Origin of the sequence: Streptomyces sp. NPDC005706 (assembly GCF_040631045.1) — a bacterium.
Taxonomy (GTDB): Bacteria; Actinomycetota; Actinomycetes; order Streptomycetales; family Streptomycetaceae; genus Streptomyces.
Genome location: NZ_JBEXYS010000005.1, coordinates 282,994 through 447,244 on the forward strand (window position 1 = coordinate 282,994; position 164,251 = coordinate 447,244).

Here is a 164,251-nt window from a genome sequence, read left to right on the forward strand (position 1 = left end):
GGCACCATCGAGCTGGTCGGGGTCCTGCACGAGAAGTTCGACCTGGGCGACGCCGTGACCGGCTGGATCGCCGGGCTCGACCTGGACAGCGTCGGCTACGTCATCGTCGGGCTGTTCGTGGTGGTGTGGGCGGCGGCGCTGGCGTACTGGCGGCTGGCGCGGGTGGAGGAACGCTGGGCGGCACGGGTCCCGGCGACGTCCGAGTGACCCCGGACCCGCGGCCTGCCCTCCCCGTCCCTCACCCCGCCTGTCCCTGAGGCCCCTCGACGGTCTCCAGGTACAGCTTCACGAACCGGTCCACGTCCACCTGCAACGCCACGTCCACCAGGGCCTGTTCGCGGGCTCCCTCGTGGATCTCGGACTCGCCGGGGCGGGGGCGGCGGTCGACGAGCGTCTGGCCGCGGGCCGGACCGGGCGCGAGGCAGACCTCGACCGGCAGGCGCCGGGTGGTGATGCCCGCCGGATCGGCGACCGCGCACACCGCGCCCGCGTCACCGAGTCCGCCCGCCTCCTCGGCCTCCGGCGCGCCGCCCTGCGCGGTGGGCCGGTGGGCGAGGAGCTCACCGGCCAGCCGGGTGCCCGGATCGGCGCTGCCGCGCAGCCGGTGCACATCGGTGCCGGGCACGACGACCCGCATGAAGACGTCCAGTCCGTACATCGTGATCGGCACCCCTGCGGTGAGCAGCACCGCCGCCGCCTCGGGGTCGTGCCAGACGTTGAACTCGGCGACCGGCGTCGCGTTTCCGGTGGCGACCGCGCCGCCCATGAACACGATCCGCTCGATGTTGCGGGTCACCTCCGGGTGGGTGCGCAGCAGCAGGGCGATGTTGGTGAGCGGGGCCGTGGGCACGAGGGTGACCGGGCGGGGGGAGGCCAGGATCTCCCGGCGGAGCAGGGTCACGGCGTCCACGTCGGCCGGGGTGCGGGTGGGCGCGGGCAGGCCCAGGTCGCCCATGCCGTCCGAGCCGTGCACGTGCCGGGCCGAGCGGGCGGGTTCGATCAGCGGGCGCTCGGCGCCGCGTGCCACCGGGATGTCGGGGGCACCGGCCCGCTCCAGCACGGTCAGGGTGTTGCGGACCACCCCGTCCACGTCCGTGTTCCCGGCCACGCAGGTGACGGCCCGCAGGTCCAGCCCCGGGTGGCGTACGGCGAACAGCAGGGCCAGGGCGTCGTCGACGCCGGTGTCACAGTCGATGATCACAGGAATACCGGACTGCCCGGCCACGACGGACTCCTTCCGCCACCGCGGCCCGAGGACTCGCCACGAAGGCCCCCTCAGCCTACGGCCGCCCGGCGTTCCCGGCCGCACGGCGATCGCGGGCCCCCGGGGAGGCGGACACCCGGGCGATCCCCGTCCGGACAGCCGCGAGCGGACTCCCCGAGGGGGCGGCCCGAGAGCCGAGGTGCTTTCCCACAGCGCTCGCGCCGAGCCGGTGCCGAACCGGTGCCGCACCGGCCGGACAGCCGCGGGGCGCTCGCCCGACGCCCCGATGCCGCCGGACCCGCGTTCTCACCCGGACGGCCCGGAGCGCTGGTGAGCCGGTGTGGGCGGTGGTGCCGTGAGAGGTGGCACCACCACCGGCCGCACAGGAGGCCCACCGATGACCGCCGCGATATGCCCCCGTGCCCTCCCGCTCGCCGCTCTCGCGGCCGGCCTCCTCGCCCTCACCGGCTGCGCGGCCCTGGGCCTGGAGCACCCGCCGACCGCCGAGCAGCCGCTGCCCACCATCGACACGGCCTCGCCCACGCCGAAGGCGTCCGGCCGGGGCGACAGCGCCCTGCTCACCGACGATCAGGCCCGGGCCGCGCTCCTCACCCAGAACGACCTCGGAGCCCCCTGGTCGGCGACGCGCGGGGCGGCCACCTGGCGCGACGCCCTGCTGAAGGCGAGCTCGCGGACCGCCGAGTGCCAGCGCCTGCTCGACGCGCTCTACGCCGACGAACTGCTCGGCGCCCCCGGCCGGGTGGCCGTCGGCCTGGACGACGCCGACACCGACGCCCAGCTCCGCTACCAGATCGGCGCGCGCCGCCCGGCCGACGTCGACGCCGCCCTGGCCTGGCTGCGGACGATGCCGACGAAGTGCGCCCGGTTCACCGCCACCACGGAGACCGGCCTGGTGGAGGACGTCCAGGTGCAGGAGGCTCCGCTGCCGGAGGTCGGTGACGCACGGCAGGGCCTGCGGCTCACCCTCTACACCACCACGTCCGGCGGCCAGGACGTCGTCCTCACGATGGACGTGGCCGCCGTCCGCGTCGGAGAGGACTCCTTCGCGCTCACCAACGGGGGCCTGGGCGACGTGCCGAACGAGGCGACCCAGGCGGCCGTCCAGATCGGCGCACTGCGCCTGGCGGACGTCCGCAAGCAGGGCCGCGCCGAGGTCTGAGAGGCCCGGGAAGCCCGGGCCCGCGCATCAGGGGCCGTCCGGCCGGCGTCCGGGAACACGGACCACGACCGGAACCGCGTCGAGCCCCGGCACGGAAACCGTCACAGCGGGGGCTGGGCCGGAGCCGGGCCGAGGGTGGTGGTGCCCGGAGCGGTGCGGTGTCCCAGGCCGGTGCGGTAGGCGTCGAGGGCCGCTTCCACCCGGCCGGTGCGGCGCAGCAGATCGCCCAGCAGACGGCACAGGTCGGCGAGGTCGCCGGCCGCCCCGGCCCGTTCCAGCAGGCTGAGGGCGCGGACGTAGTGCTCCTCGGCCGCCTCGGTGTCCCGGGCGTCCTCGGCGATGATGCCGAGGAGGCGGTGCGCGGCGGCCGCGTGGACGGCGCCCCGCTCGGAGGAGAAGTCCCCGAGGACCCCGTTCAGCAGCTCGGCCGCCTCGGCGGACCTGCCGCGCCGGTGCAGGACGTCGGCCAGCTCGACGGCGGCCTGGCTGCCGTAGAGGGCCGCCCGGGTCTGGGAGAACATCGCGAGGGCCTGCCGCAGCTCGGCCTCGGCGCGGTCCAGTTCGCCGTTCTGGGCGCAGACGTAGCCGCGCATCCAGTGGCAGTTGGCGAGTTCGGTGCGGAGCTGGAGCTGCCGGTTCAGCTCGGCGGCCTTGGCCAGGGAGGCGTCGGCCTCGGCCAGGCGGCCCTCGGCGAGCAGCGTGCGGGCGACCGTGCGGTGCATCCGGGCGATCAGCGCCGGGTCGGCGACCTGCGGGGCGAGCGCGAGGGCGAACTCGGCGGCCTGGGCGGCACGGGCGTGGGCGCCCATGTCCATGTAGGGGCCGATGACGCCGGCGTAGAGGAGCAGCAGGGCGTCCGGGTCGTGCAGGCCGCCGCGGTTCAGCTCGTCGAGGGCGGTCTCCAGCAGGTAGACGGCGTAGCGGAGTTCACCGGCGAGGTAGTGGGAGACAGCCCGGCCGCGGACGGCCGGCACCCGGGCGGGCAGCGACTCCCCGGCCAGCCGCTCCTCGGCCCGCTCGAAGTGCTCGCGGGCCCGGCCCAGCTCGCCCGACTGCAGTGCGGTCTCACCGAGCCCGAGCAGCGCGGTGGCCTGCTCGGCGAGCAGCCCGTGCGCGTCCGCCTCGGCGAGCAGCCCGGTGTACTGGGCCGCCGCCTCCTCGCAGTCGCCGTCGGCCAGAACGCGCTGGGCCTCGGCGAGCCGCAGCCGGAGGCCGGTGGCCAGGTGGGGGGGCCGGCCGACGGCCAGTTCCTCGAAGGCGACCCCGAGCCGGCCGGCGATGTGCCGCAGCGCCTCGTCGGAGGCCCGGACCCGGCCCGCCTCCAGGGTGGAGATGTAGGCGGGCGTGTATGCCGGCTCGGCCAACTGTCGCTGTGTCAGACCCTGTTCGGTGCGCAGTTGCTGTACGCGCCGCCCCACGACCTGCGGATCGTCCCGTTCCGGCATCTCCCCGTCACCCCCAACTCGTCCGGTCGGCCTTGCCGTTCACGTCCGTCAGCCTCTAGGTTAAACGGCGGATTAAGCATGTTTAACAGGCTGCTGTCGTTGGGAGGTCGCCGTGCCCGGTCGCACATCGCAACCCTACGGACGCCCCGGCGCACCGGCCCCCGCCCGACCCCGTCCGGGCGGCCTGACGCCCACCACGAGGGGCGTGGCCGCGGCCGTGCTCGCCGTGGCGGCACTGGTCACGGCGGCCAACGCGGGACCGGCCCGGGCGGCGGGCACCTCGCCGCCCCCGCCGGCCGTGGGCCGGACCCTCCCCTGACCCCTGCCCGCCCGAACTACTGACGGGTCAGGGCGAGTTGGTCAACCCCTTCGAAGGTTGTACGGGAGTGGCATATCTCACCACTCACCCCTTCTCATCTCGTCACGCCGATAATGTGTGCGATCCGGTGCAGCCGGAGACGCGGCAGGCGCCGTCGTCGGGGTGGGAAGGCAGAGAATGACGCTGGACGCGCAGCCGCGGCCGGCCGGCCGCGGCCGGCACGACGACGGCCACGGGGACGACGACACATCCGGCAGACCGCGCCGCGGGCGCCGGATACTGCGCTGGTCGGCCCTCACCCTGGCGGCCCTCATGTTCGGCGGCGCGGCCGCCGGATACCTCTACTACGAGCACCTCAACGCCAACCTCACCAAGGCCAGGCTGAACCTCGGCGACTCCACGCCGCCCAGGGCGGCCCCGAACGCCTCGGGCCAGACCCCGCTGAACATCCTGCTGCTCGGCTCGGACAGCCGGAACACCGCGGCGGACCTGAAGCTCGGCGGCTCCAGGGCCGACGTGGGCCGCCCGCCGCTCGCGGACGTGCAGATGCTGCTGCACGTCTCCGCCGACCGCGGCAACATGTCCGTGATCAGCCTGCCGCGCGACACGATGATCCCGATCCCCAAGTGCACCGACCCCGACGGCGGCAAGGTGTACGGCGCGCTCACCCTGGCCATGGCCAACGAGTCGCTGGGCCGGGGCGGTCCGGGCTGCACCGTCGCCACCTGGGAGAAGCTCACCGGCATCCACATCGACCACTTCATGATGGTCGACTTCGCCGGGGTGGTCTCGATGGCGGACGCCATCGGCGGGGTCCCGGTCTGCGTCAAGGAGAACGTCTGGTCGCACACCTCCGAGGGCCACGGCTCGGGCCTCAAGCTGAAGGCGGGCACCACGTACGTCAAGGGCGAGCAGGCCCTGCAGTGGCTGCGCACCCGCTACGGCTTCGAGGACGGCACCGACATCGGCCGCACCCACGCCCAGCACATGTACATGAACGCCATGGTCCGCCAGCTCCGCGAGAACGCGACCCTGGGCAACCCCACCGAGATGCGCCGCCTCGCGGAGACCGCGACGAAGGCGCTCACGGTCGACGAGGACCTCGGCACGGTCAAGAAGCTGTACGACCTGTCCACGGAACTGCAGAAGGTCCCCACCGGGCGGATCACGATGACTACGCTGCCCACCGTGCAGTGGTCCCAGGACCGCAACCGGCTGGTGCCCGCCACCGAGGACGCCGACCAGCTCGTCTCCATGGTCCGCACCGACACCCCGCTCGACGGCAAGGGCGCGCGGCAGCTGACCGAGCAGGTGTCGGACGACCCCGCGGCCCCCGCCGGCACCCTCGCCGTGCGGGTCCGCAACGCCACCGGCGGCACCGCCAAGGCCCCCGTGCTCCACCGGGCCGACGCCGTCGTACGGGCGCTGCGGGACAAGGGGTTCGCCAAGGCGGCCGTGGACACCACGGCCGCGACGGGGGCCACCACCGTCGTCCTGTACCCGAACCACCGCCTGGAAGGTGACGCGCAGGCCGTGGCCAAGGCCCTCGGCATCCCGCTGCCCCAGGTGCGCGCGTCCACGGACGTCACGGGCGTCACCCTGACCGTGGGCGCCGACTGGCGCACCGGCGCCACCTACCCGAAGTCCGCGGCCCCGACCGAGGCGCCCGAGTCCGCGGCGGTACTGAACGGCGGCAAGACCGACGCCTGCATGCCGGTGCAGCCGGGTTTCACCTGGTAGAGCCGGTTCCCTCGCCGAGCGGGGCCAGCGGGGCCTGGAGCTGCCGCAGCTGCCGCTGGACGTTCTCCAGCGCGCCCCGCCGGCGACCCGGCACCCGCAGCCTCAGCTCCGCGAGCGCGGGCCCGAGTTCACGGGCCCGCGCCGGGTCCTCGATGCTCCCCCACTGGTGATGGGCCCGGTCCACGGCCGCCTCCACGGCGGGTGTGTCGGGTGCCTGACCCGCGGCCAGCCGTACCCCGGCCACCGCCAGCCAGGCCCGGCAGCTGCGCGCCGCGTCGCCCGCGAACATGGCGAGGTCCGCCCGGACCTCGCTCCAGTGCAGGGCCTCCCCGGAAGCCGGGCCGAAGGCACGCACGGCGGCCTCCTCCTGCCCCGCGGCGAGTGCGTCGGCCTCGGCGTGCCGGCCGGCCCGGACGGCGTCGCTGATGGCCGTGTGCGGATCGCCCCGCCCCGACGGCGCGGTCACCGGGGCGTCCGGCGTGTACGGCCGGGGCACCACCGGCAGGGGGGTGGGCCGGTGGGCGAGGCCCCCGGGGCCGGCCAGCACCAGGTCCCGCCCCGCGCCGGGCTCGGCGGCCCGGGCCAGGGCGTGCTCGTGCAGGTCGGCGAGCGGCGGCCGGTGCCCGCTGCGCAGCAGGGTCGCCACCGCCTTCATGTACGCCGGTTCGGCCGGGCCCCGTCCCCTGGCCGGGGGCGCGATACGGCCGTAGACCGCGGTCGCGCGTCCGGAGTCCAGCGGGCGCTCGGCCAATTGCCGCCAGGTCTCCGCGTCCGCGTGCAGATCGACCACGAGCGCGGTGTCGGCCGGGGAGCGCAGCCGCAGCTCCTCCCGGATCCACGCCCAGGGCAGGGCCGTGTAGCGGACGGTCGCCGGGGTGGTGCGGGCGAGCGCGAGATGGGGCTGGCGCTGGCGCCGGTCCAGGTGGAGCTGGCCGGTGAGGTACACGGTGAGCGGTCCGGGCGCGGCCGCGGCGGCGCGCAGCCGGGTGAGGACGGCCTGCGGCTCGAGCGGATCGGCGAGTTCGACCACGTTCGCGGTGTCGGCGCCGGACAGCACCGCGGGGGCCACCGCGGCGAGGACGGGCAGTACACCGGCCGCGTCCACCAGACGCCCCCGGCCCAGCGGCGCGGCCGCGAGCAGCAGCACGGTTCCGGGCATCATCGTCCCTCCCCTGTGGATCGCCCTACAGCCAGCACCGTAGCCGCTGCCGCCGCGGAGGGTCGGCTCAGGACCGCAAACGTCCCTGTTCGGGGTCTTCGCGCATCCGCCGAACGGCGAACACCGTGGTGTCGTCCTCCAGGTGACCGCCGGTGTAGCGGAGCACACCGTCGCGGACCCGGCGCACCAGCCGGTGCGGCTCGGCGCGGCCCGGGTCTGCCGTGACCGCCCGGATCACCTCCGGGACGAGCGGGTAGAACTCCCCGGTCTTGTCCCGCGCCTCGGTCACCCCGTCGGTCACCAGCAGCAGGGTCTCCTCGCGGCCCAGCGGCACCCGGTGCAGCGGCGGGCAGCCGGCCGCCAGGTCGCCGAGCCCGAGCGGCAGGCCGTCACCGGCCGGCAGGGCGCGCACCCCGTGCGGGCCGACGGCGAGCGGCGGCTCGTGGCCGAAGTTGATCAGCTCGACCGTGCCCGGGTCGTCGTCGGGGAAGCCGAGCAGCACGGCGGTGGAGAAGCGGTCGCCGTCGTCCCGGCCCAGCGCGATGCGGTGGACGCGGTGCCGGGTCATACGGGACTCCAGCCGCTCGGCGACGACCGTCAGCTCCGCCTCGTGATAGGCGGCCTCCCGGAAGGTGCCGAGCAGCGCGGCCGCCGTCTCCACCGCGCCGAGACCCTTGCCCTGGACGTCCCCGACCAGGACCCGGGTGCCGTGCGGGCCGGGCTGGATGTCGTAGTAGTCGCCGCCGACCCGGGCCTCCACGTCGGCCGCGAGATAGGCGCCCGCGTGCTCCAGTCCTCCCCAGTCCGGCGGCAGCCTGCGCAGCACGGTGCGGCGAGTGGTGTCGGCGATGTCCCGCATGCGCAGCATCTGCCGCTCCCTGCGCACCCGCGCGGCGGAGGCCAGCGTGGCGAGGACGCCGCCGAGGGCGACCAGCAGGAAGTCGGCCAGACCGGCCCGGTGCTCGCTGGGCCAGACGCGGTCCACGGCGACGTACGTGAACAGCGACAGCACCGCGTACCCGGCGGTCGTCCACACCCCGCAGAGGGCGGCGGCCGTGCCGGGGACCAGGACGATCCAGGACACGATCCGGAACCATTCACCGGTCCTGAGGTCCAGCAGCGTGATGCCGGCGAGCAGCAGCAGGGGCAGCGCCTGCAGCGCGATCCGCCCGCGGGTCCACAGCGGCTGCCGCCGGCGCCGGGACTCCACTTGCGTCACGGCGGGCAGCGCTCCATGTCCCTCAGCGAAACACGGCATCGAAACGGCCGCATCCGGGCACCCGGCCCGTCCGACCGACTTGCCAGGCCGTCCCCCCAGGTGTGCCCTGGAGACCGGGGGCGAGGAGCGAGAGGAGTGCTCTCATGGCTCAAGCGGCACCCGCGCCCGGTGGAATGCCCCGGCGCACGACGGCGCCCGAACTCGGCGGCCGGGACGCGGCCGCCCGCCACCGGCCGCCCGATCTCTTCGGCGAGCGGACCCACGCGATCGCGCGGTGGGTGCTGCCCATCGTGCTCGGCCTGATCTACGGCTACTGGGCAGCCGCCAACACCCGCTACGGCGGTCCCATCACCGGCTGGAACGTGCTGTTCGGCGTGGTGACGGGCATCGTCTTCTTCGCCGTCTTCCGGGCCCTGGAGTTCTTCGCCGCGCGCTGCCGGCGCGAGGTCCACGCGGTGCTGTGGTCGGCCTTCACGGGCATCGCGGTCGGCTTCCTGTACAGCCTGAGCGGCCGCGGCCACGGCGTGTGGGAGTCCACGGTCCTGGCCCTGGCGATCGCCGTGCCCACGTTCGCGGTGCTGTTCTACCGCTACTACACGCACGAGGACGCGGCCGGCCACCGCATCCGCTGAGCACGTCGGACCGCCTCCGCCGAGCGCGCGTGGGCCCCGGCCGGACGAACCGGCCGGGGCCCACGCACTCCCCTGTGATTCCCTTCCTCACCGGTCGCCGGGCCCGCTTCCCGCGGCCCGGCGGCGTCCGGGACACCGTCCGGGCGTCTCCCCAGCACCAGGAAACACCCGTTCGGGTGACCCCTCCACCGGAGCCCGGATTCCCCGGTCCGGCGGCGGAAGGCACGAGGGAGGAGGCCCCCCCGGGGGGCCGTTCGGCCTCGCTCCCTCCCCCGAATGCACGCGCCCCGCTCGCGCACCCGGGCGTGCGGCTCTTGCCTTGAAGGGTGCCCCCACGCCTCAGGAGCGCCCTGTCGGCCGCCCTGATCGCCGTGTCCTGCCTCCTCGTGCCGTTCGGCGCGCTGGCGGCCTGGGCGGCGTACGGACTCGCCGACACGGGCCGGTACGTCACCGCGATGGCCCCGCTCGCCGCCGACCCCGACGTGCGGGAAGCCGTCGCGGAGACCGTCGGGGACGGCATCCTGCGCGAGGTGGACCAGCGCATGCACGTCCGCCCGCTGCAGGGCTCGGTCACCCCGTTCGTGCACGAGGCGGTGCGCTCCTTCACCCAGACCCGGGCCTTCCGGATGGCCTGGGACACCGGCAACCGGGTCACCCACGACGCCGTCCTGCGCGCCCTGCGCGGGGACGCCGCCACCGGCGACGCGGGCGACGGCCCGGTCACCGTCGACCTCGCCCCCGTCACCGCCCAGGTCAAGCAGCAGCTCACCGACGACCACATCGCGCTCGCCGCGCGCATCCCGGTGGAGCACACCGCGGTGCCCGTGCTCGAGGCGCGCGAGGTGGCCCCGCTGCGGAAGGGATTCCACGTGCTCGAAGTCGCCGGTTTCTGGTGCCCGGTCGCGGCCGTCGTCTTCGCGGCCGCCGGTATCGCCCTGGCCGTCCACCGCCGGCGCGCGATCGTGGCGACCGCGCTCGGCACGGCCCTGGGCGGCGGTCTGCTCAACCTCGCCCTCGTCATCGGGCGCGGCCTCACCCTCGACGGCCTGGCCGAGGGTGTGTCCCACCCGGCCGCGGGAGCGGTCTACGACGCCCTGACCGGCACCCTGCGCACGGCCTCCTGGCTGCTGCTCGGCCTCGGTCTCGGGGTGGCCCTCACCGCCCTGCTCACCCGCCGGCTGCGGCCGCCCCGTCCCGCGCGACGCGGGCGAGGGTCCGCAGAGCCCGCGCAAGCTCCGGCTCCGGAGCCGACCCGAGCCCGAGTCTGACCGCGTCCGGCGTACTGCTCCGGTCCACCCGGAAGGCCGTGCCCGGGGTCACCGCGATCCCGTGCGCCCGCGCCGCCGCGGTGAAGGTGTCCGCACGCCAGGGCGCGGGCAGCCGCCACCAGGCGAAACAGGCGGCCGGGTCGGACCGTACGTCGAAACCCGCCAGCTCCTCGGCGACCAGCCGCTGCCGGCGGGCGGCGTCCCGCCGCTTTGCGGCCACCAGCCGCGCCACGGTCCCGTCGCCGATCCACCGCACCGCCGCCTCCAGCGCGAAGGAGCCCGCGCTCCAGCCGCCGGACCTGATGGCGCGCGCCACCGCCTCGGCCCGCTCGGCCGGTACGGAGGCGAACCCCACGGTGAGCCCCGGCGCGACCCGCTTGGACAGCCCGTCGACCAGGTGTACGAGCTCCGGGACGAGGGCGGCCAGCGGCGGCGGGCCGTCCGGCCGCAGGAAGGACCAGATCCGGTCCTCCACGACCGGTATCCCCAGGCTGTGGACGACATCGGCCACCCGCGCCCGGCGCTCGGCGTCCATGGTCAGCGAGGTCGGGTTGTGCAGGGTCGGCTGGAGGTAGAGGGCGGAGAGCGGGGCGGCGCGGTGGGCCGCGGCGACCGACTCCGCGAGCAGCCCCCGGTCGTCGGCCGCGAGCGGCACGAGGACGCAGCCGAGCCGGGCCGCGATCTCCTTGACCAGCGGATACGTCAGCGGCTCCACCCCGACCCGGCCGCCCGGCCGGACCAGCGAGGCGAGGGTGGCGGCGATGGCCTGGCGGGTGTTTCCGGTGAAGAGCAGCCCCGCCGGGTCGGGCCGCGGGCCGTCCGTGGCCAGCAGTCCGCCGATCGCCTCCCGCGCCGCGTCCGTGCCGGCCGCCGCCGCGGGCCGCAGCGCCCCGGTCAGCGCGTCCGGCCGCAGCAGCGTCGCGAGCGCGGGGGCGAGCAGCTCCGACTGGCCGGGCGCGGACGGGTAGTTCAGCTCCAGGTTCACGGGCGTGGCGGCGGCCGCCTCGGTCAGCGCCCGCCCCGGCTGCGCGTCCGGCTCGGTGGCCCGCACGAACGTGCCGCGCCCGACCTCGCCCACCACCAGCCCCCGGCACACGAGTTCGGCGTACACCCGGCCCGCCGTGGAGGCGGCGATCCCGTGCCGCCGGGCGAACACCCGCTGCGGCGGCAGCCGTTGCCCCGGCCGGAGCCGCCCGGATCCGATGTCACCGGCGATCCGGTCGGCGATACGCCGGTAGTCGTCCACAAGTCCCCCTGTCACGGCATGCGTTGGATTGCACCGAGGGCAAAGATTTTATTGCACCGAGAAGAGGCGGCACCCTAGGGTCGATCACATGCCCCCCTTCCTCGCATACGACGACAAAAGCCCCGGAATTTCCGGCCGCACCCCGCTCGTCCTCGTCCACGGCCACCCCTTCGACCGCACGATGTGGGCCCCGCAGCTCGCCGCGTTCTGCGCCGGACGCCGGGTGGTCGCCCCCGATCTGCGCGGCTACGGCGCCTCCCCGGTGACCCCCGGCACCGTCCCGCTCTCCCGCCACGCCCGCGACATCGAGGAACTGCTCGACTTTCTGGAGGTGGACACCTTCGTCCTGGCCGGGCTGTCGATGGGCGGCCAGATCGCCATGGAGTGCTACGACCGCCTCGGCGACCGCGTCCGCGGTCTGGTCCTCGCGGACACCTTCCCCGACCCCGAGACACCCGAGGGCGGACGGGGCCGGACCGCGCTCGCCGCCCGGCTGCTCTCCGAGGGCATGCGCGGCTACGCCGACGAGGTCCTGGAGCGGATGGTCGCCCCGTACGCCGACCCCGCGGTCAAGGCCCACGTGCACCGCATGATGACGGCCACCTCGCCCGAGGGCGCCGCGGCCGCCCTGCGCGGCCGCGCCGAACGTCCCGACTACCGCCCGCTGCTGACCCGGGTCACGGTGCCCGCGCTGGTCGTGGTGGGCGCCGACGACACCTTCACACCGGTCGCCGACGCGCAGGCCATGCACGCGCTGCTGCCCGACTCCACCCTGCACGTGGCCGAGGACGCGGCCCACATGCCGAACCTGGAGCGGCCGGAGGAGTTCAACGAGGTGCTGGGGAGGTTCCTGGCCCGGGTGGACGCCACGCCCGTAGGCTCGGCCGGGTGACCGAACGACCCCGACGCGGACCGGGCACCCGGTGCGCGGTACTGCTCCTCACCGGGGTCAGCCTGGTCCTCGGCTGCCGGATGGCCGGCACCGACGGCGTCACGCCCGCACCGCAGCTCCTCGCCTTCCTGCCCTGGCTGATCGCACCGGCCGGACTCGGCCTGCTGTGCGCGCTGCTCGCCCGCTGGTGGCCGGGGCTGGTCTGGGCGGTGGCCGTCCTCGGCCTGCTGGCCTGGTACCTCGACCCCTACGGGAAGATCCACGAGCCCGCCGGCCGGCCGCTCGCCTCCCTGCGCGTCCTGACCGCGAACGTCGAGTTCGGGCGCGGCACCCCCGCCCTGGTCCCGCAGCTCCGCCGGCTCCACCCCGACCTCGTCTTCGTCGAGGAGTGCGAGCGCACGTGCCGGGCCACCCTGGACGAGGAACTCGCCGGCGCCTATCCCCACCGACGGGCCGTGGCGGCGGACGGCTCCCGGGGCTCCCTGATCCTGAGCCGCTTCCCGCTGCGGCCCGCCGCGGGCGTCCCCGGCACGATGGGCATGCCCGGCGCCGTGGCCGACGTCCGCGGCCACGCCGTACGGGTCCAGCTCGCGCACCCCGCGCCACCGCTCCCCGGCCAGATCGGCCTGTGGAAACGCGAACTCGGCCGGCTCCGCGCCTACGCCGCCGGGGACACCCGTACCCCGGCCGTCCTCGCGGGCGACTTCAACGCCTCACAGGACCACGAGGCCTTCCGCCGCATCCTCGACACCGGCCTGACCGACGCGGCCCGCCTCGCCGGCCACGACCGCACCCCGAGCTGGCCCTCCCGCACGGCCTCCGTCATCGGCACGCAGATCGACCACGTCCTGCTCACCCCGGACTTCTCCGCCGACGGCGCCCGGTTCCTGCGCCTGACGGGCACCGACCACCGCGCGCTCGTCGCCGACGTCACACTCCACGGCTCCGCCGGAGACCGAAATGCAACCCGGGGCCGCTAACCTTACGTGTCCGTCCTGGCCAGGGATTAACGGGTACCAACTCACGCAAAGGGTTGCGCACATGGGCATTCTCACTCTCCTGCGGAACGCATTCGGCCGGGGGCGCAAGGCGCGCACCGCCGATGCAGAGGGTGCGGACCGACGTCCGTCGCAGGAACCGGAGCCGACGACCACCGACCCGGCCCCCACCGCCCAGGTCCCCGAGCCCCGCACGTCGTCCCCCGACGAACACGACCTGGTCTCGGCAGCCTTCGACAACATCGCGGTCCCCAAGCAGTCCGACCGCTCCACGGAACCCGAACTCGTCCTCGACCTGACCCCGGAGCCGGAGCCGGAGCCGGAGCCGGAAATCAAGGCCGAGCCGACGCAGGAGGCGCAGCAGCCGGCAACCCCCGAGGAAAAGGCCCCGGCCGAGACCGCGCCGAGCGAGACCGCGCCGAGCGAACCGGAGGCGAAGCCCGCGACGAAGCCCGCGACGAAGCCCGCGACGAAGCCCGCGACGGAGCCCGCGGCGGAGCCCGCGGCCGAGCCCGCGACGAAGGCGACCGAAGCCAAGGCCGAGCCCGCGGCCGAGCCCGCGACGAAGGCGACCGAAGCCAAGGCCGAGCCCGCGGCGGAGGCCGAGGCCAAGGCCGAGGCGAAGCCTGAGCCGACACCGGCGCCGACCGAGGCGGCGACTGTGACGGAGCCGGCCAAGGCCGAGGCGGAGCCGAAGGCGCAGGACGAGCCGGAGCCGAAGACCGACACTGAGCCGAGCGCGGAGCCGAAGCCGGAGGCCGAGCCGGAGACCGAGGCCGTGGCGAAGACCCAGCCGGAGGCCGACCCGCAGGCAAAGGCTGACGCGGAGACCGAGGCGAAGCCCGAGCCGGCGCCGAAGCCGGCCGAGACGGCGACTGCGGCGGAGCCGACCGAGGCCGAGGCGGAGCCGCAGGCCCCCACCGCCGAGCCGCAGGCCGCCGACGGCGAGGACACCCCACAGGGTCCACCCGCACCCGACTCTGAAAGCCGCACGGGTGGTGCGGGTGGGAACAATCCCGCCGAAGGCGAAGCCGAGGCGTCCCCCGAGCCGCAGGCACCGTCAGCCGAGGCAAGCCCGGAGCCCGAGGCAACGCCCGAGCCCCAGGCACCCGGCGCCAAACCCGCCACCCCCCTCACCAAGATCAAGTCCCACACCCCCAGCCTCGTCACCGCCTACAAGGCAGCCACCGCCACCCTCAAAAAGACCAACCTCACCGGCACCCGAGCGAAGCTCTACCTCGTCCTCGACCGCTCCGCGAGCATGCGCCCGTACTACAAGGACGGCTCCGCCCAGGCCCTCGCCGACCAGACCCTCGCCCTCGCCGCCCACCTCGACCCCGAGGCCACGGTCCACGTCGTCCTCTTCTCCACGGAGATCGACGGCACCACCGACCTGACCCTCGCCGAGGACCACGAGACGAAGATCGACGACGTACACGCGAGCCTCGGCCGCATGGGCCGTACCAGCTACCACGCCGCCGTCGAGGCCGTACTCGCCCATCACGAGAAGAACAACGCACCCGGCACCCCCGTCCTGGTGGTCTTCCAGACGGACGGCGCCCCCGACGCCAAGACCCCCGCGACCCAGTCCCTCACCGAGGCCGCGAAGAACCACCCCGGCGTCTTCTTCTCCTTCGTCGCGTTCGGCGAGCACGACAACAAGGCCTTCGACTACCTGCGCAAACTGAAGACCGACAACACGTCCTTCTTCCACGCCGGCCCCACCCCCCGAGAGCTCACGGACACCGAGCTCTACGAGGGCGTCCTCGCCGCCTGGCGCCCGTAGGAAGCCGTTGCCGGGGGGTGGACGACCCGTCCACCCCCCGAAACGCGTGTGAGTCGATCTTCGGCGGCCAAGTAGGATTTCGACTTATGGCGGCCACTGGATCCGAGAAGCAGGGGGCGAAGGCGTTCTACGTCTCGACCCCCATCTACTACGTCAACGACGCTCCTCACCTGGGCCACGCCTATACGACCGTCGCAGGCGACGTGCTCACCCGCTGGCACCGTCAGCGTGGCGAGAAGGTGTGGTTCCTCACCGGCACGGACGAGCACGGTCAGAAGATCATGCGCACGGCCGAGGCCAACGGGGTCACGCCCCAGGCCTGGGCCGACAAGCTCGTCAGCGAGGCCTGGAAGCCCCTGTGGGAGCACCTGGAGATCGCGAACGACGACTTCATCCGCACCACGCAGAAGCGGCACACCGACCGCGTCCAGGAATTCGTGCAGGACCTGCACGACAAGGGCGAGATCTACAAGGGCGGCTACGAGGGCCCGTACTGCGTCGGCTGCGAGGAGTACAAGCTGCCGGGCGAGCTGCTCGACGGCGAGGGCGAGTACGCGGGCCAGAAGCTCTGCCCGATCCACAAGAAGCCCGTGGAGATCCTCAGCGAGGAGAACTACTTCTTCAAGCTGGGCGCGTACACCGAGAAGCTGCTGGCCCATTACGATGCCAACCCGGACTTCATCCAGCCCGAGTCCGCGCGCAACGAGGTCGTGAACTTCGTCCGCCAGGGCCTGCAGGACCTCTCCATCTCCCGCTCGACCTTCGACTGGGGCATCCCGATCCCCTGGGACGAGAAGCACGTGATCTACGTGTGGGTCGACGCGCTGCTGAACTACGCCACGGCGGTCGGCTACAACGAGAACCAGGAGAAGTTCGAGGCCACCTTCCCGGCCGACGTGCACCTCGTCGGCAAGGACATCCTCCGCTTCCACGCGGTGATCTGGCCGGCCATGCTGATGGCCCAGGGCCTTCCGCTGCCCGGGAAGATCGCCGCCAACGGCTGGCTGATGGTCGGCGGCGAGAAGATGTCGAAGTCCAACCTGACCGGCATCAAGCCGCAGGACCTGACCACGCACTTCGGTGTGGACGCCTACCGCTGGTACTTCCTGCGGGCCATCGCCTTCGGCCAGGACGGCTCCTTCTCGTGGGAGGACTTCTCCGCCCGCTACACCTCCGAGCTGGCCAACGACTACGGCAACCTCGCCTCCCGCGTGGCGGCCATGGTCGGCAAGTACTTCGGCGGCGAGCTGCCCGAGGCGACGGCCGCCGGCGAGGCGGAGAAGGCGGTCCAGGAGGGCCTGGCCAAGGCCGCCGCCGAGGCCGACCGGCGCATCGGTGACGAGGTGGACTTCCAGGGCGGCATCCTGGCCGTCTTCGAATTCGTCAAGCAGGTCAACGGCTACCTCACCGAGCAGGAGCCGTGGAAGGTCGCCAAGGACGACTCGCCCGAGGGCAAGGCCCGCCTGGCCACCATCCTCTACACGGCCGCCGAGTCACTCCGCGCGGTCGCCGTACTCCTCAACCCGGTCATGCCGGACACCTCCCAGAAGCTCTGGAACTCCCTCGGCGCGGAGGCCTCCCTCGGCGCCCTGGCCGACCAGAAGGTGCAGGAGTCCGGCGCCTGGGGCAAGCTCCCGGCCGGCTCCACGGTCACCAAGGGCGCGGTGCTCTTCCCCCGCCTGGAGGAGAAGCCGACCGCTTAACCTGCCTGCGCATGAACGGGGCCCGGAAACACCATGTTTCCGGGCCCCGTTCATGCGCAGGGGCCCGACCAAAGAGGCGTGAACGTTTCTTCCTTCCCCGAACGAGTGAACCAGCCCCGGTGCGGAAAGCCCTGTCTCTCGACCCGTTTACGTTGACCGCATGGTCACATCGACACACGAGGCCTCACACCGGATCTTCCAGGAACACCCCGAGGTCCTCGCCCCCGTCTTCGAGGCCCTGGGCCTGCCGCCTCCAGCCAAATCGATCATCGAGGCGATGTCCCCCGACGCCACGGAAATCCGTCCCATGGAACGCCGAGTGGACACCGTGCTGAAAGTCGAGCCCTCCGAGGGAGACCGTTTCATGGTCGCCATCGAGGCACAGACCAGTCGAGCCCCGAACAAGGGGATCAGCTGGGCGTACTACGTGGCGTACCTGCATGCGAAATTCGAGGTCCCGGTACTGCTGGTTGCGGTCTGCAAGAACAAACCGACCTCCAGGTGGGCGGCCGGACCGTTCGAAAGCCGTGTCGGCCCGTGGGCCACGCAGGTGACACGCCCGTTCGTTCTGGGGCCGCACAACGTCCCGGAGATCACCGATGCGTCAATGGTCGTCGAGTCGCCGGCGATGGCGACAATCTCTGCCATCGTGCACAGCGAGAGCAAGAGCATCGACGCCATACTGGGCTTGCTGGCCCGCGGGATGCGGAGCTTCGACAAGGCCACAGCGAAGTACTGGTGCGAGTTCGTGGAAGTAGGCCTGGAGGACACTCCGGCCAGAGAGACATGGAAAGGTCTGCAGAAGATGGTCGCCACCTACTTCCCCGGTCGGGGAACCCTCTTCGAGGAGACGTACCTGGAGGGCAAGGCCGAAGGCAAGGCCGAAGGCAAAGCCGAAGGCGAGGCCAAGGGAGTTCTGCGAGTCCTAGAGGTACGCGGCATCCCAGTCTCGGACGACGCCCGAAAGCGCATCACCTCCTGCACCGACCCCGACCGCGTCGCCAAATGGCTGGACAGGGCGGGTACGGTCTTGCGGGCGGAGGACCTGTTCGTAGAAGAGTCCGAGGTGCCCGAGGCCACGTGCGGAGAAGGAGGGTCATGACGTTCATCAACTTCTTCCCCAGCCGGGGCACGGTGATGGAGGAGGCCTACCTCAAAGCGTGGGCCAAGGGTGAGGCGCGAGGCGAGGTCACCTCTTCGCCGAGGACCAGCGGGCCACCGCGGACCCGGGCGACGCCTGCCCCGCGACTCCCTCGTAATCCCGGGCCGCTCAGCTTCCCGAGGCGTGCGCCACGAAGTCGGCCCACGCCTCCGGGGCCAACGCAAGCTGGGGGCCTCCTATGTTCTTGGAGTCGCGGACGTGCACCGTGCCGGGGGTGAGGGCCAGCTCAACGCAGGAGTTGCCGTCGTTGCCGCTGCTGTAGCTGCTCTTGAACCACGCCAGCTCGGAGGTGTCCCGAGCGGTGGTCTTGCGGATCATTTCTCTCCCAGCAGTTGATCGATGAAGGCCAGCGACTCCCGTGGGGAGAGCGCCTGGGCCCGGATGGTGCCATACCGCAGCTCAAGGATGCGCAGGTGTTTGGGATCGGAGATCGCCCGACCGCCGAACGCACCATCGGAGCGGCCCACCGCTGAACCATCCGCGAACTTCAGCAGCTCGATCTTGCCGTCCATACCGGAGTGAGTCTCGCAGTTCAACGGCATCACCTGAAGGACGACGTTGTGCAGCCTGCCTAAGTCCAACAGACGTTCGAGTTGCTGGCGCCACACCATTGTGCCCCCGATCGGACGGCGCAGAGCCGCCTCTTCCAGGACGAAGCTGAGCGCGGGGGCAGGCGTACGCTCGTAGATCGACGCACGAGCCATGCGCGCGGCCACCATGCGCTCCACCTCGTCCGGCGAGTACGGAGGTTGCATGGCCTCGAACAGGGCTCTCGCATGGTCGGCCACCTGCAACAGGCCGTTGATACCGTTACTTTCGTAGACACCGACCTCTACGGCCTGCGCCTCCAACTTGGCCAGTTCCCGAACCTTCCTCGGATACCGGACCTTCTTCACGTCCTCCCAGGCCGCCGCGATGAGCCCGCCCGCGTCCAACACCTCGTCGGCCTTGTCCAGGTACTCCTGCCGGGGAATCCGCTTCCCGCCCTCGACCTTGTAGACCAGGTCCTCTCCGTACCCGACCGCCGTCGCGAACTCACCGGCCCGCAGTCCCACCGCCTCCCGCCGCAGCCGCAACTGGCGCCCCACCGTGGTGATGACGGCCACTCCCCACTCGTCCTCCGGGTCCACCTCCCACCCCGGCCCATCCGCCTCGGCCCCGAGCTGGCGCACCTCGCCGTCCTCCGACATCCCGCACCCTCCGTCGTACCGCTGTGCACGTGCCGCAACGCCGCTACCCATGGGGCCGGTTCGGACAGCCCGGACAACGGCCGACAAGCCCCGGACAGTCACCGTGCGTACCGGCGCCGGCACTGAAACCGTACGGGCGGGACTCGACCCACCGCGACCCTGACCTGCGGAAACGGCACACGCACCGGAACACGAGCACCTGGGTTCCGGTGCCGTCGGCGGCCTTCCCCAAGGAACTCCAGAGGGAAAGAAACCGCACCAAGCCCCACCCCCTCCCGCCCACGGCGCACGATCACTCCCGCGAGTGAACATCACCAACTGCGCTGGATTCGGCACCGGTTGTCTGCCCTACGCTCAGCGCAACACCACGCGGCACGGCACGACCCGGAACATGCAACGGCCCCCGCAGGGACGGCAATCCCAGTGCGAGGGCCTGACCACCAAGGAAGAAAGCACCTTCCCGATGGATACCCAAAACAGTAGCGCGCGCCCGCGCGCCCAGTCCCGTAACGGCGGCAAAAACCACCCGCGCCGGGGCACGCACCGCCCGCACGCGAACGCGCGTCCCGGCGGCGTCATCCACGACAACACCCGCCACACCACCCGCTTCACGGTGATCGGCAACCACCTGGCCCAGCACCCCGAGTTGTCGGGTCTGGCCATCGGGCTGGCGGTGCACATCCAGTCGCTGCCCACCGGCGCCCCGGTCGACATCAGGACCCTCGCCGCCCGCTTCCCCGAGGGCACGACCCGGATCGCCTCCGCTCTGCGGGAGTTGGAGGCGCACGGCTACCTGCACCGCACCCGCGAGCGCACCGAGACCGGCCGGATCGTCACCCGCACCGTCTCCTGCAACCAGCCCGGCCGACACCGCGACCGCGACACGTCCGAGGCGGCACCGACCGGGCCCCCGGCCCGCCGCGCCGCCACCACCCCGCAACAGGATCCCGCGCGCCGCCGCGCCCTCCCCGCCGTACCGAAGCCCGCGACCACCTACCCCGCGCTCCTCCGGACAGCCACCGAGATCCTCGCCGGCCTGCGCCGCACGGACCCCCGCCTGCTCCTCTCCGCCACCGACACGGAACACCTCGCCCCGGGCGTCGTCGCCTGGCTGGAGCGGGACCTCACCCCCACCGCCGTGCGCCACGCCCTGACCAGCGACCTGCCACCGGAGCCCCTGCGCCGCCCGGCCGCCCTCCTGGCCCACCGCCTCACCACCCAGCTCCCACCCCCGCCACCGTTCCGCGCCCCCGAACCGGCCCCGTCCGTCCGCCATCCACTCCGCAACTGCGACACCTGCGACCGCGGCTACCGGGGCCCCGATCCACAGAACTGCCAGGGGTGCGTGTCGGCCGACACCGACACCGGCGGGATGCCCCTCGCCGTGCGGGCCCGACCGTGAGCGGCCGTTCTCATCGCGCCCCGGTTCCGGTCCGGCCGCTCCGTGGTCCCGTCCGGATACCCTGGCCAGGGCACCCTGTGGAGGACACCATGAGCACCCAGGCCGATCACGGACACGAGCTGATCCCACGTCCCGAGCAGACCCCTGACGCCCTGCGCGCGGCTCTCGCCGTCGTCGATCCCGGTCGTCTGGAGGAGATGCAGACCACGAAGGACGAGGCCTTCGCCAAGGCTGTGGAGTGGCAGTCCCTGAGCCCGGTGCGGAGCTGGGTCCTCGCCTGGGCCCGGGACATCGAGATCGCCCGCCGTCCTGATCTGTCGGCGCGCCACGCCGTCGCGAAGAGGAACGTGGAGCACAGGGATCCCGACGCCGCGCAGGAGGCCCTGCGAGAGCTGAGCGCCGTCCTGGACGAGGCCATGGAGGCAGTACGCGCGTGAGCTGGAAGTGGGAGTACGCCTTCGGGGCGGAGAAAGCCGCCCGCACCGCTCCCCGCGAGTTCCTCGCCGGCGTGACAAGGAAGGCGGACGAACTGGTCCGGGCCGCCGAGGCGCTCCATCTCGACGGGCGGACCCATCGAGAGGACGACCCCAAGGGCGGGGACGTCATCGTCCCCGGCGGCATGTTCACGTACCAGGTCGTCGTGCGCAGCGAGCGGGTCTACGTCGTCCAGATCACCTACCTGGGCTTCTGAGGTCCCGGGCGGGGCGCCCCACCATCCCGCCCCCCATCTGGCAAAGTACGGATGCCGTGACCCCTTCCGACCCTCAGCGGCGACTTCTAGCGGACGTTCTCGGTGCAGGCAGCCCGTATGCGCTGGTGCTCGCCGGCGGTCATGCCGTGCAGGCGCACGGCCTGGTGTCCCGTCCGCACGCCAACGTCGACTTCGCCACCGAGAGCCCCAAGGCCATGGAGCGGATCGTGGCCGGCGTCGATGCGGCGCTTGAGGCGCGCGGGCGCCGGGTGCGGGTCGGGGCCGTCACCCCGCTCACCGCGCAGCTGACCGTCACCGATCCGCCCAGCGGGGAGCCCATCGCCCTCGCGCTGCACAAGGAAGCGTTCTGGCAGCCGCCCGAGCTGACCGAGTACGGACCGGCCCTGTCACTGGAGGACGCGGTCGGTACGAAGATCCGCGCGCTGTACGACCGGGGAGCGGCCGTCGACCTCGTCGACGCGCGGGGCGCCGCCGCCCGGTTCTCCCTGCCCCGCCTGGAGGAACTGGGCCGCCGCCACGCCCACGACCCCTTCGACCTGACCACCCTCCAGTCCCGGCTCACCGGCACGGACTTCTACGCCGACGCCGACTTCCTCCGGTACGGCCTGGACGAACCGCAGATCCTCGCCCTGCGCGCCTGGGCCCAGCACTGGTCCGACGACATCGCCGAGCGGCTGATGGAGGACGGCGCGTACCCGGACACCGGGGAGGATCCCGGCCCGGACACGGACATGGACACGGGCACGGGCACCGACACGTGATCCGATCCGGGTGCCGGTGCTCGACCGGTCACCCTCCTCGTCAACAACGGTAAAAGCGCTGGTAAAGTCCGCTCACTTGGCGAGGGCGGGGGCCCTCGCGGGGAGGGACCTCACGTGGGCAGACACGCCCTGAGACGGCGCGGCATGGCCGCGGCCGTCTCCTCGTTCGCGATCGCCGTGGCGGCCGTGTCCGCGGCCGTACTGCCGGAGAGCGGCGCCTCCGCCGACCCGGCCGGCCCGGCGACAGACACCACCGAGATCACACTGAGCCACCCCGGCTCCTCCGCCTACCCGCGCACCGACCGGCCGCTCGTCGCCGGGCAGAGCGGGTTCCTGCACCGGGCGAGCGGGGTCCCCGGGCTGCTGTGGACGGACTACGGCGACGGCACGACCGCGGTCGTGGGCACCGAGGACGGCGTCTACACGCCGGTCGGATCGTGCGCCAACCTGGGTTCGACGACCTGCCCGACGGCCTACTACGGCTCGGACGCCGACCTGGTCGCGCTGCCGTCGACCGTCTCGGACAAGATCGTCACACTCTGGGACCCCAAGACGCGGACGACGTCGTCCTTCACGGCCGCCACGGCGTACCGGGGTCTCGCCGGGAAGACCGTCGTCACCGAGCGCGACCTGATCGACCGCGTGGACGGCCAGTGGCGCGCCCGCGCCATCCAGCCGTCCTCGGTGAGCGTCACTTCCGGCGCGATCACCGCCGCGGACGCACACGGCGCGCTGGTCAAGGTGGGCACGAGCCTCTACTACCTCGACATCGACACGGCCGTCGCCACCCGGGCCTTCACCGACGTGGGCGCCCGCCCCGTCACCGTCCAGAGCGAGGACCGCACCGGCTGGTACGACTCCTCCTCAGGCGACCTGCACCTGCAGCCGCGCACCGACCCGGGCGGCACCGAGCAGGTGCTCGACCTGCCGGCGCCCGGCGCCACCCTGGACGGCGGCCCGGTCCTCACCGGGGACTGGCTGCTGCTGCCCCTGCACACCGGCACCGGAACCAGCGAGCTGACCGCCGTGTCCCTCGCGGACGGCTCGTCGCACACCCTGCTGGCCAAGGCCGGCGAGTACGCGGTCCACGCCTCCGGTGGCGGCGCCCTCGTCACCGGCGGCACCGGCCCGGCCGACTGGTGGGTGCGGCGCGTCGGCCAGGCGCAGGACGGCTCGCCGAGCCCGGAGAAGGTGGCCCAGGTCCCGGCCGTGGAGAACGCCAAGACGGGCTACGCGCTCAGCCGAGGCAGCCTGCGCGTCGCCGAGGACAAGCCCGGCAGCACCTCGGACACCACCACGGTGCGCACGCTGACCACCGACGGCGGCACCGCACTGACCGCGTCCGAGCCGACTACCGGTGACTCGGTCACCTCCGCGTGCCCGTACCAGGGCGCCGGCTGCTCGATGCTGTGGGGCAACAGCGGCACCGACCCCGAGGACGTCTTCCTCGGCACCTACTACGACGGCGACGAGGGCGGCAGCGGCCTGGAGAACGCGGACCGGCTGGTCGCCATCGGTGACGAATGGTCCAGTGGCTACCTGGAGTTCCACACCGCGGGCGGCACGATCGTCGACGTCTCCGACGGCTACGCGGTGTACGACTCCGGCGGCGCCTCCCCGGCGCAGTACGTCGGTGAGTTCGGGCAGGGCCAGAAGCTGAAGCGCTCGGTTCGCGCCGCCGCGCTGAACGGCTCCACCCTGTGGAGCGCCACCACCGCCGGCAAGCTCACCTCGTACAGCCTCACCGAGGACCGCACCCTCGCCACGGTGACCGTGCCGGGCCTCGGCTGCGTGCCGAAGGAGCTGCAGGCGGCGGGCCGCTGGGTGTACTGGGCGTGCGGCGACGGTTCCGCCGGTGTCTACGACACCAAGGCGGCCACCTCCCGTGCGGTGACCGGCGGCGACGTGCTGCTCGGCGACGGCTTCACGGTCCGTCACGACCACTCCGCCGGCACCCTGGTGCTGACCGGGGCGGCCACCGGCGCCACCCGGGTGGTCGCCACCGGCGTCCAGGAGCCGGGCCTCGCCGTGGACCGCCGCTTCCGGTGGACCGTGGACGAGTACACGGGCCTGGTCGCCTGGACCGACCTCTACCAGCGCACGCACATCGCCACCACCGGTGTCACCCCGTCGGCCGTGACGTCCGTCGGCACGGAGACCGAGAGCTACGTGGAGCCCGGCTCGACGCCCCACTGGACCCAGGTGACGCTGTCCCGCCCGGTCACCTCCTGGTCCCTGACCTTCACCTCGGTGCAGAGCGGTGCGACCGCCCGTGGCACCCGTACCTTCACCGGCGGGGCGACCTCGTCCCAGGTGTCGGTGAACTGGGACGGGAAGACGTCCGGCGGCACCCCGTTCCCCAACGGTGAATTCCGCTGGGCCCTGAAGGCGACCGGCGTCGGCGCCGGCACGGCGGACACCGTGGCCTCCGGCGAGGGTTTCCTGACCCGCGGATCTGCCGTGCGGCACGACTTCGGCAGCGTGGACGGCCCGGACGGCCGGGGCGACCTGCTCACCCTGAACTCCTCCGGCGGTCTGACCTTCCAGTACGGCACCGGAACCGGCAAGTTCGGCGACAAGACCACCGGCACCGGCTGGGCCACCACCGTCAAGGCCGTCCCCTTCGGCGACCTGAGCGGCGACCGCTGCAACGACGTCCTGGTGCGCTACAGCAGCGGGGCGCTGCGGCTGTACAAGCCGGGCCGCAACGCGGCCGTCAAGCCGTCGACGTCGTACACCACCCTCGCGAGCAGCGGCTGGACCCAGTACGACGTGCTGACCTCGCCCGGTGACGTCAGCGGCGACGGACGCCCGGACCTGATCACCCGCAACGCCTCCACCGGCGCCGTCTACCTCTACAAGGGCACCAGCACCGGCAAGCTGTCGTCCCGCGTGAAGCTGTACGACGACTGGAAGGGCTACAAGAAGATCATCGGCGCCGGCGACCTCAACGGCGACGGCATCGGCGACCTGCTCGCGCAGGACAAGGCCAACACCCTCTACCGCTACAACGGCAAGGGCGACGGCACCTTCGCGGCCCGCGCCAAGGTGTTCGGCGACTGGGGCGCCTCCTACAACGCCGTGGTCGGCGTGGGCGACCTCACCGACGACGGCAGGGCGGACCTCGTCTCGCGCGACAGCAGCGGCAACGTCTGGCGCAACAGCGGCGACGGCAAGGGCTCCTTCGGGTCCCGCACGAAGATCGCCACCGGATGGAGCGGCTACAAGTCCCTGTCCTGACGGAACAGTTCTTGACGGCTTCTTCACAGGTCCTTCATCACCCCGGATCTACATTCGTCGCCGCCCGGCCGGAACAGGCCGGGCGGCGACGGCGTGAAGGGGACACGGTGATGAGTGCGCGGCGGCGGTTCGGGACGCGGACCTGGCTGGTCGGGGTGGCGGTGGCGGCCGTGGTGGGCGTCGCCGGCTGCGGCGGTGACGGCGACAGCGGCGGGGAGGTCGCCTCGGCGGGCGGCGGCAAGGCGGGCGCCGGCGCCTCCAAGAACGCGTCGAGCGAGCTGACCGAGTACGTCGACGCCCAGCGCAAGTGGGTCGAGTGCCTGCGCGGCGCCGGGCTCGACGCGCCCGACCCGGACGCCGCGGGCAAGGTGGACCTCGGCGACCAGTCCAAGTGGAAGCGCGACCCCAAGGCCCTCAAGGCACAGGAGAAGTGCGCGGACCTCAGCGTGCCCGTCCCGGAGAGCGTCGAGAAGGCCCAGCAGCCCGAGCTGTCCAAGGCGGAGATCCGGAAGAACCAGAAGTACGCCAAGTGCATGCAGGAGCACGGCGCCGCCGACTTCCCGGACACGGACTCCGGCGGCCACTTCCGTGACGTCACCTGGGACTCCACGTCCGCGGGCGCCAAGCGGGCCACGCGCGCGTGCGCCTCCGTCATCGGCGTGCCCACCGACGCGCCCTCGGCCCAGGGCTGACGGGCCGGTGCCGTGGACGTCATGAAGGACGGACACCACGAGCCGGTGGCGGGAGCGGCGGCCCCCGCGGGCCTTGGGGACACGGGCGGGGGCTTCGGGCCCGACCGGGCCGCCGCACGCCGGCGGAACAGGCTCGCTCTCGTCGCGGCCGGCTTCCTCGTCGTGACGGGCGTCAGCGTCGTCGGTGCCCTGGGCCTCGGCGGGGGCGGCGGCTCGGACGACGACGCGGCACCGGGCCGCAGCAGCCAGGTCGTACACGTCACGCGGACCACCCTCACCGACCAGACCGAGGTCGACGGGCAGCTCGGCCACGGCCCGCAGGTTCCCTTCCCGGTCAAGGCGAAGGGCACGGTGACCTGGCTGCCGGCCACCGGGACCACCCTGCGGCGCGGTCAGACGGTGATGCGGGCCGACGACCGTCCCGTGGTCCTGCTTTACGGCGGTCTGCCGATGTACCGGGAGCTGGGGGTCGTGGAGCCGGAGCGCCCGGATGCCGCGGCGGCGGGCGACGGGACGGCGGCGGGCGACGGGACGGCCGCCGGCGGCGGCCCGGCGGGCGGCAAGTCCCCGGCCGGGGCCACCCCGTCCGCCTCGGTCACCCGCCCGGGCGCCGCCGCGGCGGCGCCCCTGCACGGCATGGACGTCAAGCAGTTCGAGAGCAACCTCAGCGCCCTCGGCTACTCGGGCTTCACCGTCGACGAGTCGTACACCGAGCTGACCGCGAACGCCGTCAAGCGCTGGCAGAAGCACCTCGGGCTGCCGCAGACCGGCCGGGTCGGTGCCGGCGACGTCGTGTACGCGCCCGGCCCGGTACGGGTCGCGGGCACCAGTGCCCGCGTCGGGGACGAGGCCGCCGGCGGTCAGGTCAGCTACACCAGTACCTCCCGCATGGTGACGGTCAGCGCTCCGGCCGCCGGCACGGACTGGGCACGACGCGGCGGCGAGGTCACCGTGGACCTGCCCGACGGCCGCTCGGTCAAGGGGACCGTCGCCAGCCTGGGCTCGGACGCCTCGTCGGCGTCCGGCGGGGGCGGTGACGGCGCGGGCGCGGGTGACGGCGGAGGTGACGGCGGTGGAACGGACGGGGGTTCCGGCGGTGGTTCGGACGGCAAGCCGGCGACCGTCTCCGTCGTGATCACCTTCGACGACCAGGGCTCCCTGGGCCGGCTGCAGAGCGGGCCGGTCACCGTCCGGTACACGCAGAAGCAGCGCAAGGACGTCCTCACCGTGCCGGTCGCCGCGCTGACCGCGCTCGCCGAGGGCGGTTACGGCCTGGAACTCGCCGACGACGGCCCCGAAGGCGGCGGCAAGGGCGGGGACGCCGGCGGCCCGGGACGCTTCGTCCCGGTGCGGACGGGGCTGTTCGCCGGGGGCAAGGTGGAGGTCAGCGGTCCGGGCGTGCGCGAGGGCATGAAGGTGAGGATCCCCAAGTGACCCCGGAGGACGTCGAGTACGCCGCCCCCGTCGCCCCGGTGGTCGAGTTCGCGGGCGTCTCCAAGACGTACGCCGGGGGCGTCAGGGCCGTGGCGGACGTCGACCTGACCATCCGGCACGGCGAACTCGCGTGCGTCGTGGGCCCGTCCGGGTCGGGCAAGTCGACCATGCTGCATCTGATGGGCACCCTGGACAGGCCGTCGGCCGGGCGCATCGTCATCGACGGGTACGAGGTCGCCGGCCTCTCCGACCGGGAACTGTCCGCGCTGCGCGCGCAGCGCGTCGGGTTCGTGTTCCAGCAGTTCCACCTCGCGGTCGGGGTGCCCGTGCTCGACACGGTCGCCGACGGCCTGCTGTACACCGGGGTCCCGCTGCGGGAACGCCGGCGCCGGGCCGCGCGGGCGCTGACCCGCGTCGGGCTCGACCACCGGCTCGGCCACCTCCCGCACCAACTCTCCGGCGGCGAGCGGCAGCGGGCCGCGGTGGCCCGCGCGGTGATCGGTGAACCGGCGCTGCTGCTCGCCGACGAGCCGACCGGCAACCTCGACTCGGCCTCCGGGGCCGCGGTGCTGGCGCTGCTGCGGGAACTGCACACCGCCGGCACCACGGTCGTCGTCATCACGCACGACCGGGAGATGGCGGAGGTGTTCGACCGCAGGGTGGAGATGAGGGACGGACGCGTCGTGGCCGACAGCGGCAGCGGCCCGCGCACGGCCACGGCGGGTACGGGGGACCGGCGATGAGGCCGGGCACCGCGGGCGGGGACACGCTCCGGCCGGCCCGGCTGCGGCCCGCCGACTTCCTGCGGCTCGGCGGCACCGGACTGCGCACCCGGCCGCTGCGCGTCTTCCTGTCCGCGCTGGGGATCGCGATCGGGGTGGCCGCGATGGTCGCCGTGGTCGGCATCTCGTCCTCCAGCCGGGCGGAGGTGGACCGCCGGCTGGACGCGCTGGGCACCAACATGCTGCGGGTCGCCCCGGGGCGGACGCCGGACGGCACGGCGACCCGGCTGCCCGAGGAGGCGGTGCCGATGATCCGGCGGATCGGGCCGGTGGACCAGGTCGCGGCGACCGGAGAGGTCAAGGACGCGGCGGTCTACCGCAACGAGCACATCCCCGTGGGGCGTACCGGCAGCGTGGAGGTGGCCGCGGCCGGGGCGGAACTGCTGCCCGCGGTCGGCGGCGAGGTGCGGGCCGGGCGGTGGCTGACCGAGGCGACCCAGGAGTACCCGGCGGTGGTGCTCGGCGCGCAGGCCGCCCGCCGGCTCGACGTCTACACGCCGGGCACCCGGCTCTGGCTCGGCGGCAAGTGGTTCTCCCTGGTCGGTGTCCTGGAACCGGTACCGCTCGCGCCGGAGATCGACGGTTCGGCGCTGGTCGGCTGGCAGGCGGCCCGGACGTACCTGGGCTTCGACGGCCATCCGTCGACGGTGTACGTACGCGCCCGTGACGACCGGGTGTCCCAGGTGCGGGGGGTGCTCGCGGCGTCGGCCAACCCGGAGAAGCCGAACGCCGTGCTGGTCTCCCGGCCCTCCGACGCGCTGGCCGCCCGGGAGGCCACCGAGTCAACGCTGACCGGGCTGCTGCTCGGCCTCGGTTCGGTGGCCCTGCTGGTGGGCGGGGTCGGGGTGGGCAACACCATGGTGATCTCGGTCCTGGAACGCCGCCCGGAGATCGGACTGCGCCGGGCGCTGGGCGCCACGAGCGGGCAGATCCGGGGCCAGTTCGTCTCGGAGTCACTGCTGCTGTCGGCGCTGGGCGGCCTGGGCGGCACGGTGCTGGGCACGGCGATCACCGCGGTCTTCGCGTCGGTGCGGGGCTGGCCGACCCAGGTCCCGGTCTGGGCGACGGCGGCGGGCGTCGCCGTCACCCTCCTCATCGGAGCCCTGGCAGGCCTGTACCCAGCGGTCCGGGCGGGCCGCCTGACCCCTACGGAGGCGCTGGCGGGACCGTGAGCGCGAGGGCCGGCGGCCGGCCACCGGTCTCTCGCCACCGGCCGGCCGCCGGGCCCCTCGACGACCGGACACCGTTCCCCTGCCGCTGGGGGGCCGGGCCCTCACCGGCCGGTGGCCGCCGGTCGCTCGCTACCGGTAGCCGCCGGTCCCTCGTTACCCGGTCGCCGTCTCCCTTCGCGACGGACACGGCGACGGGCACCCGACCGCCACCGGCCCCGCGCCGCGCAGCTCACCCCACCGCCCCCAGCGTCACCGTGAACGTGGTCCCGGTGCCCACCCGGCTCGTGGCCTCGATGGTGCCGTCGTGGTCGGTGACGATCTGGCGGGTGATGGCGAGGCCGAGGCCGCTGCCTCCCGTGGTGCGGCCGCGGGCGGGGTCCGCGCGCCAGAAGCGGTCGAAGAGGTGGGGCAGTTGCTCCGCGGGGATCCCCTTGCCCGTGTCCCGGACGAGGAGCACCGCCGTGTCGCCCCGGCGCTCGGCCGAGAGGGTCACCGTCCCCCCGGGCGCGGTGGCCCGCAGCGCGTTGCCGACCAGGTTGCCGACCACCTGCCGCAGCCGGTCGGCGTCGGCGTGGACCCGTACCGGACGGGGTGCCTCGGTCCGCAGCGTCACGCCGGCCGCCTCCGCCTGGGTCAGATGGGCGGTGCGGCTGGTCTCAAGCAGGTCGCCGAGGTCCACGACGGCCCGGTGGTAGGTGAGCGCCCCCGCCTCGGCCAGCGCCAGATCCTGGAGGTCGTCGACGATCCGCTGCTGCAGCATCGCCTCCTCGTGCAGGGAGTCCAGCAGTTCGGGCGTCGGTTCGACCACGCCGTCCCGCAGCGCCTCCAGGTAGCCGCGCACGTTGGCGAGCGGGGTGCGCAGTTCGTGGGCGATGTCGGCGGTGAGCCGGCGCTGGCGTTCCTCGGCGGCCTGCAGCGAGTGGGCCATGCGGTTGAACGCCCGGCCCAGCTCGGCCATCTCGTCGCGTCCGGAGACCGGCACCCGCCGCTCCAGCTCGCCCTCGCCGAGGTCCCGGGCGGCCGAGGTCAGGGCCCGTACCGGCCGCAGCACCGCCCGGCTGAGCAGCAGTGCGCCGAGCACCGCGACCAGGGCGACACCGGAGGCGACCGCCACGGTGGGCGCGGCGGCCAGGCCGGCGGGTGCCTCGCCCCGGAAGCCGAGCCCCACCTGAAGGCGCGGCGGGGCGAGGGTGGCGGTCCGTTCGTTGAAGACCCGCTGCAGACAGGCGGTGAGGCGCTGTTCGCCGGAGCAGCGGGAGACGGCCGCGTGGTCCTCCCCCGCCCGGGGGTCGGCTCCGGGGTCGGGCTGGACGCACTGCGCCTGGTCCCGGTCGGTGCTGATCCGGGGGATGCCGGTCCGCCCGGTCCGGGCGGTGACCTGTGCGCCGGCCCTGGTCAGGCAGGTGGCGTAGGTGACGGCGGACCGGTAGTCGGCGATCGCGGCCACCGTCCGCTTGACCGAGGCGAGCGGCACCGAGGTCTCCGGCAGCCGCAGCCGGGGCCGGGGGTCGACGAGGACGGGCGGCTGTCCGCCGGCCGGGCGCGGGGTGCGGCCGGCCAGGGTGTCGGAGTCGGCGAGCAGGACGTCCGTCTCGGTGCCGACCCGGATCCGCTGGCCGGTGTCCGTCGCCAGTTTCCGCACGGTGGGGGCCACGCCGTCCCAGGTGCCGTGCCGGAAGCCGTACGACTGGAGGGCGCCGGTGATCCGCGCCACGTCCTGGCGTCCGGCGGTCACCGAGTCCCGTGCCTGGCTGGTCGCCTGCCGTAACGTCAGCCAGGCGGTGGCTCCGGTGGCGGTCAGGGCGATGAGGGCCAGCAGGGCCAGCACCCGGAGCCGGAAGCTCACCGCGTCCCGCCGTCCGGTGCCGGCGTCGCCAGGCGGTAGCCCCGCCCGTACACGGTCTCCACGTACCGGGTTCCGTCGCGGCCCCGCTCCAGCTTCCGCCGCAGGTTCATCACATGCGCGTCCACGGTGCGCTCCAGCACGTTCTGGTCGAACCCGAAGACCCGGTCGATGATCTGCGCACGGGTGAAGGCCCGCCCCGGTTCGCCCGCGAGCACGGTCAGGATCGCGAACTCCTTGCCCGTGAGCGGCACCGGCCCACCGGCCACCCGCACCTCGAAGCGCGCGGTGTCGATCTCCAGGTCGCCGACCGTGAGCAGGGCCGGCCGTTCGCCCTCGGCGGCCCGCGCCCGGCGCAGCAGCGCTCTCACCCGTGCGGTCAGTTCGCGGGGGCTGTACGGCTTGGTCATGTAGTCGTCGGCCCCGAGGTCGAGACCGAGCAGCAGGTCCTCCTCGGTGCTGCGGGCGGTCAGCAGCAGGATCGGCACCCGGGAGTCCATGCGCAGGATGCGGCAGACGTCGAGGCCGTCGACGTCCGGCATCATCACGTCGAGGACGATCAGGTCCGGCCGGGAGGCGCGGGCGCGGTCGATCGCGGAGCGTCCGTCGGCCACGAGCTGGACGTCGTGACCCTCCCGTTCCAGGTAGATACGGATGAGTTGCGCCTGTTTCACGTCGTCCTCGGCCACCAGTATGCGAGCGGTCAACGCGACTCCTTCGCCTGGGATTTCACACCGGACCGGCTTGCACCCGCACTGATCAGGGGCGGATACGGAACTTTCTCATCCGCTGCGGGCCGGTAATGGGAATTCCGGAATCCGCGGATCCATGAGCCGGCGGCCGTACATTTCGAGCCGAACGGCGACCCCGCTCAGTGTTGTACGCATGTCACACAACAGCACAGGAATGGCTTATTCCCCCATCATGCCTTTTCGGTCGCACATCGAACAGAAACGGACATCCCTTATCGGAAGCATTTCTTCAGTCCGCCCGGCACCGAATCGTACTAGTGCCACTCGGGACCCGGACGATCCCGGGTGACGCGAAAGGAAAAGCAACAACGACAAGAACAACGACGATGGGGGTTCAATGAAGCGTCGATTCGCAGTCGTTCTGCCCACGCTCGTGGCGGTGGCCGCGAGCCTGCCGATCGCCCTGGCGACCACGCCGGCCTCGGCGGCCGCGTCCTGCGGCAAGACTGTGGCGGACAAGGACGGAAGCGCCTGGAACAAGACGGCGGACGGGGCCAACGAGCGCAGCGGCTCCAGCACCAGCTGTGCGATCAACGGGATCGCGTACAACACCCAGCGGCTGGACTACCACTGTTACACCGTCGCGGGCGACTACACCTGGACGTACGCCCGCAACGACAGCACGGGGGTGTACGGCTGGATCCGCGACGACCTGCTGAGCGACTACGGCAGCTCGGTGTACTGCGGATTCTGATACCGCCGGACGGAATCCGCACAGGAATCCGAGCACCGCAGAAAAAAGGGCGGCCCCCCTGTGGGGGCCGCCCTCCTGGCCGTCGCGGAAACGGCCTGCTGATTTACTTCGGCTGCGGCTTCCGGATGGAAAGGTGCAGCTCGCGCAGGCGCGTCTCGTCCAGCTCGGTCGGCGCGCCCATCATCAGGTCCTGGGCGTTGCCGTTGAGCGGGAAGGAGATCGTCTCGCGAATGTTGGGCTCGTCCGCGAGGAGCATGACGATCCGGTCCACGCCGGGCGCGATTCCGCCGTGCGGCGGGGCGCCGAAGCGGAAGGCACGGAGCATGCCCGCGAACTTCTCCTCGACCGTCTCGCGGTCGTAACCCGCGATCTCGAAGGCCTTGAGCATGATCTCCGGCTCGTGGTTCCGGATGGCGCCGGAGGACAGCTCGACACCGTTGCAGACGATGTCGTACTGCCAACCGAGGATGTCCAGCGGGTCCTGGGTCTGCAGCGCCTCGAGGCCGCCCTGCGGCATCGAGAACGGGTTGTGCGAGAAGTCGATCGCGCCGGTGTCCTCGTCCTTCTCGTACATCGGGAAGTCGACGATCCAGCAGAAGCGGAAGACGTTCTCCTCGAAGTGCCCGGCGCGCCGGGCGGCCTCGACCCGCACGGCGCCCATGATCTTCGAGACCTCGTCGAACTCGCCGGCGCCGAAGAAGATGGCGTGGCCGGGCGCCAGCGACAGGCGCTTGGTCAGCTCGGCGACGTTCTCCTCGGTGAGGAACTTGGCGATCGGGCCGGACAGCGTGCCGTCCTCGCCGACACGCACCCACGCCAGGCCCTTCGCGCCCAGCGAGACGGCGAAGTCACCCAGCTGGTCGAAGAACTTGCGCGGCTGGTCCTGGACCGCCGGCACCGGCAGCGCACGCACGTGCTTGCCGGCGAACGCCTTGAACTCCGAGCCCTCGAACACGTCGGTGATGTCGACGAGTTCCAGCTTGGCGCGCAGGTCCGGCTTGTCCGAGCCGTACTTCAGCATCGCCTCGCGGAACGGGATCCGCGGGAAGGGGGAGGTGACGTGGCGGCCGCCGCCGAACTCCTCGAACAGCTCCGTCATGAGCTTCTCGATCGGCTGGAAGACGTCCTCCTGCTCGACGAAGCTCATCTCGACGTCGAGCTGGTAGAACTCGCCCGGCGAGCGGTCGGCGCGGGCGTCCTCGTCGCGGAAGCAGGGCGCGATCTGGAAGTAGCGGTCGAAGCCGGAGATCATCAGCAGCTGCTTGAACTGCTGCGGGGCCTGCGGCAGCGCGTAGAACTTGCCGGGGTGGACCCGGGAGGGCACGACGTAGTCGCGGGCGCCCTCGGGCGAGGTGGCGGACAGGATCGGCGTCGCCATCTCGTTGAAGTTCATCGCCACCATCTTGTGCCGGATCGCGGAGATCACGGCCGTGCGCAGCATGATGTTGCGGTGCATGCGCTCGCGACGCAGGTCCAGGAAGCGGTACTCCAGGCGCCGCTCCTCGTTGACCCCGTCCTCGGCGTTGATGGTGAAGGGCAGCGGGGCCGCGGCGCCGAGCAGCTCGACCTCGGAGACCTCGACCTCGATCTCACCGGTGGGCAGGTCGGCGTTCACGTTCTCGGTTCCACGTGAAACAACGCGGCCGTCGACGCGGACCGTGGACTCCTTGGAGAGCTTGTCCAGGGCCTCGTACGAGGGCGTGCCGGGACGGGCCACGAGCTGCGTGATGCCGTAGTGGTCGCGCAGATCGATGAAGAGGATGCCGCCCAGGTCGCGCCGATTGTGCAGCCAGCCACTCAGCCGGACGTCGGTGCCGACGTCAGAGGCGCGGAGCTGGCCGCAGGTGTGGGACCTGTACCGATGCATCGTCGTTCATCGTCCTTCGTGGTGGGGTGATGAGTGCCGGGACTGCCGCCCCGGCGGGGGCCGGGCACGGGGCCCGGACCCGTCAAGGGTACCGGGCACGCCAAGATCGGCTCCCCATCATTTACGGCGACCGCCAAGGGTGGCAGTTATCGATCGCATCTCCTTAAATTGGGGCAATGCGTACAGGCGAGCCCCTGCCGTCCGTCGGTGACGTCCTCGCCGCCCTCGCGACCGGGCTGTGGCACTGGGACACCGCCGCCGGACTGGTCACCGTGGACGGGGAGGCGGCGCGGCTGCTCGGGCTGCCCCCGGAACCGGTCACCCTCACCGAGAACCAGACCCGGGCACGGCTGCACCCGGAGGACTGGAACGAGATCACCGGGGTGGTGCCGCTGGCGGTCGACGAGGGCACGCTCGCCGAGGTGCGGATCCGGATCATGGACGAGGATGGCCGGGTCGTACGGGTCGTACGCAGCCGCTCGAAGCCGTCCTTCGATCCGGACCGGCGGGCGTACGAGCTGATCGGCACGCTCCAGGAGGTCACCGAGCCCACCCCGGGCACCGCGGCGGCCCGCAACGCGGTCACCGGCGACTGGCGCCGCTCGCGGGAGGCGTTCCTGCTGGACGCCGGCCGGGCGCTGGCGGAGGCGCGGTCCACGGCGGAGGTGCTGCGGGTCGCGGCTGGGCTGTCCATGCCCGGGTTCTCCCCGGACGGGCTCGCGGTGTTCGGCGTGGAGGGCGACCGGCTGACGGTGATCGGCCACCACGGGCAGCAGCCCGGTGAGGACGGCCCCTTCCTGCACATGCCGCTCAGCACGGACTACCCGGCGGCCGAGGTGGTCCGCACCGGCCGGGCCGTCTACCTCTCCTCCGCCGAGCAGTACCGGACGCGCTACCCCGTCACCTGGCCGCTCGCCCGCCACTTCGAGCGCCGCTCCTGGGCGTTCCTGCCGCTGACGGCGGCCGGGCGCACCATGGGCGCCTGGATGGCCGCCTTCACCTACCCGGTGGCCTTCACCCCGGACGAGCGCGCGGTCCTGACCACGGTCGCCCGGATGCTCGCCCAGGCCCTGAACCGGGCCGGCGCCGCCGACACCCAGCGGGAGCTGACCGAGGGCCTGCAGCGCTCCATGCTGCCGTCGCTGGGCCCGGAGATCCCCGGGATGACGGTGGCCGCCCGCTACATCCCGACCGGCGGCGGACTGCAGGTCGGCGGCGACTGGTACGACATGATCCCGCTGCCCGCGGGCAGGTTCGCGCTGGCCATCGGCGACGTCCAGGGCCATGACGTCCGAGCGGCGGGCCTGATGGGCCAGCTCCGGATCGCGCTGCGCGCCTACGCCTCCGAGGGCCACCGCCCGGACGCCGTGCTCTCCCGCGCCGCCCGCTTCCTGCACGGCATCACGCACGACGCGCATATGACCGACACGCGCTTCGCGACCTGCCTGTACGTCGAGGCGGATCCGGCGACCGGCATGCTGGAGATCGCCCGCGCCGGGCATCCGGACCCGGCGATCCGCATGGCCGACGGCACGGTGATGATGCGGCCGACGGCGGGCGGGGTGCCGCTGGGTGTCGACCCCGACGCCGACTACCCGACCACCCGGTTCACGCTGGAGCCCGGCGAGACCCTGATGCTGTGCACCGACGGCCTGATCGAGACCGGCGGCCACGACATGGAGAGCGGCTGGCGGCGCATACGCGCGATCCTCGAGGAGCACACCGGCGATCTGGAGTCGATGGCCGACGCGCTGGTGCAGGGCGTGCACGGACCGTCCTCGCACCACACCACCGGCCCGCTCGCCGACCGCCGCGAGGACGACATCGCGCTGCTGCTGCTGTGCCGGCAGGGCGCGGGCCGCGGCCGCGACGACACCCTGACCCTGCGGCCCCGGCTGCGGCGCACCCTGCTTCCGGTGGCCCAGGACGAGCCCGAGCGGATCGCCGACGCCCGCCGGCACCTGCGCGAGCTGCTGCACGACTGGGTGTCGGCCGAGCAGGTGGACTCCGCGGTGCTGCTGGTCTCCGAGATGGTGACCAACGTCCTTGTGCACACCGACGCGGACGCGCTGCTGCTCGCCGAGGTCGCCGGGGAGCCGGGCGGGCGCCGGCTGCGGGTGGAGGTCACGGACTCCGGCGACGATCTCCCGCACCGGCGGCGGCCCGGGGAGCTGGCCTCGTCCGGCCGCGGTCTGATGCTGATCGAGCTGCTCGCGGACCTGTGGGGCGTCGACCCGCGCGGCAAGGGCAAGAGCATCTGGTTCGAGCTCTACGAGTCCGACGGCCCGGCCGCCGTGTGACGCTCACGGAGCTCGTTCACGACGCCGAAGGCGGCCGCGGTCAGCGGCACCGAGAGCAGCATGCCGAGGATGCCCGCCACGGACGCCCCAGCGGTGATCGCCAGCAGCACCACCGCGGGATGCATGTGCACGGTCCGGCTCTGGATGGCCGGCTGGAGCACGTGCCCCTCCAGCACCTGTACCGCGAGCACCACCCCGAGCGCCCACAGCGCGATGACGAAGCCTCGGTCGGCGAGGGCGACCAGCACGGCCACCGCGCCCGAGATGAAGGCACCCAGGTAGGGGATGTAGGCGCCGACGAAGACGAGCGCGCCGAGCCCGATCGCGCCGGGCACCCGCAGGATCAGCAGGCCGACGGTGATGCAGACGGCGTCGATGAGCGCGATGAGCGTGGTGCCGCGCATGAACCCCTGCACCGCGCCGAAGGCGCGCCGCGCCATCGCCTCCAGGGCGTCGCCCCGGGGGCCGGGGGCGACGGTCCGCAGCGCCCCGGCCGCCCGGTGGGAGTCGCGCAGGAAGAAGAAGACGAGCAGCAGCGCGAGCAGGGCCATGGCCAGGTACTCGCCCACCACGCCGACTCCGCTGAGGACGTTGGAGGCCGCGGTCCCGCCGTACTTGCCCAGGAGCTTCTTGGCGTTGCCGAGCAGGTCGTCCAGCCCGGTCCCGGCGGCCCCGAAGTGCCTCGTCAGGGCCCTGACGGCCTGTCGTACCGACGCGATGATCTGGTCACCGGTGTCGACGAGCGCGGCGACCACGATGTACAAGGCACCGCCGACGACGGCCACCACGGCGACACAGGTCAGCGCGGCGGCGAGCGACCGCTGCACCTTGGCCTTCACGAGCCGCCGGTACAGCGGGCCGAGCAGCGCCGTGCCGAGCAGCGCGAGCAGCACCGGCACGACGGCGGTACGCAGCGCCGCGCACAGCCGGATCGCGACCCATCCGACCCCGGCGACCAGCAGCACGACGGCGCACCAGGCGGCGAGACGGCGTACGGACTCGGGCAACAGCGACACACCCCCAGCGGATCACGCCACCGGCCGGTCTGCCTGCCGCACGGGCCCGGCCGGGTGAGGGTTCCGGCCCCGCACACGCCCGTCGCCCGGACCGCTGGACGTGCGGGCCGGGCGACGGGAGCGGAGCGGCGGGTCAGGCCTGGGGGCCGCCCGGGGTCATGCCGTGGACGGCCGGGACCGTGCCGAGGCGGCCCTTCTGGAAGTCCTCGAAGGCCTGCATCAGCTCTTCCTTGGTGTTCATGACGAACGGGCCGTAGTGCGCCATGGGCTCACGGATGGGCTGTCCGCCGAGGAGGACGACCTCCAGGTCGGGGGTGTGCGAGTCCTGCCGCTCGTCCGCGCGGACCGTCAGCGAACCGCCCGCGCCGAAGACGGCGGTCTGGCCAAGGTGGATCGGCCGGCGCTCGGCACCGACGCTGCCGCGGCCCGCCATGACGTAGGCGAGGCCGTTGAAGTCCTCGCGCCAGGGCAGGGTGATCTCGGCGCCCGGGGCGAGGGTCGCGTGGATCATCGTGATCGGCGTGTGCGTGATGCCGGGGCCCACGTGACCGTCCAGCTCGCCCGCGATGACACGCAGCAGCGCGCCGCCGTCCGGGCTGGTCAGGAGCTGGACGCTGCCGCCGCGGATGTCCTGGTAGCGCGGGGCCATCATCTTGTCCCTGGCCGGGAGGTTCACCCACAGCTGCAGGCCGTGGAAGAGGCCGCCGGACATGACCAGCTGCTCCGGCGGGGCCTCGATGTGCAGCAGGCCCGAGCCCGCGGTCATCCACTGGGTGTCGCCGTTGGTGATGGTGCCGCCACCGCCGTTGGAGTCCTGGTGGTCGAAGATGCCGTCGATGATGTAGGTGACGGTCTCGAAGCCGCGGTGCGGATGCCAGGGGGTGCCCTTGGGCTCGCCCGGCGCGTACTCCACCTCACCCATCTGGTCCATCATGATGAACGGGTCGAGGTGCCGGTAGTTGACCCCGGCGAACGCCCGGCGCACCGGGAAGCCCTCACCCTCGAAACCGCCGGGGGCGGTCGTGACGGAGAGCACGGGCCGTGCCACCGCGTCGGCGGGAGCGGTCACGCGGGGCAAAGTCAGCGGGTTCTCGACGGTCACTGCAGGCATGGTCGGTACCTCCTTGTGCGCTCACTTTAGTTGAGCGTTGAACTTTCTGCCACTCCACAACAGAACGAGCCCGGAGGGCATTCCCTCCGGGCTCGCAGCGGGGTGCGGGTCGGCCGCCGCCCGCGCAGCAGCGGCGTCTAGCCGTACATACGGCGCATGGCGAAGTCGACCATCTGCTCGACCGCCTTGGCGTCGAACACCATCCGGTGCTCGCCCTCCATGTCCAGGACGAAGCCGTAGCCGCTCGGCAGCAGGTCGATCACCTCGGAACCGGTGATCACGAAGTACTTGGACTCCTTGCCCGCGTACCGGCGCAACTCCTTGAGCGAGGTGAACATCGGGATCACCGGCTGCTGGGTGTTGTGCAGGGCGAGGAAGCCGGGGGTGTCCCCGCGCGGGCAGTACACCTTCGACGTGGCGAAGATCTGCTGGAAGTCCTCGGCGGGCATCTGACCGGTGGTGAAGGCGCGCACCGCGTCCGCGAGCGAGGGTGGGGACGGCTCCGGATAGAGCGGTGGCTGCTGGCCGTACCCACCGACACCGCCCTGCTGCGGGGGGACGTAACTCTGCTGAGCGGCGCCACCGTCCATGGGCTGGCCGTATCCGTACATGCGCAGAAGAGTACTCAGTCACAGATGACGGAATCGGGCTTGCGTCTTATTACCGACGGGTAGCATCATCGGAGCTACTTGTTGGTACGTGAACCAGATGCGAGGAGTCAGTGCCTCGCCGAGTCCGATACGGAGCCGTCACCATGGGGCACTACAAGCCGAACCTCCGCGACATCGAGTTCAACCTGTTCGAGGTGCTCGGGCGCGACAAGCTGTACGGCACCGGCCCGTTCGGCGAGATGGACACGGACACCGCCAAGAGCGTCCTCGAGGAGCTGACGCGCCTCGCGGAGAACGAGCTGGCCGAGTCCTTCGCGGACGCGGACCGCAACCCGCCGGTCTTCGACCCGGAGACGAACACCGCGCCCGTCCCGGCGTCCTTCAAGAAGAGCTACAAGGCCTTCATGGAGTCCGAGTACTGGCGTCTGGGCCTGCCGGAGGAGATCGGCGGCACGACGGCTCCGCCGTCCCTGATCTGGGCCTACGCCGAACTCGTCCTCGGCGCGAACCCGGCCGTGTGGATGTACTCCTCCGGCCCGGCGTTCGCCGGCATCCTCTTCGACGAGGGCAACGACGTCCAGAAGAAGATCGCGCAGATCGCCGTGGAGCGGACCTGGGGCTCCACCATGGTGCTGACCGAGCCCGACGCGGGCTCCGACGTCGGCGCCGGCCGCACCAAGGCGATCCAGCAGGAGGACGGCTCCTGGCACATCGAGGGCGTGAAGCGCTTCATCACCTCCGGTGAGCACGACATGGAGGAGAACATCCTCCACTACGTGCTCGCGCGTCCCGAGGGCGCCGGCCCCGGCACCAAGGGCCTGTCCCTCTTCCTCGTCCCGAAGTACCTCTTCGACTTCGAGACCGGCGAGCTGGGCGAGCGCAACGGCGTCTACGCCACCAACGTCGAGCACAAGATGGGCCTGAAGGCCTCCAACACCTGCGAGATGACCTTCGGCGACCGGCACCCCGCCAAGGGCTGGCTGATCGGTGACAAGCACGAGGGCATCCGCCAGATGTTCCGCATCATCGAGTTCGCCCGCATGATGGTCGGCACGAAGGCGATCTCCACCCTCTCCACGGGCTACCTCAACGCCCTGGAGTACGCCAAGGAGCGCGTCCAGGGCCCGGACCTGGCGAACTTCATGGACAAGGCCGCGCCCAAGGTCACCATCACCCACCACCCCGACGTCCGCCGCTCGCTGATGACGCAGAAGGCGTACGCCGAGGGCATGCGCGCCCTCGTCCTCTACACCGCCTCGATCCAGGACGCCATCGCGGTCAAGGAGGCGAACGGCGAGGACGCCAAGGCCGAGCACGCGCTCAACGACCTGCTCCTGCCCATCGTCAAGGGCTACGGCTCCGAGAAGGGCTACGAGCAGCTCGCCCAGTCGCTGCAGACCTTCGGCGGCTCCGGCTTCCTGCAGGAGTACCCGATCGAGCAGTACATCCGCGACGCCAAGATCGACACCCTGTACGAGGGCACGACCGCGATCCAGGGCCAGGACTTCTTCTTCCGGAAGATCGTCCGCAACCAGGGCGCCGCGCTGAACTCGCTCGCCGAGGACATCAAGAAGTTCCTGGCGCTCGGCACCGGCGGCGAGGAGCTGGCGGGCGCCCGCGAGCACCTCGCGAAGGCGGCCGTCGAGCTGGAGGCCATCGTCGGCCTGATGCTGACCGACCTCGCGGCCACCGAGCAGGACGTCAAGAACATCTACAAGGTGGGCCTGAACACCAGCCGCCTGCTGCTCGCCTCCGGCGACGTCGTGGTCGGCTACCTGCTGCTGAAGGGCGCCGCGATCGCCGCCGAGAAGCTGCAGACGGCCTCCGCCAAGGACAAGGCGTTCTACACCGGCAAGATCGCGGCGGCGAAGTTCTTCGCGGCCAACGTCCTGCCGGGCGTCACCCTGGCCCGCAAGATCTCGGAGGGCGTCGAGCTCGACCTGATGGAGCTGGACGAGGCCGCCTTCTAGGACGGCCCCGGTCCGGCCGCGCGCCGGAAGACCGGTTCCGCATCCACTGATCGCCGACGTGGGCCCGCTCCCGTACCGGGGGCGGGCCCACGCACGTCGTTAAGGTAAGCCCATGAGCGCACCAGCCCGCTTCGATCGCGGCCACACCGACGACCTGATGACCTTCCTGGCGGCGAGCCCGTCGCCGTACCACGCCGTGGCGAACACCGCCGAGCGGCTGGAGAAGGCGGGCTTCCGGCAGGTCGCCGAGACGGACGCCTGGGACGGGACGAGCGGCGGCAAGTACGTGCTGCGCGGCGGGGCGATCGTCGCCTGGTACGTCCCCGAGGGCGCCGCGCCGCACACCCCCTTCCGCATCATCGGCGCGCACACCGACTCGCCGAACCTGCGGGTCAAGCCGCTGCCCGACACCGGCGCCCACGGCTGGCGGCAGGTCGCGGTGGAGATCTACGGCGGCCCGCTGCTGAACTCCTGGCTCGACCGCGACCTGGGCCTGGCGGGCCGGCTGACCCTGCGCGACGGCAGCACGGTCCTCGTCGACGTGAACCGCCCGCTGCTGCGTGTGCCGCAGCTCGCCATCCACCTGGACCGCGCGGTCAACAGCGAGGGCCTCAAGCTCGACAAGCAGCGTCATCTGCAGCCCGTGTGGGGGCTCGGCGACGCCCCGCGCGACGGCGATCTGATCGCCTTCCTGGAGGAGGAGGCCGGCCTGGCGGCGGGCTCGGTGGCCGGCTGGGACCTCATGGCGCACCCGGTGGAGGCACCGGCCTACCTCGGCCGGGACCGTGAACTGGTCGCCGGTCCCCGGATGGACAACCTGCTGTCCGTGCACGCCGGCGTGGCCGCCCTGGCCGCCGCCGCGTCCGCCGGCGCCGCGCTCGGCCACATCCCCGTGCTGGCCGCCTTCGACCACGAGGAGAACGGATCCCAGTCGGACACCGGCGCGGACGGCCCGCTGCTCGGCTCCGTCCTGGAGCGCTCGGTGTTCGCCCGCGGCGGCTCGTACGAGGACCGGGCCCGCGCCTTCGCCGGCACCGTCTGTCTGTCCTCCGACACCGGCCACGCCGTCCACCCCAACTACGCCGAGCGGCACGACCCGACGCACCACCCGCGGGTCAACGGCGGGCCGATCCTGAAGGTCAACGTCAACAACCGCTACGCCACGGACGGTTCGGGCCGAGCGGTGTTCACCGCCGCCTGCGAGCGGGCGGACGTCCCCTTCCAGAGCTTCGTGTCCAACAACTCCATGCCGTGCGGCACCACCATCGGCCCGATCACCGCGGCCCGGCACGGCATCCGGACCGTCGACATCGGCGTGGCGATCCTGTCGATGCACAGCGCGCGTGAACTGTGCGGCGCCGACGACCCGTTCCTGCTGGCGAACGCGCTGGTGGCGTTCCTGGAGGACTGAGCCGCGCCGGGCCCCCACGGCCCGGCGCCGCCCCTGAACACCCGTCACGAGCCGTCCCACACATGTTCGGGACGGCCCCGGGTACCCGGACGGCACCGGAGATTCCGGAACCGGAAGGGGAGGCGACGACAATGGGCCTCGGCGGTTGCATCATCCTCATCGCCCTGGGTGCCATCCTGACGTTCGCGACGGACTGGCACATGCAGGGAGTCAACCTCGACCTCGTCGGGATCATCTTCATGGCCGTCGGCCTCATCGGCATCGCCACCTTCAGCGGCATCGCACGGCGCCGTCGGGTCGTGGTGCCGCCGACGCCGGTGGTCGAGGAGGAACCCCACCACCACCATCACGCCCGCGACGGCTACACCGACGGCTACGGCGTGTGAGAGTCCTCCTGCCCAGGAGCGGCTTTGTGACGACTGCCCGCTGCCGGGGAACGGTCAGCGCATGAGATTCCTCGTACGCGACCGGCTCCTCGGCATCGGTGACGACTACTGGATCGAGGACGAGCACGGCCAGAAGGTGTTCCTCGTCGACGGCAAGGCCATGCGGCTGCGGGACACCTTCGAGCTGAAGGACGTCCAGGGGCGCGTCCTCATCGACATCCACCAGAAGATGTTCGCCCTGCGCGACACCATGGTGATCGAGCGCGACGGCGAAGGCCTGGCCACGATCCGCCGCAAACGGCTGTCCCTGCTGCGCAACCACTACCGGGTGTCCCTGGCCGACGGCACCGACCTGGACGTCAGCGGCAAGATCCTCGACCGTGAGTTCGCCGTCGAGTACGACGGCGAACTCCTCGCCGTGATCTCCCGGCGCTGGCTGCACGTCCGGGAGACGTACGGCGTCGACGTCGTACGGGAGGACGCGGACCCGGCGCTGCTGATCGCGGTGGCGGTGTGCGTGATCCACCTGGCGGAGAAGGAGCGCGAGGACTGAGCCGGGGCCACGGCCGGGTGGGACCCCGGCCGTGGCCCCTCCCGTTCCGCCGGCTCAGCGCCGTGGCGGTCGGAGTCCCAGTACGCGGTCCTTCAGGGCCGGGAACTGCTCGCGGGTCGCCGCCACCTTCCCGGGGTCGAACTCCACCGTGAGGACCTCCTCGCCGGCGCCCGCCTCGGCGAGCACCTCGCCCCACGGGTCGACCACGATCGAGTGACCCGCCTGCGGCACTCCGGCGTGCGTACCGGCCGTTCCGCAGGCGAGCACGAACGCCTGGTTCTCCACCGCCCGCGCCCGCGCCAGCAGCGTCCAGTGCGCACGCCGCCGCTCGGGCCAGCCGGCCGGGACCACCAGCGTCTCGGCGCCCGCGTCGACCAGCGAGCGGAACAGTTCGGGGAAACGCAGGTCGTAGCAGGTGGCGACGCCCAGGACCGTTCCGGGCAGACGGACCGTCACCACCTCCCGTCCCGCGCTCATCAGCACGGCCTCGCCCTTGTCGAAGCCGAAGCGGTGGATCTTGCGGTAGGCCGCGGCCAGCTCGCCGGAGGGGGAGAAGACGAGAGAGGTGTTGTAGAGCGGGCCGTCGCCCGCGGCGGAGCCGTCTTCGGACGGGGCGCGTTCCGGGATCGAGCCGGCGTGCAGCCACACGCCCGCGTCGCTCGCCGCCTTGGCCATCACCTCGTACGTCGGTCCCTCGAGCGGCTCGGCCTCGGCGCCGAACTCCTCGTAGGCGAAGGCGCCGGTGGTCCACAGTTCGGGCAGGACCACGAGGTCTGCCCCGGCCTGCTCCCGGATCAGAGCGGCCGTCCGCCGCCGCCGGGAGGCCACCGATTCACCCTCGTCCACGGCGATCTGGATCAGCGAGGCGCGCACACTACCACCGTCCTGGCATTCGAGTCGTCCATACAGGCCTACGATCGTCACACGAAAGCACTGCCGGGGTGCCTCGGAGCAGCGTAACTTGGGGGTCCCCCGCTCGAGCGAAGTCGAGAGCCGGGGGAGTGCCACGACACCCGCCGAGTGCAGCCACCGTCCGCCGGCAACGCCGCCACAACCTGCCCGTGTACCGACCGCCGAGGGGTCCCGTTCCGTGAGTCTGCATCCCACCCTCCAGCCCTACGCCGACGCCTGGACCCACTCCATCGAAGCGATATCCGAGCTGGTGCAGCCGCTCCCGGAGGCCGAGTGGAACCGGCGGACCCCGTGCCCGGGCTGGTCCGTCCGCGATGTGGTCTCGCACGTCATCGGCCTGGACTGCGAGATGCTCGGCGACCCCCGGCCCATCCACACCCTGCCCCGCGACCTCTTCCACGTCAGCAACGAGCACCAGCGCTACATGGAGATGCAGGTCGACGTCCGCCGTCACCACACGGCGCCGGAGATGACGGCGGAGCTGGAGTACACCGTCATCCGCAGGAACCGCCAGCTGCGCAACGAGTCCCGCGACCCCGGCACCAAGGTGCGCGGCCCGATGAGCACCGAGGTCACCCTCGAACAGGCGATGCGCACCAGGGCGTTCGACGTGTGGGTGCACGAGCAGGACCTGCGCGCGGCCCTCGCCCGCCCCGGCAACCTCGACTCGCCGGGCGCCCACGTCGCCCGCGACATGCTGCTGGAGGCGCTGCCCAGGATCGTGGCGAAGGACGCGGACGCGCCGCGCAGTTCCGCGATCGTCTTCGACGTGCACGGGCCCGTCGAGTTCCTGCGCACGGTCCGGGTCGACATCCAGGGCCGCGGCACGCTGGAGACCGCGCCCGCCCTCGGCCCGGCGGCCACCCTCACCCTCGACTGGGAGACCTACGTCCGCCTGTCCTGCGGCCGGGTGACCCTGGAGGCGGTGGCGGACCGGGTGAAGACGGAGGGCGACCCCGAACTGACGGCGGCCATCCTGCGCAACCTCAGGGTGACGCCGTAGCGGAACGCGGGCCGCTCAGGGGGCGGGAGGGCCTGCCCGCCGAACGCGGAGGGCCGCACACGGGGGCCGGCCGGCCCCCGACACGTAGCCGGTGCGGCTCACGTAGCCGGTGTGGCTCACGTAGCCGGTGCGGCTCGCGGCGCCGGGGCGTGCGGCGGCACCGGGCCCGATATTCCGGTGACCGGCGCCGCCCGGCTCACTAACGTGCCCCGCATGACCGACAACGACGGCCCGCCCCGGCTCACCCGCCTCACCTTTCACGGCCCCCTCTCCGACGCCCGGGCGACGGCGATGGTCCGCCGGCTGGCCGCCACGCGGCCCCGGACCGTCCTGGACATCGGCTGCGGCTGGGGCGAGCTGCTGCTCCGCCTGCTGGAGGCCGTACCCGGGGCCAAGGGGGTCGGCGTCGACATCAACGGCGAGGACCTGGCCCGTGGACGGCAAAACGCCGGGGCGCGCGGCCTCACGGACCGCGTGGAGTTCGCCGAGGAGTCCGCGCTGGGCAGCGGACGCGGGCCCGCCGACCTGGTGCTGTGCCTGGGCGCGAGCCAGGCGCTGAGCACGGGCGCCGCCCCGGTCGCCGAGGCACTGCGCGAGCTGCGGCGGCTGGTGTCCGAGGACGGGCGGGTGGTGCTCGGCGAGGGCTTCTGGGAGCGCCCTCCGGCCCCGCACGAGCTGGCCCGGATGTGGCCGGAGGCGTCCGCGGGCGACCACTGCGACCTGGGCACCCTGCTCGACCTCGCCGTCGGGGCCGGCTTCCGGCCCGAGTGGACGGAGACCGCGAGCCGGGAGGAGTGGGAGGAGTTCGAGTCCGCGTACCAGGCGGACACCGAGGTATGGCTCGCCGGGCACCCCGGCCATCCCTCGGCCGCCGCGGTACGCGACCGCCTCGACCGGCACCGGGCCCAGTGGATGGCCTATCGGGGCGTACTCGGCCTCGCCTACCTCACGCTGGTCCCGGTGGCTTGCTGACGCGCTGCCAGGAGCCGTCCGCGGGCCCACCGGGCCCGGACCGGGCGCCCGCCGGGTACGCGGTTCACGCCGGCACGTGGACCGTTTCCACCCGGCTCGCCACCAGGCGCTCCCGCTCCCGGCGGGCGGCCCGGCCGCGCAGGCGGAGGATCTGGCTGACGCCGAGGGCCTGCAGGACGAACACCGCTGAGAAGGCCACCGTGTAGTCGTCGCCGGTCGCGTCCAGCAGCACACCGACCGCGAACAGCGTCGTCATCGAGGCGATGAAACCGCCCATGTTGGTGATGCCGGAGGCGGTGCCCTGTCGCTCGGGCGGGTTGGCCGGGCGGGCGAAGTCGAAGCCGAGCATCGAGGCGGGGCCACAGGCGCCGAGCACCGCGCACAGCACCACCAGGAGCCACATCGGCGCGTGCTCGGCCGGGTAGGCGAGCGTGACCGCCCAGACCAGCGCGGTCGCGGTGACCGTGCCCAGTGCCAGCGGCAGCCGGGCCGCGTGGTGCCGGGCCACGACCTGGCCGTAGACCAGGCCGATCACCATGTTGGACAGCACGACCAGGGTGAGCAGTTCGCCGGCCGTGGCGCGGCTGAGGCCCTGCGCCTGGACCAGGAACGGCAGGCCCCACAGCAGCAGGAAGACCATCGCCGGGAACTGGGTGGTGAAGTGCACCCACATGCCCAGCCGGGTGCCGGGCTCCCGCCAGGCCGCCGCGATCTGCCGGCGGACGTAGACCGCGCCCTGGTGCGGGGACGGGGCGGGTTCGTGCCCCTCGGGGTGGTCCTTCAGGAACAGCAGCGTCAGGACGAGTACGACCGCACCGGCCAGCGCGCTGCCGGCGAACGCGGCGGTCCAGCCGACGCCGTGCAGCAGCCGGGCGATGACCAGGGTGGAGACCAGGTTGCCGGCCATGCCGGCCAGGCCCGCGAGCTGGGCGACCAGCGGTCCTCGCCGGGCGGGGAACCAGCGGGTGCCGAGGCGCAGCACGCTGATGAAGGTCAGCGCGTCACCGCAGCCGAGCAGCGCGCGCGAGGCGAGCGCCATGCCGTAGGAGGGCGAGAAGGCGAAGCCGAGCTGGCCCAGCGTGAACAGCACCGCGCCGAGGCTCAGCACCTTCTTGGTGCCGAGCCGGTCGACCAGCAGGCCGACGGGTATCTGCATGCCGGCGTAGACCAGGAGCTGAAGGATGGAGAAGGTCGAGAGCGCCGAGGCGCCCACGTGGAAGCGGTCGACCGCGTCCAGGCCGGCCACGCCCAGGGAGGTGCGGAAGATGACGGCGACGAAGTAGACCGAGACGCCGATCGACCACACCCTGACGGCGCGACGGCCGCCCGGGGGGTCACCCGGCAGGGTGGCGCCGCTCATCGCACCTCACCCCGCGCGAGGTGCGAGAACCAGCTCACGTGCCGGTGCACGACCCCGACAGCCGCCTCCGCGTCACCGGAGCCCAGGGCCCGCAGGATCTCCTCGTGCTCGGCGAGCGTCTTGGCGATCCGGTCCGGGTGCGAGTGCATGACGGCGACACCCATCCGCAGCTGGCGGTCGCGGAGCTGGTCGTACAGCCGCGAGAGGATCTCGTTGCCGCCACTGCGCACGATCTCGGCGTGGAAGCAGCGGTCGGTCACCGCGGCGGCGGCGAAGTCACCGGCGGCGGCCTGCGCCTTCTGCCTCTCCAGCAGTTCCGCGAGCCGCTCCAGCAGGGCCGGCGACGCGGGTACGGCCTTGCGCGCCGCGTGCTCCTCCACCAGCAGCCGGGTCTCGACGACGTCGGCGATCTCCTGCGCCGACACCGGCAGGACCAGCGCGCCCTTCTTCGGGTAGAGCCGGATCAGGCCCTCCACCTCCAGCCGCAGCAGCGCCTCCCGGACCGGGGTGCGCGAGACGCCCACGGCATCGGCCAGCTCGCCCTCGGTGAGCAGCGTCCCGCCCTCGTAGCGGCGGTCGAGTACGCCCTGTTTGACGTGGCTGTAGACGCGGTCGGCGGCGGGTGGTTGCTTCACGGGCGTTGCCATGCCGACAGGATAGATACAACACGTACGCAAGAGGGGCCTGGTCCACCATGCGGACGTGACGGAAATCGCCCCCAGCGGCCGCACAACCATCTGTGCTACTTACGTGTCACACTCGTGCGGCCCCACTCGCTCGCCACCTCAACTCGGCCGCATATCAGGGGCATTCCAGACAATCGGGGTATATCGCTTTGATTACCGGCATCAAGGGCACCCGCCGTATCCGCCGAGCAACCGCCGTCGCTGTGACGTCCGGCGCGCTGCTCGCCACCGGGGCTCTCACCGCGGCACCCGCGCAGGCCGTCACCACGCCCTCGATCGTGGCCAAGGGCGGCTACGTGATGAACAACGCCAACGCCAAGACGCTGTACACCAAGGCAGCGGACACCAAGCGGTCCACCGGCTCCACCACCAAGATCATGACCGCGAAGGTCGTGCTCGCCCAGTCGAACCTCAATCTGGACGCCAAGGTGACGATCCAGAAGGAGTACAGCGACTACGTCGTCAGGAACAACGCCTCCCAGGCGCACCTGATCGTCGGCGACAAGGTCACCGTCCGGCAGCTGCTGTACGGCCTGATGCTCCCGTCCGGCTGCGACGCCGCCTACGCGCTCGCGGACAAGTTCGGCACCGGCTCGACGCGGGCCAAGCGCGTGGCGTCGTTCATCTCCAAGATGAACTCCACCGCCAGGACCCTCGGCATGACGAACACGCACTTCGACTCGTTCGACGGCATCGGCAACGGCTCCAACTACTCGACGCCGCGCGACCTGACCAAGCTGGCCAGCAGCGCGCTGAAGAGCTCCACGTTCCGTACGGTCGTCAAGACCAAGCACTACACGGCGAAGACGATCACCAAGACCGGCAGCACCCGCACGATGAAGACGTGGGACAACACCAACGGTCTGCTCAGCAGCTACAGCGGCACCATCGGTGTGAAGACCGGCTCCGGCCCCGAGGCCAAGTACTGCCTGGTCTTCGCCGCGACCCGGAACGGCAAGACGGTCGTCGGCACCGTCCTCGCCTCCACCTCCATCGCGCAGCGTGAGTCGGACGCGAAGAAGCTCCTCAACTACGGCTTCGCCAAGCTCGGCTGACGGCAGCCAGGCCACCGGGGCCCGTCGCACCACGTGCGGCGGGCCCTTCGCCGTGCGGGCCTCCGCCGGGCGGGATGCCGCTACGTGAGCTGGTCGTAGGTCCGGTAGGTGTACGAGGCGTCGTAGGACAGCCGGTTCCCGGTGGCCGCCGGCAGGCCGAGGCGTCTGCCGAGGGGACCCGTCAGCGGTCCGCAGTGTTCGGGCGCGGGCGCCGTGAAGGTGTCGTCGTACGCCGAGAACTCGATCACCGGCGGGTCCTGGGAGACGTGCTTCGAGGGGCCCGACCGCTTCACCTGGAAGTCGACCGGCGCGCTCGCCCCGATGGCGCAGGAGCGGGGCAGCAAGGGACTCAGCAACCGGAAGCGGAGACTGAGCTGTCCGGTGTAGAAGTCCGACCGTCCGCCGTACTCCGGCTGTATCGCCAGGCCCAGTGCCCCGGCGTGCTCGGCCGCCGGGGTGCCGGTGAGGCCGCCCGGTACGGCGGTCGGCGCGCTGTGCATCGCACCCCAGACCCCACCGTCGGTGCCGTCCGGCAGGGGCCCCTCGGCGTGCGTCATGGTGATCGGGGCGAGCGTCATGGTGACCTTGCCCATGGTCAGCTTCGGGGCGGCCGTGTGCACCTCGCACTTCCAGCGTGCGGGGTCCACGCCCTCGGGAAGAGCCGGGCAGTCGCCGAACCCGGTGATGGACCGGGTGCCGGCGGCGGGCGCGGCGTGGGCGGCACCGGACGCCCACACACCGGCCGCACCCGCCAGGAGAGCGGCGGCGGCGACGGGGGCGGCGAGGCGGCGGAGGAGAGAGGGACCGCGGCGGGCGGCAGTGGTTTCCGACATGTCACCAGCGTGCCGCCCGCGCCCCAGCCGCCACATCGGTGACTTCCCCGGCTCGACCCCGAGACGCCCCTGGCAGGCCGTCAGGGTATTGATCCGGCACCCATGATGACCCTGCACGACACCGAAAACCCTTTGTGGGGGCGGAGTCCCGCCACCTACTGTCGGCCCATCGACGTGTAGCTCAGCAGCAGAGCACCGGGCTCTACACCCGGAGGGCGCGGGGGCGGAACCCGCCACGTCGGCCATCGACGTGTAGCTCAGCAGCAGAGCACCGGGCTCGGGACCCGGAGGGCGCGGGGGCGGGACCCGCCACGTCGGCTATGAACGACGACGCTGAGCAGCAGCACCTTGCCCAGGCGAACCCCGGATACGCGGCCTCTCAGCTGGCCGCCGCCTTCCGTACGGCCGCCGCCCACCCTGACCCGGAGGCCCGCCGGCGCGGCGCTGAACGCGGCCGCAGGTGGCGCGCCGTGCTGGACGGGATGGCGAACGGCCTGCTGACGATCGGTTCCCGCACGCCCGTCGCCGGCCTGCCCGCCTGGGTCACGCCCGAGGTGGTCCGGGGCGGCTTCGCCACCGGCGAGCCGAGCGCGGGCGGCCCGCTGCTCGACCACGAGATCGCCACCGCGCGTCGCGCCGGTGTGCCCGAGACCCGGCGGGCGCTCTTCGCGCACTTCCTGTCCGAGGACGGGCTCGCACATCTCCACGGTCTTCTCGACAACGGCCGTTACGAGGTGACCGTTCCCGAGGAGGCCGCGCTGCTCACCGTCGCCTGGCTGGTCCGGGCCGGGGAGCAGGCGGCCGCGCTCGACCTGGTGGAGGAGCTCGCGCCGTTCGCGGACCGGCTCCGTTTCGGCCCGCGCCCGTCCGGCCGGCCCACGCCCCCGCCCGACTCCGTGCACCGCTCCACCGTGGCCGACGCCCGCGCGGCGCTCGCCGCCCGCCGTCCCAGCACGGCCGTCGAGACGCAGCGCGAGGCCCTGGCCGTCTGGCACCCCTTCGGCGACGAACTGCTGCTGCACTGGCTGGAGGTGACCGACGAGCGGGGGCACATGAGCGTCCCCGGCCCCGCCGACCCGTGGCACGCCCGCTCCACCGCGCTGCTGCGCCGCTACCACGAACTCGCCCGCCGCCACACGCACTGCACCAAGCACCTGCGGCCCAAGGAGAACCTGGGCATCCTGCGCGGCGCGCTGGAGGAGGCCGTCGCCGCACGGGCGCTCACGCCGCGGCGGCTCGGGCTGCTGCGGCACGCCGTCGCCTCCATGGTCCGGCGGCGCGGGCGTCCCGGCAGCGCCGGGCACACCGCCCTGCGCCGGCGGCAGGCCGCCCACGCCGCGCTGCCCTCCCACCACGCGCTGGCCGGCGTCGTACTGGGCCGCCTGTCCGGCCTGCCGCAGGACGGCGGGGTCGAAGAAGTGGAGCCCGTTGTCGCCCCGGTGAGCGAGCGGGAGGCGGGCGAAACGGGTGTGCCCGCGGGCGCGGTCGTCCCGGCCGCCGTGGGCCGGCCCGTGGAAGCCGCGCTCAGTGCGCCCGTCGCCGTGCTCGTGGAGCGCGGCGTCGTACCGTCGGCGGAGGTACTGGCCGAGCTGGTCCCCCAGCTCGTCGCCGCCACCACCGCCGAGGCCCACCGCGACCCGGCCCTGAGGTCGCTCGCCGCCGCCCACTACCGCGCCTTCCGCAACCGCCGCTCCCTGCTGCTGTTCGACCTCGAGCGGCAGGTACGGGTGGAGGAACTGCCGTGGGTGCGGGCCGTCGCCGCCCAGCGGGACGGCTCGGGGGCGGACGAGGCCGCGGCCGGGGCGCTGCGGCAGCTGGGCGGGCTCGCGGTGCGCGCCTTCCCCGGCACGATCCTGCCCAACCCGCTGGTCCGAGAGCTGTCCGTGCTGGCCCGTCAGGCCGAGCTGGGCGCTCCCTTCGTGGAGGAACTCGCGGCCGACATCTTCATGGGCACGTTCAGCCCGAAGTTCCTCACCGCCGCGCGTGTCGCGGCCGAACTCCTCGGCGGTGGCTCGCTGTACGAGCGGTACTACGCCGTCGACTACGCGGCGGTGCGCAACCTCGCCGTCATCGAGGCGGCCGATTCCGCCCGCCGGTCCCAGGCGGTCCGTACGTCTCCCGGGTTCGCCGCGCTGTGCCGGCAGCGGGCGGCGGAGTTCGCGCCGGGCACGGGGCGGTCCGGCTCCTGGGTCGCGGGGAACGGCACGGTGATCGAGCAGGCGCAGATCCTCACCACCCACAACCTGGCCACGCTGGTCCATCGGGTCGGCATCGATCCCGGCACCGGCTGGGACGACCTGGCCCTGCGCTGCTTCGACACGGTGTGCCGGCTGACCGGACGCGTCCACCACAACCCGCGGCCGCTCGGCACCATCAAGGACGTCGCCTACGCCTGGCGGCAGATGGTGTTCCACCTGGCCCTGTGCACGGCGGACCAGCAGAGGCGCACCCTGGACCGCTTCACCGAGGAGTGCTCGCGGCAGCCCTGGCACATCACCGGGCGGCTCGCCCCCGCCCTCGCCGGACTGCGTCAGGTCCTGTCCGGCGGGCGGGCGGACCGGGGCCCCGGCCGCCGGCTGCTGGGCTGGAGCACGGGCGGCCACTGGTTCCGTGCGGACCCGGCGCCCGGTCCGCACCCGCGCTAGGCGGCACGGGCTCCGTGCCCGCGGCCGCCTGAACCGGGGCCGAACGGGAGAGGGGGCGGTCGCGAGACGAAGTCGCGACCACCCCCCTCAGCGCTCGGGAATCACCCGGGCGACAGCCGTCAGGCCCAGGTCATCAGCCGCTTCGGCTGCTCCAGGATCGCCGCCACGTCCGCCAGCACCTTGGAGCCCAGCTCGCCGTCGACCAGGCGGTGGTCGAAGCTCAGCGCGAGCGTCGTCACCTGGCGCGGCTTCACCTTGCCCTTGTGGACCCACGGCTGGAGCTTGATCGCGCCGACCGCCAGGATCGCGGACTCGCCGGGGTTGAGGATCGGCGTGCCGGTGTCGACGCCGAAGACGCCGACATTGGTGATGGTGACCGTGCCGCCCTGCATCGCGGCCGGCGAGGTCTTGCCCTCACGTGCCGTGGACACCAGCTCGCCCAGCGACTGCGCGAGCTGCGGCAGCGTCTTGGCGTGGGCGTCCTTGATGTTCGGCACGATCAGACCGCGCGGGGTGGCGGCCGCGATGCCCAGGTTGACGTAGTGCTTGAGCACGATCTCCTGGTTCGCCTCGTCCCAGGACGCGTTGACGTCCGGGTTGCGCCTGATGGCGACCAGCAGCGCCTTGGCGATCAGCAGCAGCGGGTTCACCCGCAGGCCCTGGAACTCCTTGTCCTGCTTGAGTTCCTCGACCAGCTTCATCGTGCGCGTCACGTCCACCGTCACGAACTCCGTGACGTGGGGTGCGGTGAAGGCGGAGCCGACCATCGCCGTCGCCGTCGCCCTGCGGACGCCCTTGACCGGGATCCGGGTCTCGCGGACGCCGTCGGCGGTCACGGCGGCGGGCGCGGCGGCCGGAGCCTGGACGGCGGGGGCCTCCGTGACCGGCGCGGCGGTCTCGGTGGCCTGCGGCGCCGCGGCCGCGTGGACGTCCTCGCGGGTGATGACACCGTCCGGGCCGGACGGGGTGACCGTGGCGAGGTCGACACCGAGGTCCTTCGCCAGCTTGCGCACCGGCGGCTTGGCCAGCGGACGGACCCGCTCGGGGGCCGCCGGGGCGCTGTGCCCGTTCAGCTCGGCCTGGACCGCCTGGGCGGCGGCCGGGACGGTGGCCTGCGAGCCCTTGCGCGGACGGCGCTTGGTGGAGGTGGTGGCCACGCCGTAGCCGACCAGGACCGGCTGGCGGCCCGTCGGCTCGGCTTCCGGCGCCTCGGGGGCCTCCGGTGCCGCACCGCCCGACACGTCCACCGCGATGATGGCCGTGCCCACGTCGACCGTGGTGCCCTCGGGGAAGCGCAGCTCGCGGACCACACCGTCGTAGGGGATGGGGAGTTCGACGGCCGCCTTGGCGGTCTCGACCTCGCACACCACCTGGCCGTCGGTGACCGTGTCACCGGGCTGGACGTACCACTTGAGGATCTCGGCCTCGGTGAGTCCCTCGCCCACGTCGGGCATCTTGAACTCGCGTACGGATGATTCCGTCATCGTCGTCACGAACCCTCTCCTCAGTACGCCAGGGCACGGTCGACGGCGTCGAGCACCCGGTCCAGGCCCGGCAGGTACTCCTCCTCCAGGCGGGCCGGCGGGTACGGGGCGTGGTAGCCGCCGACCCGGAGCACCGGGGCCTCCAGGTGGTAGAAGCACCGCTCGGTGATCCGGGCGGCGATCTCCGCGCCGGAGCCGAAGAACACCGGGGCCTCGTGGACCACGACCAGGCGGCGGGTCTTCTCCACCGAGGCCTGGACGGAGTCGAAGTCGAGGGGGCTGACCGAGCGCAGGTCCAGCACCTCCAGGGACTTGCCCTCCTCGGCGGCCGCGTTCGCGACCTCATGGCACAGCTTCACCATCGGGCCGTACGCGGCCAGGGTCAGATCCGTGCCCTCGCGCACCACCCGCGCCTTGTGCAGCGGGCCGGGGATCGCCTCCGCGTCCACCTCGCCCTTGTCCCAGTAGCGGCGCTTGGGCTCGAAGTAGATCACCGGGTCGTCGCTCTGGATGGCCTGCTGCATCATCCAGTAGGCGTCCGACGCGTTCGACGGGGAGACGACCTTCAGGCCGGCCACGTGCGCGAACAGGGTCTCGGGGGACTCCGAGTGGTGCTCGACCGCGCCGATGCCACCGCCGTAGGGGATGCGGATGACGACGGGCATCTTGACCTTGCCCAGCGACCTGGCGTGCATCTTCGCGAGCTGGGTGACGATCTGGTCGTAGGCCGGGAAGACGAAACCGTCGAACTGGATCTCCACCACCGGGCGGTAGCCGCGCAGGGCGAGACCGATCGCGGTGCCGACGATGCCCGACTCGGCGAGCGGGGTGTCGATGACCCGGCTCTCGCCGAAGTCCTTCTGCAGGCCGTCCGTCACCCGGAAGACACCGCCGAGCTTGCCGACGTCCTCACCCATGACGACGACCTTGGGGTCCGTCTCCAGAGCGCGCCGCAGCGACTCGTTGATCGCCTTGGCAAGAGCCATCTTCTCGGCCATCTCAGTGACCCCCCTCTGCGTCCGCGAACGACGCCTGGTAGGCGGCGAACTGGGCTCGCTCCTCGTCGACGAGCGCGTGCCCGTCCGCGTACACGTTCTCGAAGATGGCGAAGTGGTCCGGGTCCGGCATGGCACGGACCGCTTCGCGCACTCGCCTGCCCAACGCCTCGGACTCGGCCTCGAGTTCCGCGAAGAATCCCTCGTCCGCGTGGTTCGAGGCCTCCAGGAACCGGCGAAGACGCAGGATCGGGTCCTTCGCCTCCCAGGCCAGCCGCTCCTCGTCGCCCCGGTACCGGCTGGGGTCGTCGGAGGTGGTGTGAGCGCCCATGCGGTAGGTGAACGCCTCGACCAGGGTGGGGCCCTCGCCGTCGCGGGCGCGCTCCAGCGCCCACTTGGTGACCGCGAGGCAGGCCAGCACGTCGTTGCCGTCCACGCGCACGCCCGGGAAGCCGAAGCCCTGGGCGCGCTGGTAGAGCGGCACGCGGCTCTGCTTCTCGGTGGGCTCGGAGATCGCCCACTGGTTGTTCTGGCAGAAGAACACCACCGGCGCGTTGTAGACCGCGGAGAAGGTGAACGATTCGGCCACGTCGCCCTGGCTGGAGGCGCCGTCGCCGAAGTAGGCGATGACGGCCGAGTCGGCGCCGTCCTTGGCCACGCCCATCGCGTATCCCGTGGCGTGCAGCGTCTGGGAGCCGATGACGATCGTGTACAGGTGGAAGTTGTTGCCGTTCGGGTCCCAGCCGCCGTTGTTCACGCCGCGGAACATCCCGAGCAGGTTCGTGGGGTCGACCCCGCGGCACCAGGCGACGCCGTGCTCGCGGTAGGTCGGGAAGACGTAGTCGTCGTCGCGCAGGGCCCGGCCGGAGCCGATCTGTGCGGCCTCCTGGCCGAGCAGCGAGGCCCACAGGCCCAGCTCGCCCTGGCGCTGCAGCGCTGTGGCCTCGGCGTCGAAGCGTCGGGTGAGCACCATGTCGCGGTACAGGCCGCGCAGCTCGTCGGGGGTGATCCCGTCGACGTAGCGGTCGTACTCGGCGTTCTTGACCCGCTTGCCCTCGGGCGTCAGGAGCTGCACCAGCTCCGGGTCGGTGCTCTTCTGGGTGGTGCGGGTGGTGCGCTTGGTGCCGGTGGTGCCGGCCTTGCCTGCGGCGCTGCGTCGCGGCTTGCGCGCGGCACTGCTGTCCACGGTCACGTGTGCTCCTCCGTCGTTCCGGCCCCCGGGGTTGCCGGTAGGCCAGTGCGGCTCACCTGTTTTCGACCACCGGGCACGGGGTGGGTGCCACTCGGCCGGGAACAGGCGTGACAGGTGCCCCGGCGAGCGCCCTGCGGCATTTACGTTACCCAGTGCTCCACATATCTGTGAAACCCCTCCTGACCTGCGTTTTTGCTTGGATTTCCAAGTAAATCCGCAGGAGACGGAAGGTTGCTGGTCACAGCCTTGCAGGAGGCCGGAGCAACGGCACGTTATCCCGGCGACCCCGGACACGGGAAGAGCCGACTTGTGACTCGTGCCTCGCGGGCGAAAGGTGAGAATTCCGGATATGACCGTTGAGCTGTCTCATAATCCGAGACGGGAATCTGGACGCCCGGCGACACGTTTCACCCATGCACACCCTGTGACCGAATGCGATCACCGATGACTGTCCGTGACAAGCCGCAGCTCACCGGGCTCTTGCGTGCCCTAGCATCTGGCGCGTGCCGCGCTCTTGTGTACCACCCCCTGTACCGCACGCGCCCCCTCTTGGCGCCTTGCTGCGCCTGTACGCCGCGGGTACCGCCCTCGCCTGCGAACCCGTCGACCAGGGCCTGCTGAACCGCGGATACCGGGTCCGCACCACCCGCGGCCGCTACTTCCTCAAGCACCACTTCGATCCGGACACCGCCGACCCGGCCGCCATCGAACGCCGCCACCGGGCCACCCAGCGCCTGGCCGACCTCGGCGTCCCCGTGGCGCAGCCGCTCGCGCACCGCGAAGGCCGCACGGTCGCCGTCGTGGGCGGCCACGCCTACGCATTGCACCCCTGGATCGACGGGCGGCACCGCCACGGCGGCCAGCTCACCCGCTCCGAGAGCGCGCGCCTTGGGGCGCTCCTGGGCGCCGTGCACGCCTGTCTGGAGCGGGTGATGCCGCCCAAGGGGCGCACCCGCCCGGCGACCGGCCCGCACCCGGTCGAGAGCGCCGACCCGGCCGACTCGTTCGCCCTGATCGACGAGCTGCTCGGCCACGTACGCCGCCACCGTCCCGCCGACGCGTTCGACGAGCTCGCCCGCCACCGGCTCCTGGAACGCCGCGACCTGCTGGAGCAGCACGCCGGCCGGCGCCCGCCGCGCGGCGGCCCGGTCGGCTGGGTGCACGGCGACTTCCACCCCTTCAATCTGCTCTACAAGGACGACGGCCCGGCCGCCATCGTCGACTGGGACCGGCTGGGCGTGCAGCCCCGCGCCGAGGAGGCCGTACGCGCCGCCGCGATCTTCTTCGTACGGCCCGCGGGGGCGCTCGACCTGCCGAAGGTCCGGGCGTACGCGCGCGCGTACCGGCGCGCGGCCCGCGCCGCGCCGTCCGAGCTGGCGGCGGCCGTGCACCGGGTGTGGTGGGAGCGGCTGAACGACTTCTGGATGCTGCGCTGGCACTACGAGCGCGGGGACACCCGCGCGGACTGCCAGTTCCCGGCCGCCTCGGCGCTCGCGGTGTGGTGGACGCGCGAGTACGACGCGGTGTGCGACGCGTTCACGGGGTGAGGTCCCGGGGCACGGAAAACGCCACGCGCGCGGGTGAGCCGTGGCCCGCCCGCGCGCGTGGGAGTGGTTCAGCCGAGGCGTCTCAGGGCGACACCGGGGCGGACGGGGTGACGCCCCCGTCCGAGCCCTCCGTGACACCGCCGTCGGTGCCGTCCGTGGTCCCCGCGTCCGTGCCGCCGTCCGTCGGATCCGACGACTGCGGCTCCGAGGGCTCCGGGTCCGACGGCTCGTCGCTCGGGTCGTCGGTGGCCGGCTGGGACGGGGTGTACGAGGGGGTGTACGACGGAGTCCCCCAGTTCGAACCGCTGCCGTTGTCCGTCCCGTTGTCGGTGGACGGGTCCGTGGGCTGGTCGGTGTTGTCGTCGGACGGCGACTCGGAGGCCGTCTCGTCCTTCGTGGCCTTGGAGTGGGTCGGCGTCGGCTTGGTCCCGCCGCCGCTGCCGTCGTTGTTGTGGTTGAGCGCCAGCGCGACACCGGCGGCGATCGCGATCACGGCGAGCACGGCGAGGATCCAGAGCTTGCCGCGGCCGCTGCCCCGGTTGCCGTGTCCCTCGAAGCCGCCGTCGTCGCCGCCCCCGTACCCGCCGGGCAGAATCGGCTGCGGGATCTGAGTGGTGCCGGCCCCGAAGTCGCCGGGGTGCTGCATCACGGCCGTCCCCGCGAACCCGGCCGCCGGGGCATGCCGGCCGTCGTGCGTGTTCACCGGCCCGGTGTTCCAGGTGCCGGTGTGGCCGCCCTGCTCGTACAGCATCTGCAGGCTGTACTGGATCAGGCCGCGCATCTCCTCGGCGGTCTGGAACCGGTCGTCGGGCTCCTTGGCGAGCGAGCGCATGACCAGGCCGTCCAGCTCCGGCGGGCAGGCGTCGGAGGCCTCCGAGGGCGGGGTGGGGATGTCCTGGACGTGCTGGTAGACCACCGACAGCGGGGTCTCGCCGGTGAACGGAGGCCGCAGGGAGAGAAGTTCGTACAGCAGGCAGCCGGTCGCGTACAGGTCGGAGCGGTGGTCGACGGCCTTGCCGAGCGCCTGCTCGGGGGAGAGGTACTGCGGGGTGCCCATCACCATGCCGGTCTGCGTCATCGTCGTCGACGCGCCGTGCAGCGCGCGGGCGATGCCGAAGTCCATCACCTTCACGGCGCCGTTGTCGGTGATGATGACGTTGGCCGGCTTGATGTCGCGGTGCACGATGCCGTGCTGGTGCGAGTAGGCGAGCGCCTCCAGCACACCGGACACGATGATCAGGGCCTGCTCGGGGCCCGGCGCCTCGGCGTTGAGCAGCAGGTCGCGGATGGTGCGGCCCTCGACCAGCTCCATCACGATGTAGGGCACCGACTGGCCGCCCACGACATCCTCGCCGGAGTCGTACACGGCGACGATCGCGTGGTGGTTGAGTCCGGCGACCGACTGGGCCTCGCGCGTGAAGCGGGCCTTGGAGACCGGGTCCTCGGCCAGGTCGGCACGGAGCAGCTTGACCGCGACCGTGCGGCCCAGCCGGACGTCCTCGGCCGCGAACACCTCGGCCATGCCACCCCGGCCCAGCCGGTGGGTCAACCGGTACCGGCCGTCGCCGACGAGCCCGCCGTTGCCCCACATCTCGGGCGTCTCTGACATGCCGCCGCCAGTCGCCTCGGGGTCGGACGGGCCCTGGGCGCTGTGCGTCTGTGCCATCGGTCCTCGCCGTCGTTTCTGCCCGCGGTGCGCGCGGTGTTGTTACGGTCTCCGTCGGCCACGCTACAGCCTCCGCGTCCGCCCCCGGTCCGGAACCGGAACCGGAACCGGCCCGAGACGGACCGGTCATGAAACCCCTAGCACGCGCTCTCGTGCAAATTCTGTGCACTGCTCGTACGTCCGCTGTAACGCTTGCGCGACGCTTCTTTCGCGTACGGTCACGGAACGGGCACCGAGCTTGACGTGTCACTGCCCTCGGGCAGACTTGGCCGGGAATGACACATTCGATCAAGGCATGTTCGCCCAGCGACGGCGCCGGACGGCCAGTGGGGGACGCGGAGAGATGAGCCAGGACGGCGCACAGGAGCGGTACGCGGGGCGGACGCTGGCCGGCGGTCGCTACCAGCTGCGCGACCTGCTCGGCCAGGGCGGCATGGCCTCGGTCCACCTGGCCTACGACACCGTGCTCGACCGCCAGGTCGCGATCAAGACCCTGCACTCCGAGCTCGGCCGGGAACAGGCCTTCCGTGAGCGGTTCCGGCGCGAGGCCCAGTCCGTGGCCAAGCTCACCCACACCAACATCGTCTCCGTCTTCGACACCGGCGAGGACGCGCTGGACGGCGCGACGATGCCGTACATCGTCATGGAGTACGTGGAGGGCCGTCCGCTCGGCTCGGTCCTCGACGAGGACGTCCGGCAGTCCGGCGCGATGCCCGCCGACAAGGCGCTGAAGATCACCGCGGACGTGCTGGCGGCGCTGGAGATCAGCCACGAGATGGGCCTGGTCCACCGCGACATCAAGCCGGGCAACGTGATGATGACCAAGCGCGGCGTGGTCAAGGTCATGGACTTCGGCATCGCCCGCGCCATGCAGTCCGGCGTCACCTCGATGACCCAGACCGGCATGGTCGTCGGCACCCCCCAGTACCTCTCGCCCGAGCAGGCCCTCGGCCGGGGCGTGGACGCCCGCTCCGACCTGTACTCGGTCGGCATCATGCTGTTCCAGCTCGTGACCGGGCGGCTGCCGTTCGACGCCGACTCCCCGCTGGCGATCGCCTACGCGCATGTGCAGGAGGTGCCGGTCGCGGCCTCCTCGATCAACCGCGCGCTGCCGCCCGCGGTGGACGCGCTGATCTCCCGCGCGCTGAAGAAGAACCCGAACGAGCGCTTCCCGACCGCCGAGTCCATGCGCGACGAGTGCCTTCGTGTCGCCGCCTCCCTGCACGTGGCCCCGCCCAGCATCGTGCCGGGCACCGGGCCGACGCAGAGCGGCGCGGGCGTGGGCGCCACGGTGTTCCCGCCCGTCGACCAGGCGGCCCCGGCGCCGACCGGCCCGGTGCAGACGCCGTACCAGCCGAACCCGTACGGCACCCCGGCGCCCGCCCCGGCCTACGGCTACCCCCAGCAGGGCGGCTACCAGACGCCGGCGGCGTACGGGCAGCAGTCCCCCTCCACCCCGCCGCCGTACAACATCACGCCCCAGACGGCCGTGCAGTCCTCGGGCGGGGGTGGCGGCAAGAACAACAAGCCGGTGATCATCGGCTCGATCGTGGTGTCCCTCGTCGCGGTCGTCGGCCTGATCGTCGCGCTGAGCCTGAACAGCGGCGGCACGGACGACCAGGGCGGCGACGACCCCAGCCCCTCGGCGTCGGCCCACGCGGCGGGCTACCGGGGACCGGACACGTCGAAGACGGTCAAGGAGACCGACTGCACGGAGCCGGAGGAGTCGTACAACGACGAGAAGAAGATCGAGCTCCCGGACTTCCGGTTCAAGTACATCAAGTCCGTCAAGGAGTGCGCGGCGGCCGCGGGCTGGCGTGTCACGACCAAGAACGTCGACGAGAACACCTTCGGCCAGGGCGCGGTCATCGACCAGTTCCCGAAGGGCGGCACGGACGTCGACCCGAAGGACGTCGAGATCCAGCTGAACGTCTCGACGGGGAACCCCTGACAGCGCCCGGCCGCACCACGCGGCCGTGAACGAAGGGCCCGGCGGACCACCGCCGGGCCCTCTGTCCTGTCGGGCGGCCAGGGCCGCCGGCCGGACTACAGGTACGGGCCGCCCGAGCGGCCACCCGTGCGCGGGTCGTCACCGCCCTCATGGCCGCCCACACCCGGCGGCAGCGCCCGGCGCATCTGCTCCAGCTGGGCGCGCGCGGCCATCTGCTGGGCGAACAGCGTCGTCTGGATGCCGTGGAACAGGCCCTCCAGCCAGCCCACCAACTGGGCCTGCGCGATGCGCAGTTCCGCGTCGCTCGGCGTCGTGTCGTCGGTGAACGGCAGCGACAGCCGTTCCAGCTCCTCGACCAGCTCCGGCGCCAGACCGTCCTCCAGCTCCTTCACCGAGCTGCGGTGGATGTCCTTGAGCCGGACCCGGCTGGCCTCGTCGAGGGGAGCGACCCGGACCTCCTCGAGCAGCTGCTTGATCATGCTGCCGATCCGCATCACCTTGGCCGGCTGTTCGACCTGGTCCGTCACCGGCGTCTCGCGGGAGTCCTCGTCCCCGCCGCCGATCGCCATGCCGTCCTGACCCACGACCAGGATCTGGGGATTCTCCGGCGACCGTTCGTTCCTCGGCATCTCCATGCCGCCATTGTCTCGCACGCCCCCACCTCATCACCGTGCTGCCCCCTCATGGGGCGAATCCGCCCTTTAGCTCCGACGGCGCAATCAGAAATGCCCGGTGTGCCCCACGATGTGAGGCTGGCTTGCGTCGATGTTCGACGACTGGGCTCCGGGAGGTCACCGACGTGACTCCATGGCTGCGATTCACGCTCCGCCTCGTACCACTGCTGCTCGCCCTCGTGGCGGCGGTGCCGGTGTACGGCACGCCCGCCGCGTACGGCGCGCAGGCCGCGCCGCCGGATCCGTCCGCGCCCGCGGCCCGGCCCACCACGCCGGTCACACCGGCCGCTCTGGCCTCCGCCTCCCCGGCCGCGTCGCACTCCGCGTCCCGCCCCCACGCCCACTCCGATCCGGCCGCCGAGCCGTCGCGGGCCGGGAGCAGGGCCGGTGAGGGGCGGATGCGTCCCGGCCGCCCGGACGGGCCGGCCGCCGAGGAGGAGGGCGACGACGGTTCCGGGACGGTGACCGGGGCTCCCGACCCCTTCGGTCCGCAGGAGCCGGAGACCGCCGACATCCCTGCCGTGACGCCGACGGCGTCCGCTCCGCCCGAGGAGGCCGGGCTGGATCCCGCCCGGCCCCCGCGGCAGACCGCGGCGCAGAACGACGTCCGCCAGGACGCCGCTCCCGCCGAGCCGACGCTGGAGATCCTGCCGCTGGGGACCGGGCTGGTCCTCGTCGGTCTCGGACTGGGTCTGGCGTTCCTGGGCCTGCGGATCCGCCGTACCTGACCGGTTCGACCGGTCCGAGGACCGCGAACCGGTGCCGTCAGCGGCTGCGGCCGTGCGGGTTACGGCGCGACCAGCAGCACCTTGCCGATGTGGCCGCTCCCCTCGACCACCCGATGCGCCTCGGCCGCCTCCGGCATGGGCAGCTCGCGGTCGACGACCGGACGGACGTGCCCCCCGGTCAGCAGCGGCCACACATGCTCGCGTACGGCGGCCACGATCGTGGCCTTCTCGCTCAGCGGACGGGCCCGCAGCGAGGTCGCGCTGATCGCGGCCCGCTTGCTCAGCAACGTGCCGATGTTCAGCTCGCCCTTGACGCCGCCCTGCATGCCGATGATCGCGAGCCGGCCGTTGACGGCGAGGGCCTGGACGTTGCGGTTCAGGTACTTGGCGCCCATGTTGTCGAGGATGACATCGGCGCCCGCGCCGTCCGTGGCCTGCTTGATCTCGGCGACGAAGTCCTGGTCGCGGTAGTTGATCAGGATGTCCGCGCCCAGCCGGGCGCAGTAGTCCAGCTTCTCCTTCGTCCCGGCGGTCACCGCGACCCTGGCTCCGACGGCCTTGGCGAGCTGGACGGCCATGGTGCCGATACCGCTGGAACCACCGTGCACCAGCAGGGTCTCGGCCGGACGCAGATGGGCGACCATGAAGACGTTGGACCAGACGGTGCAGACCACCTCGGGCAGCGCGGCCGCCTGCCTCAGTTCGACGCCCTCGGGCACGGGCAGCAACTGCCCGGCCGGCACGGCGACCTTCTGGGCGTAGCCGCCGCCCGCGAGCAGCGCGCAGACCTCGTCGCCCACGGCCCAGCCGGAGACCCCGGGGCCGAGCGCGGCGATCCTTCCGGAGCACTCGAGGCCCGGATACGGGGACGCGCCCGGCGGCGGGTCGTAGAAGCCCTGCCGCTGCATGATGTCTGCACGGTTGACGGCGCTGGCCACCACCTCGACCAGTACTTCGCCCTCGCCGGGCACGGGGTCGGGGACCTCGTCCCACACCAGCGCCTCGGGCCCACCAGGTTCGGGAATCGTGATCGCATGCATGCCCGTGACGCTACTCCTCATCGGCGCCAACCCCGGGGCAGGCCCGCTCAGTCGGTCGGCAGCGGACGATGATGCGGGGTGACGTGGGCGCCCGGGCTCGCGCGGACGATGGTGATCAGGCGGTCCGTCAGCTGCAGGGAACCGATGGACGGGTCGTCGTAGCCGAGCACCCGGTGCCCGCGTACCACGCTGACCACGAGGTCGTCCGTCTCGCGCGGGCCCTTGCCCACCTCGGCCCGCACCACGGGCCGTTCCATGATGTCGAGACCGCTGCCCTGCTGGATCAGGTCCTCCATCACCATGCCGGCGGCCGGGCTGAGCACGGACAGGCCGAGCAGCCGGCCGGCCGCGCCGGAGCTGGTGACGACGGCGTCGGCTCCCGACTGCTTCAGCAGCGGGGCGTTCTCCTCCTCACGGACCGCGGCCACGATCTTCGCGCTCCGGTTGAGCTGCCTGGCGGTCAGGGTGACCAGCACGGCGGTGTCGTCGCGCTGCGGGGCGATGATGATCTGCCGCGCCTTGTGCACCTCGGCCCGCCTGAGCACATCACTGCGGGTGGCGTCGCCTATGACGCCCGCGTACCCCTCGGCCGTCGCGGCGTCGACCGCCTTGGAGCTGGGGTCGACCACGACCACCTGCTCTGCCTTCAGACCTGTGGCACAGACGGTCTGGATGGCCGACCGTCCCTTGGTGCCGTAGCCGATGACGACGGTGTGGTCGCGCAAGGTGGACCTCCAGCGGTTCAGGCGCCATTCCTCCCGGGTGCGTTCGGTGAGGACCTCCAGCGTGGTGCCGACCAGGATGATCAGGAACAGCACCCGCAGGGGCGTGATGACGAAGATGTTGGTGAGCCGGGCGCCATCGCTGACCGGGGTGATGTCGCCGTACCCGGTCGTCGAGAGGGTGACGGTCGCGTAGTAGAACGCGTCCAGCAGGTCCACGGAGCCGTCGGAGTTGTCGTGGTAGCCGTCGTGATCCGCGTAGACGACGAACGCGGTGGCGACCAGCACCAGCAGGGCCATGAGCAGCCGTTTGACCACCTGGCGGATCGGGCGCTCCACCACCGCCCTCGGGAGCTGCACCCGCTGGGCCACCAGATGCTCGTCCGCACGGCGGGCAATGGCGTCATGACCCGGAAGTTTCACGTGAAACACACCCCGATTCCGGCTGCCGCCCATGGCAGGTCCAGCAGCTCCGTCTCCTCCCCCTGCTGCGCCCCGCCCGGCGGCACGACGGCCATCGCGTCCGCGGCGGCGATCCCGCGCAGCATGGCCGGTCCGTTGTAGTGCAGCGGCACGGCGCGGTCGCCGCGCAGCACCACGGGAACGAGCCGGGTGTCGTACGGATGCCCGTGCACCGCCTCGCCGAGCCCCAGTGTGTACGGCTCCGGGGCCGTACGGGCGGCGAGGGTGCGCAGCAGCGGCTCGGCGAGCGTGAGCAGGCCGGAGACCGCCGCCAGGGGGTTGCCGGGCAGGCCGACGAGATGCTGGTTCTCCTTGGTGCGGGCCAGCAGCATGGGGTGGCCGGGGCGCACCTTGACTCCGTCGACGAGGAGTTCGGCGCCCATGCGCTCCAGGGTGGGGTGGACGTGGTCGAGGGGCCCGGCGGCGGTGCCGCCGGTGGTGACGACGAGGTCGGCCCGGGAGCCGGTGAGCGCCTTGTGCAGGGCCTTGGCGTCGTCTCCCAGCCGGCGTACACCGATGACGTCGGCGCCCATCGCGCGCAACCAGGGCGGCAGCATGGGGCCGAGCGCGTCCCGGATCAGTCCGTCGTGCGGGCGTCCTTCGGTGAGCAACTCGTCGCCCAGCACCAGGACCTCGACGCGGGGGCGGGCGACGGCGGTGACGGTGTCGTATCCGGCGGCCGCCGCGAGGCCCAGCACGGCGGGGGTGACGAGGGTGCCGACCGGGAGCAGCTGGTCGCCGCTGCGGCACTCCTGGCCGCGGGGGCGGATGTCCTGGCCGTGGTTCATCTCTCGGGTGGCGTGCAGCCGCCCCTGGGTGTCCGTGCGGCCGTGTTCGGTGCGCAGCACGGCGGTGGTGTCGGCCGGGATACGGGCGCCGGTGGCGATGCGGACCGCCTCGCCGTCGGTGAGCGGCCCGGGCAGCGCGTGGCCGGCGAGCGAGCCCTGTTCACGCACCGCCCAGGGGCCGGGTCCGGCGACCGCCCAGCCGTCCATCGCGGAGGTGTCGAAGGAGGGCAGATCGGTGAGCGCGTCCAGAGGGGCGGCAAGGACCAGGCCGAGGGCCTCGGCGAGGGGGACGGAGACGGGGGTGCGGCGGCTGCCGGAGCGGGCGGCCCGGGCGGCGATCTCCCGGGCCCGGGGCCAGGGGGTCGCCCGGTGCCGCTCGTGCCGCCGCTCGTCGGGGGTGGCGGCGGTGGCGGGCTGGGCGTCGTCCTTGGGTTCCCTCACGAGGGCCAGGGCCTCCTCGACGTCGAGGTCGTCGCTGTCCTCGGCGGGCGCTCCGGCCCGGGTGCCGGGAGTCATCGCGGGTCCGTGGCGGGGGCGCCCCCGGCGCCGCCCTGATCGCCCCCGCTGCTCTCTTCCTCCCAGCGCAGCGCCAGCGCGGCGGCCTTGCGGGCGGCCTCGGCGACGGCTTCGGGGCCGCCCTCCGCCCGTGCGGCGGCGTAGCCGACGAGGAAGGTGGTCAGCGGCGCGGCCGGCCGGGCCACGCCGTGTGCGGCGTCGCGGGCCAGGTCGAGCAGGAGACCGGTGTCGACGTCCAGGTCGATGCCCAGCTCGTCCTTGACTGCGGAAATCCATTCATCCAACACGTGCCCATGCTCCCTGATGCGTGCCCTGGCGTCGGCGATGTCGTCCCAGGTGTCGCAGTCGAAGGACGCGAGCGGGTCCGGGACGCGGGTGAGCTCGAGGGCGCCGGTCAGCCGCCGCAGGGGCAGCCCGGTGAGCCCGCCCTGCCCGGCGGCGAGGGCCGCCAGTTCACGGCGCAGCGCGGCGGTGCGGTAGGCGGCCACGAGCGGCTGGTCCCGGCCTTCGGCGTCGGTGAGCAGCGCGCCGTCGGCTCCGGTGTCCCGCAGAGCCGCCAACAGCCGCTCCAGCGTGACTGCTTCGAGGAACGGCAGGTCGGCGGAGAGGACCGCGGTGTATTCGGCGGTCGTCAGCCGCAGCCCGGCCTCCAGCGCGGCGACGGGGCCGCCGCCGGACGGTTCCTCGCGCGCCCAGCGCACCGGGCGGGCGGTGGGACGGGCACCGGCGACGACGACGGTCGTGGCCGCGCCGGCGCAGGCCGTGAGCACCCGGTCGAGCAGCGCCCGGCCGCCGACCCGCACCGCGGGCTTGTCGGCACCGCCGAGCCGCCGGGCGGCACCGCCGGCCAGCACGACGGCGTCGTACGGCGCGGCGGTCCCGGGTGCGGCGGGGGCGTTCTCGGTCACCCCCCGAGTATGTCCTCTCGGGTCCTCCTTATGGACCCGGCGTAGGTCACAGGGTGCGCAGCAGCACCGCCGGCTGCTCCACGCAGTCCGCGACGTACCGCAGGAAACCGCCCGCCGTACCGCCGTCGCACACCCGGTGGTCGAAGGTGAGGGAGAGCTGCACGACCTGGCGCACGGCCAGTTCGCCCTCGTGCACCCACGGCTTGGGGACGATCCGCCCCACGCCGAGCATGGCCGCCTCGGGGTGGTTGATGATCGGGGTGGAGCCGTCGACGCCGAAGACGCCGTAATTGTTCAACGTGAAGGTGCCGCCGGTGAGTTCCCCGGGGGTGAGCGTGCCGGTTCGGGCGGCCTCGGTGAGCCGGGTGAACTCCGCGGTCAGCGACTCGGCGTCGCGCGTGTGGGCGTCCCGCACGACCGGGACGACCAGTCCGCGTTCGGTCTGCGCGGCGAACCCGATGTGCACTCGGTCGAGTTGGACGACCTCGCGGGCCTCGGTGTCGACGTAGGAGTTCAGCTCGGGGTGACGGGCGAGGGCGGCGGTGCAGATACGGGCGAGGAGCGCCAGGAGGGAGATCTTCGGTCCTCCGGCGGCGTTCATCGCGGCCCGCGCGCGCATCAGTTCCGTCGCGTCGGCGTCGACCCAGCAGGTGGCGTCCGGGATCTCCCGGCGGCTGCGGGAGAGCTTGTCGGCGACGGCACCGCGGACGCCCTTGAGGGGGACGCGCAGTCCGTCGCGGGCCGGCGCGGCCGCGGACACCGGTGCGGCGGGCTCCGCCGTCACAGGAGCGGGAGCGTCCTTGGCGCGCAGGGCGTTCTCGACGTCGGCGCGCAGGATCAGCCCCTCGGGGCCCGACCCGGACAGCTCCCGCAGGTCGAGGCCGCCGTCCCGGGCGAGCCGGCGCACCAGTGGAGAGATCACGGGAACCGGTCCCTCGACGGGCACGGGGGCGGTGGCGCTTTCGGGGGCGGGCGCGGGCGGTGCCCCAACGGCCTGCTTCACGTGCCCGTTGGCACCGGTCGCGCGCACCCTGCGCCGTCGCGCCGGGGCCTCGGAGGTGCCGTAGCCGACGAGGACGTTGCCCGAGCCGGCGTCCTCACCGGCCGTGGCGGGGCCCACCGCGACCGTCAGCAGTGGCGCGCCGACGGGCAGTTCGGCCCCCTCCTCGCCGAAGCGGGCGGTGACCACGCCGCCGTAGGGGCAGGGGACCTCGACCATCGCCTTGGCCGTCTCGACCTCCACGACCGGCTGGTCGATGGCGACGACGTCACCGACCCGCACCAGCCAGCGGACGATCTCCGCCTCGGTGAGACCCTCGCCGAGGTCGGGCAGCTTGAACTCCAGCACCTGTGCCATCAGCCCTCGGCCTCCCACTGCAGGCGGGCCACGGCGTCCAGGATGCGGTCGACGCCGGGCAGGTGGTGCCGCTCCAGCATGGGCGGCGGATAGGGAAGGTCGAAGCCGGCCACCCGCAGCACCGGGGCCTCCAGGTGGTGGAAGCAGCGCTCGGTGACACGGGCGGCGATCTCGCCGCCCGGACCGCCGAACCCGGTCGACTCGTGCACGACGACGGCACGTCCGGTGCGCCGCACGGCCGCGCAGATCGTCTCGTCGTCGAACGGCACCAGGGAGCGCAGGTCGAGGACCTCCAGGTCCCAGCCCTCCGCCCGGGCGGCCTCGGCGGCCTCCAGGCAGACCGGCACGGACGGGCCGTAGGTGATGAGTGTCGCGCTGGTACCGGACCGCCGGATCACCGCGCGCCCGATGGGCTCCACCTCCGTGGGCCGCTCGGGGTTCCAGGAGTCCTTCGACCAGTACAGCCGCTTGGGCTCCAGGAAGACGACCGGGTCGTCGGAGGCGATGGCCTGGCGCAGCAGCCCGTAGGCGTCGGAGACCGTCGCCGGGGTGACGACGTGCAGACCCGGGGTGGCCATGTAGTAGGCCTCGGAGGAGTCGCTGTGGTGCTCGACGCCGCCGATGCCGCCGCCGTAGGGCACGCGGACGGTGATCGGCAGGGGCATCCGGCCGCGCGTGCGGTTGCGCATCCGGGAGACATGGCTGATCAGCTGCTCGAACGCCGGGTAGGCGAAGGCGTCGAACTGCATCTCCACCACCGGGCGCAGGCCGTACATGGCCATGCCGACGGCGGTGCCGAGAATGCCCGCCTCGGCGAGCGGGGTGTCGGTGCAGCGGTCCTCGCCGAACTCCTTGGCGAGCCCGTCGGTGACGCGGAAGACCCCGCCGAGGGTGCCGACGTCCTCCCCCAGGACGTGCACGCTGGAGTCCGCGGCCATCGCGTCGCGCATCGCGCGCGTGAGGGCCTGCGCCATGGTGGCGGGCTTGACGGCGACGGTGGTCATCGAAGGTCGCCTTCCTGGCCGTCCTGCTCGGCCTCGAGCTCGGCGCGCAGTTGGGCGCGCTGCTCGCGCAGCTGCGCGGTGGTCTCGGCGTAGACGTGGTCGAAGAGGTCCATGGGGTTGAGCTCGGGGTCCTGGTTCATGCGTTCCCGCAGGTCGGCGGCCATCTCCTCGGCGTCCTGCCGGGCGGCCTCGAGGCCGGCGTCGTCGAGCAGGCCGCGCGTGGTGAGTTCCCGCTCCAGCAGCTGGACCGGGTCGTGCGCCCGCCAGGCCTCGACCTCGGAGTCGCCGCGGTAACGGGTGGCGTCGTCGGCGTTGGTGTGCGCGTCGATGCGGTACGTCACCGCCTCCACCAGGGTCGGTCCGCCGCCCGCCCGCGCCCGCCGCACGGCGTCGCTGAGGACCTCGTGCACGGCGGCCGCGTCGTTGCCGTCGACCAGCCTGCCCGGCATGCCGTAGCCGACGGCCTTGTGGGCCAGCGAGGGCGCCGCGGTCTGCTTGGCGAGCGGGACGGAGATGGCGAAGCCGTTGTTCTGCACCAGGAAGACGACCGGCGCCTGCCAGACGGCGGCGAAGTTCAGTGCCTCGTGGAAGTCGCCCTCGCTGGTGCCGCCGTCGCCGACCATGGCCAGCGCGACCACGTCGTCGCCCTTGAGGCGGGCGGCGTGCGCGAGACCGACGGCGTGCGGGAGCTGGGTGGCCAGCGGGGTGCTGAGAGGAGCCACCCGGTGGGTCTGGGGGTCGTAGCCGTTGTGCCAGTCGCCGCGCAGCAGCGTGAGCACCTCGACCGGGTCCACGCCCCGGGCGACGACGGCGAGGGTGTCGCGGTAACTGGGGAACAGCCAGTCGCGCTCCTCCAGGGCCAGGGCGGCGGCGACCTCGCAGGCCTCCTGGCCGGTGGTGGAGGGGTAGACGGCGAGGCGGCCCTGCTTGGTCAGCGCGGTGGCCTGGGTGTTGTAGCGGCGGCCGCGCACCAGCTGTGCGTACAGCCGGCGCAGCAGGTCCGGGTCGGCCTTCGCGACCGCCTCGGTGCCGAGGACGCGATACGGCTCGGCGTCGGGCAGCAGCGGCGCGGGGTCCATACGGGGCTGCCAGGCGGGCGGCGGCGATGGCCGGTACGCGCCCCGCTGCTCCATGACCGTCATGACGGCACCTCCTCGTGGGAGTGGCTACAGGAGACGTGTCGGCTGTGACCCGCCTCACCTACCGATTGTTCGGTCGCCGGCACATTTTGGCTACAGGCCCGGGCAGGCTGTGGACAAACGGTTCTCCACATCCTGCAATGAATGCAGGACGTCCACGACGGTGAAGCGGGGGGACATGACAGCTGAACAAATGGCCGACGGGCCGCAGGACGGCGCCGCCCCGCCGGCCCGACCGCTGGACGCGATCGACCAGGACATCCTGAAAATCCTGCAGGCGGACGGCCGCGCCTCCATACGGTCCGTCGCCGAACGCGTCCATGTCTCGCGCGCCAACGCCTACGCGCGCATCAACCGGCTCATCGACGACGGGGTGATCAGGGGGTTCAGCGCCCGCGTGGACCATGAGCGGGCGGGGCACGGCACCTCGGCGTACATCACACTGAAGATCGTCCAGAACACCTGGCGCACGGTCCGCGAGCAGCTCAGACAGCTGCCCGGCGCCTCGCACATCGCCCTGGTGGGCGGCGACTTCGACGTCCTGCTCCTGGTGCACACGCCCGACAACAGGGCGCTGCGCGAGCTGGTCCTCACCCGGCTCCAGGCGATCCCCGAGGTGCTCAGCACCCGCACCCTGCTGGTGTTCGAGGAGGAGGACACCGAGCCGGAGACCTGATCACCGGGTGCGCCGAGGGCCCCGCGTCCGGCGCGGACCGGCGGGTTCAGTCCTGCCGCAGGCCCGAGAAGGCGAGCCGGACCACCGCGTCGGCCACCTCACGGCCGCTGACGCCCCGGCTGTCCGGCCGGTACCACTCCACGATGGAGTTGATCATCCCGAAGACCAGACGGGTGGCCAGGCGCACCTCCACGTCACCGCGTACGTCCCCGTCGGCGGCCGCGGCCTTCAGCAGACCGGCGACCCGGTGGTCGAAGTCGCGGCGCCGCTCCAGCGCCCAGCGCTCGGTCTCGGTGTTGCCGCGCACCCGCAGCAGCAGCGTCACGTACGGCAGCTCGGATATGAGCACCTCGACCATGCGCCGTACGACGTGCTCGAGCCGGTCGGCGGACCGCCCCACGCGCGCGGGCTCCTCCTCGAGGATCCCGAACAGCCCGTCCATCGCCCTGCTGACGGCCCGCCGCAGCAGTTCCTCCTTGCCACTGACGTGGTGGTAGATCGAGGACTTGGAGATGCCTGCGGCCCTGGACAGGTGCTCCATGGAGGTGCCGTCGTAACCGCGCTCGTTGAAGACCTGCACGGCGACGGAGAGCAGCGTCTCGGGGGTGTACGTGTCGCGCTTGGCGGTGGTCATGAGGTGCCCTCCCGCTTGTCTGTGGCGTACGCGTGACGGTAGAGCGCGAGGGACGGCGCGTACCGGCCGGAGGGGTCGCGCAGGTGCAGGTCGTCCAGGAGGTCGTAGGCCCAGCCGTGGCCGAGCCTGCGGCTCCACTCGAATGGGCCCAGCGGGTAGTTGACGCCGAGGCACATCGCGGTGTCGATGTCCTCCTCGGTGGCCACGCCCTTGGCGACGGCGTCGTGGGCGAGGTCCACGATCCGGGCGACCGTACGGGCGACGATCATGCCGGGGACGTCGCCGATGACGCTGACGTCCTTGCCGAGCGCCTGGAAGAGACCGATGGCCTCGGCGAGGGTCGCCGGCGAGGTGTCCTGGGAGGCGGACAGCGCGATGCGGGTGGCCCGGCGGTAGTCGAGGGCGAGGTCGAAGTAGACGACGTCGCGGAACTCCACGGACGTCTGGCCGTCGGCGAGCACCAGCTGGCCGCCGCTGGGCAGCAGCAGGCGGGTGCCGTGGTCCTCGTCCTCCTCGCGGACCGGGATGCCCGCCTCGCGGATCAGGGTGAGCAGTTCGGCCGCGGGCCCGAGTCCGCCCTCGGCGGCGACGTGGGCCGGCGGCTGCCGCTTCTCGGCGGTGTGCGGCTCGGGGCGCTCGGCGCCCTCGGCGTAGTCGTACCAGCCGTGCCCCGCCTTGCGGCCGAGACGGCCGGACTCCACGAGGCGGCGCTGGGCGAGGGAGGGCGTGAAGCGGACGTCCTGGAAGAAGGACTGCCACACCGAGTGGGTGACGGACTCGTTGACGTCCTGCCCGATCAGGTCGGTCAGCTCGAACGCGCCCATCCGGAAGCCGCCGGACTCACGCAGGACGGCGTCGATGGTGGCGGGGTCCGCGGCCTGGGCCTCGTACACCGCGAACGCCTCGGCGTAGAACGGCCGGGCGATGCGGTTGACGATGAAGCCGGGGGTGTCCGCGCAGGCCACCGGGGCCTTCCCCCAGGCACGCGCGGTCTCGTACGCGCGCGTGGCCGACGTGACGTCGGTGGCGAACCCGGAGACGACCTCGACCAGCGGCAGCAGCGGGGCCGGGTTGAAGAAGTGCAGGCCCAGGAAGCGGCCGGGGCTGCGCAGGGCCCCGCCGATGGCCGTCACCGACAGGGACGAGGTGTTGGTGGCGAGCAGGCAGTCCTCGGAGACGACGTCCTCCAGCTCGCCGAAGAGCCGCTGCTTGACCTCCAGCCGCTCCAGGACGGCCTCAACGACCAGCGAGCAGTCGGCCAGCTCGGCAAGGTTCTCCGCCGGAGTGAGCCGGGCACGGGCCGCGTCCCGCTCGGCGGCGGTGAGCCGGTCCTTCTCCACGAGCCGGTCGAGGCGGGCGCCGATCGCGTCGGCCGCCTCCCGGGCCCGTCCGGGCGCGGCGTCGTAGAGCCGTACGGGATGGCCGGCCACCAGCGCGACCTGGGCGATGCCCTGGCCCATGGTGCCGGTGCCGACGACGGCCACGGGGCTGCTGAGGTCGAGTGCTGTCATGTGCGCGATCCTCCCGCACGGGGTTGTCCACAGATGCGGCAGGCCCCCTTGTCCCGACCGATCGTTCGGTTACTCTAGCCCTGTCCGCCCGTTCCTGCCTCTGTTTCCGCCCAGGTCATGAACTCGAGGAAGAGTTCCTGAGACGAGGAGTTGGTCCCGCATGGCCGCCGAACTGACCGCGCACGACCTGATCGCCAGGCACCGGCCCACGCTCGACCAGGCCCTGGAAGCGATCCGCAGGCGCGCGTACTGGTCCCCGCACCCCGAGCACCCCAAGGCGTACGGGGAGCAGGGCAGCCTGGACGCGGCGGCCGGGAAGGCCGCCTTCGACGCCGTCCTCGGCACCCGCCTCGACCTCGGCCAGCCCGGCACCGACGACTGGGTGGGCGGCGAGGTCTCCCCCTACGGCATCGAGCTCGGCGTGACCTATCCGCACGCGGACCTCGACGTTCTGCTGCCCGCGATGAAGGCCGGACAGCGCGCCTGGCGGGAGGCGGGCGCGGAGACGCGCGCGGTGGTCTGCCTGGAGATCCTCAAGCGGATCAGCGACCGGACGCACGAGTTCGCGCACGCGGTCATGCACACCAGCGGGCAGGCCTTCATGATGGCGCTCCAGGCGGGCGGCCCGCACGCCCAGGACCGCGGCCTGGAAGCGGTGGCGTACGCGTACGTGGAGCAGGTCCGCACCCCCGACACCGCCGAGTGGACCAAGCCGCAGGGCAAGCGCGACCCGCTGGCGCTGACCAAGCGGTTCACGCCGGTCCCGCGCGGCATCGGTCTGGTCATCGGCTGCAACACCTTCCCGACCTGGAACGGCTACCCGGGCCTGTTCGCCTCGCTGGCCACCGGCAACGCGGTCCTGGTCAAGCCCCACCCGCACGCGGTCCTGCCGCTCGCGCTGACCGTGCGGATCGCGCGCGAGGTGCTCACCGAGGCCGGTTTCGACCCGAACCTCGTGGCACTGGCCGCCGAGCGCCCCGGCGAGGGCATCGCCAAGACCCTCGCCACCCGCCCCGAGATCCGCATCATCGACTACACCGGGTCGACGTCCTTCGGTGACTGGCTGGAGGCCAACGCCCGCCAGGCGCAGGTCTACACGGAGAAGGCCGGCGTCAACACGGTCGTCGTGGAGTCGACCGACAACTACAAGGGGATGCTGTCCAACCTGGCCTTCTCGCTGTCCCTGTACAGCGGCCAGATGTGCACGACCCCGCAGAACCTGCTCATCCCGCGCGACGGTATCCGCACCGACGAGGGCCACAAGACGTTCGACGAGGTGACCGCCGGCCTCGCCCGCGCCGTCGACGGGCTGCTCGGCGACGACGCGCGCGCGAACGCCCTGCTGGGCGCGATCGTCAACCCGGACGTAAAGGCCCGCCTGGAGGCGGCCGCCGGCCTCGGTGAGGTCGCCCTGGCCTCGCGGGAGATCACCAACCCGGACTTCCCGGGCGCGGTGGTCCGCACGCCGGTGATCGTCAAGCTCGACGGCGCCAAGCCGGACGACGAGGCCGCCTACATGAGCGAGTGCTTCGGCCCCGTCTCCTTCGCCGTCGCGGTCGACTCGGTGACCGACGCGGTGGAGCTGCTGCGCCGCACGGTCCGCGAGAAGGGCGCGATGACGGTCGGCGCGTACACCACCGACCCGGAGGCCGAGCGGGCCGTCGAGGAGGTCTGCCTCGAGGAGGCCGCCCAACTGTCGCTCAACCTGACCGGCGGGGTGTACGTGAACCAGACGGCCGCCTTCTCCGATTTCCACGGCTCGGGCGGCAACCCGGCGGCGAACGCGGCCCTCACCGACGGCGCGTTCGTGGCCAACCGCTTCCGGGTGGTGGAGGTCCGCCGCGACGCCTAGGAAGCAGTTACCGCCGGGGGCGCCGTCGCCGCGCCCCCGGTGGCACTCCAGTGGTACAGCGTCATGGCCACGCTGGTGGCCAGGTTGTAGCTGGAGACCTGGGGGCGCATCGGCAGCGCCAGCAGCCGGTCGGCCCGCCCGCGCACCTCGGGTGAAAGACCGCTGCGCTCCGAACCGAAGGCCAGCACGGCGTCGTCGGGCAGCGTGACACCCCGGATGTCCTCGCCCTCCGGGTCGAGGGCGAAGAGCGGTCCCTCGGGCAGCTCGTCGGCACCGAGCCGCTCCACGGCCGTCGCGAAGTGCAGTCCCGCACCGCCGCGCACCACGGTGGGGTGCCAGGGGTCGAGGGTGCCCGTGGTGACCACACCGGTCGCCCCGAAACCGGCGGCCAGCCGGATCACGGCGCCGGCGTTGCCAAGGTTGCGCGGGTTGTCGAGGACCACGACGGGCGCCGGGCGGGGCGTACGGGCGAGCGAGCGCAGATTGGCCTCCCGGGACGGCCGCACGGCCAGCGCCGCCACCCCGGTCGGGTGGGGCCGCGGCACGAGCGAGGCGTACGTCGCCGCGGGCACCTCGGTCAGCAGCTCGTCCAGGCTGTCCCTGACGTCCCCGGCCAGCTCCTCGGCGAGGGCGAGCGCCGCCCCGCGGTCGGTCGTGACCGCCACCGGGACCTGAGCGCCGAAGCGCAGCGCGTGCTTGAGGGCGTGGAAGCCGTCCAGCAGCACGGCGGTTCCGGCGCTCGCACGCCAGCGGGCCAGGGGATCGGTCATGCGCTGAACCCTACGTGGCCCGGCGTACGCTCCTCGGCCGAGTCCGGGACGGCCTCCTCGGAGGCGCGCGGCCCCGGCAGCACGGGGTCCTCGTCCCGGCCGCGCCGCACCAGCCGCTCACGCGCGCGTGCCGCCCAGCCGCCGAGCAGCAGCAGGACGGACGTCGGCAGGAAGACGGCGTCCGCCGTGATCATGGCCAGCGAGAAGAACGGCAGCCCGAGGACGACCGCGATCACCGCGTGCTCGAGCATCATCAGCACCAGCAGGACGTTCTTCACCCGCCGGTTGAACAGCGTGAACGGGAAGGCGACCTGCACCATGACCGTGCCGTAGGTGACGACCATCATGATCGTGCCGCTGGAGGACATCAGGTCGGCAAGCGCCGGCCAGGGCGAGAAGTAGTCCAGGTGGAGCGGGTAGTAGACGGCGGTGCCGTCCTGCCAGCGCGAGCCCTGGATCTTGTACCAGCCGGCCGTGGCGTAGATCAGGCAGGCCTCCGCCATGATCACGAACAGGGCGCCGTTGTGCAGGACGTTGGCGATCACGTCCAGCAGGATCCGCGGCTCCTCGGACCCCGCCCGGCGCCGGACCACCGCCCACAGGCCGAGCACGGCCCACACCGTCCACAGCAGCGAGGGCACCAGCCAGCCGTTGTCGAACAGCCGGCCCGCCAGCGTCGCACCGGCGAGCACCAGGCCCAGCACCGCCCACAGCGCCGGCCCCAGCCGGTCGGGGCGGACCCGCTCCCCACGCGCGCGTGCCGCGGCCTCACGGTCCGCCCGCCGGGCGTCGAGCGACCACACCTGACCGCAGCGGGTGAAGACCAGGTAGAAGGCCATCAGGTGCAGGACGTTGTCGCCGCCGTCGCCCATGAAGACGCTGCGGTTCTGCAGCGACAGCACACCCACCATGAACAGCACGGAGGCGGTCCGGGTGCGCCAGCCGAGCAGCAGTGCCGTCGTGGCGAGGATCGCCAGCACGTAGAAGGTCTCGAACCAAGCTTGTCCACCGGACCACATCAGGGCCGTGAAGGCGTGGTTCTCATCCGTGAGCTGCCGGCCGAGGTCCCAGCCCCAGGGGCCGTCGGGGCCGTACATCTCCCGGCGGTGGGGGAACTCGCGCAGCAGGAACAGCAGCCAGGTACCGGAGAATCCGATGCGGATCACGGCGCTCTGGTACCGGCCGAGCGCGGACTCGGTGACGCGGGCGATGCCCCGCGAGAGCGTCAGGGACAGACGGTTCACGCCACACCTCCCGCGGCCTCGTCGTCGGTCACCGTCCACCAGGGAAGTACGCGGTAGACGGGCTTGCTGGAGAACCGTTCCCGGCTCCACACGGGCGGCTGCACATTGGTGGTCCGGGAGCGGACCTGCACGCGCTGGACGACTCCCTGCCGGCCGATCGCGTCCTCCCGGTGCAGGCGCATCGTCACGATCCGGCGCATGTACGTCTCGGACAGTGCGCCGCGCAGGCCCACCGGCCGGTTGTCGGTGCCGTGCGTGGCGGCGAGGAAGTCCCAGGCCCGGCGCAGTTCGTTCTGCTGGGTGTGGCTCGGCAGCAGGTTGCCGTCGATCGCGGCACCGTCGCGGGCGGAGAGGTCCCGCCAGCCGGTGGTGCGAAGATCACCGTCCTTCGTCCGCACCTCGGCGCGGACCTGCACGGCTATGTTCTGCTGCAAGGGGTTCGGGGCGAACAGCTTCCAGTTCTGCTCGAACTCCGGGTACACCCACTCCTCGATCGCCTTGCCGTGCTGCTTGGTCACCGTGTTCGCGGGCGCGAGGCTCAGGAACACCATCCCCAGGTGTACACAGGCGGCGACGGCGACGGCCGCGAGCGCCACCGCCGCTCCGACCTGGTAGCGGGGGGAGAGGGCGGCGACACCGCTGCGGGGCGGGGCGGGCGGGGCCACCGCCGGCTCGGCTCCGCCGGCGGGGTCCGTGCTCCCCGATGGCTGCTCGCCGTGCGTCCCCATGGCCGAGGGCTCGTTCGTGTCCCCGCTCTCGGCAGACGGCCCGGTCCCCTCCGCGCCACCGGCCGGGCTACTCCTCATGTCGTCGGCCGGCGACTCGTCCGAGACCGCGCCCGTGACCGACGGACCGCTTCCCTCCCCGTCGGCGCCCCGCGGCTCGTGCCCGTCCGTGCCACTCTCCGGGAGACGCGCCCCCTTCGACCCGTCCGGCCCCCGCCGGTTGTGCGAGTCCTCGTCGTACGCGTCCATTCCGCCCCGATCCCCGATTTCCGCCGACGTCGTACGGCCGCCCGCCACAGGCGCCGCATGGTTCACGGGCGCCACGGCTCGGCGCCCGCACGGAACGGTACTCAGCCGCGCCCACCGGGCGCAGCCCCGGGGAACCACCGGAGGCCGTGGCCATCACCACGCCGCCGCCCGGGCGGGGTGTCGGACGAGGCGGTACGACCAGCCGCTCGCCACCGTGAAATCCGTGGGAGCCCGGGCCCGGACCCTTCCCGGGCCTCGCCCGGAAGTGCCACCCGGTACCCGTCCGGCACGGTGTCCACAGGGCGATCGCGGGGTTTTCCACAGCGGTTGACAGCGGCACCGGCCCGGCACACCATTGATGCGCACGGACCGAACGATCGGTCGGGACAGTGTCCGCAGCAGAGCCCGAGGTCAGGGGGACCGCATGGCCACAGCAGCCGCGCACCGCACGGCACGCACAGACGCCGCCGGCGCGCCGGACACCGCCGGAGCACCGGTGGAGTACCAGCACGCCTTCGACGCGGCCGTGGCCGCCGACGAACGCATCGAGCCCCGCGACTGGATGCCCGACGCCTACCGCGCGACGCTCGTCCGGCAGATCGCCCAGCACGCGCACTCCGAGATCATCGGCATGCAGCCGGAGGCCAACTGGATCACCCGCGCGCCCTCACTGCGCCGCAAGGCGATCCTGATGGCCAAGGTCCAGGACGAGGCGGGCCACGGCCTGTACCTCTACAGCGCCGCCGAGACCCTCGGCACCAGCCGTGACGAACTGCTCGACAAGCTGCACAGCGGCCGCCAGAAGTACTCCTCGATCTTCAACTACCCCACCCTGACCTGGGCCGACGTCGGCGCCATCGGCTGGCTGGTGGACGGCGCCGCCATCACCAACCAGGTCCCCCTGTGCCGCTGCTCCTACGGGCCCTACGCCCGCGCGATGGTGCGCGTCTGCAAAGAGGAGTCCTTCCACCAGCGGCAGGGCTACGAACTGCTGCTGGCCCTCAGCAACGGCACCCCCGAGCAGCACGCCATGGCGCAGGACGCGGTGGACCGCTGGTGGTGGCCCTCCCTGATGATGTTCGGCCCGCCCGACGACGCCTCCCAGCACTCGGCCCAGTCCATGGAGTGGAAGATCAAGCGCCACTCCAACGACGAACTGCGCCAGCGCTTCGTCGACATCTGCGTACCCCAGGCCGAATCCCTCGGCCTCACCCTCCCCGACCCGGACCTGCGCTGGAACGAGGAGCGGGGACACCACGACTTCGGTGCCATCGACTGGACCGAGTTCTGGGACGTCCTCAAGGGCAACGGCCCCTGCAACGAACAGCGCATCACCCAGCGCAGGCGCGCACACGAAGAGGGCGCATGGGTGCGCGAGGCGGCCGCCGCGTACGCGGCCAAGCACACCGGCAGCACCGGCGGAACGGGAGAGACACGAGGATGACCAACACCGACTGGCCCTTGTGGGAGGTCTTCGTGCGCTCCCGCCGCGGCCTCTCCCACACCCACGCCGGCAGCCTGCACGCGCCCGACGCCGCGCTGGCTCTGCGCAACGCCCGCGACCTGTACACCCGGCGCGGCGAGGGCGTCTCGATCTGGGTCGTGCCCGCCGCCGCGATCACGGCGTCCTCACCCGACGAGAAGGACCCGTTCTTCGAGCCGGCCGCCGACAAGCCCTACCGGCACCCGACCTTCTACGAGATCCCGGAAGGGGTGAAGCACCTGTGACCGCCACCGTCCCCGCGACCGCCGCGCTCGCCCTCGGCGACGACGCCCTGGTGCTCTCCCACCGCCTGGGGGAGTGGGCCGGACACGCCCCCGTCCTGGAGGAGGAGGTCGCCCTCGCCAACATCGCCCTCGACCTGCTCGGCCAGGCCCGCGTGCTGCTGTCGATGGTCGGTGACGAGGACGAACTCGCCTATCTGCGCGAGGAGCGGGCGTTCAGCAACCTCCAGCTCGTCGAGCAGCCGAACGGCGACTTCGCCCACACCATCGTCCGCCAGCTGTACTTCTCCACCTACCAGCAGCTTCTCTACAGCGAACTCGCCGCCACCGGCGGTCCGTTCGCACCGCTGGCCGCGAAGGCCGTCAAGGAGGTCGCCTACCACCGCGACCACGCCGAGCAGTGGACCCTGCGGCTCGGCGACGGCACCGAGGACAGTCACGAACGGATGCGGCGCGCGTGTGAGGCGTTGTGGCGGTTCACCGGTGAGATGTTCCAGCCGGTCGAGGGCCTGGACGCCGACTGGGCGGCCCTGGAGGAGAACTGGCTCCGTTCCGTGACGGACGTGCTGGGCCGGGCCACCTTGACCGTGCCCGAGGGACCCCGCACCGGCGCCTGGTCGGCGGGCGCCGGCCGGCAGGGCCTGCACACCGAGCAGTTCGGACGGATGCTCGCCGAGATGCAGCACCTGCACCGCAGCCACCCGGGGGCGTCATGGTGACGGCCACCGCGCTGGAGGCGGAACTGCTGGAACTGGCCGGGTCGGTGCCCGACCCCGAGCTGCCCGTGCTCACCCTGCAGGACCTCGGCGTCGTGCGCGCGGTGCACGTCCACGGCCCCGACACGGTCGAGGTCGACCTCACCCCGACCTACACCGGCTGCCCCGCCATCGAGGCGATGAGCCTGGACATCGAGCGGGTACTGCGCGCCCACGGCGTGCGCGACGTCTCCGTCCGCACCGTGCTCAGCCCCGCCTGGACGACCGACGACATCACCGCCGAAGGCCGCCGCAAGCTGCAGGAGTTCGGCATCGCTCCCCCACGCGCGCGCCGCGACCCCGGTCCGGTGACGCTGACCCTCGGCCCGACGAGGACCGAGGAGGACGGCGAACCCGTCCGCTGTCCGCACTGCGGGGCGGCCGACACCGAACTGCTCAGCCGGTTCTCCTCCACCGCATGCAAGGCGCTGCGCCGCTGCCTGTCCTGCCGCGAACCGTTCGACCACTTCAAGGAGTTGTGATGGCGCGCTTCCACCCGCTCCCGGTGGCCGCGGTGGACCGGCTCACCGACGACTCCGTCGCGCTCACTCTCACCGTCCCGCCGGAGCTGCGCGAGGAGTACCGGCACGCGCCCGGCCAGCACCTCGCCCTGCGGCGGCGCACGGACGGCACCGAGATCCGGCGGACGTACTCGATCTGCTCCGCGGCCCCCGACCCGGCCGGCGCGGGCCCGAGCACACTGCGGGTGGGGGTGCGCCTCGTCGAGGGCGGTGCCTTCTCCACGTACGCGCTGAAGGAGATCAACGTCGGCGACGAACTGGAGGTGATGACCCCCGCCGGCCGCTTCACGCTGGATCCGGCACCGGGCCTGTACGCCGCGGTCGTCGGCGGCAGCGGCATCACCCCCGTGCTGTCGATCGTCTCCACGCTGCTGGCGCGTGAACCTCAGGCCCGGTTCTGCCTGATACGCGGAGACCGCACGGCCGCCTCGACGATGTTCCTCGAAGAGGTCGCCGACCTGAAGGACCGCTACCCGCAGCGGCTGCAGCTGGTCACCGCGCTCTCCCGGGAGGAGCAGCAGGCGGGTCTGCCGTCCGGCCGGCTCGACCGGGAACGGCTGACGGGACTGCTGCCCGCGCTGCTGCCGGTGGAGCGGGTGGCGGGCTGGTTCCTGTGCGGGCCCTACGGCCTGGTCGACGGCGCGGAGCGGGCGCTGCGCGAGCTGGGCGTGGACCGGGCCCGGATCCACCAGGAGATCTTCCACGTGGACGCGGGATCGGCCCCTTCGGCCGGCACCCCGGCGCCCGCGCACAGCACCGTCACCGCCCGGCTCGACGGGCGCGGCGGCACCTGGCCGGTGCAGGACGGCGAGTCGCTGCTGGACACCGTGCTGCGCAACCGGCCCGACGCGCCCTACGCCTGCAAGGGCGGGGTGTGCGGAACCTGCCGGGCCTTCCTGGTCGCGGGCGAGGTGCGCATGGACCGCAACTTCGCCCTGGAGGCGGAGGAGACCGAAGCCGGCTACGTACTGGCCTGCCAGTCGCATCCGGTGACGGAGAAGGTGGAGCTGGACTTCGACCGCTGAGTTCCCGCCCGGCACACGGGAAAGCCCGGTCACCCGCCGCCGGCCCACCCGCTCGGCCGTGCCTGAGGCCGGGCCACCGGATCCGGCCGCCCGGAGCACCGGCCACCGGGGTCCGGCCGGCCGGGGCCGGGCCGCCGCGGGTCAGACGACGGCGCCCGGCGCCCCGGCGTCGGTGATCACGGGACGACCCGCGGCCTGCCAGACCTGCATGCCGCCGTCGACGTTCACCGCGTCGACGCCCTGCTGGATCAGATACATCGCGACCTGCGCCGAACGCCCTCCGGACCGGCAGATCACATGCACCCGGCCGTCCTGCGGGGCGGCCTCGGTCAGCTCGCCGTAGCGGGCCACGAACTCGCTCATGGGGATGTGCAACGCGCCATCGGCGTGACCGGCCTGCCACTCCTCGTCCTCGCGGACGTCCAGCAGGAAGTCGTCGTCCTTGAGATCCGTGACCCCGACGGTGGGCACCCCAGCTCCAAAACTCATGCCCCCGACGCTACCCGAAGGACCGCAGGGTCAGCCCTGGGCCAGCAGGGCCGCCAGTTCCGTCTCCCGCTGCTCGATGTCGGCGCGCAGCCGGCCGGCGATCTCGTCGAGCAGGCCGTCGGGGTCGTCCGGGGCCAGCCGCAGCATGCCGGCGATGGCGCCATCCTCGAGCTCGCGGGCGACCAGCGTGAGCAGCTCCTTGCGCTGGGAGAGCCACTCCAGGCGGGCGTACAGCTCGTCCGCGGGGCTCGGCCGGCGCTCGGGCGGCACCGGGCCCGCCGCCCACTCCTCGGCCAGCTCCCTGAGCAGCGCCTCGTCGCCGCGGGCGTAGGCGGCGTTGACGCGGCTGATGAACTCCTCGCGCCGCTGCTGCTCCTCTTCCTCCTGGGCGAGGTCGGGGTGGGCCTTGCGGGCCAGCTCGCGGTAGAGCTTGCGGGCCTCCTCGCTGGGCCGCACCCGCTCGGGAGGGCGTACCGCCTGGTCGGTGAGCATGGCGGTGGCCTCCGGGAACAGGCCGTTGCCGTCCATCCAGCCGTGCAGCAGCTCCTCGACGCCGGGGATCGGCAGCACATGCGCCCGGGCCTCCTCGGCCCGGCGGATGTCCTCCGGGTCCCCGGTGCGGGCGGCCTTCGCCTCGGCGATCTCCGCGTCCAGGTGCTCGATGCGCATGTAGAGCGGGCCGAGCTTCTGCTCGTGCAGCCGGGAGAAGTTCTCGACCTCGACGCGGAACGTCTCCACGGCGATCTCGTACTCGATCAACGCCTGCTCGGCTGCCCGTACGGCCTGTTCCAGCCGTTCCTCGGGCCGCGGTGCCTGGGACTGCTCAGCTTCCGGGGTCGTCACCCGACCAGCGTAGGCCACGGACGGAACCCGGCGCCGCGGACGGCCCGGTTCACGCGCGCGGCACCGCGTCGGGGCAGTCGGCCGGTATCCACTCGGCCACCAGGTCCCGGCAGGCGACCACCAGCGTGCCCGGCCGGCAGGCCAGCTCATGGGTGCAGCCGGCCGGGCCCGGAAGGATCTCGTCGAGGATCACCTCACCGAGGGAGGCGGGGTCGCAGCTGCCCAGGACGTCGGACTGGAAGCGGGAGACCCCTGTGTAGCGGACGAGGAGGTCCTCGTCGTGCTTGAAGCAGTTGTGCCGGAAACGGATCTCGACGTCCCCGCCCCCGCCGCGGCGCACCCGTGACGGCCGCAGGTCCTTCACACAGCGCCTGCCGCCGAAGTCGTAGTGCCCGGGGTCGGTGGCGAACGCGCGTGCACCCGGCGGCAGCTCGGCCGCGATGGCGGGCAGCCGCTCGAGATAGGGCCGGGGGTCGATGAACCCCGCCTCTTCCCCCTCGTCCCCGCTCAGCTCGACGTACTTCATCACGCCACCCCCGTCACACGCCCGTCTCGGCCGCGATCCGCCCCGCTCGCACCCCCGCGACCAGTTCCCCGTGGTCCGCCTCCGTGCGGTCGGCGTAGGCGACCGCGAAGGCGGCTATCGCCTCGTCCAGCTCCTCGTTCTTGCCGCAGTAGCCGGCGATCAGGCGCGGGTCGGCGCTGTGCGCGTGGGCGCGGGCCAGCAGGGCGCCGGTCATGCGGCCGTAGTCGTCGATCTGGTCGGCGGCGAGCGCGGCCGGGTCGACGCTGCCCTTGCGGTTGCGGAACTGACGCACCTGGAAGGGCCGCCCGCCGACCGTCGTCCAGCCGAGCAGGATGTCGCTGACCACCTGCATCCGCTTCTGGCCGAGGACCACCCGGCGCCCCTCGTGCTCCACCGCCGGCGCCTGGAAGCCGGCCGCGGCCAGATGCGGGACGAGCGCCGACGGACGCGCCTCCTTCACCTGGAGCACCAGCGGCTCCCCGCGGTGGTCCAGCAGCAGGACCACGTACGAGCGCGTGCCCACGCTGCCCGTGCCGACCACCCGGAAGGCCACGTCGTGCACCGCGTGCCGGGCCAGCAGCGGCAGCCGGTCCTCGGAGAGCGTCGCCGCGTACGGCTCCAGGGCGGCGGCCACCTCGGCCGCCTCGGCGTCCGGGACCCGGCGCAGCACCGGCGGCGCGTCGACGAAGCGCCGCCCGCCGGCCTCCGTCTCCTCCGTCGACCTCGCCGCGAACCGGCCGCTGGTGTTGGCCCGCGCCTTCTGCGAGACCCGCTCGAGCGTGCCGAGCAGGTCATGGGCGTCGGTGTGGGAGACCAGTTCCTCGTCCGCGATGGCGTTCCAGGCGTCCAGCACGGACAGCCCGGCCAGCAGCCGCATGGTCCTCCGGTAGGCGCCCACCGCGTCCCGGGCGGCCTCCCGGCAGGTGTCCTCGTCGGCGCCCGCCTCCCGTCCGGCCAGCACCAGGGAGGCGGCGAGCCGCTTCAGGTCCCACTCCCAGGGTCCGTGCACGGTCTCGTCGAAGTCGTTGAGGTCGATGACCAGGCTGCCGCGGGCGTCTCCGTACAGACCGAAGTTGGCCGCGTGCGCGTCACCACAGATCTGGGCGCCGATGCGGGTCATCGGCGTGCGGGCCAGGTCGTACGCCATGAGCCCGGCGGAGCCGCGCAGGAAGGCGAACGGGGTGGCCGCCATCCTGCCCACCCGTATCGGTGTCAGCTCGGCGATACGGCCCGCGTTGGAGTCCACCACCGCGGTGACCGCGTCCGGGCGGCCGGCGTCCAGGTCGAGGACGCGGTGTGCGTCGCGCGGGACGGCGGACCGCAGCGCCTTGCCCTGCTTCTTGGGCGAACCCTGCGGCGGCCACTGGGCGAAGCCACGCACCCGCGGCAACCGGGGCGCCGTCACCGCCCGCTCCGCCGCCTCCGCACCGGATCCCGTCACCAGGACCGCCTCCCCCGCCCGCACGCTCGAACATCAACTCGTGCAGACCGTACAGCCGTCGGCCGGACCGCGTCAGACCCTGTGGACAACCGGAGGGCAACCGAAATCCTGTGGAAAACCCCGTCCCCCGCGCCGTCGGCACCCCTGAGAGCTTCCTCACAGAGAAGCCACGCCAAAACGACTACGGGCCCACCGTTTTCACGATGAGCCCGTAGCCTCTGTGTGCGCGAGGGGGGAGTTGAACCCCCACGCCCTTGCGGGCACTGGAACCTGAATCCAGCGCGTCTGCCTATTCCGCCACCCGCGCATTGGGTGTGTCTTCCGGCTCCGTCCCTTTCGGCGCGGCCCCTTCCGACATCCAGAACATTAGCACGCCGTGCAGGGTGGATTCACATCCCTTACCTGCCGCCCGGCCGGGTAGGGAGAGAGCGCAGGCGCAGGCGGCGGCCACGTATCAGGGAGAGCCTGTTCACGTATCAACCTCGTACCGGTCCCGGCCATCTGTCCAGGAGGCGGGCCAGGTCCACAGCCAGGTGCGGGACACTGGTCCTTGCCCGCCTCTACGATCCTTGTCTGCAGGAGTTCGAAGGGGAGCCGCTGGGGGAACCGGCTGATTGCCGGACGCGTAGATACGATCAGTGAGCAGTACGGGCGGAACAGCGGCCCGCAGGCACAGAGCAGGGCAAGGCAGAACGGCAGCGACGGAGGAGGTGCCCCATGGGAGTCCTGAAGAAGTTCGAGCAGCGTCTCGAAGGTCTGGTCAACGGCACCTTCGCCAAGGTCTTCAAGTCCGAGGTCCAGCCCGTGGAGATCGCCGGCGCGCTCCAGCGGGAGTGCGACAACAACGCCACCATCTGGAACCGCGACCGCACGGTCGTACCCAACGACTTCATCGTGGAGCTGAGCGCGCCGGACCACGAGCGCCTCAGCCCCTACTCCGGACAGCTCGGCGACGAGCTGGCCGGCATGGTCCGCGACTACGCCAAGCAGCAGCGCTACACCTTCATGGGCCCGATCAAGGTCAACCTGGAGAAGGCCGACGACCTGGACACCGGCCTGTACCGGGTGCGCAGCCGCACCCTGGCCTCCTCCAGCAGCCAGCAGGCGCCTCCCGCCCCGCCCGCCGGACGCCCCGGCCCCGCTCAGGGCGGCGGCTACGGCTACCCGCCCGCCGCTCCCGCCGGAGCGCCCCCCATGCCGTCCGCACCGCCTCCCGGCACCCGCCCCGGCGGCTACGGATACCCGCAGCCCGCCACCCAGCGGCCCGCGGCCGCGCCCATGAGCGGCGGACGCACCCGCTACTGGATCGAGATCAACGGCAACCGCCACCAGATCTCCCGCCCGACCCTGGTGCTGGGCCGCAGCACCGAGGCCGACGTGCGGATCGACGACCCCGGCGTCTCCCGCCGGCACTGTGAGATCCGGACCGGAACGCCCTCGACGATCCAGGATCTCGGCTCCACCAACGGCATCGTGGTGGACGGGCAGCACACCACCCGCGCTACGCTCCGCGACGGCTCGCGGATCGTCGTGGGCAGCACCACCATCATTTACCGGCAAGCCGAAGGGTGAAGCGGGGGCAATGTCAGAGCTGACCCTCACGGTCATGCGGCTGGGTTTCCTGGCCGTACTGTGGCTGTTCGTGATCGTGGCCGTGCAGGTCATCCGGAGTGACCTGTTCGGTACACGCGTCACCCAGCGCGGAGCGCGCAGGGAGGCGGCACGGCCACAGCAGGCCGCCCGGCAGCAGTCCGCGCCCCCGCCGCAGCGCGGCCAGCAGGGCGGCGGCCGACGCGGCCGCAACGCCCCCACCAAGCTGGTCGTGTCCGAGGGCACCCTCACCGGCACCACCGTCGCGCTGCAGGGCCAGACCATCACCCTGGGCCGGGCGCACGACTCGACGATCGTGCTGGACGACGACTACGCCTCCAGCCGCCATGCCAGGATCTACCCGGACCGCGACGGCCAGTGGATCGTCGAGGACCTCGGCTCCACCAACGGCACCTACCTGGACCGGTCCCGGCTGACGACCCCCACGCCGATCCCGCTGGGCGCGCCGATCCGCATCGGCAAAACCGTCATCGAGCTGCGGAAGTAGTACGTCATGAGTGAGCGCGAGCGGAGCGAGCACGCAGCGGCAGGCCGCACCCCGGTCTCCGGCGCGCTCCCGACCGGAGGGTGGGCAGTGTGGCTCGACACGACCGGCTGTACCCGGAGCCGACGGGCGAGGTGCGCATGAGTCTGTCACTGCGCTTCGCCGCCGGATCGCACAAGGGCATGATCCGGGAGGGCAACGAGGACTCCGGTTACGCCGGTCCCCGCCTGCTCGCGATCGCCGACGGCATGGGCGGCCAGGCGGCCGGCGAGGTCGCCTCCTCCGAGGTCATCTCCACCCTGGTCACGCTCGACGACGACGTTCCCGGCTCCGACATCCTCACCTCCCTCAGCCACGCCGTGCAGCGCGCCAACGACCAGCTGCGCGCCATGGTCGAGGAGGACCCGCAGCTCGAGGGCATGGGCACCACGCTCACCGCCCTGCTGTGGACCGGACAGCGACTCGGTCTGGTGCACGTCGGCGACTCGCGCGCGTACCTGCTGCGCGACGGCGTGCTGACCCAGATCACCCAGGACCACACCTGGGTGCAGCGGCTCGTCGACGAGGGCCGCATCACCGAGGAAGAGGCCACCACCCACCCGCAGCGCTCCCTGCTGATGCGCGCCCTCGGCAGCGGCGACCACGTCGAGCCCGACCTGTCCATCCGCGAGGTCCGGGCCGGCGACCGCTACCTGATCTGCTCCGACGGCCTGTCCGGCGTCGTCTCCCACCAGACGATGGAGGAGACCCTCGCCAGCTACCAGGGCCCGCAGGAGACCGTGCAGGAGCTGATCCAGCTCGCACTGCGCGGCGGCGGCCCGGACAACATCACCGTCATCATCGCCGACGTACTCGACCTGGACACCGGCGACACCCTCGCCGGGCAGCTGTCCGACACCCCGGTCGTGGTCGGCGCCGTCGCCGAGAACCAGCACCACCTGCACGACAACGGCATCATGCAGACCCCGGCCGGCCGCGCCTCCCACCTGGGCCGTCAGGGCCACCCCGGGGGCGGCGGCGAGTTCGGCCCGCCCGGCTCCGGCGACACCACCGGCTACGTCCCCACCGACGGCTACGGGGACTACACCGACGAGGACTTCACCAAGCCGCGCAAGAACCGCAGGTGGCTGAAGAGATCGTTCTACAGCGTCCTCGCCCTCGCCGTCATCGGCGGCGGCGCGTACGGCGGCTACCGCTGGACGCAGACCCAGTACTACGTCGGCACCAACGGCGAGCACGTCGCCCTGTACCGCGGCATCAGCCAGGACCTGGCCTGGGTGTCGCTGTCCAAGGTGGAGAAGGACCACCCCGAGATCGAACTCAAGTACCTGCCGCCCTACCAGCAGAAGCAGGTCAAGAACACGATCACGGCAGGCGGCCTGGACCAGGCCCGGGCGAAGATCGACGCCCTGTCCGTGCAGGCCTCCGCGTGCCGCAAGCAGGCGGAGCGCGCGGCCGCCGAGACCGAGAAGAACGCCAAGACCGGCGAGGGCGAGGCCGGAGGCACCACGGGAACCAACCCGGCCTCCTTCACGTCGAAGGCATCACCCACGCCGAACCCGTCGGCGTCGTCGAAGTCCCCGTCGTCCCCCTCGAAGTCCCCGACCGCCAAGCCCAGCCCCGGCCCGAGCCTCTCCGAGAATGAGCAGAAGGTCGTCGATCAGTGCGGCAAGCAGTAAGCACGCCGTGAGAGGCCCTGTCACACGATGAGCAGTACTTCGAACACACCGACGCACCACACGTCCACGATCGGCGCCATCGGCGCACCGAGCCGCCGCAACACGGAACTGGCCCTGCTGGTCTTCGCGGTGATCATCCCGGTGTTCGCCTATGCCAACGTGGGCCTCGCCATCGACGGTTCGGTCCCGGCCGGCCTGCTGAGCTACGGCTTGGGCCTCGGCCTGATGGCCGGCGTCGCCCACTTGGCAGTGCGGAAGTTCGCCGCTTACGCCGACCCGCTGCTGCTGCCCCTGGCCACTCTGCTGAACGGCCTCGGACTGGTGTGCATCTGGCGGCTGGACCAGTCGAAGCTGCTCCAATCGTTGCCCAATTTCGTCACGGCCGCGCCGCGCCAGCTGCTGTACACGGCGCTGGGCATCGCCATGTTCGTCGCCGTGCTGTTCTTCCTGAAGGACCACCGTGTCCTGCAGCGCTACACCTACATCTCCATGTTCGGCGCCCTGATCCTGCTCATCCTCCCGCTGGTGCCCGGCCTCGGGGCCAACATCTACGGCGCGAAGATCTGGATCAGGGTTCCCGGCCTGGGCTCGCTGCAGCCCGGAGAGTTCGCGAAGATCGTCCTCGCCATCTTCTTCGCCGGGTACCTGATGGTGAAGCGCGACGCACTCGCTCTTGCCAGCCGTCGCGTCATGGGCCTGTACCTGCCGCGCGGTCGTGACCTCGGACCCATCCTGGTCGTCTGGGCGATCTCGATCCTCATCCTCGTCTTCGAGACCGACCTCGGCACCTCGCTGCTGTTCTTCGGAATGTTCGTCATCATGCTGTACGTCGCCACCGAGCGGACCAGCTGGATCGTCTTCGGTCTGCTGATGTCCGCGGTCGGCGCCGTCGGCGTGGCGAGCTTCGAACCGCATATCCAGACCCGTGTGCAGGCCTGGCTCAACCCGCTGCGCGAGTACAAGCTCAGTCAGCAGGGTGTGGGCGGCCACACCGAGCAGTCCATGCAGGCGCTGTGGGCGTTCGGCTCCGGCGGCACCCTCGGCACGGGCTGGGGCCAGGGCCACTCCGACCTGATCAAGTTCGCCGCCAACTCCGACTTCATCCTCGCCACCTTCGGTGAGGAGCTGGGCCTGGCCGGCGTCATGGCGATCCTGCTGATCTACGGCCTGATCGTCGAGCGCGGCGTGCGCACCGCCCTCGCCGCACGCGACCCGTTCGGCAAGCTGCTGGCCGTCGGGCTGTCCGGCGCCTTCGCGCTCCAGGTGTTCGTCGTGGCCGGCGGCGTGATGAGCCTCATCCCGCTGACCGGTATGACAATGCCGTTCCTCGCGTACGGCGGTTCTTCCGTGCTGGCCAACTGGGCGCTGATCGCCATCCTGATCCGCATCAGCGACACCGCGCGCCGCCCGGCACCCGCCCCCGCCGCCAACCCCGACGCCGAGATGACCCAGGTGGTCCGCCCGTCATGAACAAGCCCCTGCGCCGGATCGCGATCTTCTGCGGCCTGCTCGTTCTGGCCCTGCTGATCCGCGACAACTGGCTCCAGTACGTCAAGGCCGACCAGCTGCGCACCGACACGGCCAACCGCCGGGTCGCCATCGAGCGGTACGCCAACCCGCGGGGCGACATCGTCGTCGACGGCGACCCCATAACCGGGTCGGTCGAGGCCAAGAGCGGCGACTTCAAGTACAAGCGCACCTACAAGAACGGGGCCATGTGGGCCCCGGTCACCGGCTACTCCTCACAGGCCTTCGGCGCCAACCAGCTGGAGAACATCGAGGACGGCATCCTCACCGGCAACGACGACCGGCTCTTCTTCCGCAAGACCCTCGACATGATCACCGGCAAGGACCAGCAGGGCGGCAACGTCGTCACCACCCTCAACGCCGCCGCGCAGAAAGCCGCGTACGACGGCCTGACCGCCCGGGGCGGCAAGGGCGCCGTGGTGGCCCTCGAGCCCTCCACCGGAAAGATCCTCGCCCTCGCGTCCTACCCGTCCTACGACCCCTCGAGCTTCGCGGGCAACACGGACAAGGACTCCAAGGCCTGGAACAAGATCCTGAAGAAGAACAACCCGGCCGACCCGGCGCTCAACCGGGCACTGCGCGAGACCTACCCGCCGGGCTCCACCTTCAAGGTGGTCACCGCGGCGGCCGCGCTGGAGAACGGGCTGTACAAGTCGGCCGACGAGAAGACCGACTCACCGCTGCCCTACATCATGAAGGGCACGACCACCGAGCTGAAGAACGAGGGCAACATCCCCTGCAAGGACGCCAACATGCGCGAGGCGCTGCGGGTGTCCTGCAACACCGTCTTCGGCAAGATCGGCGCCGACCTCGGCAACGAAAAGATGCTGGACGAGGCGAAGAAGTTCGGCTTCGACGCCGAGCAGTTCACCCCGGTCCGCTCCAGCGCCTCGGTGTTCTCCGACGACATGAACCCGTCGCAGACCGCGCTGTCCTCCATCGGCCAGTACAACACCGCCGCCACCCCGCTGCAGATGGCCATGGTCGCCTCCGCGGTCGCCAACGACGGCAAGCTGATGAAGCCGTACATGGTCGACGAGCTGCAGTCCTCCAACCTCGACCCGGTCGCCAAGACCGACCCCGAGGAGCTGAGCCGGCCGCTGTCTCCGCAGAACGCCCAGATCCTGCAGTCGATGATGGAGACGGTCGTCAAGAGCGGTACGGGCCAGAAGGCACAGATCGGCGGCGGAGTGACCGTCGGCGGCAAGACCGGTACCGCCCAGCACGGCGTCGCGAACAGCGCCAACCCCTACGCGTGGTTCATCTCATACGCCAAGCTCAGCGACAACAGCTCGCCGGTCGCCGTGGCCGTGGTGGTCGAGGACGAGAACGCCAACCGTGACGACATCTCCGGCGGCGGCCTGGCCGCCCCCATCGCGAAGAGCGTCATGGAGGCGGTCATCAACTCCAAGAAGTGAACCCGCTCACGTCCCCTTCACATCGTTGCACGTTGCGATACCGGTCCTGTATCGGGTTCCGGGCTTGGCCAGGGCACACGGAGCGAGCCGGGTACGGTAGGCCCGGACGGCAGCCTCCGGCCGCACACGACACGTGCGCGGCCGGGACCGACGGAGAGGGCTGGTAGGTAGCTATGGAAGAGCCGCGTCGCCTCGGCGGCCGGTACGAACTGGGCCAGGTGCTCGGTCGTGGTGGCATGGCGGAGGTCTACCTCGCGCATGACACCCGCCTCGGCCGCACCGTGGCGGTGAAGACGCTGCGCGCGGACCTCGCGCGCGACCCGTCCTTCCAGGCCCGGTTCCGCCGGGAGGCCCAGTCGGCCGCCTCGCTCAACCATCCCGCGATCGTCGCGGTCTACGACACGGGCGAGGACTACATCGACGGGGTCTCGATCCCGTACATCGTCATGGAGTACGTCGACGGCTCCACGCTCCGCGAGCTCCTTCACTCCGGCCGCAAGCTGCTGCCGGAGCGCACGCTGGAGATGACCATCGGCATCCTCCAGGCCCTGGAGTACTCGCACCGGGCCGGCATCGTCCACCGTGACATCAAGCCGGCCAACGTCATGCTGACCCGCAACGGCCAGGTCAAGGTGATGGACTTCGGCATCGCCCGGGCCATGGGCGACTCCGGCATGACCATGACCCAGACCGCAGCGGTCATCGGCACGGCCCAGTACCTCTCCCCGGAGCAGGCCAAGGGCGAGCAGGTCGACGCCCGCTCGGACCTCTACTCGACCGGCTGCCTCCTCTACGAGCTGCTCACGGTCCGCCCGCCCTTCGTCGGCGACTCCCCCGTGGCCGTGGCCTACCAGCACGTCCGCGAGGAACCGCAGGCCCCCTCCGTCTTCGACCCCGAGATCACGCCCGAGATGGACGCCATCGTCCTGAAGGCACTGGTCAAGGACCCGAACTACCGCTACCAGTCCGCCGACGAGATGCGCGCCGACATCGAGGCGTGCCTCGACGGCCAGCCGGTCGCCGCCACGGCCGCGATGGGCGCCGTGGGCGCGGCGGGCTACGGCGGCTACCCCGACGACCAGCCGACGACGGCGCTGCGCTCGGACGCGGGCGCGGGAGCGACCACCATGCTCCCGCCGATGAACCCGGACGACGGAGGCTACGGCTACGACGAGCGCCCGGACCGCCGACGCCAGCAGAAGAAGAACAACTCCTCGACGATCCTCCTCGTGGTCGCGGGCATCCTGGTGCTGGTGGGCGCGATCCTCATCGGGCAGTACATCTTCAACGGGCACGACGGCGAGGGCGACACCTTCGGCGCCCCGAACTTCGTCGGCAACAGCTACGGCACGGCCCAGAAGATGGCCGAGAACCGGGGCCTGCAACTGGCGGCGCCCACGCGCAAGCCCTGCGAGGCTCAGCCGAAGGGCAACGTCTGCGAGCAGAACCCGACGCCGGGTTCGGACGTCAAGAAGGGCGACACCATCAAGCTGGTGGTGTCCACCGGCGCGCCCAAGGTCACCGTCCCGGACGTGCTCGGCATCCAGTTCGACCAGGCCGAGGCCCAGCTGACGAAGAAGGGCTTCCAGGTCGAGAAGAAGACCGAGGTGTCCAGCCAGACGCCCGACGTGGTCACCAAGCAGGACCCGGACGGCGGCAGCAGCCGGCAGAAGGGCTCGACCATCGTCCTCACGGTCGCCAAGGCCGAGGAGAAGGTCGCGGTCCCGGACGTCACCGGCAAGACCTGTGACGAGGCCAAGGCCGAACTGCAGTCGAAGGGCCTGGCCCCGAACGCCACCTGCAACGACACCCCCACCGACAACCCCGACGACGACGGCAAGGTCCTCTCGACCACCCCGACGGCGGGCAGCGAGGTCGCCAAGAACACCCCGGTGGCCATCAACGTCGGCAAGGCGCAGAACCAGCAGGTGCAGGTCCCGAACGTCCAGAGCCTGACGCTCAAGGAGGCCAGGAAGCTGCTGGAGCAGAACGGCCTGCAAGTCGGCAACGTCACCGGCTCGCAGGACGACAACGCGATCGTCTTCACGGCGAACCCGGGCCAGGGCAGCACCGTCCAGCGGGGCTCGCGCGTCGACCTGGTCACCGTCGGCGGCCAGAACGGCAACAACGGCGGCAACAACGGCGGCACCAACTTCTTCGGCGGCGCCGGAGGCTGACGCCTGACACAACGAGTGGGCCCCTGCCGGAACCGTCCGGCAGGGGCCCACTCGTTTCGAACCGTCATCGTCTCGGACTACCGCCCGGAGCTGGAGACCACCGGTTACCGCCTGCTGACCGGCGACGAACTGAGGTCCTTCAAGAACCTCACTCCTCAAAGAAGGCCGGTCACCTCACCCCAGTTCCGCCGGCGGCGTCCGCTTGCTGTCGACCTTGTCCACGCGGACCAGTTCGCCCCACACCACGTACCGGTAGCGGGAGGTGTAGACGGGGGTGCAGGTCGTCAGGGTGATGTAGTGGCCCGGCTTCTTTTTGCCGGACTCCTCGGGGATCTGGGAGAGGACCTCGACGTTGTACTTCGAGGTCTCCGGGAGGATCGAGTAGACCTTGTAGACGTACCAGTCGTCCTTCGTCTCGAAGACGATCGGGTCGCCGTCCTTCAGCTTGTCGATGTTGTGGAACTTCGCGCCGTGGCCGTCCCGGTGGGCGGCGAGGGTGAAGTTGCCCTTCTTCCCGGTGGTGGGCAGCACGGCCTTGGCGGGGTCCGTGTAGTAGCCGGCCACACCGTCGTTGAGGATGTCCTCGTCGGTGCCCTTCTCCACCAGCACCGCGCCGTTCCGCATCGCCGGGACGTGCAGGAAGCCGATGCCGTCCTTGGTGTCCAGCGCGCCGGGACCCGTGTCGGTGGACTGGGCCCAGTGGTCGCGGACCCGGTCGGCCTGCCGGTCGGCCTTGCGGTCCGCTATGACGTTCGTCCACCACAGGGAGTAGACGACGAACAGTCCCATCACCACGCCGGCGGTGATGAGCAGTTCACCGAGGAAGCTGACCGCCAGCGCGACCCGGCCGGGGCCGCGGCGGCCCGGGACGGGCGTCGCGCCGGACGCGTCCGTGTGGTCTTCGGTGTCGTCGGCGGTCGCTGCCACAGTCTTGTTGCCCCTACTCGATGAGCGCGTCCGGCTTGCCCTTGCTGCGCGGGCGTTCCTCGATCATCTTGCCCCAGACGATCAGCCGGTACTTGCTGGTGAACTCCGGCGTACAGGTGGTGAGGGTGATGTAGCGGCCCGGCCCGGTGAATCCCGAACCCTTGGGCACCGGATTCAGAACGCTGGTGTTGGACGGCGGAGTCACCGGAAGCATCGAGGTCACCTTGTACACGAAGTACGTGTCCTGCGTCTCGACCACGACCGGGTCACCCGGTGACAGCCTGTTGATGTACCGGAACGGCTCACCGTGCGTGTTGCGGTGCGCCGCCAGGCCGAAGTTGCCCGTCTTCGCGTCCGGCATCGCCGTCTTCAGCGGGCCCTCGCCGTAGTGCCCGACCATCCCCTTGTCGAGCACCTTCTTGTTGCTGACGCCCTCGGCGACCGGCGCCACCACGTCCAGCTTGGGAATGTGGAGTATCGCGAAGCCCTGCCCCGGTTCGAACACCCCCGGAGCCCGCTTGCCGCTCGCCCAGTCGTCCTGCAGCTGATGCGTCTCACTGCCCGCCTGCGCGTGCGCGCGGACGTTCGTCCACCACAGCTGGTAGGTGACGAACAGCAGCATCAGCACACCGGTGGTGATGAACACCTCACCGATCGCCCGGCTCGCGATGACACCCGGGCCCGGCTTGCGCAGCCGCGCCTGCCGCCGGGCCTCCACACGGGACAGCGGCCGGCCGCCCGCTGCGTCCGCCGGGGCCGCGGCCTCCCGGTGCGATCCGCCGTGCCGCCCACCGCGCCGCTTGGCGGCCTTCCTGCGGGCCGCCCGTCCCCCCTCCGGGGGTCCAGAGGCCGAAGGGGCGGAAGAGGCTCCTGAGACGCGCGCAGACCCGCTCTCGGGGCCGTGCGCCGGATCGGGGAGCCGCAGCGCCATCGTCTCGTCGTCCAGGGCGGCCCGGTACGGCTCCCCCGGCGCCGGCCCCGTCACGTGCCAGTCCCCAAGCGCGCCGGAAGCCTCGTACGACTGATCCCCGTACGAGGCATCGGTCTCGCGCTCCGGGCGCAGCGCGGTCACGCCGTGGCCCTGCCCACCACCGGGGCGAGCCCCGCCGACCTCGCCACCGCGCCCTCGTCGCCGCACTCCACCAGCCAGTTGGCCAGCATCCGGTGCCCGTGCTCGGTCAGCACCGACTCGGGATGGAACTGCACACCCTCCACCGGGAGTTCACGGTGCCGCAGGCCCATGATGATGCCGTCGTGGGTGCGGGCCGTGACCTCCAGCTCGTCCGGGACTGTCGCGGGCTCCGCCGCCAGCGAGTGGTAGCGGGTCGCCGTGAACGGCGAGGGCAGCCCGGCGAAGACGCCCCGGCCCCTGTGCTCCACCAGCGAGGTCTTGCCGTGCAGCAGCTCCGGCGCCCGGTCCACCACTCCGCCGTACGCCACCTGCATCGACTGCATGCCCAGGCACACCCCGAAGACGGGGACACCGGTCGCCGCGCAGTGCCGGACCATGTCCACGCACACGCCCGCCTGCTCCGGGGTGCCCGGTCCCGGCGAGAGCAGCACGCCGTCGAAGCCGTCCTGAGCGTGCGCGGTCGAGACCTCGTCGTTGCGCAGCACCTCGCACTCGGCACCCAGCTGGTACAGGTACTGGACCAGGTTGAAGACGAAGCTGTCGTAGTTGTCGACGACGAGAATCCGCGCGCTCACTGGTTGTCCACCGTCACATCGTTGAAGGGCAGCAGCGGTTCGGCCCAGGGGAAGACGTACTGGAAGAGGACATAGACCACGGCCATGACCAGGACGAGCGAGACCAGCGCCCTCACCCACACGTTCCCCGGCAGATGCCGCCAGATCCAGCCGTACATGCCGTCCCTTCCCGTCTCGCCACGGCATCGGTAACCCACGCCGTACGGCACCAGACTAACGGCGTGGAGCCCTTGGTCGGCCTGACTCGGCGGGCTGCGTGGTCAGTGCGGGGGACCCGTCCGGACGCGTGTACCCGGACGTACGTGACCGGGGGCCGATCACCTCAACGCCGGCCGTGGCGGTTTCACGGGGGCCGCGCCCCGGCGGCCCGCCAGTGGGTGGCTACTGCACCGGCTTCGCGTAGTGCAGATCCACGGTGCCCGAGTAGCCCGGCAGCGTCACCGTCCCGTCCTGCGTGACCTTCCAGCCGAGACCGTAGACGTTGACGTACACCATGTACGTCTGGATCGCCTTGCTCGCGGCGAGCGACTGCTGCAGCCGCTCCGGGTCGCCCACCGCGGTGATCTTGTACGGCGGTGAGTAGACGCGGCCCTGGAGGATCAGGGTGTTGCCGACGCAGCGCACCGCGCTGGTGGAGATCAGCCGCTGGTCCATGACCTTGATGCCCTTGGCCCCGCCCTGCCACAGCGCGTTCACCACGGCCTGCAGGTCCTGCTGGTGGATGACCAGGTAGTCGGGCTGCGGCTCGGGGTAGCCGGGGAGCTTGGCGGTGGCGTTCGGCGGGGCGTCGTTGAGGGTGACGGTGATCGCGCTGCCCTTGACCTGCTGGGTGCCCGCGCTCCTCTCCAGGCCGCTCAGCTTCTCGTCCTGAGCCCTGGTGCTGCCGTCGTCACCCTCGGCGAGCGACTCCACGTTGCCCCGCAGGGCCGCGTTGGACTCGTCCAGCTGCTTGTTCTTGTGGCTGCGCTCCTGGATCAGGTCGGACAGCTTGAGCAGGGATGCGTCCTGCCGGATGTCGGTGCCCTTGGCCGTGTTGAAGCTGGTGAAGAAGATCAGGCCGGCCAGCGCGAACACGGCCACCGTGAGAATCCGCGCCGGACGCAGGCGCAACGAACGAACTGGGCCGGAACCCGTTGATCCCGTCCCGGGGGAGTCGGCAGAATTGCTCAACGTACCCTTATCTCCTTCGGCGCCGCGGAAGCACTACGCTAACGGACGCCCGGGGGAGCGCTAAGTGTCCCCTTGTACGCTGCCCCGGACCGACCCAGTTACCTGCGCGGCCACGCAGCGCATCGACAGGAGAGACCCTCGTGCCGAAGTCACGTATCCGCAAGAAGGCCGACTACACGCCCCCGCCCGCGAAGCAGGGGCAGGCCATCAAGCTCACCAACCGCGCCTGGGTCGCGCCGGTCATGCTGGCCATGTTCCTCATCGGCCTGGCATGGATCGTCGTCTTCTACGTCACGGACGGCTCGCTGCCGATCGACAGTCTGGACAACTGGAACATCGTGGTCGGTTTCGGCTTCATCGCCGCCGGTTTCGGTGTCTCCACGCAGTGGAAGTAGCCTGCTCCAGGCCGGCTCTGCCCAGGGCTGTTCACTGAGTTATCCACAGAATCCGTCGTCGTCCACACCCTCCCTGGGGAAAAGACTACGATCTGTGGATAACCCATCGGCCGTTGACGCCGGTGTGACTGCCCTACTGGTCCCCGGACAACCGTTCGCCCCCTGCCCCACCTGCGGAAACACATCCGAGTGGCAGGGGGCGCAGCTGTGGCCGCACAGTATGCACAAGATTCGGCACACACTGTGGACAACGGTTCGACGTCAGGTGAGCTGAGCGGTTCTGACCAGCACGAGGACCACCACCACGGCCAGTACGAGCGCACACGTGCCGTACTGGATCAGCGACCGCCGCTCACGCGGGGCGTGCACCATGGCGTACCCGGTGACGACACCGGCGATCAGGCCGCCGATGTGCGCCTGCCAGGCGATGCCGCCCCAGCCGAAGGTGATGATCAGGTTGATCACCAGCAGGGCGATGACCGGGCGCATGTCGTAGTTGAGCCGGCGCATCAGCACCGCCGTGGCCCCGAAGAGCCCGAAGATCGCGCCCGAGGCGCCGAGCGAGGGCTGGTTGGGAGCGGCGATGAGGTAGCTGAGCGCGCTTCCGGCCAGGCCCGAGACGAAGTACAGGGCCAGGTACCGGGCGCGGCCGAGGGCGGCCTCCAGGGGGCCGCCGATCCACCACAGGCTGAGCATGTTGAACAGGATGTGCACATAGCCGCCGTGCAGGAACATCGAGGTCAGCAGGCGGTAGTACTGTCCTTCGGCCACCCCCTCGAGGGCGCCGAACGGGGCGAACTGGACACGGGCGACCAGGTCGAACCGGTCGGTGAAGCTGTCGCCCACCGCCATCTGGACCAGGTAGAGCGCCAGGTTGATCCCGATGAGGATCTTGGTGACCAGTCGGGGGTCCACCGTCACCGAGCCCCCCGCGACGGTGCGCGGGCGGGAGGCAGCCGGGGAGTGGCCGGTGCCCGAGCCGGCGCGGACGCATTCGGGGCACTGGAAGCCGACCGAGGCGCTGACCATGCACTCGGGGCAGATGGGGCGCTCGCAGCGGGTGCAGTGCACGCCGGTCTCGCGGTCCGGGTGCCGGTAGCACACGGGCACGCTCCGGGCGTCGTGCGTGCGGTCTGCGGCGTGGTCCATGAGCAACCCCTTGCTGATCGTGGGCCTTCCCCCGGGCACTACCCCGCCCCGCTTTTCCTTACGGACGAGCGGGGCGTTTGGTTCCCTGCGACGGCTCGGGGGGCATGAGCGCGCCCGCGCTCAGCTTTCGCGCATCTCGACGACGACCGACTCGATGACGACGTCGTTGACGGGCCGGTCGTTCGGCTTGGTGGTGGGCAGGGCGGCGATGGCGTCCACCACCTTCTGGCCGGCCGGGCCGCTGACCTCGCCGAAGATGGTGTGCTTGCGGTTCAGCCAGGTCGTCGGGGAGACGGTGATGAAGAACTGCGAGCCGTTGGTGCCCGGGCCGGCGTTGGCCATGGCGAGCAGGTAGGGCTTGTTGAAGGAGAGGTCCGGGTGGAACTCGTCCTCGAACTCGTAGCCGGGGCCGCCGATGCCGCTGCCCAGCGGGTCGCCGCCCTGGATCATGAAGCCGCTGATCACCCGGTGGAAGACCGTGCCGTCGTAGAGCCGGTCGGTGCTCACGGTGCCGGTGCCCGGGTGCGTCCACTCACGCTCGCCCTGTGCGAGTTCGACGAAGTTCCTGACGGTCTTCGGCGCGTGGTTCGGGAACAGCCGTACCTCGATGTCGCCGTGGTTGGTCTTCAGGGTGGCGTAGAGCTGCTCGGCCACGGTGTGCCTTCCGTTGTCCTCGTGTAACCCCCCGATCCTCGCACGGTCGGGGTCGGGCGGCGCCCGGCCGTGGCGAGTTCCGCGGAGAGGGAGCGCGCGGCGACGATTCGTGGCAGTGTCGTCGACAAGCCCCTGTTGCACCCATATGCCCGCCCTCGCATGCCGCACCGGCTCCCGGGAGGCATGATCCGTAAAAGGGTGGAAAGTCGAATTACCGTACGCCACCGAGGAGGAGGAACCCGTGACCCGCATTGAAAGCGTGCGCGCCGCGACCGGCTCGGCGAAGGACAGCGTGCTGCACGCCGCGGAAGTGGTGGCGCCCTACGCCGACACGGCCAAGGAGCGTGCCGCGTATTACGCGCAAGAGGCACGCGTACGGCTGGCGCCCGTGGTGTCGCAGGCCGCCGAACAGGCCCGCGAGCAGTACGACGCCCGGCTCGCCCCACGTCTGGAGCAGGCCCGTGCGCATGTCCCGCCGAAGGTGGACATGGCCGCACACGAGGCCGCCGTCCGCACCCGTAAGGCTGCCCGGCAGGCGGCCGAGTACTCACGTCCGAGGATCGAGCAGGCGGTGGCCGCGGCCGCGCCGGTGGCCGACGAGGCCGCCACGCGGGGTGCCGCCGCGCTGGCCGCGCTGCGCGGCCAGGTCACGGCCGAGGAGATCCGGAAGCTCGCGCGCAAGAACGAGCGCCGTCACAGGGCCGGCCGTGCCATGAAGGTGCTGGCGCTGGCCGGCCTGGTGGCGGGGGGTGCGTTCGCGGCCTGGAAGTGGTGGGACAAGCAGGCCAACCCCGACTGGCTGGTGGAGCCGCCCGCCGCGACCGAGGTGCCGGAGTCGGGCCTGGGCTCGGTGGACGGCAGTGGCTCCGCGGTTCTGGATCCCGAGGTCCGGGCGAAGCAGGACGAGGCCGCCGACCGCGACGACAAGGATTGAGGCCGGGGTATCTCACCCTCCTGGCCACGGATGCGGGGCGGACGACGCGATGGTCGTCCGCCCCTGGTCCGTTTCACGTGAAACGGCCGAAGAAGCCGACGAAGAAGCCCTCCGTAGCTGCGTTCTCGCAGTTCGGAGGGCTTTTCCAGGTGGAGCCTAGGGGAGTCGAACCCCTGACATCCGCCATGCAAAGACGGCGCTCTACCAACTGAGCTAAGGCCCCGGAAAGGAAGCGTCCGGCCGGAGGAACCACGTCCCGGGCGGGCGCCGGGGACCAGAGTACCGGGTCACCCCCCGTATTCCGCAAAAAGATTGGGGGTCCCGGCGAATGACCACTCTCCGTAAGATGCTCGACGTGGTTCGCTACAGCGAACCGCGGTTTCAGGGGAAGCGATGGGGAGACGCAATGGACGCCGCACAGCAGGAAGCCACCGCGAGAGCGCGGGAGCTGCAGCGGAACTGGTACGGAGAGCCGTTGGGGGCGCTGTTCCGTAAGCTCATCGACGATCTCGGGCTCAACCAGGCCCGGCTCGCGGCGGTGCTGGGGCTGTCGGCTCCGATGCTGTCGCAGCTGATGAGCGGCCAGCGCGCGAAGATCGGCAATCCCGCCGTGGTCCAGCGGGTGCAGCTGCTGCAGGAGCTGGCGGCCCAGGTCGCGGACGGCAGCGTCAGCGCGGCCGAGGCGACCGAGCGGATGGACCAGATCAAGAAGTCCCAGGGGGGTTCGGTGCTGAGCAACACCACGCATACGACGAACAGTTCCGGTGCGCCGACGGTGAAGCGCGTGGTGCGGGAGATCCAGTCGCTGCTGCGCTCGGTGGCCGCCGCCGGCGACATAATCGAGGCCGCCGACAGCCTCGCCCGGACCCACCCGGAGCTGGCAGAGTTCCTCCGGGTCTACGGGGCGGGCCGCACTTCCGACGCGGTCGCGCACTACCAGTCCCACCAGAACTGATCCCGCGGCCCGGTCCTCGGAGGGGGTCCGGGACCGGGCCAGGGGTGTGTTCGGGGGGGTGCGGGAATGACCGTTTTCCGGTGGGGGCCGGGGTGGTGTCTTTCATCGAGGGGGCTGGGGGGAGGAGCGGCGGACTGTCATGGGTGAGGTCTTCGCCGGCCGGTACGAACTGGCCGACCCGATCGGGCGTGGCGGTGTGGGTGCCGTCTGGCGTGCCTGGGACCACCGGCGCCGGCGCTATGTGGCCGCCAAGGTGCTCCAGCAGAGCGACGCCCACTCACTGCTGCGCTTCGTACGCGAGCAGGCCCTGCGTATCGACCATCCGCATGTCCTCGCTCCGGCCAGCTGGGCGGCCGACGACGACAAGGTCCTGTTCACCATGGATCTGGTCGGGGGCGGCTCGCTGGTCCATCTTGTCGGTGACTACGGCCCGCTTCCGCCGGGCTTCGTGTGCACCCTGCTGGACCAGCTTCTGTCGGGGCTCGCCGCGGTGCACGCGGAAGGCGTCGTGCACCGCGACATCAAGCCCGCCAACGTGCTGCTCGAGGCGACCGGAACCGGCCGGCCACGGCTGCGGCTGTCCGACTTCGGCATCGCCATGCGGTTCGGCGAGCCGCGCCTGACGGAGACCAATCTCGTGGTGGGTACGCCGGGTTATCTGGCGCCCGAGCAACTGCTGGGCTCCGAACCGGATTTCCCCGCCGATCTGTTCGCGGTGGGTCTGGTCGCCCTGTATCTGCTCGAGGGTGCCAAGCCGGATGCCAAGGCGCTGGTGCGGTACTTCGCGGAACATGGAACGCCCGGCGCGCCCAGGGGAGTTCCGGAGCCGGTCTGGCAGATCGTCGCCACTCTGCTCCAGCCCGATCCGGCGGCCCGTTTCCGCACGGCCACGGGAGCGCGCAAGGCGCTCGCCTCCGCCGTGGAGCTTCTCCCGGAGCCGGGCGTGGACGACGAGTTGATCGAGATATTCGATCAACTGGGGCCTTTGCCGTCCGGGTTCGGGCCCGAGGGTCCGCTGAAACCGGCCTCCGGGGTACGAGGCCGGCCAGCGCCCACGGCCACGGACACCCGTACCGGTGCCGATGGTGTCGGCACGGGGAGTGCAGGGGCGGAACACTCCGTCACCGGCTCGATGTCGGACACCGGCAGCTTCCACCTTCCGCCCCCGCAGCCGACGCCGAGCCCGCAGCCGTACGCCCGGTATGCGGAGCAGGCGGCGCCCCCGGTGGCCCGGCACGACGGGCATCCGGCCGGGCAGGCGCCGACGCCCGTCACCAAGCCCGCCGCCCGCGCCCCGCACACCCCGGCACACCGTCCTGAGCCCTCCCCCGGGTTCCACGCCGGGCCGCACCCCGCGCCGGAGACCCCTGTGGCCCCGAAGGCCCCGGCGGTCCCGGCGGCCTCCGCGCCCCCGGTCCCGTGGACGCGCACCGATGCCTCCACCGCCGCGTACACCGCCCAGGACCCGCGTGTCCCCCCACTCGGCCGGCCGGCCGGTGCCACAGCCGTGCCTCCCGCCGGTTCACCGGCCAGGCGCGCGTCGGGGCGCGGCCGCCGGGCCCGCCGGGCGATCCGGCGTCCCGGGCCCCCGGCGAAGGCGGCGATCCCGATCCTGCTGCTGGCGCTGGCCTGCTACGCCGTGGGGTTCTGGGCGCTGGCCCGCGTCTGAGCCCGCCGGGCCGCCAGGGTCCACCCGCCCAGCACCAGCAGCAGCGCGGTCCCGGTGCCGATGCCGCCGGCCGCGAGGGCCTTCATCGCGGTGCCGCCGCCCCCGGTGTCGCCGGTCGCCGCGGCCCGGCGGTCCTGTTCGGTGACCGTGAAGACGTCCCCCGGTTCCGGTCGCCCGGCGTACCGCGGCCCGGGGTGGGCCTGTCCGCCGACCCGCACCCGCAGCGTCACGTGGAACGGCCCCGTCCCGAAGGTGTCGGCCATCTTCTCGCTGAGGTGCAGCACGAGGTAGTAGTCGCCGGCGAAGCGCACCGTGTTCTGCCCGGTGAGGACGGCGTACCGGTTGGCGTACTCCACGGGCGGCAGCGGGTCGAGGACCGTGGACCTGTGGGTGCCGGTGTAACCGAGGGAGGCGCCGTCGACGTATCCGCGCACGGGGCTGTACAGCGAGAGGTTGAGGGCGCCGCCGACATAGCCGTGGCCGCTCGTGGAGGCGTCGAGGTCGGCGACGGCGTGCATCCGGCGGCCCCAGTCGACCGGGACCTTGTAGAAGAGGGTGGCGCCGGGTGTGATGCCGGTCCGCCAGACGCCCTGGCCCAGGGGGCGGGCGGAGGTGAATCCGGCGCCGCCGGTGCGGTCCCGGGGGGCGCCGGTGAGGGGCTCGGGGGAGGCGGAGTCCTGGTCCGGGGGAGCGGTGGTGGGCCCGGCGGCGGCGAGACCGGGTTCGGTGACGGGTGCGATCTCCAGGTCCCAGCGCGGTGCCGGGGACGCCGTGTCGTCCGCGGAGCCGCCGGCACTCAGGCGTTCGACACGCAGGTAGTAGGTTCCGGCTCCCTGGCACAGTGAGCGCCCGGCCTGCCGTTGTCCGAGTGCGGTCACGGGGCGGGCGCTGAGGCCTGCCCCGAAGAGCGCGGAGGCGGTGGAGCAGCGGGTGCCGCGCGCGTCCTCCAGGGACACCCGGATGCCGTCGGTGGCGTTGCCGGTGGTGCCCGCCGGAGGGACGGCGGTGACCGGGGCGTACGCCGACTCGGCGGCGGTGAGGTCGAGGCGGTAGGTGAGCGAGCCGCTCCCCGCAAGGGAGTCGCGGTAGGTACGGCCCGGCTCCAGCCGCGGCGCGCCGGCGGTGCCGGTGGCTCCCGTGACGGCCCGGCCGGCCGGGTCGAAGGCGTACGGGTCCTGGGCCCCGGCCGCCGCGGCGAACCCGCCCGGCAGCGCGGCCACGGCGCACAGTGCGGCCGTCACGATGCCCGTCCGGGCCGCGGGGCCCATCGGCCGTCCGTCGCCCCGCCGCCACCACGTCCTACGCTCTCGCCCCCGCACGTGCCGCTCCCTCTCGTTCCGCGCCGCGCATCCGGCCGTGGCTCATCCTGCCCCGGGCACCCCTGGGCCATCCGGGGAATCCGCACGGCCGTCCGAGTCTCCGGTGCCGGCGGCTCCGGTGCCTCCGGCCCGTCCGGCGAGGCGTACACCACGTCTCACGAACCCGCAACACGAGCCATAGGACCACCGGACAATCGGTTAAGAGGACCGGATGGTCGAAGAAGAGGACGTGAGGGCCGCCGAGGCCCGCGCCGACCCGGACAACACAAAACCCCGACCGCAAGGCGGCCGGGGTCTGATCAGATTCTGAATCGGTACTCAGGAACCCGTGGGCACGGAGTCGGTCGCCTCCGTCCACAGGTCCTGCTCGGCGCGATCCGCCTGGATCTGGCGGTACACGAGGAGCCCGCCGATGGCGGCCAGTGCGACCAGGAGCAGCTTCTTCACCGCGCGACCTCGTCTTTCCTTGACGTAGGGGACCTCTGGCGCCCGACTATACACACCGGCCGATATCGATCGGTGATCTGCGTCGGGCCCCAACTCCCGTCCCCGGACGCGCGATAGGGCAGGCCGGCACCGCCATGGCCGGAGGGTGATCACACCCCCACGGGCCGTCACTTTTGCCGGTGTTTCGCTCGACCTCGCCCGGTTCCAGGAGATTTCCGGAGCTATTACGTCCATCCGAGTGGTGTTGATCAGAACATCGACGCGCCACGGCTTCAGGTCCACCACATCGCGACGCTCATACACATCATGAGGAAAGTACGCAAACCGCCCAACCTGAAAGTGAGGGGCCATGACCGGGAACAACAAGGTCGTGCAGCTGTGGACCGCCATCGTCACCGCCTTCCTCGCGCTGTGCACGGCGCTCGGACTCGTCACCGCGACCACCGCCACCGCAGCGGCGGCCGCACCCCAGACCGAGACGCCGCAGGACAGCGTCGCGCAACGGATCGTCCCGACGAGCCCCATGGCGAATCTCTGGACCCGGTCCCATGCCAGGGCCCTGCCCCCCACGATGAAGCAGCGGATCCGGGCCGAGGCCCACGGAAAGTCCCCCAGTTGCCGGCACAGCCCCCTCACCGAGACGGAAGCGGAGACGGACCCGGGCCTTCAGTCCACGGACCCGCTTAACTGCTGAAGCCTCCGCAGTACTGAGAACGCAGACGTTTCGACATCAGGGCGACTTGCGTACGCATCAGTCGACACGGACAGACCCCCGGCCGGGCTCGGCCGGGGGTCTCGCGCTGTTCAGGGACGTCGGTACCGGGTCGTCAGGTCCCCCTCGAGGTCGTAGCCTGGGCGGATGCCCAGGGTCTCGGACCTCGTGCTGCCCGGCGACCGTACGGAACCGCTCCTCACCACGTGCCCGGAAAGGTGGTGGATGCCGCCGTGCCCCGGCGCGTCACCGTTGTCACCGCTGTCCACGCCCCGTCCGCCCGCTTCCTGCCGGACGCCCACAAGTCCCTGCGCGAGCAGTGGCTCCCGGACGGCTGGGAGTGGCAGTGGCTGATCCAGGAGGACGGCCGGACCGACGAGGTGCGCCCGTACGTCCCGGACGACGAGCGGGTGAGTTTCCGGCAGGGGCGGCCGGGCGGGCCGGGCGTCGCCCGCACGATCGCGCTGGCGCGCGCGGACGGCACGTATGTGAAGGTCCTGGACGCCGACGACCGGCTCACGCCCGGTGCGCTCGCCCGTGACCTGGCCGTCCTGGAGGCCGACCGCACGATCGGCTGGACCACCTCCCGGGCCCTGGACCTGCTCCCCGACGGCTCCACGGCCGGTTTCCCCGGCGATCCGGACGACGGCCCCGTCGAGCGCGGTGCCGTACTGCGCTTCTGGAAGGAACACGGTTTCCGGGCCCAGGTCCATCCGGCGTCGCTCTGCGTCCGCCGGGACCTGCTGACGGCCCTGGGCGGCTGGATGGCCCTGCCCGCCTCCGAGGACACCGGCCTGCTGCTGGCGCTGAACGCGGTCAGCCCCGGCTGGTTCACCGGAGAGGCCGGGCTGCTGTACCGGAAGTGGGAGGGACAGGTGACCGGTCAGGCCGCGCACACCGACCCGGCCGAGCGGGACGCCCGCATGGCGGTGGTGGAGGCCAGGGCACGTGCGCTGGCCGACCTCGGCTGGACCTTCCCCGCCGACCGGTGATCGGCGCTCACCCGCGTCATTCGGTGAGCACGACGGCCTGGGAGGGACACTTCTCGGCCGCCTCACGCACCCGCGCGTCTTCCCCGGCGCCCTCCTGACCGGGCCGGACCACGCCGTACCCGTCCTCGAACGCGAACACGGACGGCGCACGGTGCGCGCACTCGGCGGAGCCGTAGCAAACGGCCCGGTCCACGGAGACCTTCATACGTCCTCCAGCCGTACGGGACCCCGGCGGCCTCCCGGGCCGGCCGGCGGTCGGTGACCGACTACCAGGACGTCACTGCCCGCTTCGGCCGCCCGGCGAACCGCCGCTTGGTACCCGGCCCGTCCGGCACCGGTCCCTCCCCTCGTGGGGACCGGTACCGGACGGGCCGGGTGGCGTCGCCCGCACCGTGTCGGCGTGTCGGCGCGGGAGCTGTGTGTCCGGGACCGCGACGTCCCTCGTGCCGTCGATGTCCACCACGCCCGGCGGGCACATTGGCCGAGATCGATCGGCACCTCGGGCCGTCCGCCCGGGTACTTGGCCGGTGGCCTGTCCGGACCGATTGTGACGATGCCGCTACCGCGTCGTGATCCTGCCATTTACAGCCCCGCCCGAGGAGGTCCCTGTCTCCGGACCAGGGTGTAGTCGCAGGTCAGCCGTATAGGGTGAGTTTTCCGGTCCGGACGTCCTGATGCGGGGGGAGTTAAGGGGTGGGACCTTGAGTTCCGACTCAGGGACACGCACGGCCTTCGCCGAGCGCCTCGCACTGCTGTACAAGGAGGCCGGCAATCCACCCCTGAAGAGCGTCTCCGAGGCGGTCGTACGGCTGCAGCGGGTGGACGAGCGGGGACGACCGGTGCGGGTGTCCGCCCAGCGGATCAGCGACTGGCGGCGGGCCAAGAACGTACCGGCCCAGTTCGCCGCCCTCGCGGCCGTCCTGCAGATCCTGATCCCGGAGGCGCGCCGCGCACGGCCGGTCCCGGTCTCCAGCGGCCTGTACGACCTGCCCCAGTGGCAGCGCCTGTGGGAGCGCGCGCTGGCCGACCCGGCCGGCGACCGTCCCGCCGTCCCCGCGCAGGAGAACCGGCGGCCTCCGGCCCAGGATCCGCCCGTAGCCGGCGGCGTGTGCCCGTACCGGGGCCTGGCTCCCTACCGCCAGGAGGACGCCCGGTGGTTCTTCGGCCGGGAGCGGAGCACCGAGTCCCTGGTGGCCCAGCTGCGCGCCGCGGAGCGGACCGGCGGACTGATCATGATCGTCGGCGCCTCCGGTGCCGGGAAGTCGTCCCTGCTGAACGCCGGCCTGGTACCCGCGGTGCGGAACGGCGCGCTCGGGGACGGCGACGGCCGGCCGACGGCCGTGCTCCAGCTGGTGCCGGGCGCCGATCCGCTGGGCGAGCTGACCCGCCGGGTCCCGGAACTGGCCGCCCTCGCCGCCGACGCACGCATGGCCGAGGCGGAGGCGGACCACCACCCGGCCGCCGTGGGCTCCGACACCCCGCGCTTCGCCCGCGCGGTACGCGAGGCGGTCACCGCATGGGCGCTCCGGGAGACGTCCGCCCCCGACGAGGAACCGCCCGGCGACACGGCTCCGGACCCGCGCCCGGCCGGAACCGGCACACCGGACACACGCGCGCCCCGGAACGACGCGGCCGGCAGGCAAGTGGACGGCAGCGACTCCCAGGTCACGCTCCTCGACGAGAAGGGCACGCGCCCGGCCTCCTCGGCCGAATCCGATTCCGGCTCCGGCTCCGGCTCCGGCTCCGAGGGCACCCTCCCGATTCCCCACCAGTCCGGCGCCCCGCTGCTCCCCCCGGACGACGCCACCGGCTCGCCTTCCCCGCCCCCGGCCGGCCCCACCCCGCCGGCCGCCTCCGCCGGGCAGCCGCGAGCGGTGATCATCGTCGACCAGTTCGAGGAGACCTTCACCCTCTGCCCCGACGAGGCGGCCCGCCGCGCCTTCGTCCGGCTGCTGCACGCGGCCTGCGCCCCGCCCCCGGACCTGCCCGGACCCGCCCCCGTCCTCGTGGTCCTCGGCATCCGCGCCGACTTCTACGAGCAGTGCCTCGGCCACCCGGAGCTGGCCGACGCGCTGCAGCACCGGCACATGGTGCTCGGGCCGCTCACCACGGCGGAACTGCGCGAGGCGGTGACCGGCCCCGCCAAGGCCGTCGGCCTGGAGCTGGAACCGGGGCTGGCCGAACTGATCGTGCGGGAGGTGAGCGCGGACGGCCCGCGCGGGGCGCACGACGCCGGAGTGCTCCCGCTCCTCTCGCACGCCCTGCTCGCCACCTGGCAGCGCCGCAAGGCGGGCCGGCTGACCCTGGCCGGCTACCGCGCGGCGGGCGGCATCCAGGGCGCGGTTGCGGCGACCGCCGAACGCGCCTGGACCAGCCTCGACCCGGCCGCCCGTACCGCGGCCCGACTGCTCCTGCTGCGTCTGGTCCGGCTGGGCGAGGACACCCAGGCCACCCGCAGGCGCGGCACCCGGCGCCAGCTGGCGCAGGAGTCGGTGGACCCCGGCAAGACGGAGGAGTCGCTCGAGGCGCTGGTGCGCGCCCGGCTGGTCACGCTCGACGCGGAGACCGTGGAGATCACCCACGAGGCGCTGCTGCACGCCTGGCCACGGCTGCGCCACTGGATCGACGAGGACCGGGGCGACCATCTGCTGCGCCAGCGGCTGGAGGAGGACGGCCGCGCCTGGGAGGCCTCCGACCGGGACAGCGCGCTGCTCTACCGGGGCTCCCGCCTCGAACAGGCCCGGGGCTGGGCGAAGTCGGCCGGGGACACCTATCTGACCCGCGGCGCGGTGCAGTTCCTCGCCGCCTCGGTCCGGCTGCGCAGGCGCACCGTCCTGATCAGCCGCGCCGCGGTGGCGGCACTGGTCGTGCTCGCCCTGCTCGCGGCCGGTTCGGCGGTGGTCGCCTGGCAGCAGCGGGACGACGCGGTCTTCGAACAGGTGATCGCGGAGGCGGACCGGGTCCAGCACACCGACCCGTCGCTGGCCGCCCAGCTCGACCTGGTGGCCCACGACCTGCGCCCCGACGACGAGGGGACGTACAGCAGGCTCATCTCGATCGTCAACGCACCCCTGGCCACCCCTCTGCTCGGCCACCACGGCGCCGTCTACCTCACCTCGTTCAGCCCCGACGGCAAGCTCCTCGCCACGGCCGGCTACGACCGGACGGTCCGCCTGTGGAACGTGGCCGACCGGGGCCGTCCCGAGCCGCTGGGCAAGCCCCTCACCGGTCACACCAGCTGGGTGAGCAGCGCCGTCTTCAGCCCGGACGGCCACACCCTTGCCAGCGCCGGGGACGACGGCACGATCCGGCTGTGGGACGTCACCGACCCAGCCCACCCGGTCCCCCTCGGCAAGCCCCTCGCCGGCCACGAGGGCACGATCTACCTGGTCGCCTTCAGTCCCGACGGACGCACCCTGGCCTCCGCGGGCGAGGACCGCACCGTACGCCTGTGGAACGTCTCCGCCCCGAGCCGGCCCCGGCCGCTCGGCGCACTCGACGGTCACACGGCCGCGGTGCGCTGTGTGACGTTCAGCCCCGACGGACGCACCCTCGCGGCCGGCGGTGACGACGGCACGATCAGGCTGTGGAACACGGCCGACCCGCGCCACCCGCGTCCGCTGCCAAAGGTGCTCACCGGCCACACGGACCTGGTGCACTCGGTGGCGTTCAGCCCCGACGGGCGCACCCTGGCCAGCGGCAGCGCGGACGACACCATCCGGCTGTGGAACACGGCCGACCCCGCGCGCGCGGCACCGGTCGGCTCACCCCTCACCGGTCACACGGGCCCCATCTGGTCCGTGGCCTTCAGCCCCGACGGCAACCGGCTCGCCGCGGCCAGCGCGGACAGCACGGCGAGCCTGTGGAACGTCGGTGATCCGGCATCGGCGTCACAGGTCGGCGAGCCGCTGGCGGGCGGCAGCGGCGAGATGTACGCCCTGGGGTTCAGCCCGGACGGCCGGACCCTCGCCACCGGCAACGGCGACGGCAAGGTCCGCCTGTGGTCGGTGCCGACGTCGGACATGACCGGCCGCGGCGGGGCGTTCCGCCCGGACGGCAAGGTGCTCGCCACGGCCGCGCGCGACGGCGCGATCCGGCTGTGGAACGTGACCGCTCCCGGCCGGCCCGTGGCCTTGGGCAAGCCCTTCATGCGGACGAACGGCGACCAGCGGTCCCTGGTGTTCTCGCCCGACGGCCGCACCCTCGCGGTGCTGACCGGGAGCCGCGTGGTGCGCCTGTGGAACGTCACCGACCCGGCCCGCCCCGTCTCCGCCGGGCCGCCGCTGGTCCTGCGGACCCGGTTCATGGGCCCGGACGCGCTGGCGTACAGCCCCGACGGGCACACCCTGGCCACCGCCTACGACGACCGCACCATCCGGCTGTGGAACGTCACCGACCCCGCCCGCGCGGTGCCGCTCGGCAAGCCGCTCACCGGGCACCGGGGCTTCGTCAACGCGCTCGCCTTCAGCCCCGACGGACGCACCCTCGCCAGCGGCAGCGCGGACAGCACCGTCCGGCTGTGGGACGTCACCGACCCGGCCCGTGCCGTGCCGCTCGGCAACCCGCTCACCAGGCACTCGGGTCCCGTCAACACGCTCGCCTACAGCCCCGACGGCCATACCCTGGCCAGCGGCAGCGACGACGACACCGTGCGGCTCTGGGACGTCACCGACCCACGCGCGGCGACCGGGCCGGGCCGGCCGCTCACCGGACACACCGAGGCGGTCACGTCGCTGACGTTCGGCGAGTCCGGCCACATCCTGGCGAGCGGCGGCAACGACAACACCGTACGGCTGTGGAACGTCACCCGGCCCTCGTCGGCCAGCGCCATCGGCCAGTCGATGAGCCCCTACGCCAAGACCGGCAACTTCCTGGCGTTCAGCCCCAACAGTCATGTGCTCGGCGTGTCCAGCGGCGCGGACACGGTCCGCCTGTGGCGCCTGGACGCCGACGCTGCCATCCGGCACATCTGCGCGGTCACCCGGGGCGTGCTGACCCCGCAGAAGTGGCACGAGTACCTGCCCCGCCTGTCCTACGACCCCCCGTGCCACTGACCGATCAAGATCGGCCAACTCCCCCTTCCAACAAGCCGGTTGCCTCCCACAACCACCTCAACCTTGTTACCCTTGGCCATGGCCCGATCGCTGGTGCATCCCCCGTCGCCAGCGGTCGGGTCTTCCGCGTGCCCGGAACCGGCGAACCCGGCTCTCAGGGGTTCTCACCGAGGCCGTCGGTCCAGGAGACAGAACTCGTTGCCTCCGTGGTCCGCCATGACGAACCACGACTGGTCACCCTGGCCGCCCTTGCCGGATCCGCTCACGCGCTATGGCACGGCAACCACGACGTACGCCATGCCGATGACGGCGGCCAAGCAGGCAACGACGACGGCGATCACGCCGATGCCCAGCAGTCCCGTCACACCGGCGATCGCTCCCCAGCCGATCCGGGTCATCCGCTCAGCCTTCTCGACCGCGCTCTCGTAGTCCCTGTCGTCGTACCAGTCCCGATCGGTCATGACACCCCCAGCAGCTCCGAAGCATAGAAGGCATGTTCCGCGTTCGCGGTGAATGCCGAAGACCCCCAGCCGGTATCGACTGGGGGTCTTCTCGCATGTGGGGCTAACAGGATTTGAACCTGTGGCCTCATCCTTATCAGGGATGCGCTCTAACCAACTGAGCTATAGCCCCGCCGCGCTCTGCGGTGTGTGTCCCGCGCGCTGACTCCTGAAGATTAGCGCACGAGGGCGGCAGTCCCAAAATCGGTTGTCGGGGGGCTGCCGGGCGAGCCCGGCGGGCGGATCACTCGTCCTCGGCCAGCGTCAGTTCGATGCCGCCCACGAAGCCCGCGGACAGGTTGTAGATGAAGGCGCCCAAGGTGGCGAGGGCCGTGGCGAGGACGACGTCGATGACCGCGATGATCGACGCGAAGGTCAGCACGTGCGGCAGGGAGAGGAAGGACTGCAGGTCGAAGCCGTTCGCCTCGTTGGAGCCGGTCGCCTCCGAGATCGTGCCGCCGACCGTCGAGAACACGCCCATCGCGTCCATGACCATCCACAGCACCGCCGAGGCGACGACCGTGCAGATGCCCAGCGCGATGGAGAGCAGGAAGCTGACCTTCATCACCGACCACGGGTCCGCCTTGGCCACCCGCAGCCGCGCCTTGCGGGTGCGCGGCGCGGTCCGCGCGCCGGTACGCGGCCGGCGCACGGCGCCGGTGGGCGTCTGCGCCGGGTAGGCCTGCGGCGGGTGGTAGGGCCCGGAGTGCTGCTCGGAGCGCCGCTCACCGGGGAGCGGAGAGGCCGACTGTCCCTCGGCGGGCTGGGTCTGCGGGCCTCGGGTGTCCGTCACGGTTCCCCCCTGGGATGCCGGCGTATCGGTGGAGGGCGATTCCTTCGCCGAGGACCTGACCGCCCTCAGCTGGGTCGTGTGCGGGTCCGCCGCACCCGCCCCGTGCGCGGCGGAGCCACGGCCGCCGCCCGCTTCCGTACCCGTGGGGGTACCGGCCGATCCGGCGCCCGTGGCTCCGCTCACGATGACTCACTCCTCGTGCTACTCCGCCGAGGGCGCCTCACCCTCGTCCGTGCCGGTGGTCGCGGCAGCCTCGTCGGTCTCGTCGACGACGTCCCCGCCGTCGACCTCCTCCGCCTCGCGCCCCGCCTCGGCGTTACGTGCGATACCGACCACGGCATCGCGCTTGCCCAGGTTGATCAGTTGGACGCCCATGGTGTCACGGCCCGTCTCCCTGACCTCGCTGACTCGCGTACGAATCACACCGCCGGACAGGGTGATGGCGAGGATCTCGTCGCTCTCCTCGACAATCAGCGCGCCGACGAGCGAGCCGCGGTCCTCCACGATCTTGGCGGCCTTGATACCGAGGCCGCCGCGACCCTGGACGCGGTACTCGTCGACGGCGGTCCGCTTCGCGTACCCGCCGTCCGTAGCGGTGAACACGAACGTACCGGGTCGAACGACATTCATCGAGAGAAGCTCGTCCGCCTCACGGAAACTCATGCCCTTGACGCCCGAGGTGGCACGGCCCATCGGTCGCAGCGTGTCGTCCGAGGCGGTGAACCTGATCGACTGCGCCTTCTTGCTGACCAGCAGGAGATCATCGTCGGCCGAGACGAGTTCGGCACCGATCAGTTCGTCGTCGGTTCCGTCCTCCCGCTCACGCAGATTGATCGCGATCACACCGCCGGCGCGGGGCGAATCGTAATCCTTCAGAGGCGTCTTCTTGACCAGACCGGACTTCGTGGCGAGGACCAGGTACGGCGCCGCCTCATAGTCGCGGATCGCGAGGATCTCGGCGATCGCCTCGTCCGGCTGGAAGGCGAGCAGGTTCGCCACGTGCTGCCCGCGGGCCTCCCGGCCGGCCTCCGGCAGCTCGTACGCCTTCGCCCGGTACACCCGGCCCTTGTTCGTGAAGAACAGCAGCCAGTGGTGCGTGGTGGAGACGAAGAAGTGGTCGACGATGTCGTCTTCCTTCAGCTTCGTACCGCGCACGCCCTTGCCGCCGCGCTTCTGCGCCCGGTAGTCGTCCGTCTTGGTCCGCTTGACGTAGCCACCGCGCGTGACGGTGACGACGATGTCCTCCTCGGCGATCAGGTCCTCGATGGACATGTCGCCCTCGTACGGGATCAGCTTCGTCTGCCGGTCGTCGCCGTACTTCTCGACGATCGCGGCCAGCTCCTCGCTGACGATCCCGCGCTGACGGACCGGCGAGGCGAGGATCTCGTTGTACTGGTTGATCTTCGCCTGGAGCTCGTCGTGCTCCTGGACGATCTTCTGGCGCTCCAGGGCGGCCAGCCGCCGCAGCTGCATCTCGAGGATCGCGTTGGCCTGGATCTCGTCGATCTCCAGGAGGCCCATCAGGCCGCCGCGCGCGATCTCGACGGTGTCACTGCGCCGGATCAGCGCGATGACCTCGTCGATGGCGTCCAGGGCCTTCAGCAGACCGCGCAGGATGTGCGCCCGCTCCTCGGCCTTGCGCAGCCGGAACCGGGTCCGGCGGACGATGACCTCGATCTGGTGCGTCACCCAGTGGCGGATGAACGCGTCCAGGGACAGCGTGCGCGGCACGCCGTCGACGAGCGCCAGCATGTTGGCGCCGAAGTTCGTCTGCAGGTCGGTGTGCTTGTACAGGTTGTTCAGGACGACCTTGGCGACCGCGTCCCGCTTCAGCACGATGACCAGGCGCTGGCCCGTACGGGACGAGGTCTCGTCGCGGACGTCGGCGATGCCGCCGATCTTCCCGTCCTTCACCAGGTCGGCGATCTTCTGCGCCAGGTTGTCCGGGTTCACCTGGTACGGCAGCTCGGTCACCACCAGGCACTGCCGGTTCTGGATCTCCTCGACCTCGACCACCGCGCGCATCGTGATGGAGCCACGGCCCGTGCGGTACGCCTCCTCGATGCCCTTGCGGCCCACGACGAGCGCCCCGGTCGGAAAGTCCGGGCCCTTGATGCGCTCCATGAGCGCGTCCAGCAGCTCCTCGTGCGAGGCCTCGGGGTTCTCCAGGTACCACTGGGCGCCGGCCGCGACCTCGCGCAGATTGTGCGGCGGGATGTTGGTCGCCATACCGACCGCGATACCGGCCGAGCCGTTGATCAGCAGGTTCGGGAAGCGGGCCGGCAGGACGGTCGGCTCCTGGGAGCGGCCGTCGTAGTTGTCCGTGAAGTCGACGGTCTCCTCGTCGATGTCACGAACCATCTCCATCGACAGCGGCGCCATCTTGCACTCGGTGTAGCGCATCGCCGCCGCCGGGTCGTTGCCCGGGGAGCCGAAGTTGCCGTTGGAGTCCACCAGCGGCATCCGCATCGACCACGGCTGGGCGAGGCGCACCAGGGCGTCGTAGATCGAGGAGTCGCCGTGCGGGTGGTAGTTGCCCATGACGTCGCCGACGACACGGGCGCACTTGTAGAAGCCGCGTTCGGGGCGGTAGCCGCCGTCGTACATCGCGTACAGCACACGGCGGTGGACGGGCTTGAGACCGTCACGGACGTCGGGCAGCGCGCGGGACACGATGACGGACATCGCGTAGTCCAGATACGAGCGCTGCATCTCCGTCTCGAGCCCGACGGGCTCGACACGCATCACGATTTCGCCGCCCTCTTCAGGGGTGACAGGAGTGTTCTCGTCGGCCATTGCTGGTGAAGATCCTTCCTGGTGCGGTCAGCTGAGACCGACTCAGATGTCGAGGAAGCGGACGTCCTTGGCGTTGCGCTGGATGAACGCGCGTCGGGCCTCGACGTCCTCGCCCATCAGAACCGAGAACAGGTCGTCGGCCTGGGCGGCGTCGTCGAGCGTGACCTGGCCGAGGACCCGGTGCTCCTGGTCCATGGTGGTCACCCGCAGCTCCTCGGCGTTCATCTCGCCGAGACCCTTGAAGCGCTGGATCGAGTCCTCGCGGACACGCTTGCCGCGCTGCCGCCCCAGCTCGATCAGCGCGTCGCGCTCGCGGTCCGAGTACGCGTACTCCGTGTCGTCCCGGCCCCACTTGATCTTGTACAGCGGCGGGCGGGAGAGGTACACGTGCCCGGCCTCGACCAGCGGCCGCATGAAGCGGAACAGGAAGGTCAGCAGCAGGGTGCTGATGTGCTGGCCGTCGACGTCGGCGTCCGCCATCAGGATGATCTTGTGATAGCGGAGCTTCTCGATGTCGAAGTCCTCGTGCACACCCGTGCCGAACGCGGAGATCAGCGCCTGGATCTCCTGGTTCTGCAGGATCTTGTCGATCCTGGCCTTCTCGACGTTGAGGATCTTGCCGCGGATCGGGAGGATCGCCTGGTACTGCGGGTTCCGGCCCGACTTGGCCGAACCGCCGGCGGAGTCACCCTCGACGATGAAGATCTCGCACTTGGTGGGGTCGTTCGACTGGCAGTCGGAGAGCTTGCCCGGCAGGGACGCCGACTCCAGCAGACCCTTGCGCCGGGTCAGGTCACGGGCCTTGCGGGCCGCGACGCGCGCGGTGGCCGCCTGGATGCCCTTGCGGATGATGTCCGCGGCCTCGACCGGATTGCGGTCCAGCCAGTCGTTGAGGTGCTCGTAGACCGCCCGCTGCACGAAGGTCTTCGCCTCCGTGTTGCCCAGCTTGGTCTTCGTCTGGCCCTCGAACTGCGGCTCGCTCAGCTTGACCGAGATGATCGCGGTCAGACCCTCACGGATGTCGTCACCGGTGAGGTTGTCGTCCTTCTCGCGCAGCAGCTTCTTGTCACGCGCGTACTTGTTGATCAGGCTCGTGAGGGCCGCACGGAAGCCCTCCTCGTGCGTACCGCCCTCATGCGTGTGGATGATGTTCGCGAACGAGTACACACCCTCGCTGTAGCCGCTGTTCCACTGCATCGCGACCTCGAGGGACAGGCTCTTGTCCCTGTCCTCCGCCTCCAGGTCGATGACGGTGGGGTGCACCACGTCGCCCTTGCGGGAGTTGAGGTACTTCACGAAGTCGACGATGCCGCCCTCGTAGTGGTACGTGACCGACTTGACCTCGGCCTTCTCGTCCGCGCCCGCCTCGTCCGCACCGCTGGTGGCCTTCGCCGACTCGCGCTCGTCCGTGAGCTTGAGCGTCAGCCCCTTGTTGAGGAACGCCATCTCCTGGAAACGCCGCGACAGCGTCTCGAAGGAGTACTCGGTGGTCTCGAAGATCTCCGGGTCGGCCCAGAACGTGACCGACGTGCCGGTCCGCTCGATGGCCTCGTGCTTGGCCAGCGGGGCGGTCGGAACGCCCATCTTGTAGTCCTGCGTCCAGCGGTGGCCGTCGGTCCTGACCTCGACGGAGACCTTGGACGACAGGGCGTTCACGACGGAGACACCGACACCGTGCAGACCGCCGGAGACCGCGTAGCCGCCGCCGCCGAACTTGCCGCCCGCGTGCAGCACGGTCAGCACGACCTCGAGAGCCGGCTTGCCCTCGGAGGGCACGATGCCCACCGGAATGCCACGCCCGTTGTCGATGACCCGCACGCCGCCGTCGGCGAGGATCGTCACGTCGATGGTGTCCGCGTAACCAGCCAGCGCCTCGTCGACCGAGTTGTCGACGACCTCGTACACCAGGTGGTGCAGACCGCGCTCACCGGTCGAACCGATGTACATGCCGGGTCGCTTGCGGACCGCGTCCAGCCCTTCGAGCACGGTGATGGCGCTGGCGTCGTAGGAGGCGGAGGCCGTGCCGGATGCCGCGGCCCCGCCGGTCACGCCGGCGTCGATGGACGGGATGTTCTCGTTGGGGTTGCCGGAATCGGCCACGAAGCGCCCTTTCTGGCACAGCACGAGCCAGGCTCCTGTGGGTGCCCCTCCTGGAGAGGGTTACCGGAGCGGCTGCGGCATGTTGCGTCGGTAAGCCTTGATCAGCGTTGCTCAGCTTTTCCCGGACGTCCCCACGACTGGGGCGGGATTGTCTCCCAGTCTACCGGTAGCGCCGACAGTGATGGGGGTTTGCCGGTACCTGAGTCCCCATGTGCCGCCCTGAACCGGTCTCGGCCGGGTACCGATATAGGGAAGGGGGCTCCAAGGGGCTCACAGCGGCACTCAGCGCTTCGAGCCGTCAAACCTTGGCTACTGGCGGGTCAGCACGTGATCCACACCTGTGCACCGCGCCCCGGCACGGGCTCCGACGGCACCGCGCGACGACCACCGGACGTGAGGTACGTCACCCGTAGGTGTCGCCGGGCCCGGTGCTCCCCGGAGCCCGCAGCGGCCCGTAACGCCGGGCCGGACCACCCGGACCGTTCACCTTGATCAGCCGGACCGTGCCGTGCCCGAGGTCCTCGTTGAGCCGGGCCACCAGCGTCGGGGCGAGCAGCCGCAACTGGGTCGCCCAGGCCGTCGAGTCGCAGCTCACCGACAGCACCCGCTCGTCCTCGTCGTACCGCTGCGGCACACAGTGCTTCGCCAGGTCCTCGCCCACGATCTGCGGCCAGCGGCCCATGACCCCGCCCACCGCGGCCGGCGTCTCCCAGCCCCGCTCGGTGAGCAGCCGGTTGATCGCCGCCCCGAGCGCCATCGGGTCCCGGCCGTCGGCCCGCGCACCCGAACGCAGACCGCCGCCGCGCCGCGCCTGCTTCTTCTGCCGCGCCGCGTCACCGCGCGCGCGTGCCTGCTCCTTCGCCGCGCGCAACGCCACCCGCGCGAGGTCGACACCGGACGGCTCGTCCTTCTTCGGGGTGGGTTCCTCGGTGCTCATACGCGCTCCACCGTCCCGCCGGCCACCGCGTACCGCGCACCGGCCAGCACATGAGGTACGTCGTCGTCCACAGCGGCGGTGACCAGCACCTGCTCACCGGGCGCGACCAGCTCAGCCAGCCGTTCCCGGCGACGGGCGTCCAGCTCGGCGAAGACGTCGTCCAGGACCAGCACCGGCTCGTTGCCCTCCGCGCGCAGCAGGTCGTACGAGGCCAGCCGCAGCGCGAGGGCGTACGACCACGACTCCCCGTGCGACGCGTACCCCTTGGCGGGCAGCTGACCGAGTTTGAGAACCAGATCGTCCCGGTGGGGGCCCACGAGGGTCACACCCCGCTCGATCTCCTGCTTGCGCGCCTCACCCAGGGCCGCCATCAGCTGACCGTGGAGATCCTCGCGCGTGTGGGCCTCACCCGGCGCCGACGGCTTGTACTCCAGCGCCACCGGCCCGCCACCGGGAGCCAGCTGCTCGTACGCCTTGTCCGCGAGCGGCTGCAGCGCGGCGATCAGATCCAGCCGCCGGGCGAGCAACTCGGCACCCGCATGCGCCAGATGCTGGTCCCACACGTCCAGGGTGGACAGATCCATGGAACGCCCGCCGTGCCGGCGCGCGAGAGCGGCAGACTTCAGCAGCGTGTTGCGCTGCTTGAGCACCCGCTCGTAGTCGGAGCGCACCCCCGCCATGCGCGGGGAACGCGCGGTGATCAGCTCGTCCAGGAACCTGCGCCGCTCCCCGGGATCGCCCTTGACCAGCGCGAGATCCTCCGGCGCGAACAGCACCGTCCGGACGATCCCCAGCACGTCCCGCGGCCTGACCTGCGAGGAACGGTTGATACGGGCCCGGTTCGCCTTGCCCGGGTTCAGCTCCAACTCGATCAGCTGCTGCCGCTCGCCCTGCCGGACCTGCGCCCGGACGACCGCGCGCTCGGCGCCCATGCGGACCAGGGGGGCGTCCGAGGCGACCCGGTGGCTGCCGAGGGTGGCGAGGTAGCCGACGGCCTCGACGAGATTGGTCTTGCCCTGCCCGTTGGGGCCGACGAAGGCGGTGACGCCCGGGTCGAGCGGAACCTCGACCCGGGCGTACGAGCGGAAGTCGGCCAGCGAAAGATGCGTGACGTGCATGGTCGTCCGCCGACCTCCCCCAGGGTTGTGGATCCCGGAGGGATCCTGTGGATTACTTCTTCTCTACGGCGTGGCCGCCGAACTGGTTGCGCAGCGCGGCGATCATCTTCATCTGCGGCGAGTCCTCCTGCCGGGAGGCGAACCGCGCGAACAGCGAGGCGGTGATCGCGGGAAGCGGCACCGCGTTGTCGATGGCGGCCTCCACGGTCCAGCGTCCCTCACCGGAGTCCTGTGCGTAACCGCGCAGGCCGTCGAGGTGCTCGTCCTCGTCCAGCGCGTTCACCGCGAGGTCGAGCAGCCAGGAACGGATGACCGTGCCCTCCTGCCAGGAACGGAAGACCTCACGCACGTCCGTGACGGAGTCGACCTTCTCCAGCAGCTCCCAGCCCTCGGCATAGGCCTGCATCATCGCGTACTCGATGCCGTTGTGGACCATCTTCGCGAAGTGGCCCGCGCCGACCTTGCCGGCGTGCACCGAGCCGAAGTCACCCTCCGGCTTGAGCGCGTCGAAGACCGGCTGCACCTTGGCGACGTTCTCGGCGTCGCCGCCGTACATCAGCGCGTACCCGTTCTCCAGGCCCCAGACGCCGCCGGAGACACCGCAGTCCACGAAGCCTATGCCCTTGGCGGCCAGCTCCTCGGCGTGCTTCTCGTCGTCCGTCCAGCGGGAGTTGCCGCCGTCCACGACCACGTCACCGGGCTCCAGGAGCTCGGCCAGCTGGTCGACGGTGGTCTGGGTGGGCTCGCCGGCCGGGACCATCACCCAGACCACGCGGGGAGCGGAGAGCTTGCCCACAAGCTCCTCCAGGCTGTGGACGTCCGCGAGGTCCGCGTTGTGGTCGTGTCCGATGACGGTGTGGCCCGCGCGGCGGATCCGCTCGCGCATGTTGCCGCCCATCTTGCCGAGGCCGACGAGACCGAGCTCCATCAGTTGTGTTCCTTAGGTCGGTGTGTGCCGTGACAGGCACCGGAGTGCCGAGCCGAGCCTAAACCCGGACGCGCGCGCACAGTTGTGGGCATACGCGCTCATACGCACGGCCTGACCTGCGGAATCCCATCCGGCTGCGGGGCTCGTCGCCCGGACACGGCGCCGGGCACCGCGACGGTGCCCGGCGACTGTGCACAGCTGTGGACGGCCTCAGCCGCTGAGCCGCACCGGCATGATCAGGTACTTGTAGGCCTCGTCCGCCTCCGCGTCCAGCGCGGGCTTGCCGCTGAGCAGCGCCGGCTTGGTGGACGTCGTGAACGACAGCTGCGCCACCGGGGAGTCGATCGCGCTCAGGCCGTCCAGCAGGAACGTGGGGTTGAAGGCGATCGAGATGTCGTCGCCGTCCAGCTGGGCGTCCACCCTTTCCACAGCCTGTGCGTCGTCGCTGGAACCGGCCTCCAGGATCAGCACGCCCTGCTCGAAGCTCAGCCGCACCGGGGTGTTCCGCTCGGCGACCAGGGCCACACGCTTGACGGCCTCCACGAAGGGGGCGGTCTCGATCACCGCGATGGAGTTGAACTCGGTCGGGAACAGCGTGCGGTACTTCGGCAGGTCGCCCTCGAGGAGACGGGTCGTCGTCCGCCGGCCGGCGCCCTCGAAACCGATCAGGCCCTCACCGGCGCCCGAGCCCGACAGCGCGAGGATGACGCTGTCACCACTGGTCAGCGCCTTGGCGGTGTCCTGGAGCGTCTTGGCGGGCACCAGGGCGACCGCGGAGACGTCCGGGTTCTCCGGCTTCCACAGGAACTCGCGGACCGCGAAGCGGTAGCGGTCGGTGGAGGCCAGGGTGACGGTGTCGCCCTCGATCTCGATGCGCACACCGGTGAGGACGGGCAGCGTGTCGTCACGGCCGGCGGCGATGGCGACCTGGGACACGGCCGCCGCGAAGACCTCGCCGGGCACGGTGCCGGTCGCGTTCGGCATCTGCGGCAGCGCCGGGTACTCCTCCACAGGCAGGGTGTGGAGTGTGAACCGCGAGGAACCGCAGACCACGGTCGCCCGTACACCGTCTGTGGAAATCTCCACCGGCCGGTTGGGGAGGGCGCGGGAGATGTCGGCGAGCAGCCGGCCGGAGACGAGGACGGTGCCGTCCTCGTCGACCTCGGCCTCGACGCTGACCTTCGCGGAGACCTCGTAGTCGAAGCTCGACAGGCTCAGCTGGCCGTCCTCGGCCTTCAGCAGCAGCCCGGCGAGGACAGGCGCCGGCGGACGGGCCGGGAGGCTGCGTGCCGCCCAGGCCACTGCCTCCGCGAGTACGTCGCGTTCCACCCGGATCTTCACCGTAAGCCGCCTCCTGCTGTTGCTACTGAGTCCTCCGACTCGGTGTCACCGCCCACTGCGACGGGAAGGACACCGGGGACCAGTCTGACGCACCGCACTGACAGTAGGTGCCTGTCGGGGTCAAGTCGCTCCGAGGGGCAGCCGAGCTCGAGACGGCGAGTTGTGCACAGGCCCCGCTTCGAAACGGATTCCCAGCTCTCTCTAGTTGGGAGTAGTAGTAGGGGCTGTGGATACCGTGGATAACCGCGTTTTCCCAGCTCAGACCCACAATTTTGTCCACTGACCCTGTGGGTGGGACCAGTGGACAACTCAGGGTCTCTGTGGAGAACGGAAAGTTCTGCACACACCGCCCACAGCTCGAGCCCGGTTCTCCCCAGCTGCGTCCCCAGGATCATCCACGTTTCCCACACCCCGATCCGGCAGCCTTGTGTGACGGCTTTCACTCGACGCGGTGATCTGGTGCGTCGCGTTGCCGAACAGTGGACAGCCATGTGGAGAAGCCGGAGATCGCTGGGGACAACCTGCTCCAGCCTGTGGGCCGCCCGTGGACAACTCCGTGCACAGCCTGTGGATCACCGCCTCGTCCACAGGCTGTGGAGATCCGTCGTCCACGATTCCACAGGCCGTTGAGCTGCGCGGACGTCACTTCCCCAGAGTCCCTGTGGACGCGGTTCGGGACAACTCCACGGTCCCCAGGATGTGGAGGGAAGAAAGTCGGCGAATCTGTGGAGGGTGGCCGTAACTACGCAGATATTCGAACACCCGGTGGCCGGGGAGAACCTCGGCGAACGACGGCGGCCCGTCGAAGGACCGTGGGCAGCCCGTCCGTAGCCCGTCGACAGTCGGCCGGCAGCCGGCCGGGAACGTCCGCGGCGGAGGTGTCGGCGACCGCGCAGGAGGCTCTCCGCACGCACCGGAGGGACACAGAAGGGCGCCCCCGGGATCTCCTCCCGGGGGCGCCCTCCACGCGGTCTGCGGCTGGGTCAGCCGTTCTTGATGCGGTTGGTCAGCTCGGTCACCTGGTTGTAGATCGAGCGCCGCTCGGCCATCAGCGCGCGGATCTTGCGGTCGGCGTGCATGACGGTCGTGTGGTCGCGGCCGCCGAACTGCGCGCCGATCTTCGGCAGTGACAGGTCGGTCAGCTCACGGCACAGGTACATGGCGATCTGCCGGGCGGTGACCAGCGCGCGGCCGCGCGAGGTGCCGCACAGGTCCTCCACCGTCAGACCGAAGTAGTCGGCGGTGGCCGCCATGATGGCCGGCGCCGTGATCTCCGGTGCGGAGTCCTCGCCGCCGGGGATCAGGTCCTTCAAAACGATCTCGGTCAGCCCCAGGTCCACCGGCTGGCGGTTGAGCGATGCGAACGCCGTCACCCGGATCAGCGCGCCCTCCAGCTCACGGATGTTGCGCGAGATCCGGGAGGCGATGAACTCCAGGACCTCCGGCGGGGCGTTGAGCTGTTCCTGGACCGCCTTCTTGCGCAGGATCGCGATGCGCGTCTCCAGCTCGGGCGGCTGGACGTCGGTGATCAGACCCCACTCGAAACGGTTCCGCAGCCGGTCCTCCAGCGTGACCAGCTGCTTGGGCGGCCGGTCGGAGGAGAGCACGATCTGCTTGTTGGCGTTGTGGAGCGTGTTGAAGGTGTGGAAGAACTCCTCCTGCGTCGACTCCTTGTCCGCCAGGAACTGGATGTCGTCGACGAGCAGGATGTCCATCTCGCGGTAGCGCTTGCGGAAGCTGTCGCCCTTGCCGTCGCGGATGGAGTTGATGAACTCGTTGGTGAACTCCTCGGAGCTGACGTACCGCACCCGCGTGCCCGGGTAGAGGCTGCGCGCGTAGTGCCCGATGGCGTGCAGCAGATGCGTCTTGCCGAGCCCCGACTCCCCGTAGATGAACAGGGGGTTGTACGCCTTCGCCGGCGCTTCGGCGACGGCCACCGCGGCCGCGTGCGCGAACCGGTTGGAGGCGCCGATGACGAAGGTGTCGAAGAGGTACTTGGGGTTCAGCCGCGCGGTGGGCTCGCCGGGACCGCTCGCGGGCGCGGGCTGCGCGGCCAGCGGGCCGGGGGCGCCGCCCGTACCGGCCGGCGGCAGGTCCGGACGGCCCGGGCCGCCGCGGCGCGCCGGACCGGCGCCCGACGGCTGATCGGGCAGCTCTCGGCGGACCGGGTCGCGCTGGTCGTAGTCGGCGCGGGGCGGGTCGTAGTCCTGCCGGTCCCGGCGGTCGTCCCCGCGGTCGTAGGCCTGCCGGTCCTTGCGCTCGTAGTCCTGCCGGGAGTCGTACTCCGGGCGGTCGTACTCGGAGCGGGGGCCGTCGTACTCGCCGCGCTGCTGCTCGTACGCGGGACGCTCACGGCCCGGCGAACGGTAGTCCTGCGACGGCGGACCGTAGCTGTCCTGGGAGGGAGTGCCGTAGGAGTCCTGCGGCGGGGAGGCGTAGGGGTCGCGTTCGGGGAAACCGAGCCGCGGCTGCTGCCAGCCGCCGTACTCGTCCCGTGCGGGGCGCGGCCAGGCGCCGGGTTCGGGCCGCTGGTATTCGGAGGGGTAGGCGGGCCGCGCGGTGGGGAGCTGGTCCCCGCGGGACGGTTCGCCGCCCTGCTGCGGATCGGGCGCGCGGTGGCGGCCGTAGCCCTCGTACGGTCCGGAGGGCAGTTCGGGTTCCTCGTAGCGCGGCTGCGGCTCGGGCGTGGACGCCTTCGGGGCCGGCGGCTCGCCCATGGAGTCGTCGACGGTGATCGCGATGCGGATGGGGCGGCCGCACTCGCGGCTGAGGGTCTCGCTCACGATCGGTGCGAGACGGCCTTCCAGTACGCCCTTCGCGAATTCGTTCGGCACCGCGAGCAGGGCGGTGTCCGCGACCAGCGCGAGTGGCTGGCAGCGCCGGATCCAGTGCTCGTCCTTCGCCTCGACACCCTGTCCGCGGCCCTCGCCGAGGAGCTGCTCCAGTACTCGTGGCCACACTGCGGCAAGATCGGCAGGTACGTCAGCCACAGGGCACGCTCTCTCGCAGGTCCCACGAACGTGTGGTCCGGGGACGGGTTCAGGGTGAAGATCGGTGGACGGGTGGGGCGGTCCGGCTCGGGCCGGGGCAAGGGAACGAATCGGAGTCCAGCCACGGTAGTCAGCGCGGCGGGTACGGTTCAAGTTGTTGTCCCCAGCCTGTGGACAGTGTCCCTCCTGACCCCTGGTTTGACCGAATGGCGCAGCCCCGCGTACCGTAACCAGGTCGAGTTGTCGATGGCTGCTGCCGCCTGCCTCCGATGGGCACAGATCGCTGAAGGTGATCGGGAAGCGGTGCACTCGGGCGTGACGCGAGCTACTCGTGGGCGCACGGTGACAGCCAGGACGGCACCCCGCCACTACCGATTTCTTCTGGAGCCCCCGAGTGAGCAAGCGCACCTTCCAGCCGAACAACCGTCGTCGCGCGAAGACCCACGGCTTCCGCCTGCGGATGCGCACCCGTGCCGGCCGCGCGATTCTCGCGAACCGCCGCAGCAAGGGTCGCGCAAGCCTGTCCGCCTGATTCGATCAGGTCATGACGTCGTGCTGCCTACCGAGCATCGGCTGAGGCGGCGCGAGGACTTCGCGACCGCTGTACGACGGGGTCGCCGGGCCGGTCGCCCGCTCCTCGTCGTCCACCTTCGTAGCGGTGCCACGGACCCGCACGCGCCTGGGGAGAGCGCTCCCCCGACGCGTGCGGGTTTCGTCGTGAGCAAGGCAGTGGGTGGCGCGGTCGTGCGCAACCAAGTCAAGCGCAGACTGCGCCACCTGATGCGTGACCGAGTCGCCCTTTTTCCCCCCGGTAGCCTGGTAGTCGTACGAGCGCTGCCCGGAGCGGGCGACGCAGACCACGCACAGCTGGCCCGAGACCTGGACGCCGCCGTGGAGCGGCTGCTGGGAGGGGGCGCGCGATGAAGTACCCACTGCTGGCCCTGATCAAGCTGTACCAGTGGACGATCAGTCCACTCCTTGGGCCGGTGTGCAAGTACTACCCGTCGTGCTCCCACTATGGCTTCACGGCCATCGACCGGCACGGTGCGATCAAGGGAACGGCACTCACCGCCTGGCGCATTCTCCGGTGCAATCCGTGGTCGCTCGGCGGTGTGGACCATGTCCCGCCGCGCAAGCGCCCGCGGTGGCACGAAATGCTGCGCAACGCTTGGTGCGCACGCAAGGGCGGAACCTCCGCCGCCGAACCGGCCACCGAGGAGAGGACTCGATCCGAGCTCTCTTCGAGCCCGGCCGCAGAGACTTCGTCCCATGCCCAAGGAGCATGATTAGTGGACACGATTGCCAGTCTTTTCAGCTTCATCACGACACCCGTCTCATGGGTCATCGTCCAGTTCCACACGGTGTACGGCGCCATCTTCGGCCCTGACACCGGATGGGCCTGGGGCCTGTCCATCGTGTCCCTGGTGATCCTGATCCGCATCTGCCTGATCCCGCTCTTCGTGAAGCAGATCAAGGCGACCCGGGCCATGCAGACGCTCCAGCCCGAGATGAAGAAGATCCAGGAGCGCTACAAGAACGACAAGCAGCGCCAGTCCGAAGAGATGATGAAGCTGTACAAGGAGTCGGGTACCAACCCGCTCTCCTCGTGCCTTCCCATCCTGGCGCAGTCGCCGTTCTTCTTCGCCCTGTATCACGTGCTCAACGGCATCGCCTCGGGCCAGACCATCGGCGTCATCAACGCGTCGCTGCTGGAGAGCGCCCGTAAGGCGCACATCTTCGGTGCCCCGCTCGCCGCGAAGTTCAAGGACAGCGCCAGTACGATCGAGGCCCTGGGCGCCTCGGTCACCGACGTCCGCGTCGTGACCGTGGTCATGATCGTCATGATGTCGGCGTCGCAGTTCTACACGCAGCGCCAGCTGATGACGAAGAACGTCGACACCACGGTGAAGACGCCGTTCATGCAGCAGCAGAAGATGCTGATGTACGTCTTCCCCATCATGTTCGCCGTCTTCGGTATCAACTTCCCGGTCGGTGTCCTCATCTACTGGCTGACCACCAACGTGTGGACCATGGGCCAGCAGATGTACGTCATCCACAACAACCCGACCCCGGGCTCCAAGGCCCAGGCCGCCTACCTCGAGCGCCTGACCAAGCACGTGACCCAGCACGGCAAGGTCCGTCGGCGGAGTGAGAAGACCATCGTCAAGGCGATCGTCGCCAAGGGCCGTGACCGCAACGAGTTCGAGCGCAAGTTCATCAACGGCCTGACCAAGGCGGGCCTCGCGGCTCAGACCGACGGCACCGTGGTGAAGGGCGAGAGCCAGGCCTTGGCGCAGGCCGAGGACGGTACGACCACCGCCACCGCCGCGCGGCGTCAGCAGCCCAAGCGCCAGAGCAAGTCTCAGCGTCAGTCCGGCGTGACCAAGCAGGCGGGCGACGCTCTCTCGCTGGAGAAGTCCGACGACGAGCCGCAGGACGACGTCAAGCCCGCCGCTGCCAAGCAGCCCCAGAAGCCCGGCTCCGGCACCCGCAGCAAGGCCCAGTCCGGGCAGCGCAAGGGTGGCCCGCAGCGGCCCAAGTCCCCGTCCAAGAAGTAAGAAGGAGCCCATCCCGTGACGGAAGGCACCACCTCCGCCGCTGCCGAGGGTGCAGACACCCTCACCCGCCTGGAGCAGGAGGGCGAGATCGCGGCGGACTACCTGGAGGGCCTGCTCGACATCGCCGACCTCGACGGCGACATCGACATGGACGTCGAGGCCGATCGCGCCTCTGTGTCGATCATCAGCGACGCCGGCGGCCGTGACCTGCAGAAGCTGGTCGGCCGGGACGGCGAGGTGCTTGAGGCTCTCCAGGAGCTCACGCGCCTGGCCGTGCACCGGGAGACCGGTGACCGCAGTCGGCTGATGCTGGACATCGCGGGCTACCGGGCCAAGAAGCGCGCCGAGCTGTCGGAGCTGGGCGCCAAGGCCGCCGCCGAGGTCAAGAGCACCGGCGAGCCCGTGAAGCTCGAGCCCATGACGCCGTTCGAGCGCAAGGTCGTGCACGACGCGGTCAAGACCGCGGGGCTGCGCAGTGAGTCCGAGGGCGAGGAGCCCCAGCGGTTCGTCGTCGTGCTGCCTGCCTGATCGGCTCCTCTCGTTTCACGGCCCCGTCTGCCTGCAGACGGGGCCGAACTTTGTCAGCCTGGTAGTTCTGGTGGCCGGTGCACGAAGCCCGGCGCTGTACGGAAGGACGGTCCCCGTGACGGAGGCAGCGGAGCTTCCCCCCGCGCCCGAACAGGCGCGGGAAGTGTTCGGTGAGCGTTTCGCCGATGCGGTTCGCTATGCGGAGCTGCTCGCCGAGGCGGGAGTGCAGCGTGGCCTGATCGGCCCGCGCGAAGTGCCCCGCCTGTGGGAACGGCACCTGCTGAACTGCGCGGTCCTCTCGGAGGCGGTTCCTGAGGGGGTGACGGTGTGCGACGTCGGCTCCGGAGCCGGCCTGCCGGGCATCCCGCTGGCCCTGGTCCGGAACGACCTGAACATCACCCTGCTGGAGCCCCTGCTGCGGCGGACCAACTTCCTCACCGAGGTGGTCGAGCTGCTGGGCCTGGACCATGTCACCGTGGTGCGTGGCCGGGCCGAGGAAGTCATGGGGAAGCTCCCACCGGTCCATGTGGTGACCGCCCGTGCCGTGGCTCCGCTGGACCGGCTGGCCACTTGGGGCATCCCTCTGCTGCGTCCCTACGGCGAGATGCTGGCGCTCAAGGGGGACACCGCCGAGGAGGAGCTGAAGTCGGCCGCTACCGCCCTCAGCAAGCTGGGTGCGGTGTCGACGTCCATCCTTCATGTCGGCGACGGTGTGGTGGATCCTGCGTCCACCGTGGTCCGGGTGGAGGTCGGTGAGAGCCCGGGCGGTGTGCGGTTCGCCGCCAAGCGGGCCAAGGCCGCTCGAACGGGGCGGACACGACGACGTCGCTGATCCGTGGGCCCAACGTCTCGGGCCCGAATCGTGAACGAGGCGTACTCCACACAAGCTGCCAAACCCATGCAAGCCGGAGTGTCGCGGAGATCCGGTCGCTGTAGCTGTGCATCGTGTTTCACGTGAAACGTCGCTCACTGCTGCACGGCATCATCAGTCGGGGCCGCGCTGCGGCCGAACCTCGTGACCGTAAGCCTCTCGGTTCACTCGGAAAGGCAGCGGAGTTGTCCACAGAGGTGGATTTCTCCACAGAACAACAGGCCTCACTGGTTCACGACCCCGAAGACATGGGAGGCTCTGTTCATTGCGAGCCTGAAGTCGAGGAGAGTGAATCCTTGCGGTCCGACGCCAACATCGCGGGACCGATGACCGATCCGGTCCCCGGTCCCCGTACCGAGTCGATGGGGGCGGATGTTTCACGTGAAACACCGCCTCCGATGGACGACACTCCCATCGGTCGTGCTGCCCAGCTGGCGGTGGAAGCTCTGGGGCGAGCAGGCGAGGGCCTGCCACGACCCGAGCAGACCCGAGTCATCGTGGTCGCCAACCAGAAGGGCGGCGTCGGTAAGACGACGACGACCGTCAACCTTGCCGCTTCGCTGGCTCTGCACGGCGGCCGCGTCCTAGTGATCGACCTCGACCCACAGGGCAACGCCTCGACGGCGCTGGGGATCGATCACCACGCCGAGGTTCCGTCGATCTACGACGTCCTGGTGGAGAGCAAACCTCTCGCGGAGGTCGTCCAGCCCGTCCCGGACGTCGAAGGCCTCTTCTGCGCCCCGGCCACCATCGATCTCGCCGGTGCGGAGATCGAGCTGGTTTCCCTCGTGGCCCGGGAGAGCCGGCTGCAGCGGGCGATCCAGGCGTACGAGCAGCCGCTGGACTACGTCCTCATCGACTGCCCGCCGTCGCTGGGTCTGCTGACGGTCAACGCTCTCGTCGCCGGCCAGGAGGTTCTCATCCCCATTCAGTGCGAGTACTACGCGCTGGAGGGTCTGGGGCAACTGCTGCGCAACGTCGACCTGGTGCGAGGCCACCTCAATCCCACTCTGCATGTGTCGACCATCCTGCTCACCATGTACGACGGCCGCACGCGTCTCGCCTCGCAGGTCGCGGACGAGGTGCGCACCCACTTCGGTGACGAGGTGCTGCGGACAAGCATTCCCCGCTCGGTCCGTATCTCCGAGGCGCCGAGTTACGGGCAGACGGTGCTGACTTACGATCCTGGATCGAGCGGCGCTCTCTCCTACCTTGAGGCCGCCCGAGAAATCGCGCTGAGGGGCGTTGGCATCAGCTATGACGCGAGCCAGGCCCACATCGGCGCCCAGAACGATCCGAACATGGTGGAGGGCATCCAGTGAGTGAGCGACGGAGGGGGCTGGGCCGTGGGCTCGGCGCACTGATCCCTGCTGCCCCGACCGAGAAGGAACCGGCTCAGGCCGGGATGGGGAGCCAGGCTTCCACATCCCCGGCCGCGGTGCCGATGATGTCGGACCGTGGGGTGGCCGCGGCGAAGGTGGCCACGCTGCCGTCTGTGTCACAGGGGACCGAGGAGCCTCCGGCGGTCCCAGCCGTGGAGGTGCCCGCGCCTCCGGTGGGGGCTCATTTCGCTGAGCTCCCCCTCGACTCCATCACGCCGAACCCGCGCCAGCCGCGTGAGGTCTTCGACGAGGACGCACTCCACGAGCTGATCACCTCCATCCAGGAAGTCGGTCTCCTCCAGCCCGTCGTCGTCCGGCAGATCGGCCCCGCCCGCTATGAGCTGATCATGGGTGAGCGGCGCTGGCGGGCCTGCCGTGAGGCCGGTCTTGAGGCCATCCCGGCGATTGTGCGGGCCACCGATGACGAGAAGCTCCTGCTTGACGCCCTGCTGGAGAACCTGCACCGCGCGCAGCTCAACCCGCTGGAAGAGGCAGCGGCCTACGACCAGCTCCTGAAGGACTTCAACTGCACCCATGACCAGTTGGCCGACCGGATCGGGCGCTCGCGTCCGCAGGTCTCCAACACTCTGCGTCTGCTGAGGCTCTCACCGGCCGTGCAGAAGCGGGTGGCCGCTGGTGTCCTCTCGGCGGGCCATGCCCGAGCGCTGCTGTCCGTCGAGGACTCGGAGGAGCAGGATCGGCTTGCTCACCGCATTGTGGCGGAGGGGCTGTCCGTTCGGGCCGTCGAGGAGATCGTGACCTTGATGGGCTCGCGGCCTCAGAAGGCTTCGCGGGCCAAGGGCCTCAGGGCCGGAGGGCGGGTCTCTCCGGCGTTCAATGAGCTGGCGACGCGGCTGTCGGACCGCTTCGAGACGCGGGTGAAGGTCGAGCTGGGCCAGAAGAAGGGCAAGATCACCGTGGAGTTCGCCTCCCCGGAGGACCTCGAGCGGATTCTGAACACGCTCGCTCCCGGTGAGCGCCTGGCCCTCCAACAGAGCCTGCAGGAGAGCGCGGCCGGCGAGGCCGACGACTGATTGTCAGTCACGCCCCAGTGAGCTGAAGAGCGGACGGCATCCGGTTGTACCGGAAGGCGGTCCGCTCTTTGCTTTGAGGCGGTATCGACCCACTCGCTTCGTGGATACGATGCGAGTGGGTATGGCGCATCCACCTGGCGGATCTCTGAGTGGGGAGACAGGGGCCATGCGATCGATGAGCCGCACCGGATTGGTGAGCGCGGGCCTGGGTATCGGGGTCGTCGGCGGATTCGTCGGCAGCCTGCTCAGGCAATGGAGCGTCCTGACAGCAGCTCGCGATGCGGCGGGCGGAGGAAGCGAGGAACAGCTTTCATGGGGCGTCGGGTCGTACCGCTCACGCTGGACAACCTCGAAGACCTCCCCGGGCGCTGCCGTTCGTGTGTCTTCTGGGAGCTGGATCCCGTCAGCGGCGAGGCCGCGGTAAAGGCCGGTACGTCCGCGCTGGAGAAGGAATCCTGGATCTCCGCCGTGCTGCTGGACTGGGGATCGTGCGGCCGGGTGGTCTACGTCGACGATGTCCCGGTTGGCTTCGTGCTCTACGCGCCGCCTGCCTATGTGCCGCGCTCCATGGCCTTTCCCACGAGTCCGCTCTCACCGGATGCCGTCCAGCTCATGACGGCGTTCATCCTGCCCCGTTATCAGGGACAGGGGCTGGGCAGGGTGATGGTTCAGACGGTTGCCAAGGATCTCCTTCGCCGCGGCTTCAAGGCGATCGAGGCGTTCGGTGATGCCCGCTGGAAGGAGCCCGCCTGTCTGCTTCCCGCAGACCATCTCCTGGCCGTGGGGTTCAAGACGGTCCGGCAGCATCCCGCGCATCCCCGTCTGCGGCTGGATCTTCGCTCGGCCCTCTCCTGGAAGGAAGACGTGGAGCTGGCTCTGGACCGGCTGTTGGGGGCGGTTCAGAAGGAACCGGCACTGCGGCCGCTGTAGAGGGCGGTGTCAGCGGAGCCCGATCATGCGAATGGGCCAACCCGTTGGGGTTGGCCCATTCGTGTTTCACGTGAAACATGCGCCGCCGGTTCGACGGCATCGACCGACTACTCGGCGATGAACTCCTCGAGGTCCCGCACGATGGCGGCCTTCGGCTTGGCGCCCACGATCGTCTTGGCCACCTCGCCACGCTGGTAGACGTTCAGGGTCGGGATGGACATGACGCCGTACTTGGCGGCCGTACCCGGGTTCTCGTCGATGTTGAGCTTGACGATCTCGATCTTGTCGCCGTATTCGGCGGCGATCGCCTCCAGCGACGGGGCGATCTGGCGGCAAGGACCACACCAGGCGGCCCAGAAGTCCACCAGGACGGGCTTGTCGTTCTTGAGGACGTCCTGATCGAAGGAGTCGTCGGTCACGTTCTTCAGAGTGCCGGCCACGGCGGGCTCCTTAACTTGGTCGTGCGGTGAGGCGGAGGTGGGCGAGGATCGGACGGCGGCGGTTCAGACGGCGGCGGTCTTCTCGGGCTCGGCCTTGTCCTCGTCGGCGAGGGCGGCGAGGAAGCGCTCGGCGTCGAGAGCGGCGGAGCAGCCGGTACCGGCCGCGGTGATCGCCTGCCGGTAGGTGTGGTCGACCACGTCACCGGCGCCGAAGACGCCGGTCACGTTAGTGCGGGTGGAGGGGGCGTCGACCTTCAGGTACCCCTCCTCGTCGAGGTCCAGCTGGCCCTTGAAGAGCTCGGTGCGCGGGTCGTGGCCGATCGCGATGAACAGACCGGTCACCGGCAGCTCCGACAGCTCGCCGGTCTTGATGTTGCGCAGCTTGAGCCCGGAGAGCTTCTGGTCGCCCTGGACCTCGGCGACCTCGCTGTCCCAGACGAACTTGATCTTCGGGTCGCCGAAGGCACGCTCCTGCATCGCCTTGGAGGCGCGCAGCGTGTCCCGGCGGTGCACGATCGTGACCGACTTGGCGAACCGGGAGAGGAAGGTGGCCTCCTCCATCGCGGTGTCGCCGCCGCCGATCACGGCGATGTCCTGGTCCTTGAAGAAGAACCCGTCACAGGTGGCGCACCAGGAGACACCGCGGCCGGAGAGGGCGTCCTCGTTCGGCAGACCGAGCTTGCGGTGCTGGGAACCGGTCGTGACGATCACGGCCTTGGCCTGGTGGACCGTTCCGGCGGTGTCCGTGACGGTCTTGATCTCACCGGTCAGATCGACGGAGACGATGTCGTCCGGGATCAGCTCGGCGCCGAAGCGCTCTGCCTGGGCCCGCATGTTGTCCATCAGGTCGGGGCCCATGATGCCGTCGCGGAAGCCCGGGAAGTTCTCCACCTCGGTGGTGTTCATCAGGGCACCGCCGGCGGTGACGGCACCCTCGAACACCAGGGGCTTCAGCGACGCGCGCGCGGTGTAGAGCGCCGCCGTGTAGCCTGCGGGCCCGGAGCCGATGATGATCACGTTACGGACGTCGCTCACGGCTTGATTCCTCGTCTCTGGTCTGTGTCAGTCGACCGGTGGAGCCCCTTTCGGAGCTCTCACCCACCCAACGGATCCTAGGGGGTCCGCATTCCCGGTGTGTCCGGGCACACGGGGATGGCATGGGGTACGGATGACCGCACAGGCGCCGAGGAATCCTCCGACGAACTCAGGACCGGGGAAACGACTGCTTCATCAGTACCTTGCTGACGGAGTTCGGCTGCTGATGGACGCACTCCGCGTCGACGACATAGGCGGTGACGCGGGTGCTGTCGCGGGCGTCGGGCACCACGACCAGGTAGGCGCTCCTACCGGCATAGATGCCGGTCTTGGAGCCCAGGACGTCGTCGTGGCTGTTGATCGCCTGACGGACGCAGTCAGGGACTGGGGGCTGGGACTGAAGCAGCGTGTTGGCGCTCTGAGTGGACCCGGGGCCGGTTTGCTCGGTCTCGACCCCCGACCGCGGCTCACTGGAGCGATGCTGCCTGGATTTCCCCGCGGCCAGCAGATCCTTGACCTGACTCTGGACGCTGTCCCCTGAGAAGCTGCCGGCGGACGGCGCTGCAGTGCCGTGAGCCGTCGTACCGGATCCTCCACTGTTCAGGGACTGCAGGACCAGGGATCCGGCGCCCAGGACCGCGGCCGTGAGAAGGGAACCCAGGACTACCGTCCTCCGGCGACGCCCACGCCTGGCACCCTTGCGTCCCGGGCCAGTCGCTGCGGTGGACCGTCCAGCAGGGCGGCCCGACGGGTTCGATGTTTCACGTGAAACACGGCCACCGCTCTCCTCGTCCGTCGGTGCCTCCGTCCCGAAAACCAGAACCGACGCGTGACTGGCGTCAGAGGCGGTGTCGGCTGCCTCCGCGGCGAGGGCGGCGTCGAGGCGGCCGACGATGTCCGCGGGCATGCGGGGGACGTCCTCGAGCGTGCCCAACAACCCTCGGATCTCCTCCAGGGAGGCGAGGACGTCCGCACACGGCTCGCACGCTTCCAGGTGCCGCCGCACCTCGACGCCCCGGTCCGGCGGGAGCAGGCCCTCAGTGAGGTCGGAGATCTCCGCGACGTCCGGGTGCCCGGCCGTGTCTGTCGTGGAAGTCACGCTCGCCCACCTCCGCCCTTCGCCACTGCTGAATCACTCGGACCCGTACCTCCGGCATCTCTGCCGTGAAGGCCCGTTGCAGGTGGGACGGATGTCCCCTGCATCCGGTTCCGTCCGGGAGCGGGTTCTTTTTCGTCACTGGTGTTTCCGGGCCGCAGATGGCCGAGCAATGGAAGAAGCCTGGCTCTGCCCCGGGCGCACCGGCTCTTCACCGTCCCGGGCGGCACATCGAGGATCCGGGCGGCCTCGGCGACGGGGTAGCCCTGCATGTCCACCAGGACCAGAGCAGCGCGCTGCTCGTAGGGAAGCGTGCCGAGCGCCTCCAGGAGCTGCCGGTGCAGATCGTTCCGCTCGGCGGGAGCCGAGGCGGACTCATGCGGCTCCAGCAACTGCTCCAGCCGCTCGGTGTCGTCGACCGGGGCGGTCTTCCGGGTGGCGGCCTTCCGCGCGCGGTCGAGACAGGCGTTCACGGTGATCCGGTGCAGCCAGGTCGTGACGGCCGATTGACCCCGAAAGGTGTGCGCGGCCCGATAGGCGGACACCAGGGCGTCCTGGACGGCGTCAGCGGCCTCCTCCCGGTCGCCCAGCGTCCTAAGCGCCACGGCCCAGAGCCGGTCCCGATGCCGTCGGACGATCTCAGCGAAGCAATCGGGGTCGCCTTCCACGTGTCGGGCGAGCAGTTCGGCGTCCGTAATGTTCTCTTCGATCACTTACCTCCCCCTGTGATGGGATTTGACAAAGGGAGCAGGCTGCGATTCTACATGAGAGGAGGATTAGGTCATTCTATTCGCATTCCCCTCGCTCGAATCACTTCGGCCACCCCGGAGTAGCTATAGTATGTCCATGTCAACCAATTGGGGGGTATGTTTTGTTTAGGTTTCGATCTATGGCCACTGTGATGGTCATGGCTGCTGCCGTGCTGTCCACATCGGTATCGTCGGCCTCGGCTGCATCAAGCGCATATTGCCATTCCGACGGCTCTGAGGGTTGGTGGTATGGAAGCTGGGCCAGCTACACCAAGCTGGATCCCCTTGAGCTGCACCTTTCGGACACGGCTGCGGACGGCCACCATGCTGCCATACGACTGGTAACCAAGAATGGAACTGGGGCCACTGTTTACTGGCCTTGGCATCACATATATGGCGGCAAGGGCGACTCGGGATACTGGAACACCTATGCCTCTGACCCTAAGGGAATCGAGGGAGCGACCGTAGACGTCGGCATTTTTGAGGGGGACCAGGCGCTTGCCTTCTGCCGAGCGGACTGGACTTCTTACCGCTAACCTCTGAGCCGTAAAGCGGTCAACGTGGGGAAGAGGCGTTCCTTTCTTCCCCACGTTACTGTCTGCCCTCTAGCCCGTGAGCTTGATCTCTGAAACCCCACCCCTGAAAAGTCCCGGTGATCCGTCCGTGGGTAGTTCGGTGATGTGAATGAGTAGATACCGAGTGCGGATCGGCTTGGACGGCGTGACCTTCGTTTCAAGATCAGCTTTTTTCGACGCCGCGACCTGCTGTGGAAAATCGCTCAATGACGAAGGGTTATCAGTATTGGCGTCGGCGGCCAAAATCTCGATGGTTTGTCCGCTTCTGTACATAAGAGTATCGATGGACGCCACGTTCTTCACCTCTCCGAGATCGACGATCAGTCCGCTACCTTCCTTCCGGGCTGGAAGGTTGCCGAAATTCGCGTATCCCCGGTATTGAGGCGTTACCCATGCAGTATCAGGGTCCCCGTCGATAGCCAAGGGAACCTGATCCTCCTTTATGCCAGAACCGCTCGGCATAAACTCCCGGGCGCCCTTGATGGCGATGGGCTTGCCGTCCGTGGGCTTCTTCGGGCTCTTGTCGCCGCCGTCCTGCGTCTGGGTGTTGTTGGTGTCGTTGGGGTTGTCGCTCCGGTCCATCAGGGCGTCCGCGAGCTGCCAGCTGCCCAGGCCCAGAGCGGCGATGAGCAGGGCGGAGACGGCCCACTTCAGGACCTTGCCGGTGCGGCTCTGCAGCGGGGGCGGCGGGGGCGTGAGCGGCTGGGTGACGCCGGGGTGCGGAGCGGGGCGGCCGTAGGTGCCCTGCTGGTACGTGGTGCGCTGGTACTCCGGCGGCGCGGTGAAGGCCGGCTCCGGCGGGCGGATGCGGGGCATCTCACCGATCGCCTTGACCAGTTCCTCCGGCGTGGTGCACGCGGCCTCGTGACGCGAGGCGGTGGCGCCGTCGTTGACCAGGGCTCGCATGGCGAGCTCGGACAGGCCGCGGTGCACACCGGCCCGTACCTGGTCCGGTGCGATCAGGCCGATGTCCTTGGGCAGCCCTGACAGGCCGTAGGCGTCGTTCTCGTACGGCCAGCGCTGGGTGAGGGCCGCGTACAGCAGGGCGCCGATGGATTCGGTGTCCGTGCGCTGCGGGGTGTCGGAGCTGATGCCGCGCAGCGCCGCGTTCACGGCCAGACCGCGGATGCGCCACTGGCCGGTGGAGGCGCGCAGGACGGCGTTCGGGTTCAGCCGAAGATGGGCGAGGCCTTCGCGGTGAGCGGCGGCCATGGCGGAGGCGACCTGACTGACCATCTGGTAGGCGTCGTGCGGCTCCAGTGGGCCGGCCGCGAGCAGCGAGGTCAGTTCGGTGGCGTCGGGCAGCCATTCGTGCACGACGTAGACGAGGTCGTTCTCCTCGACGGCATCGAGGACCTGGACGAAGCGCGGGTCACCGAGCAGCGCCGAGGACCGGGCGGCGGCCAGTACCGACCGTGCCCGCACATGATCGGCGGGCAGGATGTGGACGCCCACGGCACGACGGAGTTTCTCGTCGACCGCACGCCAACTGCTGAATCCGTCCAGACGGGTGACGCACTCCTCGAGGCGGTAGCGTCTGGCGAGCTTGTGACCGCTGTGCAGTTCGGGCGGTGAAGCCTTCTTGCCGGGGCCCTCCGTCCCGCCGCTCCCCTGTGCCTCGTCGCTGTCCGTATCCCGCTCCGGGTCATGGGCCACCCCGTCGGCCGTGGACTGGTCCGCCTTCGCGGTCAGCGGCTCGTCACCGCTGTTGTCTGCCACGTCGACGGCAGCCGTGCTCCGTTCCGCCACCGTCGTCCCTGCCTCCCCATCCGTTGCACGCTGTCCGACGCCGAATCCAATTGTGCCCACAGTCCGGCGCTATGCACGACACACAGCCGCGGACGATGGTTGTGCGCCTACCCCCGCCTCAGCGCCCCAGACGCCCGCGGACCATACCCACGAGCGAGTTGAGTTCCTCGATCCGCATCTTGCGGGCGGCGACGAAGAAGACGCCGAGCAGGACCGCGCCACCGGCGATCAGCGCGGCGAACGAACCGACGACGCCCTGGCCGAGGGTGTGCCCGATGCCGTAGCAGGCCGCACCGCTGAGCAGAGCCGCCGGCACCGAGGCGATGCCGAGCCGGGCGTAGGTCCGCAGCACCCGGGCGCCGTCCAGGTCACCGCCGAGCCGCTTGCGCAGCCGCCGCCAGGCGACACCCACCCCGATCGCGTAGGCGAGGCCGTACGCGGCGGCCATGCCCGCCACCGCCCAGCGGGACGGCAGCAGGAAGTAGCAGAGCCCCGAGACAGCGGCGTTGACCGCCGCCACGATGACGGTGTTGTAGAAGGGGGTGCGGGTGTCCTCGTACGCGTAGAAGGCACGCAGGACGACGTACTGCACCGAGTACGGGATCAGGCCGAGGCCGAAGGCCATCAGCATGTAACCCATGTTGGTGGCCGAGCTGATGCCCGCCGAGCCGAAGATCAGCGTGCACATCGGGATGCCGAGCGCGAGGAAGCCGAAGGCGATGGGCACGATGGCGACCGCGGTGGTGCGCAGCCCCTGGGAGATGTCGTCGCGGACGGCTCCGCCGTCGCCCTCGGCGGCCGAGCGCGAGATGCGCGGCAGCAGCGCCGCCATCAGGGACACCGTGATGATGGCCTGCGGCAGACCCCAGATCAGCTGGGCGTTGGCGTAGGCGGCGAAGCCGGTTCCCTTGACACCGGAGTCGTCACCCGCGGCGGTGGACAGCTGGGTCACGACCATGGCGCCCAGCTGGTTGGCGAGCACGAACAGGACCGTCCACTTGGCGAGCATCGCGGCCTTGCCGAGGCCTTGGCCCCTCCAGTCGAAGCGCAGCCGGATCCGGAACCCGGTTTCCCGCAGGTACGGGATCATCGCGAGCGACTGCACCACAAGACCGAGCAGCACACCGGCGCCGAGCAGCCGCTGGCCCTGGGGCGGGATGCTCTCGACGGCCAGGTGGGAGTTGGCCGCGGTGCCGTAGACCCAGATGAACATGCCGAGCGAGATGATGATGACGATGTTGTTCAGGACCGGGGTCCACATCATCGCGCCGAACTTGCCGCGTGCGTTCAGGATCTGACCCATCACCACGTGGATGCCCATGAAGAAGATCGAGGGCAGGAAGTAACGGGTGAAGGTGACCGCGACCTCGTTGGCCGCCGGATCGTCCGCGATGGTGGGTGACAGCAGCCGCACCAGCAACGGCGCCGCGAACATGGCGAGACCGGTCAGCGCGGCCAGGGCCACCATCACGAGGGTCAGCAGGCGGTTGGCGAAGGCCTCGCCGCCGTCCTCGTCCTCCTTCATGGAGCGCACCAGCTGCGGCACGAAGACGGAGTTGAGGCCACCGCCGACGGTGAGGATGTAGATCATCGTGGGCAGCTGGTAGGCCACCTGGAACGAGTCGGCGAGCAGGCCGAGACCCAGTGCGGCGGCGATCAGCGCGGAGCGGACGAACCCGGTGAGCCGGGAGACCATCGTGCCCGCCGCCATGACCGCGCTGGACTTCAGCAGCCCCGCTGCCTTCCCGCCCTTCTTCGGGACGGGCGGGGCGGCCGTCGCGGTGGCGGCCGCACCGGCGGACGCGGGAGCCGCGGCGGGGGCCGGCACCGACGGCGGCGTGGGGCCGCCGGGAGCGGTGGGTCCGGACTGGTACGAGGCGTCCGCGTACCGGTTCGGGTGCTGCGGGCTCTGTGCGTGCGGTGGCGCAGGGTAGGGGCCCGCGGGACCCTGACCGCTGCCCGGCCCCACGGGGCCGGGAACGGCCGGGGGATCCATCGGCGCGGGCCCGCCGCCCTGTTGCTGGTCCCGGAAGAGGTGCGCGAAGGCGTCCGGCTCGTGGTACTCCTCACCGGAGTGCGTGACCAGGTCGTCCACGCCCACGAACTGGGTCGTGCGGGGATCGTCGCCGTAGGGCAGGTACGGGGTGGCGCCGTCGGGCTCCGGCGCCGGGGTCTGCGCCCAGACCCGTGGGTCCGGCGCGTGCGGAGACTGGGCCGGCGGGGCGTACAGCGGCTGCTGCTGCTCGTACGTGCCCGGGGGTGGCGGCGGGTGCGCGGCACGGTCGTACAACGCCTCGGCGACCGGGTCCTGGGCGGCGAGGTCCCGCGCCCGGTAGGGGTCCTGGTCGTAGGCGTCCTGGAGGTACATGTCCGCCGCGTGCTGCGGCGGCACCTGGCCGGGCTCGGGCGACGGCTCGGGGTGGCCCGAGCCGGCCGCGCCCTGGCCGCGATCACCGTCGTACGGCGCGTTCATGGTTACCCCACCTCATCGTCCCGGGCCACACCGGCCACGACATCGCTCAACGGTCCACTCTCTCACCCGTCCCGGACGGGTCGGTGTTTTCCGGAGCGGTGTCCGGCGCAGGGTCACTCGGCTGCTCCGGGTCCTCCGCGCCGGACTCGTCGGAGAGACGGTCTCCGGGTGCGTCGGGGTTCCCGGGATCGTCGTCGGTCTTCCCACCCTCCGTGCCGGGACCGTCGTCGTCCGTCTGGCGGGCCACCGCGCGCTTGCGCTGGGTGTACATCCGGAACCCGGCCAGGACGAGCAGGAGCACACCGCCGCCGATGACCAGCATGACGGTGGGGGTGACCTCGGTGACCTTCACGTCGAAGCTGACCGGGTCGCCGTACTCCTGGCCGTCCTGGGTGTAGAGCTGGGCGAAGACCGTCACGCGGCCGTTGGCGTTGGCCGCGGTGGTGAACTTCACGGTCTGACTGTGGCCGCCGGAGACCTCGACGGGCTGCTCGTCGTAGCCCTTGCCGTGGATCTTCAGGCGGGTCGGCATCGTCGAGGTGAGCCGCAGGACCAGGTGGCTCACGGGCTGCACGAGGTTGTTCTGGACGGTCACCGGGATGGTGGCGCTGCGTCCGGAGAGCTTCGTCTCGGACTTGTCGATCAGCTTGACCTGGTCGGCCAGATCGTCGAGCCAGGCCTCGACGTCGCCCCGGAAGCTGTCCGCCTCGGTACCGCGGCCGCGCCACGACGTGGACATCTCACGGTTTATGGCCCGCCCGAACGGGGTGATCACCCGGGACTGGTCGCTGAGAATCACCTTGAAGTTGTCGAGCTTGTCCTGGGTGCGCGCGATCTGCTCGAAGGCCGTCCTCGGGAGCTCCCGCTTGCGCAGCGAGGAGGGGTAGGCGGACGTCGACGGGATGCGGGTGGTGGCGTCGGGGTCCGGCTTGGCCTTGGCGGCCGCGGTGAGGTTCTGGGCCTGGGACCAGGTACCGCCCTGTAGCTCCTTCACGGCCTTCGCCATCGCCTGCGCCTGGCTCGCCGACGGCATGCGCTGCGGGGCGACCACGATGCTGCGCTGCGCGTCCGTCTGCGCGTTCACTTCCAGGCTCTGCGCCAGGAACTGCTGGACGGCGAGTGTCGCCGAGCCGGCCTTGGTGAGGTCGTCCTCGAAGGCCGTGGACAGCCGTGTGTCGGAGACCACCGCCGTGGTACCGCCGCCGACCGGGCGAGCCGCGGACGGGGTGTACGGCAGTCCGGCGGTCTCCTGGAGGCTGTCGCTGCGCGCGATCACACGGTCCGCTCCGGCGGAGGTGGCGACCTTCATGATCGACGGGTCGACGGCGCCCTCCACGGGCCAGGCGAAGTCGGTCGTCGGTGTGACGTGAAGCACGGTCTTCACGGTGGTGGCGGCGACGTCGGTGGCGTCCTTCAGGTGGCTGAGCGAGCCGGTGACGCTGGTACCGCTGTGTGCCAGGGAGGCCAGGTCCGGGTCTGCGAAGGGCAGGGCGACGACCTCCTTGCCCACGACGGCCTTCTGGAGCTTCGCCAGCCACTGCTTGGCGACCGCCTGGTGCGGGCCGGCCGTGGTGGTGCCGTCCTCGCCCTGGAGCCGGTAGCTGCCCGCCATGGCGTCCACCGAGGCCAGCAGGTCCGGGTCGATCACCCAGGTGACGTCCAGGTCCTTGCCCAGGTCCAGCATCTGCGCCAGCCGGCCCCCCGGTGCGATCTCCTTGGCCAGGTCGTCGTTGCGGAAGACCGGCGTCTGCAGCTCACCGGGGCCCGTCCTCGCCGTCAGGTGGGAGGTGGAGATCAACGGCCACAGGAAGGTGGTCCTGGTCCTCGTGTCCGCCTCGGACGGCTGCCACGGCAGGAACGTCCGCTGGATGCCGAGTACCTGGTCCCAGGGCTGGGCGGAGGTCTGCCCGGACAGGGCCACACCGAACTCGTACACGCCGTCCTGGCCGAGGTCGAGCTGATCCACCGGGACGGAGATGCTGAAGTGCTGGGCGACGCCGGGCGCGAGCTTGGCGAACTTCTCCACGTACTTGCCGCCGACCTCGGGGCCGGTGCGGGTACGGAGGTCGTCCGAGTGCCGGGAGACGGCGTCGATCGCCGAGCGGGTGTTCAGCAGGGGGCCCACCCGCAGGCCCACATGGGCGCCGGTGACGTTCTGCTTGCCGGTGTTCGTCACCGTGCCGGACACGGTCACCGTGTCCCCGTCCGTGGGGGCGCCCGGGCTGAGCGAGTCCAGGGAGACGGACACCGGGCTGGAGGAGGCGGCCTGTGCGGGCGCCGCTGCGGGCAGCTGCAGGAGTCCCGCCAGCAGCGGCACACCGGCGAGCAGTGCTCCGGTGCGCCGCAGCCACCGGCGGGCAGGTGAGGCACTGGTCCCCTGGAAGTCAGCCGCCTCGGCCACGCGCTCGCCCGTCCCTCGTCGTCGTCAGTGGTCGTCGGAATGTGCGTCCACGCATGGTAACGAGGCGCGCTGAGTGGAAGTGCCGCGGTCTGCTCCGCAAGACCGGGAAGCGGTGGCGCCACGTCCTCTATATCCAGTATCGAGGGGAGAGCGCTTGTACGCCGTAAGCACAGCGCTTGTGCGGGTATGCCGGGAGGTGTCCGCGCCGCTCAATGGAGGCGACCCGGGCCGCCGGGGACACGTACCCTCTTCTGTTGTGCCGAACGCCAACGAAGACACTCCCTCTGCCCTGAGCCAGGCGCAGCACCGCGCGGTCAGCGAGCTGCTGCGGGTGGCCCCCGTCGCCGACGACCTCGCCCGCCGTTTCCAGGCGGCCGGGTTCTCGCTCGCCCTGGTGGGCGGCTCGGTCCGGGACGCGCTGCTCGGCCGGCTCGGCAACGACCTGGACTTCACCACCGACGCGCGTCCCGAGGACGTACTGAAGATCGTGCGGCCGTGGGCTGACGCCGTCTGGGAGGTGGGGATCGCCTTCGGGACGGTCGGCGCGCAGAAGAGCGCCCGCGTCGCGGACACCGACTGGCAGTTCCAGATCGAGATCACCACCTATCGGTCGGAGGCGTACGACCGCACCTCACGCAAGCCCGAGGTCTCCTACGGCGACTCGATCGAGGAGGACCTCGTTCGTCGCGACTTCACGGTCAACGCGATGGCCGTGGCGCTGCCGGAGAAGGAGTTCATCGACCCGCACGGTGGTCTTCAGGACCTCGCGACCCAGGTGCTGCGCACCCCCGGTACACCCGAGGAGTCGTTCTCGGACGATCCGCTGCGGATGATGCGGGCCGCCCGGTTCGCCGCCCAGCTGGACTTCCAGGTCGCTCCCGAGGTCGTCACCGCGATGACGGAGATGTCCGGGCGACTCGAGATCGTCTCGGCCGAGCGGGTCCGGGACGAGCTGAACAAGCTGATCCTCTCCGAGCAGCCGCGCAAGGGCCTGACCCTTCTGGTCGACACCGGGCTGGCCGACCATGTCCTGCCCGAGCTGCCGGCGCTGCGCCTGGAGAGTGACGAGCACCACCGGCACAAGGATGTCTACGAGCACACGCTGATCGTGCTGGAACAGGCGATCGCGCTGGAGCAGGAAGGGCCGGACCTCACACTCCGCCTGGCCGCGCTGCTCCATGACATCGGCAAGCCGCGTACCCGGCGCTTCGAGAAGGACGGCCGCGTCTCGTTCCATCACCATGAGGTGGTCGGCGCGAAGATGACCAAGAAGCGAATGGCGGCTCTGAAGTACTCGAACGAGCTGGTGAAGGATGTCTCACGACTCGTTGAGCTCCACCTGCGCTTCCACGGGTACGGCACCGGCGAGTGGACGGACTCGGCGGTACGGCGCTACGTCCGTGACGCCGGCCCGCTGCTGGATCGCCTGCACAAGCTGACTCGGTCCGACTGCACGACGCGGAACAAGCGGAAGGCGGTCGCGCTGTCGCGGGCCTATGACGGTCTGGAGGAGCGCATCGCCCAGCTCCAGGAGCAGGAGGAGCTGGACTCGATCCGCCCGGATCTTGATGGCAACCAGATCATGGAGATCCTGGGCGTGAGCCCCGGCCCCGTCATCGGCAAGGCGTACAAGCACATGCTGGAGCTTCGCCTGGAGAACGGCCCGATGGCGTATGACGAGGCGATGGCGGCCCTCAAGGAATGGTGGGCCGGACAAAGCTGAGATGCGGCGGGGCGGTGGGGTCGTGTTTCACGTGAAACACGACCCCACGGTCTATCGAGGGGGCGATGTTTCACGTGAAACATCGCCCCCTCGACTGTCTCTGCCGCGGTGTCGCTCGCAGTGGGCCATGCCCACAGCCACCCCGCCATAGATCAGCGCGACGAGAACCACCAACAGGACTGAGCGTCCATCGGGCGGGAGCATCAGCGCGGCGACTCCGGCGGCACCGACGAAGGCGATGTTGAAGAGGACGTCGTACACCGCGAAGATCCGGCCCCTGAAGGCGTCCTCCACCGACGTCTGGACGACGGTGTCCGTGGCGATCTTGGCTCCCTGGGTGATCAGGCCCAGGACGAACGCGGCCACCAGGAGGGGGCCGGTGGCGAACGGCAGGCCGAGTGCGGGCTCCAGCACGGTGGCTGTGCCGGCGCACACCGCGATCCAGCGGCCCGGCCCGAGCCGTCCCACTGCCCAGGGCGTCACCACGGCGGCCGTGAAGAAGCCCGCACCGGACACGGCCAGACCGAGTCCGAGGAGCCGCAGTCCTTCCTCGGGAGTCGTGGAGAGGGCGTAGCGGCACAGCATGAGCAGCAGCACGAGGAGCGCTCCGTAGCAGAAGCGCATCAGCGTCATGGCGGCCAGCGCCCAGGCCGCCTCCCGGCGGCCGGGCGCGGCCAGGTGCCGGACGGCCGATAGCAGGTCCCGTGCGGTGTCGAGAAGCGCCGTCCTCAGATGAGGCTGTGCGGGCTCACGGTCGGGACCGAGTAGAGCGGGAGCCATGCTCAGGGCGGTCAGCGCCGCACACAGATAGAGGAAAGCCCCCAGCAGTACCACCGCGGCATCGGAATCCGATGCCGCGAGCCGGACCACGAAGGCGAGGCCGCCCCCGGCCGTCGCGGCGAGCGTTCCTGCCGTGGGCGACAAGGAGTTGGCGATCACCAGGCGTTCGGTATCGACCACACGCGGCAGGGCGGCCGACAGCCCGGCGAGGACGAAACGGTTGACGGCCGTGACGCACAGCGCGGAGGCGTAGAACAGCCAGTCCGGCACTTGGCTGACCATCAGCACGGCGGTGGCTCCCGCCAGCAGGGCGCGCAGCAGATTGCCGTACACGAAGACCTGGCGGCGCCGCCAGCGGTCCAGCAGGACGCCGGCGAAGGGGCCGACCAGCGAGTAGGGCAGCAGCAGGACCGCCATCGCCGAGGCGATCGCCGCCGCCGAGGTCTGCTTCTCCGGGGAGAAGACGACGTACGCGGCCAGTGCGATCTGGTAGACGCCGTCGGCTCCCTGGGACAGCAGGCGCACGGTCAGAAGGCGGCGGAAGTCCCGCAGACGCAGCAGGACGCGCAGGTCACGGACGACGGGCATGGCCCCACCCTCACATATGCGAAGGGTCCCCGGGTCGGGAGACCCGGGGACCCTTCGCAGCCCTGGCAGGAGCGTTCTCTTCGGCGCGCTGGGCGGCCGGACCGGCGTGCTTAGCGCTCGACCTCGCCGCGGATGAACTTCTCGACGTTCTCGTAGGCCTCGTCGTCGAAGTACTGGACCGGCGGGGACTTCATGAAGTACGAGGACGCGGACAGGATCGGGCCCCCGATACCGCGGTCCTTGGCGATCTTCGCGGCGCGCAGGGCGTCGATGATGACACCCGCGGAGTTCGGGGAGTCCCAGACCTCGAGCTTGTACTCCAGGTTCAGCGGAACGTCACCGAAAGCGCGGCCCTCGAGACGGACGTAGGCCCACTTGCGGTCGTCCAGCCAGGCCACGTAGTCGGACGGGCCGATGTGGACGTTCTTCTCGCCGAGGTCCCGGTCGGGGATCTGGGAGGTGACGGCCTGCGTCTTGGAGATCTTCTTCGACTCGAGGCGGTCACGCTCGAGCATGTTCTTGAAGTCCATGTTGCCGCCGACGTTGAGCTGCATCGTGCGCTCGAGGCGGACACCGCGGTCTTCGAACAGCTTCGCCATCACGCGGTGCGTGATGGTGGCGCCGACCTGGGACTTGATGTCGTCACCGACGATCGGCACACCCGCCTCGGTGAACTTGTCCGCCCACTCCTTGGTGCCGGCGATGAAGACCGGGAGGGCGTTGACGAAGGCGACCTTGGCGTCGATGGCGCACTGGGCGTAGAACTTCGCCGCGTCCTCGGAGCCCACGGGCAGGTAGCAGACGAGAACGTCGACCTGCTTGTCCTTGAGGACCTGGACGACGTCCACGGGCTCCTCGGCGGACTCCTCGATGGTCAGTCGGTAGTACTTGCCGAGACCGTCGAGGGTGTGGCCGCGCTGGACCGTGACGCCCGTGTTCGGGACGTCGCAGATCTTGATGGTGTTGTTCTCGCTGGCACCGATGGCGTCCGAGAGGTCGAGGCCGACCTTCTTCGCGTCGACGTCGAACGCGGCGACGAACTCGACGTCACCGACGTGGTAGTCGCCGAACTGCACGTGCATCAGGCCGGGGACCTTGGACGCCGGGTCGGCGTCCTTGTAGTACTCGACGCCCTGCACCAGCGACGCGGCGCAGTTGCCCACGCCGACGATGGCTACGCGAACCGAACCCATTCCGGTTGCTCCCTGTGTGTACGAGTGAGGCCCTGAGTGGGGCTCACGTGGCGGTGTCGCCGGGCGTATCCGAACCGAAGTGCTTTCCGGTACGGGGCAGGCCGCCCGTCGATCCAGTGGTGGTGTCCTGCTGAGCGGCGCCCCCGGACGCGGGACCCTTCAGGTCCCGCCCGGCCCGCTCGCTCTCGATGAGCTCGTTCAGCCAGCGCACTTCGCGCTCCACGGACTCCATTCCGTGGCGCTGGAGCTCAAGCGTGTAGTCGTCGAGACGCTCTCGGGTGCGCGCCAGGGAGGCGCGCATCTTCTCCAGACGCTCCTCCAGGCGGCTGCGCCGGCCCTCCAGCACGCGCATGCGCACGTCCCGCGAGGTCTGCCCGAAGAAGGCGAACCGTGCGGCGAAGTGCTCGTCCTCGTACGCGTCAGGACCGGTCTGCGAGAGCAGCTCCTCGAAGTGCTCCTTACCTTCTGCCGTCAACCGGTAGACGATTTTGGCGCGGCGCCCGGTGAGGGGAGCGGCCAGGGCGTCCTCATGGGTACTGCCCGGTTCCTCGATCAACCAGCCGTTGGTGACCAGCGTCTTGAGACAGGGGTACAGGGTCCCGTAGCTGAACGCCCGGAACACGCCCAGTGACGTGTTGAGTCGTTTGCGCAGCTCATAGCCGTGCATCGGGGACTCGCGCAGCAGGCCGAGGACGGCGAACTCAAGGATGCCGGAGCGCCGGCTCATGATCGCCTCCCCTCTGTCCGCCACGTCTTTATCTCACACTGATGTATCGACTCGATACATCACGACGATAGAACGGCCTTCCGTGCGCGACAAGGGGGTGGATGGTGAACGGGATCACATCACCGATTCGTAGGAGGCAAGTTGCCTGATTTGGGGTGAACTTCGGGACTCGGCGGGTTTTGGCGGTGCGTAGTCTGTGCGGCATGCACATCACCGGGAACCGAGTGACGCCCGGGGGCGTCCTCGTCCCTGGAGCAGTACGGGTGAATGCGGGACCGACCACATCCGTACTTCGGGGGGACCGGAAACCAGCCGCCGTTTCCAGGCGCGCAAGGGTGCGCCTGCCCGAGGAGTAGTCGTTCGATGAGCGAGCACCGTCGCAAACCGCCGCAGCCGCAGGGAGGCGGACGTGCCGCGGCCCGACGCGGCCAGTCCGGCCCGGCCTCCGGCCGCCGCGCGGCACCGCGAGGCGCCACCGGGTCCTCAGCCGACTCCTATGGGTCCTCTTCCTATGGGTCGGACTCCTATGGTTCAGGGGGTGAAGAGCGCTCCTACGGCGGCCGTGCCGAGGCCCGCCGGGCGGCGCAGAGAGGCGGCGGCCGACGCAGGACCGGCGAACCGACCGGCCCCGGACGCGGCCGTGCGGGCGCGCCGGCCAAGAAGCGTTTCATCGACTACCCGCGCCACAACAAGGACGGATGGCACCGCTGGGTGCCTTCCTGGAAGCTTGTCACCGGGCTGTTCATCAGCTTCGTCGGCAGCCTCGTGGTCATGGTCGGTGTGGGCTACGCGATGGTCTCCATCCCCAATGAGAACGACGCGGCCAAGTCTCAGAACAACGTCTACTACTGGGCCGACGGCTCGCAGATGGTCGCGACGGGCACGGGTGTGAACCGTCAGAACGTCACCATCGACAAGATCCCCGAGGCCATGCAGTACGCGGTGATCTCGGCCGAGAACAAGAGCTTCTACCAGGACTCGGGCGTCGACCCCATGGGTATCGCGCGCGCCCTGGGCAACATGGCCCGAGGCGGTCAGACGCAGGGTGGCTCGACGATCACCCAGCAGTACGTCAAGAACACGTACCTCAGTCAGGACCAGACCGTCACCCGTAAGTTCAAGGAGATGTTCATCTCCATCAAGGTGGGGACGAAGCTCAAGAAGCCGCAGATCCTGCAGGGCTACCTCAACACCTCGTACTACGGCCGTGGCGCCTATGGCATCCAGGCAGCCGCGCGGACCTACTACAACAAGGACGCCGTCGACCTCAAGCCCAGCGAGTGTGCCGTCCTCGCGGCACTGCTCAAGGGAGCCACGTACTACGACCCGGCGGGCAACGAGAACCTCGACAAGGCCGCGACGGCCGATGCCAACCTCCAGCGGTCGAAGTCGCGGTGGTCCTGGATCCTCGGCGAGATGCACAAGGACAAGCACCTCACCGACGCCCAGTACCAGGAAGCCATCGCGAAGTACCCCATGCCGCAGGACCGCAAGGCGACCAAGGGCATGACCGGCCAGATCAGCTACCTGGCCGACACGGCGAAGAAGTACGTCCTGAACCACTCGAACATCTCTGAGAAGGACTTCGACCGGGGCGGCTACCAGATCTACACGACCTTCAAGAAGGACAAGGTCAACGCCCTGAGCGCCGCTGTGAAGAAGATCCAGAAGGAGCGGCTGAATCCGAAGCGCGACCTCGACAAGTACGTCCAGTTCGGTGCTGCGTCCGTGCGCCCCAACGACGGTGCGATCGTCGCTCTGTACGGCGGTGACGGTTACGAAAAGGGCCACTTCACAAACAACGCCGACACCCAGGGTGTCCCCGTCGGTTCGACGTGGAAGCCGTTCGTGCTGGCAGCGGCCATGCAGTACGGCACGTACGACTCCGATGGCCAGGGGATCTCGCCGCTGAGCAAGTACAACGGCAACGACCACCTCAAGGTCAAGAAGCCGGACGGGTCGTACTACCTCAACAAGGACAACTCGTTCTTCTTCCAGAAGAACGAGAGCCCTCACCCGTGGGGATACATCACCCTGCGCAAGGCGATGGAGCAGTCCATCAACACGCCCTTCGTTCAGCTGGGCGTCGATGTCGGCATGTCGCACGTCCGTGACGTCGCCCGCTCGGCCGGCATTCTCAACGACAGCATGTCGGTGGACCTGAACCCGTCCTTCGCCATCGGTACCTCCACCCCCAGCGCGATCCGCATGGCCGACGCCTACGCGACCTTCGCCGCGTCCGGCAAGCAGGCGGACCCGTACTCGGTCACCGCCGTCAAGAAGGACGGCGTGGACCAGCCCGGCTTCACCAAGCCCAAGGTCAAGCAGGCGATGGAGTCGAACATCGCCAACAACGTCACGGACGTCCTGCAGAACGTCATCCAGAACGGTACGGCTCAGAACGCCAAGGCCCTGGGCCGTACGGCGGCGGGCAAGACCGGTACCACCGACAAGAACAAGTCGGCCTGGTTCGTCGGCTACACCCAGCAGCTGTCGACCTCGGTGGCGATGTTCCGAGAGAACCCCAAGAACCACAAGCTGCTCTCCATGAACGGCACCGCGGGCAAGGACTCCATCCACGGTGGTGACATCCCGACGCAGGTGTGGACCGAGTACATGAAGGCCGCGCTGAAGAACGCGAACGACCCCGGTTTCCCGGACGCGATCAAGATGGGCAAGGTCCATGACGAAGCCGGTGCGCCGTCCCCGACTCCGTCGGTCACCATCACGCCGAGTCAGACGCCCAGCGACTCGCCCAGCCCGTCGCCGAGCCTGACGTCCCCGTCCCCCTCCCCCTCGCCCAGCGACACCTGCCAGTGGGGTTGGGGCAACAACTGCAACGGCAACAACGGTGGCACGGACACGGGCGGAACAGACGGAGGCACGACCCCCTCGCCCTCAGTCACGGACACGACCGGGACCGGCAACACCAGAGGCAATGGCAACGGAGGCCTTTTCTCGGGCCAGAACGGCTAGCTCACCGTTCTGACCGTTTGGTGGCCATTTCGCCCGCCAAGCACGTTTCACGTGAAACATGGGGCCGTCGCACTCACCAGGTGCGGCGGCCCTCGGCGTATTCCCAGACTGGTACGGCAGGATGTGCCCCATGCCCAGTGCAGAGATGACGCCCGCAGGCGTGCACGAGCCCGAGCCCGTACGGCCCGTCGGCGCGGATCCGGTGCGGCCGACCCGTGAGGACGAGGTCGCCAAGGCCGGGAGCGAGCTGATCGGCGGACCGATCGGCCGGCGCGCCCTGCTCGGGACGACCTGGTGGACACCGCTACGGGTCATCGTGCTCGTGGCGATCGCCATGTTCGCTCTCGGCCTGGTGCAGAAGGCGCCCTGCTACCAGAGCGCCTGGTTCTTCGGCGCGAGCTCGCAGTACACCCACGCCTGTTACTCGGACATCCCTCACCTCTTCCAGGGACGCGGATTCGCCGACGGACTGGTGCCGTACTTCGACCGGCTCCCGGGCGACATGGAGTACCTCGAATACCCGGTGCTGACCGGCGTGTTCATGGAGGTGGCCGCGTGGCTCACGCCGGGCAGCGGCGGCATCCAGCACCAGGAGCAGTGGTACTGGTTCGTCAACGCCGGAATGCTGATGGCGTGCGCGGCCGTCGTCGCCGTCTGCGTTACCCGCACCCATGCCCGGCGCCCCTGGGACGGTCTGCTGGTCGCGCTGGCGCCCGCTGCCGCCCTGACCGCCACCATCAACTGGGACCTGCTCGCGGTGGCCCTGACGGCCGCCGCGATGCTGATGTGGTCGCGGGGCCGGTCACTGGCCTTCGGCGTCCTCCTGGGGCTCGCCACCGCCGCGAAGCTCTACCCGGTCCTGCTGCTCGGCCCGCTGCTGGTGCTGTGCTGGCGCGCCGGAAAGTGGCGGGAGTTCTTCCGGGCCGTGGGCGGCGCGGCCGTCGCCTGGCTGGTGGTGAACCTGCCGGTGATGCTCTTCGCCTACGAGGGATGGTCGAAGTTCTACACGTTCAGCCATGACCGGGGCGTCGACTTCGGGTCGCTCTGGCTGATCTGGGCGCAGAACTCGAGTAACCCGCCCTCCACCGATTTCGTGAACAACGCCGCCGTCGTGCTGGTGGCACTGTGCTCGCTGGGTATCGCCGCGCTGACGCTCACCGCACCGCGCCGGCCGCGCTTCGCCCAGCTGGCCTTCCTGATCGTCGCGGTCTTCATCCTGACCAACAAGGTCTACTCCCCGCAGTACGTCCTGTGGCTGGTGCCGCTGGCCGTCCTCGCCCGGCCCAAGTGGCGGGACTTCCTGATCTGGCAGGCCTGCGAGGTGGCGTACTTCCTGGGCATCTGGTTCTACCTCGCCTACACGACCAGCGGGGACGCCCACAAGGGACTGCCCACGCTGGGGTACGACTGGGTGATCGCGGTGCATCTGCTCGGCACGCTCTACCTGTGCGCCGTCGTCGTGCGGGACATCCTGATGCCCGAGCGGGACGTGGTGCGTCGGTCCGGTGACGACGACCCCTCGGGAGGAGTGCTCGACGGCGCCGAGGACGTCTTCGTACTGGGCGCCGCGGCTCATCCGCCGCGCCACGCCGTCCACTTCGACGCGCCTCAGGTGGACTGGGGAAGGTCCGGCATGCCGTCGAACGGGGAGCGTTCGCTCTGAGCGAACGAGCGCCTTGGCGCACATGAGGAAGGCCGTACACGCATCGCGCGTGTACGGCCTTCCCGGTTCGGGGACCTCGCTGTCCGGCGGTCCGGACTACCGGTCCACGATCCGGTCGAACTGCGTCGTGGTGTGCCGCAGATGGGCCACCAGCTCGTCGCCCACCTTCGGCTCGGGAGCGTCCGAGGGCACGAAAAGGATCGACACCTGCATGTGCGGTGGCTCGGCGAACCAGCGCTGCTTGCCGCCCCAGACGAACGGGGACAGGTTCCGGTTGACCGTGGCCAGGCCGGCCCGTGCGACGCCCTTGGCGCGCGGCATGACGCCGTGCAGCGCCTTCGGGGCCTCCAGGCCCACCCCGTGCGACGTACCGCCCGCCACGACCACCAGGAAGCCGTCCGAGGCCGCCTTCTGCTGCCGGTAGCCGAAGCGGTCGCCCTTGGTCACCCGGGTGACGTCCAGGACGGCGCCACGGTACTCGGTGGCGTCGTGGTCCCCGAGCCAGAGCCGCGTGCCGATGCGGGCACGGAACCGGGTCTGCGGGAACTGCTGCTGCAGCCGGGCGAGTTCATCGGCCTTCAGATGGCTGACGAACATCGTGTGCAGCGGCAGCCGGGCCGCGCGAAGCCGGTCCATCCAGCCGATGACCTCCTCGACGGCGTCCGAGCCGTCGGTGCGGTCCAGCGGCAGGTGGATGGCGAAGCCCTCCAGCCGGACGTTCTCTATGGCGGCGTGCAACTGCGGCAGGTCCTGCTCGCTGATGCCGTGCCGCTTCATCGAGGACATCACCTCGATGACGACGCGCGCGCCCACGAGGCCGTACACGCCGTCGATCGACGACACCGAACGGATCACCCGGTCCGGCAGCGGAACGGGCTCCTCGCCCCGCCGGTACGGCGTCAGCACCAGCAGGTCGCCGCCGAAGAAGTCCTTGATGCGCGCGGCCTCGTACGTGGTGCCGACGGCGAGGACGTCCGAGCCGAGCCGGGTGGCCTCCTCCGCCAGCCGTTCGTGTCCGAAGCCGTAGCCGTTGCCCTTGCAGACCGGGACGAGGCCCGGAAACTGCTCCTGCACGTGCTTGTGGTGCGCCCGCCAGCGCGCGGTGTCGACGTAGAGCGTGAGCGCCATGGCCGGACCCGGACCCTTTCTCGTGGCTGCCGTGTGTCAGTGGGGTGGAGAACTGTGAAGGCTATGGAATCAAACGTCCCGCGCTCAGCGGCGCGACATGTAGATGTCGAGCGCCTTGTGGAGCAGCTTGTTCAGCGGGAAGTCCCACTCGCCGAGGTATTCGGCGGCCTGGCCGCCGGTGCCGACCTTGAACTGGATCAGGCCGAACAGGTGGTCCGTCTCGTCCAGCGAGTCCGAGATACCGCGCAGGTCGTAGACGGTGGCGCCCAGCGCGTAGGCGTCGCACAGCATCCGCCACTGCATCGCGTTCGAGGGCCGGACCTCACGGCCGATGTTGTCGGAGGCGCCGTAGGAGTACCAGACGTGGCCACCGACGATCAGCATGGTCGCGGCCGAGAGGTTCACGCCGTTGTGACGCGCGAAGTACAGCCGCATGCGGTTGGGGTCCTCGGTGTTGAGGGCCGTCCACATGCGCTGGAAGTACGACAGCGGGCGGGGCCGGAAGTGGTCGCGCACGGCTGTGATCTCGTACAGCCGCTGCCACTCGGCGAGGTCCTGGTAGCCGCCCTGGACGACCTCGACGCCGGCCTTCTCGGCCTTCTTGATGTTGCGGCGCCACAGCTGGTTGAAGTTCTTGTGCACCTCTTCCAGGGAACGATTCGCCAGCGGCACCTGGAAGACGTAACGGGGCTGGACGTCGCCGAAGCCGGCGCCGCCGTCCTCGCCCTGCTGCCAGCCCATGCGGCGCAGCTTGTCGGCCACCTCGAAGGCACGCGGCTCGATGAAGTCGGCCTCCATGTCGCGCAGGCGCTTCACGTCCGGGCTCTGGATGCCCTTCTTGATCGTCTCCGCGTTCCAGCGACGGATGATCACCGGCGGGCCCATCTTCACAGAGAAGGCGCCCTGCTGCTTGAGGTGGGCCAGCATCGGCTGGATCCAGTCGTCCAGGTTCGGCGCGAACCAGTTGATGACCGGGCCCTCGGGGAGGTAGGCGAGGTAGCGCTTGATCTTGGGCAGCTGGCGGTACAGCACCAGGCCCGCGCCGACCATGTCGCCGGTGCGCTCGTCGAACCAGCCGAGGTGCTCCGAGCGCCATTCCGCCTTCACGTCGGCCCAGGCCGGGACCTGCATGTGGCTCGCCGACGGCAGGCTCTGGATGTAGGCCAGATGTTGCTCGCGGCTGATGGTCCTCAGGGTCAGGCTCATGTCGGGGCGCTCCTCGGGCTGGTGTGTCCCCATGGGTTCAGGGGCTCCGGCTCACGCGCCGAAGCCTACTGCGCCTTGCGACCACCCCGACTGGGCGCACGGCACCTTCGCCCCGGCCTGTCGCCTGCCGGGGCGTCCGCGCTGTGTTCAGTGGGGGCGTCGAAGGAGGGTCGGCGGGCTCAGCCGATGAGGCCGCCGAACAGCCCGCCGTTCGCCATGCCGAGCATGAAGCCGACGCCGGAGGCGCCCAGACCCAGGATCAGGCCGAACCGTTCACGCGTCGTCACCGAGATCCACTGGCCGTAAGCCCCGATCACGAGTCCCACGAGGCCGGCCCAGGAAGCGATCAGGTGGAGACCGGAGAAGAAGGACGTGATGAAGGCCAGCACACCCAGGACCAGTGTCACGGCCATGAGGGCGTCCTGGAGCGGATGGGGCTTGCCGTCCGTGGCGAAGAGGGATCCGGCGGTGTTGGGTCGCAATGCCTGCTGTGCCATGAGGCACCTCCTGCGGATCGCGGCGCACTGTAGCGCCATACACACCCGATGTGTACAGACTGACGGTGCCCACCGCCGGATTTCAACCGGAAGCCGGTGTGCAGGTAGTCTGTAGCGTCTGCACCGGTGTCTGCCCAGGCCTGCCAGAAATATCTGCGGCCGCACTGCGGGATCCCCAGTGGAACCCCTTCGATTGTCAGTGGTGGCCGATACCGTTGCCTACGCATCACGACCCTCCTGCCACGGAACGACCGTGGCCGCTGAGTCCAAAGGAGGTGGGTTCCACATGCGTCACTACGAGGTGATGGTCATCCTCGACCCCGATCTCGAGGAGCGCGCTGTCTCCCCGCTGATCGAGAACTTCCTGTCTGTCGTCCGTGATGGCGGCGGCAAGGTTGAGAAGGTCGACACCTGGGGCCGTCGTCGTCTCTCGTACGAGATCAAGAAGAAGCCCGAGGGCATCTACTCGGTCATCGACCTGCAGGCCGAGCCTGCGGTCGTCAAGGAGCTCGACCGCCAGATGAACCTGAACGAGTCGGTCCTCCGGACCAAGGTCCTCCGTCCCGAGACCCACTGAGCCTCCCGCTCAGCTGATCTCGGGATTCGAGTAGCAGCAAGCAGCCAGCAGCAAACCCGCCGAGAGGTTCCCCATGGCAGGCGAGACCGTCATCACGGTCGTCGGCAATCTTGTCGACGACCCCGAGCTGCGCTTCACCCCGTCCGGTGCGGCGGTCGCGAAGTTCCGCGTCGCGTCCACTCCCCGCACCTTCGACCGCCAGACGAACGAGTGGAAGGACGGCGAGAGCCTGTTCCTGACCTGCTCGGTCTGGCGTCAGGCGGCGGAGAACGTCGCCGAGTCGCTCCAGCGAGGCATGCGCGTCATCGTGCAGGGCCGGCTGAAGCAGCGGTCCTACGAGGACCGTGAGGGCGTCAAGCGCACGGTCTACGAACTGGACGTCGAGGAAGTCGGCGCCAGCCTGCGCAACGCCACGGCGAAGGTCACCAAGACCTCCGGTGGCGCCCGCGGTGGCCAGGGCGGTTACGGCGGCGGTGGCGGCCAGGGTGGCGGCGGCTGGGGCGGCGGCTCCGGCGGCGGCCAGCAGGGCGGCCAGCAGAGCGGCGCTCCTGCCGACGACCCGTGGGCGACCGGCGCTCCCGCCGGTGGCAACCAGGGCGGCGGCGGCTGGGGCGGCGGCTCCGGCGGCTCCGGCGGCGGTGGCGGCTACTCGGACGAGCCCCCCTTCTAGGGCTCGTATCCACACTTCTTGATCACACAGGAGAAACACCATGGCGAAGCCGCCTGTGCGCAAGCCTAAGAAGAAGGTCTGCGCTTTCTGCAAGGACAAGGTCACGTACGTGGACTACAAGGACACGAACATGCTGCGGAAGTTCATTTCCGACCGCGGCAAGATCCGTGCCCGCCGCGTGACCGGCAACTGCACGCAGCACCAGCGTGACGTCGCCACGGCCGTGAAGAACAGCCGTGAGATGGCGCTGCTGCCCTACACGTCCACCGCGCGATAAGGGAAGGGTGACCGACACATGAAGATCATCCTCACCCACGAGGTCTCCGGCCTCGGTGCCGCGGGCGACGTCGTCGACGTCAAGGACGGTTACGCTCGCAACTACCTGATCCCGCGGAAGTTCGCTATCCGCTGGACCAAGGGTGGCGAGAAGGACGTCGAGCAGATCCGTCGCGCTCGCAAGATCCACGAGATCCAGACCATCGAGCAGGCCAACGCTGTGAAGGCCCAGCTCGAGGGCGTCAAGGTCCGTCTGGCCGTCCGCTCGGGCGACGCCGGTCGTCTCTTCGGTTCCGTCACCCCGGCCGACGTCGCTTCGGCGATCAAGGCTTCCGGTGGCCCCGAGGTCGACAAGCGCCGCATCGAGCTGGGTGCGCCGATCAAGACGCTGGGCGCCCACGAGACGTCCGTGCGTCTGCACCCCGAGGTTGCCGCCAAGGTCAACATCGAGGTCGTCTCGGCGTAACGCCGTGCTCGGCTTGAACAGCTGAGAAAGGGGCCACCCCAGTGGGGTGGCCCCTTTTCGTATGGGGCGCGGATTGCCGTGGCGCTGTCTGTTTCACGTGAAACCGGGCCAAGGCGAGCCGGGCTGATCCACTCAGCGGGTCGCGCCTGTCACGATCCAGCGGCCCGAGCGCGTCCGTAGCCACAGAGTGATCAGGCGGACCGTCATCATCAGGGTCATGGCCCCCCAGAGGGCGGTGAGGCCACCGCCGAGCGCGGGAACGAGCAGCGCCACCGGTGTGAAGACCGCCAGGGTCACGACCATCGCCCCGGCCAGATACGGGCCGTCGCCGGCGCCCATCAGGACACCGTCCAGGACGAACACGATCCCGCAGATGGGCTGTGAGAGGGCCACCATCAGCAGCGCGGGAAGCGCCGTGTCCTTGACCACGGAGTCGCTGGTGAACAGCGGCAGGAACAGGGGGCGGGCAGCCACCACGAGCAGCCCGAGCCCGGCTCCGGTGGCGATGCCCCACTGGACCATGCGACGGCAGGCCAGCCGGGCGCCCTCGGAATCGTTCGCTCCGAGATAGCGGCCGATGATGGCCTGCCCGGCAATGGCGATCGCATCGAGGGCGAACGCCAGCAGGCTCCACAGGGACAGGATGATCTGATGGGCGGCGATATCCGCGTCGCCGAGGCGTGCGGCGACCGCAGTGGCGATCATGAGAATCGCCCGCAGCGACAGGGTACGGACGAGCAGAGGTGCTCCAGCCTGGGCCGAAGCCCGGATACCGGCCGTGTCCGGTCGCAGCGAGGCCCCGTGCCGCCGTGCTCCGCGAACGACCACGATCAGATAGGCCGCCGCCATGCCGCACTGGGCGATCACGGTGCCCCAGGCGGACCCGGCGATGCCCAGTCCGGCGCCGTAGACGAGACCCACGTTGAGCGCGGCGTTGGCCACGAAACCCGCGATGGCGACGTAGAGGGGTGTCCTGGTGTCCTGCAGGCCTCGCAGCACACCGGTGGCGGCCAGGACGATCAGCATGGCCGGGATACCGAGTGCGGAGATGCGCAGGTATGTCGTGCCGTAGGGCGCCGCGGTGGCGGAGGCGCCGAACAGGTCCACGATGCCGGGGGCCAGGGGGAGGACGGCGGCGATGACCGCCGCACCGAGGAGCAGCGCGAGCCAGATGCCGTCCATGCCCTGGCGGATGGCCGCCTGGAGATCGCCGGCGCCGACCCTCCGGGCCACGGCGGCCGTGGTGGCGTACGCGAGGAAGACGAAGACGCTCACGGCGGTTGTGAGGAGGGCCGACGCCACTCCCAGGCCGGCGAGCTGGGCCGTTCCAAGGTGGCCGACGATCGCGCTGTCGGCCATCACGAACAGGGGCTCGGCGACCAGCGCACCGAAGGCCGGGACGGCCAGCGCGATGATCTCCTGGTCGTGCCGACGGCGGGTGGCCTTGGGGATCGCGGGAGCCTGTGTCATGAGCACCAATCTAATCGTCCACAGGTAAGAGATGCAATGGTCCACTGCCCCTTACTGGCAGTCCTCGATCATGCGGTCGTGCGTACCGTCCGAAGCGATCTTGATCCGACTGGGAAAGTTTTTCTTCTGCACAGCCGGTGGACGGCAAACCCGCAGCTCAGTGGGGTGGCCTGCACCACAGGGAGGCCTTGTTCACAGGGCTGTCCACCGGGTCGTGCACAGGTTTGGTGAAGTTCTCCACAGCATCTGGGCCGTCGTCCACATGGCCTGTGGATAACCAGATTGGCTGACGCTGCCGACAGGCCTAACGTTGTCCGGCGCCCGCTCCTTCCTGCGACCCGGGAAACCTCGCAAAACAGACCCGCGAGAACCGGAGTTGGGCCTCTCATTTGTCAGTGTCGTGCCGTAGAACAGAGGGCACGGCTAGGTCCGCCGTGCGGACGGGAGGAGGTGGCTCGGTGAGCATTTCCGAGCCCTTGGACGATCCGTGGGCCGAGGCCGGGCCCAGTGATCGTCTGCCGGCCTCCCGTCGAAGGAGCGACGGCGGCCGGGGTCGTGACGAGCAGCACGACCGGGGCCGGGAGAGCGGTGGCTGGGACGGCGGGGGCTCCTCCTTCGAACGGTTGCCTCCGCAGGACCTGGACGCCGAGCAGTCCGTCCTCGGCGGCATGCTCCTGTCCAAGGACGCCATCGCGGACGTCGTGGAGGTCCTCAAGGGCCACGACTTCTACAAGCCCGCGCACGAGACGATCTACCAGGCGATCCTCGACATCTACGCCAAGGGCGAGCCGGCCGACCCGATCACTATCGCCGCCGAACTCACCAAGCGTGGCGAGATCAACAAGGTGGGCGGGGCGTCGTACCTGCACACCCTCGTGCAGACCGTGCCGACGGCGGCGAACGCCGAGTACTACGCGGAGATCGTGCACGAGCGCGCGGTGCTGCGCCGTCTGGTCGAAGCCGGCACCCGCATCACGCAGATGGGATACGCGGCCGACGACGACGTCGACGAGATCGTCAACCGCGCCCAGGCCGAGATCTACGCCGTCACCGAGCAGCGCACCAGCGAGGACTACCTCCCGCTGGGGGACATCATGGAGGGTGCCCTCGACGAGATCGAGGCGATCGGCTCACGCAGCGGCGAGATGACCGGTGTACCGACCGGGTTCACGGACTTCGACTCGCTGACGAACGGCCTGCACCCGGGCCAGATGATCGTCATCGCGGCCCGTCCCGCCATGGGTAAGTCCACTCTCGCGCTGGACTTCGCCCGGGCCGCCTCGATCAAGAACAATCTGCCCAGTGTCATCTTCTCGCTCGAAATGGGACGCAACGAGATCGCGATGCGCCTGCTGTCGGCGGAGGCCCGCGTCGCTCTGCACCACATGCGGTCCGGCACGATGACGGACGAGGACTGGACCCGGCTCGCCCGGCGCATGCCGGACGTGTCCGCCGCACCGCTCTACATCGACGACTCCCCGAACCTGTCGATGATGGAGATCCGCGCGAAGTGCCGGCGACTGAAGCAGCGCAACGACCTGAAGCTGGTGGTCATCGACTATCTCCAGCTGATGCAGTCCGGTGGCTCCAAGCGTGCCGAGAGCCGTCAGCAGGAGGTCTCGGACATGTCCCGTAACCTCAAGCTGCTCGCCAAGGAGCTGGAGGTCCCGGTCATCGCGCTCTCCCAGCTCAACCGTGGCCCCGAGCAGCGCACCGACAAGAAGCCGATGGTCTCCGACCTGCGTGAGTCCGGCTCCATCGAGCAGGACGCCGACATGGTCATCCTGCTGCACCGTGAGGACGCGTACGAGAAGGAGTCACCGCGCGCGGGCGAGGCCGACTTGATCGTGGCCAAGCACCGAAACGGCCCTACGGCGACGATCACGGTCGCCTTCCAGGGCCACTACTCACGCTTCGTGGACATGGCCCAGACCTGACCGTCGGCTCAGAGATCGTGGCCGTCACGCGCGGGGCCGGGTAAATGGACTCGACGTGCGTCGGCACAGCCGCTGAACTGGGGGCATGACGACATCCCAGGAAGAGCTGCTCCCCGGCACGCGGCGGGCGTTGCTGCATCGCATCGCCGTCGCTCAGGCCGAAGGGCGGACACCCTCACTGGTCGCCGCGGTCGTTCGGGACGGGCGGACCGTGTGGCACGGTGCGCGGTCCTCGGTCGACGGGCACGCGCCGGACGAGAACGTGCAGTACAGGATCGGCTCGATCACCAAGACGTTCACCGCTGTCCTGGTGCTGCGACTGCGTGACGAGGGATTGCTCGACCTCGATGACCCCCTGGAGAAACACCTGCCGGGTACCGGCGCGGGGGAGGCGACCATCGCCCAACTGCTCGCGCACACCGGCGGCCTTGCGGCGGAGTCACCCGCCCCCTGGTGGGAGCGGACACCTGGTTCGCTCCGTCCCGAGCTGGGCGATGTCCTGGGAGAGCGGCCGGTGCTGCATCCCGTTGGCCGACGGCACCACTACTCCAACCCCGGCTACACCCTGCTCGGTGCTCTGGTGGAACGACTGCGCGGCGCTGCCTGGACGGATGTGCTCGGCAGGGAGGTGCTGGAGCCCCTGGGGCTGACCCGCACCAGTGCCCAGCCGCAGGCGCCGCACGCGGGTGGCTGGGCCGTTCATCCGTGGGCCGACGCGCTGCTGCCCGAGCCATTGGAGGACCTGGGCCGGATGGCGCCGGCCGGACAGCTCTGGTCCACCACCGCTGATCTCTCGCGTTTCGCCGTTTTCCTGGCCGGGGGAGACGACCGGGTACTGAGCGCGGAATCGGTCCGGGAGATGCGCACACCGGCGGCCCCGGCGGAGACGTCGGACGTCGTCGACGGTGCCGCCTACGGCCTCGGCATGCAGATCCAGCAGCGCGACGGCCGGCTGATCGTGGGTCACTCCGGCTCGCTGCCGGGGTTCCTCGCGAACCTCAGTATCAGCGTGGAAGACGGTGTGGCGGCCGTGGTGCTGACCAACTGCACGTCCGGCCCGGTGGTGTCAGCGGTGGGCGCCGATCTCGTCCGCATCGTCGCGGAGGCCGAGCCCCGGATTCCCGCCCCTTGGCGTCCGCTGAGCGAAGTGGAACCGGCCGTCCTGGAGTTGGCCGGACAGTGGTACTGGGGAACCCATGCCTTCGCCCTGCGCGTGACGGCGGACGGCCTCATCTCCCTGGGGCCGATGTCCGGCGCCGGGCGCCGGGCGCGTTTCCGGTCCAACAGTGACGGCACCTGGACCGGACTGGAGGGCTACTACGCGGGAGAGGTCCTGCGTGCCGAGCGGCGCCCGGACGGCTCCGTGCGCCATCTGGACCTCGGGTCGTTCGTGTTCACACGACAGCCCTACGAGGAGGGCGCCGGTGTGCCCGGCGGAGTGGATCCGGCGGGCTGGCGAGGGATCGCGGACTGACTGAACGATGCGGCCGTTGGTGGGTGTTTCACGTGAAACCGGACCCCTTCCGACGGGCCTGGAGGTTCTGTGGGGGCGTGACGGGGCGGCCGCCATGGGACAATGAAGTACGTGCTCTT

The 164,251-nt window shown here is 70.9% G+C and carries 141 protein-coding genes and 4 tRNA genes (1 of these 145 cut by a window edge); 71 read left to right on the forward strand and 74 right to left on the reverse strand.

Annotated elements, in window-relative coordinates; genetic code table 11:
* Positions 1-207: the 3' portion of a HoxN/HupN/NixA family nickel/cobalt transporter gene (locus tag ABZ478_RS12575; RefSeq protein WP_359548041.1), read on the forward strand. The gene continues 879 nt to the left of window position 1, outside the view; 207 of the gene's 1,086 nt are visible here — the last part of the coding sequence; the start codon falls outside the window, past its left edge; its stop codon occupies positions 205-207.
* Between the two features lie 31 nt (positions 208-238).
* Here the strand turns inward: ABZ478_RS12575 and ABZ478_RS12580 are convergent, their stop codons facing one another.
* The gene (locus ABZ478_RS12580) at positions 239-1,225 is read right to left on the reverse strand and encodes a nucleoside hydrolase (RefSeq protein ID WP_359548043.1); all 987 of its coding nucleotides are present in this window, start codon (positions 1,223-1,225) and stop codon (positions 239-241) included.
* Positions 1,226-1,601: 376 nt separating this feature from the next.
* Here ABZ478_RS12580 and ABZ478_RS12585 point away from each other — a divergent pair, with 376 nt between their 5' ends.
* The gene (locus tag ABZ478_RS12585) at positions 1,602-2,384 is read left to right on the forward strand and encodes a hypothetical protein (protein WP_359548046.1); all 783 of its coding nucleotides are present in this window, start codon (positions 1,602-1,604) and stop codon (positions 2,382-2,384) included.
* 101 nt (positions 2,385-2,485) lie between these two features.
* On the opposite strand, the gene ABZ478_RS12590 is transcribed toward ABZ478_RS12585, so the two are convergent.
* Complete coding sequence (locus ABZ478_RS12590) at positions 2,486-3,829, reverse strand: tetratricopeptide repeat protein (protein WP_359548048.1); 1,344 nt, start codon at positions 3,827-3,829, stop codon at positions 2,486-2,488.
* A 496-nt stretch (positions 3,830-4,325) separates the two neighbouring features.
* Between ABZ478_RS12590 and ABZ478_RS12595 the strand changes: the two genes are divergently transcribed.
* Entirely contained in the window at positions 4,326-5,888 is a 1,563-nt protein-coding gene (locus tag ABZ478_RS12595) for an LCP family protein (RefSeq protein WP_359548050.1), read from the forward strand.
* Here ABZ478_RS12595 and ABZ478_RS12600 read toward each other — a convergent pair.
* Positions 5,878-7,047: a hypothetical protein gene (locus ABZ478_RS12600; protein ID WP_359548346.1), complete on the reverse strand. Its 1,170-nt coding sequence runs from the start codon at positions 7,045-7,047 to the stop codon at positions 5,878-5,880. The genes ABZ478_RS12595 and ABZ478_RS12600 overlap by 11 nt on opposite strands.
* 67 nt (positions 7,048-7,114) lie before the next feature.
* Positions 7,115-8,230, reverse strand: coding sequence for a PP2C family protein-serine/threonine phosphatase (locus ABZ478_RS12605; protein WP_359548349.1), 1,116 nt, complete (start codon positions 8,228-8,230; stop codon positions 7,115-7,117).
* 179 nt (positions 8,231-8,409) lie between these two features.
* On the opposite strand from ABZ478_RS12605, the gene ABZ478_RS12610 reads away from it, so the two are divergent.
* Entirely contained in the window at positions 8,410-8,898 is a 489-nt protein-coding gene (locus ABZ478_RS12610) for a hypothetical protein (protein WP_359548053.1), read from the forward strand.
* Between the two features lie 326 nt (positions 8,899-9,224).
* Positions 9,225-10,166 carry a hypothetical protein gene (locus tag ABZ478_RS12615; protein ID WP_359548056.1) on the forward strand — a complete coding sequence of 314 codons (942 nt, stop codon included), beginning with the start codon at positions 9,225-9,227 and terminating at the stop codon, positions 10,164-10,166.
* Here the strand turns inward: ABZ478_RS12615 and ABZ478_RS12620 are convergent.
* A complete protein-coding gene (locus tag ABZ478_RS12620) occupies positions 10,066-11,412 on the reverse strand; it encodes a PLP-dependent aminotransferase family protein (RefSeq protein ID WP_359548352.1) in 1,347 nt (448 codons plus the stop codon). The two genes, ABZ478_RS12615 and ABZ478_RS12620, sit on opposite strands and share 101 nt — an antisense overlap.
* Before the next feature lie 88 nt (positions 11,413-11,500).
* Between ABZ478_RS12620 and ABZ478_RS12625 the strand changes: the two genes are divergently transcribed.
* The 5 genes from ABZ478_RS12625 (at position 11,501) to ABZ478_RS12645 (ending at position 17,893) form a co-directional block, all read left to right on the forward strand.
* Positions 11,501-12,304: an alpha/beta hydrolase gene (locus tag ABZ478_RS12625; protein WP_359548059.1), complete on the forward strand. Its 804-nt coding sequence runs from the start codon at positions 11,501-11,503 to the stop codon at positions 12,302-12,304.
* Complete coding sequence (locus ABZ478_RS12630; RefSeq protein ID WP_359548062.1) at positions 12,301-13,284, forward strand: endonuclease/exonuclease/phosphatase family protein; 984 nt, start codon at positions 12,301-12,303, stop codon at positions 13,282-13,284. Before ABZ478_RS12625 ends, ABZ478_RS12630 begins: the two co-directional genes overlap by 4 nt.
* A gap of 61 nt (positions 13,285-13,345) precedes the next feature.
* On the forward strand, positions 13,346-15,088 hold the full coding sequence (locus ABZ478_RS12635) for a VWA domain-containing protein (RefSeq protein ID WP_359548065.1): 1,743 nt from the start codon (positions 13,346-13,348) through the stop codon (positions 15,086-15,088).
* Positions 15,089-15,174: 86 nt separating this feature from the next.
* Positions 15,175-16,791 carry a methionine--tRNA ligase gene (metG, locus tag ABZ478_RS12640; RefSeq protein ID WP_359548067.1) on the forward strand — a complete coding sequence of 539 codons (1,617 nt, stop codon included), beginning with the start codon at positions 15,175-15,177 and terminating at the stop codon, positions 16,789-16,791.
* Between the two features lie 160 nt (positions 16,792-16,951).
* Complete coding sequence (locus ABZ478_RS12645) at positions 16,952-17,893, forward strand: hypothetical protein (RefSeq protein ID WP_359548069.1); 942 nt, start codon at positions 16,952-16,954, stop codon at positions 17,891-17,893.
* A gap of 168 nt (positions 17,894-18,061) precedes the next feature.
* Here the strand turns inward: ABZ478_RS12645 and ABZ478_RS12650 are convergent, their stop codons facing one another.
* Together ABZ478_RS12650 and ABZ478_RS12655 are read right to left on the reverse strand one after the other, a co-directional pair.
* Positions 18,062-18,271, reverse strand: coding sequence for a DUF397 domain-containing protein (locus ABZ478_RS12650; protein ID WP_359548071.1), 210 nt, complete (start codon positions 18,269-18,271; stop codon positions 18,062-18,064).
* Positions 18,268-19,143 (reverse strand): helix-turn-helix transcriptional regulator, encoded by an 876-nt coding sequence (locus ABZ478_RS12655; RefSeq protein WP_359548073.1) that lies wholly within the window; start codon positions 19,141-19,143, stop codon positions 18,268-18,270. Before ABZ478_RS12655 ends, ABZ478_RS12650 begins: the two co-directional genes overlap by 4 nt.
* A gap of 463 nt (positions 19,144-19,606) precedes the next feature.
* Between ABZ478_RS12655 and ABZ478_RS12660 the strand changes: the two genes are divergently transcribed.
* The 9 genes from ABZ478_RS12660 (at position 19,607) to ABZ478_RS12700 (ending at position 29,338) form a co-directional block, all read left to right on the forward strand.
* Complete coding sequence (locus ABZ478_RS12660) at positions 19,607-20,545, forward strand: helix-turn-helix domain-containing protein (protein ID WP_359548076.1); 939 nt, start codon at positions 19,607-19,609, stop codon at positions 20,543-20,545.
* An 89-nt stretch (positions 20,546-20,634) separates the two neighbouring features.
* A complete protein-coding gene (locus ABZ478_RS12665; RefSeq protein ID WP_359548078.1) occupies positions 20,635-20,982 on the forward strand; it encodes a hypothetical protein in 348 nt (115 codons plus the stop codon).
* Positions 20,979-21,236, forward strand: a complete 258-nt coding sequence (locus tag ABZ478_RS12670) for a hypothetical protein (RefSeq protein WP_359548081.1) — start codon at positions 20,979-20,981, stop codon at positions 21,234-21,236. Before ABZ478_RS12665 ends, ABZ478_RS12670 begins: the two co-directional genes overlap by 4 nt.
* Before the next feature lie 56 nt (positions 21,237-21,292).
* The gene (locus tag ABZ478_RS12675; RefSeq protein ID WP_359548083.1) at positions 21,293-22,018 is read left to right on the forward strand and encodes a hypothetical protein; all 726 of its coding nucleotides are present in this window, start codon (positions 21,293-21,295) and stop codon (positions 22,016-22,018) included.
* 114 nt (positions 22,019-22,132) lie between these two features.
* Positions 22,133-25,258, forward strand: a complete 3,126-nt coding sequence (locus ABZ478_RS12680) for a VCBS repeat-containing protein (RefSeq protein ID WP_359548086.1) — start codon at positions 22,133-22,135, stop codon at positions 25,256-25,258.
* Positions 25,259-25,368: 110 nt separating this feature from the next.
* A complete protein-coding gene (locus ABZ478_RS12685; RefSeq protein ID WP_359548088.1) occupies positions 25,369-25,950 on the forward strand; it encodes a hypothetical protein in 582 nt (193 codons plus the stop codon).
* 21 nt (positions 25,951-25,971) lie between these two features.
* Positions 25,972-27,384, forward strand: a complete 1,413-nt coding sequence (locus ABZ478_RS12690; RefSeq protein ID WP_359548090.1) for a peptidoglycan-binding domain-containing protein — start codon at positions 25,972-25,974, stop codon at positions 27,382-27,384.
* Positions 27,381-28,127, forward strand: coding sequence for an ABC transporter ATP-binding protein (locus ABZ478_RS12695; RefSeq protein ID WP_359548092.1), 747 nt, complete (start codon positions 27,381-27,383; stop codon positions 28,125-28,127). Before ABZ478_RS12690 ends, ABZ478_RS12695 begins: the two co-directional genes overlap by 4 nt.
* Positions 28,124-29,338 carry an ABC transporter permease gene (locus ABZ478_RS12700; protein ID WP_359548094.1) on the forward strand — a complete coding sequence of 405 codons (1,215 nt, stop codon included), beginning with the start codon at positions 28,124-28,126 and terminating at the stop codon, positions 29,336-29,338. Before ABZ478_RS12695 ends, ABZ478_RS12700 begins: the two co-directional genes overlap by 4 nt.
* A gap of 229 nt (positions 29,339-29,567) precedes the next feature.
* Here ABZ478_RS12700 and ABZ478_RS12705 read toward each other — a convergent pair whose 3' ends face one another.
* Both ABZ478_RS12705 and ABZ478_RS12710 read right to left on the reverse strand, forming a co-directional pair.
* Positions 29,568-31,184, reverse strand: a complete 1,617-nt coding sequence (locus ABZ478_RS12705; protein ID WP_359548096.1) for an ATP-binding protein — start codon at positions 31,182-31,184, stop codon at positions 29,568-29,570.
* On the reverse strand, positions 31,181-31,888 hold the full coding sequence (locus ABZ478_RS12710) for a response regulator transcription factor (RefSeq protein WP_359548099.1): 708 nt from the start codon (positions 31,886-31,888) through the stop codon (positions 31,181-31,183). The genes ABZ478_RS12705 and ABZ478_RS12710 overlap by 4 nt, the downstream gene beginning before the upstream one ends.
* A 382-nt stretch (positions 31,889-32,270) precedes the next feature.
* Between ABZ478_RS12710 and ABZ478_RS12715 the strand changes: the two genes are divergently transcribed.
* A complete protein-coding gene (locus ABZ478_RS12715; protein WP_359548102.1) occupies positions 32,271-32,627 on the forward strand; it encodes an SH3 domain-containing protein in 357 nt (118 codons plus the stop codon).
* Between the two features lie 103 nt (positions 32,628-32,730).
* Here ABZ478_RS12715 and aspS read toward each other — a convergent pair whose 3' ends face one another.
* The gene (gene aspS / locus ABZ478_RS12720) at positions 32,731-34,494 is read right to left on the reverse strand and encodes an aspartate--tRNA ligase (protein ID WP_359548104.1); all 1,764 of its coding nucleotides are present in this window, start codon (positions 34,492-34,494) and stop codon (positions 32,731-32,733) included.
* A 176-nt stretch (positions 34,495-34,670) separates the two neighbouring features.
* Between aspS and ABZ478_RS12725 the strand changes: the two genes are divergently transcribed.
* Complete coding sequence (locus tag ABZ478_RS12725) at positions 34,671-36,794, forward strand: SpoIIE family protein phosphatase (protein WP_359548106.1); 2,124 nt, start codon at positions 34,671-34,673, stop codon at positions 36,792-36,794.
* Here the strand turns inward: ABZ478_RS12725 and ABZ478_RS12730 are convergent.
* From ABZ478_RS12730 to ABZ478_RS12740, 3 genes are all read right to left on the reverse strand, one after another.
* On the reverse strand, positions 36,764-37,810 hold the full coding sequence (locus ABZ478_RS12730) for an AI-2E family transporter (protein WP_359548107.1): 1,047 nt from the start codon (positions 37,808-37,810) through the stop codon (positions 36,764-36,766). The genes ABZ478_RS12725 and ABZ478_RS12730 overlap by 31 nt on opposite strands.
* A 133-nt stretch (positions 37,811-37,943) precedes the next feature.
* Positions 37,944-38,921, reverse strand: a complete 978-nt coding sequence (locus ABZ478_RS12735; RefSeq protein ID WP_359548110.1) for a pirin family protein — start codon at positions 38,919-38,921, stop codon at positions 37,944-37,946.
* A 137-nt stretch (positions 38,922-39,058) separates the two neighbouring features.
* Positions 39,059-39,532: an SseB family protein gene (locus tag ABZ478_RS12740; RefSeq protein WP_358929503.1), complete on the reverse strand. Its 474-nt coding sequence runs from the start codon at positions 39,530-39,532 to the stop codon at positions 39,059-39,061.
* Positions 39,533-39,675: 143 nt separating this feature from the next.
* Here ABZ478_RS12740 and ABZ478_RS12745 point away from each other — a divergent pair, with 143 nt between their 5' ends.
* The 4 genes from ABZ478_RS12745 to ABZ478_RS12760 all read left to right on the forward strand — a co-directional run bounded on the left by ABZ478_RS12745 (position 39,676) and on the right by ABZ478_RS12760 (position 43,852).
* On the forward strand, positions 39,676-41,502 hold the full coding sequence (locus ABZ478_RS12745) for an acyl-CoA dehydrogenase (protein ID WP_359548111.1): 1,827 nt from the start codon (positions 39,676-39,678) through the stop codon (positions 41,500-41,502).
* Between the two features lie 112 nt (positions 41,503-41,614).
* Positions 41,615-42,913 carry a M18 family aminopeptidase gene (locus ABZ478_RS12750; RefSeq protein ID WP_359548114.1) on the forward strand — a complete coding sequence of 433 codons (1,299 nt, stop codon included), beginning with the start codon at positions 41,615-41,617 and terminating at the stop codon, positions 42,911-42,913.
* Between the two features lie 131 nt (positions 42,914-43,044).
* Positions 43,045-43,299 carry a DUF6458 family protein gene (locus ABZ478_RS12755; RefSeq protein WP_351662053.1) on the forward strand — a complete coding sequence of 85 codons (255 nt, stop codon included), beginning with the start codon at positions 43,045-43,047 and terminating at the stop codon, positions 43,297-43,299.
* Between the two features lie 61 nt (positions 43,300-43,360).
* Positions 43,361-43,852 (forward strand): LURP-one-related family protein, encoded by a 492-nt coding sequence (locus ABZ478_RS12760; RefSeq protein ID WP_358929511.1) that lies wholly within the window; start codon positions 43,361-43,363, stop codon positions 43,850-43,852.
* Positions 43,853-43,906: 54 nt separating this feature from the next.
* On the opposite strand, the gene ABZ478_RS12765 is transcribed toward ABZ478_RS12760, so the two are convergent.
* Positions 43,907-44,725 carry a carbon-nitrogen family hydrolase gene (locus ABZ478_RS12765; protein WP_359548117.1) on the reverse strand — a complete coding sequence of 273 codons (819 nt, stop codon included), beginning with the start codon at positions 44,723-44,725 and terminating at the stop codon, positions 43,907-43,909.
* A gap of 217 nt (positions 44,726-44,942) precedes the next feature.
* Between ABZ478_RS12765 and ABZ478_RS12770 the strand changes: the two genes are divergently transcribed.
* Positions 44,943-45,767, forward strand: coding sequence for a maleylpyruvate isomerase family mycothiol-dependent enzyme (locus tag ABZ478_RS12770; protein WP_359548119.1), 825 nt, complete (start codon positions 44,943-44,945; stop codon positions 45,765-45,767).
* Between the two features lie 213 nt (positions 45,768-45,980).
* A complete protein-coding gene (locus tag ABZ478_RS12775) occupies positions 45,981-46,739 on the forward strand; it encodes a class I SAM-dependent methyltransferase (protein WP_359548121.1) in 759 nt (252 codons plus the stop codon).
* Positions 46,740-46,803: 64 nt separating this feature from the next.
* On the opposite strand, the gene ABZ478_RS12780 is transcribed toward ABZ478_RS12775, so the two are convergent.
* The gene (locus ABZ478_RS12780) at positions 46,804-48,099 is read right to left on the reverse strand and encodes an MFS transporter (RefSeq protein ID WP_359548124.1); all 1,296 of its coding nucleotides are present in this window, start codon (positions 48,097-48,099) and stop codon (positions 46,804-46,806) included.
* Positions 48,096-48,746, reverse strand: a complete 651-nt coding sequence (locus ABZ478_RS12785) for a GntR family transcriptional regulator (RefSeq protein WP_359548125.1) — start codon at positions 48,744-48,746, stop codon at positions 48,096-48,098. Before ABZ478_RS12785 ends, ABZ478_RS12780 begins: the two co-directional genes overlap by 4 nt.
* A 188-nt stretch (positions 48,747-48,934) precedes the next feature.
* On the opposite strand from ABZ478_RS12785, the gene ABZ478_RS12790 reads away from it, so the two are divergent.
* Entirely contained in the window at positions 48,935-49,840 is a 906-nt protein-coding gene (locus ABZ478_RS12790) for a D-alanyl-D-alanine carboxypeptidase (RefSeq protein WP_359548128.1), read from the forward strand.
* An 80-nt stretch (positions 49,841-49,920) separates the two neighbouring features.
* On the opposite strand, the gene ABZ478_RS12795 is transcribed toward ABZ478_RS12790, so the two are convergent.
* Entirely contained in the window at positions 49,921-50,673 is a 753-nt protein-coding gene (locus ABZ478_RS12795; protein WP_359548130.1) for a hypothetical protein, read from the reverse strand.
* 246 nt (positions 50,674-50,919) lie between these two features.
* Here ABZ478_RS12795 and ABZ478_RS12800 point away from each other — a divergent pair.
* Positions 50,920-50,991, forward strand: a tRNA-Pro gene (locus tag ABZ478_RS12800).
* 2 nt (positions 50,992-50,993) lie between these two features.
* Positions 50,994-53,318, forward strand: a complete 2,325-nt coding sequence (locus ABZ478_RS12805; protein WP_359548131.1) for a hypothetical protein — start codon at positions 50,994-50,996, stop codon at positions 53,316-53,318.
* A 119-nt stretch (positions 53,319-53,437) separates the two neighbouring features.
* On the opposite strand, the gene ABZ478_RS12810 is transcribed toward ABZ478_RS12805, so the two are convergent.
* The 3 genes from ABZ478_RS12810 to pdhA (ABZ478_RS12820) are packed head-to-tail and all read right to left on the reverse strand — an operon-like array spanning position 53,438 to position 56,989.
* Positions 53,438-54,811 (reverse strand): dihydrolipoamide acetyltransferase family protein, encoded by a 1,374-nt coding sequence (locus ABZ478_RS12810; RefSeq protein ID WP_359548133.1) that lies wholly within the window; start codon positions 54,809-54,811, stop codon positions 53,438-53,440.
* 11 nt (positions 54,812-54,822) lie between these two features.
* Positions 54,823-55,800 (reverse strand): alpha-ketoacid dehydrogenase subunit beta, encoded by a 978-nt coding sequence (locus ABZ478_RS12815; RefSeq protein ID WP_359548135.1) that lies wholly within the window; start codon positions 55,798-55,800, stop codon positions 54,823-54,825.
* 1 nt (position 55,801) lies between these two features.
* The gene (gene pdhA, locus ABZ478_RS12820; RefSeq protein WP_359548137.1) at positions 55,802-56,989 is read right to left on the reverse strand and encodes a pyruvate dehydrogenase (acetyl-transferring) E1 component subunit alpha; all 1,188 of its coding nucleotides are present in this window, start codon (positions 56,987-56,989) and stop codon (positions 55,802-55,804) included.
* A 557-nt stretch (positions 56,990-57,546) separates the two neighbouring features.
* Between pdhA (ABZ478_RS12820) and ABZ478_RS12825 the strand changes: the two genes are divergently transcribed.
* The gene (locus tag ABZ478_RS12825; protein WP_359548140.1) at positions 57,547-58,536 is read left to right on the forward strand and encodes a phosphotransferase; all 990 of its coding nucleotides are present in this window, start codon (positions 57,547-57,549) and stop codon (positions 58,534-58,536) included.
* An 82-nt stretch (positions 58,537-58,618) separates the two neighbouring features.
* On the opposite strand, the gene ABZ478_RS12830 is transcribed toward ABZ478_RS12825, so the two are convergent.
* Positions 58,619-60,202 carry a protein kinase gene (locus ABZ478_RS12830; RefSeq protein WP_359548143.1) on the reverse strand — a complete coding sequence of 528 codons (1,584 nt, stop codon included), beginning with the start codon at positions 60,200-60,202 and terminating at the stop codon, positions 58,619-58,621.
* Between the two features lie 343 nt (positions 60,203-60,545).
* Between ABZ478_RS12830 and ABZ478_RS12835 the strand changes: the two genes are divergently transcribed.
* On the forward strand, positions 60,546-62,153 hold the full coding sequence (locus tag ABZ478_RS12835; RefSeq protein ID WP_359548145.1) for a protein kinase: 1,608 nt from the start codon (positions 60,546-60,548) through the stop codon (positions 62,151-62,153).
* 95 nt (positions 62,154-62,248) lie between these two features.
* Here ABZ478_RS12835 and ABZ478_RS12840 read toward each other — a convergent pair whose 3' ends face one another.
* A complete protein-coding gene (locus ABZ478_RS12840; RefSeq protein WP_359548147.1) occupies positions 62,249-62,788 on the reverse strand; it encodes a bacterial proteasome activator family protein in 540 nt (179 codons plus the stop codon).
* Between the two features lie 164 nt (positions 62,789-62,952).
* Between ABZ478_RS12840 and ABZ478_RS12845 the strand changes: the two genes are divergently transcribed.
* Entirely contained in the window at positions 62,953-63,555 is a 603-nt protein-coding gene (locus ABZ478_RS12845; RefSeq protein WP_359548149.1) for a hypothetical protein, read from the forward strand.
* Between the two features lie 59 nt (positions 63,556-63,614).
* On the opposite strand, the gene ABZ478_RS12850 is transcribed toward ABZ478_RS12845, so the two are convergent.
* Genes ABZ478_RS12850 through pdhA (ABZ478_RS12880) form a run of 7 tightly spaced genes read right to left on the reverse strand, consistent with a single transcriptional unit; the run spans position 63,615 to position 71,494 of the window.
* Complete coding sequence (locus ABZ478_RS12850) at positions 63,615-64,595, reverse strand: NAD(P)H-quinone oxidoreductase (protein ID WP_359548151.1); 981 nt, start codon at positions 64,593-64,595, stop codon at positions 63,615-63,617.
* A gap of 47 nt (positions 64,596-64,642) precedes the next feature.
* The gene (locus ABZ478_RS12855; protein ID WP_359548153.1) at positions 64,643-65,740 is read right to left on the reverse strand and encodes a potassium channel family protein; all 1,098 of its coding nucleotides are present in this window, start codon (positions 65,738-65,740) and stop codon (positions 64,643-64,645) included.
* On the reverse strand, positions 65,737-67,083 hold the full coding sequence (locus ABZ478_RS12860) for a molybdopterin molybdotransferase MoeA (protein ID WP_359548156.1): 1,347 nt from the start codon (positions 67,081-67,083) through the stop codon (positions 65,737-65,739). The genes ABZ478_RS12855 and ABZ478_RS12860 overlap by 4 nt, the downstream gene beginning before the upstream one ends.
* Complete coding sequence (locus tag ABZ478_RS12865; protein WP_359548158.1) at positions 67,080-67,991, reverse strand: NTP transferase domain-containing protein; 912 nt, start codon at positions 67,989-67,991, stop codon at positions 67,080-67,082. The genes ABZ478_RS12860 and ABZ478_RS12865 overlap by 4 nt, the downstream gene beginning before the upstream one ends.
* A gap of 46 nt (positions 67,992-68,037) precedes the next feature.
* On the reverse strand, positions 68,038-69,348 hold the full coding sequence (locus tag ABZ478_RS12870) for a dihydrolipoamide acetyltransferase family protein (protein WP_359548160.1): 1,311 nt from the start codon (positions 69,346-69,348) through the stop codon (positions 68,038-68,040).
* Positions 69,348-70,352 (reverse strand): alpha-ketoacid dehydrogenase subunit beta, encoded by a 1,005-nt coding sequence (locus ABZ478_RS12875; protein ID WP_359548162.1) that lies wholly within the window; start codon positions 70,350-70,352, stop codon positions 69,348-69,350. Before ABZ478_RS12875 ends, ABZ478_RS12870 begins: the two co-directional genes overlap by 1 nt.
* Entirely contained in the window at positions 70,349-71,494 is a 1,146-nt protein-coding gene (gene pdhA / locus ABZ478_RS12880; RefSeq protein ID WP_359548165.1) for a pyruvate dehydrogenase (acetyl-transferring) E1 component subunit alpha, read from the reverse strand. Before pdhA (ABZ478_RS12880) ends, ABZ478_RS12875 begins: the two co-directional genes overlap by 4 nt.
* Positions 71,495-71,684: 190 nt before the next feature.
* Here pdhA (ABZ478_RS12880) and ABZ478_RS12885 point away from each other — a divergent pair, with 190 nt between their 5' ends.
* Positions 71,685-72,167, forward strand: a complete 483-nt coding sequence (locus ABZ478_RS12885) for an Lrp/AsnC family transcriptional regulator (protein ID WP_358929840.1) — start codon at positions 71,685-71,687, stop codon at positions 72,165-72,167.
* A 46-nt stretch (positions 72,168-72,213) separates the two neighbouring features.
* Here ABZ478_RS12885 and ABZ478_RS12890 read toward each other — a convergent pair whose 3' ends face one another.
* Positions 72,214-72,801, reverse strand: coding sequence for a TetR/AcrR family transcriptional regulator (locus tag ABZ478_RS12890; protein WP_359548167.1), 588 nt, complete (start codon positions 72,799-72,801; stop codon positions 72,214-72,216).
* Positions 72,798-74,312, reverse strand: coding sequence for a 3-hydroxyacyl-CoA dehydrogenase (locus ABZ478_RS12895; RefSeq protein ID WP_359548169.1), 1,515 nt, complete (start codon positions 74,310-74,312; stop codon positions 72,798-72,800). Before ABZ478_RS12895 ends, ABZ478_RS12890 begins: the two co-directional genes overlap by 4 nt.
* Before the next feature lie 160 nt (positions 74,313-74,472).
* Between ABZ478_RS12895 and paaN the strand changes: the two genes are divergently transcribed.
* Entirely contained in the window at positions 74,473-76,164 is a 1,692-nt protein-coding gene (paaN, locus tag ABZ478_RS12900) for a phenylacetic acid degradation protein PaaN (protein WP_359548171.1), read from the forward strand.
* Here the strand turns inward: paaN and ABZ478_RS12905 are convergent.
* Genes ABZ478_RS12905 through ABZ478_RS12915 form a run of 3 tightly spaced genes read right to left on the reverse strand, consistent with a single transcriptional unit; the run spans position 76,161 to position 79,152 of the window.
* On the reverse strand, positions 76,161-76,934 hold the full coding sequence (locus ABZ478_RS12905; RefSeq protein WP_359548174.1) for a TrmH family RNA methyltransferase: 774 nt from the start codon (positions 76,932-76,934) through the stop codon (positions 76,161-76,163). The two genes, paaN and ABZ478_RS12905, sit on opposite strands and share 4 nt — an antisense overlap.
* The gene (locus ABZ478_RS12910) at positions 76,931-78,178 is read right to left on the reverse strand and encodes an HTTM domain-containing protein (RefSeq protein WP_359548177.1); all 1,248 of its coding nucleotides are present in this window, start codon (positions 78,176-78,178) and stop codon (positions 76,931-76,933) included. The genes ABZ478_RS12905 and ABZ478_RS12910 overlap by 4 nt, the downstream gene beginning before the upstream one ends.
* Positions 78,175-79,152, reverse strand: a complete 978-nt coding sequence (locus ABZ478_RS12915; RefSeq protein ID WP_359548180.1) for a DUF5819 family protein — start codon at positions 79,150-79,152, stop codon at positions 78,175-78,177. Before ABZ478_RS12915 ends, ABZ478_RS12910 begins: the two co-directional genes overlap by 4 nt.
* A 424-nt stretch (positions 79,153-79,576) precedes the next feature.
* On the opposite strand from ABZ478_RS12915, the gene paaA reads away from it, so the two are divergent.
* From paaA to ABZ478_RS12940, 5 genes are read left to right on the forward strand one after another with little or no spacing between them, the layout of a single operon-like run.
* Positions 79,577-80,596, forward strand: coding sequence for a 1,2-phenylacetyl-CoA epoxidase subunit PaaA (gene paaA, locus ABZ478_RS12920; RefSeq protein WP_359548183.1), 1,020 nt, complete (start codon positions 79,577-79,579; stop codon positions 80,594-80,596).
* On the forward strand, positions 80,593-80,880 hold the full coding sequence (gene paaB / locus ABZ478_RS12925) for a 1,2-phenylacetyl-CoA epoxidase subunit PaaB (protein WP_359548186.1): 288 nt from the start codon (positions 80,593-80,595) through the stop codon (positions 80,878-80,880). Before paaA ends, paaB begins: the two co-directional genes overlap by 4 nt.
* On the forward strand, positions 80,877-81,596 hold the full coding sequence (gene paaC, locus ABZ478_RS12930; RefSeq protein ID WP_359548189.1) for a 1,2-phenylacetyl-CoA epoxidase subunit PaaC: 720 nt from the start codon (positions 80,877-80,879) through the stop codon (positions 81,594-81,596). Before paaB ends, paaC begins: the two co-directional genes overlap by 4 nt.
* Complete coding sequence (gene paaD / locus ABZ478_RS12935) at positions 81,590-82,114, forward strand: 1,2-phenylacetyl-CoA epoxidase subunit PaaD (protein WP_359548191.1); 525 nt, start codon at positions 81,590-81,592, stop codon at positions 82,112-82,114. Before paaC ends, paaD begins: the two co-directional genes overlap by 7 nt.
* Complete coding sequence (locus ABZ478_RS12940; RefSeq protein ID WP_359548193.1) at positions 82,114-83,178, forward strand: 2Fe-2S iron-sulfur cluster-binding protein; 1,065 nt, start codon at positions 82,114-82,116, stop codon at positions 83,176-83,178. Before paaD ends, ABZ478_RS12940 begins: the two co-directional genes overlap by 1 nt.
* Before the next feature lie 141 nt (positions 83,179-83,319).
* Here the strand turns inward: ABZ478_RS12940 and ABZ478_RS12945 are convergent, their stop codons facing one another.
* The 5 genes from ABZ478_RS12945 to ABZ478_RS12965 all read right to left on the reverse strand — a co-directional run bounded on the left by ABZ478_RS12945 (position 83,320) and on the right by ABZ478_RS12965 (position 86,784).
* A complete protein-coding gene (locus ABZ478_RS12945) occupies positions 83,320-83,649 on the reverse strand; it encodes a rhodanese-like domain-containing protein (protein ID WP_359548355.1) in 330 nt (109 codons plus the stop codon).
* A gap of 48 nt (positions 83,650-83,697) precedes the next feature.
* Positions 83,698-84,510 carry a hypothetical protein gene (locus ABZ478_RS12950; RefSeq protein ID WP_358929581.1) on the reverse strand — a complete coding sequence of 271 codons (813 nt, stop codon included), beginning with the start codon at positions 84,508-84,510 and terminating at the stop codon, positions 83,698-83,700.
* 49 nt (positions 84,511-84,559) lie between these two features.
* Positions 84,560-85,036 (reverse strand): hypothetical protein, encoded by a 477-nt coding sequence (locus ABZ478_RS12955; protein WP_359548196.1) that lies wholly within the window; start codon positions 85,034-85,036, stop codon positions 84,560-84,562.
* Positions 85,037-85,049: 13 nt separating this feature from the next.
* Positions 85,050-86,477 (reverse strand): DUF2252 domain-containing protein, encoded by a 1,428-nt coding sequence (locus tag ABZ478_RS12960; protein WP_359548197.1) that lies wholly within the window; start codon positions 86,475-86,477, stop codon positions 85,050-85,052.
* Positions 86,478-86,700: 223 nt separating this feature from the next.
* A tRNA-Leu gene (locus tag ABZ478_RS12965) sits at positions 86,701-86,784 on the reverse strand.
* Positions 86,785-87,194: 410 nt separating this feature from the next.
* Here ABZ478_RS12965 and ABZ478_RS12970 point away from each other — a divergent pair.
* The 6 genes from ABZ478_RS12970 to pknB all read left to right on the forward strand — a co-directional run bounded on the left by ABZ478_RS12970 (position 87,195) and on the right by pknB (position 95,373).
* Positions 87,195-88,049, forward strand: a complete 855-nt coding sequence (locus ABZ478_RS12970; protein WP_358929587.1) for a DUF3662 and FHA domain-containing protein — start codon at positions 87,195-87,197, stop codon at positions 88,047-88,049.
* A gap of 10 nt (positions 88,050-88,059) precedes the next feature.
* Positions 88,060-88,575 carry an FHA domain-containing protein gene (locus ABZ478_RS12975; protein ID WP_359548199.1) on the forward strand — a complete coding sequence of 172 codons (516 nt, stop codon included), beginning with the start codon at positions 88,060-88,062 and terminating at the stop codon, positions 88,573-88,575.
* An 89-nt stretch (positions 88,576-88,664) separates the two neighbouring features.
* Entirely contained in the window at positions 88,665-90,251 is a 1,587-nt protein-coding gene (locus ABZ478_RS12980; protein ID WP_359548201.1) for a Stp1/IreP family PP2C-type Ser/Thr phosphatase, read from the forward strand.
* A 27-nt stretch (positions 90,252-90,278) separates the two neighbouring features.
* Entirely contained in the window at positions 90,279-91,721 is a 1,443-nt protein-coding gene (locus ABZ478_RS12985) for an FtsW/RodA/SpoVE family cell cycle protein (RefSeq protein ID WP_359548203.1), read from the forward strand.
* Entirely contained in the window at positions 91,718-93,196 is a 1,479-nt protein-coding gene (locus tag ABZ478_RS12990) for a penicillin-binding transpeptidase domain-containing protein (protein ID WP_359548204.1), read from the forward strand. The genes ABZ478_RS12985 and ABZ478_RS12990 overlap by 4 nt, the downstream gene beginning before the upstream one ends.
* A 173-nt stretch (positions 93,197-93,369) precedes the next feature.
* Positions 93,370-95,373 (forward strand): Stk1 family PASTA domain-containing Ser/Thr kinase, encoded by a 2,004-nt coding sequence (pknB, locus tag ABZ478_RS12995; RefSeq protein ID WP_359548206.1) that lies wholly within the window; start codon positions 93,370-93,372, stop codon positions 95,371-95,373.
* Between the two features lie 174 nt (positions 95,374-95,547).
* Here pknB and ABZ478_RS13000 read toward each other — a convergent pair whose 3' ends face one another.
* The 5 genes from ABZ478_RS13000 to ABZ478_RS13020 form a co-directional block, all read right to left on the reverse strand.
* Complete coding sequence (locus tag ABZ478_RS13000; protein ID WP_359548208.1) at positions 95,548-96,300, reverse strand: class E sortase; 753 nt, start codon at positions 96,298-96,300, stop codon at positions 95,548-95,550.
* A 13-nt stretch (positions 96,301-96,313) separates the two neighbouring features.
* On the reverse strand, positions 96,314-97,372 hold the full coding sequence (locus ABZ478_RS13005; protein WP_359548209.1) for a class E sortase: 1,059 nt from the start codon (positions 97,370-97,372) through the stop codon (positions 96,314-96,316).
* On the reverse strand, positions 97,369-98,007 hold the full coding sequence (locus ABZ478_RS13010; RefSeq protein ID WP_359548210.1) for an aminodeoxychorismate/anthranilate synthase component II: 639 nt from the start codon (positions 98,005-98,007) through the stop codon (positions 97,369-97,371). The genes ABZ478_RS13005 and ABZ478_RS13010 overlap by 4 nt, the downstream gene beginning before the upstream one ends.
* Positions 98,004-98,165, reverse strand: coding sequence for a hypothetical protein (locus ABZ478_RS13015; protein ID WP_359548212.1), 162 nt, complete (start codon positions 98,163-98,165; stop codon positions 98,004-98,006). Before ABZ478_RS13015 ends, ABZ478_RS13010 begins: the two co-directional genes overlap by 4 nt.
* A 223-nt stretch (positions 98,166-98,388) precedes the next feature.
* Positions 98,389-99,177 (reverse strand): DUF881 domain-containing protein, encoded by a 789-nt coding sequence (locus tag ABZ478_RS13020; protein ID WP_359548214.1) that lies wholly within the window; start codon positions 99,175-99,177, stop codon positions 98,389-98,391.
* 140 nt (positions 99,178-99,317) lie between these two features.
* Between ABZ478_RS13020 and crgA the strand changes: the two genes are divergently transcribed.
* The gene (crgA, locus tag ABZ478_RS13025; protein WP_143630171.1) at positions 99,318-99,572 is read left to right on the forward strand and encodes a cell division protein CrgA; all 255 of its coding nucleotides are present in this window, start codon (positions 99,318-99,320) and stop codon (positions 99,570-99,572) included.
* A 261-nt stretch (positions 99,573-99,833) separates the two neighbouring features.
* On the opposite strand, the gene ABZ478_RS13030 is transcribed toward crgA, so the two are convergent.
* Both ABZ478_RS13030 and ABZ478_RS13035 read right to left on the reverse strand, forming a co-directional pair.
* On the reverse strand, positions 99,834-100,721 hold the full coding sequence (locus ABZ478_RS13030) for a rhomboid family intramembrane serine protease (protein WP_359548216.1): 888 nt from the start codon (positions 100,719-100,721) through the stop codon (positions 99,834-99,836).
* A 120-nt stretch (positions 100,722-100,841) separates the two neighbouring features.
* Positions 100,842-101,375: a peptidylprolyl isomerase gene (locus tag ABZ478_RS13035; protein WP_359548219.1), complete on the reverse strand. Its 534-nt coding sequence runs from the start codon at positions 101,373-101,375 to the stop codon at positions 100,842-100,844.
* Positions 101,376-101,616: 241 nt separating this feature from the next.
* Here ABZ478_RS13035 and ABZ478_RS13040 point away from each other — a divergent pair, with 241 nt between their 5' ends.
* Positions 101,617-102,309 (forward strand): DUF5324 family protein, encoded by a 693-nt coding sequence (locus tag ABZ478_RS13040; RefSeq protein ID WP_359548221.1) that lies wholly within the window; start codon positions 101,617-101,619, stop codon positions 102,307-102,309.
* A gap of 150 nt (positions 102,310-102,459) precedes the next feature.
* Here the strand turns inward: ABZ478_RS13040 and ABZ478_RS13045 are convergent.
* A tRNA-Ala gene (locus tag ABZ478_RS13045) sits at positions 102,460-102,532 on the reverse strand.
* Between the two features lie 183 nt (positions 102,533-102,715).
* On the opposite strand from ABZ478_RS13045, the gene ABZ478_RS13050 reads away from it, so the two are divergent.
* Positions 102,716-103,264 carry a DNA-binding protein gene (locus tag ABZ478_RS13050; RefSeq protein ID WP_359548223.1) on the forward strand — a complete coding sequence of 183 codons (549 nt, stop codon included), beginning with the start codon at positions 102,716-102,718 and terminating at the stop codon, positions 103,262-103,264.
* Between the two features lie 139 nt (positions 103,265-103,403).
* Positions 103,404-104,933, forward strand: coding sequence for a protein kinase (locus tag ABZ478_RS13055; protein WP_359548226.1), 1,530 nt, complete (start codon positions 103,404-103,406; stop codon positions 104,931-104,933).
* Here the strand turns inward: ABZ478_RS13055 and ABZ478_RS13060 are convergent.
* The gene (locus ABZ478_RS13060) at positions 104,897-106,174 is read right to left on the reverse strand and encodes a hypothetical protein (RefSeq protein ID WP_359548227.1); all 1,278 of its coding nucleotides are present in this window, start codon (positions 106,172-106,174) and stop codon (positions 104,897-104,899) included. The genes ABZ478_RS13055 and ABZ478_RS13060 overlap by 37 nt on opposite strands.
* Positions 106,175-106,570: 396 nt before the next feature.
* A complete protein-coding gene (locus tag ABZ478_RS13065; protein WP_003999697.1) occupies positions 106,571-106,699 on the reverse strand; it encodes a DLW-39 family protein in 129 nt (42 codons plus the stop codon).
* A gap of 349 nt (positions 106,700-107,048) precedes the next feature.
* Between ABZ478_RS13065 and ABZ478_RS13070 the strand changes: the two genes are divergently transcribed.
* Both ABZ478_RS13070 and ABZ478_RS13075 read left to right on the forward strand, forming a co-directional pair.
* Positions 107,049-107,393, forward strand: coding sequence for a DUF6344 domain-containing protein (locus ABZ478_RS13070; RefSeq protein WP_359548229.1), 345 nt, complete (start codon positions 107,049-107,051; stop codon positions 107,391-107,393).
* Between the two features lie 251 nt (positions 107,394-107,644).
* The gene (locus tag ABZ478_RS13075) at positions 107,645-108,403 is read left to right on the forward strand and encodes a glycosyltransferase (protein ID WP_359548358.1); all 759 of its coding nucleotides are present in this window, start codon (positions 107,645-107,647) and stop codon (positions 108,401-108,403) included.
* Between the two features lie 16 nt (positions 108,404-108,419).
* On the opposite strand, the gene ABZ478_RS13080 is transcribed toward ABZ478_RS13075, so the two are convergent.
* The gene (locus tag ABZ478_RS13080; RefSeq protein WP_359548231.1) at positions 108,420-108,608 is read right to left on the reverse strand and encodes a ferredoxin; all 189 of its coding nucleotides are present in this window, start codon (positions 108,606-108,608) and stop codon (positions 108,420-108,422) included.
* 469 nt (positions 108,609-109,077) lie between these two features.
* Here ABZ478_RS13080 and ABZ478_RS13085 point away from each other — a divergent pair, with 469 nt between their 5' ends.
* A complete protein-coding gene (locus ABZ478_RS13085; protein ID WP_359548232.1) occupies positions 109,078-113,457 on the forward strand; it encodes a WD40 repeat domain-containing protein in 4,380 nt (1,459 codons plus the stop codon).
* A 269-nt stretch (positions 113,458-113,726) separates the two neighbouring features.
* Here the strand turns inward: ABZ478_RS13085 and ABZ478_RS13090 are convergent, their stop codons facing one another.
* The 10 genes from ABZ478_RS13090 to dnaA form a co-directional block, all read right to left on the reverse strand.
* The gene (locus ABZ478_RS13090; protein ID WP_359548235.1) at positions 113,727-113,918 is read right to left on the reverse strand and encodes a hypothetical protein; all 192 of its coding nucleotides are present in this window, start codon (positions 113,916-113,918) and stop codon (positions 113,727-113,729) included.
* A gap of 98 nt (positions 113,919-114,016) precedes the next feature.
* Positions 114,017-114,090 (reverse strand) — tRNA-Ile (locus tag ABZ478_RS13095).
* Positions 114,091-114,201: 111 nt separating this feature from the next.
* The gene (locus tag ABZ478_RS13100; protein ID WP_359548237.1) at positions 114,202-114,933 is read right to left on the reverse strand and encodes a DUF3566 domain-containing protein; all 732 of its coding nucleotides are present in this window, start codon (positions 114,931-114,933) and stop codon (positions 114,202-114,204) included.
* A gap of 18 nt (positions 114,934-114,951) precedes the next feature.
* Positions 114,952-117,546 carry a DNA gyrase subunit A gene (gyrA, locus tag ABZ478_RS13105; RefSeq protein WP_359548239.1) on the reverse strand — a complete coding sequence of 865 codons (2,595 nt, stop codon included), beginning with the start codon at positions 117,544-117,546 and terminating at the stop codon, positions 114,952-114,954.
* Positions 117,547-117,588: 42 nt separating this feature from the next.
* A complete protein-coding gene (gene gyrB / locus ABZ478_RS13110) occupies positions 117,589-119,670 on the reverse strand; it encodes a DNA topoisomerase (ATP-hydrolyzing) subunit B (RefSeq protein WP_359548241.1) in 2,082 nt (693 codons plus the stop codon).
* A gap of 379 nt (positions 119,671-120,049) precedes the next feature.
* Entirely contained in the window at positions 120,050-120,583 is a 534-nt protein-coding gene (locus ABZ478_RS13115) for a DciA family protein (protein ID WP_351661786.1), read from the reverse strand.
* The gene (gene recF / locus ABZ478_RS13120) at positions 120,580-121,701 is read right to left on the reverse strand and encodes a DNA replication/repair protein RecF (RefSeq protein WP_359548242.1); all 1,122 of its coding nucleotides are present in this window, start codon (positions 121,699-121,701) and stop codon (positions 120,580-120,582) included. The genes ABZ478_RS13115 and recF overlap by 4 nt, the downstream gene beginning before the upstream one ends.
* 52 nt (positions 121,702-121,753) lie before the next feature.
* The gene (gnd, locus tag ABZ478_RS13125) at positions 121,754-122,629 is read right to left on the reverse strand and encodes a phosphogluconate dehydrogenase (NAD(+)-dependent, decarboxylating) (RefSeq protein WP_359548244.1); all 876 of its coding nucleotides are present in this window, start codon (positions 122,627-122,629) and stop codon (positions 121,754-121,756) included.
* A 210-nt stretch (positions 122,630-122,839) separates the two neighbouring features.
* Positions 122,840-123,970, reverse strand: coding sequence for a DNA polymerase III subunit beta (gene dnaN / locus ABZ478_RS13130; protein WP_359548247.1), 1,131 nt, complete (start codon positions 123,968-123,970; stop codon positions 122,840-122,842).
* 983 nt (positions 123,971-124,953) lie between these two features.
* Positions 124,954-126,960 (reverse strand): chromosomal replication initiator protein DnaA, encoded by a 2,007-nt coding sequence (dnaA, locus tag ABZ478_RS13135; RefSeq protein ID WP_359548248.1) that lies wholly within the window; start codon positions 126,958-126,960, stop codon positions 124,954-124,956.
* Between the two features lie 394 nt (positions 126,961-127,354).
* On the opposite strand from dnaA, the gene rpmH reads away from it, so the two are divergent.
* The 9 genes from rpmH (at position 127,355) to ABZ478_RS13180 (ending at position 134,263) form a co-directional block, all read left to right on the forward strand.
* Positions 127,355-127,492 (forward strand): 50S ribosomal protein L34, encoded by a 138-nt coding sequence (gene rpmH, locus ABZ478_RS13140; protein ID WP_005482975.1) that lies wholly within the window; start codon positions 127,355-127,357, stop codon positions 127,490-127,492.
* 20 nt (positions 127,493-127,512) lie between these two features.
* Positions 127,513-127,884 carry a ribonuclease P protein component gene (rnpA, locus tag ABZ478_RS13145; RefSeq protein ID WP_358929646.1) on the forward strand — a complete coding sequence of 124 codons (372 nt, stop codon included), beginning with the start codon at positions 127,513-127,515 and terminating at the stop codon, positions 127,882-127,884.
* Positions 127,881-128,246: a membrane protein insertion efficiency factor YidD gene (gene yidD, locus ABZ478_RS13150; RefSeq protein WP_359548251.1), complete on the forward strand. Its 366-nt coding sequence runs from the start codon at positions 127,881-127,883 to the stop codon at positions 128,244-128,246. The genes rnpA and yidD overlap by 4 nt, the downstream gene beginning before the upstream one ends.
* 3 nt (positions 128,247-128,249) lie before the next feature.
* Positions 128,250-129,518 carry a membrane protein insertase YidC gene (gene yidC / locus ABZ478_RS13155; protein ID WP_359548254.1) on the forward strand — a complete coding sequence of 423 codons (1,269 nt, stop codon included), beginning with the start codon at positions 128,250-128,252 and terminating at the stop codon, positions 129,516-129,518.
* A 15-nt stretch (positions 129,519-129,533) separates the two neighbouring features.
* Entirely contained in the window at positions 129,534-130,046 is a 513-nt protein-coding gene (locus ABZ478_RS13160) for a R3H domain-containing nucleic acid-binding protein (protein ID WP_359548255.1), read from the forward strand.
* A gap of 115 nt (positions 130,047-130,161) precedes the next feature.
* Positions 130,162-130,878 (forward strand): 16S rRNA (guanine(527)-N(7))-methyltransferase RsmG, encoded by a 717-nt coding sequence (gene rsmG / locus ABZ478_RS13165; protein ID WP_359548257.1) that lies wholly within the window; start codon positions 130,162-130,164, stop codon positions 130,876-130,878.
* A 287-nt stretch (positions 130,879-131,165) separates the two neighbouring features.
* Positions 131,166-132,239 (forward strand): ParA family protein, encoded by a 1,074-nt coding sequence (locus ABZ478_RS13170; protein WP_358929846.1) that lies wholly within the window; start codon positions 131,166-131,168, stop codon positions 132,237-132,239.
* Positions 132,236-133,333 (forward strand): ParB/RepB/Spo0J family partition protein, encoded by a 1,098-nt coding sequence (locus ABZ478_RS13175; protein ID WP_359548260.1) that lies wholly within the window; start codon positions 132,236-132,238, stop codon positions 133,331-133,333. Before ABZ478_RS13170 ends, ABZ478_RS13175 begins: the two co-directional genes overlap by 4 nt.
* Before the next feature lie 312 nt (positions 133,334-133,645).
* Positions 133,646-134,263: a GNAT family N-acetyltransferase gene (locus ABZ478_RS13180; RefSeq protein WP_359548263.1), complete on the forward strand. Its 618-nt coding sequence runs from the start codon at positions 133,646-133,648 to the stop codon at positions 134,261-134,263.
* Between the two features lie 107 nt (positions 134,264-134,370).
* On the opposite strand, the gene trxA is transcribed toward ABZ478_RS13180, so the two are convergent.
* The 7 genes from trxA to ABZ478_RS13215 form a co-directional block, all read right to left on the reverse strand.
* Complete coding sequence (gene trxA, locus ABZ478_RS13185) at positions 134,371-134,703, reverse strand: thioredoxin (RefSeq protein ID WP_359548265.1); 333 nt, start codon at positions 134,701-134,703, stop codon at positions 134,371-134,373.
* A 63-nt stretch (positions 134,704-134,766) separates the two neighbouring features.
* Positions 134,767-135,738 (reverse strand): thioredoxin-disulfide reductase, encoded by a 972-nt coding sequence (gene trxB, locus ABZ478_RS13190; protein ID WP_359548268.1) that lies wholly within the window; start codon positions 135,736-135,738, stop codon positions 134,767-134,769.
* A 169-nt stretch (positions 135,739-135,907) separates the two neighbouring features.
* The gene (locus ABZ478_RS13195; RefSeq protein ID WP_359548270.1) at positions 135,908-136,837 is read right to left on the reverse strand and encodes a zf-HC2 domain-containing protein; all 930 of its coding nucleotides are present in this window, start codon (positions 136,835-136,837) and stop codon (positions 135,908-135,910) included.
* On the reverse strand, positions 136,834-137,547 hold the full coding sequence (gene sigM / locus ABZ478_RS13200) for an RNA polymerase sigma factor SigM (protein ID WP_359548273.1): 714 nt from the start codon (positions 137,545-137,547) through the stop codon (positions 136,834-136,836). The genes ABZ478_RS13195 and sigM overlap by 4 nt, the downstream gene beginning before the upstream one ends.
* 641 nt (positions 137,548-138,188) lie before the next feature.
* Positions 138,189-139,907, reverse strand: coding sequence for a protein kinase family protein (locus ABZ478_RS13205; RefSeq protein WP_359548276.1), 1,719 nt, complete (start codon positions 139,905-139,907; stop codon positions 138,189-138,191).
* A gap of 118 nt (positions 139,908-140,025) precedes the next feature.
* The gene (gene murJ, locus ABZ478_RS13210) at positions 140,026-142,380 is read right to left on the reverse strand and encodes a murein biosynthesis integral membrane protein MurJ (RefSeq protein ID WP_359548278.1); all 2,355 of its coding nucleotides are present in this window, start codon (positions 142,378-142,380) and stop codon (positions 140,026-140,028) included.
* A gap of 46 nt (positions 142,381-142,426) precedes the next feature.
* Complete coding sequence (locus ABZ478_RS13215) at positions 142,427-144,781, reverse strand: DUF6049 family protein (protein WP_359548281.1); 2,355 nt, start codon at positions 144,779-144,781, stop codon at positions 142,427-142,429.
* A 256-nt stretch (positions 144,782-145,037) separates the two neighbouring features.
* Between ABZ478_RS13215 and ABZ478_RS13220 the strand changes: the two genes are divergently transcribed.
* Positions 145,038-146,504: a CCA tRNA nucleotidyltransferase gene (locus ABZ478_RS13220; RefSeq protein ID WP_359548283.1), complete on the forward strand. Its 1,467-nt coding sequence runs from the start codon at positions 145,038-145,040 to the stop codon at positions 146,502-146,504.
* 51 nt (positions 146,505-146,555) lie between these two features.
* On the opposite strand, the gene ABZ478_RS13225 is transcribed toward ABZ478_RS13220, so the two are convergent.
* The 3 genes from ABZ478_RS13225 to ABZ478_RS13235 form a co-directional block, all read right to left on the reverse strand.
* Entirely contained in the window at positions 146,556-147,872 is a 1,317-nt protein-coding gene (locus tag ABZ478_RS13225) for an MFS transporter (protein WP_359548285.1), read from the reverse strand.
* Between the two features lie 110 nt (positions 147,873-147,982).
* Positions 147,983-149,065 carry an inositol-3-phosphate synthase gene (locus ABZ478_RS13230; protein WP_359548288.1) on the reverse strand — a complete coding sequence of 361 codons (1,083 nt, stop codon included), beginning with the start codon at positions 149,063-149,065 and terminating at the stop codon, positions 147,983-147,985.
* A 43-nt stretch (positions 149,066-149,108) separates the two neighbouring features.
* Positions 149,109-149,792, reverse strand: coding sequence for a helix-turn-helix transcriptional regulator (locus ABZ478_RS13235; protein WP_359548291.1), 684 nt, complete (start codon positions 149,790-149,792; stop codon positions 149,109-149,111).
* 711 nt (positions 149,793-150,503) lie between these two features.
* On the opposite strand from ABZ478_RS13235, the gene ABZ478_RS13240 reads away from it, so the two are divergent.
* Together ABZ478_RS13240 and ABZ478_RS13245 are read left to right on the forward strand one after the other, a co-directional pair.
* Entirely contained in the window at positions 150,504-152,768 is a 2,265-nt protein-coding gene (locus ABZ478_RS13240; RefSeq protein WP_359548294.1) for a transglycosylase domain-containing protein, read from the forward strand.
* Positions 152,769-152,898: 130 nt separating this feature from the next.
* Complete coding sequence (locus tag ABZ478_RS13245) at positions 152,899-154,431, forward strand: glycosyltransferase 87 family protein (protein WP_359548296.1); 1,533 nt, start codon at positions 152,899-152,901, stop codon at positions 154,429-154,431.
* 96 nt (positions 154,432-154,527) lie between these two features.
* Here ABZ478_RS13245 and ABZ478_RS13250 read toward each other — a convergent pair whose 3' ends face one another.
* The 3 genes from ABZ478_RS13250 to ABZ478_RS13260 all read right to left on the reverse strand — a co-directional run bounded on the left by ABZ478_RS13250 (position 154,528) and on the right by ABZ478_RS13260 (position 157,262).
* Positions 154,528-155,559, reverse strand: a complete 1,032-nt coding sequence (locus ABZ478_RS13250; protein ID WP_358929687.1) for an alanine racemase — start codon at positions 155,557-155,559, stop codon at positions 154,528-154,530.
* Between the two features lie 84 nt (positions 155,560-155,643).
* The gene (locus tag ABZ478_RS13255; protein ID WP_359548298.1) at positions 155,644-156,765 is read right to left on the reverse strand and encodes a peptidoglycan bridge formation glycyltransferase FemA/FemB family protein; all 1,122 of its coding nucleotides are present in this window, start codon (positions 156,763-156,765) and stop codon (positions 155,644-155,646) included.
* A 179-nt stretch (positions 156,766-156,944) separates the two neighbouring features.
* Positions 156,945-157,262, reverse strand: a complete 318-nt coding sequence (locus ABZ478_RS13260; RefSeq protein ID WP_358929691.1) for a hypothetical protein — start codon at positions 157,260-157,262, stop codon at positions 156,945-156,947.
* Between the two features lie 286 nt (positions 157,263-157,548).
* Between ABZ478_RS13260 and rpsF the strand changes: the two genes are divergently transcribed.
* From rpsF to rplI, 4 genes are all read left to right on the forward strand, one after another.
* Positions 157,549-157,839 carry a 30S ribosomal protein S6 gene (rpsF, locus tag ABZ478_RS13265; protein ID WP_004985983.1) on the forward strand — a complete coding sequence of 97 codons (291 nt, stop codon included), beginning with the start codon at positions 157,549-157,551 and terminating at the stop codon, positions 157,837-157,839.
* Between the two features lie 73 nt (positions 157,840-157,912).
* A complete protein-coding gene (locus ABZ478_RS13270) occupies positions 157,913-158,509 on the forward strand; it encodes a single-stranded DNA-binding protein (RefSeq protein ID WP_359548300.1) in 597 nt (198 codons plus the stop codon).
* Positions 158,510-158,549: 40 nt separating this feature from the next.
* Positions 158,550-158,786, forward strand: coding sequence for a 30S ribosomal protein S18 (gene rpsR / locus ABZ478_RS13275; protein WP_003949403.1), 237 nt, complete (start codon positions 158,550-158,552; stop codon positions 158,784-158,786).
* A gap of 18 nt (positions 158,787-158,804) precedes the next feature.
* Complete coding sequence (gene rplI, locus ABZ478_RS13280; protein WP_358929695.1) at positions 158,805-159,251, forward strand: 50S ribosomal protein L9; 447 nt, start codon at positions 158,805-158,807, stop codon at positions 159,249-159,251.
* A gap of 132 nt (positions 159,252-159,383) precedes the next feature.
* Here rplI and ABZ478_RS13285 read toward each other — a convergent pair whose 3' ends face one another.
* Entirely contained in the window at positions 159,384-160,721 is a 1,338-nt protein-coding gene (locus tag ABZ478_RS13285) for an MATE family efflux transporter (protein ID WP_359548302.1), read from the reverse strand.
* A gap of 458 nt (positions 160,722-161,179) precedes the next feature.
* On the opposite strand from ABZ478_RS13285, the gene dnaB reads away from it, so the two are divergent.
* Both dnaB and ABZ478_RS13295 read left to right on the forward strand, forming a co-directional pair.
* Positions 161,180-162,658, forward strand: a complete 1,479-nt coding sequence (gene dnaB, locus ABZ478_RS13290) for a replicative DNA helicase (protein ID WP_359548304.1) — start codon at positions 161,180-161,182, stop codon at positions 162,656-162,658.
* An 85-nt stretch (positions 162,659-162,743) separates the two neighbouring features.
* A complete protein-coding gene (locus ABZ478_RS13295; protein WP_359548306.1) occupies positions 162,744-164,132 on the forward strand; it encodes a serine hydrolase domain-containing protein in 1,389 nt (462 codons plus the stop codon).
* Positions 164,133-164,251: the final 119 nt, after the last annotated feature.

What these genes read in the sequence shown, in the direction of transcription:
- gyrA (WP_359548239.1), bottom strand. Translation starts at nt 117,546, where the DNA reads ATGGCCGACGAGAACACTCCTGTCACCCCTGAAGAGGGCGGCGAAATC.
- ABZ478_RS12600 (WP_359548346.1), bottom strand. Translation starts at nt 7,047, where the DNA reads ATGCCCGGAACCGTGCTGCTGCTCGCGGCCGCGCCGCTGGGCCGGGGG.
- ABZ478_RS12955 (WP_359548196.1), bottom strand. Translation starts at nt 85,036, where the DNA reads ATGAAGTACGTCGAGCTGAGCGGGGACGAGGGGGAAGAGGCGGGGTTC.
- ABZ478_RS12595 (WP_359548050.1), top strand. Translation starts at nt 4,326, where the DNA reads ATGACGCTGGACGCGCAGCCGCGGCCGGCCGGCCGCGGCCGGCACGAC.
- ABZ478_RS12735 (WP_359548110.1), bottom strand. Translation starts at nt 38,921, where the DNA reads ATGCCTGCAGTGACCGTCGAGAACCCGCTGACTTTGCCCCGCGTGACC.
- paaN (WP_359548171.1), top strand. Translation starts at nt 74,473, where the DNA reads ATGGCCGCCGAACTGACCGCGCACGACCTGATCGCCAGGCACCGGCCC.
- ABZ478_RS12830 (WP_359548143.1), bottom strand. Translation starts at nt 60,202, where the DNA reads ATGGCACAGACGCACAGCGCCCAGGGCCCGTCCGACCCCGAGGCGACT.
- ABZ478_RS12685 (WP_359548088.1), top strand. Translation starts at nt 25,369, where the DNA reads ATGAGTGCGCGGCGGCGGTTCGGGACGCGGACCTGGCTGGTCGGGGTG.
- ABZ478_RS13050 (WP_359548223.1), top strand. Translation starts at nt 102,716, where the DNA reads ATGGACGCCGCACAGCAGGAAGCCACCGCGAGAGCGCGGGAGCTGCAG.
- ABZ478_RS12985 (WP_359548203.1), top strand. Translation starts at nt 90,279, where the DNA reads ATGAGCAGTACTTCGAACACACCGACGCACCACACGTCCACGATCGGC.
- ABZ478_RS12875 (WP_359548162.1), bottom strand. Translation starts at nt 70,352, where the DNA reads ATGACCACCGTCGCCGTCAAGCCCGCCACCATGGCGCAGGCCCTCACG.
- rplI (WP_358929695.1), top strand. Translation starts at nt 158,805, where the DNA reads ATGAAGATCATCCTCACCCACGAGGTCTCCGGCCTCGGTGCCGCGGGC.
- yidD (WP_359548251.1), top strand. Translation starts at nt 127,881, where the DNA reads ATGAAGTACCCACTGCTGGCCCTGATCAAGCTGTACCAGTGGACGATC.
- ABZ478_RS13255 (WP_359548298.1), bottom strand. Translation starts at nt 156,765, where the DNA reads ATGAGCCTGACCCTGAGGACCATCAGCCGCGAGCAACATCTGGCCTAC.
- ABZ478_RS12665 (WP_359548078.1), top strand. Translation starts at nt 20,635, where the DNA reads ATGAGCACCCAGGCCGATCACGGACACGAGCTGATCCCACGTCCCGAG.
- ABZ478_RS13015 (WP_359548212.1), bottom strand. Translation starts at nt 98,165, where the DNA reads ATGTACGGCTGGATCTGGCGGCATCTGCCGGGGAACGTGTGGGTGAGG.
- paaB (WP_359548186.1), top strand. Translation starts at nt 80,593, where the DNA reads ATGACCAACACCGACTGGCCCTTGTGGGAGGTCTTCGTGCGCTCCCGC.
- paaD (WP_359548191.1), top strand. Translation starts at nt 81,590, where the DNA reads ATGGTGACGGCCACCGCGCTGGAGGCGGAACTGCTGGAACTGGCCGGG.
- gnd (WP_359548244.1), bottom strand. Translation starts at nt 122,629, where the DNA reads ATGGAGCTCGGTCTCGTCGGCCTCGGCAAGATGGGCGGCAACATGCGC.
- ABZ478_RS12780 (WP_359548124.1), bottom strand. Translation starts at nt 48,099, where the DNA reads ATGAGCGGCGCCACCCTGCCGGGTGACCCCCCGGGCGGCCGTCGCGCC.
- ABZ478_RS12590 (WP_359548048.1), bottom strand. Translation starts at nt 3,829, where the DNA reads ATGCCGGAACGGGACGATCCGCAGGTCGTGGGGCGGCGCGTACAGCAA.
- ABZ478_RS12895 (WP_359548169.1), bottom strand. Translation starts at nt 74,312, where the DNA reads ATGACAGCACTCGACCTCAGCAGCCCCGTGGCCGTCGTCGGCACCGGC.
- ABZ478_RS13080 (WP_359548231.1), bottom strand. Translation starts at nt 108,608, where the DNA reads ATGAAGGTCTCCGTGGACCGGGCCGTTTGCTACGGCTCCGCCGAGTGC.
- ABZ478_RS13235 (WP_359548291.1), bottom strand. Translation starts at nt 149,792, where the DNA reads ATGAGCCGGCGCTCCGGCATCCTTGAGTTCGCCGTCCTCGGCCTGCTG.
- ABZ478_RS12775 (WP_359548121.1), top strand. Translation starts at nt 45,981, where the DNA reads ATGACCGACAACGACGGCCCGCCCCGGCTCACCCGCCTCACCTTTCAC.
- ABZ478_RS12890 (WP_359548167.1), bottom strand. Translation starts at nt 72,801, where the DNA reads ATGACCACCGCCAAGCGCGACACGTACACCCCCGAGACGCTGCTCTCC.
- ABZ478_RS12650 (WP_359548071.1), bottom strand. Translation starts at nt 18,271, where the DNA reads ATGATCCGCAAGACCACCGCTCGGGACACCTCCGAGCTGGCGTGGTTC.
- ABZ478_RS12610 (WP_359548053.1), top strand. Translation starts at nt 8,410, where the DNA reads ATGGCTCAAGCGGCACCCGCGCCCGGTGGAATGCCCCGGCGCACGACG.
- ABZ478_RS12690 (WP_359548090.1), top strand. Translation starts at nt 25,972, where the DNA reads ATGAAGGACGGACACCACGAGCCGGTGGCGGGAGCGGCGGCCCCCGCG.
- ABZ478_RS12655 (WP_359548073.1), bottom strand. Translation starts at nt 19,143, where the DNA reads ATGTCGGAGGACGGCGAGGTGCGCCAGCTCGGGGCCGAGGCGGATGGG.
- ABZ478_RS12860 (WP_359548156.1), bottom strand. Translation starts at nt 67,083, where the DNA reads ATGACTCCCGGCACCCGGGCCGGAGCGCCCGCCGAGGACAGCGACGAC.
- ABZ478_RS13115 (WP_351661786.1), bottom strand. Translation starts at nt 120,583, where the DNA reads ATGAGCACCGAGGAACCCACCCCGAAGAAGGACGAGCCGTCCGGTGTC.
- ABZ478_RS12725 (WP_359548106.1), top strand. Translation starts at nt 34,671, where the DNA reads ATGCGTACAGGCGAGCCCCTGCCGTCCGTCGGTGACGTCCTCGCCGCC.
- ABZ478_RS12625 (WP_359548059.1), top strand. Translation starts at nt 11,501, where the DNA reads ATGCCCCCCTTCCTCGCATACGACGACAAAAGCCCCGGAATTTCCGGC.
- aspS (WP_359548104.1), bottom strand. Translation starts at nt 34,494, where the DNA reads ATGCATCGGTACAGGTCCCACACCTGCGGCCAGCTCCGCGCCTCTGAC.
- pdhA (WP_359548165.1), bottom strand. Translation starts at nt 71,494, where the DNA reads ATGACGGTCATGGAGCAGCGGGGCGCGTACCGGCCATCGCCGCCGCCC.
- ABZ478_RS12835 (WP_359548145.1), top strand. Translation starts at nt 60,546, where the DNA reads ATGAGCCAGGACGGCGCACAGGAGCGGTACGCGGGGCGGACGCTGGCC.
- ABZ478_RS12660 (WP_359548076.1), top strand. Translation starts at nt 19,607, where the DNA reads ATGGATACCCAAAACAGTAGCGCGCGCCCGCGCGCCCAGTCCCGTAAC.
- ABZ478_RS12940 (WP_359548193.1), top strand. Translation starts at nt 82,114, where the DNA reads ATGGCGCGCTTCCACCCGCTCCCGGTGGCCGCGGTGGACCGGCTCACC.
- ABZ478_RS12700 (WP_359548094.1), top strand. Translation starts at nt 28,124, where the DNA reads ATGAGGCCGGGCACCGCGGGCGGGGACACGCTCCGGCCGGCCCGGCTG.
- ABZ478_RS12840 (WP_359548147.1), bottom strand. Translation starts at nt 62,788, where the DNA reads ATGGAGATGCCGAGGAACGAACGGTCGCCGGAGAATCCCCAGATCCTG.
- ABZ478_RS12645 (WP_359548069.1), top strand. Translation starts at nt 16,952, where the DNA reads ATGGTCACATCGACACACGAGGCCTCACACCGGATCTTCCAGGAACAC.
- ABZ478_RS13270 (WP_359548300.1), top strand. Translation starts at nt 157,913, where the DNA reads ATGGCAGGCGAGACCGTCATCACGGTCGTCGGCAATCTTGTCGACGAC.
- ABZ478_RS12805 (WP_359548131.1), top strand. Translation starts at nt 50,994, where the DNA reads ATGAACGACGACGCTGAGCAGCAGCACCTTGCCCAGGCGAACCCCGGA.
- rpsF (WP_004985983.1), top strand. Translation starts at nt 157,549, where the DNA reads ATGCGTCACTACGAGGTGATGGTCATCCTCGACCCCGATCTCGAGGAG.
- ABZ478_RS12755 (WP_351662053.1), top strand. Translation starts at nt 43,045, where the DNA reads ATGGGCCTCGGCGGTTGCATCATCCTCATCGCCCTGGGTGCCATCCTG.
- ABZ478_RS12885 (WP_358929840.1), top strand. Translation starts at nt 71,685, where the DNA reads ATGGCCGACGGGCCGCAGGACGGCGCCGCCCCGCCGGCCCGACCGCTG.
- ABZ478_RS13245 (WP_359548296.1), top strand. Translation starts at nt 152,899, where the DNA reads ATGCCCAGTGCAGAGATGACGCCCGCAGGCGTGCACGAGCCCGAGCCC.
- ABZ478_RS13250 (WP_358929687.1), bottom strand. Translation starts at nt 155,559, where the DNA reads ATGGCGCTCACGCTCTACGTCGACACCGCGCGCTGGCGGGCGCACCAC.
- ABZ478_RS12915 (WP_359548180.1), bottom strand. Translation starts at nt 79,152, where the DNA reads ATGGACGCGTACGACGAGGACTCGCACAACCGGCGGGGGCCGGACGGG.
- rpsR (WP_003949403.1), top strand. Translation starts at nt 158,550, where the DNA reads ATGGCGAAGCCGCCTGTGCGCAAGCCTAAGAAGAAGGTCTGCGCTTTC.
- ABZ478_RS12850 (WP_359548151.1), bottom strand. Translation starts at nt 64,595, where the DNA reads ATGCATGCGATCACGATTCCCGAACCTGGTGGGCCCGAGGCGCTGGTG.
- ABZ478_RS13180 (WP_359548263.1), top strand. Translation starts at nt 133,646, where the DNA reads ATGGGGCGTCGGGTCGTACCGCTCACGCTGGACAACCTCGAAGACCTC.
- ABZ478_RS13030 (WP_359548216.1), bottom strand. Translation starts at nt 100,721, where the DNA reads ATGGACCACGCCGCAGACCGCACGCACGACGCCCGGAGCGTGCCCGTG.
- ABZ478_RS12635 (WP_359548065.1), top strand. Translation starts at nt 13,346, where the DNA reads ATGGGCATTCTCACTCTCCTGCGGAACGCATTCGGCCGGGGGCGCAAG.
- ABZ478_RS12795 (WP_359548130.1), bottom strand. Translation starts at nt 50,673, where the DNA reads ATGTCGGAAACCACTGCCGCCCGCCGCGGTCCCTCTCTCCTCCGCCGC.
- ABZ478_RS13295 (WP_359548306.1), top strand. Translation starts at nt 162,744, where the DNA reads ATGACGACATCCCAGGAAGAGCTGCTCCCCGGCACGCGGCGGGCGTTG.
- ABZ478_RS12740 (WP_358929503.1), bottom strand. Translation starts at nt 39,532, where the DNA reads ATGTACGGATACGGCCAGCCCATGGACGGTGGCGCCGCTCAGCAGAGT.
- ABZ478_RS13170 (WP_358929846.1), top strand. Translation starts at nt 131,166, where the DNA reads ATGGGAGGCTCTGTTCATTGCGAGCCTGAAGTCGAGGAGAGTGAATCC.
- ABZ478_RS13260 (WP_358929691.1), bottom strand. Translation starts at nt 157,262, where the DNA reads ATGGCACAGCAGGCATTGCGACCCAACACCGCCGGATCCCTCTTCGCC.
- ABZ478_RS12975 (WP_359548199.1), top strand. Translation starts at nt 88,060, where the DNA reads ATGTCAGAGCTGACCCTCACGGTCATGCGGCTGGGTTTCCTGGCCGTA.
- ABZ478_RS13225 (WP_359548285.1), bottom strand. Translation starts at nt 147,872, where the DNA reads ATGCCCGTCGTCCGTGACCTGCGCGTCCTGCTGCGTCTGCGGGACTTC.
- ABZ478_RS13230 (WP_359548288.1), bottom strand. Translation starts at nt 149,065, where the DNA reads ATGGGTTCGGTTCGCGTAGCCATCGTCGGCGTGGGCAACTGCGCCGCG.
- murJ (WP_359548278.1), bottom strand. Translation starts at nt 142,380, where the DNA reads ATGAACGCGCCGTACGACGGTGATCGCGGCCAGGGCGCGGCCGGCTCG.
- ABZ478_RS12990 (WP_359548204.1), top strand. Translation starts at nt 91,718, where the DNA reads ATGAACAAGCCCCTGCGCCGGATCGCGATCTTCTGCGGCCTGCTCGTT.
- ABZ478_RS12750 (WP_359548114.1), top strand. Translation starts at nt 41,615, where the DNA reads ATGAGCGCACCAGCCCGCTTCGATCGCGGCCACACCGACGACCTGATG.
- ABZ478_RS13085 (WP_359548232.1), top strand. Translation starts at nt 109,078, where the DNA reads ATGCGGGGGGAGTTAAGGGGTGGGACCTTGAGTTCCGACTCAGGGACA.
- pknB (WP_359548206.1), top strand. Translation starts at nt 93,370, where the DNA reads ATGGAAGAGCCGCGTCGCCTCGGCGGCCGGTACGAACTGGGCCAGGTG.
- ABZ478_RS12745 (WP_359548111.1), top strand. Translation starts at nt 39,676, where the DNA reads ATGGGGCACTACAAGCCGAACCTCCGCGACATCGAGTTCAACCTGTTC.
- ABZ478_RS12785 (WP_359548125.1), bottom strand. Translation starts at nt 48,746, where the DNA reads ATGGCAACGCCCGTGAAGCAACCACCCGCCGCCGACCGCGTCTACAGC.
- ABZ478_RS13055 (WP_359548226.1), top strand. Translation starts at nt 103,404, where the DNA reads ATGGGTGAGGTCTTCGCCGGCCGGTACGAACTGGCCGACCCGATCGGG.
- ABZ478_RS12870 (WP_359548160.1), bottom strand. Translation starts at nt 69,348, where the DNA reads ATGGCACAGGTGCTGGAGTTCAAGCTGCCCGACCTCGGCGAGGGTCTC.
- paaA (WP_359548183.1), top strand. Translation starts at nt 79,577, where the DNA reads ATGGCCACAGCAGCCGCGCACCGCACGGCACGCACAGACGCCGCCGGC.
- ABZ478_RS12970 (WP_358929587.1), top strand. Translation starts at nt 87,195, where the DNA reads ATGGGAGTCCTGAAGAAGTTCGAGCAGCGTCTCGAAGGTCTGGTCAAC.
- ABZ478_RS13090 (WP_359548235.1), bottom strand. Translation starts at nt 113,918, where the DNA reads ATGACCGATCGGGACTGGTACGACGACAGGGACTACGAGAGCGCGGTC.
- ABZ478_RS12760 (WP_358929511.1), top strand. Translation starts at nt 43,361, where the DNA reads ATGAGATTCCTCGTACGCGACCGGCTCCTCGGCATCGGTGACGACTAC.
- ABZ478_RS13070 (WP_359548229.1), top strand. Translation starts at nt 107,049, where the DNA reads ATGACCGGGAACAACAAGGTCGTGCAGCTGTGGACCGCCATCGTCACC.
- ABZ478_RS12905 (WP_359548174.1), bottom strand. Translation starts at nt 76,934, where the DNA reads ATGACCGATCCCCTGGCCCGCTGGCGTGCGAGCGCCGGAACCGCCGTG.
- metG (WP_359548067.1), top strand. Translation starts at nt 15,175, where the DNA reads ATGGCGGCCACTGGATCCGAGAAGCAGGGGGCGAAGGCGTTCTACGTC.
- recF (WP_359548242.1), bottom strand. Translation starts at nt 121,701, where the DNA reads ATGCACGTCACGCATCTTTCGCTGGCCGACTTCCGCTCGTACGCCCGG.
- ABZ478_RS12715 (WP_359548102.1), top strand. Translation starts at nt 32,271, where the DNA reads ATGAAGCGTCGATTCGCAGTCGTTCTGCCCACGCTCGTGGCGGTGGCC.
- ABZ478_RS12815 (WP_359548135.1), bottom strand. Translation starts at nt 55,800, where the DNA reads ATGGCCGAGAAGATGGCTCTTGCCAAGGCGATCAACGAGTCGCTGCGG.
- ABZ478_RS13285 (WP_359548302.1), bottom strand. Translation starts at nt 160,721, where the DNA reads ATGACACAGGCTCCCGCGATCCCCAAGGCCACCCGCCGTCGGCACGAC.
- ABZ478_RS12585 (WP_359548046.1), top strand. Translation starts at nt 1,602, where the DNA reads ATGACCGCCGCGATATGCCCCCGTGCCCTCCCGCTCGCCGCTCTCGCG.